This is a genomic window from Neorhizobium sp. T7_12 (assembly GCF_002968535.1).
Taxonomy (GTDB): domain Bacteria; phylum Pseudomonadota; class Alphaproteobacteria; order Rhizobiales; family Rhizobiaceae; genus Neorhizobium; species Neorhizobium tomejilense.
This window is the reverse complement of sequence record NZ_PVBK01000012.1, coordinates 1-171,820: the sequence shown is the minus strand read 5'-3', so window position 1 is coordinate 171,820 and position 171,820 is coordinate 1. Positions and strand designations below refer to the sequence as shown.

Below are 171,820 nucleotides of genomic sequence, written 5' to 3'. Positions count from 1 at the left end.
GAGGGGGAGATGTCCGGCAGGACAGAGGGGGGTGCTTCCGCGGCTGCAACGCCCTCTTCTTCTGCTTCCGCTTCCGCCTGCAATAGCGACAACGGCACCATCCCGATCTCGGATGCGGCTTCGACACCCGAAAGCAGCGCCGGCTCATCCTCTTCGGCAGCCTCCGGCTCGGCCGGCTCGACATTTTCCGCCGCCACATCCGCGACAGGCCCGCCGGCGGTCTCGATCTCGGCCGGTGCGACCGGGTCGACGGGCGAGACCGGCAGGTCTTCGTCGCGCGACTTCGGCTCCAGTTCCGCCTGGATGGCGGCGACGTCCTCCGGCTTTACCGCATCGGGTGCCGGTTCCTCGGCGGGTTTGCCGAAGGTGAAGACGCGTTTGATGAAGCTCAATGCCATGAGAACCTGTTCCGGTTACGCCGCCCGAGACGGGACAAGGGCGGACGCGACCTGCATTTCCAGATGTTTGCCGTTATGGCCGGTGATCATAACGCGCTTGAGTTCGCGGGGAACAAGGCGAGGCGCCGCCACCAGCGAAAAGTTTTCCGTATGGGCCATGCCGTTGTTCTCGACGATGATGGCCTGCTCGCTGCCGACCATGCGATCGAGGTGGAGCCGATGCAGCACGTCGCCCCGCGCCCGCAGCCGTGCCGCCCGGTCCTTGACGACCGCCCGGTCCACCTGCGGCATGCGCGCAGCCGGCGTTCCAGGACGGGGGCTGTAGGGAAAGACGTGCAGGAACGAGATGCCGGCCTCTTCCGCCAGTGTCGCGGCATTCTCGAACATTTCTTCCGTCTCGGTCGGGAAGCCGGCGATCATATCCGCCCCGAAGGCGATCTCCGGGCGCAGGCGCCGCGCCTGCTCAGTGAAGGCGAGCGCCTCGGCGCGCGAGTGGCGGCGCTTCATCCGCTTCAGGATCATGTCGTCGCCATGCTGCAGCGACAGGTGCAGATGCGGCATGAAGCGCGGCTCGTCGGCGATCAGGTCCCAGAGATGTTTGTCCGCCTCGATGCTGTCGATCGAGGACAGGCGCAGGCGCAGGATTTCCGGCACCTGGCGAAGCAGCGTCTTGGCGAGGTATCCGAGCGACGGCTGGCCGGGAAGATCGGCGCCATAGCTGGTGGCATCGACGCCGGTCAGCACGATCTCGCGATAACCGCTTTCCGTCAGCCGCCGGGCCTGGTCGACCACCGCACCCATCGGCACCGAGCGGGAATTGCCGCGGCCATAGGGAATGATGCAGAAGGTACAGCGATGGTCGCAGCCGTTCTGCACCTGGATGAAGGCGCGCACGTGGCCGTCGATATGCTTCACCATCTGCGGCGCGGTGGCGCGCACGCTCATGATGTCGTTGACGCGCAGCTTCTCTTCCGCCGAGACCCCGAAATCCGGCAGCGCCCGGTAGGAGGCGCTTGTCAGCTTCTCCTCGTTGCCGAGCACGGCATCGACTTCCGCCATGCCCGCAAAAGTCTCTTTTTCGGTCTGGGCGGCGCAGCCGGTGACGATGATGCGCGCATGCGGATTTTCCCGCCTGGCCCGGCGGATCGCCTGACGGGCCTGGCGCACGGCCTCGCCGGTCACGGCGCAGGTATTGACCAGGATCGCATTGTTGAGCCCGGCCTTTTCGGCCTCCGCCCGCATCACTTCCGATTCATAGGTATTGAGCCGACAGCCGAAGGTGATGACCTCGACCCCGCTCAATTGACCCGAGCCTCCGGCTCGTTCCTATGAGAAGATTGGGCCTCCGGCTCGCCCCTTTGATCAGCACCGGCGTCCCGGGTAAAGGTGCCGTTCTGCGGATCGACCTTGCCGGACCATTCCCATTCGGCCGGACCTGTCATGACGACGTGGTCGTCCTCGCGCCATTCGATGGTAAGCGGCTGGCGGATCGGGCTGGAGGCGACGTCGATCGTCACCGTGCGCCCGGTGCGCCCGGTGCGAGCGGCGGAAACGGCGGCAGCACAGGCGGCCGAGCCGCAGGCGAGCGTCAGGCCGGCGCCACGTTCCCAGGTGCGGGTGCGCAGCGACGACTTCGACGTGACTTGCGCCAGCGTGATATTGGCCTTTTCCGGAAACATCGGATGGTTTTCGAGCAGCGGACCGAACCGTTCGAGGTCAAAATTCATCGGATCACGATCGACCCAGAAGATCGCATGCGGATTGCCCATCGACATGACAGATGGCGAATGCAGGATCGGCGCGTCGATCGGGCCGATCTGCAGTTCGATGCGGCTGGTATCGAAAAACTCCTCGGCAAGCGGGATGCGGTTCCACTCGAAGACCGGCTTGCCCATGTCGACTGAAATCGTACCGTCCTCATGCTCGACGGCATTGAGGATGCCGGCGACTGTCTGGAAGGTAAAGGTCTTGCGGCCGGTCTCGGCGCTCAGCGCCTGCACCACGCAACGCGTGCCGTTTCCGCAGGCCTGTGCCATCGTACCGTCGGAATTGAGGATGTCGATCCAGGCATCGGTGCCTTGAGCCTTCGGATCGTGGATCGCCATGATCTGGTCGAACTGGGTGGCCGGATCGGCATTGAGCGCGATCGCAGCCTGCGGCGTCACCTTGTCGGTGCGTCCGCGCATGTCGACGACCAGGATCTTGTTGCCAAGCCCATTCATCCGCGCGAATTCCACCAGTTCCGTCATGACGCCAATCCATTCCGGGCCGAATGCCCGTCTATTGGGCTGTATATGGCGGAAAAGGCAGGGAATTACCAGTGGGTGGCGCGGGGTCAGCCCGGGGACCCACGCCGAGCCCTCAGACGAAAAATTCGTCCACCAGTGCATGCACCCGCCGAAACGCCGACTTGGCGCCTTCGGCCATTTCCGCTTCCTCCGCCTCGGACATCTCGAACCCGTTGAAAGCAGCAACGAAAGTGCGCCAGTGCAGGCCGCGGCCGGCGGGGTGGCCGGCGAGGTGGCGGGCGCCGAATTCTTCCGACAGGCCGAGCCTTGCCGCCTGCTTCAGGAGGAAAGCGGCGCCGAGGTTCGAGCCTTCGGCAACGTACAGCCATCCGAGTGCGGCCGGGATGCCGAGCCGGCCCGTCCCAGCGGTGAGGACGGCCGGCGCATTTCCGGTCACATCGGCGATATCCTGGCGCAGTGCTTCAAGCCGGACCCGGCTCGGAAGATCGGGGACAATGCGGTTGAGCCGCGGATCGAGATAGAGCGGATCGACATCCGCATGGAAATGATGCTGCACGGTGAGGAAAAGCGCGTAACGCTCGCGGCTGGCGAAAGGATCGGCCGCCATGATGCGCTTGTCGAGGCGCTCATGGGTGGCATCGGTGAGAGCCTTCAGACGCTGGATCCGGGTCGGTGCGGTGGGTGTTTCGAGTTCGATCTGCATGCGTGCAATGTCCAGATGCTTATATGTTTTAGAATTTGGCCGTCAGGAACGCCCGGATTGTCCGTCCGGGAGCGGGAGTGAACCCGTCGAGCGCATCCACGTAAAATCGATCCGTCAGGTTCTCCGCCTGAAGGTCGAACGTCAAGTGCTCGGTGATCTTGTAGGTGGCGAACGCATCGACGGTCGTATAGGGAATCCACATACCCGTATACATCCGGGCATCCTGCGTGACCGGCGAGAGGCGCGCGCCGCCATGCGTGAAGCGGGTGCCAAAACTCAGCCTGTCGTCGAAGAGGCGCATGCCGAGCGTCAGGCTCGCCATGATCTCGGGCGGCATGTGGTTGGCGGCATAATCCATCGACACGGTCGAGTCCGAGCAGGTGGAAAGAGTGCGGCAGAACTCGTAGCTCAGGTACTTGGTCAGCGATCCTTCGCTGAAGAACGGGCCGGCCTCGTAAGAGCCGGAGATTTCGATACCGGAGAACCGGGTGCTCCTGAGATTGTCGAAGGTGAAGACCGGCTGGCCCGGCCCCGCATTGGACGGTACGCGAGAAATATAGTCGGTGTAGTTGTTGTTGAAATAGGACAGCTTGAAGCGCAACGCGTCGTCGGCCAGCAACAGGCCATCCTTGCTGTAGTTGATGCCGACTTCCCAGTTCTTCGAGACCTCCGGCTTCAGATAAGGGTTCTGGATGACGTTACCGTCATTGCCCATAGTTTCGCGCATGGTCGGCGGGCGCATGCCTTCGGCATAAAGCGCATAGAACTGCAGCCCTTCGATCGGCTCCACGATGATGCTGACGGACGGGTTGAACCGGCCACCTTCCTTGTGGCGGATGCCGGTCCTGGATTCGATACCCTTGTCGTTCATCCAGTAACCGTCATAGCGCAGCCCGGCATTGAGGGTCAGCCAGTCGGTCGCCTCCCACTGTCCGTCGGTGAACACGCTGGCGATCGACCGGTTGCCGATGCTGGGATCCATCGGCACCCCGCGGTCGATCGTATGGTTGCGGCTGAAATAGCGCCTGGAATCGATATCCTCGAGCAGGTAGGACGCGCCGTAATTGGCCTTGAACGGCCCGTATTCCGTGTCGAGCAGGCTCGTGTTCGAAATGTCGCCGCCCCAGGTATGGGTCATGGCGTAGCGGGGATCGTCGCCCGGTATGATGTTGAACTGTGGGTAATATAGGCCGAAACCCGTCGACATGGAGTTCTGGTCGACGATGCTCAGCCAGGCATTGACCTTGAGATCGATCAGGTCGCTGGGATTGTACCGATAACGGCTGGTGAACGTGTCGGTCGTGACATCGGATAGCGGCGCCTGCCGGAATGTGTTGTCGCCCGAGGTCAGAAGCGAGGTCATGATCTGGCCGAACTGGCTTTCATAGCGGATATAGCCCAGTTCCAGGCTCTGATCGTCATCGAAGCGAAGCGTACCCTTGGCGAGAAACGAGGTGGATTCGTTGGACGAGTTGAAAACCTCCTCGCCCTGCTTGGTACGCGAGAGGAACTGGTTGCTGCCCTGGAACTCGTAATAGTTCTTGCCGTGCTTGCCGGCAAAATAGTTGCCACGGTAGCGGCGGGCACCGGCGATGACGAAATCGAAATTGTCCTGCACCGTACCGAACGCGAAGCTGCCCGAGCCATTGGTGAAATCGAAGAATTCAGCCGAATCCGTCTGCTGGTCGTAGGAATTGATCGTAAAATCCTTCGTCGTGTTGTCCTGGGCACCGATCTTGATGCGGCCGCCATATTGCCTGCCGTCCTCGACGATATCCTTGGCTTTCAGCGTGGTGATCTCCACCACGCCGCCATTGACGCCGGCGCCCACCGCGCCGCCCGTCGGTCCCTTGGAAATGCCGACGCCGCCGATCAGGTCCGGATCGATATAGGTGCGGTCATCGACGCCGCCGTAACCGCGCCAGGTGGTCGTCGTCTGCTGCGTACCGTCGATCGCTACCCGAACGCGGTTCTGGCCCTGCAGGCCGCGAATGTTCACGTTGACGGAACCGCTGCTGTGGTTGTTGGCGGAGATGATGCCCGGGGTGTTCTTGAACAGGTCGCCGGCCGACGAGCCGCGGAAGCGTTGGATCTGCTCGGACGATATATAGCTCGTCGAGCCTGGCGTCTCGTAGGGCGTGTCGGCCGCACCGCCATTACCGCCATCGCGCAGAACAATTGGCTTGAGCGTCGTATCCGGATCGCCGCCGGTCGCTGCGACCGAAGACGTACCGGCCTCCAGCGTCACCGTATTGCCGCCGCTTGACCGGAAGGAAACGCCGGTGCCGGAGAGCAGCCGCGACAGGGCGGCAGACGGCGTCAGCGAACCGGTCACGCCACCCGTGGTCTTTCCGGCAGTGATTTCGCTGCGATAGACGAGACGCAGGTCGGTCTGGCGGCCAAGCGCGAGAAGTGCGCTTTCAAGCGGCCCGGCGGGAATGGAAACGGCGACCTGCTGCGACTGGACGCCTTGTGCCGGCTGCTGTGCGGTGGCCGGAGCCATGCCGCCCAGCCAGGATGCGCAGCCAAGCGCGATCCGGACATGCCGCGAAAAAAGCGGTCCCCTCAAACTCATTTCAACCCCCTGCACTCAAACTTCGTGACCGCTCTCATCGCGGCCCCTGGTGGTTATGAGTGAAAGAGGGCTCCAACTCCTGACGTCGGTTTTCGAAAAAAGATGATTTTTATACTCAATTTTCTGGTGGGCCTATCTTCAGCGCGAACGGACCAGCGTGACCCAGTCGGAAACCCGGATGATGCGGATCGGCAGGCTCTCCTGCAGAGCCGTGAAAGCCTGGTCGAGATCGGTGACGGTAAACACGCCGCTGACCCGCAGCTGCGAGGCCTGGTCGTCGAGCACCATGATGCGGCCCCGCTGGTAACGGCCAATCTGCCCGAGCACCTCACCGAGCGGCCGGCCGGAGAAGACCAGCTTGCCGCTGCGCCAACTCGTCAGATCGGCGACATCGCCGGAGCCGGTTGTCAGGCGGCCATCGGCGCCGAGATGCGCGGTGCCGCCGGTTTCGAGCACAGCACGCTGGGAGCCGGCGGTCACCGCCACATGCCCCTCCTCGACCATCACCTCGTCGCGCTCGCCGACCCGCACCGCATAATGGGTTCCGAGCGCGATCGCCTGGGTTTCGTCGCCGCTGACGACGAAGGGCCGTGCCGGGTTCGGGGTGACGTCGAAGAAGGCCTCGCCGCGCAGGACCACGATCCGGCGCTCCGTCTGGCCATATCGCACCTTGATGGCGCTATCGGTGTTGAGCGTCACCACCGATCCGTCATCGAGGTCGATGCGCTGGATAACGCCGACCGGCGTGTAGAAATCCGAACGATACCGGGCGATGAGGCCGGTATCGTTGGCGATGATGCCAAGACAGACCATCAAAAGCAGGGCGGCAATGCCACTCCCGACCACCCGGCGCCGGCGTGGCACGACCGTTTTCGGCACCGCCGCGAGATCGCCCCAGAGAGCGCTCATCTCTTCAAAGGCCGCCGCATGCGCCGGATCCTGCATTTTCCAGAATTCGAAGCGGCGGCGATCCGCATCGGTCGCGTCGCGGGAGCCGAGACGCGCGACCCAGCCTGCCGCCTCCTCCGCAATGGCGTCCTCACGCGCCTTGTCTGAAACATTAGTCATGCGCAATCCCCCCGGCGGGAGGCAATGCCGCAAGGCGGGCCTGACGGCAAGCCATGAGTGCACGGATGATGTGTTTTTCAACCATGTTTCGGGAGATCCTGAGCTTGGCCGCGATCTCTCCGTTGGAAAGCCCTTCGAGCCGGCTGAGCACGAACACGACCCGGCATTTCGGCGGCAGGGAGGAAATCGTCTCGATCAGAAGTCCGAGCTGCTGGCGCGCGGCGACCACGCGCTCCGGGCTTGGCGCCTCGTCGGCAACCTGCGTCTGATCCAACTCATCGTCGAAAAGCGCGCTGTCGCGCATCAGCCGGGCGGTGATGCCATGGGCGACGGACCGGGCGACCTGGAAAAGATAGGCATGCGGATTGCGCAGGTCCTCCTTCGGCGATGCCGTCAGCAGCCGCAGAAAGGTCTCCTGCGTCGCGTCCGCCGCATCCTCCCTGTTGCGCAGGCGCCGAAGGAAGAACCGCCGCAGCTTCCCCTCCTCGGTCTGCTGCAACTGCTCGATAAGGCTGATGTCCAAGTCCGTAACCCCAAGGCCGAAACCTGCCCGACCAACGGCTCCGCGTTTAGCGCCGCCTAAAAAGGGGCGCAACATCAATGATTTGGAATAGATCCAAAGAGCATCCTATAAGATGATAATTATACTCATGTTTAATGTGGAATCAGCATGTTGGGCAGCCGGGCGTTGGCGGCGGCAGAGACTAAAATTTTTGCCGCTTCGGGCCATCTGTCGCGTTTTCGCAACAGTTCCGGCGTGTTCAGGCGGAAATTGCCGGCACTTCGAAGACTTCGCCGGGGCGCATGGGTCGAAAACGGTCCCGGGAAACGCGGCGCGCATCGAGAGCGGCGTGAAGCGCCGTCAGCGGCTCTTCGATCCCTTCATCTGTCAGCTTGAACGTGCCCCAATGATGACCGGCGACGAAAGCCGCGTCGCAAAGGAGCATACCCTCCACCGCCTCTTGCGGGTTCTGGTGCTGCGCCTGCATGAACCAGCGCGGCTCGTAGGCGCCGAACGGCAGGTTGGCGAGCCGGAAAGCCCCGTGCTTTTCCCGCGCAGCACGGTAGTTGATGCCCTGATGGAAGCCCGTATCGCCGATATGGTAGATCTTGCCGGCCGGGGTTTCGAAAACGAAGGCGGCCCACAGCGCCATGCGCCGGTCGCCGACGCCGCGTGCCGACCAGTGATGGCAGGGCTCGCAATGCAGGACGATGCCAGGACCGATATCTGCGGCGATCTCCTCGCGGCCGCCCCAATCCATCACCGTGATCTTCGCATCCGCGATACGCGAGCGGATGAGCGCGTCATTGCCGAGCGGCGTGACGAAATGCGGCTTGTCTCGGCCCTGCAGCACCCAGAGGGTCTCGAGGTCCATGTGGTCGTAATGGTTATGGGTGACGAGCACGACATCGATCGGCGGCAGGTCGCCGATGCGGATGCCGGGCGGATTGACCCGCTTCGGGCCGGCGAAACGCACGGGGCTAGCGCGATCGTCCCAGACCGGGTCGGTCAGGATGTTGAGGCCGGCGACCTGGATCAGCATCGCCGCATGCCCGACCATGGTGACGGCCAGCCGGTCGCCCGAGACCCGCGTTTCCGGCACGGCCTGAGGAAACGGGCTCGGAAAACTGTCCGGCCATGCGATATTGTTGCCCCCGAGCTTCCAGCGCAGCAGGTCGAGACCGCCGCGCGGCTGCTCGCCACCCGGATTGAAGAAATAGGTTCCGTCGAAATGATCGGAGGCCGGACCGGAGTAATACTTGTTGGCAGCCATGGCTCCCCTTGCCGCGAACCCGCCCACGAGGGCGGTGATCGCGCCGATGCCGGACCATTTCAGGAATTTTCGTCGGTTCATGGGAGATGTCTATCAGCGTGCTCTTACATCTGGGAAGAGACGTTGCATGGGCGAAGAACACATTTACGCGACTTCGATATCCGTTTTGGAGAAATCGTCGCCAACGAAGAGTAGTGGAGACTTGAGCGTCTTTGCAGCGGCGTAGGAAAAGCAGTCGCCGAAATTCAGTTTGGCCGGGTGGCCAACGAACCTGCCGTAAGTGCGCGCGGCTTCGAGGGCGACAGCATGCAACCCAGCAGGGAGAGCTACTTCAATGGCGCCTATTTCCTTCAAAAAGCCCTCGACAGAAATTTCCGTCTTCGCAATGAGATCGGGTGGCGTTGATGCGTGCTCGCCAAGCGTAGCTATCTTCCTTTGGCGCGACAAAGCGACGACAGCCTCAAAAACGGCAAGCGAGGAATAGTAAACCGGACCTTCCGCAGCCTCTATACGATCGAGCAAAGACGCTCCCGCATCTTCTTCTTGCAGGATTGCAACGATTGCGGAAGCATCGAGAAACATCAATACTCCCACATCTCATCCATAAAGGCCTTTTCATCGAAGTTCGGGTCGCGTGGACCAAGTTCGGCAATCTGGCGCTGGTATTTTTTGACCCGCTCCGCGAGCGGAATATCTTTATCGGCCCGCTTCAACTCGTTCTCCAGTGCCACCCGCACGGCTTCCGTCTTGGTCTTCGTGCCAAGACGCCGCATGACTTCATCAGCGAGTTCATTCACTTTGGCGTCGCGTATATAGAGGGACATGGCTACCATCCACAGGTTTGAATATTCAATATAGAGCAATTGAATATTCCCGCAAGGCGAGCACCGATCGGTCTTTTCCTGTATCGTTCTGCTGTAGCGGCGCTGGAGAAAACTCTCTCGTTGAAGATAAGTGTGAATGCCAACCGGACCTAAAGGACAGAAGCGCCCCGCCAACGTGATCAGCAATGCTGTAAAGGTCATGCGTATCGCCACTGGTGATGAAGATGACAACATCATTGGCGATGGCAAAGACCCTGCTGCCAAAGCGCTCCGCGTAAAGGGGCGGGAAGAAGCGCGCCGAGAACATGACGCCGGAGCGGCGCGCGGAGATTGCGAAGAAGGCAACAGCGGGGCGGTGGAAGACTAGACCCGCGAGACCTGCATTTATATTTCCTTCCTGCATTGATCGACGGCTCCTGCTGGCGTACAGAAATCCTGCGCGATTGGTGGTAACCTGCGATTCTGCGGTTGCCTTGCAAAGGAGCTGATGATGCAGGAGATGTGGACGAGTGATCTCGACAAGGTTCTTGAGATCCACCGTAGGGTCATCAAGGATGGCTTCCGGCGGGATACGACGCCCACGGGCAAGAGCTACGCGGTTTCCAACCTACGTGGCGGTGTTGGCAAAACATCGATATCTTTCAATCTGGCGTACGAGATGTCGCGACATCTCCCTGTCCTCTTGGCCGATGTATGCCCTCAGGCAAACCTGACCGAAGTCATCATGAAGAAGGAAAAGGCGAAGGTCACGATCTATAATGCCTTGCAGCCCCGCGTCCTTGGGCCCGCGTTCGGGGAGCAGGCGAAGGACATAGCCTTTCGCGTAAGTCAGTTCTCTCCCAGTTTCGCTGGCGGCAAGGGTTGCTACTTCATTCCAGGAGACGCGGAACTCTACGAATTCCCGTCATACCTTTATCAACAGCTCGGCGTAGCCAACACACGCAATAACACTGAGATCGTCCGGACTCTGCTGTGGTCTCTGAGAGACATTCTTAAAACGGAAGCGAAGGAACTTAAGTGCGAATCTATCATCATCGACACAAGTCCTTTCTATTCGGGCGGAACGCACCTGGCTTGGTGTGCGGCTGACGCACTGATCATTCCAGTGCGCGTTGACGAGCACTCCGTAGAGTCGCTGGGCCTGCTGCTCGACCTGCTGGGCAACAAGGCGCGCGACTTCGCTCAATGGAACGAGCGCGGCGGGGGACTAGAGGCGCCGAAGGTTGCGGCTATTGTTATGACGATGGCTGGTGCCAAGAGCCAGAAGGAAGCGACCCCCGACGCTGCGTCGCGCATGTTCATTGAACGAGCCTTGCGGATCGCCCGAAAACATTCCGATCTGTTCGTTACGGACCCGACAGATTCGTTTGTCATTACCGACGACTTCATGTCGGCTGGTCGTATCAGTGGGGCGAAAAGTATTCCGATTTCCGAGTTGAAAGTCGGTGGCTTTCACACTGTGTCTGAGCGTCGCCTGCAGGTTAACCAGTCAGCCGAACGATATCAAAGGGAACTAGCGTATCTAACCAGCATCTTGTGAACTTTTATGCTTTCCACCAAGAATAAAAGTTCAGATAACTGAGATACCACCCGCCGACCGCCCACCGGCCGGCAGACTTGACTTTCCCGCCCGCTTGCTGTTTAAGCCCGCCCATCTGCTGACAAGTTACGACTTGGAGCCGCCGACCGGGGCCGATAGACTGAGCCCGGAGGTCAACACCCGACAGCGCGTTGCGCCCTCGGGTGCTTTTTGGCTTTGTCTCTTGTTTTTGGCGGATGAGAACCCGACGTTTCGGTCATCCGAAACGCGAGAAGGAAGAAACGATGTTCGAAAGCCTCCAGGACCGTCTTGGCTCCATCTTGAGTGGACTGACCGGCCGTGGCGCATTGAGCGAAGCGGATGTGTCCGCCGCTCTGCGCGAGGTTCGCCGTGCCCTGCTCGAAGCGGACGTGGCGCTGGAAGTCGTGCGCTCTTTTACCGACAAGGTGCGTGAAAAGGCCGTTGGCGCCGAAGTTCTGAAGTCGATCAAGCCGGGCCAGATGGTCGTCAAGATCGTCCATGACGAGCTGATCGAGATGCTCGGCTCCGAAGGGGTCGGCATCGACCTGCATGCGGTCGCCCCGGTGGTGATCATGATGGTCGGCCTGCAGGGCTCCGGCAAGACGACGACGACCGGCAAGATCGCCAAGCGGCTGACCGATCGCGAGCGCAAGAAGGTGCTGATGGCATCGCTCGACACGCGCCGCCCGGCCGCCCAGGAACAGCTCCGCCAGCTGGGTGTCCAGACCGGCGTCGATACGCTGCCGATCATCGCCGGCCAGTCGCCGACCGAGATCGCCGCCCGCGCCGTGCAGGCCGCCAAGCTCGGCGGCCATGACGTCGTCATCCTCGACACGGCCGGCCGCACCCATATCGACGAGCCGCTGATGGCGGAGATGGCCGAGATCAAGCGGCGCTCCAACCCGCATGAAATCCTGCTGGTCGCCGATAGTCTCACCGGCCAGGACGCTGTCAACCTCGCCCGCAATTTCGACGAACGCGTCGGCATTACCGGCCTCGTGCTGACCCGCATGGACGGTGACGGCCGCGGCGGCGCGGCTCTCTCCATGCGCGCCGTCACCGGTAAGCCGATCAAGCTGATCGGTACCGGCGAGAAGATGACGGAGATGGAGGAATTCCATCCCCGCCGCATCGCCGACCGCATTCTCGGCATGGGCGACATCGTTTCGCTGGTCGAGAAGGCCGCGGAGAATATCGACGCCGACAAGGCGCGCGCCATGGCCGAAAAGATGGCCAAGGGCAAGTTCGACCTCAACGATCTGGCCGAACAGCTGAAGCAGATGCAGTCGCTCGGCGGCATGGGCGGCATCATGGGGCTGATGCCCGGCATGAGCGGCATGAAGGACAAGCTTTCGGCCGCCGGCATGAGCGACAAGACGTTCGCCCGCCATATCGCCATCATCCAGTCGATGACCAGGGCCGAGCGCGCCAATCCCGACATGCTGAAGCACAGCCGCAAGAAGCGCATCGCCGCCGGCTCCGGCACGGATGCGGCCGAAATCAACAAGCTTCTGAAAATGCACCGCCAGATGGCCGACATGATGAAAATGATGGGCGGCAAGGGCAAGGGCGGCATGATGAAGCAAATGATGGGCGGCCTTGCCTCGAAGATGGGCCTTGGTGGTATGGGGGGCGGTATGGGTGGAATGGGCGGCATGCCCGATCTTTCCAAGCTCGATCCGAAACAGCTCGAAGCGTTGCAGAAGCAGGCGGAGGCCGCAGGCTTCAAGCCGGGCTCGATGCCGGGCATGCCGGGCGGTGGCATGCCGGGACTTGGTGCGCCCAAGCTACCCGGTCTCGGCGGCGGTTTCCCGGGCCTTCCGGGCCTGCCGAAGAAGAAGTGAGGGAGGACACGCCGATGATTGACCCTGAGGTCAAGGCCAAGCTTTCAAGCTACCGCCAGTCGATCGACAACATCGACGCGGCGCTCGTGCACATGCTGGCGGAACGTTTCCGCTGCACCAAGGAAGTGGGCGTCCTCAAAGCCCAGTACGATTTGCCGCCGGCCGACCCGGCGCGCGAAGAATTCCAGATCGAGCGACTTCGCCGCCTGGCTAAGGAAGCGCATCTGGACCCGGATTTCGCCGAGAAGTTCCTGAACTTCGTCATCAAGGAAGTCATCCGGCACCATGAAGCCATTGCCGCCGAACACGTCGGCACGAAGACAGCATGAATCAGCCCGCCTGACGGCGGGTACAACAAGACCCCTGGTCCGCCGACGGCGGCCAAGAAAAACCTAGGAGTAATTGCAATGTCCCTGAAAATTCGTCTTGCCCGCGGCGGTTCCAAGAAGCGTCCGTACTACACCGTCGTCGTTGCTGACGCCCGTTCGCCCCGCGATGGTCGCTTCCTCGAAAAGCTCGGTTCCTGGAACCCGATGCTCGCCAAGGACGATGCCAAGCGCGTCGAACTGAACGCCGAACGCATCCAGCATTGGATCGACAACGGCGCCCAGCCGACCGACCGCGTTCTGCGCTTCCTCGCTGAGGCCGGCATTGCCCAGCGCGAAGCCAAGAACAACCCTGGCAAGGGCCAGCCGGGCAAGAAGGCCCAGGAACGCATCAAGGAACGCGCCCAGAAGGCCGAGGAAGCAGCAGCCGCTGCCGCCGAAGCATAAGCTTCGCGACCATTCTTTCCTGAACGACGGGCGGCGCGGCAACGCGCTGCCCGTTTTGCTGTTTGCTTTTGATCGCGCAAAGCTTAAATGAGCGCACGACAACCGAGATCACGACCCTCATGACCAAGCTCGAAAATCCCGTTCTGATGGCGACCATCGGCGCCGCCCAGGGTCTCCGGGGCGAGGTGCGGGTGCGCACGTATACGGCCGATCCGACCGCGCTCGGCGACTACGGCCACCTGCATAGCGAGGACGGCCGGATCTTCGAGATCCTCGAAATCCGCGAAGCCAAGAACATCGCAATCGTCCGCTTCCGCGGCATCAACGACCGCAACGCGGCCGAGGCTTTGGCCGGCCTCGAACTTTTCATCGAGCGCGACAACCTGCCTGACGACGAACTCGAGGAAGACGAGTTCTATTATGCCGACCTCGAGGGTCTCGAAGCAGTCGACGAGGAAGGCAAGAGTTACGGCACGGTGAGCGCCGTCTATGATTTCGGCGCCGGCGATCTCCTGGAGCTGAAAGGCCCCGGCCGCCGCCCTGCCCTCATCCCCTTCTCCGAGGCGGCAGTGCTGGAGATCGACCTCGAAGGCGGCAAGATCGTCATCGATCCGCAGGCCGCCGGCCTTGTCGAGAATCCGGAAGACGAGGGTCCAGCACCGGGCCTGCCCAAAAAGGGCAAATAGCAACGATGACCTTCCGCGCCACCATCCTGACGCTCTACCCGGAAATGTTTCCGGGACATCTGGCCTTGTCCCTGGCCGGAAAGGCGCTGGAGCGCAGACAATGGACGCTCGATACGGTGCAGATCCGCGATTTTGCGCAGGACAGGCACCGCACCGTCGACGACACGCCGGCCGGCGGCGGCGCCGGAATGGTGCTGAAGCCGGATATCCTGGCCAAGGCGATCGACAGCGTCTCCGAAGGTGACAGCCGTCCGCGACTGCTGATGAGCCCGCGCGGAAAACCGCTGACCCAGGAGAAGGTACGCGAGCTGGCGGCCGGCGGCGGCGTGGTGATCGTCTGCGGCCGGTTCGAAGGCGTCGACCAGCGGGTGATCGACGGCCGCAATCTCGAAGAGATCTCGATCGGCGACTATGTGCTCTCCGGCGGCGAGCCGGCGGCGCTGACGCTGCTCGACGCGGTCGTGCGCATCCTGCCGGGCGTCATGGGCAATGCGCTGTCGGGTACCCATGAAAGCTTCGAGAACGGGCTGCTCGAACATCCGCAATATACGAGGCCGCAGGTGTTCGAAGGCCGCGAGATCCCGGCCGTGCTGACCTCCGGCAATCATGCGGCGATCGATAAATGGCGGCTGGAAGAAGCAAAGAAGCTGACGGCGGAGCGGCGCCCGGATTTATTTCCGGGTAAGGCACAGTAACCCCCTCACCCCGTCACGAAATAATAGATCGTCAGCCCCACTCCGACGGCCACCACGCACCAGCGCAACACGGCCTGTGGCACCCGCCGCGCCATCCACACGCCGGCATAACCGCCAAGCGCGCCGGCCGGGATCATCACCAGCGCCTCCGGCCAGGCGATGACTCCGCCGCCGACGAAGACGATGATGGCGACGGCCGCGATCAGGATCGCCAGCATGTTTTTCAGCGCGTTGAGGTGGTGATAGCTGCCGCCAGTGGTGACCCCCAGCACGGCAAGCATCATGATCCCCATGCCTGCGCCGAAGAACCCGCCATAGATCGCCGTCAGGAACTGCCCGATGACGGAACCGGGAGAATTGGCCGGGCGCTCCGCCGATGCCTTGGGTTTCAGCCAGGGACCTGCGGCAAACACCGCCGTCGCGGCCGCCAGCAGCCAGGGCACGAGCGCGCGAAAGGACGGATTGTCGAGCGACAGCAGCAGGAAAGCGCCGGCGAAGGCACCGACGACCGAAACGAGCGCCAGGACAAGCGCGCTGCGCCAGCGGCTGGAAATCTCGTCCCAATAGGCGATCGTCGAAGTGACATAGCCTGGAAACTGTACGATCGAGGACGTCGCATTGGCCAGGATCGGCGGAACGCCGGCAAGCGTCATCGCCCCGAAGGTCAGAAAAGTCCCGCCGCCGGCGATCGCGTTGACCGCGCCGGACAGGAAGCCTGCCGCGGCGAGCAGGGCTATCATTGTGATTGTCATTGATGGTTCCTCATCCCTGGCCATCAGATAACGGCTTCGGCGAAACACGGCAATAGCGGGCTTTTTCGTCACAAAATCGCAATCAACGGGATGACAAACCCATGTCTTTCGTGTATTGGCCCAGCCGGAAATGGGAAATATCCCGTCGACCAGCAACAAAGAATGGTGAATTCGCTCTGCCGAAAAGGCAAATCCCCGAGGCTTGACCAAAGGGATTTATCCGAGCGCTCTGGCTGTTTCAGAAGAACCAAAGGTTTGAGACGATGAATATCATCCAGGAATTGGAAGCCGAACAGGCCGCCAAGATTGCAGCCAAGCGCACGCTTCCGGAATTTTCCGCTGGCGACACCGTCCGCGTCAACGTGAAGGTCACGGAAGGCACCCGTACCCGCGTACAGGCTTATGAAGGCGTCTGCATCGCCCGTTCCGGCGGCGGCATCAACGAAAGCTTCACCGTTCGCAAGATCTCCTACGGCGAAGGCGTCGAGCGCGTATTCCCGGTCTACTCGCCGATGGTCGAGAGCGTCGAAATCGTTCGCCGCGGTAAGGTCCGTCGCGCCAAGCTCTATTACCTGCGCGATCGTCGCGGCAAGTCGGCCCGTATCGTCGAAGACACCGGCGTTCGCGCCCGCAAGCTGAACGACGCCGAGCGCCAGGCCGTTGCCGAAGAGAAGGCACGTATCGAAGCCGAGAAGGTTGCAGCAGCCCAGGCTCTCGCCGCCGAAAAGGCAGCAGCGGAAGCCGCTGAAGCAAAGGCCGCAGCAGAAGCTGCTGAAGCAGCCGAAGCAGCCAAGGCCGCTGAAGCTTCTGCCGAATAAGCTTTTCATATCGAATACAGAAAAGGCGGCCTTCGAGCCGCCTTTTCTGTTGCGCGATACAGGGGTTTAATTCCTGACGGCAGAATCCCAGTGTTCGTCCGCCTTGCCATTGACGATACGCCATGTGTCGTACCAGGTGCTGGTATAGCTCTTCGAAGGATCGCGAGGATCTTTCATTTCGCGCACCGTCCCCACGGTCACCAGATCGCCCTCCGCTGTGACAAAGACGACCGGCGTTTTTATCTTGGTCGGAATGGGGCTCGGCTTCCGTTTCAGGACGTCGATGAAATAGCGCACCACCCCCTCGCGTCCTGACGCGGCATTCGGGTTGTGCTGGATGTAACGGTCAGTGAGGTACTGATCGGCTTTGTCCCACTGATTGGCTTCCAGCAGATCACGGACGATACCGTAGGCAACCTGCTTGTTTGCATGCAGCTTGGGGTCCGTGCTGGTGAAAAGCGCGTCTTTGTCCGGGGCGGCCAACACCGGCTCCTGTGCCAGCGACGGCGGGGCAAGCGTGCCCATCGCGGCCCCGAACAGGACCAAACCCAGAGCGGCAGGTTTCAAGACTCGTATCATCGACGTTCTCCCAAGCGTTTTGATCTGGCTTGCCCAAAGACATAGGAGAAACGCCGATGAGGCGGAAGCAGGCAGTTTTGCCGCCATTGGTTCCGCAGAGGGAACCAATGGCGGCAACATCCGGTCAGACGGAGATCGCCTGTCTCGCCGCCAACATTCGGCCGACGATGATGACGAGGACACCGGCGACGGCAAGGCAGACCGCCAGGAAGACCATCGGCAGGATATCGTTGCCGGTCGAATCCCGGATCCACGGGACGACGTTTTGTGCGACGAAGCCGCCGAGATTGCCGACCGAATTGATCGCCGCGATGCCGGCCGCTGCGCCCGCACCCCTGAGGAAGCGTGAGGGAAGGCTCCAGAAGACCGGCTGGCCGGCGAAAATGCCGGCCGCGGCGACGCAAAGGAAAGTGAACTGCAAGGTTGGCGAGGTGACGAGCGCCGAAAGCGCCAGGCATATCGCGCCGACGAAGGCGGGACCGACAATATAGGGAGTTTTGCTCTCGGCCCGGTCTGCGGCGGCTGGCACCACCCATAGCGCGAGCGCGACGATCACCCACGGAATGATGTTGATGAAGCCGTTCGTCGTGTTCGAGACGCCGAACCCCCTGACGATGGTCGGCAGCCAGTAGCTGAGACCGTAGGCAGCGAGCGGAAAGCCGATATAGCAGAGCGCCATCAGAAGCACCCGCGGATTGACGAGCGCCTTGAATCCGTTGTCTGCATGCTCCTCCATTCCGGAATTCTCACGCGCCAGCCGATCGTGCAGCCAGCGCTTTTCATCCTCCGTCAGGAATTTCGCCTTTTCCGGCGTGTCGTCGAGATAAAAGAAAGTGACGATCCCGGCGAGCACCGCCGGAATGCCGGTCGCCAGGAAGACCCATTGCCATCCCGCATGGCCAAGCAGCCCGTTGAGATCGAGCAGCATGCCGCCAATCGGGGCGCCCACGGCATTGGCGAGCGCGCTGAAGATCATGAACAGGCCGACCATGCGGCCGCGATAATCCTTCGGGAACCAGAGCGTCAGCAGGTAGAGGACGCCCGGGAAGAAGCCTGCTTCCGCGACGCCGAGCAGGAAACGGAGGATGTAGAACATCGTCGCGTTCTGCGTGTAGGCGAGCGCCACGGTCACGATGCCCCAGGTGATCATGATGCGGGCGAACCAGCGGCTGGCGCCGAACCGGTTGAGGAAGAGGTTGCTCGGGACCTCGAACAGAAAATAGCCGATGAAAAAAAGCGACGCGCCCAGACCATAGGCATATTCGCTCATGCCCAGCGCGCCGACCATTTCCAGCTTGGCATAGCTGACGTTCTGACGGTCGATATAGGCAATCAGATAAAGGACGCCGAGGAATGGCATAAGCCGCCACACGATCTTTGAAATTAGCTCTTTTTCCTGAACCAACTTTTTACTCCAAAGCATTTGCCGCAGGGGAAGCAGCGTATTTCGGTGAAGGGGATGTAGGGGACCCCCTCATGGGCGGCAAGAAAAAGATGCCCGCCGCCGGCCGCTTGCTATCGGCCGGCTTTTCATGAGAGGGATTCGCCAGCCATTTGTCAGGAGTGCCACAATGCTCTCACGCCGTATGCTGATCTCCGGCCTTGCCGCCCTTGCCTTTGCACCCGCCGCCAGCGCCGCCGAACTGCCGGACCTGAAGGGCCGGACGGTTGTCGTGGTCACGGAAAACGCCTATCCGCCGCTGCAATTCGTCGATCCGAAGAACGGCAAGGCGATCGGCTGGGAATATGATGCGATGAACGAGATCGCCAGGCGGCTGAATTTCAAGCTCGAATACCAGGGCACCAGCTGGGACGCGATGATCCAGGCCGTTTCCGACGGGCAATACGACATCGGCATGACCGGCATCACCATCAAGGACGACCGCAAGGATAAGGTCGATTTCTCCGATCCCTACATGCGCTCGCAGCAGCTGATGCTGGTGCGCGGCGACGAAAAACGTTTCACCGACGCCAAGAGTTTTGGCGCCCTGGCGACCGGACTTATCGGCGCACAGCCGGGGACGAGCCCCTTCTACACGGCGGTCTACGAGATCCTTGACGGCAACGAGCAGAACCCGCGGATCAAGCTGTTCGAGACCTTCGGTGCGACGGTGCAGGCGTTGAAGGCGGGAGACGTCGACCTGGTGCTGACGGACAGCACTGCCGGCGACGGGTACGTCAAGGCTTCCGGCGGCTCCTTGAAGCTGATCGGCCAGCCGCTCGGCACCGAGGATTTCGGCTTCATCTTCAAGAAGGGCTCAAATCTCGTTGCGCCGGTCAATGCCGCGATCGCCGCCCTGAAAGCCGACGGCACGCTCGCTGCGCTGAACAAGAAGTGGTTCCTCGACTACAAGATGGGCCAGTAAAGGCATGGCGCCTTCGCGTCGCAGAACGTCCCAGCCGCAGGATTTCCCCTGGTGGCTGGTCGCCTTCGCGATACTTTGCCTCGGCCTGGCGGCGGTCATCACCCTCAACGATCTTTATTCCCAGGTCTTCAATGTCGTCGCCAAGGGCATCGGCATCACGGCCGGCGTGACGCTCGCCGCCTTTGTCCTGGCGACACTGCTCGGGCTCGGCATCGCGCTTGCGGGGCTTTCCGGCAATGTCGTGCTGAGGCAGGCGGCGCGTTTCTATATCGAGCTCATCCGCGGCATCCCGATCCTCGTGCTACTCTTCTACATCGCCTTCGTCGGGGCGCCGGCCTTCGTGACGCTCTACAATTGGGCGCTGGCGCCGCTGATCGAGGGCGGCTGGGGCCAAGCGCTTCTGGTGCGCGACGTCTCGCTGCTGTGGCGGGCGATCATCGCGCTGACCATCGGTTATGCCGCCTTCATTGCCGAAATCTTTCGTGCCGGGTTCCAGGCCGTCGACATCGGCCAGATCGAGGCGGCAAAGGCGCTGGGCTTGACCCGCTGGCAGCGTTTCCGGCTGATCGTTTTCCCCCAGGCGATGCGGGTGATCCTGCCGCCGCTTTCCAACGACTTCGTCTCTATGGTGAAGGATTCATCGCTCGTCTCGGTCCTCGGCGTCGCCGACATCACCCAGATGGCCAAGGTCTATGCAGCCGGCTCCTTCCGCTTCTTTGAGACCTATTCGATCGTCACCTATATCTACCTGCTGCTGACGATCGGCCTGTCGCTGGCCCTGCGCGGCATCGAAGGACGTTTGCGGAGGAGGACGGAGCGCTAACGCAAAAGGCGGCCCGAAGGCCGCCTCGCCGTTTCAGTCCCTGCCGAGCGCCCCGCAGCGTCAACGACGGCAGGGCGCGGTTTTATTCAGTACACTTCCGGGACGTACATGTCCGCCGGCACCGGGTGGCGGATGTAGTCGTCGTTCCGGACGCGGCCCGGCAGGTCGATCTGCTCCTTCGGCACGGTCTCGTAAGGCACCTGGGCGAGAAGATGGGAGATCATGTTGAGCCGCGCCTTCTTCTTGTCGACGGCCTGCACCACCCACCACGGCGCTTCCGGGATGTGGGTGCGCTGGAGCATCTCTTCCTTGGCCTTGGTATATTCTTCCCAGTGGACGCGGCTTTCTAGGTCCATCGGCGACAGCTTCCACTGCTTCAGCGGATCGTGGATGCGCATCTTGAAGCGGAATTCCTGCTCCTCGTCGGTAATCGAGAACCAGTATTTGACGAGGATGATGCCCGAGCGGACCAGCATGCGTTCGAATTCCGGCACCGAGCGGAAAAACTCTTCCAGTTCGTCCTTGGTGCAGAAGCCCATGACGCGCTCGACGCCGGCGCGGTTGTACCAGGAGCGGTCGAACATCACCATTTCGCCGGCGGTCGGCAGGTGCGGGACGTAGCGCTGGAAATACCACTGGTTCTGTTCGCGCTCGGTCGGCGCGGGCAGTGCGACGACGCGGGCGACACGCGGGTTGAGGCGCTGGGTGACGCGCTTGATGGCGCCGCCCTTGCCGGCCGAGTCGCGGCCTTCGAACAGCACGACCATCTTCAGCTTCTTGTACTGCACCCAGTCCTGCAGACGGACCAGCTCGTGCTGGAGGCGGAAGAGTTCGCGGAAATAGATCCGGCGGTCGATCGTCGCCTCGGCGGGCTCGGACATGCCCTCGGCGACCAGCTCGTCGAGCCGGTCCTCTTCCATCTGCATTTCCAGCTCTTCATCGAAGCTGTCGGCGATCTCTTCCTTGATGCGGCTGAGCTGGTCTTGCATGGGTTCGGACATGGTGGGCATTCCTCCTTTTATGGAAACTCAGATCAACCACGTTTCCGCGAAAGCTTTATGACAGAGATGCGACAGATTTTCTGCGAAGCAATTCGATTGCCGATTTCTTCGGAAACTGCTATTGCAGCGGCCATGGGATCGAAATTCGGATGCCTCGCGAACCATATCGTCGTGCTGCAGGACCACAAACGTCTGCCGGCACGGTTTTTCGCGCGGGTATCCGGGGCGCTTTGCGACCGACTTAGCTGATTGTCTCAGCTTGCGGCAGCCCTAAGCTGCCGGACACCCATTTCCTGTTTCAGTCAGCTTTACGGACAGCAGCCATGAGCGCACCCCGCACCCTTTACGACAAGATCTGGGACGACCACGTCGTTTCCGAGGACGAGAACCACACCTGTCTTCTCTACATCGACCGTCACCTCGTTCACGAGGTGACGTCGCCGCAGGCTTTCGAGGGCCTGCGCATTGCCGGCCGCAAGGTCCGTGCACCGGAAAAGACGCTCGCCGTCGTCGACCATAACGTCCCGACCACGGCCGACCGCCACGAAGGCATCAAGAACGAGGAAAGCCGCATCCAGGTGGAAGCGCTTGCCCAGAACGCCCGTGATTTCGGCGTCGAATATTATTCGGAAAAGGACGTCCGCCAGGGCATCGTCCACATCGTCGGCCCTGAACAGGGTTTCACCCTGCCGGGCATGACCATCGTCTGCGGCGACAGCCACACCTCGACCCACGGCGCCTTCGGCGCGCTGGCGCACGGCATCGGCACGTCTGAAGTCGAGCACGTGCTCGCCACCCAGACGCTGGTGCAGAAGAAGGCGAAGAACATGCTGGTGCGCGTCGACGGCCAGCTGCCGCCGGGCGTCACCGCCAAGGACATCATCCTTGCCATCATCGGCGAGATCGGCACCGCCGGCGGCACCGGCCACGTCATCGAGTTCGCCGGTGAGGCGATCCGCGCGCTCTCCATGGAAGGCCGCATGACGGTCTGCAACATGACGATCGAAGGTGGCGCCCGCGCCGGCCTGATCGCGCCGGACGAAAAGACCTTCGAGTATATCAAGGACAAGCCGCGCGCCCCGAAGGGCAAGGCCTGGGACATGGCGCTCGACTACTGGAAGACGCTGCAGACGGACGAAGGCGCGCATTTCGACAAGGTGGTCGTGCTCGACGCCGCCAACCTGCCGCCGATCGTCTCCTGGGGCTCCTCGCCGGAAGACGTGATCTCGGTCGAGGGTTCCGTTCCGAACCCGGACGATATCCCGGACGAAACCAAGCGCACCTCGAAATGGCGTGCGCTGGATTACATGGGCCTGAAGCCGGGCACCAAGATCACCGATATCGCCATCGACCGTGTCTTCATCGGCTCCTGCACCAACGGCCGCATCGAAGACCTGCGCGCCGCAGCCAAGGTTGTCGAAGGCCGCACGGTCGCCTCGACCGTGTCCGCCATGGTCGTCCCGGGCTCCGGCATCGTCAAGGAACAGGCCGAAGCCGAAGGTCTCGACAAGATCTTCAAGGATGCCGGTTTCGAATGGCGCGAGCCGGGCTGTTCAATGTGCCTGGCGATGAACGACGATCGCCTGAAGCCGGGCGAGCGCTGCGCCTCCACCTCGAACCGCAATTTCGAGGGCCGCCAGGGTTACAAGGGCCGCACCCATCTCGTCTCGCCGGCCATGGCCGCCGCAGCCGCGGTCGCGGGCCACTTCGTCGACATCCGCGAGTGGAAATAGGCTTTTTGAGAATTTGACTTCGAGATGCCCGGCCTCCGCGCCGGGCATTTTCGTTTCCGGAAGCGATCCCCTCACCTGCGATTTCTAACACTTAAGCAAAGCTTAAGATGTTGAAATCGCTTCCTCTCCCGCAAGGGGAGAGGTTACAAAATCAAGATCTTAGCTTCAGCTAAGTCTTAGATTTTGTTGGTGAGGGGATTTGACGACGCCGCTACCCCAGCACCCTCACCACCGTACCCTTGCGCATGAAGCGGATCAGCCGTTTCATGTCGGGGAGACTGACGGCGATGCAGCCGGCGGTCGGCTGGTAGCCCGGCTTGATCAGGTGGAAGAAGATCGCCGAGCCGCGGTTGCGGGCTCGCGAGGTGACGTTCCAGTCGAGCACGAGGCAGATGTCGTAGAGCCCGTCGGCGCGCATCATCTCTTCATGACTTGGCCGGAACGGTGCCTTTACCGGGCGATTGTACGACGGGTGCTCCGGCTGGTCGCACCACAGCAGGTCTTTACCGATGCGCGTCATCGAAAGCGGCGTCGGGGGCAGCGTCACGCGGTCCCCACGGACATAGCCGTTGAGGAGGCGCATCGGCGCGATCGGCGTTGCACCGTCCCCTTCCCGCTTGAAGGGAGAGGTGCCGGACCGCCCGAGTGCCGCCGGCACGGTGATGCCGCCGAAGGAGACTATCGCACGGCGCCGGTCGCGCGGCGCGGTGCGAACGGTGACGACAGCCGTCTTTTTGTGATTTCCCTCGCGAAAACGCTGCATTTCTCTCACAAGGTTTTGCTTTGAATATGATTTCGTTTGAATTCATAGCACACTAAAGCGCTGCGCATATTGAATCGAAACATCGTACTTTCCGAAAATCGATTCCGATTTTTGGGTCGATGCTGTAGGGATTTAGGTCGAGGAGCCCTAAATGCGCTTCGATTGGCTGCAACAGCAGTCTGGACGCAACGGCGAGACGAAAGGCAAGAACGCATGGCAGCGCGCACGATACTCCTGGTGGACGACGACGATGATCTGCGCGAGACACTTGTCGAGCAGTTGTCGTTCTATGACGAGTTCGCAATCCTCCAGGAGGCGAATGCGGCCAAGGCGCTGCAGACCGCCAAGAATGCCCAGATCGACCTGCTAATCATGGATGTCGGCCTGCCGGACATGGACGGCCGCGAGGCGGTGAAACTGCTGCGCAAGAACGGCTTCAAGGCGCCGATCATCATGCTGACCGGCCACGACACCGATTCCGACACCATTCTCGGCCTCGAAGCCGGCGCCAACGACTATGTGACCAAGCCCTTCCGCTTCGCCGTGCTGCTCGCCCGCATCCGTGCCCAGCTTCGCCAGTACGAGCAGAGCGAGGACGCCACCTTCACGGTCGGCCCCTATCTCTTCAAGCCGAGCCAGAAGCTGCTGACCACCGAGGACGGTAAAAAGATCCGCCTGACCGAAAAGGAAGCGGCGATCATCCGCTACCTCTATCGCGCCGGCCAGAAGGTCGTGACCCGCGACGTCCTCCTGGAGGAAGTCTGGGGCTATAATTCCGGCGTCACTACGCATACGCTGGAAACCCATGTCTACCGTCTTCGCCAGAAGATCGAGCGCGATCCGTCGAGCGCCGAAATCCTGGTCACTGAAAACGGCGGCTACAAGATCGTACCGTAAAGGGCCCTGATGTCGCTGACCGAAGATATTCGCCTGCTTTCGCAGGTTCCGCTGTTCCGGGACATGAACGACGACCAGCTGCGCCTCGTCGCCTTCGGTGCCGAGCGTCGGCAGGTGACGACCGGCCAGCAACTGTTCCGGGAGAAATCCCCGGCGGAATCGGCCTTCATCGTCGCCAGGGGCCGTTTCGAGCTGCTGATGGCGGATCGGGGTGGCGAGTTGAAGGTGGAGGCGACGGTCGGTCCCGGCACGCTGCTGTCGGAGCTGGCGCTCGTCACCATGGTGGAGCGCAAGTTCACCGCGATTGCGATCGAGGATTCCGAGGCCCTGAAGATCAGCCGCTCGCTGTTCCACCGCCTGCTCGAGGAATATCCCCAGGTCGGCCGGGTGATCGAAAGCCGCATCCGCGACAACATCGCCAGCCTCGCCAGGGCGGCAGCAGCGATGCAGGACCGGTTTGCCTGAGGCTTCTTGCTAATCTAACCGAGCCCGCAGCCCCTCACCCGGCCTCCGCTTTGCTCGGCCACCCTCTCCCCAAGGGAGAGGAAGAACGGCCGCGGCGTGGCATATCTCTTCTCCCCAGCGGGGAGAAGGTGCCGGCAGGCGGATGAGGGGCCCACAGTCCCGCAGCATATCGCGACGGATAAGACCCACCGATCTTAAATCTTGAACACCGCCGTCACCGGGACGTGGTCCGAAGGCTGGTTCCAGCCGCGGGCTTCCTTCAGCACGTCGATGCGGTCGAGGAACGGCCCGAGATCGGGCGAGGACCAGATATGGTCGAGCCGCCGGCCCTTGTTCGCCGCTTCCCAGTCCTTGGCGCGGTAGCTCCACCACGTGTAGATCTTTTCGGGCTCCGGCGTGTGCTGGCGCATCAGGTCGAGCCAGCCGCCCTTGGCGATGATCTCCTTCATGCCCTCGGTCTCGACAGGCGTATGGCTGACGATCTTCAGGAGCTGCTTGTGCGACCAGACGTCGTGCTCCAGCGGGGCGATATTGAGGTCGCCGACGAGGACAGAGGAAATGCCGGGCATGGCATCGGCCTTCAGCGCCTTCATCTCCTCGATGAAATCGAGCTTGTGGCCGAATTTCGGGTTGATCGTCCGGTCCGGCTCGTCGCCGCCGGCGGGCACGTAGAAATTATGCAGGCGGATTCGCCGCGAGCCGCGTTCGAAGAGCGCCGAGATGTGCCGGGCATCGCCGACATTGCAGTAGTTCTGGCGATGGTCTTCGAGGAGCGGCACTTTCGAGGCGATGGCGACGCCGTGATAGCCCTTCTGGCCGTGGATGATGATGTGCTGGTAACCGAGGTCCTTCAGCGGCTGCAGCGGGAACTCGGGCTCCTGGCACTTGATTTCCTGCAGGCAGAGAATGTCCGGCTTGTGGCGGACGAGGAACTGCTGGACGATCGGCATGCGCAGCCGCACGGAGTTGATATTCCAGGTCGCAATCGAAAATGTCATGATATCCCTCGGGGCTCTGCCCCGCGAGCTTTAGGGAATTTTGCCGTCCGTGAGAAGCAAAAAGGGCCGCCCAGCCAGGCGCAGCCCTTCATTGATTTCAGGCCCTGCCGCGGTCAGCCCTTGCGGACGTCCTCATAGGGGATGATGAAGACCTTATCGTCGAGTTTGACCCCGTTCTGGACGTTGTAGATCATCACCGACGTATCCTTGTTCTGGGCATCGGTGATCGTCCATTGGCGCAGATCGTAGGTCTTGGAATCGAACATCATGGTGATGGTCGAATCGCCGAACACGGTCTTGTTGCCGAGCACGATCGTAGTGAGGTCGGACTCTTCCTTGACGTTGCGGACCATCTGGTTGCCGAGGTCGATGCGGCTCGCCAAAAGCAGGCTGAGCGGCGTCTTGGAGAGCGGATAGATATCCCAGGTCTTGAGCTTCATATTGCCGATGACGACGTTATTGCCGTCGGCGATGACGCGGATCGGCGACGGATCCTCGAAATTGAAGCGCAGCTTGCCGGGACGCTCGATGAAAAATTTGCCGCCGGTCTGCTCTCCGCGCGGGCCGAACTGCACGAATTCGCCCATCATGGTTTTGACCGACGAGAAGTGGTCGGCGATTTTCTGAGCCGCAGCACTGCCGGCGCTTTGGGCGAAACCGAGGTTGGGCGCAAAGGCGGCCGCGGCCAGGCCCGCAAGACCCAGCGAAAACTGCCGCCGGCCAAGCGCGCTGGAATTGATGTTTGAAAGGATGGTCTTTTCGTTCTTCATTCTGGTCTCCTTTCGTTACTCCTCCGCACCAAAGGCGGCGGCTTGATGGCCGGCCCGTGGTTGATCACGAAAGCCTTACCGTTCGAGGATGTCGCCCTCGGTCGGCACCAGGATTTCGCGTTTGCCGGCGTGGTTGGCCGGCCCGATCAGCCCCTCCTGCTCCATCCGCTCTATGAGCGAAGCGGCACGGTTGTAACCGATGCCGAGACGGCGCTGGACATAGGACGTCGACGCCTTGCCGTCCCGCAGCACGATCGCCACCGCCTGGTCGTAAGGGTCGTCCGACTCCGCGAGGTTGGACATGCCGGCCGGGCCGGAACCGTCACCGTCCTCGTCGTCATCGGCCGTGATCGCATCGAGATATTGGGGGTGCCCTTGAGTTTTCAAGTAGGCGACGATGTCTTCGACCTCGGTATCGGAGACGAAAGGCCCGTGGACGCGCTGGATACGGCCGCCGCCGGCCATGTAGAGCATGTCGCCCATGCCGAGCAGCTGTTCGGCGCCCTGCTCGCCGAGAATGGTGCGGCTGTCGATCTTCGACGTCACCTGGAAGGAGATGCGGGTCGGGAAGTTGGCCTTGATCGTGCCGGTGATGACGTCGACCGACGGGCGCTGGGTCGCCATGATCACATGAATGCCGGCGGCACGCGCCATCTGCGCCAGGCGCTGCACGGCACCTTCGATGTCCTTGCCGGCGACCATCATCAGGTCGGCCATTTCGTCGATGATCACGACGATATAGGGGATCGGCTGGAGATCGAATTCCTCGGTCTCGTACATGGCTTCGCCGGTATGGCGGTCGAAACCGGTCTGAACGGTGCGGGTCAGCACCTCGCCCTTTTCCAGCGCCTGCTCGACGCGGCTGTTGAAGCCGTCGATATTGCGCACGCCAATCTTGGACATCTTCTTGTAGCGCTCTTCCATCTCGCGGACGGTCCACTTGAGCGCGACGACGGCCTTTTTGGGATCGGTCACGACAGGCGACAGGAGGTGCGGGATGCCGTCATAGACGGAGAGTTCGAGCATTTTCGGGTCGATCATGATCAGGCGGCACTTCTCCGGCGTATAGCGGTAGAGAAGCGACAGGATCATCGTGTTGATGGCGACGGATTTGCCCGAACCGGTGGTGCCGGCGACGAGCAGGTGCGGCATCTTGGCGAGGTCGGCCACGACGGGCTCGCCGCCGATCGTCTTGCCGAGCGCCATGGCGAGCTTCGCCTTGCTGCCCTCGAAATCCTTGGAGCCGATCATTTCGCGCAGATAGACCGTCTCGCGGGTGCGGTTCGGCAGTTCGATGCCGATCGCATTGCGGCCGGGAACGACGGCGACGCGGGCAGCGATCGCGCTCATCGAACGGGCGATATCGTCCGCAAGGCCGATGACGCGCGACGACTTGATGCCTGGCGCGGGCTCGAGTTCGTAAAGCGTGACGACCGGGCCGGGTCGGACATGGATGATCTCGCCCTTGACGCCGAAATCTTCGAGAACACCTTCGAGCAACCGGGCATTCTGTTCCAACGCATCCGCCGATAGCGAAGCGTCGCGGGCGACGGCCTTCGGTTCGTTCAGCAGATGCACGGAGGGCAGCTGGAACCCATCCGGCGCAATGAACGAGCCTTGGGCTTCGCGGGCAACACGGGCACTCGGCTTCGGCGGCGCGGCCGACGGCGCCACACGCTGCTGGACGCGGATGCCGTTGACGGTCTGCGGTGCGCGCGAGGCGACGAACGGCGCGTCATCGTCCTCGTCGTCATCGGCCAGGATACCGGCCGGACGCGGCGGCATGTCGTCCAGGTCGAAGGGTGGATCGTAGTCGTCGTCATCGTCATGGCGGGAAATCGGTGGAGCCGCCACCACCCGACGCGGCGAGGTAGCCCGCTCGGCGGGACCGTCGAGCGAGGGCTCCATGCGACGGCCGGGGGCAACGGATGCCGATCGGGCGCGGACCGGCTCGTTCAGCGTCCCGAACTCGTCCTCGTTGAAATCGTAGGGCTGGTCGAAATCCATCCGACTGCGCGGCTTGATGCCGGCAAGGCGACGCAATCTGGCCTGGGCGATATACCAGTAGTGAGCGATGGCGCCGAACGCCAGGAAACCGGCAAACCGGTCCTCGTCGTCCTCTTCCTCGACCTCTTCACGCTTGGAACGGGTCTTGGCGGCCGCAACCGGCTGGTCGTCGTCCTCGGCATCCTCCTCGAAGGCTTCGCCGACAAGGCCGGAGGCAAACAGCATCAGCCAGGCGCAGGGAATGACGAACAGGCAGCCGAGCACCATCGCCACGGTACCCGTCGGATAGGCGCCGACGAACAACGCGGGGAAGCGCAGGATCATGTCGCCGATGACGCCGCCGGTGCCGTTCGGGATCGGCCAGGTGAGCGGCGCGGGGAAACAACCCAATGTTGCGGAGGCGAGCAGCGTGCCGCCGCCCCAGGCCGCAAGGCGCGCCGGAACGCGGTCGTATTTGCGCCCGGCGATCAAAGCCAGGGCGAAGGCGAGCACCGGCAGCAGGGCGACGAGGCTTGCAAGCCCGAGGAACTGCATCATCAGGTCGGCGAAGGCCGCACCCGGAAAGCCGAGAATATTGGTCGGTGCATTGTCGGTCGCGTAGGAGAAGCTCGGGTCGGCGACGTTCCAGGTCGCCAATGCAGCAACCGCCAGCGCCAATGCGAGGAAAATGCCGAAACCGGCGAGTGCCAGCGCCTGGCGCCACACGAAGGCGGTGAGCACCAGGCGGGTGGACCGGTTTGCCATAGCCGCTGAACTGCTTCTGCCCATCGTTTCTGCCCGCCGTCCTTGAACGCAACTCCAAGCGCGAATCGGCAGCCTGAGACCTGATTCACGCAATTCCAGCGGAGAATAGCGCGACGGTGGTTAATGTCCCTTTAACCAAAACGGGCTCGGCGAAGGCTGAAAACATGAATAAAAAAGCCCGGGTCGAAACCCGGGCCAATGCAGCTTGCGCGGAAGCTGCGGCGCAATGTGCCACGGCGGCGGTTGCCCGCCGCCGTGAATCGTTGATCAGGAGTGATAAGCGGCTTCGCCGTGGGTCGAAAGGTCGAGACCTTCGCGTTCGGCTTCGACGGTGACGCGCAGGCCAACGATCAGATCGACGATCTTGTAGAGGATTGCCGAACCGATGCCGGACCACAGGACAGTGACGATCACGCCCTTGAACTGAGCCCAGACCTGGGTTGCCGTGCCGGCATAGCTGGCAGCGAAGTCAGCCGTCGAATAGTCGACGATGCCTGCGCCACCAAGAGCCGGGTTGACGAACACGCCGGTGAGGATCGCACCGATGATGCCGCCGATGCCGTGTACGCCGAAGACGTCAGCCGTATCGTCGTAACCGAACTTGTTCTTGACGGTCGAGACGAAGAAGTAGCAGACCGGCGAGACGATCAGGCCCATGATGATAGCGCCCATCGGGCCGACGAAGCCGGCAGCCGGTGTGACCACGACGAGACCGGCAACAGCACCCGAAGCAGCACCCAGCATGGAAGCCTTGCCGCGAGCGAAGGTTTCAACGAGGGCCCAGGCAACGATAGCGGCAGCGGTCGCAACGAAGGTGTTCATCATTGCAAGGGCTGCGTAGGCATTGGCTTCGAGGTTCGAACCGGCATTGAAGCCGAACCAACCAACCCACAGAAGTGCTGCGCCGACCATGGTCAGCGTCATCGAGTGCGGAGCCATCATATCCTTGCCGAAGCCGGTGCGCTTGCCGACCATGATGGCGCCGACGAGACCTGCGATACCAGCGTTGATGTGGACGACGGTGCCGCCTGCGAAGTCGATCGCGCCGAAGCCGAAGATCAGGCCGGTCGGGCCGGAATAGGCGCTCGGGCCGCCCCAGAACCAGACCATATGGGCCATCGGGAAGTAGACGAAGGTGAGCCACAGGATGGTGAAGAGGATGACCGCCGAGAACTTGATACGTTCGGCAAACGCACCGATGATCAGCGCAGGAGTGATAGCTGCGAAGGTCATCTGGAAGCAAACGAAGGCGAGTTCCGGAATGGCCGCACCCTTGGTGAAGCTTTCCGACATCGTCGTCGTGTCGACGCCTGCAAGGAACATCTTGGAGAAGCCGCCGATGAAGCTGTTGATCGAGCCGCCGTCAGTGAAGGCGAGCGAATAACCGTAGGTGACCCAGACAATCATCGCCACGGCAGCGATCATCATGACCTGCATCAGAACAGAGAGCATGTTCTTGGCGCGAACGAGACCGCCGTAGAACAGTGCCAGACCAGGCACGATCATCAGCAGGACAAGGATGGAAGAAATCAGCATCCAGGTCGTATCGCCCTTGTCGACCGTCATGGCCGGAGCTGCGGCTTCAGCGGCCGGTGCGGCAGCCGTCTGCGCAAAGGCGACGGCGGGCGCGAGAAGCGCCGCGGCAGCGGCACTCAGGCGCCCCAGAGTGGAAATCCTATTAAATTGCATAGCTAAAAAACTCCCCTGTCAAGCCGTGCTTAAAGCGCTTCTGTGTTGGTTTCGCCGGTACGGATGCGCACGGCCTGCTCGATCGAATAGACGAAGATCTTGCCGTCGCCGATCTGGCCTGTCTTGGCGGCTGAAGCGATCGCTTCCACGGCCTTTTCGACGAGGTCGGAGGGGACTGCGATTTCGATCTTCAGCTTTGGCAGAAAACTTACGGCATATTCGGTACCGCGATAGATTTCGGTATGTCCCTTTTGGCGCCCGTAACCTTTGACTTCGGTCACGGTCAGGCCCTGGATACCGACAGCCGTGAGGGCTTCGCGCACCTCATCCAGCTTGAACGGCTTGATAATGGCCATCACGATTTTCATCTGGCTTTCCCATCCTTTGTTTGTCCTCGGCCAAGGCCGACTCTCCTCATCGACGTCAAGATCATGACAACGACTGACGAGGTACATTCAAGGGGCGTGCCAGTTTCGATGACGCCTATAAGTTATTGAAATGTAAAGGCTTACAACGCAGGTCTCAAAAAACGGGCATTTGGATGGCGCAAATACGTCCAAAATTTGTGCAAAATTGAAAAATTGCACAACTATTAATCATTTGCCTTTTTCCGAATCAGTCCTTCCTGGGCGACCGAGGCGATCAGTGTGCCAGAACGGGTGTAAATGCTGCCGCGGGTCATTCCGCGGGCGCCGGAGGCGCTTGGGCTGTCCTGCGTGTAGAGGAGCCAGTCGTCGAATGTGGCGGGCCTGTGAAACCACATTGCGTGGTCGAGGCTCGCCGCCTGAAGCGTCGGATCGAAGATCGACGTGCCGTGCGGATAAAGCGACGCGTCGAGCAGCGTCATGTCGGAGAGATAGGCGAGCACAGCTGCCTGATAGAGGCGGTCGGATGGCACCTCGCCGACAGTCCGGACCCAGATGTCCTGCCGTGGTTCGAGCTTGTCCCTGGTCAGATAATGCACGAGCGAGGTCGGGCGCACTTCGATCGGCCGCTCCCGGCTCCAGTAGCGACGCACGTTCTCCGGCGCCTTCTTGAGGAAGAGCTCCTTGAACTCCTTCTCCCCCATCAGATCCTCCGGCTGGGTCACCGAAGGCATGTCGATCTGGTGATCATAACCGCCCTCCTCCACCTGGAAGGAGGCCGACATGGCAAAGATCGCCTTGCCGTGCTGCACTGCCACCGCCCGGCGGGTGGTGAAGCTTGACCCGTCGCGGATACGCTCCACCTGATAGAGGATCGGAACGGAAGGATCGCCGGGGCGCATGAAATAGGCATGCAGCGAATGCACGAAACGGTCGGCCTCGACGGTCCGCTGGGCGGCCATCAGGGCCTGGGCGATCACCTGGCCGCCGAATACTCGCTGCCAGCCAACGTCGGGACTGGTGCCGCGATAGATGTTCTCCTCGAGCTTTTCGAGGTCGAGCGTCGCGATGAGCTGTTCCATCGCAGAGGGGGATTCGGTCTGGCGCGACATTATGACGAACTCCGGCGATAGGAAGCGGCTGTCGGATGATCTATATCCACCACATGATATTCTCAAGTCTCACGGGAGTTTAGGCAAATGCTGGACATGCTGGTTGTTGGAGGCGGTTATGTGGGTCTCGCCGCCGCTGTCGCGGTCAAGCAGGCGGCGCCGCATCTGCAGGTCGAGGTGATCGAAGCGGCTCCTGCCGGCGTCTGGGAAAAGGACGAGCGGGCCTCCGCCATCATCGCCGCCGCAACCCGCATGCTCGACGTCATCGGCGTCTGGAACGAGATTGCCGTGGACGCCCAGGCGATCAACCGGATGGTCGTCACCGACAGCCGCACGTCCGATCCGGTGCGGCCGGTCTTCCTCACCTTCGACGGCGAAATCGAGGAAGGCAGGCCGTTCGCCCACATGGTGCCGAACGTCGCCATGGTGCGGGCGCTGCGCGGCGCCGCCGAACGCCTCGGGATTGCCATCCGCCACGGACTTTCCGCCACCGGCTTCCAGTCCGGCAGCACCCGTTGCACCGTGTCGCTCTCCGACGGCTCGGCCGTCGAGACCCGCCTTCTGGTCGCCTGCGACGGCGTGCGCTCCAAACTGCGCGACATGGCCGGCATCAAGACCGTCACCTGGGATTACGGCCAATCGGGCATCGTCGCGACGGTTGCCCACGAGCGGCCGCATGAAGGCGTGGCGGAAGAACATTTCCTGCCGTCCGGCCCGTTTGCCATCCTGCCGCTCACCAACAACCGTTCCTCGCTGGTGTGGACCGAACGGACGGCGGAGGCCAACCGGCTGGTCGCCGCCGACGATCTGGTGTTCGAGGAAGAGCTGCAGCGCCGTTTCGGCCATAAGCTCGGCGAGCTGACGGTGGTCGGCGACAAACGCGCCTTCCCGCTCGGCCTGACGCTCGCCCGCGCCTTCGTGGCCCCGCGCGTCGCCCTTGCCGGCGATGCGGCGCACGGCATCCACCCGATTTCCGGCCAGGGCCTCAATCTCGGCTTCAAGGACGTCGCGGCACTTGCCGAGACGGTGGTCGAAGCCGACCGGCTCGGCCTCGACATCGGCGCGCTCAACGTGCTGGAGCGCTATCAGTCCTGGCGACGGTTCGATACGTTCCGCATGGGCGTGACGACCGACGTGCTGAACCGGCTGTTCTCCAACGACATCACCCCGATCCGCATCGCCCGCGACTTCGGGTTAGGCATCGTCGAAAAACTCCCGAAGCTGAAGACCTTCTTCATCGACCAGGCGGCCGGAAAGAGCGGCGAAGAAGGCCCCAAACTGCTCGCGGGCGAGGCGATCTAGCCACCCGTCCGGCAACCTCTCAGTCTTCGATCTTGCGGGCCTCGGAAATCAGCATGATCGGAATCCCGTCGCGGATCGGGTAGGCAAGCTGCGCCTTCTGGGAGATGAGCTCGTTGGTTTCCCGATTGAGGGATAGCCGGCTCTTGGAGAGCGGGCAGACGAGCAGGTCGAGCAGTTTCGGATCGACCTTGCTGAGTTTCTCGTCCATGCGCTTGGGCCTTACTGGAGGATGGTGTCGGAATCGCCGAAATCGCGCGCCAGCAGGATTTCCGTGATGGCGATCAGCGTTTCGGCGCGTGTACGCAGGTCCGGCGCTTCGAGGAGAGCCTGTTTCTCGGCAGGTCCGAAGGGCGACATCATCGACAGGGAGTTGACGAGCGTGCGGTTGCCGGCGCGCTCGACGCTTTCCCAATCCGCTTCCAGCTTGTTGGCGTCGAGATAGGCGCGGAAGACGCGCAGCAATTCGGCACGGTCGACCGTACCCTCGTCGTCCTCGGTGGAGAGGTCCGTCATCATCGGCGCGATCTTGAAGGTGCGATAGGGATGGCCGTGGCCCACCTCCTCGATGAGCCGGAACCGGCAGATGCCGCTGATCGAGGTGATGTATCGGCCGTCACCGGTTTCGGCAAACGATGTGATGCGGCCGATGCAGCCGACCGTCGAGAGCGGAGCCCGCGGGCCTTCGACGGCCTCGCCGGATTCAAGCAACGACGGCTGTACGATACCGATCAGCCGGTTACCTGCAAGCGCCGCGTCGAACATGGCGAGATACCGTGGCTCGAAGATGTTGAGCGGCAGCTGTCCGCCCGGCAGAAGCAACGCGCCGGTAAGAGGAAAGACAGGAACCGTCTCCGGCAGATCCTCCCGCTTCAGATATCTCGCATTTCCCACATGCATGGGTCCGACACCTCCCAGACGACCACTGGCTCAGACCAAAGATTCGCCGCTCGGAATAATGTGGGGCACCCACCGGAGAACGCAAGGCCAATCCTTGAGGATTGGCCTTGGCTGCGAACACGGACCCGTGTTTACGAAAACAGGTCCCCGTCTACGAAAACAGGATTGAGGACAGGCGGCGGCGGGCGGCGATCGTCGCCGGATCCTTCGGTCCCCAGACATCAAAGAATGCCAGGAGCTGGCGGCGGGCGCCGTCGTCGTCGAACGTGCGGTCCTTGCGCATGATCGTCAGCAGATGCTCGGCAGCCTTGTCCCGTTCGCCCTGGACGTTGAGGATCTTGGCGAGCTTCAGGCGGGCATCGTGGTCGTCCGGGTTGGCATCGAGCTGGCGCTCGAGAGCCACCGGATCGCCGAGCTTGCGGGCTTCCTCGATCTGCTCGAGTTTCTTGGCGACCGCCTGGATCACCGGTTCCTTGGCAAGCTCTTCCGGGAGGGAGGCCAGCATCTGGCTGGCACGCGCCGTCTCGCCCATTGCGATCAGGCACTGCATCATCCCCGCGGCGGCCTTGGCATTTTCCGGATCTGCCTGCAGGACGGCGCCGTAAAGCTGGGCGGCTTCCTGGATTTCACCGCCGACAAGCAGGGTCTCTGCCTCGGCGAGAGCCGCTTCGATCTCGGCAGCCTGGTCGGCGCCCGGAGGTCCTGCGAGCTTGTCGATGAACTGGCGAACCTGGCTTTCCGGCACCGCGCCCATGAAACCGTCGACCGGACGGCCGTCGACGAAGGCGATGACCGCCGGGATCGACTGGATGCCGAGCTGGCCCGGGATCGACGGGTGATCGTCGATATTCATCTTGACGAGCTTGACCCGGCCCTGGCCTTCGTTGACGACCTTTTCGAGCACCGGCGTCAGCTGCTTGCAGGGACCGCACCAGGGCGCCCAGAAATCGACGAGAACCGGCTGGCGGCGCGATTCTTCGAGCACGTCCTTGGTGAAGCCGGCGGTGCTGGTGTCGGATACGTAGACCCCGGCAGGACCGGATGCGGCCGGCGCCGCCCCAAAGCTTGCCGAAGCAGTCATCTGCCCGCCGTAGGAACCGCCATAGGGGTTATTGCTGCCGCTCATGAATGTTCTCCCGGGAACGCTTTCGCATCTTTGCCATATAGGCTGCAAAGATCGTATGTCAGTCCGTCACTTTCAAGACAAGCGGCTGATGGCCGGTCGCCTCCAGAAAGCGGATGAGATCGCTGCTGGCGATGGAGGTCGTGGCGTCGTTCGACAGCGGGTGGCCGTTGATGACGTCGTGCTTCAGCAGGTCTTCGTCGAGCACGAAGGTAACATTTCGGCCCGTATCGTTGAACGCGCCGAACACCGTCACCGAACCGGGAACCACGCCGAGATATTCCAGAAGCATTTCGGGCCGGCCGAACGAGACGCGGCTCGACGCTCCGATCATCTTGTGCACGGTCTTCAGGTCGACCGTCGCGCGCTCCTCGACCGTCAGGACGAAATACTGGTCCTTCTTGTCCTTCACGAACAGGTTCTTCGTATGGCCTCCGGGAATTTCGTCGCGCAGGCTTTCGGATTCCGCCACGGTGAAAACCGGCGGGTGCGTCTTGGTCGAATGGGGAATATCCAGGCTGTCGAGGAAGCGGAAAAGATCCTCGGCGGTTTTCGGCTTTGTCTCTGTCATGCTGATGGAATTGGCTCTGTTGGCGGGCGGGCGGACTATAACCGGAATGGTCGGGCCGGCCAAGACAGGTGCACACGATCTCGTGAGGCGCTTGACCTGGTCTGACGGCCGACCATCTAATCAGGCGTGGAGAACCGGCCTGCGGCATTCGATCGGCGGCCGGCAGCCAATTGATAAATAATAACTACTCCAGTTGACTCAGGTTTATTTCGCGCAGTGTTTCGCGCCCCTCGATACCGGCCCCGGCCGATATTAGCCGCTCAATCTCCAGTGCCGGCGCAGCGCCCGGCTTCCCAACTGAAAGGTCTGCCTCATGGTCACCTTCACGCTCAACGGACAGGAAAGAACGTTCGACGGCGACCCCGACACCCCACTTCTCTGGGTCATCCGCGATTTCGAAAAACTCACCGGCACCAAATACGGCTGCGGCGTCGCCCAGTGCGGCGCCTGTACGGTGCATCTGGACGGCATGCCGCGCCGCTCCTGCGTGACCCCGATCGCGACGATCGAAGGTTCGGACGTGGTCACCATCGAAGGCGTTTCCGGCAAGGAAGCCGATGCGGTGAAGACTGCCTGGGCGGGCCTTGACGTGCCCCAATGCGGTTACTGCCAGTCTGGGCAGGTCATGTCGGCGGTCGCCCTGCTGCAGATGGTGCCGAAGCCGACGGATGACGATATCGACGGCGCGATGACCGGCAATATCTGTCGATGCGCCACCTACCATCGCATCCGCGCGGCGATCCACAACGCCGCCAACTCGATGGAGGGCTGAGCAATGACCATCCAGGACATCAACACCACACGCCGCGCCTTCCTCGCCGGCTCAGGCCTCGTCATCGGTGTCGCGATCGCGCCAAAGATGCTCTCCGCTGCCCAAACCGGCGTGCACGCCGGCGGCGATCCGGCGCTTGCGCCGATGAATGCCTTCGTCAAGATCGGCACCGACGACACCGTGACCGTGCTTTCCAAGCACATCGAATTCGGCCAGGGTCCGTTCACCGGCCTTGCCACGCTGGTGGCGGAAGAACTCGATGCCGACTGGAGCCAGATGCGCGCCGTCCATTCGCCGACCGACAACAAGGTCTATGCCAACCTGAGTTTCGGCCTGCAGGGAACCGGCGGTTCGAGCGCGATTGCCAATTCCTACGAACAGATGCGCAAGGCAGGCGCCACCGCGCGGGCGATGCTGGTCGCCGCCGCCGCCGAAGACTGGAAGGTGCCGGCCTCCGAGATCACCGTCCAGAAAGGCCGCATCAAGCATGCCGCCTCCAACAAGGAGAGCGGTTTCGGCGCATTTGCCGAAAAGGCGGCCCGCCAGACGCCGCCTGCCGAGCCGAAACTCAAGGACCCCAAGGATTTCGTGCTGATCGGCACTGACCTGCCGAAGCTCGACACCCACGGCAAGACCAACGGCACGGCGGTTTTCACGCTCGACATCACGCCTGACAACCTGCTGATCGCCGTCGTCGCCCACCCGGAGCATTTCGGTGCGACGGTGAAGAGCTTCGACGATGCCGAAGCCCGCAAGGTGCAGGGTGTGGTCGACGTGAAGCAGGTGCCGTCGGGCATCGCCGTTTATGCGGACAACACGTTCGCGGCGCTCAAGGGCCGCGATGCGCTGAGCATCGAATGGGACCTCTCCAAGGCCGAGACCCGCTCCTCGGAGGAACTTTCCGCCGATTACCGGAAGCTCTTCGGCGAGAAAGGGCTGGAAGCGACCAACAACGGCAATGTCGACGACGCCTTCAAGGCCCCCGGCCTGCAGACGGTGGAAGCCGAGATCGTCTTCCCCTTCCTGGCGCATGCGCCGATGGAGCCGCTCGACGCAGTCTTCATCAAGGCGCAGGACGGATCGGTCGATATCTATAACGGCGCCCAGTTCCCGGGCATGGACCAGTCGGTCGCCGCCAAGGTCCTCGGGCTCGACGAGGCGAAGGTCAGGGTGAACACCCAACTCGCTGGCGGCAGCTTCGGCCGCAAGGCGCAGTTCGGCTCGCCCTACATACAGGAAGCGGCAGCCGTCTATGCCGCAACCGATCGTAGCCGTCCCTTGAAGCACATGTGGACCCGCGAGGACGACATTCGCGGCGGCTTCTACCGCCCGATGTATGCCCACAGGATGCGAGGCGCCATCAATGCGCAGGGCCAGATCACGGCCTGGGAACAGGTAATCGTCGGCCAGTCGATCATGGGCAAGGCGGATCTCGATGAAAGCTCCGTCGAAGGTGCTTCGAACCTGCCCTACGCGATCCCGAACCTGAAGGTCAGCGCCCATAACGTCCAGCTCTCCATCCCGCCGCTATGGTGGCGATCGGTCGGCCACACCCATACCGGCTTTGCAGTGGAGACCTTCGTCGACGAGCTGTTCCAGAAGATCGGCAAGGATCCGGTCGAGGGACGGCTTGCGCTGCTTGGCGAAAAGCCGCGTCATGCAGGCGTGCTGAGGAAGGCTGCTGAAATGGCCAACTGGGGTTCGCCGGCTCCGGAAGGCCGCGCCCGCGGCGTTGCGGTGGTCGAAAGCTTCGGCACCTTCGTCGGCCAAATCGTCGAAGTCTCGATCGGGCCGGAGGGCGCACCGCGTGTCCACAAGGTCTGGTGTGCGGTCGATTGCGGCGTCGCCGTCAATCCGAACGTCATCAAGGCGCAGATGGAAGGCGGCATCGGCTACGGCCTTGGCGCGGTTCTCTTCGACGCGGTGACCCTGGCCAAGGACGGCAAGATCATGCAGTCGAACTTCCACGACTACCGCTCCATCCGCATCAACGAGATGCCGGACGTGGCCGTCGAGATCATCAAGTCGAGTGAAAAACCGAGCGGCGTCGGCGAACCTGGCGTGCCGCCTGTCGGTCCGGCGGTTGCCAATGCTTGGCGTCGCCTGACCGGAGCGCCGGTCCGGCAGCTGCCTATCGTCAACATCGTTTCGTCCTGAGGATAAAACCCCGATGAATTGGAAACTCGCTATCACCGGCGTCGCTACCCTCTGTCTTTTCGTGGGTGCCGGCACGCTGCTGTCGCCCACCTCGGTCGCCCAGGATGCCAAGGCAGACGCCAAGACGCTGAAGCCCGCCGCGTCCTTCCAGTCGATCGCCAACCAGCGGGAACGCTCCGTGGCGCTCTTCCAGGAGGCCGGCAAGGTCATCCAGCACCCGCGCTGCGTCAACTGTCATCCGGCGACCGAACGGCCGCTGCAGGGCGCCAACATGCACCCGCACCAGCCGCCGGTCGTCCGCGGCGACGGCGGCATGGGCCTGCCCGGCATGCAGTGCACCACCTGCCACAGCGCGGAAAACACGCCCGTTGTCGGCCAGGCCGACACGATCAAGAGCATTCCGGGCAATCCCGCCTGGCATCTCGCGCCGATCGAAATGGCCTGGGTCGGCAAATCGCTCGGCCAGATCTGCCAGCAGATCAAGGACCCGGCCCGCAACGGCGGCAAGACCATGGATGAGATCGTCGAGCACATGGCGCATGACGAACTGGTCGGCTGGGGCTGGAACCCGGGTGCCGGACGCGAACCGGTGCCGGGCACACAGGCCGAATTCGGCGAGCTCATCAGCGCCTGGGTGAAGTCCGGAGCGGCCTGTCCGGCCTCCTGAGAATGAAGTAGCCACCGGTTCCGGCCGGAACCGGTGGTTTGCAGGGGCTTTGGCGGGATCGCAATTTTTCTTGGCGCCAATCGTCATTTCCCTGTTGCATTTGAAAAAGGACTGGGCCATATAGCGCCCGTCGCCGGCAACGAGCCACGACGCCACGGTCAAGCTTCACTACCACGGACCGATGGATTGATGAGCGGGTGTAGCTCAGTGGTAGAGCACAACCTTGCCAAGGTTGGGGTCGAGGGTTCGAATCCCTTCGCCCGCTCCAAATCTCCCTTTCAAGATCTTACGCAGCCGACCTGGCTCACGCCCTAGGTCGACGGCATCGCCCTTGATACCCATCCAAAGCGGGCTTCCACTCCGCCACCTTTCCCCATGAATCTGATAACTTCCGCATATTCACCAAATGCGGGAGATGCCATACTGGTTGCAACCACCCGGGCAATTCACGCCAATGATTCGGGGGTTGAACCGGAGATGTGCCGTCGTGGAATCTCGCCCGCACCACCCAAAGCTGAGTGAAAAAACCGCCGTCGAGACCATGCGACGCCTCGAGGGCATCGTCGCCTCTGCGATGGACGGGATCATCACCATTGACGACGAGCAACGGGTGATCCTGTTCAATCCTGCCGCCGAGCGCATGTTCGGGCTGGCGGCCAACGAGGCGCTCGGCCAGCACATCTCCCGTTTCATGCCGGAACGCCATCGCCCGACCCACGCGGCGCATATTCATCGTTTCACCGAAACCGGCGTGACCACCCGGCAGATGGGATCGCTCGGTGCCATCAGCGGCTTGCGCGCCGACGGCGAGGAATTTCCGATCGAGGCGTCGATCTCGCAGGTCGAGATCGGCGGCGAGCGCCTGGCCACCGTCATCCTGCGCGACATCACCGAGCGAAAGGCCGCCGAGGATGCCCTGCTGGAAAGCCGGCGACGCATGGAGGGGATCGTGGAATCGGCGATGGATGCGCTGATCACCGTCGATGAAGGCCAGCGGATCGTGCTGTTCAACCCGGCCGCCGAGCGCATGTTCGGCATCGCAAGCGAGGATGCGATCGGCTCGCCGATCGAACGCTTCATCCCCGAGCGGTTTCGGCATGGGCATGCCGAACATATCCGCCTCTTCAAGGAGACCGGCGTTACAAACCGCCGGATGGGTGCATTGGGGGCGATCAGCGGCCTGCGCGCCAATGGCGAGGAATTCCCCGTCGAGGCATCGATCTCGCAGGTACAGATCGGCGACGGAAAGCTGGCAACGGTCATCTTGCGCGACATCACCGAGCGCAAGGCCAACGAGGATTCCCGCCAGCTATTGGCCCGCGAGGTCGATCACCGGGCCAAGAACGCCCTGGCGGTGGTGCAGGCGCTGGTCTCCCTCACCCGTGCCGAAACCAAGGAGGCTTTCATCGTCGCAGTTCGAGGCCGCGTTTCGGCACTGAGCCGCGCCCATTCGCTGCTCGCCCAGAACCGGTGGCAGGGCGGAGACCTCGCTGCGGTCCTCACCGAGGAAACCCGGGCCTATCAGAACGTCAATCAGCTGATGATCGGCGGGCCCGCCGTCACTCTCACCCCCAATACCGTGCAGCCGGTCAGCCTCCTCATCCACGAGCTTGCCACCAACGCCGTCAAATACGGGGCATTGTCGGTCACGGAAGGGCGCGTCGATGTCTCCTGGCGCATCCTGCCCTCCCTGGAACTGGAGCTCCGCTGGACCGAGACCGGCGGGCCAGCGGTGCAGAAGCCGGAATCCAGGGGTTTCGGCTCCACCTTGGTGACGGAAGTCGCCACCCGTCAATTGGCGGGCGAACTCGACATCAGCTGGCCGCCAGCCGGTATGCGCCTGATCGCGACGCTGCCCCGATCCGTCTATCGGCCCGACATTTCGGCCGGCTCGGTCCTCGGCGAGGAGGTCGCGCCGAGGTCATCGGAACCCGGCTCGGCGGGGCGGATACTTGTCGTCGAGGACGAGACCCTCATCGCCATGGAGCTCTGCAGCGAACTTGAATCGCGCGGCTGGGAAATTGTCGGACCGGCGGCAACTGCCGATGAAGCCATGCGCCTGGTCGACAGCTCGCAGCTTCCCGACGTCGCCGTCCTCGATGTCAATCTCGGGGGAAAGCCCGTCTATCCGTTTGCGGAATGGCTGCAGACCCACGGCGTGCCCTTCCTGTTCTGCACCGGATATGAGCAGCTCGACGATCACCACGGTTTCAGAAACCGGACGACCATCCGGAAGCCTGTAAATATGGCGCTGCTGGAAGGCGAACTGCGCCGCATGATCCAGCCGACATAGCCGGAAAACGGCAAACGCCGCCGGCTTTCGGGGCCGGCAGCGTCGTCAATTCGGGCACAGATAATCCCTATCCGGGCGACGCCCGCTGCGATCATTGCTTTGAAAAGACATAGTCGGTTTCCTGCAGCAACACCTCGCCCGGCCGCAGCACCGCATTCGGGAAGTTGGCGTGGTTGATGGCGTCCGGCCAGACCTGGGTTTCGAGGCAGAACCCGGCGAATGGGCCATAGCGACGTCCATCGAGGCCTTCTGTAGGGATCTGCGACAGCTTGAAAGCGGCATAGAGCTGCACGCCCGGCTCGGTGGTGCGAACTTCCATCGACACGCCGGAATGGATGCTGCGTGCCAAGGCCACGGAACGCTTGAGGGTACGCTCCGGCGACAGGCAGAAGTTGTGATCGAACAGGACCTGGGCATCGCCGTCGAACCGCTTCATCGGCCCCATGTCGCGCAGGTCGAAAGGCGTGCCCGCGACCGCCATCAGTTCGCCGGTCGGCACCTGCTTGTCATCAAAGACCAGCACATGGTCGGCGGCGATCATGATGTCGTGATCGAGCGCATCCTCGTGGCCGTCGAGATTGAAATAGGTATGCTGGCAGATATTGGCGAGCGTCGGCTGATCGGTGGTGGATTGGTAGACGACGGAAAGAACGCCGTCGCTCTTGAGTTGGTAAGTCGCCGTGACCGTGCAGTTTCCCGGATAACCGGCACGGCCGTCGGGATCGGTGATCCGCAGCACGACCCTATCCGCTGTATGCTCGACGATCGTCCAGTTGCTGCGGCCGATGCCATCCGAGCCGCCATGGAGATGGGTCACGCCCCGCTCGTTCAGTTCCAGCTGATATTGCTTTCCGTCCAGCGTAAAGCGGCCACCGCCGATACGGTTGGACGAACGGCCGGGCGTCGCGCCGAAATAAGGGGAATGGTTCAGGTAATCCTCAAACCGTTCGAAACCGAGCACGAGCGGCGGCTGGTGGCCTTCCAGCCTGAGGTCCTGGATCACCGCGCCCCAGGTGATGACGTTAGCTGTGAGCCCGCCGCCGGAGATCCTGACACGATAGACGGTTTCGCCCTTTTCCGTGGTGCCGAAAACTTCGAAATTCTGGTCCGCCATGAGATTGCTCCTCCACCGATATGTTTGCGGCAACCTGCGCGATTTGGCGGCGACCCGCAACGCCGTGGAGAAGAAAAAAGGCTCTATCGCGTGAGCGCACGCATCGCCTGTTCCAATCCGCCGAGCGTCAGCGGGAACATGCGCTCGGTCATCAGCTGCCGCATGAAGCCGATCGAGGTCGTATGGCTCCAATGGTCCTGCGGCACCGGGTTGAACCAGACGCAGCGATGGAAATGCTCGGTGACGCGCCTTATCCAAGCCTCGCCCGGCTCCTGGTTCCAGTGCTCCACGGAACCGCCCGCATGGGTGATCTCATAGGGGCTCATCGAGGCGTCCCCGACGAAGATCACCTTGTAGTCGGCGCCATAGCTGCGGATCAGGTCGAGCGTCGGCGTCCGCTCCGACCGGCGGCCGTTCTCCTTCCACACACCTTCGTAAAGGCAGTTATGGAAGTAGAAATGCTCCATATGCTTGAACTCGACGCGGGCTGCCGAGAACAACTCCTCGACCACCCGGATATGGTCGTCCATCGAGCCGCCGACATCGAAGAACATCAGCAGCTTCACCGCATTGCGCCGTTCCGGCCGGGTCTGGACGTCGAGATAACCGTGTTCGGCGGTGGAACGGATCGTGCCGGCCAGGTCGAGTTCCTCGACCGCCCCCTCCCGCACCCAGCGGCGCAGCCGCTTCAGCGCCACCTTGATGTTGCGGGTGCCGAGTTCCACCTTGTCGTCGAAATCGGCAAACTCCCGCTTGTCCCACACTTTTACCGCCCGGCGATGGCGGGACTGATCCTGGCCGATCCGCACACCTTCCGGATTATAGCCATAAGCGCCGAAAGGTGACGTGCCGCCGGTGCCGATCCATTTCGAGCCGCCCTGATGCCGGCCCTTCTGCTCCTCCAGCCGCTGGCGCAGGGTCTCCATCAGCTTCTCGAAACCGCCGAGCGCCTCGACGAGCTTCTTCTCATCGTCGGTGAGATGTTTCTCGGTGAGCCTGCGCAGCCATTCTTCGGGGATGCTGGCAACGTCCAGGCCAGGCTCCCCGGAGACCGCCTCGAGCCCGCGGAAATAGGACGAAAAGACCCGGTCGAACTTGTCGATATGCCGCTCGTCCTTCACCAGCGCCGTGCGGGCGAGAAAGTAGAAGGCTTCCACGTCGAAATCCGCGATCCCTTCCTCCATGCCTTCGAGAAGGTCGAGGAATTCCCGGAGTGTCACCGGAATCTTCGCTTCCTTGAGGTGAAGGAAGAAGGGAATGAACATCGCGTCGAAACCTATTCGGTACCGATCTTCTCCAGGTCGTAAGGGGTCGTCTGGTAGATCTCGTTGATCCAGTTGCCGAACAGAAGATGTGCATGGCTGCGCCAACGGTTCAAGGGCGTCAGCGTATCGTCGTTATGCGGGAAGTAGTTATGCGGCATCTTGATCGGTACGCCGGCGTTGACGTCCCGGAAATATTCGTCGGCCAGCGAGGTAGAGTCGTATTCCACGTGATTGAACATATAGAGCCGCTTGCCGGCTTTCTCATGCACCAGGCAGATGCCCATTTCCTCGGATTCCATCAGGATTTCGAGGTCCGGGTTCTTTTCGATGTCGGCGCGGCGGACTTCCGTCCAACGCGACACCGGAACCTGGAAATCGTCCGAAAAACCGTTGAGATAGATCGAAGACGGCACGAGGTTGCGGTGGCGATAGACGCCGAACGCTTTTTCCTTGAGCTCGTATTTCGGCACGCCGTGGAAATGATAGATCGCCGCCATCGCCCCCCAGCAGACGTTCATGGTCGAATGCACGTTGGTCGCCGTCCAGTCGAGGATCTGTCTCATCTCGCCCCAATAGGTGACGTCTTCGAAAGGAAGCGTCTCGATCGGCGCTCCGGTGATGATGAAACCGTCGAACTTGCGGTGCTTCACCTCTTCCCAGGTCTCGTAGAAGGACAGGAGGTGATCTTCCGACGTGTTCTTGGCCTTGTGGCCACCGACGCGGATCAGCGAGAACTCGACCTGCAGCGGCGAGGCGCCGACGAGGCGCGCCATCTGCAGCTCGGTCTTGATCTTGTTCGGCATGAGATTGAGGAGCCCGATCTGAAGCGGACGAATGTCCTGCCGTACAGCCATGGTTTCGGTCAGCACCCGCACGCCTTCGGAAACGAGCGTAGTGAATGCGGGCAGCGTATCGGGAATTTTGATCGGCATGTCTCAACCCAACAAAAATAAAACCGGCGGCAAAATAAATCGCGACCGGTCCGTGGGAAGACATCTTCTCGCGGCCCTTTAGCGACTTTTTTAACGTGGCTGCAAGCCGGCCGGCCAAATCACCACGAATTCGGGAGTTCAAATACGCCTTGCTACGACCGGCGTCAATGGGAGCATAATCTTCCGCTTACCGCTCCCGCCGCGCCAGGAAGGCCATCCGCTCGAAGAGATGCACGTCCTGCTCGTTCTTGAGGAGAGCGCCATGCAACTTCGGCAGCGCGTTCTTGACGTCGCCGCGCAGGTCCGACGGGTCGACATCGTCCGAGACCAGCAGCCGGATCCAGTCGAGCGCTTCGGAGGTCGAGGGCTTCTTCTTCAGCCCCGGCATCTCGCGAATCTCGTAGAATTGGGTGAGCGCGTTGCGCACCAGCGCCTGCTTGATGCCGGGATAATGGACCTCGACGATACGGGCGAGCGTATCCACGTCCGGGAAGCGGATATAGTGGAAGAAACAGCGGCGCAGGAAGGCGTCCGGCAGTTCCTTCTCGTTGTTGGAGGTGATGATGACGATCGGCCGAACCTTGGCGCGGACCATCTCGCCGGTCTCGTAGACATGGAATTCCATGCGGTCGAGTTCCTGCAACAGGTCGTTCGGGAACTCGATATCGGCCTTGTCGATCTCGTCGATCAACAAGACGAGCTTCCTGTCGGAGGCAAAGGCCTGCCACAGCTTGCCGCGGCGGATATAGTTGGCCACGTCGTGGACGCGTTCGTCGCCGAGCTGGCTGTCGCGCAGCCGCGAGACGGCATCGTATTCGTAGAGCCCCTGCTGCGCCTTGGTGGTGGACTTGATGCTCCACTCGATCAGATCGAGCCCGAGGGCGGCGGCGACCTGCCGCGCAAGCTCGGTCTTGCCGGTGCCGGGCTCGCCTTTCACCAGCAGCGGACGTTCGAGCCGGATCGCGGCGTTGACCGCCACCATGAGATCCTTGTCGGCAATATAGTCCGCTGTACCCTGAAACTGCATCTCGTGATCCTGATCGGTAAACGCGCCGCAAACTAAAAGCTCGCCCGAGGCGGTGCAACAGCTTTCCCTTTCCACCGGCTTTGCGCTATGGGCAATGCGCATGACCCATTCGACCTTCACCATTCTGCTCGGCGGCAACTTGCGCGTCACCGATCGCCTGCGGGAGACGATCGCCGGCAGCCGCTTCATTGCGGCCGATAGCGGCATGCGCCATGCGTCGGCACTCGGCTTGAAGCCTGAACTCTGGGTCGGCGATTTCGATTCCTCCGACGCCGCGCTGATCGCGCAGTTCCCGCACGTCGAGCGGCAGGCCTTTCCGCCGGCCAAGAACGAGACGGACGGCGAGATCGCCACGGCCGAAGCCGTCGAACGCGGCGCGACAAGGCTGATCCTTGCTGGCGCGCTCGGCGGCGAGCGCAGCGACCATGCGCTTCAGCATCTCTTTCACGCCATGAGCCTGGCCGAACGCGACCTCGACATCCTGCTGACGTCGGGCGACGAGGAGGCCGTGCCGCTGCTGCCGGGCACAAGGACACTGGACCTGCCGAAGGGTTCGCTGTTTTCGGTCATCGGCTTTTCCGACCTGGAGGGGCTCGATATCATCGGCGCACGTTATCCGCTCGACAACTTCTCACTCCCCTTCGGCTCCTCGCGCACCGTCTCGAACGTTGCAGAAGGCCCGGTGGAATTCCATTTGAGGAAGGGCAAGGCCATGATCCTTGCCCGCCCCCACGACTTTACAGGAGCCTGACTGTTGGCGCCCCCAATTCTGAAACTTGACGATATTTTCCTGAGCTTCGGCGGCGCGCCGCTTCTCGCTGGCGCCGGCATGCAGGTAGAGCCGGGCGACCGCATCTGCCTCGTCGGCCGCAACGGTTCCGGCAAATCGACGCTGATGAAGATCGCCGCCGGCATGGTCGAGCCCCAGTCGGGCGAGGTGTTCCGCCATCCCTCCTCGACCATCCGTTATCTCGAACAGGCGCCGGATTTCGCCGATTATTCGACGGTGCAGGCCTATGCCGAAGCGGGCCTCGGCCCGGGCGACGATCCTTATCGCGTCACCTATCTGCTCGAACATCTGGGCCTCACCGGCCAGGAACACCCGAACACGCTCTCCGGCGGCGAGGCCCGACGCGCAGCACTTGCCCGCGTCATGGCGCCCGAACCCGACATCCTGATGCTGGACGAGCCGACCAACCATCTCGACCTGCCGACCATCGAATGGCTGGAAGACGAATTACGCAAGACGAGAAGCGCGCTGGTGGTGATCTCGCATGACCGTCGTTTCCTCGAAAAGGTCTCGAATGCCACGGTCTGGCTCGATCGCGGCACGTCGCGACGCCTGAACCGCGGTTTCGGCGAGTTCGAAGCGTGGCGCGACGAAGTGCTGGAGGCGGAAGAGCTGGAACAGCACAAGCTCGGCAAGGCGATCGAGCGCGAGGAACACTGGCTGCGTTATGGCGTGACCGCGCGCCGCAAGCGCAACATGCGCCGCCTCGGTGAGCTGCAGACGATGCGCGGCAATTACCGCGGCCATAAAGGACCGCAGGGCACGGTGCAGGCGAGCGTCAGCGAAGGCCGTGAATCCGGCAAGCTTGTCATCGAGGCCGAGAACATCACCAAGAGCTACGACCGGCCGATCGTCGCGCCGTTCTCGATCCGCGTGCATCGCGGCGACTGCATCGGTCTCGTCGGCCCGAACGGTGCCGGCAAGACGACGCTTCTGAAGATGCTGACCGGCCAGCTGACGCCCGACACCGGCACCGTCAAGCTCGGCACCAACCTGGAAATCGCCACGCTCGACCAGAAGCGCGAGGACCTGGACCCCGAGGACACGCTGTCCCACTATCTGACGGATGGACGCGGCGAGACGCTGCTGGTCAACGGCGAACAGCGGCATGTCGCAGGCTACATGAAGGACTTCCTGTTCCAGCCGGAGCAGATCAGGACACCGATCAGGAACCTTTCCGGCGGCGAGCGCGCCCGGCTGATGCTCGCCCGCATCATGGCCCGGCCGTCCAACCTCCTGATATTGGACGAACCGACCAACGACCTCGACATCGAGACGCTGGACCTGCTGCAGGAAATCGTCGCCGGCTATTCCGGCACCGTCATCCTCGTCAGCCACGACCGCGACTTCCTCGACCGCACCGTGACCTCGACCATCGCCCCCGCAAATCCGGACGCACCGGACGGCCGCTGGATCGAATATGCCGGCGGCTACACGGATATGCTGGCGCAGCGGAAAGGCGCGCTGGAGGAAAGGCGCCGCACGGAGAAAGCTGACAGGGCAAAAACCGATACCGCGGCACCGGTTTCCGGCACCCCCAAGGGCAAAGGCAAGCTTTCCTTCAAGCAGAAATTCGCGCTCGAGAACCTGCCGAAGGAAATGGCAAAAGCCGAGGCCGAGATCGCCGCCCGCGAGAAGAAAATGGCCGATCCCAACCTCTTCACCAAGGATCCCGCCGCTTTCAACCAGCTGGCCGCGGAGATGGAAAAGCTGCGCCAAAGCATCAGCAAAATGGAAGAAGAATGGCTGGAACTCGAAATGCTGCGCGAGGAAATCGAAGGCTGATTTGCGATTTGTTAAGCTTAACAATTAGTTAGTTGAAAAAATATTTGTCGCGGAGCGGAACATATGATGTCCCGGGGCGTTCTGGGTGTGAGTAGTGGTCGAAATGTCCCGGGGACGGATCGGCCTGCAAAGAACCGATCAATCGAATGGGGACATCCAATGCTGACAAATGTTACGCGTCGTCGGCTGGCCACTGAGGCGATGAATCAAAGAGTTATGATTGTCGAAGACGAGTTTCTGATCGCGCTCGATGTAGCCGAGACGATCGAAGCCATGGGCCTGAAAGTCGCCGGTTTTGCCAATGCCCGCAAACACGCCCTGGCGCTCGCCGCCTATGCCGATATCGCCTTGGTCGATGTCAATCTCTCGGACGGCCGGACTGGTCCGGAGATTGGCCGCGAGCTTGCCGAGCAATATGGCATCACCGTCGTCTTCATGACGGGTAATCCGGACGATGTGGAAGCCGGCGTCGAAGGCTCGCTCGGCGTGCTCACCAAACCGGTCATGCCCGAGGTGGTCGAGAAGACCATCGACTACGCCGTTGCCAACCGGCTGGGCGGCATGGCGATCGTTCCGCGTGAGCTGAAAGTGTTTCCGCAGAACCACTGAGCAATGAACCACCGAGCCGTGTTGCTCCTGCCGAATGCGCTTTGAGCCGGTCGCAGACCGCCTCTTGCCAGCCATTCGCCTCGCCGCTAAATCTGATCCTGCTCTAACGGGGTGCCGCGCGTTTTCGTGCGGCTGAGAGGCCTTTGGCCAACCCGCGGAACCTGATCCGGTTAACACCGGCGGAGGGATTAGACGGCTCTTCATCAGCGCCTATTCCCCTTTGTCACCACAACGAGGAGACGCTGATGCGCAGCACCATTCTTTCCATATTCGCGGCCGCTGCCGCCCTTTCCCTTTCCGCGCCGGCCGAAGCGCAAGAAAAGACGCTGACCGTCTACACCTACGAGAGCTTCATCTCCGACTGGGGACCGGGACCGAAGGTCAAGGAGGCTTTCGAGAAAACCTGCGCCTGCAAACTCGATTTCGTCGGCGTCGCCGATGGCGTGGCGCTTCTGACCCGCCTGAAACTGGAGGGCAAAGGCACCGACGCCGATATCGCGCTCGGCCTCGATACCAATCTGATCTCCGAGGCCAAGGCGACCGGTCTGTTCGAGCCGCACGGGCTCGACGCCGCCGCGGCCAAGGTCCCCGGCAATTACAGCGACGACACGTTCATCCCCTACGACTACGGCCATTTCGCCGTCGTCTATGACACGCAGGCAATCAAGAACCCACCCAGAAGCCTCAAGGACCTGGTGGACGGCGATCCGGCACAGAAGATCGCCATCGAGGACCCGCGCACGTCGACACCCGGCCTCGGCCTGCTGCTCTGGGTGAAATCGGTCTATGGCGACCAGGCACCGGAGGCCTGGGGCAAGCTCAGGAAACGTGTGCTGACCGTCACGCCCGGCTGGTCGGAGGCCTATGGCCTATTCACCAAGGGCGAAGTGCCGATGGTGTTTTCCTACACGACCTCGCCAGCCTATCACATGGTCGAGGAGAAGACGGAGCGCTACCAGGCCGCCTCCTTCTCCGAAGGCCATTACATCCAGATCGAGGTCGCCGGCATGCTGAAGGGGGCGGGAGACAAGGATCTCGCGAAACAGTTCCTGAAATTCATGGTCTCGCCGGCCTTCCAGGACGTCATCCCGACCACCAATTGGATGATGCCGGCCGCCAAGACCTCCCAGCCGCTCCCCGACGCATTCAACAACCTGGTGCAGCCGACCAAGACTTTCCTGATGGGGTCGGATCAGGTGGCCAAGAACCGGCAGGCCTGGATCGACGAATGGCTGACCGCTATGAGCATGAACTGATCCCATGCTGACGAGGGCGGAGCGGAGACGCGGGATAGGCTGGGGGCTGCTGAGCCTTGCCGGAATCGCCTTCTTCGTCGGCATCGCAGTCGCCGCCCTTCTCTCCTGGGACGCAGGCAACACCCAAAGCCGGCTGTTCACCGCCTATACCTGGCGAATTCTGCGTTTCACACTGCTGCAGGCGGTTCTTTCGACGCTGCTGTCGGTCGTCTTCGCCCTTCCCGTCGCACTCGCGCTCGCACGCCGCCCGCGCTTTCCGGGCCGCGTGTGGATCATCCGGCTGATGGCATTGCCGATGGGCCTGCCGGTGCTGATCGGTGCGCTCGGCCTGATCGGCATCTGGGGACGGCAAGGAGTGATGAACAGCCTGCTATTGAAGCTCGGCCTCGAACAGCCGGTCAGCATTTACGGGCTTTCCGGCATATTGCTGGCACATGTGTTCTTCAACCTGCCGCTCGCCGGGAGGCTGCTGCTTGCGGCGCTGGAGCGCCTGCCGGCGGAATATTGGCTGCTCTCCTCCAGCCTCGGGATGAAACCCTTCTCCGTTTTCCGTTTCATCGAGTGGCCTGCAGCCCGCCGCGTCATCCCCGGCATTGCCGGCCTGATCTTCATGCTGTGCGCCACGAGCTTCACGCTCGTCCTAGTGCTCGGCGGTGGGCCGGCCGCGACCACGCTCGAAGTGGCGATCTACCAGTCGCTGCGTTTCGATTTCGATCCGCCGCGCGCCATAGCGCTGTCGCTGCTGCAGATCGGCATGACGGCGCTGATTCTGATTGCGATTTCGCTGTTTCCGGCCCCTGACGACGCTGGCATCACGGCCGGTCGGGCGACACGCCGGTTCGATGGCCGAACGTTGCCCGCGCGGCTTTGGGATGTGCTGGCTATCCTGCTTGCCACGATATTCCTGATCCTGCCGCTCGCCTCGATCGTCGGCGCGGGCGTCCAGGCCAATCTCTGGAGCCTCGTCAACAGCCCTGCCTTCCTGCGCGCCGCCTGGACCAGCTTCACGATCGCGCTTTCCGCCGGCCTGCTGGCCGTGCTGACCTCCTTGGCTATCATTGCCGGACGCGGTGCAATCGCGGATATGAAGAGACCTGGCGGAACGGCCAGGGCGTTTTCCGTGTCCTTGGGTGGAATGTCCTCGCTGGTGCTGCTTGTGCCGCCGGTCGTGCTGGGGACCGGCTGGTTCCTGATATTGCGCCCGTTCGGCGATGTGGCGCGCTTCGCCCCGGCGCTGGTGGCGATCATCAACATGCTGATGGCGCTTCCCTTCGTGATGCGCGTTTTGTCGCCAGCCGTCGAAACGCACCGCAAGCGGACAGGCAGGCTGTCAGCAAGCCTCGGCCTCTCGGGTTTTTCACGGGCATGGAGGATCGATCTGCCGGTTCTGGCGAGGCCCCTGCTGACGGCGCTGTCCTTCGCCATGGCGCTGTCGCTGGGCGATCTCGGCGCGGTGGCACTGTTCGGCTCCAGCGAACTCACCACCCTCCCCTGGTTTGTCTATAGCCGGCTATCCAGCTATCGAACCAATGACGCGGACGGACTGGCGCTCATCCTCGGCATCATCTGCCTGGCGCTGACGATGGTCGGCACCGCCGGCCGCAGGGAAACAAGCCATGGCTGACGGCATCGCGCTGAACAAGGTTGAACTGAAGCTCGGCATCAGGGAATTCCGCTTCGACTGTGCTTTGCCAGCCGGCGCCGTGACGGCGATTACCGGCCCGTCCGGCTCCGGCAAATCGACCTTTCTCAACCTCGTTGCCGGCTTCGAGACGCCGGACCGCGGCCGTATCCTGATCGCGGGCGGGGATGTGACGGAAAAACATCCCTCCGAGCGTCCCGTATCGCTGGTCTTTCAGGACAACAATCTCTTCGCCCATCTGGACCTCGCCACCAATATCGGCCTCGGCATCAGCCCCTCGCTGAAATTGTCAGGCAGTGATCGGGCCGCCATATCACAGGCGCTGGAGCGCGTGGGCTTGAGCGGTTTTGAGAACCGGATGCCGGGGACGCTTTCCGGTGGCGAAAGGCAGCGGGCCGCCTTCGCACGGGCTCTGGTGCGCAAAAAACCGGTTCTGCTGATGGACGAGCCGTTCGCGGCGCTCGACCCCGGGCTCAGGCTTTCGATGGCCAGCCTGCTCGTCGACCTGCATCGCGAGACGGGCAATACGGTGCTGATCGTGACCCATGATCCGGATGAGGTCGGCCGGCTGGCTGACCATGCGATCTTCATCGACCACGGCCATATCCTGTTGCAGGCGCCGGCCGAGGAATTCCTCGCCCGGCGCGATATTCCGGCACTTGCCGAATTTCTTGCCGGCTGATCAGGCAGCCTTTCCGCGGAACCAGACACCGGAGCGGATGGCGAGAGACAGGATGAGGCCATAGGCGACAAGCGCGGCCGCCAGCGCAAAGAACAATCCGTTCAGCGAACCGGTTACCTCGAGGGCCAGCCAACCGCCGACAGCTGCAATGAACAGCCTCAGGAAATTGCATGCAAGCGGCCAGAAGAGCTGGCCTGCACCCTGGGAGGCGAAAAGAAGGGCGAGCCCGGCACCGAAGAAACCATAGACCGGTCCGACGATCTGCAAATAGGCGACCCCCGCATCGATCGCCCCAAGCTCTTCGCTGAACAGCGAGATCCAGGCGACCGGGAAGATCGCCGCGATCAGGCCGATCGTCTCCGTGACCACGAAGGCGATGGCGGCACCGGTGAAGGCGATGCGCATCGCCCGATCCTTCTGGCCGGCGCCCATGTTTGTGCCGACCAGCGCCACCATCGGCGCGCCGATGCCGAAGATCACCGGAATCAGCAGATATTCGAGCCTTGCGCCGGTACCGAAACCGGCCACAGCCGAGACTCCCGCCTTTGTCGCCACCAATGCCGTGGCCACACCGATGGTCACGTTGGTGAGAATGGAGTTGATCGACGCAGCAGCACCCAGACGGAGGATATTCCGGAAAACCGCCCAGCGAAGCGGTCCGACGCCGAAGCGCACAAGATTGCGGCCGGAGAGGATATACCAGGCGAGAACCGCCGTGCCGCCGAAACTGTAGAGCACCATGGCCAGGCCCCCGCCGGCGATGCCGAACCCCTCGAACGGGCCGAAGCCGAAGATCAGAAGCGGCGATACCGGCACGAGGAGTGCGGCACCGCCACAGGTCACCAGAGCCGGAAACAGCATGTTGCCCGTGCCGCGCACGACGCTCGCCAGGCCGTTCATCAACCAGACGAAGACCATGCCGCCGAACACCACGTCGGAATAGACGAGCGCCGCCTCGAGTTCCGGGCCTTCGCCGCCGAGGGCCCGATAGATCGGCCGGCCATAGGCCAGCATGACCGCCGAAAACAACAGCCCGATCGCGACGTTGACGACGACGGCATGCCAGGCAAGCAGGTCGGCATCGTCACGCCGGCCACTGCCGAGCGCCCGGGCGATCCCCGAGGAAATCGCTCCGCCGAAACCGCCGGCAGACATCATCTGCATCAGCATCACGGCCGGAAAGACCAGGGCCATGCCTGCCAGCGCCGCGGTACCCATATGCGAAATCCACCAGGTTTCGATAAGGCCTGTCGATGCCTGGGCGAGCATGATCAGGATATTTGGCCATGCGAGCCGGATCAGCATCGGCAGGATCGGATCTTGCAGCAGCTGCCGGGTCCGCGGATTGATCGGTGCCGCGTCCGCGTCTTCGAAAGGAGACGCCGCCTCGACGGCTTCGGTGGTCACGGCGCTCATCGATCGGCCTCTCTATGCTGCATTAGCTCGTTCATGGACGGATAGCGGCGGCGGATACGTTCGCTCGCAGCCGGACCGGCCGCGTTGGTGAAGACCGGATCGCTCAGCGGCCGACCGCTGCGGCGGTCGATCATCACTGGGTCGGCCTGCTCGCCGGTCTCCCTGTTGACGATCACCACGCTTTCCCCCTCCGGCGCGAAATGCTGGTTGCCGAAGGCAAGCATCGCCTGCACCACAGGTTTGAAGTCGCGACCGCGCTGCGTGAGGTGGTATTCGTCCCGCGGCGGCCGCTCGCAATAGCGCCGTCGTTCCATCAGCCCGGATTCGACAAGCGAGTTCAAACGGCTGGTCAGGATGTTCGGGGCGATATCGAGGTTGCGCTGGAATTCGTCGAAACGTGTCGCACCTCCCAGTGCATCGCGCAGGATCAGGAAGCTCCAGACCTCGCCGACATGTTTGAGACTGCGCAACACCGGGCATCCGGTGTCGAGGGGACCTGTCCGTTTCATGGGTTCTTCTCCGGCACGACGTTGCCTTGTGGCATAAATAACTTGCAATTTGCAAGTCACTATCTGCGTGATCACGTTTGGCGACGGGGACGGCCGGACCGTTATGGAACTCGCCACAATTTGGACGTGCCGCGATGGCATCGCGGAAAGGTAGCGGGGATTTTCATTGCAAACGCACCAGCAAGACATATTTCAACAAGAGCATCTGTGCATTCGACGCGAAAATCGCTAAGCGACATAGAGAAGGAGCCGGCTTGGATCGAGAGGACCTCTGTCAAGCCGGATGGCGGACCTTGGGAATGATGGTGCGGAAGACGAGGACGATGAGGCGCGACACAGCGATCCCGGCTGTCTGGACAATTGTCCGTGCCCTGCCCGGTCGGCGGGCCTTGGGCGCCCTGCTGTTCAGCGGTGCGATCCTTTCCGGCTGCCAGTCGCTCTTCGACCAGGCCTATACGCCGAATGTTTCTCCCTCCGAATCGCCGCAGATCGTCGACGAGGTACAGAAGAACGATCCGCGGGCGCAGATGGGCGCGCGCGAGCATCCGCGCATCGTTGCGAGCTACGGCGGCGAATATCGCGACGCCAAGACCGAGCGACTGGTCGCCCGCATCGCCGGCGCGCTGACGGCCGTTTCGGAAAATCCCAACCAGTCCTTCCGCATCACCATCCTGAATTCGCCGGCGATCAACGCTTTCGCGCTGCCAGGCGGTTATCTTTACGTGACGCGCGGCCTTCTGGCACTTGCCAACGACGCATCGGAAGTCGCAGCGGTGCTCTCCCACGAGATGGGCCACGTCACCGCCAACCACGGCATCGAACGCCAGCGCCGCGAAGAGGCGGAAGTGATCGCAAGCCGCGTCGTTGCCGAAGTCCTTTCCAGCGATCTAGCCGGCAAGCAGGCGCTCGCCCGCGGCAAGCTTCGCCTGGCGGCATTTTCGCGCCAGCAGGAACTGCAGGCCGACGTGATCGGCGTGCGGATGCTCGGCGAAGCGGGCTACGACCCGTATGCGGCGGCGCGTTTCCTCGATTCGATGGCGGCCTATGCCCGTTATTCGGCGGTCGATCCAGACAGCGACCAGAGCCTCGACTTCCTGTCGAGCCATCCGAACTCCACTCAGCGCGTCGATCTCGCCCGCCGCCATGCCCGTAATTTCGGCCAGGAAGGCACCGTCGGCGACAAGGGCCGTGATTATTACATCGCCGGCATCGACGGCCTGCTCTATGGCGACAGCCCTCAGGAGGGTTATGTCCGCGGCCAGACTTTCCTGCATGGCGGCCTCGGCATCCGTTTCGACGTGCCGCCGGACTTCCGGATCGACAACAAGGTGGAAGCGGTGCTGGCGACCGGCCCCGGCGAAACGGCGATCCGCTTTGACGGCGTTGCCGCGGGCGATAACGACAATCTGCCGAATTATCTGACGAGCGGCTGGGTGGCGGGCCTGCAGCCGGAGACGGTGCGGGAGATCCAGGTGAATGGCATGCCTGCGGCAACCGCAAGGGCTTCAGCGGAACGCTGGGATTTCGACGTGACCGTCATCCGCGTCGACAATCAAATCTTCCGCTTCCTGACGGCGGTGCCGAAGGGCAGTCCGGCGCTCGATACGACTTCCGAGATTCTCCGTTCGACCTTCCGCCGGATGACGCCTCCGGAAATCGCGACGCTGAAGCCGCTGCGGGTACGCATCGTCACGGCAACCAAGGACGACACCATCGCATCGCTGTCGGCGCGTGTGATGGGAACGGATCGCAAGCTCGACCTTTTCAAGATGATCAACGCATTGCCGGCCGGGGCGACGATCTCCCCGGGCCAGAAGTTCAAGATCATTTCCGAATGAGATCGGGGGCCGCCTCAGCAGGCGGCCGCAGCCATCTGCGGATTGGCCGACACCAGCGCCGACTTGAGTTTTTCGATCGCCCGGCTTTCGATCTGCCGCACACGTTCCTTTGAAATGCCGAGTTCGGCGCCCAGCGCTTCGAGCGTCGCGCCGTCGTCTGTCAGGCGGCGGGCGCGAATGATCTTCTTTTCCCGGTCGTTGAGTTTGGTGAGCGCGCCCTGCAGCCATTTCAGCCGCCGTTCACCGTCGATCATCCCGGAAACCTGCTCATCCGGCAGCGGTTCGGCGCTGGCCAGCATGTCGAGCCGTTCGCCGCTATCCGCATCGCCAGCGATCGACGGCGCCTGCAGCGAGGAATCGTTGCCGGAAAGGCGCGCATCCATGGTCTGGACATCGGAGACGCTGACGCCGAGTGCCACTGCGATCTCTTCATGAATTGCCCGGGCGGTGAGATTGGAATCGCCGCGGGCGAGCTTGGCACGCAGCCGGCGAAGATTGAAGAACAGCGCTTTCTGCGCGGAACTGGTGCCGCCCCGCACGATCGACCAGTTTCGAAGGATGTAATCCTGCATCGAGGCTCGGATCCACCAGCTGGCATAAGTGGAAAAACGCACGTCGCGGGCCGGTTCAAACCTTGCCGCCGCTTCGAGCAGCCCTACATAGCCCTCTTGTACGAGATCGCTCATCGGCAAACCGAAGCCACGGAACTTCGAGGCCATGGCGATTACCAGACGCATATGCGCAAGGGCAATCTGGTTTCGGGCATCCTGGTCCTGATCGTCCTTCCAGCGGACCGCCAGATCGCGCTCCTCCTCGCGGGCGAGATATGGAGCGGACATTGCTATCTTGATCATCGTGCGGTCTGCGGACATGGCTGTCATGGTGTTCTCCGTGAACGGTCTGATCCGACAAAAACAGCGAGGCACAAACCAGGGACACCGTGCACGCGACAAGCCCGAACGATGATGGAATGAATATCCTGCCGCTTTTGCTCCCCTCGTCTTATGTTCCGCGGGGGATTCACAACCGGCTCAAGAGACCGATCTTCCGCCCCGCACTTAGCTGTCCCGAACGCAAACCGACGCACATCAGTTCGCCGTTCCGGCGGGTTAACGCGGAGGGGGAGAAAAAGTTCCAATAAAAAACCCGGCTCGAAGGCCGGGTTTTTGGGAGAACTATGGATGGATGATCAGGCCGCTTCTTCCTGCGCCTCATCTTCCTCTACGTTCTTGCCGCGCTTGGGACCCTTGGCGAGATTGACCTCGACAAGACGGACGGCTTCGGTTTCGGACATCTTGTTCACGGCAGCGATTTCACGAGCCATGCGGTCGAGAGCGGCTTCGTAAAGCTGACGCTCGGAATAGGATTGTTCCGGTTGGTTGTCGGCGCGATAGAGGTCACGAACCACTTCCGCGATCGAGATCAGATCGCCGGAATTGATCTTTGCATCATATTCCTGGGCGCGGCGCGACCACATGGTGCGCTTCACGCGGGCCTTGCCTTGAACAACCTTGAGAGCGCGTTCGACAAAATCCGTTTCGGACAGCTTGCGCATGCCGATGCTGACGGCCTTTGCGACTGGCACCTTGAGGCGCATCTTGTCCTTTTCGAAATCGATTACGAAAAGCTCAAGCTTCATGCCGGCAACTTCCTGCTCTTCAATCGCAGAGATAGTGCCTACACCATGAGCGGGGTATACGATCGATTCACCAGTCTTGAAGCCCTGGCGTGCGGGAGAAGTCTTTTTCTGCTGAGTCGTCATTCGTTTCACAAACTCCCTGTTACTCACCCATTGCCGGGTCGGGGGAACCGGGTCTGTCAGGCCCGGATGAGACGGGGGAAACCGTCGGGTCACTCCATACTGGTCCGACCAACGCGAGCGAAAAAACACCCATCGGGGTACTGCGACCGACAACATTCAAGCGTTGCAATGTCACGGAAACCGCGCTTTGGGTGGTCTGTTGCTTTCGTGATGTTTTTTGGGCACGCACGTGCCGCCTTGTGGAACAGTTCTTATTGTCTACCACAAAAAAGTGCGGAAATCAATAATTTGCTTTTGCAGGTGCACAGAGCACTATAGCCGTGCTCTGCCCAACAAAAAGGCAAAGTGATTCGAAACTGCTTCCGAGCCATTCCGTCGGAGCAAATCTCAATCGCCCTTGCCGGGTTCGGCGGAGAAATACTGCTCGTACTTGTTGGTGACGCCGTCCATCTCCTTGGCTTCGGGCAACGCATCGCGCTTGACCGTGATGTTGGGCCAGATCTGAGCGAACTCGGTGTTTATCTTGAGCCATTTGTCGAGGCCTGGCTCCGTGTCCGGCTTGATCGCCTCGGCGGGACATTCCGGTTCGCAGACGCCACAATCGATGCACTCGTCGGGATGGATGACGAGGAAGTTTTCACCTTCATAAAAGCAGTCGACCGGGCAGACCTCGACGCAGTCGGTGTATTTGCAGCGGATACAATTGTCGGTCACGACATACGTCATGCGGCACTCCAGGACTATCGCGGATCAGCGGCACGTCGACGGATGGGAAGCGCCGGCACACCGGAAAGCCGGGAGAGGCGAAAACCCAACTGCAAAAATGACAGGAGGTAGGCGATCCGGCTTTTCGACAGTCAGGTAAAGCCTTTGGCTTGGCTTAGCAAGGATATCCGTGCTGAAAACCTGAGCGCAGCGGGTCGTTTTTTCTAATCTAGGTCCGCGTCGATACCCGGAAACAGCCGATCGGTGTCGCGGCGCTCCTTCTTGGTCGGCCGGCCGCTTCCCTGCGCCCGTTGCGCCTGTTCGAACAACGTCAGCCTCTTGGTTTCTTCGGGAGGCGGACTGATATCTTCATAGAGCAGCCGGGCCTCTTCGAAAGGTCCTCGCCTTTCCCCGCCGGCCTTGACCACCAGCACGAGATCGCGACGCTCGAGCTTGAGATCGATGCGGTCCCCCGGCTTCACCTGGGAGCTGGGTTGGGACACCAGGTCTCCATTCACCCGCACGTGGTTCGAGCGGATGAGATCCTGGGCGATCGACCGTGACTTCGCCATGCGGGCAAAAAACAGCCACTTGTCGATGCGCTGGCGCGAACCGGATTGTGGCTGTTTTTCCGTCATGGGCCTTACTTCTTCATCTGCTCCTTGAGAGCTGCAAGCTTTGCAAAGGGCGAATCCGGATCGATCGGCTTCTCCTTGCGGGGCGGCTTGGCCTCGAAGCGCGCAGGCTGCGACCCTTTGCCGCGGTCGTTGCGGTCCGGACGCGGGCCACCTTCGTGGCGCTCCCCGCGGTTGGGGCGATCGCCCCCGCGGTTGTTGGTATTGTTGTTATCTGGCCGGCGGTTGTTGTCGCGGTTCGGCTTGCCGCCGTCCTTGCGTTCGCCACCGTTGCGCTCGCCACCACGTTCCCCGGCCGGGCGCGCATCACGCCGCTCGCCACCACCGTCGCGACGCTCATCACGACGGCCCTGGGCCGGCTGGCCGGCTTCGCCACCGGCATTGCTGCGCTGGCCGCCATGGCCACGGCGATCGCCATGCTGAGGGCGTCCGCCGCGCTGGTTGTTTTCACGGCCGCCGCCCGGACGCCACAGCAGGACCGGCTTCGGCTCTCCAGTCTCGGCAGCCTTTGCCTCGTCTTCAGCCGCAGCCTGCTCAGCCGGAGCTTCTTCCGAAGCAACCGGTTCTGCAGTAGCCGTCTCAGCCGGCGCAGCATCAGCCACGGCCTCTGCCGGGGCGGTTTCAGGCGCGGCCTCGGTCGAAGGGGTTTCTGCCGTTGTCTCGGCCGAAGCGTCGCTCGCATCGGCGTCATCGCCGTCGGAGGCTTCCGGCGCGTCTCCTGCCGACGCGGCTGCAGGAACAGCGCTCACGGAACCTGCATCCTGGCCCGCCAGGAATGCCTGCGCTTCTTCCGGCTTCACGGCGTCGGCACGATATCCGAGGCCCTTGAGGATTTCTTCCATATCGTCCGGCGTCGCGCCGAGAATGGAGAGCATTGCGGTCGTGGCCGTGAAGCGGCGGCCGTCATATGCCCCTTCCGGACGCGGCGTCGAGCCCGGCTTCCACTGCAGAAGCGGACGGATGAGATCGGCAAGCCGTTCCAGGATGTCGATCCGCACGGCACGCTTGCCGAGGAAGCGGAAACCCGCAAGCTTGTAGAACATCCGTTCGAACGTCGGATCGGCGACCACCGAAGTGCGCCCTGCGGCAAGCGCCGGGATGAGATCGCCGTAACCGGGCTTGTCGAGGCCGTCGTTCTTCAGCGCCCAGAGGAGCGTGATGAGCTCCGCCGGTGCGGGCTTCAGAAGCATCGGCATGAAGACGTGATAGGCGCCGAAACGGATGCCGTAGCGACGCATCGAGGCGCGCGCATCCTGATCGAGCGACTTCACGTCGTCCGCGACGTCACGCCTGAACAGCACGCCGAGACTTTCGACGAGCTGGAAGGCGAGCCCCTTGGCGAGGCCCTGCAGGTCTTCGGCGCGCGACAGATCGTCGAGCGGCTTCAGAACCGTGGCGATGTGATGGTTGACGAAGCGCTCGAGGCGGGCGAGCACATGTTCGCGGGCATTGCCGGTCAGCTGCTCGTCGGAGAGCAGGATGACGCGCGGCCGCATGACATGCTCGGTCGGCGCAAGACGGGCGATGGGCTCGCCGAGCCAGCGAACGGACCCGTCGGAGCCGACCGCCAGATCGCTGTTGCCGGAGGCATAAAGCCTCGCGGCCCGCGCCTCGAATTCGAGCGCCAGCGCTTTCTGAGCGGCACCCTGCACCGCCTTGGCGTCGGGCCCCTCGGTTCCCGAAACGGGCGTAAACCGGAAACCGGCCAATTGCCCGACGTGATGTCCCTCTACAAAGACATCGCCATTCACACTGATTTCAGCTTCCAGCATCGCATTCTCTCTCAGGCGCTTCATGAGCACAGATGTCCTGCGATCAACAAAGCGTTTCGTCAACCTTTCATGTAGCGCGTCCGATAACCTATCCTCTATTTCCCGTGTCTTTTCTTGCCAGTGTGTCGGATCGGCAAGCCAACCAGGGCGATTAGAGACGTAGGTCCAGGTCCGGATCTGCGCTATGCGGGCCGACAATGTGTCGATTTCACCATCGGTGCGGTCGGCGCGGCGGACCTGTTCCGCCATGAATTCTTCATTCACCGTCCCGAAGCGTACAAGATCGGAAAAAAGAGTCGAAATAAGGTCGGCGTGCTGCGCCGGCGCAATTCGTCGATAGTCCGGTAACGCGCAGGCCTCCCAGAGCTTCTCGACCCGCTGGGGAGTCGTCGCGATGTCCTTGATTTCGGGATAACGCGAAAGATAATCAAAGGCTTGGCTGTCCGTCGCGGGAAGCGCCCGTGTCAATCCTTGCAGCGTCGGCGACGCATCCAGACTTTCCCGCAGAGCCTTGAGCGACGAAAAATCGAGGGCCTTCGAGCGCCATTGCAGCACTTTGACATGATCGAAGTGGTGGCTTTCGATTCGCTCGACCAATTCGTCCTCGAAAGGCGCGACCTGCCCCGTCACGCCGAACGTCCCATCCCTCACATGCCGCCCGGCGCGGCCGGCGATCTGCGCCAGTTCTGCCGGATTGAGACTGCGGAACTGATAACCGTCGAATTTCCGGTCCTGGGCGAATGCCACGTGATCGACATCGAGATTGAGCCCCATGCCGATCGCATCCGTCGCAACGAGATATTCGACGTCGCCGGACTGGTAGAGGCCGACCTGGGCGTTGCGGGTACGCGGGCTGAGCGCACCCAGCACCACCGCCGCGCCGCCGCGCTGGCGGCGGATAAGCTCGGCGATCGCATACACCTCGTCGGCTGAAAACGCCACGATCGCGGACCGCTGCGGCAGGCGGGTAATCTTCTTCTGCCCAGAATAGAAGAGTTGCGAGAGCCTCGGCCGCTCGACGACGGTTATTCCCGGCAACAGCCTCTCAAGGATCGGCCGCATGGTCGCCGCCCCCAGAAGCAGCGTTTCATCACGGCCGCGCAGATGCAGGATGCGGTCGGTAAAGATATGGCCGCGTTCGAGATCCCCGGCGAGCTGTACCTCGTCGATTGCGACGAACGAGGCTTTCGTCTCGCGTGGCATGGCCTCGACGGTGCAGACGGAAAAGCGGGCATTCGGCGGAGTGATCTTTTCCTCGCCGGTGATAAGCGCCACCTGCGAGGCGCCGACCTTCTCGACAAGGCGCGTATAGACCTCGCGCGCCAGCAGCCGAAGCGGCAGGCCGATCACACCGGTGCCATGCGCCACCATGCGCTCGATGGCATAATGGGTCTTGCCGGTATTGGTGGGTCCGAGGACGGCGGTGACGCCGCGCCCGCTGAGCATCATGGGCTGGAAATTCAATGCCTGGTTCCGCGCATCACATACGGCTTGGGTCTCGCGCCTTCGCCCAAAACTAGAAGCCACGCAACACATGGCGATCTAGTCAGGCAAACGCAAGCCTGAAGAATAGTTTTGCGGCCGAAGAGTGATCGCTGGAGGCCGCAAATCAACGCTCGGCGATTCGAATTTTAAACGTAAAGGAACAGACGCGAACGAATCGGAGACGAATCGCAGACTCAAGAAGATTCAGCTTTTGTTCACCGCTATATATTGATGCGACTCCGGATTTCCCCACGACATCGTGAATCTGCATCAAGATTGGATGCATACAACTGCAGGACTCATCCCGAAGCTGCGCTTTCACGAAGAATCGGAAGAGTCAATGCATTGATATGGTTAATGTTTCATCAACCGATTCAGGCCGTTCCGCCCTCCTTCAAGCACGAAATTAAGATTCAGGCCAAAGGTGGAACGAATCGCCGACGAATCACAGACATCTCTATCTTCGCTATTTGTTCTCACAAGATATGGTAGGTCTCATCACGAGAGACCCGCAAGAAAATCGTCGCGGTAAAGACTTCGGAAGCGAATATGTTCAGGTGCCATTAACATTGGCTAACGCAGTTTAACCACACGTGAGAGCACACGTTTGCAAGCCGATGGAACAAAAATCACGGCGCTACGTTTCCTCGCCAAATCCATACTGGATTGTCTAGCGGAGTAGAAAATCATGCTCGGAACCGTGTTGCTCGTCATCCTCATCCTGCTACTCATTGGCGCGTTGCCGAATTGGGGCTATAGCCGAGGCTGGGGCTATGGTCCGTCGGGCGGATTGGGCCTTGTCGTGCTTATCATCATTATCCTGCTGCTGATGGGCAGGATCTAAAAGCGGCGTAGCCGTGTGTACCAAAGGGAAGGGAAACTGACATGATGAAGAAGATTCTGATTGCGGGCTGCATGATCGGCACGCTCGCCTCCTGTACTGCAACTGAACGCGGCACCGCAATCGGCGCCGGCACGGGTGCGGTTATCGGTGGCGCCGTGACGAATAGCTGGGGTGGCGCGGCGGTTGGCGCAGTTGCGGGCGGCCTTGTCGGCGCTGCGATCGGCCAGTCCTCGGAACGCCGCGGCTACTGCATCTATCGCGACCGTTACGGCCGTCGTTACGAGGCCCGTTGCCGCTAATCGCGAGCAACAATCCAGTCCCTCAGGACCGGCGCCCGAGCAATCGGCGCCGGTTTTGTTTTTGCCTGAGAGGCCGTCGGCATTAACCCTTGGCCAAAGCCGGAACGAATCGCCGACGAATCGGCGACATCACCCGTTTCGCGGTTTGTTCACCGCAATATATCGTGCAAAAACAATTTGTTAACCATAGAGATCGACCGTTTCGGCGCACCACCATGCGCCGAAACCCGCTCAAAGGTTAATGGCGGAAATCAGCTCGCGAAGAACTGGCCGCCATTCGCCGTCAGCGTCGAACCAGTGATGAAGCCGGCGTCGTCGGAGGCGAGGAATACGACGCAACGGGCAATCTCTTCCGGTTCGCCGAGGCGTCCGACCGGGATCAGCGGAATGATCCGCTCGTTCAGCACCTTTTCCGGCACCGCCCGCACCATTTCGGTGGCGATGTAGCCAGGGCAGATGGCGTTGACGGTGATGTTCTTTGAAGCACCTTCCTGGGCCAGCGCCTTGGTGAAGCCGAGATCGCCGGCCTTGGCTGCCGAATAGTTCACTTGGCCCATCTGGCCCTTCTGGCCGTTGATCGACGAGATGTTGACGACCCGGCCGAACCCGCGGTCGCGCATGCCGTTCCAGATGGGATGCGTCATGTTGAAGAGGCCGGTCAGGTTGGTGCCGACCACCTCGTTCCACTGTTCAGGCGTCATCTTGTGAAACATGCCGTCGCGGGTGATGCCCGCATTGTTGACCAGCACCTCGATCGGGCCGAGCTCGGCCTCCACTTTCGCTATTCCGTCGACGCAGGCCTGATAGCTGGAGACATCCCACTTGAACACCGGAATGCCGGTCTCGTCGTGGAAGGCTTTCGCCTTTTCCTCGTTGCCCGCAAAATTTGCCGCGACGCGATAACCTGCCGCCTTCAACGCGACGGAGATGGCTGCCCCGATCCCACGCGTTCCTCCCGAAACCAATGCAACCCTGCTCATGCGGTCTTCCCCTTTTGAGTTGTGATCCGGTCCTTCTATGTGACCGGATACTTACCTAGTTTGACATGCTTCCGTCGGGGAGATAGGCCCGCCGCGAAGTTTTGCAACGCCGGCGGGATTATCCACAATCATCCTATCGCGTCACATGGCTTCGAGGCACATGGCGACGCCCATGCCGCCGCCGATGCAGAGCGTTGCGAGTGCCTTCTTTGCGTTGCGGCGCTTCATCTCGAAAAGAAGCGTGTTGAGGATGCGGGCACCCGATGCGCCGATCGGATGGCCGATCGCGATCGCCCCGCCGTTGACGTTGACGAGCGACGGATCGAAGCCGAGATCCTTGGTGACGGCACAGGACTGGGCCGCGAACGCCTCGTTGGCCTCGATGAGCTCCAGATCGGCGACGCGCCAGCCGGCCTTTTCGAGCGCCTTGCGCGAGGCCGGGATCGGACCCGTTCCCATGATCTGCGGATCGACGCCGGCAGTCGCCCAGGAGACGATACGGGCCATCGGCGTGATGCCGCGGCGGGCGGCTTCGGCTTCTGTCATCAGCACGGCAGCCGCCGCACCGTCGTTGAGGCCGGATGCGTTGCCCGCCGTGACGGTGCCTTCCTTGTCGAAGGCCGGCCGCAGCTTGGCCATCGAATCGAGCGTCGCGCCGGCACGGATGTATTCGTCGTTCTCGACGGTCACGTCACCCTTCCGCGTCTGGATGATATAGGGGATGATCTCGTCCTTGAAGCGGCCGGCGTTCTGCGCGGCTTCCGCCTTGTTCTGGGAAGAGACCGCAAACTGGTCCTGCTCCTCGCGGGAGAGCTGCCACTGGCGGGCGATGTTCTCCGCCGTGATGCCCATGTGGTAGCCGTAGAACGCGTCGGTCAGGCCGTCCTTGATCATCGTGTCGATCATCTTGAAATCGCCCATCTTCACGCCGCCGCGAAGGTGCGCGCAATGCGGCGCCATGGACATCGATTCCTGGCCGCCGGCAACGATGATCTTGGCGTCGCCAAGCGCGATCTGCTGCATGCCGAGGGCTACGGCGCGCAGGCCCGAGCCGCAGAGCTGGTTGATGCCCCAGGCGGTGGCTTCCTGCGGCACGCCGGCCTTCATCGCCGCCTGGCGGGCCGGATTCTGGCCCTCGCCCGCCGGCAGGACCTGGCCGAGGATGACCTCGTCCACCTCAGCCGCCTCGACGCCGGCGCGCGCCAGCGCACCCTTGATCGCCGCCGCACCCAGTTCATGCGCCGGGACATTGGCGAAGCCGCCATTGAAGGAGCCGACCGCCGTACGGCCAGCGGCTGCGATCACGATGGATGGATTGGACATGGACGTTTCCTCTTATCCGTTATTTGCCTGCGAGACTGGCAAAGCTTGAGCCGAGAGTCAAACGGCAGCCGAACGTCGCTGCCAACCCGTCGGGCGTTTCGAAAATGCCCGTTAGATTTCACGGGTTTGCTGCGCAACAAACCCGTCGCCGCGCCGCACAAATCGTTTGTAAGTCCTCGTCATTTAGGCTTACATTCCTGTCGGGAGAAGCATGGCAGTCGATAATGACCAAACCATATTGACGGGAGCAGGAGGCAATCATGGCAAAGACCGAAGGCGAAATCATAATCAAGAAATATGCCAACAGGCGCCTCTACAACACGGGCACCAGCACCTATGTGACGCTGGAAGACCTGGCGAAGATGGTGAAGAAGGGCGAGGAATTCACCGTTCAGGACGCCAAGAGCGGCGACGATATTACCCATTCGGTTCTGACGCAGATCATCTTCGAGCAGGAATCGAAGACCGGCAACACGCTGCTGCCGATTTCCTTCCTGCGGCAGCTGATTTCCTACTACGGCGACCAGATGCAGATGGTGGTCCCGACCTTCCTCGAACACTCGATGAAGGCTTTTACCGACCAGCAGGTTCAGATGCGCGAACAGATGACGCGCGCCTTCGGCGATACGCCGCTCAGCAAGAACCTGCAGATGCCGATCCAGATGATGGAAGAACAGGTGCGCCGCAACACGGACATGTTCCGCCAGGCCATGCAGATGTTCTCGCCGTTTGCGGGGCAGCCCCAGGCGCCTGCCGCCAAGAAGACCGACGCCAAGGATATCGACGAGTTGAAGGAACAGCTCCGCAACCTGCAGAGCCGCCTCGATAATCTCTGACCTGAAGGGCGCCTAGAGCCCGATTGACACGTCGCGGCCGGCCGAGCGGATTGCTACCGCAAAGCCGCCGATGACGTCGACGAAGGTGATCGTCATCAGGATGAAGAAGATCTGCGTCGCGGCATCCCGCACCAGCAGGAATTCGACCAGATAGGCGATGAAGACCAGCATCGACAGCATGTGGTTGATCAGCGAACCGCGGCCGTTGCGGCTTGCTTTGAGGATTTCCACGAACAGGAAGACCAGCGAGATGACGATGATGACGTCACCAAGCGTCATGGTCCAGACGGCACCTGAGAGCATCTGAAGCGAGCTGATGACGTTGCCGAGTGACGCGACCCCGCCGCCGCCCAGAATGCCGAGCATGCCCAGGTTATAGAGAATGAACGGGATGATCATCAGCGGCAATGCGGCAAGCATGGTCTCGAACTCCAGTCGATATGGCCGGACTGTACGTGCTTGCCTTGCTTTCGCAAGTCTTCGGCGCGGCAAAACAAGTCTTCGCGCAACAAAAAAGGCCGGCAGAGCCGACCTTTGATGCAATAGAACGAAAACGCTTATGCGCTTTCCTTCGGCGTCAGAACCTGACGGCCGCGATACATGCCGGTCTTCAGATCGACATGGTGCGGACGGCGCAGTTCGCCGGAGTTCTTGTCTTCGATATAGGTCGGAGCCTTGAGTGCGTCTGCGGAGCGGCGCATACCGCGCTTCGACGGGCTCGTTTTTCTCTTCGGTACAGCCATTTTCGTTACTCCACTTGCGTGCAAAACATAATCCCCGGCCGGAACTGAGGCCGATTGGACATGTCTCGATCTCGGAAATTTGGGCGGCTTATACATGCCCTACCGGGCTTTGACCAGTCCCTGCCCGGATTTTTTGAGAAATATGCGACTTAAGCCTCGTCCTCCGGGACGACCCAGGTTTCGGCAAGTGCGGCCTCCTGCCACTTGAGCCATGCCGGATGAGATTTCATTGCCGACATATAGGCAAGCGTCTCCGCGTCACTCGTCAGATCGTAGACGTCGAAACGGCTGACGACAGGCGCAAACATCGCATCCGCTCCGGAAAATTCGCCGAACAGGAAAGGCCCGCCGGATTTCGCCCGCAGTTCGCGCCAGATCGTCTCGATGCGAGCAACGTCGTCCATCACTCCGTCGGCAAGTTCGATCCTGCCCTTCGGCCGGCGCATGTTCATCGGGCAGGCATTGCGCAGCGCCCGGAAGCCGGAAATCATTTCCATCGAGACGGAGCGCGCGACCGCGCGGTCGGCGGCAGCTTCCGGCCAGACGCCCTTCTCCGGGAAAAGCTCGGCGGCATATTCGATGATCGCAAGCGATTCCCACACCCGGATGTCTCCCTGGTGCAGCACCGGCACCTTACCGGTCGGCGAGATCGGCTTGTATTTCGGATTGCCGGCGGGAAAATCGAACGGGATCAGCACCTCTTCGAAGGCAATGCCGGCCGCCGTCAGCGCGATCCAGGGACGAAAGGACCACGAGGAGTAATTCTTGTTACCGATATAAAGGGTAAGCTTTTCCATGAGGCCACATCTCCGGTTGGTTCACTCAGCCTCATAGTCGCCTTGGCCGGACGCGACCAATGAAATCGATAAACCTCACCCATAAATGCATTTGATGTAGTCGCCGGATCCGCGCGCCCGGCGCTCGACGACACCGGCCAGCCGCTGCACGCCGCGGCTCGGCCTGCTTGCGACGCGGGTGATCGGATTGGGAAGCGCCACGGCCAGAAGCGCCGCCTGCCGGGGGCTCAGTTTCGAAGCCGGCACCTTGAAATGATATTGCGCGGCCGCCTCCGCCCCATAGATGCCAGGCCCCCACTCGGCGATGTTCAGATAGATCTCCATCATCCGCCACTTCGACAGGACGAGGTCTGCGCCCAGTGCCAGGGGCAGTTCCATGCCTTTGCGGATGAAGGAGCGGCCGTTCCACAGGAACAGGTTCTTGGCGGTCTGCATCGGGATGGTGCTCGCGCCGCGCGTCGCCTCGCCATCGAGCGCATCCTCGACCACGCCGCGCATCTGGTTCCAGTCGACGCCGCCATGGAAGCAGAACTGGCCGTCCTCGGACATCATCACCGATCGGACGAGGTTGGGCGAAATCTCTTCGAGGTTTACCCAGCGCCGGTCGTATCCACGAAACAGCGCGAGTTCCGACAGCATCAGCGTCGAGACCGGACGAGTGAACGGCAGCGCGTAAACGAAAATCAACAGATAAGGCAGCACCACCAGCGCGATCGCGATCTGCACGATCCGGCGGATCAGATTGCCGGACACCCGGCGCCGTCTCCACCCGGCCCTCACGGGCTCCTCCTCCTGCAACTGCTGTTCGGGTGTGATGTCCAATATCGCACTCGTCCCTCGTTTTGAGTTTCATAACCGTTCAACGTGGCCAAGGCGAGTCTGGCGCCGAAAACTTCGCACGTCCTGGTGAATCGCCGTTGCCAGCCAACACTCGGCATGCCAAACAGCGGCCATGACGGACGCGAAAACGGCATTCGAAACACGCCTGCGGCAGAGCGCCGCCGAGACGGGAGCCCTGCTTTCGTCTCTCCTGTCCGATACCCCTCTTTCCGACGAGACAACCCGCCCGGCGTATCTGATGGCCGCCATGCGGCATGGGTCGCTGAACGGCGGGAAGCGGCTGAGGCCCTTTCTCGTGCGCGAGACCGCGGCGCTGCTTGGCGGGCCGGCAGAGGCAGCGCTTCGGGTCGGAGTGGCGCTCGAATGCCTGCATTGTTATTCGCTGATCCACGACGACCTGCCGGCAATGGACAACGACGACCTGCGCCGCGGCCAGCCAACCGTGCACAAGGCCTTCGACGAAGCGACCGCCATCCTTGCGGGCGACAGTCTGCTGACCTACGCCTTCGACATCGTCGCCGCACCGGAGACCATGCTCGCCGACCGGCTGAAGACGGAACTCGTCCTGTCGCTTGCCCGCGCCGCGGGACCCGGCGGCATGGCGGGTGGCCAGGCGCTCGATCTCGCGGCGGAGAAATCGCCGCCCGACGAGGCCGGCATCACCACATTGCAGGCGATGAAAACAGGTGCCCTGCTGCGGTTTGCCTGCGAAGCGGGTGCGATCATTGCCGGCTCCGAGCCGGAGCATCGCCAGCGGCTGCGGCTCTTCGGCCAGAAGATCGGCCTCGCCTTCCAGCTCGCCGACGATCTGCTCGACCTGACCTCGGATGCTGAAACCATGGGCAAGGCAACCGGAAAGGACGCCGGCCGCGGCAAGGGCACGCTCGTCGCCCTGCATGGCATCGGCTGGGCGGAGGAACGGCTGGACGTTTTGACGGCCGAGGCCGTGGAACTGCTTGCGCCCTACGGCGAAAGGGCGTCCATTCTGCAGGAGACCGCGCGCTTCATCGCCAGCCGGGAAAACTAGACAGGGATAGGAAACGAGAATGCCGGATGTCCTGAGTTATCTGCCCTACATGTGGCCGGCCTACGTCGCCTATGTCATCAACGTCGCGAGCCCCGGTCCGGCCAATTTCGCGATCATCGGCACCTCGATCTCGCAAGGGCGCCGCGCCGGCCTGATTACCGCGCTCGGCATCGCCAGCGGTTCGCTGACCTGGGCGACGGCGGCAGCTCTCGGTCTTGCGGCACTGCTGCGCAACTATGCGATCGCGCTGGAGATCATGAAAGTCCTTGGCGGCATCTACCTGATCTACCTGGCTTGGAAGGCCTATAAATCTGCGCGCCTGCCGGATTCCAAGGTCGCCCTCGGCAATGCCCGGACGAACTATACCGCCCGCCAGCTCTGGCTGCGCGGCTATGCGGTCCACGTCACCAATCCGAAGGCGATCTTTGCATGGCTGGCGATCATTTCGCTCGGCCTGCCGGAAAATGCGCCGACCTCGGCGATCCTTTTGATCATCGCCGTCTGCATGAGCTCGAGCCTGCTGATCTTCACCACCTATGCGATGGTGTTTTCGACATCCCATGCGCTGCGCGGCTACAAGGCCGCAAGGCGCTGGATCGAAGGAACGATGGCGGTTTTCTACAGCGTCGCCGGCCTGAAGCTGCTGACGAGCCGCATCTGAGCGGCTCGCCTTTCATCAGACTTTTATGATCAGCCCTGGGTGAGCGGCGCGATCGCCACTTCGACGCGGCGGTTCTGCGCGCGGCCGTCCGAGCTCGCGTTGGAAGCAACCGGCTGCGACGGACCGAAGCCCATCGTCGACATGCGGCGCTGGTCCACGCCACGGCTGCCGAGGTAGTTGGCGACGGAACCGGCACGGCGTTCCGAGAGCGCCTGGTTATGCTGCAGGCTGCCGGTCGAGTCCGTATGGCCGTTGACGTCGATCAGGGTGCGGTTGAACTTGTTCAGCACGATCGCGACGGAATCCAGCGTCCGGTAGAACGGCGGGATGACCTGGTCCTGGTCGGTGGCGAACGTGATGTTCGACGGCATGTTGAGGATGATGCGGTCGCCGACGCGGGTGACGGAAACACCGGTGCCCTGCAGCTGGGCGCGCAGTTCCGCTTCCTGATTGTCCATGTAGGCGCCGATGCCGCCACCGGCGAGCGCGCCGATACCGGCACCGATCAGCGCATTGCGGCCCGCATGACGTCCGCCGGTCAAGCCGCCGGCAAGCGCGCCGAGGCCCGCGCCGATGGCAGCGCCGCCGGCCGTGTTGGAAACCTTCTGCTCGCCCGTATAGGGGTCGGTCGTGGTGCAGGCGGAAAGATAGGTCGCGCAAAGTGCGACGATTGCGATTTTCTTCAGCATGTAAACAAATGTCCCCGTCGTCAGTGGTGCCACCTCATTTACCATGAATTGCGGCAATAGCGAGGAGGCCGGCATATCTTCGTCATTGACCACGAGCCCGGCCGGAACCGGGCCGATCAAGACACCCCCAAAGAGACCCGATGCAGCGAAAGAAGAGCTGCGATCAGCCACCCGCCGGCAGGTTCTTCAGGACGTCGAGCAGCCGGTCGCATTCAGCATCCGTGCCGATCGAAATGCGCAGATAGTCTTCTATGCGCGGCTTGTTCCAGTGCCGCACCAACACGCCCTCGGCCCGCAGCGCCGAATAGACTTCGGCGCCCGACAGGGCCGGATGCCTGGCGAAGACGAAATTCGCCTGCGACGGCAGCACATCGAAACCCATCGCGAGCAATTCGTCGCTGACACGGTCGCGCGTCGCGATGATCTTCTGCCGGCAGGTCTCGAACCAGGTGGCATCCTCGATCGCAGCAGTCGCGGCAGCCTGGGCCAGCCGGTCGAGCGGATAGGAATTGAAACTGTCCTTCACCCTTTCCAGAGCATCGATCAGATGCCGCTGGCCGAGCGCGAAACCGACGCGCATCCCCGCCAGCGAACGGGATTTCGACAGCGTCTGGATGACGAGGAGATTCGGGTAGCGGCCGATGAGACTGGCAGCCGTCTCGCCACCGAAATCGATATAGGCCTCGTCCACCACGACCGGCACGTCGGCATGCGCGGCCACCAGCGCCTCGATCTTCGGGAGGGCAAGGCCGATGCCGGTCGGTGCGTTCGGGTTCGGGATGATGATCGCGCCGCAGGGCCGGTCGTAGTCGGCAAGCCTGATCCGGAAGCCCTCATCGAGCGGAATTTCGACGACGTCGATATCGTAGAGCCGGCTATAGGTCGGATAGAAGCTGTAGGTGATGTCAGGATAGAGCAGTGGCTTGTCGTGCTTCAGCAGAGCCTGGAACGTGTGCGCCAGCACCTCATCCGAACCGTTGCCGACGAAGACCTGATCCGCCTGGACGCCGAAACGTGCAGCGATCGCTTCGCGCAATGCGGTCGCCGACGGATCCGGATAAAGCCGAAGGGCATCGTCCGCCGCCGCCTGTATCGCGGCGACCGCCTTCGGAGAAGGCCCGTAGGGGTTCTCGTTGGTATTCAGCTTGACGAGGTTCTGGATGCGCGGCTGCTCGCCCGCGACATAGGGTTTCAGCGTGCTGACGATTGGCGACCAGTATCGGCTCATGATTTATTCGGCAGCCGTGCGCTGGCCGAAGCGTTGCTCGATATAGTCGATGACCAGCTTCTCGAAATCGGCGGCGATGTTCACGCCGCGCAGGGTGAGCGCCTTCTTGCCGTCGATGAACACAGGGGCAGCCGGCGTTTCACCGGTACCCGGCAGCGAAATGCCGATATCGGCATGCTTGCTCTCGCCCGGACCGTTGACGATGCAGCCCATGACCGCGACGTTGAGCGCTTCGACGCCCGGATATTTCTCGCGCCAGACCGGCATGTTCTTGCGCAGGTCGTTCTGGATGTTCTGGGCAAGCTCCTGGAAGACCGTCGAGGTCGTCCGGCCGCAGCCCGGACAGGCGGCGACGACGGGAACGAACTGGCGAAAACCCATGACCTGCAGCAGTTCCTGCGCCACCTGCACTTCGCGGGTACGGTCGCCGTTCGGCTCCGGCGTCAGCGAAACACGGATCGTGTCGCCGATCCCGTGCTGCAGCACGTAGCCCATGGCGGCCGACGAGGCGACGATGCCCTTGGAGCCCATGCCGGCTTCGGTGAGACCGAGATGCAGCGCGTGGTTGGAGCGCTCTGTGAGCATCGAATAGACGGCGATCAGGTCCTGTACCTGGCTGACCTTGGCCGACAGGATGATGCGGTTGCGCGGCAGGCCGATCTGCTCGGCAAGCTCGGCGGAAATCAGCGCAGACTGGACGATCGCCTCGTGCATGACCTGGCGGGCCGACAGCGGCGAACCATCCGCCGCATTGCGGTCCATCAGCGTGGTCAGCAGGTCCTGGTCGAGCGAACCCCAGTTGACGCCGATACGGACCGGTTTGTCGTAGCGGATCGCCATCTCGATGATGTCGGCGAACTGCTTGTCCTTCTTGTCCTTGAAACCGACATTGCCGGGATTGATGCGGTATTTTGCCAGCGCCTCGGCGCAGGCCGGATGATCGGCGAGCAGCTTGTGGCCGATATAATGAAAATCGCCGATCAGCGGCACGTCCATGCCGAGACGCAGCAGTCGCTCGCGGATTTTTGGCACCGCGGCGGCACTCTCGTCGCGATCGACGGTGATGCGCACCAGCTCGGAGCCTGCCTTGTAGAGCGCCGCGACCTGGGCGACCGTTCCGTCAATATCGGCAGTGTCCGTATTGGTCATCGACTGCACGACGACAGGCGCACCTCCGCCGACGATAACGCCGCCGACGTCGACGGCGACTGTGGCACGGCGCGGTTTCGGATCGTAATCGATGGGTGCGGTCATCGGAAGTCTCGTCGCCTTGGGAATGAAGCGCCTTTCAGGTGGCGTATGGCTCGCGGCTTGTCAACCGCCGCGACGCTCACTTTATCGCACCGGCCTTTCCCGTTCCAGCCGGCAGGCTGACGCTCCTAGTGATGCGCCGTGTCCGCATGTTTGGCGAGCGATGACAGCAGGAGGACCACGACGATCAGCGCCGACAGGCCGGCGAAAATGATGGCAAGCCCGGTATATTCGGCGATGAAGCCGATGGCGGAGGGCGCAACCAGGATGCCGGAATAGCCCATGGTGGTGACCACCGAGAGGCCGACGCCGGCTGCCATGCCCGGCAGGTTGCCGGCCGCCGAAAAGGCGATCGGCACGATGTTGGAAATGCCGATGCCGGTCAGTGCAAAGCCGGCGATCGCCATCGGTGCGTTCTGGGCAAAGCCGATCAGCAGCAGGCCGAAAATCGAGATGACGGCGCAGACGCGCAGCGTCTTTACCGCGCCGAAACGGTCGCGGATCAGATCGCCGGCAAACCTCATCACCGCCATGGTGAGCGAGAAGGCCGCGAATGCGAAGCCGGAAAGCGTGACGGAAGCGGCAAGCTCGTTGCGAAGATAGAGCGCACCCCAATCGAGGATCGCGCCTTCCGGTATCATGCAGAACAGCGCCATGATGCCGATCAGCCAGGGTAGCGGCGAACGCGGCAGGCGGCTTCCGCCATGCTTGGCTTCGTCCGGATGCGGCGCGTCGTGCAAAACGATCCGCCAGGCGGCGACAATCATTACCGCGGCCAGCACCGTGACCAGGATGGCATGCGCGGAAACGCCGATATGTTCGATGAGGAAACCGCCCGTCGACGAGCCGAGCAGTCCGCCGAGGCTCCAGAACGCGTGGCAGGACGACATGATCGCGCGGCGCATGCTTTTCTCGACCGAGACCGCATTGGCATTCATCGCCACGTCCATGGCCCCGATCAGGCCGCCGAACAGGAAGATTGCCACGGCGCCTGACCAGATGCTGCCGACCAAGGTGAGAAGGAGCAATGTCGGCGTCAGCAATACCGAGGTATATTTGGAAACCTGGCTCGACCCGAAGCGGGCGATCTGGCTGCCGGCAAGCGGCATCATCAGCAGCGAACCGAGGCCAAACGTCAGGATCATCAATCCGAGCGCGCTTTCGCTCAAGCTCAATCGGCTCGCAAATTCCGGGATTTTCGGCGCCCAGGCGCCGATCATGAAGCCGTTCATCAGGAAAAGAAGCGAGACGCCCGCCCTTTCGGGGGTGAAGAAAGCTCGGGAGCTGGAGGAGGCGTTTGAGGGTGCGCGACTGTCCATGGATAGGTTCCTTTCGATCGTCGCGAACATATTTAAATCGATTGAATTTGCAACGCCGCGAAGAAGCACTCCCTCTCACAAATTGTATCGAGGCGAAACCTGCAACGCGGAAAAAGTTCACGGCCTGCCATTCGCCGCCGGCCAGCATGGGGCCTCGGGGCAATCCTGAATGACGTCGCCAGCCTGATGCTCACCTTCGGCGAACGGCTCGGCTGGAAAGATCGGGCAGCTGGGGAAGGTGGCTGAAATCAGCCGCCATAAACGATCAGCAGATCCTTGGCGTCGATTTGGTCGCCCGCCTTGACGAGCACCTCGGCGATGGTTCCGTCCTTTTCGGCATGCAGCGCCGTTTCCATCTTCATTGCCTCGATGGAGAGCAGCACGTCGCCGGCCTTGACCGCCTGGCCGGTTGTCGCGAAGACGCGGCTGATGACGCCCGGCATCGGCGCGCCGAGATGGGCGACATTGCCGGTGTCGGCCTTGCGGCGCACCGCGCTGCCGGAAGCGCCATGCGCCCGGTCCGGCACCTTGATGCGGCGCGGCTGGCCGTTCAGCTCGAAGAAGACGGTGACCAGGCCTTGCGCATCGGTACCGCTCATCGCCTGGTTGACGACAACAAGCGTCTTGCCGCGCTCGATATCGGCGAACATTTCCTCGCCATCGCCGAGCCCGTAGAAATAGGCATGCGTCGGCAGCACCGAGACCGGGCCATAGGTATCGGACGCCAGCGCGAAGTCGGTGAACACCTTGGGATACATCAGGTAGGAGGCGAACTCGAAATCGTTGACCTTGCGCTCCAGCTTGTCCTCGATCGCCTTGCGCTCCGTAGCAAGGTCAGCCGGCGGGAGAAGCGAGCCGGGTACGGCCGTGTAGGGCGCCTCGCCCTTCAGCGCCTTTTTCTGCAGCGCCTCCGGCCATCCGCCGGGAGGCTGGCCGAGATCGCCCTTCAGCATCGATACGACCGAATCCGGGAAGGCGATGTCCTTCGCCGGATTTTCGACGTCGGCGACCGTCAGGTCCTGGGAGACCATCATCAGCGCCATGTCGCCGACCACCTTGGACGACGGCGTCACCTTGACGATGTCGCCGAACATCTGGTTCACGTCCGCATAAGTCTGGGCGACCTTGTGCCAGCGGGTTTCAAGCCCGAGCGAGCGGGCCTGTTCCTTGAGGTTGGTGAACTGGCCGCCCGGCATTTCATGCAGATAGACTTCCGAGGCCGGCCCCTTGAGGTCGCTTTCGAAGGCGGCATACTGGCCGCGCGCCGCTTCCCAATAGAAGGAGATCCGGCGGATCCATTCCGGATCGAGGCCCGGGTCGCGCTCGGAGCCGGACAGCGCTTCGACGATCGAGCCGAGGCAGGGCTGTGACGTATTGCCGGATACTGCATCCATCGCCGCATCGACCGCATCGACGCCGGCGTCCACCGCGGCAAGCACGGTCGCGGCCGAAATGCCGGACGTATCATGGGTGTGGAAATGGATCGGCAACGAGGTTGCCTCGCGCAGCGCCTTGAACAGCACCCGCGCCGCAGCCGGCTTCAGGAGACCGGCCATGTCCTTCAGCGCGATGATATGGGCGCCCGCCTTCTCCAGCTCTTCGGCCAGCGAGACGTAATATTTGAGGTCGTATTTGGGGCGCGCGGAGTTCAGGAGATCGCCCGTATAGCAGATCGCCGCCTCGCAAAGCTTGTTCTCTTCGTTGATCGCATCCATCGAGACCCGCATGTTCTCGACCCAGTTGAGGCAGTCGAAGACACGGAAGAGATCGATACCGCCTTTGGCGGCCTGGGCGACGAAATACTTCACCACGTTGTCGGGATAGTTCTTGTAGCCGACCCCGTTGGCGCCGCGCAGCAGCATCTGCAATAGCAGGTTCGGCGCATCCTCGCGGATCATCGCCAGGCGTTCCCACGGATCTTCGGTGAGGAAGCGCATCGAGACGTCGAAGGTCGCCCCGCCCCAGCATTCCAGCGAGAACAGGTTCGGCAGCGCCCGCGCGTAGACGCCGGCGACACGCGCGATGTCATAGGTGCGCATGCGGGTGGCGAGCAGCGACTGATGGCCATCGCGCATCGTCGTATCGGTGATCAGCACGCGCTTTTCGTTGCGCATCCATTCGCCGAACTTTTTCGGACCGAGCGTATCGAGCAGCTGCTTGGTACCGTCCGGGACCGGGCCGTTGATATAGGGCAGGACAGGCTTGGCACTATGTTCGGACGGTGCCGGTCGGCCCTTGGTTTCCGGATGGCCGTTGACGGTGACGTCGGCGAGATAGGTCAGGAGCTTGGTGGCGCGGTCCTGCCGCTTGACCTGTTCGAACAGTTCCGGCGTCGTATCGATGAACCGCGTCGTATAGGAATTGTCGCGGAATTTCGGGTGGCCGATGATCGCTTCGAGGAAGGTCAGGTTCGTGGCCACGCCGCGGATGCGGAATTCCCTGAGCGCCCGGTCCATGCGGCTGATCGCTTCGGCCGGCGTCGAGCCGGCCGCCGTCACCTTGACCAGCAGCGGATCGTAATAGCGGGTGATCACAGCGCCTGAATAGGCGGTGCCGCCGTCGAGACGGATGCCGAAACCCGCGGCCGAACGATAGGCGGTGATGCGGCCGTAATCCGGGATGAAATTGTGTTCCGGGTCTTCGGTGGTGATCCGGCATTGCAGCGCGTGGCCGTGAAGGCGGATGTCTCCCTGGGCCGGCACGCCGGATTCAGGCGTGCCGATCGCAAAACCTTCGAGGATATGGATCTGCGCCTTGACGATATCGATGCCGGTGACGACCTCGGTCACCGTATGCTCGACCTGAATGCGCGGGTTGACCTCGATGAAGTAGAACTTGCCGGTATCGGAATCCATCAGGTATTCGACCGTGCCGGCACCGACATAGTTGGTCGCCGCCGCGATCTTCAGCGAATAGGCCGCAAGCTCGGCCCGCTGGGCCTCCGACAGATAGGGAGCCGGCGCACGCTCCACGACCTTCTGGTTACGGCGCTGGATTGAACAGTCGCGCTCGAAGAGATGAACGACATTGCCATGCGTGTCGCCGAGGATTTGGCTCTCCACGTGCCGGGCGCGCTCGACGAGCTTTTCGAGGTAGACTTCGTCCTTGCCGAAAGCGGCCATCGCCTCGCGCTTGGCTTCCACGACCTCCTTGGCGAGATCTTTCGGATCACGAATGGCGCGCATGCCGCGCCCGCCGCCGCCCCAGGACGCCTTCAGCATCACCGGATAACCGATCTCCTCGGCCATCTTCGCGACTTCGGCCATGTCGTCCGGCAGCGGTTCGGTCGCCGGCACCACCGGCACGCCGACCGAAATCGCCAGGTTGCGGGCCGCAACCTTGTTGCCGAGTTGGCGCATCGTATCCGGCCGCGGGCCGATGAAGATGATGCCTGCATCGTTGCAGGCCTCGACGAATTCCGGACTTTCGGAAAGCAGGCCGTATCCCGGGTGGATGGCATCGGCGCCGGAAAGCTTGGCGACGCGGATCACTTCGGGAATGGACAGATAACTCTCGATCGGCCCCATATCCTTGGAAAGATGTGGGCCGCGGCCGACCTGATAGCTCTCGTCGGCCTTGAATCGGTGCAGCGAAAGCTTGTCCTCTTCCGCCCAGATCGCAACAGTCTTGATGCCGAGCTCATTGGCGGCACGGAAGACCCGGATCGCTATTTCGGAGCGGTTGGCAACTAGGATCTTGGAAATGGGCAAGACGGATCTCCTCAGACGCCATCGAGAATAATGCTGCACTGCAAAGAAATCAGTATTGCCTTAATCAGGCAAGCGCAATTTCTCGGGGAGACCGTATGCGTCGCAAAGAGAGCAATCGCTCAGGCGATGAGACCGAGGCGAAATGCCGAAGCGACCACATGCTGGCGGTTCTTGGCGCGCAGCTTCTCCTGAAGCCCGTTGATGTACCAGTCGACCGTATGGCTGGAGATATCCAGCGACTTCGCGACCTCGTTCGAGGTCAGGCCGTCGGCGAGTAGCACGATGACTTCCATCTCGCGGCGGGTAAGTTGGGTGTCCACCTTGGCGACGGCCTCCAGCTCTTCCGCCTGTCCGCGCAGGTCCAGAAAGCGCCAGAACACCTTCTTGGCGGCGGCATCGAACAGCGCCATTTCGGCGGGCGAGAGATCCACCGGGCGGCCGCCGAGCGTCATGTTGCCGAGCAAGCCGTTGCGGCCATGGACGGGAAACAGGTAGCCGTCCTGAAGGCCGTGACGTGCCCCTTCCTGCATCATCCGCTGCATGCGCTGTCGATGCGGATCGTTCCGAAGCCTGAGCACCGCATCCCGCCACCGGAACGGCCTTTGCGCGATGCTGAGCATGCGAACGGTCGGATCGACCAAGGCATATTTGCGGGCTTCGTAGATTTCCTGCCAGCCTTCCGGCCAACGGCCGGCCAGGACAAGGCCGCCCGGATTCTGAAGGGAGCGCGGCCGGATGACCAGTCCGTAATATTCGAATCCATAGGCTTTCAGCAGAGATTCGAGCTGGGCCGTGAGCTCCGCCTCGGTCTTGATTTCCCCGACGAGTACCAAGAGTTGCACGACCAGCTGAATGTTCAAGGCTTGCTCCCCGCCGCGTTCTTTCCGGGCGATTCTTGTCTTTATGTTAAATTTCAGTAACTTCCCTTATTCACAATCGATTAGCATAGTTATCATTCTTTGAAGGTATACCGCGAAATCTAGCCCTTGACGGTTTTGTGCAATAAGCCGTGGGTTGGTTCAAGACACTGAATGCGGGAAGCCTTGCCCTCGATGAAACATTTCTGGCAGAAGAGTATTATCTCCGGCTTCCGTCGCGGAATTGCCGTTTCCGATCACTAGATTACCGGCGCCGCCCCGATGGCGGCTCCACTTGAAAGAGGTTGCGCCAGTTGACGCTGTTCCAGGTTTACGCACGAGCCCTCCAATATCTGGCGAAGAACAAGTGGCGTGTCGCCGCGGTCGTCATCGCCAATATCGTGCTTGCCGTTATCACCATTGCCGAACCGATCCTTTTCGGCCGTATCATCGATGCCATTTCGTCCGGCACTACCGTTACGCCGGTGCTGATGTTATGGGCCGGCTTCGGTGTCTTCAATACCGTTGCCTATGTGCTTGTCGCCCGTGAGGCCGACAGGCTCGCCCATGGCCGGCGCGCATCGCTGCTGACCGAGGCTTTCGGACGCATCATCTCCATGCCGCTTGCCTGGCACCACACCCGCGGCACCTCGAACGCGCTGCACACCCTGCTGCGTGCGGCAGAGAGCCTGTTCGGCCTGTGGCTCGAATTCATGCGTACCCACCTCGCCACCGCAGTGGCGCTCGTCCTGCTGGTCCCCACGGCGATCTCGATGGACTGGCGGCTGAGCCTCGTCCTTCTGGTGCTGAGCATCCTCTACTGGATCATCGGCGTGACGGTGATGAACCGCACCAAGGAGGGGCAGGCGTCGGTCGAAAACCATTACCACACGGTCTTCTCCCACGTCAGCGACGCGATCAGCAACGTATCGGTGCTGCACAGCTACAATCGCATCGAGGCCGAGACCCTGGCGCTCAAGGACTATACCAAGGACCTGCTTGCCGCCCAGTATCCGGTACTCGACTGGTGGGCTCTGGCCGGTGCCCTGAACCGCACGGCCTCGACGGTGTCCATGGGTGTCATCCTGGTCATCGGCACGCTTCTGGTTCAGCGCGGCGAAATCCGGGTCGGTGATGTCGTGGCCTTCATCGGCTTCGCTAACCTGCTGATCGGACGCCTGGACCTCCTGCGCCAGTTCGCGACCCAGATCTTCGAAGCCCGCGCCAAGCTCGAGGATTTCTTCATCCTCGAGGATTCCGTCGAAGAGCGCGCCGAGCCGGCGGATGCCGCCGACCTCGGCGAGGTCCGCGGCGAGGTGGAATTCCGCGATGTCTCGTTTGGCTTTGCCAGCACGAGCCAAGGCGTCCACAACGTCTCCTTCACGGCGAAAGCCGGGGAAACCGTCGCCATCGTCGGCCCGACCGGCGCCGGCAAGACGACGCTTATCAACCTCCTGCAGCGCGTCTACGACCCCCAGGAAGGCAAGATCCTGATCGATGGCATCGATATCGGCAAGGTGACGCGGAAATCGCTGCGCCATTCCATCGCCACCGTCTTCCAGGATGCAGGTCTCCTGAACCGGTCGATCAGCGAGAACATCCGCCTCGGCCGCGAGGGCGCCAGCGAGGAGGACATCGCCAGGGCAGCGGAAGCCGCCGCCGCGACCGAGTTCATCGAAACGCGGTTGAACGGCTACGAGACGCCGGTCGGCGAGCGCGGCAACCGGTTGTCCGGCGGCGAACGTCAGCGTATCGCCATTGCTCGCGCCATCCTCAAGAACGCGCCGATCCTTGTGCTCGATGAGGCGACCAGTGCGCTGGACGTCGAGACCGAGGCTCGCGTCAAGACGGCCATAGACCGCCTCCGCGAAAACCGCACCACCTTCATCATCGCCCACCGGCTTTCGACCGTCCGCGATGCGAACAAGGTGATCTTCCTCGAGAACGGGCGCGTCGCCGAAATGGGCAGTTATGAGGAACTCAGCGCCAGCGGCGGACGTTTCGCCTCGCTGCTGAAGGCAAGCGGCATCCTGACCGACGACGAGGAAGCGGCCGACCCTGGCGGGACGCTGGCACAGCCCGCCTGATCGCTACCCGTCTGATCGCTCCAGCCTGATCGCTCAGGGACTTCAATGAAAAACCCGCCGCCATTCGCATGGCGGCGGGTTTTCTTTTGACAGGTTCAGCTTCCCGGTCGCCCGAGGTCTCAGCTACTGGCCGGTTCCGGCAGACGCTTGGCAGTGGCTCCGGCAAGAAGGAAACCTTCCGTTTCATTGACCGCTTGACCGTCGATCGTGACCTTGCCGCCTTCGACGGTGATCTTGTGCACCGTGTCGTCGATGGTCAGCTCGGCGGTAAAGCCATCCCAATCGGTCGGCAGCGCCGGATTGACGAACAGCCGGTCGCCCTGGCGGCGGATGCCGAGGATGCCCTCGGTCGCCGCACGGTAGAGCCAGCCCGCAGAACCCGTATACCAGGTCCAGCCGCCGCGGCCGGTATGGGAACCGTGACCATAGACATCGGCCGCGACCACATAGGGTTCGACGCGATAGGTCTCGGCCGAGTCGCGGTCCAGCGCATGGTTGATCGGGTTCAGCATCTGGAAGCACTTCCAGGCATCGTCGCCCCGCTTCAGCGCTGCCAGAGCCAGCACGACCCAGATCGCCGCATGGGTATACTGGCCGCCGTTTTCACGAACACCCGGCGGATAGGCCTTGATATAGCCCGGATCCTTGCGGGTATCCTGGAACGGCGGCGTAAACAGGCGGATGATGCCGGCCTGGTTGTCGACGAGCTTTTCGAGCACCGCATCCATGGCCTGGGCGGCACGTTCCGGATCGCCTTCGCCCGAGAGCACGCTCCAGGACTGGGCAAGCGAGTCGATGCGGCATTCGTCGCTGGTGCTCGAGCCGAGCGGTGAGCCGTCGTCGAAATAGCCACGGCGATAATAGGTGCCGTCCCAGCCGGCCTTTTCAAGCGCCTGCTTGAGCGTCTCGATATGATCCGTCCAGCGCTGGATGCGCTTCTTGTCCTTGCGGGCTTCCGCATAGGGCAGGAAGTTGCGCAATGCTGCGGCCAGGAACCAGCCGAGCCATACGCTCATGCCGCGGCCGCCGATGCCGACGCGGTTCATGCCGTCATTCCAGTCGCCGCCGAGGATGAGCGGCAGGCCCTTGTCCCCGGTGCGCGTGATCGCCAGGTCCAGCGCCCTTGCCGCATGCTCGTAAAGGGTGGCGGTCTCGGTCGACACCGTCGGCTGGAAGAAGGAGTCGTGCTTGTTCTTTTCGAGAACCGGACCATCGATGAACGCCAGCTCCTCGTCGAGCAGCGATGCATCGCCGGTTACCGAGACATACTGATGGATACCGTAGGCGAGCCATACGACGTCGTCGGAGATCATCGTCCGGACGCCGGCGCCGGAGCCGGGCAGCCACCAGTGCAGCACATCGCCTTCCCTGAACTGCCGCGAAGCCGCATTGACGATCTGGCGGCGGGCGAGCGACGGCTCGTGCACCAGGAAGGCCAAGGTATCCTGCAGCTGATCGCGGAAGCCGAAGGCGCCGGATGCCTGATAGAAGGCGGTGCGGGCCATGATGCGGCAGCCGAGCGCCTGGTAGGGCAGCCAGTGGTTGACCATGTTGTCGAGCGACTTGTCCGGCGTCGAGATCTTCAGGCGGCCGGTAAAGCCGGTCCAGAAGTCGCGGTTCGCCTCGAGGATCGGAGCGAACTCCTCCCCGCGCAACTGGGCCGCCAGCGCCTGAGCCTCTTCCTTCGTATCGGCATCGCCGAGATAGAAGGTCACCGTCCGCTCTTCGCCCGGCGCAAGCTCGATGTCGTAGGCGAGCGCCGCGCAGGGGTCGCCGTCGAGATCGAGAGCGTTGCTGAGCGCGGAAGCGGACATCACCGCCGCCGGCATCTGGACCGAACCGAAACGGCCGATGAATTCGCGGCGGCTCGCCGTGAAGCCGACCGGCGTCTCCTTCATGCCCATGAAGGCGAAGCGGCGGTAGTCGATGCTGTAGGAGTTGGTGGCAAAGAGCGTCCCCGTTTCCTCGTCGCGGCTGGAGAGAATGAACGGGATGGAGCGGGCCGGATTGGCGCCGAGCAGCCATTCCACATAACCGTAGACGCGCAGCCTGCGGGTTTCCGAACCGCCGTTATGGAGGAGGATGGACGAGACCTTGGCCGCCCGTGTCCTGTCGACCGTCTGGGTCAGCCTGATCTTCAGGCCTTCTTCTTCGCTCGAGAAAACGGAGTAACCAAGGCCATGTCGGGCCTCGAACTTGACCTCCGGCTTGCGCGACAGAACCGCGAACGGCGTCATGACAGCGCCGTTATCCCGGTCAGCGATATAGAATGCCTCGCCGGGGCGGTTGATGACCATGTCGTTGGTCCAGGTCGTCAGCTGATAGTCGCGGGAGTTCTTGGCCCAGGTGAAGCCTGAACCTTCCGCCGAAATGTGGAAGCCGAACTTATCGTTGGAGATGATGTTGATCCACGGCTGCGGCGTCGACTGGCCGCCGTGCAGGCGCACCACATATTCGCTGCCGTCCTTGGTGAAACCGCCGAAACCGTTCCAGAAGTCGAGATCCGCCGGTGCCTCGATCGGAGCCGGAGGCTGGAAGATCTCGCCGTTCAGCAGCGGACGACGATCGACCTCGATCTGCTGGTCCTTCGGCGGCGCGAAGATCGTTGCCGTGCGGTTGAGCTGGTCGCTGATCTTGCCGTTGCGGGCGTGCAGAACCACGCGGGATGCGGCGATCAGGCCTTCCGAACCTTCGTCATCCATGATGTCGCGGCGCAGCGAGAATACGTGCTGGCGCTGGCCTTCCTGCTGGCTGAGGCGGCGGGCGCTCTCGGAGAGATGTTCGAGCGCCTGCTGCATTTCCTGCGCGTAGGAGGCCGCCCGCTCGTTGAAGATCACGAGATCGGTGACGACGCCGCGCGAGCGCAGATATTCCTGGGCGCTCATCGCTTCCTTGGCGACCGGCATGTCGTTGTCGTCGTTGATGCGCAGCGTGAAGATCGGGAAGTCTCCCGAAACAGACGAGGGCCAGAGCGACGACTGCTGCTGCATGCCGGCGTGGATGGTCGCCTGGTCGGCGCGCAGCTGCATGTCTGGATAGATGAGATAGCGCGCCAGATGCTGGAACGCGGCCGCATCCTGCGACGAGACGCCGAGATGGCGCATCTGCACCTGCGTGCGCGTCCAGGCCTGCGTGAGCTCGGTCTGGAAGGCATCCGGATGGCGATAACGTTCGATCGCCTGATCGAGCTCCTCGCGCTTGGGCGCTGCGATCGTCCAGAAGATGACGCTCACCTTCTTGCCGGCTGGCACCCGTACGACGCGGCGCAGCGACAGGATGGGATCGAGCGTGAAGCCGTCTGTACCCGACAGCGTCGCGCCGGGATCGAAGGCTGCAGCTTCCGAAAGCGTGCGGCCGCGGCCGAGGAACTTGCGGCGGTCGGTCTCAAATTCGGTCGGGCGAGCCGAACCGGCATTGTCGGCGGCCAGATGGGCGATCACCATGTCCGGCTCGTTCGGCGCGCGCTTGTTACGCCATGCACGGATGACGTCGCCGCGGCGGCCGATTTCCGTGCGAACGAACATCCGCTGGAAGACAGGGTGGGCGTTGTCGTCGTCCTCGGTGGTCAGCACGGGCTCCATATAGGAGGTCACTTCAATGAAGCGATCCTCGGTACCCATGTTGAGCAGCGTCAGGCGGCGGCCTTCGGCATCGTGTTCGCTGGCGACGATGCACTCGACCGTGCTCGTGAGGTCGCCGACGGTCTTGTGGAATTCCGCCCGTTCGTCGGAGAAGATCGCCCTGGTCTTCTCGCCTTCGATACGGCGCGGCTCGGCGGTGGCAGACCACCATTCGCCGTTCGTGGTGTCGCGCAGGAACAGGAACTGGCCCCAGCGATCTTCGGTCGGGTCGGGCTTCCAGCGGGCGACAGACAGTCCGTTCCAGCGGGAGTATCCCGAGCCGGTCGCGGTCAGCATGACCGAGTAGTGACCGTTGGAGAGCAGCGCCAGCTCCCGGTCCTTGGTGGCCGGGTTGGTGATGGTGCGGATTTCCGAGCGCAACAGTTCGCCCTGGCCCTTGCCGGGGGTTTCTTCGTGCTTGGCGCTCATCACCGGAATATCGCGCGGCGCCTTTTCCTGCAGAAGCAGTTCGGCAGCCTCGATGGTCGGGTCGGAATGGAAGAGCTCGCGCAGCAAGCCGTTCATCACGACGTTGGCGATCGCGGCGATCGACATGCCGTGGTGGTGGGCATAATAGTTGAACACCACCGCATAGCGCTTGCCTTCCGGCACGCGGGTCGGCGTGAAATCCACCGCGTCGTAGAAGCCGAACACCCCGAGCGCTCCGAGCGAGCGTAGTTCTGTGAGGTTTTCCGAGGCGGCGATCGGGTCGTACTGGCTGGCCAGGATCGACGCATAGGGAGCGATGACGGCGTTCTGCCCGAGACCGCGCTTGAGGCCGAGCGTCGGCACCCCGAAGTTCGAATATTGATAATACATCTGATGGTCGAGAGCGTTGAACGCCGCTTCCGAGATGCCCCATGGCGTGCCGAGGCGGCGGCCGTGGTTCATCTGTTCCTTCACGATCAGATTGTTGGTCTGGTTGAGAATGCCCCCCTGGCGCTCCTGCATGACGAGCGGCGGCATGAGGTATTCGAACATCGAGCCGGACCAGGATACCAGGGCGCCTCGCGCACCGATCGGCACCACCTGGCGGCCAAGCTTGTACCAGTGCTCGGTCGGCAGGTCGCCCTTGGCAATCCCGAACAGGCTGGTCAGACGCGCTTCGGATGCGAGCAGGTCATAGCAGGCTTCGTCGATCTCGTTGGTTTCGACACGATAGCCGATCGACAGAAGGCGGCGCTCCTTGCGGAACAGGAAGCTGAAATCCATCGCGAAAGCGAGGCGGCGGGTTCGGTCGCGCAACACGCCGAGCCGCTCCCGCAGCGATTCGATATTGGCATTGTCGAAGACGCTATCGGCGATATGCGCCTCGCAGGCGGCGACGAGAGACGCCGTCCAGCGGGTAACTTCGTCGCTCTGCGCCGAACGGACTTCCTGGTCGAGGTTGACCGCGAGCTTCTGGATGTCGCGGGCAAGCACGGCGAGGTTGATGATCCGGATCGAGGCGAATTCATGCTCGCGCTTCACCGCGGCAAGCGCGTTGCCGAAGCCGACGATACGTTCTTCCAGACGGCGACGCAGCGGGCGCACGGTCTTGCGGTCGTCCGGCAGAGCCTTCAGCGTTTCGGCCAGAATGCCGCAAACGTCGCCGATGCCGTCGAGATTGCCCTGAAGGTGCGCGGAAGGAGCCTCGGCCCAGATGCGCAAGGCCGACGAGATGGCGATCAGATGGCCGGCGAAGTTGCCGCTGTCGACCGACGAGACGTAGCGAGGCATCAGCGGCTGCAGCGTGTCGGTATGATACCAGTTGTACATGTGGCCGCGGAACTTGTCGGCTCTTTCAACCGCCGAGATCGTCTGCTCGATGCGCTCGATCGTGTCGGTGAAGCTGATCCAGCCGAAATGCCGCGCCGAGATCGTCGACAGCAGATAGACGCCGATATTGGTCGGCGACGTGCGCTTGGCGATGACCGGGTTCGGCTTCTCCTGGAAATTGTCCGGCGGCAGGTAGTTCTGCTCCGCGGTCACGAAGGTCTCGAAATACCGCCAGGTGCGGCGGGCGATCTTGCGCAATTCGACCGACACGGGCTCCGGCACGAACAGCCGGTCTTCGGTCTCGGCCGACTGGCTGACATACCAGGCGACGAGCGGTGAGAATATCCACAGCACGGCGAACGGGATGCCGACCAGGAACGCGTTGTCGCCCGGCATGGCCGCCAGGATGATGCTGAGCACGGCGATCGCCGGCGCATGCCACATCGTCTTGTAATAATCCTGCGGGCTCCCTTGCGCGCTTGACTGGATCGACGCGGCGGTGCGCCATTCCAGCATCAGCTTGCGACTGAAGAACAGACGGTAGAGAGACCGGGCGATCGCATCGGTCATGATGCAGGCGGAATCCGCGATGAAGACGACGCGGAGCGCGACCTGCGCATTGGCGGAACGCATGTCCGACCAGACCGAATAGAAATGCGCGCCCGGAACGATGTCGGTGGAGCCCGGCAGGAGGCCGGTGACCAGGCTGAGGGTCGGCGCGACGAACAGCGAGAAGATCAGCAGGATCTGCCAGATCAGCGCGCCGAGCGGATCCATGAAGTACCAGCCGAGCACGGAAGCGAAGAACCAGGCGATCGGGGTCAGCGATCGGCGCAGGTTGTCGACCATCTTCCAGCGGCCGAGCGCGGTCACGCCGCGCTTGGGATCGAGGATGTAGGGCAGGAGCTGCCAATCGCCGCGGGCCCAGCGATGCTGGCGCGAGACTTCGACCTCGTAGCGGACCGGGAAGTCCTCGACCAGTTCCACGTCGGTGACGAGAGCGCAGCGTGCGAACGAACCTTCGAGAAGGTCATGCGAGAGGACCGAATTCTCGTCGATCCGGCCCTTGAGCGAGGCCTCGAAGGCATCGACGTGATAGAGGCCCTTGCCGGTGAAGCTGCCTTCGCCGGTCAGGTCCTGATACACGTCGGAGACGGTGAAGACGTAGGGGTCGAGACCGCGGCCTACGGAGAAGACGCGCTGGAAGACCGAAGCTTCCTTGCCGGTCGTCAGCGACGGCGTCACGCGCGGCTGCATCAGACCATAGCCGTGGATGACGCGATTGGTTTTCGGATCGAGCACCGGCTGGTTGATCGGGTGGTGCATCTTGCCGACGAGCTTGGTCACCGCATCGCGCATCAGGCGGGTATCGGCATCGAGCGTCATGACGTACTGGACGTTCGGCGGAACGGTGTTGGCGCCCGTAAGATAGCTGGTATCACGATCGCCACGCAGCAGCATGTTGAGCTCATGCAGCTTGCCGCGCTTGCGCTCCCAGCCCATCCATGCGCCTTCGGCGGGATTGAACAGGCGGCGGCGATGCAGCAGATAGAAACGCACCCTGCCGTCTTCTCCATACTTGGCGTTGAGCGCCGCGATCTCGCGCTTCGCATAGTCGAGGATTTCGAGATCGGTATCGGTTTCCTCGAACTTGCTGTCGCGCCAGTCGCTGAGCAGCGAGAAATAGATCTCGCCATGCGGATTGGCGAGATAATGGACTTCGAGGTTGCGGACGAGTTCGTCCACGGTGTCGCGGTCGGTGATCAGGCAGGGTACGGCAACCAGCGTCCTGGCCGCTTCCGGAATGCCTTCCTTGAATTCGTAGCCGACCAGCCGTGCCGGCCTGACTACATAGGTCACCAGCGTGTTGAACAGGCCGGTTGCGCCTTCGGAAGCCGGCAGCGCAAACATCAGCAGGAAGAAGAAGACGACCGGCAGCGGAATATCCGCCTGCACCAGGAACCAGCCCGCAATCGCCATCGCGAGAACGGTAATGAGGATGACCGGGCCGGCGATTGCAAACCAGTTGAGGCGGCGGACGAGACGGACAACCTTCTGGACGAACAGCAGATTGTAACCGACTGCCGCTTCCAGCTCCCGGCGGCGACGGCCGACGACGAAGGCGCCGACATTGGTCTCGCGCGGATCGGCATTTTCTTCCGCCGACGCCTTTTCGGCGAGCTGGATGGCAGCTTCCGCAACCTCGGCCTCGCTCTTGCGGGAGCGGCGGGCAATCTGTTCGATACGGTTGCGATAGGCGTTGCGCGAGCCGAAATCGAGCGCCTGATAATCGGTGCGCAGGCGGAAGATCTTGTCGATCTGCGAGACGTCTTCGAACCAGACGCTCCACTCCGTGTCGTCGATCTCGCGCAGGCTCTTGATGATGTTGCCCATCGTCACGTTGCCAGACGAAAGGCGGTTCTGCTCGGCGAGCATCACCTCTTCGACGTCGGTGCCCGCCTGTTCGAGACGCTGCTCGAGCCAGGCGACGGCAAACCCCGATGTCTGCGAGGCGTTGCGAAGGCGATAGAGGAACTGTGCCGTGAACGTATTGTCGTTCGTCAGGCTCTCGATGCCCTTCAGGACATCGGCGCTCGCCTCCTCGTTATTGAGACGGATGATCTCGTCGGCCGTCTCGTTGGCGCGGCGGCGCATGTTGCGCGAGCGATCGACGCGGGTCGCGATGCGGCGCAGGTTCTCGATCAGCACGAAACGGATGAACGAGGGCAGCGCCCAGAGTTCGCCGATCTCGAGCGGTTCCTTGACCTGGAAACCCTGGACCATGGCGGCCAGCGCCTCGCGGGAAACGCTGCTGTGCGTATGGGCGACATAGAGCCAGGCGAGCACCAGCACACGCGGCAATTCCTGGCCGCCGACCGTCATCGTGGGCAACTGGCGGAAGAATTTTTTCGGGAAGTCGCGGCGGACTTCCTGGATCGCCTCTTCGGCGATGTAATAATTGTCGAGCAGCCATTCGGCGGCGGGCGTGATCGACGCGCCGGCATCGACGTCGGTCGCAGTCGCCCGATAGACCCGCAGGATTTCCTTCTCGTTTTCATGATGCCGCTTGAAGAACTCGAACTCCATCAGGCCCGGCAAGCTGGGCGTGCCCTCCTTGCCGAGTTTCTCGCCGCATTCCCGCAATGCATCGATGTTGAAATAGGTCGAGCGGATCGAATCGTTGTGATCGATCTGCTTGGCTTCGGTTTCGCGCGAGGAAGCTGACGGCGGAGTGTGAAATGACATGGATACGGGCTTCTGCTGAAAACTCTGAGGGGTTTGTCGGCCTCGCCTTACTCGGCCTGCATCGGAAGCGCCAGTCATCATTTGGATTATGGTGACCGGCAGGATGCAAGCCCGCGAGGATGGGAAATAGAGAGCAGTCCGGATATTGCAAATGACTGACTGGAATCTATTGCTCACTTCCTGCGGATTGACACATATTCCGGCTCTATCGAGCCTAGCCTGAATGAAACCTGAACGGAAGCAGGCCCTTGATAATTCGAGGAATTCCGCACTTGCGCAACAGGCGCGCCAGAACGTCTTGCGGCAACCCAACCGAGCAAAATTTAACACCGAGGGTTACCTTCCAAGGGCCGCGCTGCTATTCATCTCATGACACAAGGGCGATCTCGTCGTGCCCCGCAACCAATCCAATCGAACTTTCGGTGTTTTGAGCAATGACGATCCAGTTTTCCAATGACATGGCCGATGTGGTGGCCACTCGCCGTTACCTTCATCAATATCCGGAGCTCGGCCTGTCGGAGTTCAACACATCCGATTTCGTCGCCAGGCAGCTCACGGACCTCGGATATGAAGTCACCCGCGGCCTCGGCAAGACGGGCGTTGTCGCCACGTTGAAGAACGGCACCGGCGGCCGGTCGATCGGCATCCGCGCCGATATGGACGCACTGCCGATCGAGGAAGAGACCGGCGCCGAATATGCAAGCAGGAACAAGGGCCTGATGCATGCCTGCGGCCATGACGGCCACACCGCGATGCTGCTGGGTGCCGCTAAAATCCTTGCCGAGAGGAAGAATTTCGACGGCACGATCCATCTGATCTTCCAGCCGGCGGAGGAGAATTTCGGCGGCGCCAGACTGATGATCGAGGACGGCCTGTTCGAGCGCTTCCCATGCGATGCCGTGTTCGGCCTGCACAACGATCCCAGCCTCGCCTTTGGGCAGATCGGCGTCAAGGAGGGCCCGATGATGGCGGCGGTCGACGAATGCCGCATCACGGTCAATGGCCACGGCGGCCACGGCGCCGAGCCGCAGGATACGTCGGATCCGATCGTCTGCGGTGCGAGCATCATCATGGCGCTGCAGACGATCGCCTCGCGCAACATCCACCCGCTCGACCAGATGGTGATCACCGTCGGCGCCTTCCATGCCGGCATGGCGAGCAACGTCATTCCCGAGCGGGCGGAAATGCTGCTCACCATCCGCTCCTTCGACCCGGACGTCCGCAACGAGCTGGAAAGGCGCATCCGGATGGTCGCCGAAGGCCAGGCCGCCAGCTACGGCATGAGCGTCACGCTCGATTACAAGCGCGGCTACGAGGCGACCGTCAACCACAAGGCGGAAACGGATTTCGTCCGCGATCTCGCCCGTCGTGTCGTCGGCGAGGACAAGGTCGTCGACCTGCCTCGCCCGTCCATGGGCGCCGAGGATTTCGCCTATATGCTGGCCGAGCGGCCGGGCACCTATTTCCTGCTCGGCACCAGGCGCACCGACAAGGATCCGCCGCTGCACCACCCGCGTTTCGACTTCAACGACGACGCACTGCCGATCGGAACGAGCTTCTGGGTGGAGCTTGCCGAAGCCTATCTCCCGGCGAAATAGTCCCTTAAACGAAAACACCTCCCGGGCAGCAAGGCGCGGGAGGTGTTTTCGGTCTTGGGGGACCAAGCCCGAATTTCAAAAGGCGAAGCCTGAAGGCCTCAGGGGAAAAGGCCGAGTGTCACGGCGCCGACGAAGATGAAGGCTGCCGTCACCAGGACGGTATTCGCCGCCCATTGCCATTTGCCCGCGATACCGCGGTTTGCGAAAGACCGTGTCTGATGCTCAATATGACGCATTGGATGTCTCCCGGGTTCTGCTCTCGCCCTTTTCGGACGTTCGGCTTATCCTAGCTTATCTCTACCAAGCCGATAGAGATAATGTTCCAAGCTGCCACCAGTTCCGTAGAAAATCCTTTTTTCTTAACGGCCCATCCGGGTGTTTAACGGTTTATTATACCCAAGCCCCTTGCGAGCCCTTCAGGCGCCGAAACGATCCAGCGCCAAACGGAAGATATCCGGGTCGATATTGCCGCCCGAGCAGACGGCAATCACCGTATCGCCCAGCGTCTCTCCATGGAAAAGAGCGGCCGCCAATGCCACCGCGCCACCGGGTTCCACGACGATCTTCAGCCGGCTGAAAGCAAGCGCCACCGCATGCAACGCTTCGTCGTCGGTCACCACGAGACCCGCGCCGCAAAGCCGCGACATGATCGGGAAGGTGATGTTGCCGGGCTGCGGCGTGACGATCGCATCGCAGAGCGAGCCGCCCTGGGTCGCATTGCGCTCGATCTTTCCGGAGGCCAGCGACCGCGTCACGTCGTCGAAGCCTTGCGGTTCGCAGGGGTGGACGACAAACTCCGGCGCCTTGGCGTTCAATGCCAGCGCGACGCCGGAAATGAAGCCGCCGCCGCCCGTCGGCACCAGCACGTCGGCCTTCTCGATGCCTTCCTCCCTGGCCTGTTCGGCGATTTCGAGCCCGGTCGTGCCCTGGCCGGCGATCACCAGCGGCTCGTCGAACGGCTTGATCAGCGTCAGGCCGCGCTCCTGCGACAGCCGCGCGCCGATCACATCGCGATCCTCGTTGAGGCGGTCATAGAGCACGACGTCGGCGCCATAGGCGCGGGTATTCTCGATCTTGATGCGCGGCGCATCGGACGGCATGATGATCACGCTCGGAATGCCGTGCATCCTCGCCGCCAGCGCCACGCCCTGGGCATGGTTGCCCGACGAGAAGGCGATCACGCCCTTGGCCCGGACGTCGGGCGACAGCGCCGAGATCGCCGACCAGGCGCCGCGAAACTTGAACGAACCGGTGTGCTGCAGGCATTCCGGCTTCACGAAGATGCGTCGCCCGGCGATGTCGTCGAGGAAGGGCGAGGACAATAGCGGGGTGCGACGCACGTGACCATCGAGACGGGCACGGGCGGCTTCGATCATGGCGATATCGGTCATGCGGGGAATTCCGTTTCGGAGGGGCGAGGCGGTGAGGCCGCAAACCTATCGGCGGTTTCCGTTTCGGTAAAGACCGGAAAAGGATCGGCTCAGCCGGCTTCCGCGCCTTGGGACAACGGCAGGGAACCGAGCTTCACCACCGCCTTGATGGGCAGGTGGTCGGACGCAAGCCGCGCAAGCGGGCTGTCATGGGTTTCGACGGCATCGATCAGCCCGGGCTGGTTCGCCATGATGCGATCGAGGGCCAAGACGGGCAGGCGCGACGGAAAACTCGGCACCGCAGCCGGGAGACCGAACACGGTCGCAAGCGTATTCAGGGAAGAGCGGTCGCCAAGCCGCCATTCGTTGAGGTCGCCCATGAGCACGGTCGGCTGCTCGTCACGCGAACGCAGAATGTCGAGGATCATGCGGGCCTGCTGCTGACGCGAACGGTTGAGCAGGCCGAGATGGGCCGCGATGATCCGAAATGCGCTGCCGTCCTTGAGTTCCAGTTCGGTGATCAAGGCGCCGCGCGGCTCGAGCCCCGGCAGCTTGACCTGATGAACGTCGCGCACCAGGCCTTCGCGAAAGAGGATCACATTGCCATGCCAGCCATGCGCCTTGGCGACACCGGAAACCGGCACCGGGAAAAGCCCCGTCTCCCGCTCCATCCACGCGAGGTCGAGCAGGCCACGCCGCTCGCCGAACCGGGAATCCGCTTCCTGCAGCGCGATCACATCGGCGCCGATCTCGCGGATCACATGGCTGGTGCGGGCGGGATCGAACCTGCCGTCGATACCTACGCATTTGTGAACGTTGTAGGAGGCGATCAGCATGCCGTGGCCGCGTTCGCGCCCCTCATGCGTTCCGGCGCCGCGGTTCCTTCGAGCCCGGATGGAAGCCAGAATGCTTTTTGGAAGATTGGGACGTTTTTCCCGCATGGTTCTTTTGACTATTCGCCGATCAATGAAATTTATAGGGCAAGCGGCCCATCTATCCAGCAACTAGAGATAGGGTGAGCCAAGCCAGAACACGCGTTCGATGAGGCGCACGAGGAAGGGCCTTGCCATCAACCCATCGAGCGTCACTTCGGTTGCGGAAGAAATGGCCAGGTCTATCCTTCGTTCCAAAGCTTCCGCGAAAGGGCAGTCCAGGACTTCGAGATCGACCTCGAAATTGAGCCGGAGCGATCGCGGATCGAGGTTCGAGGAACCGACATAGGCCCAGCGCCCATCGATCACCAGAAGCTTGGAGTGGTTGAACGGGCCGGATGCCCGCCAAATCCGGCAGTAGTTCTTCAGCATCTGGTCGAACTGGGCGGTCATCGCCCGATCGACCAGAACGAGATTGTTGGCGGTCGGCACGACGATATCGACCTCCACCCCGCGCCGGGCAGCCGTGACGAGCGCGGTGATCAGTTCGCGGTCCGGCAGGAAATAGGGCGACACGATGCGGATCGAGGAGCGCGCCACGGAAAACGCGCCCATCAGCATCTTGTGGTTCGTCTCGACGCTCCGGTCGGGTCCGGAAGAAACGGCGCGCATGATGACCGGCGAACCGGCCTCCGTCTCCGGCGCCTGCAGCGCCCAAGCCGCGCCCTCCAACGCCTCGTCGGCGGCATATCGCCAATCGGCGGCGGCAATTGCAAACAGGTCGGCGACAACCGGCCCGGTTACCTTGAAATGGGTGTCGAATGAACATTTGTTGCCACTGAATTCGCTCGAAAACCCTTCCCGGATGTTCATGCCGCCGGTAAACGCCACCCGGCCGTCGATGACCAGGATCTTCCGGTGGGTGCGCAGGTTCGCATAAGGCAGCCGCAGCCCCATGATGACGTTGCCGTTGAAGACATCGGCGGTGACACCCCCGTCTCTCAGCATGCCGAGCACGCTCGGAACCGAATATCGGGCACCCACCGCATCGATCAGCACACGCACCTCGACGCCGCGCTTGACCGCGGCAATCAGGGCTTCCGCGAACCGGATGCCGATCCTGTCCCGGTCGAAGATATAAGTCTCGAGAATGAGGCTGCGTTTCGCCTTGGCGATCGCCTTCAGCATCGCCCCATAGGCTTCGTCGCCGGTATCGAGCGCGACGATCGTATTGCCGGTCGTCAGCCGGTGGCGCGTCACCCGGTCGCCGAGCGTCTTCATCGCCCGGAAACGGTGTCCGAAATCCTCGATGATCAGGTTGTTCGTCGCGTCGTAGGAAACCACATGCGCGCGGATTTCTCCCTGCAGCAGCGCGCGGCGGTCGCTGATCACCGATCGGCGGATGCGGTTAATCCCGGCGACCAGGTAAAGCAGCGCGCCGACGATCGGAGACAGAACGATGACGCCGACCCAGCCGATCGCCGAGCGGACTTCTTCCTTGGTCATCGCTGCGTGAATCGCAGCTGCGGCCCCCATCAGGACCGACAAAACGAAGAGGATATGCGGCCAGTAGGGTTCGATGAGATCGAGCATGGCGAGCAATATAGGCGCGCTTCGCGCAATCGCAATCGGAGCCGCACCAATAGGTTAGCGCGGCTCCGGCAGGTATCAGGCGGCGAGCTGCTTCTCGAAGACCTCGAGCGAGGCTTCGAACGTGTCGAAGATCGTGTCGATCTGTTGCTCGTTGATGATCATCGGCGGGCAGAGCGCCAGCGAGTCGCCGATCGCCCGTGAGATCAGGCCTTTTTCGAGCATGATCGCCAGCAGCTTGGGGCCGAGCTGGCCGGCCGCGAAACCGTCGCGTGGCTTCAGTTCCAGGGCACCGATGAGGCCGACGCCGCGCGCTTCGATCGCCAGCGGATGGCTTTCCAGCGCCTTCAGCCGGCTCTGGAACTTCGGCGCCAGCGCCCGGACATTGCCGACGAGATCGCGTTCTTCGATGATCGCCAGGTTTTCCAGCGCGACCGCCGCGGCGACCGGGTGGCCGGCCGCGGTCACGCCATGGCCGAACGTGCCGATCTTCGCCGATTCGTCGGCAAGCGGCCCGTAGACGTTCTCGTTGATCAGCAGCGCCGAGATCGGCTGGTAGGACGACGAAATCTGCTTCGACAGCGTCATGATGTCCGGCTGCAGGGAATAGGTCGTGGTGCCGAACATCTCGCCGGTGCGCCCGAAACCACATATCACCTCGTCGGCGATCAGCAGGATATCGTATTTCCTGAGTACCTTCTGGATCGCATCCCAGTAACCGGCCGGCGGGACGATGACGCCGCCCGCCCCCATGACCGGCTCGCCGATTAAGGCGGCGACGGTTTCCGGGCCTTCCCTGAGGATCAGGTCTTCGAGGTCCTTGGCGCAGCGCTCGACGAAGGCTGCCTCCGTCTCGTTTTCCTGTTTGAAGGCGCGGTAATGCGGGCAGGTCGTGTGGAAGACGCCGGCGAGCGGCAGGTCGAAGGAGCGGTGGTTGTTCGGCAGGCCGGTCAGGCTGGCGCTGGCGATCGTGACGCCGTGATAGCCCTTGATGCGCGAAATGATCTTCTTCTTTTCCGGCTTGCCGAGCGCGTTCGAGCGATACCAGACCATCTTCATGGCGGTGTCGTTGGCCTCGGAACCGGAATTGGTGAAATAGGCCTTCGACATCGGCACCGGCGCCATCTGGATCAGCTTCTCGGCAAGATCGATCGACGGGCCGTGACTGCGCAGCGTAAAGGTATGGTAATAGGGGAGCTTCGCCATCTGCCTGGCGGCCGCTTCGACGAGCCGGCTTTCGCCGAAACCGACGCCGACGCTCCAAAGACCGGCCATGCCTTCGATATATTTGTTGCCGTTCACGTCGTAGACATAGATGCCCTCGCCGCGGTCGATCACCAGCGATCCGTCACGCTCCAGCGCGCGGGCATTGGTGTAGGAGTGGAGCTGGTAAGCCTTGTCCCGGGCTTCGATGGAATTGGGCTGAATAGTCACGACGGACCTCCTGTGAGACACGCAACGGCGCATAAATTTCATAGGCGGAAACGGCGATATTGGACAGCCCAAATCGCCGTTTTCAGAGAGGTCGACCGTTCAAAATAGTTGACGCGTCGATCAGTTTATTTGGTCATTTCAGCGTCATTGCCGCGACCGGAGGTTCGGCGCCGGCCGGAATGGGGCTTCTGTAGTCCTGTCCCTTGCGCCGCTTCGTGAGATCGGCCCAGGCCGCCTCGCGGAGCTGATCGCTTGTCATGGCGGCCAGCCCGGTCGCGGCCATCGCCTTGGCGACGGAAACCATGCCCTTGTGGGCAAGTGGGCTCTTGCCCTGCGCCACCACCTGCCAGGTATGAAGCTGGGTGCCCACGGCGAGCGTCGCGCCATAGGCCTGCACGGTCGGCACCACCCAGCTGACATCGCCGACATCCGTCGAACCGCCCATCTGGCGGTTTTCGGTGTGCGCCGGCAGAATGAAGTCGGCAAGCGGGATATCCCGCTGTTCCAAGCGCTCCTGGTTCCAGCTTGCGGCAATGTCTTCCGGCGTCAGCGTGGCACGGATCTGTTCGGCAAACTCGATATCCGCGGCGTCGAACGGCGGCGGGCCCATGCTGTCCCAGACGTCCTGCATGACGTCCATCAGCGGCGTATTGACGACGAGGTTGGAGACGCCGGCCAGGATCGTGCTCTCGACCTTGGTCTCGGTCATCAGCGCCGCCCCTTCGGCGACCTTCTTGACCCGTTCGATCAGCGTGAAAAGGCCGGGCAGATCCGCGGAGCGGACGACGTAGCGCACCTTGGCATGCGCCTGCACGACGTTCGGCGAGATGCCGCCGCTGTCCAGGACCGCATAGTGGATGCGGCTTTCGGACGGCATGTGCTCGCGCATATAATTGACACCGACGCTCATCAGTTCGACGGCATCGAGCGCGCTGCGGCCGAGTTCGGGCACGGCCGACGCATGCGCGGCGCGACCCGTGAAGGTGAAGTCGATCCGGCAGTTGGCAAGCGAGGTTTCCCGCTGCACGCCGGCGAAATTGCTCGGATGCCAGCTGATCGCGATGTCGACATCCTCGAAGGCACCGGCCCGCACCATGAATGCCTTGGCGGCACCGCCTTCTTCCGCCGGGCAGCCGTAATAACGCACGCGGCCGGGCGTGCCGGTCTTTTCCAGCCAATCCTTCAGCGCGGTCGCGGCCAGCAGCGAGGCGGAGCCGAGAAGATTGTGGCCGCAGCCATGGCCGTTGGCGCCTGGGGTCGTCGGGTCATGCCGGGTGACGCCGGCCTTCTGGCTGAGACCGGCCAGCGCATCGTATTCGCCGAGAAAGGCGATCACCGGACCGCCCTCGCCTGCCTCGCCGATCAGCGCGGTCGGAATGCCGGCGACGTTCTCGGTGATCTTGAAGCCTTGGGTCTCCAGCATCTCGCGATGCGCGGCAGCCGAAAGCGTCTCCATGTAGCAGGTTTCCGGCGTCTCCCAGACGCGGTCCGCGAGTTCCGTGAAGACCTCTTTTTTGCGGTCGATGAAATCCCAAACGAGCGGGAGATTGGAATTGCCTGTCGTCATGAAACCATTGCCTCGATAGATCTATGCTGGTCGGAAGGCCCGAACCGTAGCCAATTCCTGGCCGATGGCAATGCGGCATTGCAGCAAAAACAGGCTGTGCGGAGGGATGGGGCGGAAGGAATACGGATGTGATTGATACGCGAATGTTAGTATCTCGACAACCGGATCATAATCGTTATGCTCCCGCGCCACGGCCCGCAGGCAAATCTACGAACCGCGCCGAAACCGATAAGAATGCACCGAGATTTGGCCAATTTTGTGGAAAATTTTCTAAAGAATGACGCGGGCGTGAAATTCGATACGGCGGGAGGCCGTTGATCGGAATCAGGTAACAGGGGCGTGCACGGTCAGAAGGCCGTCGCGGACCCGCCAGGAGAAACGCATTTGTAGGCCGGCCGCAGCGAAATATCGCCGGCCAGGAGGTGAACACGGGAATACCAGTCGTTGGGCGCTATATAGCGCCATTCCAGCTGAAGACATCCACCGGGCACGGCGTATAAGCCGGCCACAGGTCATCGGGAGATCCAAATGAAATACAAACTCACCCTTGCCGCAGCGCTGCTGTCGGCAACATTCTTCGCAAGCGGCGCCAGCGCCAAGACCTTCGTTTATTGCTCCGAAGGTTCTCCGGAAGGCTTCGACCCCGGCATCTATACCGCCGGCACGACCTTCGACGCTTCGGCGCATCCGATCTACAACCGCCTGCTCGAGTTCAAGTCGGGCACCACCCAGCCGGAAGCAGGCCTCGCCCAGAGCTGGGAGATTTCCGCTGACGGCACCGTCTACACCTTCAAGCTGCGTCCGAACGTCAAGTTCCAGACGACCGACTTCTTCAAGCCGACCCGCAATCTGAACGCCGACGACGTCGTCTTCTCGATCGGCCGCCAAATCGACGAGAAGAACGCCTGGAACAAGTACATTTCCGGCGCGACCTGGGAATATGCCGACGGCATGGGCTTTCCGAAGCTCATCAAGTCGATCGAGAAGGTCGACGACCTGACCGTCAAGGTCACGCTCAACCGTCCGGAAGCACCGTTCCTCGCCAACCTCGCTATGCCGTTCGCCTCGATCGTGTCGAAGGAATATGCCGACAGCCTCGACAAGGCCGGCAAGAAGGAACAGCTGAACCAGATGCCGGTCGGCACCGGTCCGTTCACCTTCGTGGGCTACCAGCAGGACGCCGTCATCCGCTTCAAGAAGAACGCCGATTTCTGGGGCCCGGCTCCGAAGATCGACGACCTCGTGTTCGCGATCACCACCGACGCTGCCGTTCGTTACCAGAAGCTCAAGGCCGGCGAATGCCACCTGATGCCCTATCCGAACGCTGCCGATGTGAAGGCCATGAAGGCTGATCCGAGCCTCCAGGTTCTGGAGCAGGAAGGCCTGAACGTCGCCTATCTCGCCTACAACACGACCAAGGCTCCGTTCGACAAGTTGGAAGTCCGCAAGGCGCTGAACAAGGCGATCAACAAGAAGGCGATCGTCGATTCCGTCTTCCAGGGCATGGCGACACCTGCCGTCAACCCGATCCCGCCGACCATGTGGTCCTACAGCAAGGCCACCCAGGACGACACCTACGACCTCGAAGCGGCCAAGAAGATGCTCGCCGACGCAGGCGTCAAGGACCTTTCCATGAAGGTCTGGGCGATGCCGGTTTCGCGTCCCTACATGCTGAACGCCCGCCGCGCGGCCGAAATCATCCAGGACGATTTCGCCAAGATCGGCGTCAAGGTCGAGATCGTTTCCTTCGAATGGGCTGAATACCTGCAGCGTTCGAAGGACAAGAACCGCGATGGCGCCGCCATCATGGGCTGGACCGGCGACAACGGCGATCCGGACAACTTCCTTGATACGCTGCTCGGCTGCGATGCTGTCGGCGGCAACAACCGCGCTCAGTGGTGCAACAAGGAGTTCGACGCGCTGGTGAAGAAGGCCAAGGTCGTCTCCGACCTGGCCGAGCGCACCAAGCTCTACGAACAGGCTCAGGCGATCTTCAAGAAGGACGCTCCCTGGGCAACCATCGATCACTCCCTCTCGGTCGTACCGATGCGCAAGGGCGTGACCGGCTTTACCCAGAGCCCGCTCGGCGACTTCACCTTCGAAGCGGTCGATATCGCGCAGTAACTTCTGCTTCACGACGATTTTGCCGCGGGACGCGTTGCGTTTCCCGCGGCATTTTCTTATGAGACGCCAAAATTTGGCGAAGACGCCACGATTGCCGTCTTCATGGCTTGACAAAACCGTGAATCGGCCACGAACCAAAAACCACGAAGGTTTCGAATGTTTGGCTTCCTGTTGCGGCGTATCGCCGTGTTGATCCCGACTTTCATCGGGGTCTCGATCATTGCTTTTTCATTTATCCGACTTCTGCCGGGTGATCCGGTTGCGCTTCTTTCCGGCGAGCGCGTCATGTCGCCGGAGCGGCATGCCCAGATCAGTGCCCAGCTCGGCTTGGATCGGCCGCTGGTCGTCCAGTATTTCGATTATCTCGGCGGCGTGCTGACCGGCGATTTCGGGTCGTCGATCGTTTCCAAGAAGCCGATCCTCGACCAGTTCTGGGCGCTGTTTCCGGCGACCGTGGAGCTTTCCTTCTGTGCCATCGTCATCGCCGTCGCGCTCGGCATCCCGGCCGGCGTGATCGCCGCGATCAAGCGCGGCTCGATCTTCGACCAGGGGCTGATGGGCATCGCGCTTGTCGGTTATTCGATGCCGATCTTCTGGTGGGGCCTGCTGCTGATCATCCTCTTCTCCGGCACCCTGCAATGGTTCCCGGTTTCCGGCCGCATCTCGCTGATGTTCTTCTTCCCGCCGGTCACCGGCTTCATGCTGATCGATTCGCTGCTGTCGGGACAGAGGGGCGCCTTCGCCTCGGCGATCAGCCATCTCGCCCTGCCGTCGATCGTGCTTGCGACCATTCCGCTCGCGGTCATCGCACGCCAGACGCGTTCCGCCATGCTGGAAGTGCTCTCGGAAGATTATGTCCGCACCGCTCGCGCCAAGGGCCTCTCGCCCTTCCGCGTCGTCGGCATCCATGCGCTGCGCAACGCCATGATCCCGGTCATCACCACGATCGGCCTGCAGATCGGCGTCATGCTCGCCGGCGCCATCCTGACCGAGACGATCTTCTCCTGGCCGGGCATCGGCAAGTGGATGGTCGACAGCGTCTTCCGCCGCGATTACGCCGTCATCCAGGGCGGCCTGCTCCTGATCGCGGCCATCATCATGTTCGTCAATCTCATCGTTGATCTGCTCTACGGCCTGATCAACCCCAGAATCCGACACTGATCCGGCATCAAGAAGGAGAAAATCCCGTGGCCGATACCACTGTTACCAAGATCGCCGAACCGGTTTCCAGCGCCGCGATGCGCCGTCAGATGCTCCGCGAGTTCTGGTTCTACTTTTCCGAAAATCGCGGCGCCGTTCTGGGCCTCGTCATTTTCGTCGCCCTCGTCATCGTGGCGATCTTCGCGTCGCTCATCGCCCCGCATTCGCCGTTCGAGCAGTATCGCGATTTCGCCCTGCTTCCGCCGGCCTGGGCCGAGGGCGGCAACCCGTCCTATCTGCTCGGCACCGATCCTGTCGGCCGCGATATCCTGTCCCGCCTGATCTATGGCGCGCAGTATTCGCTGTTCATCGGCGTCTTCGTGACGACTCTGTCGCTCACCGGCGGCATCGTCGTCGGCCTGATCGCCGGTTATTACCGCGGCTGGATCGATACCGTCATCATGCGCCTGATGGATATCATCCTCGCCTTCCCGTCGCTGCTGCTCGCCCTCGTGCTCGTCGCGATCCTCGGGCCGAGCCTCACCAACGGCATGATCGCCATCGCGCTCACCCTGCAGCCGCATTTCGTGCGCCTCACCCGCGCCGCCGTGATGGCCGAGAAGTCCCGCGACTATGTGACCGCCGCAAGGCTTGCCGGCGCCGGCCCGCTGCGCCTGATGTTCCGCACCATCCTGCCGAACTGCACCGCGCCGCTGATCGTCCAGGCGACGCTCTCCTTCTCGAACGCCATTCTCGATGCAGCCGCTCTCGGCTTCCTCGGCATGGGCGCCCAGCCGCCGGCACCGGAATGGGGCACGATGCTTGCCGAAGCGCGTGAATTCATCCTGCGCGCCTGGTGGGTCGTCACCTTCCCCGGCGTTGCCATTCTCGTCACCGTTCTCGCCATCAACCTAATGGGTGACGGCCTGCGCGATGCGCTCGACCCGAAACTGAAGAGGTCCTGATCATGGCGCTCTTGCAAATCGATAACCTCATCGTCGAATTCGAAACCGCAACCGGCTGGTTCCGCGCCGTCGACGGCGTCTCCGTCTCGGTCGAAAAGGGCGAGGTTCTGGCAATCGTCGGCGAATCCGGCTCCGGCAAGTCCGTCGCCATGCTCGCCGTCATGGGGCTGCTCCCGTGGACGGCCAAGATCACCGCCGACCGCATGCTCTTCGAAGGCCGCGACATCCAGAACATCAGCCCGGCCGAGCGCCGCAAGCTGATCGGCAAGGACATCGCGATGATCTTCCAGGAGCCGGTCGCCAGCCTCAACCCGTGCTTCACGGTCGGCTTCCAGATCGAGGAAGTGCTGCGCATCCACCTCGGCCTCGACGCAAAAGCCCGCCGCGCCCGCGCAATCGAGCTGTTCACCCAGGTCGGCCTGCCCAACCCGGAAGAGCGGCTGAACCACTTTCCGCACCAGATGTCGGGCGGCCAGTGCCAGCGCGTGATGATCGCCATTGCGATCGCCTGCAATCCGAAACTGCTGATCGCCGATGAGCCGACCACCGCGCTCGACGTGACGATCCAGAAGCAGATTCTCGACCTGATCATGGCGCTGCAGGCCAAGAACGGCATGGGCCTGATCATGATCACCCATGACATGGGCGTGGTCGCCGAGACCGCCGACCGCGTCATCGTGCAGTACAAGGGCCGCAAGATGGAGGAAGCCGATGTGCTTTCCCTCTTCGAGAGCCCGAAGAGCAACTATACCAAGGCGCTGCTGGCGGCCCTGCCGGAAAACGCGACCGGCGACCGCCTGACCACCGTTTCCGCCTTCTTCGACGGCAACCCGGAACCGGCGCCGGAGGCACGCGCATGAGCAACAATATGACCGATAACACCATGCTCGAAGTGCGCGACATCAAGCGCGATTACGAACTGCCGGGCGGCCTCTTCAAGCCGAAGAAGATCATCCATGCGGTGAAGGGCGTTTCCTTCAAGCTCGAACGCGGCAAGACGCTGGCGATCGTCGGCGAAAGCGGCTGCGGCAAATCCACCCTTGCCCGCATGCTGACCTTCATCGACGAACCGACCGGCGGCGACCTGCTGATCGACAACAAGAAGGTCGATACCCGCCCCGGCCACCTGACGCAGGAAATGCGTCAGAAAGTGCAGATCGTCTTCCAGAATCCCTATGGTTCGCTGAACCCGCGCCAGAAGATCGGCGACGTGCTCGGCGAACCCTTGGCGATCAACACCGACATGTCGGCCGGCGAACGCCGCGACCGCGCCAGCGAAATGCTGACGAAGGTCGGCCTCGGCCCGGAGCACTATAACCGCTACCCGCACATGTTCTCGGGCGGCCAGCGTCAGCGCATCGCGATCGCCCGCGCGCTGATGATGAACCCGAAGCTTCTCGTGCTCGACGAACCGGTTTCGGCGCTCGACCTTTCGGTGCAGGCCCAGGTACTGAACCTGCTCGCCGATCTCCAGGACGAGTTCAACCTCACCTACGTCTTCATCAGCCACGACCTCTCCGTCGTGCGCTACATCGCCGACGAGGTGATGGTGATGTATTTCGGCGAGGCCGTGGAATACGGCACCCGCGAAGAGGTGTTTTCCGACCCGAAGCACGAATATACCCGCACGCTTTTCAAGGCGACGCCGAAGGCCGACATCGAGTCGATCCGTGCCCGCGTGGCGAAGAAGAAGACGACGGCGGCAGCTTAGGCTGAGCACCTGGCTACCGGGCGCTTCCAAGCTTGGAAAATCTGCTGTTTGAGGAAGCCCGCGAGCCGAGCCACCCCCACCTCAAGCGGATCGCCTATGAATGTATGGGACGGCGCGCGGAGCCCCTCCCCCTTGTGGGGAGGGGTTGGGGAGGGGACTTCATCCAGCATGAAAACCCCTCCCACCTGCCGGCCACCCTCCCCACAAGGGGGAGGGTTAAAAATGCCGCGCCGCCGCACATTCCATAAAACGACCGCCCTGCCCGCGAGGAGGAAGATCACCAGCTTCATAGCCTTCCCGCTTACCCGCAGCTACCGGGTGAATCGGTTGTTTGTTTAGGAGGGCGCCCCCAGCCGATCTCCCCCCTTGAGGGGGGGATGTCCGGCAGGACAGAGGGGGGTATGACGAGGCACGCCTCCGATTACTTCTGGCTTTCGCCCGTGGATAATTGATCGCCGCTCTCCAGCATCGCCAATAACTTAACCGCCTCATCATCCCCGCTCTCCAGCTTTCTGCCTACAATCCCCCCCGCTTCCGTCGCCGGAGTGTTTCGCGAGACGTTCGCGGGCAGGCGGGGCCGGCGCTTTCATCGGAACCGTAACGTGCGGGAAAGGTGGAAGAGGTGAAAGCCATGGCGGCGATGTCTTCGGATGGAGCCGCCTATCAAGCCTCCCCCGGACAGCCATGTCCGGTTCGGTTGAGCCGTGCAAGTGGCAGGATTTCCCGAAAGGAAGTCGAAAACGAAGCCACGCAGCGAGGCGAGATGATCACCTGTAGGGGCCGGAAGCCCCGAAAGAACGCCGAAGGCCACGCGAATGCGGAGCCATACTTATTATTTTACTATGAGGTTCCGCATTCGTGTGGGCTCTCCGATCTTTGACAGAGCCACGGCAGGTAACTGCGCGGGGCTCCGGAGTATTGGCCGAAGCCGAGCGGACGCCCGAACGCCTTCCCTCGCGGAAGCTCCAACATTCTATTCCACGAAAACCCGAACGCTCGCGGCACGGCCGGCGGCGTCGATCACCGTCAGCGTCGAATAACCGGCACCATCCGGTTTCCATTCGCTGGTCCGGCGGCGGGACAGCTCGCTGAGCGGCTTGCCGTTGGCGAGCCAGCGGAACGGCGCGCGGCCGCCCTGCAGCTTCAGGACCAGCGGCGAGATCTCGCCAGATTGCGCCCCGAGATCGACCCGTGCGCCTTCCGGCGGATAAACGATCTGCGGTGCCGGCTCCCGCGTCGAGGCGGAAAACAGCCCGTTCGCGGTCATCGAGAACCGCCTCTGGCTGATCGGCAGTTCGGCCTGCGCAATGCGGACGGCACCCGAAGGCGCGGATGGCAGCGGCGTGATCGGCACGCCGGATTTGGAAAACGCCTCGAACAGGATCGGCGCCGCGGTCTGATAACCGGCAATGCCCGGCACCGCGCCATTGTCCGGCCGCCCGACCCAGACGCCCAGCACATGACGTCCATCGAACCCGACCGACCAGGCGTCGCGATAACCGTAGCTCGTGCCGGTCTTGTAGGCGATGCCGAGCCTTCGGCTGCCCTGCGGCGGCAGAACATCCGAGAGAATATCGGCGACGTTCCACACCGCCTGCGGATCGAGAAGCGGCTCGCCGTCGATCATGCCCGGCTGGTCCTCGATGCCATTGCCGATCCGCATCGGATTGCCGCGATTGGCGAGCGCCGCATAGGCCTGCACCAGGTCCTTCAGCGTGATGCTGACGCCGCCGAGGCCGATCGCCAGGCCCGGCGCCTCGTTGGCCGGCAGGACCGGCCGCACGTCGGCGCGGCGGAAGCGGATCATCAGCCGCGACGGGCCGACGGCATCCAGCAGCCGCACGGCGGGCACGTTGAGCGAAAGCTGCAACGCCTGGCGGACGCTGACATCGCCCTGATAGGTCATGTCGAAATTCTTCGGCCGGTAACCGAAGAAATCCGCCGGCCGGTCCTCGATGATCGTTTCCTGGGACACCAGCCCCTGCTCGAAGGCGAGGCCGTAGATGAACGGTTTCAGCGTCGAGCCCGGCGAGCGGTTGACCCGCGTCATGTCCACCCAGCCGGAGCGGCTCGCATCGAAATAATCGGCCGAACCGACCTCGCCGACGATCGCGCCGGTGGTGATATCCGCCATCACCATGGCGACAGAGACCTTCGGGCTGAGCTTGACCGAAGCCTCCCTCGCCACCTGTTCCAGCCCCTGCTGGATGCTGCGCTTCAGCGTCGTCTTGTGCTGCTCGGTCTTCGGTTGCTTGCGGATCGCCGCTTCGGCGAGATGCGCCGCATAAGCCGGCAATTGCAGCCGGCGTGCCGGGATGCCATCGCGTGCCGCCCGCTCCGACTCGCCGTCGCCGGTCACCGCGGCAACGGCCGAACGCATCAGCACCCGTTCGCGGGCCGCCTGGGCAACCTTGAAATGCCGGTCCGGCCGCCGGCCCTCCGGGGATTGCGGCAGGGCGACCAGAAGTGCCGCTTCCGCCACCGTCAGCCGCCGCGGCTCCTTGCCGAAATAGGCAAGGCTCGCGGCCCGCACGCCCTCCAGATTGCCGCCATAAGGCGCATGGGTGAGGTAGAGTTCGAGGATTTCCCTCTTGGACAGCCGCCGCTCGATCTGGATGGCTCGGACGACCTGGCGGAGCTTGGCTGCGACGGACCGGCTCTCGCGCGGTTCGATCAGCCGCGCCACCTGCATCGACAGCGTCGAAGCGCCCGAAACGACGCGACCGTTGGTGACAAGCTGCAGCATCGCTCGGCCGAGCGCCCACGGATCGACGCCGCCATGCTCGTAGAAACGCTGGTCCTCATAGGCGACCAGCATTTTCAGGAAGCGCTGATCGACGTTTTCGGTACTCGTGCGAAGCCGCCAACGCCCCTCGGGCGTCGCGAAGGCGCGCAGCAGTTCGCCATCCGCATCCAGCACCTCGGTGGAAACCACCCGCGCCTTTTCAAGCGGTGGGGGATAGGCCCTGTCGGCCGCATCGAGGCCGACCACCAGCCCCGCCGCTACGCCGAGGCCGATACCCAGACCGATCGAAAGTTTCCACCTGAGCTTCATCGGAACGAGCTGCCGCTTACTGGGCGGCAAGCACCTCCATCTTGCCCATTGCGGTACGGGCCGAGAACTGCGGACGATACATGTCCTCGACCTGGGCAGCCGGATGATCGTAGACGCCGGGAGTCACGGCGCGGACCACATAGGCAAGCGTGATCTCGCGGTTGTCGCCGGAACTCCGGTCGAAGGCCGCAACGAAACGGTCGTTGCGGAATTCGGTATGGGCCGCCTGCACGTCCTCGATCCAGTCGAAATTGGCGAGGCTGGCGCTGTTGACGACGCTCGGATTGTCGATCTCGAGCCCCGCCGGCAGAAGGTCGGTGACGACGATGCGCGACGGCCAGCTGTTGCTCTCGGTGATGGTGATCACCGCGACGTAACGCTGGTTCTGCTGCGCTTCGCTGACATTCGTCTCCTCCCCGTCCATGGAGTAATAGGTGCGGGTGATCTGGAAACCGTCGCCGCCGGCCGGCAGCGGCTGAGCCGGCGCCGCGACCGTGGTGATCGAGGCAGACAGCGGATCGGCGCTGTTGTTCTTGACGGTCAGCGGATGGCCGATCAGCGCATCGCCGGTCATCTGCGACATCAGCGTGCCGCGATGGTCGGCACCGTTGACCTGCAGGCGAAGGCCGTCGTCACCGTTCTGCAGCGCGCGGGCGGCGAGCAGCATCCAGGTCTGTTCCTGGGTGCTGGTATATTTCTTCTGCCCCCATTCCTTGGCAACGATGGTGGCAAGCGCCGGAACGATCGGCGGCACCGGCCGGCTTTCGGCGGCAAGTGCCAGAACCGCGGCACCGTCACGCAGGGACGAACCGTAGTCCGAGCGCGACAGGCTGACCCTGTGGATCTGCGCTGCTTCCGACATCTGCAGCGAGGCCGCAAAGATGTTCTTTGACCGCTGCGCATCGCCGTAAAGCGCCAGCGCCGCGGCGATATGGGCCTTGGCGAGCGGCGTCGGGAAGTCGTTCAGCATCGTGTCGGCGTAATAACGCAGGTCGCTGATCGCGGCCTTGCGGTTGCGGGCGAGCACATAGAGCGCATAGGCGATCTCGTTGCCCTGATCCTTGACGTTGTTGGTGAAGCCGAGCGAGTTCTGCAGGCTGTCGAGAGCCTGGACGAGCGCCTGTTCGGGCACGTCGTAGCCCTGCTCGCGGGCCCGGCTGAGGAAGTCGCTCACGTAGGAATCGAGCCACAGATCGCCGCCGCCCGGACCCCAGAGGCCGAAACTGCCGGCCGAGGACTGGTAGGAGAGCACGCGATAGATCGCATCCTGGACCCGCTTCTTGACCTCCGTATCATCGGCAAGGCCGTTCTGCACCGCCATCTGGCTGAGATAGAGAAGCGGCAGGGCGCGGCTGGTCGTCTGTTCCGCGCAGCCATAGGGATAACGGCTGAGGCTCATCAGCAGCGCCGGAATGTCGAAGGCGGTCGAACGGCTGACGTTCACGCTGACAGAGGCACCCGGCAGGATACTGTCGGCAAGCAGGTTGGCATCGACCGTCACGCTGGCGCCCGGCTTCAGCTGGACAAGCCGCTGCTGGGTGATCGGCATGGCGGCCGGGCGCACCGGAATATCGAGCACCTGGTCCAGCGACATGCCCGACGCATTCGAAAGACGGACCAGGATCGACCCGTCACCTGGTTCGACACCGCGAAGCGCGAGCGTGACATCCGACTTGCCGCCGGCGGCCAGCGTTATCTTTCCGGTCCCCTTCTGATCGACGGCGACCGGCTTGTTGGTGGTGATGGCGAGCTGGTACTCGCCGGCCGGCGCATCGGTATTGGCGATGTCGAGCCTGAGATTGGTCTGGTCGCCGGGCGCCAGGAAGCGCGGCAGGCTGGCGGTGATCACCACCGGATCGCGGATCACCACGTCCTTGACGCCATGCCCGACGCCGGTCTTCGACCAGGCGACCGCCATGACCCGCGCCGTGCCGTTGAACTGCGGAATGTCGAAGGAGACATTCGCCTTGCCCTGAGCGTCGAGCTTCAGCGGGCCGGAGAAGAAGGCGATCAGCTTTTCCTTCGGCGGGCTCGACTGCAGCGCAGTGCTGCCGCCGTCACCGCCGGTGCGCAGCCGCCCGGTGGCGCCGAGCGAGCCGTCGATCAGGCGACCGTAGAGGTCGCGGATTTCGAGGCCGAGGCGGCGCTGGCCGAAATACCAGTCGTCCGGTGCCGGAGGCTGGTAACGCGTGAGATTGAGGATGCCCACATCCACCGCAGCGACGGTGACATAGGCGTCCTCGTTGGCGCCCGCTCCGGCAACCTGCAGCGAGATATTCAGCGGCTGGCGCGGCAGCGTCTTTTCCGGCGCCGTGATCGATACCTGCAGGTCGCGGCTTTCCGGATCGACCTTCAGCCAGGTGACGCCGATGGCGCGCATCGGCATGCGGCTTTCCTGCGCCTGGCCCGGACGATAAAGCGTCGCGGTGACGTAGGAACCGGCACCCCAGGCAGCCGTGACCGGGATGTCCACCTCGCCGCCGCTTGCGCCGATGCTCGCGGTCTTGACCGCAATCAGGCTCTCCGAACCCGACGTGATCATCAGCTCGCCGGCGTAACGCGACGACACCTTGAGCTTGGCCGTCTCGCCGACCTTGTAGCTCTGCTTGTCCAGCGCAATTTCAAGCGCATCCGGAGTTTCGGTCGAGGTCGCGGCGACGAACCAGCCCGCATCGAACTCGACGCTGGACGTCGGCCCGCCGATATCGGCAGTTTCGACCTCGAGCCGGTAGCGGCCCCAGTTGACCGGCACGGAAACCTTGCCGCCGTCTGCCGTGACATTCACCATGCCGTTGGCGGCCTGGCTGGTGCGGGTCACCGGCTCATACCGCCAGGACGAGCCGTCGCGATACCATTGATAATCGCGGTCGATCTTGATCAGCTTCCAGGGCAGGTTCTGCACCGCCTGTTTCTTGCCGGCCGCGTCCACCATGATCACGGTGAAGTTGCCGACCGAATTTTCGCCGAGATCGCCGGAGAATTCCGGCTTGATGCCGATCCGCGCACCTTCCGCCTTGACCGGCAGGGTGATCGAACGCTCGATCGCCCGGCCGCCCGCCTCCTGCATGCGCACCACGATATCGGCATTGACGAGCTGCGTCGTCGACGGCGCTTCGGCAACGGTCGCGTCGAAGGTCGCCTTGCCGTCGTCGTCAAGCGGTTCGAGCTCCTCCAGCGGAATGCGAACCGCTTCGCTCGCCTCTTCATCGACGAGGCCGAACTGATAGCCCGGGAAAGCCGGATTTTCGCGCGTCGTCTTCAGCGCAATCTCACCTTCGAGATTGAGGCCGGCCGCCGGCGCGCCATAAAGATATCGGCCGTCGATATTGACCGGCACCGGTGCCCCGACCGCGATTTCCTTGGCGTCGCTGGTCATGTCGAATTCGATGCGATCCGGCACGAAATCGTCGACGAGGAAGGTCTTTTCGCCGATCGCCGATCCCTTGGGATCGGTGAAGATCTGCATCGTCCAGGTGCCGCGCATGGAGGTAGCCAGCAGCGGCAGGTCGAGCGCATAACCACCGAGCGAACCGTTCCTGACCATCCGCCGATCCTCGACGCCATCCGGGCGCAGGAAGACGAAGGTGAGCGGCAGGTTCTCGATCGCCGTCGCATCGATGTTTCGGGCAAGCGCCGAGGCATGCACGGTTTCGCCGGGGCGATAGATGCCGCGCTCCGTCCAGGGCAGGATGTCGATCGCGCCGGGTGCGGGGCGACCCGTCACGCCACGGTCGGACAGATCGAACCCGGCACGGGCCATGTCGAGGAAGACATAGTCCTGGCCGTTGTTCTGGGCCGCCAGCACCGCCGGCACCATCGCCGCCGTGCCGCGCATCAGGCCGGCGGTGAACACCGCGCGGCCGTCCGCATCGGTCTTCGCTGTGCCGAGGATTTCGTTGTTCTTGGCGAGCAGCTGCAGATCGACGCCGGCCATCGGCTTGGCGCTGCCGAGCGAGCGGGCGAAGACGTTGAGGCCATCCGTGCCGGCATAGGTGGTGAGCCCGATATCGGACACCACGAACCATTGCGTCGCCTTGGTATCGTATTCCTGGCTCGTCGCATTGGCGGCTGCCGCCGTCAGCATGTAGACGCCGGGCTTGCGGGTCGGCAGGGCTTCATCGACCGGGAAGCTCGTCACCACGTCCTTGTTGAGGTCCTGGGCGATGTCGATCGTGCCCTGCCAGACCAGTTCGCCGCTCTGCTCCTCGATCTGGGTGGCGTTATAGCCGTCCATCTGGGTCAGGAATTGCGAATTGGCGAGCAGTGCCGCGATGCTGCGGTCGCCGACCCGGTAGAGTTTCAGATTGGCCTTTTCGGTATTGACCGAGACGATCGGAATGCCGCGGCGTGCGGTCGAGGGCAGCACGAAACTGTCGCCGGTAAACCGCACGGTCGCCGAGCGGTCCTTGACGTAGATGTCGATATCGACCTGGGCAACAAGCGGCTCGTCGACGGAAGACGGCAGGCCCCGGCGCAGCGACAGCTTGTAGCGCTGGCCATGGGTGAGGCCTTCGACGCAGATCTGGTTGCCCTTGGCTTCCATCGCCTTCGGCGCCTGGCCGTTGAGCACGACAAAGGGCGCGTAGTCGACGCCGATCTTCACCAGCGGTTCGGAGAACTGCACGCAGACGCGCGGGTTGGCGCTATCAGCATCAACCGTGTTGCCGGTCATGCGGAAGCCCTGGCGTTCGCGCAGGTCGTTATAGGCGGCCTGCACGGTGCGGGCGTTCACCAGCGCAAGACTTGCCTTGTAGGCGTTCAGCGCCGCGCGATAATTCTGCTGCTTGGCAAGCGCAGCCCCGAGAACCGCAAGCGCATCCGCCCGGGTCTGCGTCGTGCGCGAAAGCTGGTAGCCGTTGACCGCGGCAAGGGTGCCTTCGCCATCGGCAGTGCCGTTGTTCTTGGCGGTGCCGGCAGCGCGCGCAAGCTCGATCCACAGCGCGCCATCATCGGGGATGATCGAGAGCGCGCCTTTGAAATTGTAGATCGCCGTATCGACATTGCCGGCGAGCAGCTGACCCTGGGCGATCGTCTTGAGGCTTTCGACGCCGTAACCCTGCTGGTTGTCGCCGAGCGTCAGGCCATCCTTCTGATCGCGCGCCTGCTGGAGAACCTCTTCCGAGAGGAAGGACAGTTTCGGCGGAGCACCGATATCCGGTTCGATAGTCGTTACGACGATCTTGCCGGCTGTTGCGCCCTGGAACGGGTTGAGCTGGCTGTAATCCGACTTGAGGAAGCACCACTTGGCCTTCTCGTTATAGGTGAAAGCCTTGCAGGCATTGTCGCCGATGCAGGCCGCCTCGCATTGGGGCTGGCTGACATTCTTCACGGTTCTGAGATCGAAGCCGAGATAATCGCTGTTCGGAGTGCTTTCGATCCGCCGGTCGGCCGCCATCAGTGGCGAGGCGAAAGCGAATGCGGAAACGATGAGAGCGAGAAAGCCGAATATCGCGCGCCTAGACATGGAAGTCCCCCCGTGGCTGCCGTCGGAAGTTGCAGTTTTCTAATCTATCCCGTGACTTGTCAACGAGCCCCGACGCGTCGGGCCGCCTATTTTCATGAAGAGATTGTCATATGACGAACGTCGTGCCGGAACGGATCAGGCCATCAGCCCGGCAGCCGTAAATCCGCCGTCGACGGCGAGGATCTGGCCGGTGACATAGGAGGACTGGCGCTCGTCGACGAGAAAGGCAATCGCCGTGGCGATCTCCTCCGGCCGACCGTAGCGGCGCATCGGCACGGTGCGTTTCCACTCCTCGCGCGTCGCGGCGGTGTGGTTTTCCTTGACCATCGGCGTCTCGATCGGACCCGGCGCAATCGCGTTGACGCGGATCAGGTCGTCCGCGAGTTCGACCGCCATGATCTTGGTGAGCGTCACCAGCGCGCCCTTCGAGGCGCCGTAGGCGGAACGGCCGAGATTGCCCTTGATGCCGGAGACCGAGGCGATGTGGACGATCGACCCGCCGCCGTTTTCCCGCATGATCGGCGCCAGCGCCTGCGACAGCGCAAACGCGCCGACAACGTTGACCTCGTAAATGCGCCGCAGTTGATCGGTCGTGGTATCGGCGAAACGGACGTTCGAACCGATGCCGGCGCTGTTGACCAGTGCCTGCAGCGGGTTTTGAAGAGCCTGGCAGCGATCAGCGAGTTCGGCGATCGCCTTCTCGTCGGTGATATCGAGAAGAACGGTGGTGAGGAGGCCGGACCGGTTTCCGAGCCGTTCCATCAGCCGTTCAAGTGCCGCAGCGTCGCGGTCTGCAGCCAGCACGTGCCAGCCGGCTTCGATGAGAAGCTCCGTCGTCGAAAGGCCGATACCCGATCCCGCACCTGTGACGACGACGCTGCGCATGTTCAGCTCTCCCGGTTGTCGATTATGACCAGTTCGAAAGTGACGCCGACCGGATTGTCTCCGCGCGCCAGCCGGCCGTGATAGATCACGCCGTCCGTATCCACGACCGCAGCATCGATCGAAGCGCGGAGCCCATTCGGCGTGTTTTCGAGCACGCCGCTCTCGATGGCGATCTCGGTCGCGAGGCAGACCACGCGACGTCCATCCTCGAACACGGGCTCGTTGATGCTGCCGATGCCGTAGATGCGGGCGCTCGTTATGCCATGCTCCCGACAGACGTCTTCGATCGCCATCCCGACATCCTCGTTCGGGCGTACCCGCAGCAGGATGCCGTTGCCCTCGCCGCTCTCGCCGTTGGCGGAAAACAGCGTGAAATTGGTTTCGGGATCAGGGATCGACGAGAAGGTCGCGGTGGCGCTGCCATAACCTTTGACCGCGATCGGCCGGCTGACGATGCTGTCGAAGGGCAGCACATGCCCCATGCGCAAAGCCCCTTCGCCGGTATCCCAGATGCCGTGGCAATGCAGGAACGGCGCCCCGTCCCGTTCGCCGACCATGGCGGTCGCCGCCAAAAACCTGCCGCCCGCCTCCGGCGCGAAGGTCGCGCTATACCAGGCAGCATGATCCTCGTCCGGTGAGAAGGCCGGCAGGACATAACGGAACGGATCGCAGGCCCCACCTTCGATATTGAGGAAACCACCCTTGCAGCCGGCCTCAGCGAAGATGCGCGCCACCTCGGCCATGAAGACTTCGCCGGGCCGCAGCACACCCTCGACCGGCTTCAGGGCGGTCCGCACCGCCTCTCGCCTGATCGGAGCGACGGGCCCCGGATGCCTGAGCTGGCGCAGTCCCGGCAGGTCATTAGCCGGCTTACTGTCAAACTCGCCACGCGCGTGCAGCTCTTCGCGGATCATTTTCTTGGTGATCTTGCCATAGGCGGATTTCGGCAGCGCGTCCCAGAAGATGAAACGTTTCGGCATCTTGTAGCGGGACATCCGGCCGTCGATGAAGGCGAACAGGTCCTTCTCGGTCACCGCCGAACCCGGCTTGGCGACGCAGACGGCGATGCCGACTTCGCCCCAGAGCGGATCGGGCACGCCGAGCACGGCCACCTCGCTGATTGCCGGATGGGTGAGAAGTTTCTCCTCGATCTCCCGCGGATAGACGTTCGAGCCGCCGGAAATATACATGTCCGAGGCGCGGCCGGTGATGTAGAGGAAACCCTCCGCATCCATGTGGCCGAGATCGCCGGTGCGGAACCAGCCGTTGCGGAACGCCTTCTCGTTGGCCTCCGGATTGTCGTAGTAGCCAGCAAAGACGGCCGGACCGACGCAGCAGATCTCGCCGGTCTCGTAAGGCCCGACCTCTTCGCCCGCATCGTTCTGGATCGACACCTGCATGCCGGTACGCTCCATGCCGCAGGTCCCGATCCTGGCGGCTTCGCCGTCCTCGGCCGAATGCAGCGCCGGCGGCAGGACGGTGATCGCCCCCGTCACCTCGCCGAGCCCGAAATATTGCACGATCACCGGCCCGAGGCTCTTCAGCGCTCGCTTCTGATCCTCGCGATACATCGGTGCGCCGGCATAGATGACGTAGCGGAGCGAGGAGTGGTCGTATTTCTCGGCAGCCGGATGCTCGACCAGCAGCTTCAGGATGGTCGGCACGGTGAACATCGTCGACACGCGCCACTTTTCGATCAGCGCCCAGGCGGCGTCGATATCGAATTTTTCGGTCGGCAGCAGGATAGTCTTCACCCCATGCGCCACCTGGGTGAGCTGATGCACGCCCGCGCCATGCGACAAGGGAGCAACGACCAGCGCGGCATCGGCGGAGGTAACGCCGGGCATCAGGTCGCAGAGATGGTTGTTGATCACGAAGGCCATCTGGCCGTGGGTCAGCACTGCCGCCTTCGGCCGGCCGGTCGTGCCCGACGTGAAGAAGAACCAGCAGGGATCGTCGCGCTCGACCCGCGCCTCGGCCGGTTTTCTGCCGCCGAATTCATCGACAATAGCATCATAGGACGGCCCGAAATCCGCCTCGCCGATGGCAATAACGAAACCGATCTCCGGATTGCTTTCCCGCACAACCCGCGCATGATCCGGAAACGAGGCGTTGCAGATCAGGCCGGTCGCGCCGCTCGCCTTGGCGAGATAGGCGACCTCTTCCGGCGTCTGCCGGAAATTGGTCGGCACCCAGACGGCGCCGATCCTGAAACAGGCGAACATGCTCTCGAACATCTGGTTGCAGTTCTGCGACTGGACCAGGATACGGTCACCCTTTGTCACCCCGAAACGCTGCTGCAGCGCCGCGGCCATCGCGTCAATGCGCGTCTCGAACTCTTCCCAGGTCCAGGACTTTTCGGCCCAGACCAAGGCGACGCCCTGCGGTTCTCGGCGCATCGCCTGCGTCACGAAGCGGGCGAGGTTCATCACCCGCGTCGAACGGGGGCTCAGCCCTCCCTTCGGTTCGGCCTGATCGCCGACGGCAACCGAGGTCGTCGCATTCATTTCGTCCGCTCCAGGATCGACACGTAATTGGCGACGGCGGCGCCGCCCATGTTGAAGACACCGGCCATCGTCGCCTTCGGCAGCTGCATGTCGCCCGCCTCGCCGCAGAGCTGCATCGCCGCCATCACGTGCATCGAAACGCCGGTTGCGCCGATCGGATGGCCCTTGGATTTCAAACCACCGGACGGATTGACCGGCAGGCGGCCGTCCTTGCGGGTGATGCCTTCGCGGATGACGCGATAGCCCTCGCCGGGCTCGGCAAGCCCCATCGCCTCATATTCGATGAGTTCGGCTATCGTAAAGCAGTCATGGGTTTCGACGAAGTTGAGATCGTCGAGCGAAACGCCTGCCTCCGCGAGCGATTTCTGCCAGGCCATGCGCGCGCCCTCGAAGGCGATCGGATCGCGGCGCGACATGGCAAGGATATCGTTGACATGGTTATGCGCCTTGAAGGCGACCGCGCGCTTCATGCCGGCCGCGACTTCTGGCGCCGCAATCACCAGTGCGGCTGCACCGTCGGATACCAGCGAGCAGTCGGTACGGCGCAGGGGCGCTGCCACATAGGGGTTCTTGTCGGACACCGTGTTGCAGAAATCGAAGCCGAAATCCTTCTGCATATGCGCATAAGGGTTCTTCATGCCGTTCGCGTGGTTCTTGGCCGCGATCATCGCCAGCTCTTCCGAGCGGTCGCCATAACGCTGGAAATAGTGGCTGGCGATGCGGCCGAAGAGGCCGGCGAAACCGCCTTCGACATCCGCTTCCTCCTCGCGGTAGGAGGCGGACAGCAGGATGTCGCCCGTCTCCTTCGTGGGCAGAGCGGTCATCTTCTCGGCGCCGACGACCAGCGCGACCTTGCCGCGACCGGCAGCGATGAAGTCGAGCGCTGTATAAAGCGCCGCCGAACCGGTGGCGCAGGCATTCTCCATCCGCACCGCCGGCACATGGTCGAACCCGTCGGCCGCCATCGCCACCAGGGCGCCCTGAAAATCCTGCTTCGAAAAGCCGTTGTTGAACACGCCGACGAAAATGCCGTCGACATCCTTGGCCGTGATGCCGGCATGTTCGAGGGCCGGATTGATCACCTCGGCCATCAATTCCCGCGTCGAGGCCGCTTCGGACTTGCCGAACTTCGAATGCGCCCAACCGACGATCTGCGCTCCTGCCATGACCTTCTCCTTCGTTTCAAACCCGTTCCGGTGTTCTCGGCCGTGCCGCCTGCGGTGCCTTTCGAAGCGCCGGTTTCTCCGAACTGAACAGCGATTTCAGCTTGCCCTGCACCCGCTCGACCTCATGAGCCAGCAGCCCGACAAGCTCCTTCTGACGTGCCTCACCCATGCGACTGTCGATCGCGGCAATCGACAAGGCTCCTGCAAGCCGTCCGTCGGGCAGCAGGATCGCCATGCCGATCCCCCAGGAATTGGCGATGACCCGCCCGGGATTGAGCGCGTAACCGAGTTCGCGTGAGCGGGCGACATCCTCTCGGATAATCTGAGGGGAATAGCCCGGATATTGCGCGGCAATGACGCCTTCAATGCGACCAAGGACCGCCTCCACTTCCGCGTCCGGCAATGCCGCCAGCATGGCAAGTGATCCGGCGCCGACACCGAGCGGGTTCTGGTCACCGGTCAGCAGCGCATGGGTGCGCACCGGATGCGTGCCCTCCTCGCGATGCAGACAGACGGCGTAATCGTCACGCCGCATCGAGACGAAACTTGTATCGGCCGATTTGCCGGAAAGCCGCTTCAGGCTTTCGCCCGCCATTTCCAGAAGGCCATGCCGGCGAGAGGCCAGCATGCCGAGTACGTAAAGCTCCCCGCCGAGATAATATCGGCGGGTAAGCTCGTCCTGTTCGACGAGGCGGGACCGCATCAGCGCCATCAGCAGCCGCCGGGCTGTCGGTTTGTTGAGGCCGCTATCGGCGACCACATCGGCCAGCGCCACGCCCTTTTCCGCGCCGCGACCGACGATGGAGAGAAGCTGCAACGCCCGCTCCACCGCCTGCGAGCCGGAAACGGCACCTTCCCGAAGACCCGACGGGATCTCGATCACCTGTTGCATATGCCGTTTCCCATCAGATGCATGGCCGCCGCCGATCAGCTCAATGACTTGCCGATAGCCTTTTCGAGGATCGCCCAGGCCTCGTCGCCGTATTTCGTTTTCCAGTCCTTGTAGAAATTGGCAGCGCGCAGCTTTTCCTGGAAAAGCGCGCCGTCCGGCTTGTTGAACTTCATGCCCTTGCCTTCGAGTTCGGCCTGGACGGTGGCGTTGAGGCCCATGACGTCCTTGCGCTGCAGCTCGGCGGCGGCGTTGAAGTGCTTCGAGACGATACCCTGCAGATCTGCCGGCAGCGCCTGCCAGGAGCGGCGGTTGAGCAGGATCCAGAAACCGTCCCACATGTGGTTCGTCATCGAGACGTATTTCTGCACCTCGAACAGCTTCGCCGTCGTCAGGATGGCCAGCGGGTTTTCCTGTCCGTCGACGATGCCGGTCTGCAACGCGGTATAGGTTTCGGCAAAGTTGATGCTGGCGGGCGCCGAACCGAAGGCAGTGAACATCGAGGTCCAGAGCGGGCTCACCGGCACGCGGATCTTGAAGCCCTCGAGATCCTTAGGCGTCGTAATCGGCCCCTTGGACGAAGTGATCTGCCGGAAACCGTTGTCCCAGATCTTGTCGAGCGTCAGCAGGCCCTTCTTCTCGATCTCGCCGCGAACATATTTGCCGAGCTCGCCGTCCATTGCCGGCCAGACCTTGTCGTAGCTCGGGAAGGCGAAGCCGACGCCGTTCAGCGAGGCGTTCGGCACCAGGGTCGACAGGATGATCGGCGACAGGCTGAACATCTCGACGCCGCCGGAGCGAACCTGGTTCAGCATGTCGGTATCGGCACCGAGCTGGCTCGACGGGAAGATGTTGATGGCCATGCGGCCGCCGCTCTCCTCCTGGATTTTGGCGACGGCTTCCTTGGCGCGGACGTTCATCGGATGCGTCAGCGCCTGGTTGTTGGCGAACTTGTAGGTGAACTCGGCGGCATTGGCCGGCCGCGTGCGGATTGAAAAGGTCGTGGCGATGCCGGTCGTGGCCGCGCCCAAAAGAAGCGTTCTGCGGTTGACGTTCATGAAATCCTCCTCCGATTTCGTTCCCAGTTTTTTGCCTCAGAGCCCTTAGAGAAAGGCCGTCGAGAAGTAGGGCACGGCTGCGATCACCAGAAGGCCGATCATCAGCGCGCCGATATAGGGCCAGATAGCCTTCATGGCTTCGTCCGGCGAGACATTGCCGATCTTGCAGGCGATGTAGAAGCCGATACCGATCGGCGGCGTCATCAGGCCTATATTCATCGCCGTCACCACCACCATGGAATAGTGGATATCGTTGATGCCGAGCGAACGGGCGACCGGAAACATGATCGGCGCCATCAGCACGATCGCCGGCAGGCCTTCCAGCACGCAGCCGAGTACCATGAAGATCAGGATGGTGACGCCCATGAAGGTCATCCAGCCGCCCGGCAGCCCTTGCACGGCCTCGACGAGCTGCGCCGCGAACCCGGTCTGGGTCAGCGCCCAGGCCATGGCGGACGCGGCCCCCAGGATCATCAGGATCGCGCCGGACAGTGCTGCCGTCTCCACCAGCATGGAATAGAGCTTCTTCAGGCTGATGCCGCCGTAAAGCGTCGCTCCGATGATCATCGCGTAGAGGACGGCGATCGTCGAAACTTCCGTCGCGGTGGCAATGCCTTCGCCCACGGCGGTGCGGATCAGGAAGGGCAATAGCAGTGCGGGAGCGGCGACCAGCAGCGCTTTCTTGATCACCGAAAGCGGTGCCCGACGCACACCCGCCATGGATTCGTGCCGCGCCTTCCAGCGCGCCAGGATCGCGAGAACCAGAAGCAGAACCATGGCGATCGCGAAACCGGAGGTGAACAGCCCGGCAATCGAAACGCCGGCCGCGGACCCGAGCACGATCAGCACGATCGACGGCGGCACGGTTTCCGCCATCGCCGCCCCGGTCGCCAGAAGCGCGATCATCTCCGGCGGCTTGTGGCCGCGACGCTTCATTTCCGGAAACAGCGCCGGCGCGACTGTCGCCATATCGGAGACCTTGGAGCCCGAAATGCCGGAAACCAGGAACATCGAGCCAAGCAGGACATAGGACATGCCGGCGCGGACATGGCCGAGCAGCGAGGCCAGCACCTCGACGATCGCCCTGCCCATGCCGGTCGCATCGAGCACGCAGCCAAGCAGCACGAAGATCGGCACCGACAGCAGGATGATGCTCGACATGCCCTCGTCCATGCGGCCGATCATCACGAACACGGGCACGGAGGTGGTAAACGTCAGGAAAGCCAGCGTCCCGAGGCCGAAACAGAAGGCGATCGGCACGCCGAGAACCAGGAACAGCGCGACGAAACCGACGAGGAAGATCGGGATGTTCCAGTTGCCGATCTGCTTCAGGCCCGGCCCGACGAGCCAGAGCAGCGCCGTCACGGCGGCGATGACCACCACGGACATCGCCACCTGCCTGAAGGTCGACCCCTTCAGCGCGTTGACGACCGCGAGGATCAGCATCAGCCCGATGCCGACCGGCAGGGCGGCGGCGCGGAAACTCATCGGAATGTTGAGCGCTGCCGAGGTGATGTAGGATTCCTCGATCGCATATTCGTAGGCCGGCCGCAGCATCACGCCGAGGAAGAGCGCCATCAGCAGCAGGGCGAGCGTATTCGCCAGGCCGTGCAGCTTTTCCGGCAGCATGCCGACAAAGAGCGTCAGCCGCAGGTGTTCGCTGCGGTCGACGGCCATGGCCGAACCGAGCATGGCAAGCCAGAGGAAGGAGATCGATGCCACCTCGTCGATCCAGACGACCGGCAGCGAAAAGACATAACGGGAAATGACCCCGGCCAATAGAAGCGCGATGATGCCGACGAGAAGCGCCGCGGCGACCGCCTCCACCGGCCGCATCCAGACGGAACCGCTTTGCTGCGGCGCCACGCCTTCGAGACCGGCGAGCAGAGAAGCCTCGTCCATGGGCTCGATCGTATTATGGGCTGCCGTCACGCGTCATCCTCCTCAGTGCCGCGAAGGGGACAAACGAAAGAAACACTCCGGATCGATCGCGGCCGAGCCGCAAATCCAGGCGGACTACACCCCTCTCCGGCGCAACCGCTTTTCCTCCCGACGTCCGGCTCCTCCAGCCATCCGCAGTGGTCCATGATCTGGATCTTATTCTTCTTGAAGTTGCCGGAGTTTGCTGAACACGGACGGATTAGGCAAGCCTAAATTTGCCACCCGAGCAGAAAACTTTAAAACCGATCCACATCATGGATCTCTCTCCAGCGTAGCTGCAATTGTCTCAGCTCAAGCTGCCGGACACCGTCACATGCAGCCCTCCGTCGATGGGAAGCTCGACTCCGGTAATGTATTTCGCCTCGTCGGAGGCAAGGAAAACCGAGGCCCAGGCAATGTCCCAGCCGTCTCCCTGGCGCTTCATCGGCGAAAGCGCGTCTCTTTTGGCCTTCATCTCCTCGGCAGAACCGTAATAGCCGCTGATCTGTTTCTGGATATGCGGCGTGTCCATCACCCCCGGCAGGATCGCGTTGGCGCGGATGCCCTTGGACGCATATTCGATCGCAATCGCCCGCGTGAAGTGATTGAGCGCCGCCTTCGATGCATAATATGAAACGTAGGGGTAGCCGGTCCACCTGATGGAGGCGAGCGACGAGATATTGATGATCGCCCCGCCGCCCTGTTTTTCCATGATCGGCAGAACGGCCTTGCAGGTGAGGAAGGCGCTGGTCAGGTTCACGTCCATCACCTTGCGCCAACTCTCCTCGGTTGCCTCCGCCGCACCGCCCGGCAGGTTGATGCCGACATTGTTGTGCAGCACGTCAATACGGCCAAAGCGTTCCATGGTCCTTTCGACGACGACGGCAATGTCGGAGGATCTGGTGACGTCGGCGGCGAGCGCCAGGCCCGTGCCGCCTTCGGATTCGATGACGTCGACCGTGTTCCTCGCTGCATCGAGATCGACGTCGACGCAGACGACGCTGCCGCCCTCGCGCGCATAGGCGACAGCCGCGGCCTTGCCGTTTCCGAAACCCGGGCCGACCGAACCGGCACCAAAGACGAGAACGACCTTATTCTTCATGCGATCCATAAACTGCTCCTCCGAGCCACCCTCCCCGGCGGCGCGAAGCAACTTACGGTGCGGATTTCATCCGGTCCATGTTCAATCGCGGACAGAACATGTTCAAAAAGTACCGGATTGCTCCGAATTGCCCTGTATCCGCGGCTTTTATGGCGACTAACGGAAGTTATTTTTCTTCGGCAGAGCCCGCCCCGAATGCGGCTCGGGCGAGATACCGGGCATGGTCGCGGACATCCTTCGGCCAGATCTCCGTCAGCTCCTTGAAGCGGTTCTCCTGCCCCGCATAGAGCGCCCGCGCCGCGTCCTCATATCCCGGATGGTCCCCCCCGAGCGCCCGCATGAAACGGTCGGCGGCCTCCTGAGCCCGGCGCCTGTCGTCTCCCGAACTGCTGGCTGCGCGCGCCGCTTCGACAAGCTTGCGCAGAGCCACCGATGCGCCGCCCGGCTGCTGGCCAAGCCACTCCCAATGCCGCGGCAGCAGTGTCACCTCGCGTGGCACCACGCCAAGCTTCGGCCGGCCGGGCCGCCGTTCCACCGGCTCGACAGAATCCGCATCGGATTTGGGAAGGCGATCGAGACAGTCTTCGAGTGTGCCACGGAGATCGAGATCGACCGGATTTCCCGTCGCATCGTCGAAGACCAGAACGCTTTCAGGGCCACCGGGCTTGATCGCCGTGACGACCTCGACCGGCGATCCCTCCGCAATGCGGGTTTCACCCCGAAAAGCTGTCCAATGAAAATCCGCCATCTGCTTCCTCTGTTTTGAGAGGAAGATTTACCCGGGTAAAATAAACCCGTCAATCCGGATCAGGCGGTTCGCTGTCTGAGGCGCCCCAAACCGTCGCGAAGATGGCCAGCAGCGCGGATGATCGCCCGCCGCGCCGGCGGTTCGATGGTCCTTGCGATCACCCAGGCGACGAAGAGCAGGGCAGCAACCAGCACGAGGGCTACGAGCCAGCGGTTCTGATCCGTGCCGAAACGGGCAAACACCGCGTAACCCATATTCTGGTGCAGCAGATAGAGCGGATAGGTGAGACCGCCGAGCCCGATCGCCAGTGCCGGAGAAATGCGCATCGACGGCGCCGTGGCACAGACCGCGACCGCTGCAAGCGCCAGCGGCCCGATGAGCGCGAGCCCGACGGCGCTGCGGCTCAGCCCGTATGTTGCGATGAAATCCGGTTCAGTCAGAAAGGGTGTGGCGATTGCCCAGCAGACGGCGGCTGCGAGCACGCAGAGGCTCGAAAGGGACGCATGCTGCCTCACCTTGTAGAGCGCCAGGCCGAAGGCGAAATAGCCGGAATATTCGGTGATCAGCAGTTTCTGGATCGCGCCGCTGCCGATGAAGGCCTCGTTGACGATCGAAATCGCCAGCCACGCCAGCACGACAACGCGCCAGCCGCGCTCAAAAAGGCCGGTGGCGATCAGCAGGAAAACCCAGCCGTAGAAGATGATCTCGTAGGCGATCGTCCAATAGGCACCGTCGAGAAATGGCTGGCCGAGGCCGCGCGAGATGATGACGACATGCGCCAGCCATTGCCTGACCGTCGGCGGATCGAGGGTCGGTACGTGCCAGACGGCAAGCACGACGGCGGTGATCGTTGCGCAGACGATGAAGGTCGGCCAGAGCCGCGCGAAGCGCCCGGCGGCAAAGTCATAGGCCGTGCGGCCTTCTGCCGACAGGGTGATGACATAGCCGGAAATCGCAAAGAAGATCAGCAGGCCGGTATCGAACCACATGGCAAAGGGTGCGAGTTCCGGAAAGCCGATGCCACCGCCCTCGCCGGAAATCCGCATGCGGAAACCGTAGTGGAAGGTCAGCACCATCAGCGCCGAGACGAGACGCAGGATATCCAGGTTCAGCAGCCTTGGCGTCTTCGGGGCCGTCATCCGATCCTCTGGGTGAAATAGCTTAAGGCCGGACCCTATCGCACCTGCCTTTGGAAAACGTGAATCCTTCCCCGAGAATACGAGCGGTTCCGGCTGGCCAGCCTCAGGTAACGCCAAGGACTTCCCTTTCCTTGACGAATATCGTTTCCTGTCAAATTCATGACGGGACCTATGGACAGTCCCGAGGGAGGTTTCGATGTCGGTTTTTCTCTGCGGCGCCTGCGGCACTTCCTTTCAGGAAGCCGAGGAAGCGCCGGAAGCGTGCCCCATCTGCACAGACGAGCGCCAATATATACCGCCTTCCGGCCAAGCCTGGACGACGACGGAAAAGCTCGCACGGACGCACCGAAATTCTTGGGTGCAGCTCGAGCCGGAGCTGTTGGCGATCCAGACCGTCCCCGCCTTCGCCATCAACCAGAGGACCCTGCTGCTTCGCACGCCGGCGGGAAACATCCTTTGGGATTGCATCGCGCTCCTCGACGATGCGACCAAGGCGATCGTCCAGTCACTGGGCGGCCTCAGCGCCATCGCGATCTCCCATCCGCACTATTACACGACCATGCAGGATTGGGCCGCCGCCTTCGACGCGCCGATCTATCTGCATGCCGCGGACAAGGAGTGGATCTGCCGTCCGTCGGATCACGTCCGGCTGTGGGACGAGGACGCGCTGGTGCTTTCCTCGTCCGTCACGCTGGTTCATGGCGGCGGACACTTTGCCGGCGGCACCGTCCTGCATTGGGCGGGCGAAGACGACAAGGGCGTGCTGCTGGCCGGAGATATCGTCCAGGTCACGCCAGGCGCCGACCACGTCTCCTTCATGTGGAGCTACCCAAACATGCTGCCGCTCAGCGCCGCTGAAGTCGCCGATGTCGCGGAGCGGCTGGCACTTTGGCCTTTCGAGCGGATCTACGGCGCTTTCTCGCATCAGAATGTCCGCCAGGACGGCCAGGCGATCGTCGCCCGCTCCGCCAGGCGGTATATCGACCGGCTCTCCAAATGAAGAACGCGCGGGCGTTGCCGCCCGCGCGTCCGACAGTCCCGAGAACCGGGTCGCTTATTTCAGGCCGAGAAGCTTCTTGGCATTGCCCTCGTAGATCTTCTGACGGGTGGCATCGGAGATGTCCATGTTGTCGAGAACATTGATGGTCTCGCGGATGTACATCGGGCCGCCTTCCGGATCGAACGGCGCGTCGGAGGCGAAAAGCACCCGGTCTTCGCCAAAGAATTCGATGGCGTGCTCGATTGCCTTGGTCGAACCGAAGCTCGCCGTATCGGCATAAAATTCCTTGAAGTATTCGAGATGCGGACGCTCGAGCGCCTTCAGCACGGTCGAGAGATCGCGGTCGGAGGTGCGCTTGCCCATCTGGTCCCAGCCGGCACCGACGCGGCCTTCGAAGAAGGGCACCATGCCGCCGGCATGGTGGGTGACGACCTTGAGACCCTTGTACTTGTCGAAGATGCGCGAGAACACGAGGCGCGCCATTGCCGCCGAAGTTTCATACGGCCAGCCGAAGGTCCAGAAGATCTCGTATTCCGAACGGTCTTCCGTCAGGTAGTCCGGGAAGTTGGCGCCGCGCGACGGATGCAGGAAGACCGGCTTGCCGGACTTTGCCATATATTCGAAGAAGGGCTCGAACTGCGGCAGGTCGAGCGGCTTGCCGCTGTAATTGGTGAAGATCTGGACCGCACAAGCGCCGAGATCTTCGACAACCCGCTTGGTTTCCGCCATCATCCATTCCTGGTTTTCCATCGGCACGGTGGCGATGAAGGCCGGGAAGCGTTCCGGATACTTTTCGCAGAGTTCCGCCTGCGAATCGTTGCCGATCCGACCGAGGTCATAGGCGCGCTCAGGCCCGGCCAGCTTTTCGAGCGGGGGGGAAGCGAGCGACAGGACCTGCTGGTAGTCCTCGCCGAACATGTCCATCACCTGGAAACGACGGTCGAGGTCCGTCATCATCGGCACCGCGCCCGAGCGCATGGTGACGTCGGTCATCGTGCCGATATAGCCGATCAGCTTGTCGAAAAAGGGCTTTGGCCAGATATGGTTGAAAGCGTCGATCTTCTTCATGGGATGCTCCTCCTGTCTGTCCTGCTACGGCACCGCGAACTAAGGGAAGTCCAGTGCCCCGAGGCGTTTAAAAAATCCGCGAGCCGAGCGATGCCGAGATCGGCCATGCTCCGTCGCGGCAAAATGCGAAGGCAGTCGGCGAAAGTCAACACATTTTCTTGTATTATGAGATTATCGACTAGAAATCCTGTGTCGATGCGAGGCCAGCGCGGCGGTGATCTCACCCGCTGCAAGCAAGACTTCCCGGCCGATATCCTCCACCGCGGAGCCGCTGGCGTGTTCTTGAGCGATCGTTACGGAAAAGCTGGCGATGGGGCTCTGGCCCGCATCGAAGATCGGTGCCGCGAAACCGACGACACCGGGTGTCACCTCACCATGGGCCACGGCGTAACCCTTCTTGCGCACCGACTTCAGCCCATCGAGGACGGCTTCCACGGTATCGCCGGCGCCCGCCGCCTGCCAGTCGTCGAGCGTGCGATTGATCAGCGGCAGGAGATTGCGGCGCGGCAGGAAGGCAACGATGGACCGGCCTATCGCGCCCCGGCTGAGCGGCATCGGCCGCCCGCGCGGATAGCTGCTGATCGCCTCGCGGCTGGAACTGATCGAATCAACGCAGAGGATCTTTTCGCCGTACCAGCGCACCAGAAGCGCCGTGCATTCGTATCGCCCCGTGAGTTTCTGGAGGTAGGGCGCGCCGGAAAGGATGAGGTTGTCGGATTTCCTCAGGAGATAATCCATCTCAACCACCCTCGGCCCCAGCGTGAAGCCGGTATTCGGCATGGAGGTGAGGAAACCGCTGTCCTTCAGGATCTTCAGATAGCGATAGAGGGTCGGCCGGCTATAGCCCAGCTCCTCCATCAGCTCTTCCGGGGTCCATTCCAGACGATCCTCGGTGAAAACCTCAAGTACCGCCTGAAGGCGTTCGAGACTGTTGACGGCCTTTTTTCTCAAAGATGCTCCCGCTCTTTCCTGACGGCGCGCGACATCAGACCGGCCGGACCTATGCGGCAATAACGATAACTGCGAAAACTGCAATGGCAAGTGGTGCTACTCGGCCGCCTTCAGCGGAGGGAGGCGGCTGCCGCCGGGAGCGCTGACTGCCTCCTCCATCGCGACCACACGCCGGATCGCCGCCAGATATTCCGCCTGGAGAGCGGTCGGCTGCCAGTTGCGGCGGGTGGTGATGCCGATCGACAGCGGCTTTCCCGACACTTCATAGTTCAGAAGCGCCAGGAACCCCGCCTTCAACTCGTGCCGGAGCTGATGCCGGGACAGCAGCGCCAGCCGGTCCGTCTGCATCAGGATGCCGCGCAACGCCGTCAGCGAACCGGTCTCGACGGTCCCCTGCGTCTGCGGTCCATCGGGAAACTTCGCGGCCAGGGCATCGAACGTGTTGCGGTTGGGCGTGCCCTTGCGCGCCACCACCCATGGATAGGAGGCAAGTTCGGCAAGCGAGACCTCCGTCTTGCCCGAAAGCGGATGACCGGCACCCGCGACGACCGCCAGCCGAAAATCGAAAAGCGGCTCTTGGCCGAGTGTCGGCGTCAGGCGGCTGCGCAGCGCCCCGATCAGAAAATCGATATGTCCCATTTCCAGATCGCTGAGGAGCTGCTCGTAGCTGCCTTCGAGGATCTCGAACCGCGCCAGCGGATGGGTGAGGGCCAGCGAGGCAATGGCATCGGGCACGATGGTGGTGCGCGCCATGGGCAGCGCGCCGATCGATACCAGGCCATCGAACTTGCCGCGCAGCTCCTGCACTTCCTCGGTGGCGTTGCCGAGTTCTTTCAGCGAAAGGCCGGCCCAGCGGGCAACGGCGCGACCGGCACCGGTGAACCGCGTCGCGCGGCCATCGGCCTCGAAAAGGCTTGTGCCGAGGATTGCCTCCGCGTTGCGCGCCGTGCGCTGAACTGCGGCGCCCGATTGGTCGAGGATGCGCGCGGCACCCGGAAATCCTCCGGTCTGGGCAAAGGCCTGCAGGGCGCGCAGGTGGGAGATCGTCAGCCTTGCATCGGCACCGGAGCCGCGCGAACCCGAGTCAGCCTGGAGCTTCTGGCAACCGGTCCGGATAAGATCGAGCGCCCTCAGCGACCGGGTCTGGACGACCCGGCCTGCCGGCGTCGCCATCGCGTGTCCCGGCCCGCGCTCGAGAAGCCGCGTTCCAAAGCGGTCTTCGAGGCGGGAAATCGCCTGCGAGGCCGCCGGCTGGGTGACGCCGACGATATCGGCCGCCCGCGTCAGCGAGCCGGTGCGCAGGCAGGCGCAGAAAAGACGGATATGGCGCAGATTAGGATAGTCCACGTGCCTGTCCTCCCCTGCCTTTCTCCTCCCGGCAGCGGGTCGAAACGGTGCAAGTCCGGCACTTGCCCCGCTTCGGTTAATTCACGGTGCGACGTTACGCTCGCCGGTCAGCTGTTCGTTCATCCATTCCGCGCTGGCACGGATGCCGCCGAGCGGGAAGACATGGATCTGCTGGATCAGGCTTTCCGGATGGGAAGCCTTGTAATGAGCGATCTCGGTCAGCACTTCCGTCGGTTCGTAGGGAACCAGGAGCTTGCTGAGATCCATCGCGCGCTTTTGCAACACGCCGAGCGAGGGGCCGACGCCGCAGGCGATCGCAAACTTGATGAGCGTCTGCAGCTTGGTCGGTCCGGCAATGCCGAGATGGATCGGCAGCTTGACGCCGGCGGCGGCGATGCGCTCCGCCCAGGCGATGACCGGCTTGGCATCGAAGGCGAATTGGGTGGCGATCGCCATCTCCGCATCGGTGCGCTCGGAATAGGCCTGCTTGAACTTCAATGCCTCGTCGACGATCCTGTAACCGCCATCCTTGTCTATGTCCTTGTTGCCTTCCGGGTGGCCGGCGACATGCAGCCGCTTGAAGCCGTAGCGGTCGAACAGGCCGGTCTCGATCAGCTGGATGGAACTGTCGAAATCGCCGGCGGGCGTCGATACGCCGCCGCCGAGCAGCAGCGCCTGGTCCACGCCCGCCTCGTTTCTGTAGCGCTTGATCCAGTCCTCCAGGATCGCATGGCTTGCAATGATGCGGGAGGGAAAATGCGGCATGACGGGGAAACCGTCTTCGTGCAGCCGCCTTGCGGTCTGCACCATGTCCTCGATCGGCGTCCCGTCGATATGGGCGATATAGACCCGCGTGCCCTTCGGCAGCAGGGCCTTGAAATCTTCGATCTTGGCCGCCGTGCGCGGCATGACTTCGATAGAATAGCCGTCGATAAGGTCCCTGAAGCTGGCCGGCTCCACGGACTTCTCTTCCTGCTTGCCCCTGAACAGATTCAAAAATGCCATTGTTGATCCTCCCCCCGTTTAGCCAGTGAAAAACGTCCGGTCAGACGGACGGAGCGGCGTGCGAGAACAACCCGTTCTCGCACGCCCATCGATTAGAGGGCCTTCTTTGTGCGCCAGCTTTCGGCGTAATTTTCACGCGCTTCCTGAGCGTAGGGCACGGCTGCGACGCGAACGCGGATCTCGGCCTGCTTATGGCCCTGCTCGACCGAGGTCTTGGAAGTACCACCATCCGGCTCGCCCCAGATGAGCGTCAGGATATCGTTTTCCTCGATGTCGGCATCGACGACGCCGAGCGACAGCATGGAACGCTCGTTGTAGCTATAGCCGTTGAACATCGACAGGCCGACGACCTTGCCGTCTTTCAGAACCTTGTCGAAGCTCGACGAGGCGTAGTTGGAGAGCGGGAAGTCGATCCACTTGGCGGCCTGTTCGCCGGGCTGGAAAGCCGAAGCGATGACCTTGACGACGTCGTCGGAATTCCACTCGAAAGTGACCTTGCGGCGCTGCGGGGTCGCCTTCTGCTTTTCGACGGCGGCGCGGCCGACGAAGTCGTGGTCGAACTTGACGTAGACGCCGTAGCCGAGTTCGTAGGGGTTGAGGTAGTAGTCTTCGATCTTGTCGGAGACGTAGCTGCCGCCGATCGAGCCCGAAGCTTCGTAGCTCTGGGCAGAAAGCCAGTCGCGATAGGCCTGCAGTTCGTCGCCGGTGTAGATCGCGGGAAGCGGCGAGGGAATCCAGCCGGATTCCAGGGTGTTGGTGGCATAGGCGCGGCTGCCGACCGGACGCAGATCGACGCCGGCCTCTTCAGCTGCCTTGATGATGGCGGCGCGGACTTCGTCCTTCTCCGCATACGGACCCCAGATTTCGAGACCCGGAGCGCCGGCCATGCCGTGGCGCAGAGCCTGAACCTTGCGGCCGCCGACATTGATCCAGTCGACGTGGAAGAACTTGATTTCCGGGATCGGGCCGCCGTTCATCTTTTCGAAGACCTTCGGCGCATCCGGACCCTGAATCTGGAAGCGGTAGTGGATGCGGGTGACGAGCTTGCCGTCCGGACGCGAAGGCGAACGCGGGTCGTGGGTCAGCTTGACGTTATATTTGCCGAGCGACGCGTTGTAGAGCAGCCAGTTGGCGGTCGGTGCACGGCCGACGAGGACGAACTTTTCTTCCGTTTCGCGGAAGATGATCATGTCGCCGATGACATGACCGGCAGGCGTCACCGGAACGTAGTGCTTGGCGCGGTCGACGCCGAAATTGGCAAAGCTGTTGATCGACAGGCTCTCGAGGAACTTGGCGGCGTCCTGGCCTTCGACGACGAGTTCGTCCATGTGATGCGACTGGTCGAAAAGAACCGCGCCTTCACGCCATGCAGCCTGTTCCGAACGCCAGTTGGAAAATTCCGGAGCCACGACCGGGTATACATAGATGCCGGTCTTGGAGTTGCGCAGATGCTCGACGGTGTTGCCCGCATCCTTCAAAACTTGAGTGAGATTGGCCTGAGTCACGGAATTCCTCCCTATGGTTTGTCTGTAGCTTGCGATGTCGTGTATACATGACGGCATCGGAAGACAAATTCAAGGGGAAATATTCGGCAGGCTGATGATCGCCTCGGGGATAGTAAACCGAAGGCTTCCGGCCATCAAAACCTGCGGCAGGCGGTCGGGTCTCAGGAGTTGAGGAGCACCAGGCCCGGAACGGTCAGCATCAGTTCCGGATCCTCGAACACGGCGTATTCGAGGTTCTTGCGGGCAATGCGGGCGTGCTCGCGGGCAATGAATTCCGCCCTTGCACCTTCACGGCCGGCGATCGCCTGCACCAAAGTACGATGCTGTTCCTGCGCGATATGCAACGACTGACGGAAGGCCGCCACATGGGCTCGGCCTGACAGGAAAGCCGATGGCGACGCGAATGGCAGCCGTGTCGCGCGCTCGACCTCCCGCTGGATTACCGTGCTGCCGGAGAGCTCGACCAGCACCACATGAAACTTTGCGTTCGCCTCCGAATAGGCTTCCAGATCCACCTCGTCCGCGGCTTCGCCGAAGCAATCATCAAGCCGGGCCTGGATTTCCCGAAGCTGATCCAATCCGGCCTGGGAGACGCCGCGTTCGGCGGCAAGCCGCGCCGCGGTCCCTTCGAGCACGCCGCGCAGCTCGATCGCATCAACGGCATCCGCATAGGTGAAGCTGCGGACCACGAAACCGCCATTTGCCAACCGGTCGAGCAATCCCTCCTCCGCAAGACGCGACATCACCTCACGCACCGGCGTCCGGGAAATCTGCAGCGTCTCGGCCAGCGAAACTTCGAAAAGCCGAGTACCTCCAGGGTAGTCGCCGCTCAGGATTTTCTTGCGCAGTTCCATCAGCGCACGCATCGTGTGGGTCGTTCTCGAGGTCTCTTCCAAATCCGCACCTTTGCCTGAGACAGGCCGGTCGCAACTTCCGCCTGTTGATCGGCAAATCTTAGCCACATCTGATGGATTGGCCAAGCCTCATGTATACAGGGGACTGAGGCTGTGGATGACGGTGCGGGGTTGGAGTCGAAAAGCATGCCGCGTATACAAGGCAACGCGCTGAAGAGACGAGCTTATTTCCCTTGACGCCGCGCCGAAAGGACCCGCGCAACGGTTTCCCTGAGATCGCTGGCCGGCTTTGCGCCGCTCGCCGCCATCTCGTCCTGGACGGCGGCAATCTCGCGGGCAAGACCGCCGTTCAGCCCCAGCGCATCGAGGGTAACGCCGCTTTCGCGCATCTCGGCGGCCCGGCGACGGCCGTGGCGGGTCGTGCGCTCGAACTGGTAATCCGGGAATTTCGACCAGTCGAGGCCGGGAAAGCTCTGGGACAGCGACGCCAAAATTTCGTCGAAACAGCCCGAGGCCTCCGCCGCAAGCAGCGCCTCGACAGTGATCGCTTCCAGGCCCTTGACGAACACCGAGCGCACCATCTTGATGGCCGTCGCCGCACCGACCGCCTCGCCTGCAATATCGGCGTTGAAGCCGAGGCCGCGGAAACGCTCCAGTAGCTCGGCGGCGCTCCTGCCGGCAATCAGAACCGGCGTGGCATGGCCCTTCGGATGGACAGGTGCCATGACGGCCATGTCGAGATAGTCGGCACCCGTCTCGTTGATCAGCGCGGCAGTCTCGCGCTTGCGGCCGGGGGAGACCGAATTGATGTCGATCAGCAGCGCGCCCTGGCCGAGATGCGGCACGATCAACTGCGCGGCAATGAGGCTCTGGTCGGCGGTGACCGCGCTGAAAATCCATTCGGCATCGGCAAGACCCGCAGGCGACGCTTCCGGCCTGACGCCGCGGCTCGTCATCGCCGCCTGCATCTCACCCACCTTTTCGGCATCGTCGAGCAGCAGGTCGTAGGCACGGAATTCGCCGTTCTCAAGCTTCGGCGCCAGGCTGTCATGAAAGGCGCGCGCCGCCTCGCCAAAACCCAGAAATGCGATCCTCATGCCCGTGCCCTACTCTCAGTCGCCGAAAACCACACCGTCGAAAAGCTTGCGCGCCGTGCGCAACACCGCCGCACGATGGACTTCGCCATCCTTCATGGTGGCGATGACGCTCATCTCGCCGGTCGGATGTTCGATCGACAGCAGCTTTTCGTCACCTTCCGGAATGACGGCCAGTTCCGAACCCGGACCTTCCGGCAGGAGACAGGCGGTCGCGACGCTGACAGCACCGAGCACGCCGATCGCATCATGGCACGTATGCGGGATGAAGGTACGGGTCGAGATCGCCCCACCCGCCGTTGGTGCAGAGACCATCGTCATCTTCGGCACGGATTTTTTGGTAACGTCGCCGAGGTTCATCATCGGCCCGGCCTTCAGGCGGATCGCCTCCAGCTTCGCGCGCAGCTCCTGGTTCGCTTCGAGATCCTTCGGGCTCTCGGTGCCGGTAATTCCGAGTACGTCGCCGCGCATGACGACGCAGGGCATGCCGTTGTCGATCAGCGTGCAGGCGACACCTTCGATGATATCGACCGGGTTTCCGGTCGGCAGCAGCGCGCCGCAGGAGGAACCGGCCGTGTCCGCAAACACGATCGGCACCGGCGCCGAAGTCCCCGGCACCCCGTCGATCCGGGCCTCGCCCTTGTAAGTCACCTGGCCGCCGGGCGTCTCGATCGTCGCGATGGCGATCTGCCCGGTGTTTTCCATGAAGATCGAGACTTCGGTCTTGTCGCCCCTGGCGGCCACCAGCCCGCGCTCGATGGCAAAAGGCCCGATGCCGGCGAGGATATTGCCGCAGTTCTGTGCGTCGGTGACGATCGGCTGGTCGACGAAGACCTGCAGGAAGAGATAGTCGACATCGACCCCTTCTCGCCCGGATTTCCGAACCACCGCCACCTTGGAGGTCAACGGATGGGCGCCGCCCATGCCGTCGATCTGGCGAGGGTCGGGCGAACCCATCACCCGCAGCAGGAAGTAGTCACGGTCTGCCGGCAGGTCATCAGCGAGGAAATACCCGCCCTTGGAGGTGCCGCCCCGCATCCACATGCAGCGGACGCCGGTTTCAGTGTCACTCATCTCGATCTCCCTTCTTCTCCCCGGTGAGGAAAAGAGAAAGCGGCCTCCACCGCTCAGATATACTTCAGGCCCTTTTCGGCGAGCTTGCCGCGCATGTCATAGATATCGAGGCCGAGTTCGCCGGCCGCGAGCCGCTTGCGCTTGTCTTCTTCGGCGGCGACCCTTGCTTCCGCCTTCTTGGCAACCGCTTCGGCTTCTTCGCGGGCAACCACGCACACACCGTCGTCGTCGGCAACGATCACGTCGCCGGGCCGGACATAGGCGCCGGCGCAGACGACCGGAATGTTGACCGAGCCGAGGGTTTCCTTGACCGTGCCCTGGGCATAGACCGCCTTCGACCAGACCGGGAATTTCATCTGGGTCAGATCGACCACGTCACGCACGCCGGCATCGATGATGAGGCCCTTGCAGCCGCGCGCCTGGGCGGAGGTCGCCAGCAGGTCGCCGAAATAACCGTCCTCACAGGGGCTGGTCGGGGCGAGCAGCAGGATGTCTCCGGCCTTCAACTGCTCGATCGCCACATGCAGCATCCAGTTGTCGCCCGGAGGGGCGGAGATGGTGACGGCGCTCGCCGCAAGGCGCGCGCCCGGATAGATCGGCCGCATGTAGCTGGCGAGCAGGCCCTTGCGGCCCTGCGCCTCATGCACCGTGGCGACACCGCAGGTTGCCAGCCGGTCGATGACCGACTGATCCGCGCGTTCGATATTCTGGACGACGACCGGCATCAGAGTTCGTCCCCTATCAAAGTTCGTCGACGGTGCGCGGGAAGACCGACTGGAAGCCTTCCGCATGGGTCGACTTGCGTCCGCTGGCCTGGCCGCCGGAATTGCGCATGAAGTGGTTGCCGCGGTTTTCTGCGACGTTCTTGTAGAAGTCCCAGAGATGTTCCTGGCCTTCCATGCACTGGATGGCCGCCCACTTCTTTTCCCAGACCGGAGAGATGTCGAGGAAGACGTCCGGCTTCCATTCCATCTGTTCGGTCTGGTGCGGCTCGAACAGGTAGAGCTGCGGCGCGCCAAGGATCTTTTCGCCCGGATTGTGGCCCCAGGCCTGGGCGATCATGCGTGCCTCGATCGCAACCTGCGTCGCGTACATGTGGTCGGTATTATAAGGGTCCCACTTGGAATGGGAGAGCATGAATTCAGGCTGAACCTTGCGGATCACGTCGACCAGCTTGAACTTGGCGTCCTGATCGACGACCAGCGGATAGTCGCCGAGATCGAAGAACTGGATGTCGGTGACATCTAGCGCTTTGGCCGCGTTCTCCGCTTCCCTGCGGCGCTCGGTCTTCACCTTTTCGAGCGTCATGCCCGGGTTTTTCCAGAGCTTGGCGCTTTCTCCGCGCTCGCCATAGGACAGGCAGACGACGGTGACGTCGTAGCCCTTTTCCTCGTGAAGCGCGATCGCGCCGCCGCAACGCCAGACGAAATCCGCCGAATGGGCGCTGATGACCAATGCTGTCTTTGCCATGGGATGCCTCTTGACTTACTTGTGTGCCACCGGCGGCGTGCCGTGCGTGTGGAAGGTTTCGATCGTCTTCATGCCCCAGGCCTGGCCCTTCTTGCGGTCGGCTTCGGTCCAGACGACCGGCTTCCAGTCCGGACGAAGGATCAGGCGGGCGCCTGCATTGGCGAGCTCGATGCGGTTGCCGGCAGGCTCCCAGACATAGAGGAAGAACGTGCCCTGGATCGCATGCTTGTGCGGGCCGGATTCGATATGAACGCCGTTTTCCAGGAAGATGTCGGCGGCGCGCAAAATGTCCTCGCGCTGGTCGCAGGCATAGGTGACATGGTGGAAGCGGCCGTGCGAACCGGTATGGTCTTCGGAGCAGGCAAGATCGTAGGTCTTGTTGTTGATGGTGAACCAGCAGCCGCCGACCCGGCCGTTGTCGAGCTGGATCATCTCGGTGACCCGGCTGCCGAGCGCCGTGGTCATGAACTCGCGGATCAGGCTGACATCGGCAGCGAGCAGATTGACGTGGTCGAGGCGGCGCGGGCTTGCGCCGCGGCCATGGTAACGCTGGGCGATGTTCTTGAGCGCCGGCTTTTCTTCCGGCGGCGCCACATATTCCCTGGTGTCCCAGTAGAGCTCGAACAGATGGCCGTCGGGGCTCTTGAACTGGTAGGCCCGGCCGTGACCGAGATCACCTTCGGTCCAGCCGACGCCCCAGCCCTTTTCCTCGATTACCCTGACGCGGCGCTCCAGCGCTTCGGCAGACGAGGTGCGATAGGCGATATGGCCGACACCGGTCGTGTGATGCCTGGTGAGCTTTAGCGTGTGGAATTCGTAGTCGTCATAAGCGCGCAGATAGACGCTGTCGCCCTCGCGACCGCTTTCGGTCAGCCCGTAGACGCGGGTGAAAAAGTCGAGCGACTCGTCGAAACGGTCTGAATAAAGCTCGACGTGGCCGAGATGGGCGACATCATAACAGGGTTCGGTCATGGCTTTTCCTAGATGGTCGATCTATCGCGCCCGGCGGACAGGCGCATCTCCTCCAAAAAATCGAGCCCGCGTCCTCCACTCCAACACGGCCGGCGCATGGGCGCCGCAGCTTGGCATGAAGACATAAAAGCAGATCGGCAGCCTGACGAATAGGTTCTGCTGACGTGGCATAAGTTTTGGTTGAGATCAGGAAAAACCGCCCGGCAAACGGCGGGCAAAGACGGGCGTCAGAGGCCCGAAGGAAAGGGCGCGGCGGCAGAACCGCCGCGCCAGGCGATATTACACGCCGAGATAAGGTGCGACTTCGTGATAGCCGCGCCAGATCATCTCGAGCGACACGTAAAGGATGACGGCGAGACCGACATAGGCAATCCAGCGGTGCTTGTTGAGCAGGCGGGCGATGAAGCTTGCCGCGATACCCATCAGCGCGATCGAGAGGACCAGGCCGAAGATCAGGACTTCTGGATGTTCATGGGCAGCACCCGCAACGGCGAGCACGTTGTCGAGCGACATGGAGACGTCGGCAATGACGATCTGCCAGGCAGCCTGGGAGAAAGTCTTGCGCGGCGCACCGCCCGCGACCGTACCGTCGGCGTTGAGGTCTGCATTCTGCAGCGCTTCGTTGGCTTCGTCCTCATGCTGATGGGGCGTGCGCAATTCGCGCCACATCTTCCAGCAGACCCAGAGAAGCAGGACACCACCGGCCAGCAGCAGGCCAACGATCTGCAGAAGCTGGGTCGTGGCAAGCGCGAAACCGATACGCAGCACGGTCGCTGCAATGATACCGACCAGAATGGCTTTGGACCGCTGTTCCTTCGGCAGGCCGGCAGCAGCAAGGCCGATGACGATCGCATTGTCGCCGGCCAGCACGAGGTCGATCATGATAACCTGCAGGAGGGCGGACAATGCCTCCGGCGTAAAGAATTCCATCATTTGGCACCCAATCTCTCAAAGGCGGGAGTGCCCGCGAGTGGACCGAGACGAACTTGAGACGCTCCCGACCTGCATTTCCGCCTGTCGTAGGTCACCGCCGTTGTCGTCACATGATTTCCACGAACACCAGGCACCCAAGTTGGACTAATCCAGTCCGACATCACAGCTCAAGCATGAACTGTCAGAGGGGCCCGGTCCTGGTGGCGTGAGATTTAGCGGCATGATCGCAGAAACTCAAGTGGCGAGTTTATGAAACAGCCGGTTTTTGGGCTGTTTTCGCCCGGGATCGTTGATGATCCGTTGTAATCCGTCCACAGCGCCAATAGCGGCATCGATGGAAGCGGCCACCGGGCTTGCAGCGAACCACCCCGGGATTACGAAAGGGTGGGATCGAGCTTGTCGCGCAGCCAGTCACCGACAATGCTGATCGACAGGGTCGTCAGCATGATCACGACCGACGGAGCGAGCATGATCCACGGCGCGCGGGTCAGGTATTCGCGCCCGAACCCCACCATGTTGCCAAGGCTCGTCTCCGGCGGCTGCACGCCGAGGCCGAGGAAGGAAAGACCGCTTTCCATCAGGATGATTTCCGGGAAGGTCAGCGTCATCGAGACGATCAGCGTCGAGGCGACGTTCGGCAGGATATGATGGAAATAGACCCGCGTCGGCGTTGCGCCGAGCTGCACGACGGAGGCCGCATAGCCTTGCGAGCTTGCCGAGATCGCCAGGCCGCGGGCGATGCGGGCGTAACGCTCCCAACCGTAGAACCCCATGAGGCAGACGAGCAGCACCATGGACGAGCCGAAGAAGGCGAGCACCGCGAGCGACATGATCAGGAACGGCAGCGCCGCCTGGAAATCGGCAAGCACCAGCACGAGATGTTCGACCGCACCCCGGAACTGCGCGGCCGCGAAGCCGAGCGCCGTGCCGAACACAGCCGAGAGGATCGTGGCGCCGAAGGCGATGATCAGCGACACCCGGACCGACTGGAGGAGGCGCGAAAGCACGTCGCGGCCGAGTTCATCGGTGCCGAGCAGGTGTTTCAGCGCGCCCGGATGGGAAAGTCGGCTCGACAGGTCCATCGCGGTGATGTTGTAGGGGCGGAGCTGGTCGGCGAAGATCGCAACCGCGACCACGGCCGCCAGCCAGAGAATGCCGAGGCCGACGGTGAATGGCACGTTGCGGCGCAGGCGCGAGATGAACGTCGCGTACCAGCCGGGCGTCCGCGAGGTTTCCGACAGATTGATCGTAGCCATATCTCTTTGTCCTCAATGCGCCGCGTTGGAGCGAAGGCGGGGGTCGAGCCAACCGTAGAGCAGGTCGACGACGAGGTTCGAAACCACCATGGTGGCTGCGATGATCAGCAGGATGCACTGGACGACAGCGAGGTCGCGGTTGCCGACCGAGACGATCAGCAGGCGTCCGATGCCCGGCCACGAGAAGATCGATTCGACCACGACGGCGCCGGCGATCAGCGAACCGACCATGAAGCCGACGATCGTCACGATCGGCACGGCCGCATTCGGCAACGCATGGTTCCAGACGACATCAGGCCATTTCAAACCCTTGGCGGAGGCGGTGCGGATATAAGGCTGGCCCATCACCTCGATCATGGCGCTGCGCGAGAAACGAGCGAGGATGCCGATGCCGCCGATGCTCATGGTGATCGTCGGCAGGATGCCGTGCACCCATGTATCCTGGCCGCCGGAGGGCAACACCCCGAAGATGACCGCAAAGATCAGCACCAGCAACAGGCCCATCACGAAGGACGGGATCGTGAAGCCGAGGACCGCCAGCAGGATCACGCCGCGATCGGCGAAACTCTGGCGATGCAGCGCCGCATAGACGCCGGCCGGAATACCCAGGACGAGCTTCAGGAGCAGCGCCGGCAGGGTGAGCTGCAGCGTCGCAGGCACGCGCTGCAGAACCAGATCCAGCGCCGATGCCTTGTCGCGCATCGACACGCCGAAATCGCCGGTGAAGATCGATTTGATATAGGCGAGGTATTGGACCCAGAGCGGCTGGTCGAGTCCCCACGCGCGGCGGAACGCGTCGACGGCTTCCTGCGGCACGTCCGGGCCAAGCATGACCTGGGCCGGGTCACCCGACATGCGCAGCACCACGAAGGCGAAGGTGACGACGGCAAAGATGGTGATCATTGCCCGAAGGAGCCGAACGGCTACGAAGCGGATCATCGAAGGCTCCTCTCAGGCTGCGATCGAGGCGGCTTCGCCGGCAACGACATGGCAAGCGGCCGTGCGGCCGTTGCCGATCGGGCGAAGCTGCGGCACGACGGAACGACAGACATCCCGCGCCAGTGCACAGCGCGGATGGAAGGCGCAGCCGGACGGACGATTGGCCGGGTTCGGCGGCTCGCCCTGGAGGATGACGCGTCCTTCGAGGATCTTGCCCGGCACCGGCACGCTGGAGACCAGCGCCTTGGTATAGGGATGTTGCGGCGAGTGGAAAATCACGTCGGAAGAGGCTTCCTCGACGATCCGGCCAAGATACATCACCGCCACCCGGTCGGCGATGTTGCGCACAACCTTGAGGTCGTGGCTGATGAACACCATGGCGATGCCGTTCTGCTCCTGCAGGTCGCGCAGCATGTTGACCACCTGCGCCTGGATGGAGACGTCGAGCGCGGAAACCGGCTCGTCGCAGACCAGAAGCTTGGGGCGAGCGGCAAGCGCGCGGGCAATCACGGCGCGCTGCCGCTGGCCGCCCGACAGTTCGTGCGGATAACGCCCGGCCTGATCCGGACGCAGGCCGACGGCCGTCATCAGCTCGGCAACGCGGGCTTCCTGATGCTGCTTCGGAATGAGTTTGTGGATCTCCAGCGGCTCGCCGATCTGCTTGGCGATCGTCACGCGCCGGTCGAGGGCTGCCAGCGGATCCTGGTAGACGAACTGCATCTTCGCCCGCAGCGCCCGCCATTGCGGCGTCTTCAGATGCGGCATCGGCTTGCCTTCGAACCTGACTTCGCCGCCCTGTGCGGCGTCGATGCCGAGCAGCATCCGGCCGAGCGTCGATTTGCCCGAGCCGGACTCGCCGACCACACCCAGCGTCTCGCCGGGCTTCAGTGCCAGCGAGATGCCGTCCACGGCGCGCACCGGATGCGGCCGCGCAAAAACACCGCGGCGGATCTGGTAGATGCGAACGAGATTGTCCGCTTCGATGAGGGCGGTCATTGCAGCATGTCCTCGATCACTCTGGCTCTTGTCTCGACAGGCTCATTGGCCGGAACCGGCCGGAAGCAGGCGAGCTGCCGGCCATCGGCCGACGTCTCGAGCGCAGGGCGCTCACTGCGACAGTCCTCGACCGCGCGAAAACAGCGCGGCGAGAAGGAACAGCCTTCGGGCAGATGTTTCGGGTTCGGAACCGTACCGGGGATGGGGATAAGCCGGTGGCGGGGACCGTCGATCCGCGGGATCGCGTCGAAAAGACCGCGCGTATAGGGGTGGCGCGGCTCGGAGAAGAGCTGGGCGACGCTGCCCTCTTCGACGATCCGGCCGGCATACATGACGCAGACCCGTTCGCAGACCTGGGAAACGGCACCGAGATCGTGGCTGATGAACACCGTCGCCATGCCGGTCTCGGCCCGGAGCTGGATCAGCAGGTCGAGGATCTGCGCCTGGATCGTCGCATCGAGTGCCGTCGTCGGCTCGTCGGCGATCAAGAGGTCCGGCTCGCCGGCAAGCGCCATGGCGATCATCAGCCGCTGGCACTGGCCGCCCGAGAATTCGTGGGGATAGAGGTCGAAACGGCGGCGGGCATCGGGAATGCCGACCATGTCCAACAGCCGCAGCGCCTCTCGTCTGGCCGGGTCGCCCCTGAGGCCACGATGCAGCGCCAGCGCCTCGACGATCTGGCGGCCGATCCGGAGCACCGGATTGAGCGAGCTCGACGGGTCCTGGAAGATCATCGCGATCCGGCCGCCTCGCACCCGTTCGAAAGCCTCGCGGGAACCGCCGGCGAGTTCCTGTCCATCAAGCTGAACCGAACCGCTGACACTCGCCTTGCCGGGAAGCAGTCCCAGAGCCGCGAGCCACGTCACCGATTTTCCGCATCCCGATTCTCCGACGAGACCGACTGCTTCGCCCCGGCCCACATTGAGATCGATGCCGTGCAGAACCTGGACGCCGTCAAAGGCGACCTTCAGGTCACGCAATTCCACCAGATTGGACGATGCCTTATCCATATCCGCCATACTCCTGCCTCCCGCCGTTTCCGGACCGAAGACATTGCCGTTTTTGAAAACAGATGCTCCGGCGGCCGTCTGGTCGCCGGAGCAGTGGAGACGATCCGGTCAGATCGCCCAGTTGGAGGAGCGGAAGTCCATCGCGAAGGCCGGAGCGGCCTTCCACTTGAGCGACGACTTCATGCCCGTGAACACGGCGTTCTGGTGCAGGACCTGATAGACCGGGTCTTCGCGCTCGCAGATTTCCAGCATGCGGGCGATCGCCTTCTTGCGCAGCGCACGGTCGGTGGAGGTTTCCATGACCTGCGCAAGCTTGTTCATTTCGCTGTTCGTCCAGTCCTTCTTCTGCTGGACTTCGCCATTCGGGCCGAACTGCACGACGAGGGGGGTGATCGGGTCGTTGATCGTGTTGGAAGCCGACCAGTCGCGGACGCCCTTGACGCCTGCCGGATCATGGATCTGACCCCAGTTTTCCTTCATTTCGATCTGCACGTTGATGCCGACCTGCTTCCACATCTCGACCATGATCTGGCCGTTGGCCGTCTGGTTCGTGTAGTAATTGTTGAGCAGGCGGTACGGGATCGGGTCACCCTTGTAGCCGGCCTGCTTGATGAGGTCCTTGGCGAGCTGCGGATTGAATTCCGGAGTAGCCCAGCCTTCGATGAACATGTCCGAGGTCCGGAAGGATTCGAACTGCAGACCGGCCGGGACGACGGTCTGGCCGGCCCAGAGCGCCTCGACGATCGCCTTGCGATCGATCGAGTGCGTCATCGCGCGGCGCATCAGCGGGTTGGCAAGGATCGGGTTCTGGGTGTTGAAGGTCGAAACGCGGTGGTTCCAGATGGTGGAGCTCTGAACTTCAAAGCCCTTGGCAGCCCTGATCGTGGCGATCTGGTCCGGCGGCAGGTCGCAGGCGAAGTCGTACTGGCCGGAAAGCAGGCCGTTGACGCGCGAGGCGACTTCCGGAACTTCGACGAAGCGGATCTGGGCGAGAGGCGGGCGGCCACCCCAGTACTGGTCGAAGGCGACGAGTGTCAGCGAGACGTCCGGCTTGTATTCGGCAACCATGTAGGGACCGGTCGTAACCGGCTTGCGGGCCCATTCCGTAAAGGACTTGGCTTCATCCCAGGCGCGGCGGTTGGTGATCTGGCTGCCGCCGGAATAAAGGCGACCTTCCATCGTGACATCCGGCGTCGCGTTGTGGAAACGGACGGTGTATTTGTCTAAGGCCTCAACGCCGGCAAGGGCCGGCCACAGGCGACGGCCAACGCCGGGAACGGTAGCCGGCAGTTCCTTGACGGTGGTCGGCTTGTGCTCGGATTCGAAGATCGTCTTGCCGCCGGCCGGCTCCGTATTGCCGAACACGCGCTCCCTGGAGAACGAGAACACGACATCGTCGGCGGTCAGCTCGTCGCCGTTGTGGAACTTGACACCCTGGCGCAGCTTCAGTTCCAGCGTCTTGTCGTCGATGCGCTTCCATTCGGTCGCGAGACCCGGGATCGGACCCTGGTTGCCCATCCAGTTGCGCAGGATGAGGCCTTCCCAGAGGTTCGGGAAGAAAACGCGCTCGCCGACATTCGACTGTTCGTGCCAGACGTCGAGCGTGTTGTTGTTGGTGATCTTCTGGACGGCGATGGTGATCGAGGGGCGCTTGTCGCCCTGTGCGATCGAGAAGCGCGGCAGGATCAGCGAACCGGCAGCGGCGCCGGCAAGACCAAGCGTGCTGCGGCGGGTGAAGTTGACCATGGAAATTGTCCTTTGGCTTCGGTTGATGGACGAGCTCGATCAGTCCCCTGCGGGCCCGAGCGGTGACGGATTAAGGGGTTCGCAGAGCCTGGCCCGCCAACGACACGCCATTTGCGCGGGCCGCGGACATGAAGCCGCTCGCCCGATGAACAACGATAAGAAGCGTCTTGCTGCCGCTCATGACGACCCCCTGATTTACGGGGGTTATTTGGCCAGCCTGTGTTTCAGTTCCGTGACGCTATCTTGGCGATTCGATGAAATTGAACACGGATGCAAATTTCATCGTCTCGCGTTACAAATGTAATATTGCCGACACAAAATTCTGGCATCGAGCCCTCTGCGTGGAGTTTCTTCCGGCGCATTCCCCTCCCCACATTTTCTTTGTTCGATGGAGTTTTCCATGTCCTCCCTTCCCGTGATCGGCGCCGCCATGACGCTTGGCGAGCTCGAAATTCACCGCAACTGGCTTTTCGAAAAACAGCGCGATCTCGAACTTCAGGATTTCACCACCGCCGACGTATTGAACGGCGACTGGACGCCGCTTGCCGAGCGCGCCAGGAAGCTGCTGGACGGTTTTGACGGCCGCCTCGGCATCCACGGCCCGTTCTGGGGCTTCACCATCGCCTCGAATGACCCGGATATCCGCGCCGTCGTCGCTAAGCGCCTCAGGCAAGGCCTCGACGTCTGCGCGGCAATCGGCGCGACGCAGATGGTTGCCCACAGCCCCTATACGACCTGGTCCTACAACAACCTCGACAACAACAAGGGCGAGCCGGAGCGCGTCGTCGAGCACGTGCATCTGACGATGCGCGATGCCGTCAAGCAGGCCGAGGATATCGGCGCCGTGATCGTTCTGGAAAACATCGAGGATATCGACCAGCATGTCCGCGTGGCACTTGCCGACAGCTTCAACTCACCGGCCGTCGCGGTCTCGATCGATACCGGCCACGCCCATTACGCGCATGGCTCCACCGGCGCTCCGCCGGTCGATTATTATGTGAAGGCAGCCGGCAACCGCCTGCAGCACGTCCACCTGCAGGACGCCGACGGATACGCAGACCGCCACTGGGCGCTTGGCGAAGGCAATATCCTCTGGCCGTCGGTCTTCCAGGCACTTGCCGATCTCACCAGCAATCCGCGCCTGATCGTCGAGATCAAGGACAAGTCGAAGATTCCGGCTTCCGTTGAGTATCTCGCTTCGCTCGGCCTCGGCCAGTAAGCCGGACTTTGAAGCTTATACCCCCGGCGCACGGCGCCGGGGTTACCGCAGTTCCGGAGACATGTCCCGCAGGTGCGACTGGGTAGCAAGGATATCCCCCACCATCATCTCCCGCGCCAGCGCGCCGTTCCGCTCGCGAAGCGCCGCGACGATCCGGAAGTGATAGGACGAGAACGGGTGTACGACGCCCTTGTCGAATTCCTTTTCCACGTAATTGGTCAGCATCCGCATATAGGGACCGAACCGCAGCCAGAGCATCTCGATATGCTGGGGCAGCACCTCGGAACGCGAAGCCTCGTAGATGCCGAAATGGAATTCCTGGTTCTTGCGCAGCATGCCGTAGACGTCGCCGGCCTTGCCGGTTTCCTCATGCTCGCGCGCAAGCACTTCCGAACGGTCGATATCCTCGTCGGTCATATGCTTGGCGGCAAGTTCCGTCGCCAGTCCCTCGAGCGCGATGCGCGCCTGGCAGAGATCGTCGAGCCGCTCGCGCGAAACCGCCGGCACCCGGGCCGAGCCGTTATGGCCGATTTCCAGTCCGTTTTCCGCCGCAAGCCTTCGGAGCGCCTCGCGCACCGGCATGTGGCTGGTCCCGAACTCGATTGCCAGCGACGAAATGGTGATCGCCTGCGACGGGGCAAAGGAACCCCACATCAGCGCCCGGCGCAGCTGTTCGTAGACCGTATCCTGAACGGTCACGCGCGACGTGACCTTCAAAAGCCCGCTATCCGCCATCCTTGCCCTCTGATCCCATTCAAATCACAACCAGGCCTCGCATAACGGGCCACGCTCTTCAAGTCTCTTGGGCGTCGGACCCTCTGCTGTTCCCGACGCGATTCCCCTTGATCAAATGCCAATGGCACAATAGAACATTTGAGAGTTTGATCAAATGCTCATTCGGCAACAGGCCCAACATAGACAGGGGGAAGTTCGTTGTCACCTGCATCCCCTCTTCATCGATGAATACGACACCTGGGAGAAATCCATGAACACGCATGTCACGGCAGGCGACAATCTCGCCAAGGCTTTTCCGGTCGATGAGCTGAGGCTGAAATTTCCGGCCCTTCAGAAATACAAGGACTTCATCTTCTTCGAAAATGCCGGCGGTGCCCAGGTTCCCCAGGCCGTCGTCGATGCGGTCGCGGCCCATCTCGTAGACTGCAACGTGCAGCGCATGGCGCCCTATCTCCACAGCCAGGGCGTCGACCGCACCATTGCCGAAGCCCGCGTCTCGGTCGGCCTGCTGGTCAATGCCTACCGTCCGGAGGAAATCTCCTTCGGCCTCAACGCCACCTCATTCATCCGCCTCGTCAGCCTCGGCATCGCCAAGATGCTGCAGGAGCGCAACGAGATCATCGTCACCGACATGGACCATGACGCCGACATCGCCACCTGGATGGCGCTGGAGGCCGACGGCGCCAAGATCGTCTGGTGGAAGATGCGCGAAGACGGCATGCTGCATACCGACGACCTGAAGCCGCTCCTGAATGACAAGACCCGCCTGGTCGCCTGCACGGTGACCGCCCATTCGATCGGCACGATCGTCGACGTGGCAACCGTCGGCAAGCTGGCGCATGCGGCCGGCGCCGAGGTCTTCCTCGACTGCGTGCATTACGGCCCGCACGCGCTGATCGACGTTCAGGCCTGGGACTGCGACTATCTCGTCTGCTCCGGCTACAAGAATTTTTCGCCGCATATGGGCTTCCTCTGGGGCCGTTATGACGCGCTGGTCAAGCTACCGACCTTCAAGGAGGACTTCATTCCGGACGTGCCGCCTTACAAGATCGAGGTCGGCACCTTCACTTACGAGAACGTCGCCGGCATGAATGCTGCCGTGCTTTATCTCGAAGACCTCGGCCGCAGGTTCCTTCCCGACGGCGAACATTCGCGCCGAGATGCACTTGCCGCTGCCATGGGCGCCATCCGCGCCTACGAGCAGACGCTGTCGAAGAAGATGCTGTCGGTCTTGAAGAAGCACGGCGCGACGATCTACGGCGTCTCCGACGAAGCCCAGGTGGAAAAGCGGGTTCCGACGATCTGCTTCAACATTCCGGGCCTGACGCCGCAATTTCTCTCGACCGAGCTCGGCAAGAACAGCATCGGCAGCCGCGACGGCCACATGTTCGCGCCGCGGCTGATGAAGCGCCTCGGCCTGACCATGGAGACAGGCTGCATGCGGGTCTCCATGGTCCACTACAACAAGGTGGAAGAGATCGACCGCTTCGACACGGTGCTCGGCGAGATCATCGCCAAGGCCAGATAAAGCGAGAGCCTCCGCGGGCACACGCTCGCGGAGGCTTCAGCTCACTTGAGATGATGATAGCGGCGCCGGAAATAGACGAGCGCCTCTTCGTCCTCCGGGCCGTGGGCGATCCCGACCACCCGGCAGAACAGCACGTGATGCGTGCCGCTCTCGACTACATTTTCCACTTCGCAATCAAACGACACGACCGCATCGGTCAGCCGCGGCGATCCCGTCGCGGCGAGCACCCAATCGCCCACCGCAAACCGGTCATCCTGCGGCGTCGAACCGCCGAACAGCCTCGACATCGGCTCGTGGCCTGCAGCCAGCGTATTGACGCAGAGCACACGGTTTTTCTCGAACATGCCGGCGACCGAACTCGACCGGTTGAGGCAGACGAGCAGCGTCGGCGGCCGGTCCGTCACGCTGCAGACGGCCGACGCCGTGAAGCCCGCAAGACCGCCCGGGCCGTCTGTCGTGACGATGTTCACCGCCGCCGCCAGCTGCGCCATGCCTTCCCGGAAGGCGAGCCGCGTCGCGTCCACCTCGTCGCTTTGAATATTTATCGTCATTCGACCCTCAGCCCCGCTTTTCTTAACAAAGGCATGACGCGATCGCAGAAGAAAGGCAGCTCATAGGTGTAGTTTACGAAAGACATGGCAATGCCGGAATACCCCTGTTCGGCGATCGCGATCATGTCTTCGACGATCTTTTCCGGTGTGCCGATCAGCGGATAACCGCCGGCCCCGCCTGCAAACCGCTTTCGATAAAGATCGTAAGCACTTTTGTCGTGCGACTGGGTGAATTCCTTCTTGCCGGCCATATGCGCATCGACCGCGGCGTGATCGGCCATCGTCACCGCGTACCGTTCGTAATAATCCTCGGCCTCCTGCTGGCTCTCGCGGCAGACCACGTGGCAGACCGTATAGGCGCCGACATCGCGCCCGAGCTTGTCCGCCCGGCTCTTGATGTCCTCCACGTGTTTCCCGGCCTCCGAGATCTCGGTGAAGGTGGTGAACAGGTATTCGCAGTTCTTGGCCGCGAAATCCCGGCCCGGCCCGCCGAAGGCAGCGTTCATGGTGACCGGCCGCGGTGATTGCAGGCTGGCCGGTCGGCTGACGACGTCCTTGAGCTTGTAATAGGCGCCGTCATAGTCGAATGGCGCATCCGACGTATAGGCCCGCTCCATGATCTCCAGCCATTCGTCGGCCTGGTCATACCCCTTCTCGACCAGCGGCACGCCGAACATGCCGAATTCCTTGGGGTTCCAGCCGCAGACGATATTGAGGCCCGCCCGGCCGCCGCTGATATGATCGACGGTGGCCAGCGCCTTTGCCGCATAAAGGGGGTGCAGGAGCGGCACATGCACCGTCATGAACAGCCCGATCCGTTCCGTGACGGAAGCAAGGCCGGCCGCCCAGGTGAAGGTCTCGAACGACCATTCGCGCACCCGGTTCTTGCCGCCGAAACCTTTCCAGCGGGCGATCGGCAGGAAGAAATCGAGCCCGCCGCGATCGGCGATCTGGACTGCATTGAGATTGTCTTCCCATCGGGCCTGCCAGCGTTCCGGCACGTCGGTGATCGCAAGCCCACCGTCCGCATTCGGCGAAAAGACGCCGAGTTTCAGTCTGCTTGGGCCTTTCAGCGGATGCGGCTTGATCATGCTGTTCCTCTCTTTTGTATTCTTCTGCGGGCGGGACGCGCGGTCTCCGCCTCCTGCAACTGGCGCCGCCGGACGGAGAGATAGGCCTCCTCCGCCGCGAACATGAAAAGCGTCATGCGGTCCTGGACCATCAGCGGATCGTGCGCGAGGAAGGCGGCATGAATGCGGGAAAGGCCATCGATATAAAGGCCGGCCGTAGCCGGATCGGCGAACGTGCCGAGCCGCACCGACTGGAAATAATCGATGAAGCGGGAAATCGTCGCCGCCATATGCGGGTTGTTGACTGCCTTCAGCCACGCATTGCGGAAATCGACATTGGCCGCCAGCAGGGCTGGAATATCGCTTGCACCCAGCGCCAGCTCCACCCGGTTCATCGCCGCCGTGATCTCCGCCTCGATCTCCGGCGTCATGTCGCGGGCGGCACAGGCCGCGGCACGCGGCTCTAGCTGGCGGCGCACCTCGAAAAGCCCGGAAATGTCGTCCAGCGACAATTCCCGCACCGCAAAGCCGCGCGTCGTGCCGACCAGATAACCTTCGGAAACCAACCGAAGCAGCGCCTCGCGCGCCGGCATGCGGGAAATGCCGTGGGCATTGGCGATTTCGGTATCCACCAGGCGATCGGTAGGCGAAACGGCACTCCGCTGCAGCTTCAGCCGCAGATCGGCATAGATTGCATCCACCAGATTGTCGCTCGGCTTCAACATCGAAATCTCCTATCGAAACCGTATACTGATTTTGTCGAATATCAAGCGAGTTATCTTATATTGCGCCTCATCGCCCTAAATCATATCATTTTCAGTATACAGTTTAATTCACTTGCGGCCTCAGGAATTTTAGGCTTAAATTTTAATTTGGCGCAGTTCAAAAGCCGTTGCAGCAGATTTCACAAGGCATCCCGATGAGCGACTTCCGCAGGAAATGTATTGGCCATGAGCGCGTCATCGGCACATTCGCGGCGATCCCGCATCCGGTCGCAATCGAGGTGACTGCTGCGAGCGGCCTCGACTTCATCTGCATCGACGCCGAGCATGCTCAGATCGGCCGCGAGCTGATCGAAAACCTCGTCCGTGCCTCGGATGTCCATCGCGTGCCCGCCATGGTGCGCGTTCCGGGCCACGCCCCGGAATCGATAGCCAGCGTGCTCGACGCCGGAGCTGCCGGCGTGCTGGTGCCGCGGGTCTCGACCGCCGCCCAGGCCAAGGCCGCCGTTCTGGCGACCCGCTATCCGCCGATCGGCGAACGCGGCGTCGGCCCTGGACGCGCTGCGGGCTACGGCTACCGCATTCCCGACTATCTGAAATCGGCGAACGAAAGCCTCGTCCTCGCAATCCAGATCGAGACCGCCGAAGGGCTCGCCAATGCCGAGGAAATCGTCGCCGTCGAGGGCGTCGACGTGGTCTTCATCGGCCCCGGCGACCTCTCCGTCTCGATCGGCGCGATAGGGCCGGATGGAGCCGAGAAGCTGGATGCGGCCATTCTGACGATCACCAAGGCTGCCCGCAAGGCGGGCAAGGCCGTCGGCATCTTCCGCCCCTCCGCCGATGACGTCGGAAAATGGTCGGAGGCCGGCATCAGCTTCTATCTACTTTCAAGCGATACGAGGTTTCTCGGCGCCGGCATCGCAGCCGACGTCGCCGCCGCACGCTCCGCATAAGCTGCATCGATTTTCCAGGAGTGACGACGTGAAAGCCATCCAGTACAGCGAACACGGCCCGGCCGATGTGATGCACTATGTCGACCTGCCCGATCCGGTCGCCGGACCGGGCCAGATCCTGGTGAAGCTCGAGGCCGCCAGCGTCACGCCTTTCGACTGGAAGCTCCGCGCCGGACATCTGCAAAGCCATTTCACCTTGCCGATGCCAAGCGTGCCCGGCCGCGACGGCGGCGGCACGGTGGTTTCCGTCGGCGACGGCGTCACGGAATTCGAGGTGGGAGACCGGGCAGCGGTCATGGCCGGCGTTTTCGCCCAGGGCGGGTATGCGGAAATGATCGCCGTCGATGAAAAGCATGCTGTCAAAATTCCGGACAGCCTCTCGACCGTCGATGCGGTGGCGCTGACCAATGCCGGCTTGAGCACCTGGATCGCGGTACGGACTGCCGAAGTCAAATCCGGCGACAAGGTTCTCGTGCATTCCGGGTCCGGTGCGGTCGGCGGATTGCTGGTCCAACTCTGCCACCATCTCGGCGCCCATGTCACCGCCACCTGCCGCTCGACCAACCGCGATTATGTCCTCGGCCTCGGCGCCGACCGCGTCGTCGCCTATGACGAGGAGGACTTTTCCGAGCTCCTCACCGATCAGGACATCGTCTTCGAATTGATGGGCGGCGAAGTCCACGACAAGTCCTACAAGGTGCTGAAAAAGGGCGGCCACATGGTCTGGCTGGTCGCCGACCCGATCAGGGACCGCGGCGAGGAATTCGGCGTCAAGGTAACCCGCGCAATGATCACCGACGACAAGTCGGCGCTTGAAGCGATGATGGGCCTCGCGGGCGCCGGCCTCCTCAAGCCCCAGGTGGCCCGCACCATGCCCTTGTCGGAGGCAGCCGAAGCCCATCGTCTGATGGAAAAGGGCGCCATCTCGCGCGGGCGCCTGATGCTGACGATGTAACGTTTCTCAAGTGCCGGTCGGAAACAGCGGCGCCTGACGGCCGTTGGCGACGAAAGTCCGGAAATCCTCGATCGCATGCGCGTTGGCGAGCGCGCAAAACGGCCCGCGGCTCACCTCGATCCCGCTGATCTTCTGCAGCCGCACATCCATCTCGGCGCTCTTCAGCGCCACCGCCGCCGTGTTGACGACCGGCGCATGCAGGATTTTGAACCCGTATTCTCCACCGACCAGCAGGCCCGGCAGCACGCCTGCCGGCACCACGACATCGGCGCCATCGCGCACCAGCGGCTCGGCGCAGGCGGTGAAACTGGCGAGCATCCGCCGCCGCGCATCGTCGTCACCCGCAAAGGCCGCGCTGAAATCCGACGGTTCGCAGTTCATGCCGGCGACGTGCTTCACCCGACCGCCGAGGCCGTAGAGATCGGCCTGCTCGTAATGCCAGGTCTGGAACACGTCATCGAGGGTGACCAATGCCATGCGCCGGCCGAGCCGCGCGGCGTAATGCATGCAGACCTCGCCGGCACCGATCACCGGAATGCTCAGCGCCGACTTGAGTTCGTAAAGGCCGGGATCCTGAAAGTGGCCGATGACGACCGCGTCATATCCGCGGCTTGCGGCCTCCAGTCCGTTGTCGATGGCGATCGCCGCGCAGCGGAACTCCGCCAGCCGCCCGAAATGACGGTCCGGCGGGCTGATGCCGAAGACGTCGACTGTCGTGCCCGGCTCGGCAATGCCGTTCAGGTAGTCCGAGAGCCGCGTCATATAGGCGGCGCTTGCAGTGGCATCGATGAAGCTCTGCCAGAAGATGCGCATGTTCCCCTCGTTTCGTTCATTTTCCGGGTGCGATTCGCACTCGTCAAAACCCCAATTTAAGGCTTTACTCCGGGCACAGAAACCGCCCGGAGAGCCGCATGACCGTGTCGACCACGCCTGAAAACCCGCTGAGCGATACGACCGTCGAAATGTCGGAAGCAGCGCTGACCGAGTTCGAATGGTCGCTCTGGCGAATTTCCGCTGCCTTCCTGCGGTGGCAGTCGGAAAGTTCAAGCGAGCTTGCCGGCGCGGGCCTGAGCGGCCTCGACACCGCCATCCTGCACACGATCCGTTATCGCAACAAGCCAAAAGGGCTCGGAGAAATATCAAGGCTGCTCGGCCGCGACGACACCGCCAACATTCAATATGCGATCAAGAAGCTGCAGACCCTGCAGCTCATCGAGCGGGTCAAGGGCCGGTCCCGCAAGGACACGCTCTACACGCCGACCCGCAAGGGCACCAAGCTCACACAGGATTATCGGGCTCTGCGCCGGCAGCTTCTCGTCTCGCTGATCCAGAAGATGGATCACGCGGAACAGGGGCTCGGCGAGGCGACCGAAATGCTGGAATTGCTGACGAGCTTCTACGACACCGCCGCCCGGCGGGTGGCGAGCGGATCTCATTTGGTGGAGCGTTCCTGAACGAGCGCCAGAACGCGCAAGGGGCTGCCCGAACCGTTCTGGATCTTGAGCGGCGCTGCAACGATCATCGCGCCGGTCGGCGGCAGCTGGTCGAGATTGGTAAGGCATTGCAGCCCGTAACGGCCAGCGCCATGCAGGTAATGGTGCGCCGGATAGGGCGGCGAGAAATGTCCCGCCTGGCCGGCGTCCGTGCCGATCGTCTCGGCGCCGAAGCCGATGATATCCCGCTCCTCGACCAGAAAGCGCATGACTTCCGCATCCGGTCCAGGCGTGTGGGCGCCATCTGCTTGCAGATTGGCATAGGCGGCGCCTGACTTCTTCGACCAGTCCGTGCGCAGGAAGGCCCAGGATCGCGCCGGAATGCGGCCGTGCTGTTCTTCCCACTTCACGACATCGGCAACCGTCAGCAGGAAATCCGCATCCTCGGCCGCCTGCTGCGAGCAGTCGATGACGCAGGCCGGCGCAATCATGTCGGCCGGCGGCAGCGTATCGACGGAATTGAGCGGCAGGTCACGGCCCGTATACCAATGGATTGGTGCATCGAAATGCGTGCCCGTATGTTCGCCGAAGGAAAGATTGTTCCAATACCAGGCCGGCCCGCCGCCGTCGTAGCGCGAAATCCGCTCCATCCGGAATGGCGCGGATTGCCCCAGTTCCGGCGGCATGACGATGACCGGGAAATCGGGCGACAGCGTGTGGGTGAGATCGACGACGCGGACCGCGCCGCTCGCCAATGCCCCCGCGAATTTTCCCAGAATATCGCCGCTCATTGGCCGGCCTCCCGCTCGACGGCCTTCGGATTGTCGTACAGCCGCGCCTCGATATCCTTGGCGACATCGCCGACGTAAATGTCTTCGAGCCCGCGCTTCAATCCGTCGAGAACGGCATCGGCTACGGCCTTTGGCGCCACCTTAGGCGGCGGCACCGTCTGGAACCATTCGGTATCGAGCGGCCCGGTGAATGCATTGATGACCCGGATACCGCCCGGCCTGAGTTCGGTCCGCAGCCATTGCGACAGCGACAGGCACGCGGCATGCGCGGCGGAATGGACGCCGAACTGCGGCGCATTGCTGAGCCCGTGAACCGAGAGCACGTTGACCCAGGCAACGGCCCCAGCCGCACCGTCGGCGCCGCGCGAACGCATCACCGGCCCAAAAGCCTGAGCAAGACGCATCAATCCCATCACGGTATGATCCATCGCCTCGCGCGCTATGTTGACCGCGCCCGCATGGAAGAGATGCACCGGCCGGACGTGATCGGCAGTGTTGATCAGGATCTCCACCTTGGCGCCGATATCCATCGCCAGCTCCTGCACCGAACGTTCGCTGGTAAGGTCGAGATCGACGATTTCGACGCCTTCGATCGCCTCCAGCAACGCCTGCTGGTCGAAAGGTTTCCAGCGATCTCTCATGCCCACAAAAATCTTGGCCGCTCCCGCTTTCCGGAGAGCCTGCGCCAGCGGCAATGCAAGCGGGCTGCGTCCATCGGTGATCAAGACCCGACGGTGCTTTGGATCGGCGCTCATCTCGCGCCATTGAGGATCGTCTTCCATGTGCGGCGTCTCCGAAAGGGGCTTGGCAAAGAACGCGGCCTGTCCGGCCTGGTCCAGCTGCAAGGAAAGCTTGAGCCGACTACCGGGTCCGCCGCAATCGCCATGCAGATGCACGACGACAATCGGCCCGCAATCGAGCTGAACCAGTCCGGTGCGCCAGGGCATGTGCTCGCGAAAATAGGGATCGCTGGTGACCTCGATCCGCGTTTCCGACAGCAGCGATCCGCCGGCCGGCGCGTCCTTGAATGTCAGGTCGGACGAAAGGCAGTTCGGGCAGGCTTCGCGGGCCGGATAGGCGTAGCGCCCGCATTCGCCGCAGCGTTGCAGCATAAAGCGACCGGTCGCGGCGGCGAGTGTCAGCCCGTGCGCCTTGCGGCTGCGGGCCGAGGGAGGCAGCAGCGGTTGAGTGGTGCGGGCGAGTGGGTTCTTTCGCCTCAGTTTGAGGAAGGGTTCGGTCATCACGCCCTCGCCAGAATGGCGGCCGCAGAGGCGAGCCCACGGTCGTAGTTGATCATGCCGAAACCTGAAACCAGCCCGAGTTTCGCGTCCTCGACCTGCCTGCCTTCCGCTGTCCCCAAAAGCTGGCGCATCGCTTCGGTAAGCCCGAGATGCCCGCCCGCGGCACCCGCCTGGCCGACCGAAAGCTGGCCGCCGGACGTATTGTGCGGAAACGACCCGTCGATCGTGAATGTATTCTGCCGCACGAAATCCGGCCCCTCACCTTTGGCGCAGAAACCCAGATCCTCGAACTGCATCATTGAGATCACTGCGTAGTCGTCATAGGTCTGGACGAAATTCATGTCGTCCGGCTTCGAACCGGCCATGCCGTAAAGCTCGTCGCGATCGACCACCCAGCCGCCGCGCACCTGCACCGGATCCTCGGCAAACGCATTGTGCCGCTCGATCGCCGACAGCAGCCGGACAAAGGGAAGCCCGAGCGAAGCGGCCGTCTCCTCGCGCATCACCAGAAAGGCTTCCGCACCGGCGCAGGGCATGACGCAATCGAACAGATGGAACGGCTCGGCGATCGGCCGGGCCGACATATATTGCTCGAGCGTCAGCGGCTTCTTCATCAGCGCATCCGGGTTTTTGAGCGCGTTGGCGCGCTGGGCGACACAAAGTTTGCCGAAGTCTTCCCGAGTTGCACCGTAGCGATCCATGTAGTGGCGTGCGATCAACGCGAAACTCGCATTGGGGCCACCCGCGCCATAGGGATAGGCAGCATCCTGCGCAAAGCGGGAGAAGTTGGCGAGTGTCTTGCGGAACGTATCGACCTGGTTGGTGTCGGCCGCAACGCAGGCGACGATATCCGCGTCGCCCGCCTGCACCGCCCGCGCCGCGCGGCGCAGCGAGACGATGCCCGCAGCGCCACCCATCGGCACATGGTCGATATGGCGCGGCGACAGCCCGAAATGCTGGGTGAGACCGACTGCGACGTCCGGCCCCATCGTGAAGCTCGCGACCGAAAAGCCATCGAAATCCCGGTGGCTGATGCCGGCGCCCTCCGCCAGTGCCCTGAGTGCCTTGCCCATCCACCAATGCGCGGTCTCGATGGAATAGCGCTGGTAGGGCACCGTCACCGGTACCGCCAGAACCACGCCGTCGTAGGATCGCCGCGCCCGGGACAAGACCATCAGGCCACCGTCAGTTTGACGTCGACATTGCCGCGCGTCGCATTGGAATAGGGGCAGCGTTCGTGCGCACCGGCGACGATCTCTTCCGCGACTGCGCGCTCCATGCCGGGCAAGGACGCCACCAGCTCGATCGCCAGCGCATAACCGACCGGCACCGGGCCGATGCCGACCTTGGCGGTGATCGAGACGTCGTCCGGCAGCGCGATCTTGCTGGTTCGCGCCACGAGTTTCACTGCGCCGAGGAAGCATGCCGCATAACCGGCGGCGAAAAGCTGCTCCGGATTGGTCCCCTCGCCCCCTGGGCCGCCGAGCCCTTTCGGCACCGAAAGATTGACCGCGAAACTGCCGTCGGTGCTCTGCGCCTTTCCTTCCCGGCCGCCATGCGCGGTAACCGAGGTCTCATAGAGGATCTTTTCCGGGGTCATGCATGCCTCCATAGTGTAATTTAAGCTGTGATTTATTCTATATCAGAACCGATGAGGAACCGTAAGGGAGTTCATCCCGTTTTGCGGATCGATGCCTTCAGCTTCCTGAGGTCGATCGCCGAACCGTCCTCGACAGCCTTTGCCGCCATCGTCTTGATCTCGCCGCGCTGCAGCTTCTGGGTCGAGCTTACCGGCAGCCTGTCGATGAAGACGACGTAGCCTGGAAGTTTGTGATAGGCGATATGAGCGCCTGCAGCCTCGATGATCCGCTTCGCCTTTTCGGCCGGTTCGCCCGCTCCGGCGGTCTCGCTTTCAACGATGAAGGCAAAAACTTCCTCGCCGCGCAGGTCGTCCGGCACCGGCGTCACCGCGGATGCCTTGACCGCCGGATCCTTGGCAAGCGCCGCTTCCACTTCCAGCACCGCGATATTCTCGCCGCTGCGCCGCACGATGCTCTTCTTGCGGTCGAAGAAATAGAGAAGTCCCTTTTCGTCGGCATAAACGACGTCGCCGGTATGGAACCAGCCACCCTCCCAAGCCTCTTCGGTCGCCTTTTCATCGTTGAGGTAGCCGCTGAAGAAACCGTCGCGCGGGTTCGCGGCTTGGGCACGCACCAGCAATTCACCCGGCTTGCCGAGCTCCGCATCATTCCCCGCATCATCAACGATGCGGAAATCCATGCCGGCACGCGGCCGCCCGATACAGCGCAGGCCCGGCGTATAGTCGTCCGCCGCGGTGGTGGTTACGGCCCGGCCGCCGGTTTCGGTCATCGCCCAGGCTTCGACGATCGGAATGCCGTAGCGCGCCTCGAATTCGATCTTGTGACGGGCATCGACGCCTGGTCCCAAAGCAAACTTCACCTTGTGCGCCCGCTCCGCTTCGACGGTCGGGAGCTGCAGCAGGATCGCTGGGATGACGCCGAGGCAATGGATGATCGTCGCGCCGGAATCGGCGATCGATGCCCACCAGCTGCTTGAATGGAACCGGTCGAGGGGCACGATCGCGCCGCCCTTCATGATCATGCCGACCGCCGTGCAGCCGAGCGCGTTCATGTGGAACATTGGCAGCGGCGTCAGCGCCACCTCGGTTCCCTCGCCCATCTCGGCGATGCCGCCCTGCGTCGTGTACCATTCGGCGATGCCGATAAAATAGACGTTCGAGAGAATACAACCCTTGGGCTTGCCGGTGCTGCCGGAGGTGAACAGCAGCGCGCACTCGGCATCCGGCCCCCCGGGCCGCGCCTCGCGTGTTTCCGGCGAAGGCGTAATGTCGTCGCCGGCAGCGATCACTGTCACCTTGCCGGGCGAGATATCCCGCAGATCATCCAGCCGCTCGCGGATGACGACCATCAACGGAGCCTCGGCCATGTCGAGCTGGAAGAGCAATTCGTCGCGACGCAGGTCGGGATTGATCGGCACGATCGAGGCGCCGATCGCGTTCAGCGCCAGCCAGTAGTCGAAGAATTCCGGACGATTTTCGAGGAGAAGGGCGACGCGAGCCCCGATCCCATATCCTGCCGCCGCGAACTTCTGCTTCAGAAGGCCGACACGGGCGAAAACCTCGCCGTAGCTGTAGCGAAAACCCTCGGACGCATAAGGCAGCTTGGCACTGGCCGGCGCCACCAGCATCGGCGCATCCGGGTTTTTCAGCGCCTGGTTCTCGAATAGGAGATAGGGAGAATGCATGGCTCTGTCCTTATGCCCGCTCCAGGATACCCTTGATCAGGAACATCTCGGCCTCGTGGATCGTGCCGAACTGGACCCATTCCGCATCCGTCTGCGTCTCCAGCCGCCATGTCAGCAGCGTCACCACGCACCTGTCCGGCCCCATGCGCAGGAGTTCGCCCGGGATGACGCGAGACATATTGCGGAACTGCATGGCGTCCTTGGCCGCGCCGACTTCGTAATCCACCTGGAAGCGGTCGCGGTCGACATGGAGCCGCACGAATGTCTGTTTTCCCGTGAAGGTCGAGGCGCCGACGAAGAGGCCGGGCTCGACCTCTGTTCGGTTGAGGCTGCCCCACGCCCACTGGCCCTGTTTCAGCCCGTCCGACATCAGTTCGAACGCGACCGCCGCCGGGCGCTCCACCATGATGCTGCTGGAATGACAATGCGGATCAATCATGAGCGTCCCTCTTTCAGTCGCATCGAGCCGTCATTTTTCTAAAAGACATTTTAAGCATAAAATAATTGGAAAGAACGTCAATGGATTTTTGTGTCCTCGGCCTTCGGCGGCCGCTTTGGCGATCGCCACTCGTCACGTTCTCAACCTGCAGGCTGAGGAAAACCCGACATTTCCGGCCTTCTACACGCAGAAGTCGACGGGATTCTCAATTTCTGACGATCGGAAATTTTAGGCTTGAAGTAATTTATACCTCGTTCTACGATCCCCTCAATTGTTAAGGGGACAACCGCAAAAGGCGGGTCAGAAGAAAAAACCGAAGCCCCTGGCAGGATTGCAGGCTTGCGTTTCACCAACCGCCGCAGGTCCGTCGGTCGCGATCGACGGGCAAACCAGAGGGATCGTCATGACTTTTGAAATCGACCGCAGAAATCTCCTGCAGATGCTCGGCCTTGCCGCGGTCAGCGGCTCCGTGCTCTCGCAGGCCACAATCGCCTTCGCTGCAGATACCGACAGCGTCACCATCGGCTGGCCGTCCGACGTGCCGTCCTGGGACCCGAACCTGCGCTTCGTCCCGGATGCGCAGCCGCTCTTCAAGATGGTCTTCGACCAGCCGCTCGATCAGTCGCCGGACCTGAAGCTCATCGGCAACCTCATCACCAAGTGGGAACTGAAGCCGGACGGTCTTTCGATGCCGTTCGAGATCCGCAGCGACGTGAAGTTCCACAATGGCGATCCGATGACGATAGAGGACTTCAAATATACCTTCGTCGACCGCATCAAATCCGGCCTGAAACTCGACATCGCCAATTCCTGGCGCACGCTTACCGACATCGAGATCCTGTCGCCGACATCCGGCGTCATGAAGTTCTCCGCCCCGACCCCGACCGCGCCGCAGTGGCTGGCTTTTCTCGGCAGCTATCTGGTGCCGAAGAAGTATATCGAATCCGTCGGCCCGGAAGAATTCGCCAAGAAGCCGGTCGGTACCGGCCCCTACAAGCTCGTCGACTACCAGATGAATTCCCGTATCGTGCTGGAGCGCAACGACGCCTATTTCGGCACCAAGCCGAAGATCAAGCGCGTCACCATCGACATCATCAAGGACCCGTCGGCGCGCACTGCGGCCATCCAGTCCGGCCAGGTGGACTTGACCGTCAATATTCCGGTGCGTGAAGCCGAGCGCCTCGGCAAGACCGAAGGCCTGACTGCCGAAATCAACCCCTTCACCCGCCTGATCCTTTTGCAGATGCGCAATGACAAGGGATTTACGGACATGGCCGTCCGTCTTGCAGCCCATCACGCGATCGACAAGGCAGCGCTCTCCAAGGCCTTTTACGGCGGCGCGGCCGTGCCGCTCTCCGTACCGGCCACGCCCGGCACGCCGGGCTACCTGCCCGACTACAAGTTCGCCTACGATCCGGAACTGTCGAAGAAGCTTCTGGCCGATGCGGGTTATTCGGCTGACAAGCCGGCGACCTTCACGCTTGCCGCCACCAACGGCCAGTTCCCGAGCGATTTCGATATTGCCCGGGCGCTGGTGCAGATGTGGCAGAAGGTCGGCCTGAAGGTCGAACTGCAGCAGATCGAATATTCCAAATATTTCGAACTGAACCGCGGCGGCCAGTTGCCGGAAGCGACCCTCTACAGCTTCGACAACGCCACCGGCGACCCGGAGATCTTCTCCGGTTATCTGATGAACCCGAAAATGCCGTTCGGCGCCTGGAAGGGTCCGGAGATCGGCGACAAGATCCTGAAACTGTTTGTCGAGCCGGTCTACGAGAAGCGCATCGCCGGCTATAAGGCCGTCGCACAGGAAGCTGTCGAGACCGGCGCCAACATCCCGATCCTGCAGAGCGTCCAGACGCTGGTGCGCAAGAAGAGCCTGAACTACGTCAAGTACGGCAATGCCTGGGTCCTGGGCAGTACCATGTCCTGGTCCTGATACCGGCTGACCTCGCCATCCAGGGGTCCGGGTACGCCCGGACCCATTCCTTCACGTCGTCATACGGGGCATGCGCATGTTTGCGACCATTGCCAAGCTCTTGGTAAAGCGTGTTCTCACTGCGATACCGATCCTGCTGCTTGTTTCCGCGCTTCTCTTCTGCATCCTGCGCATCCTGCCGGTCGATCCGGCCGCCATGTCCCTGCCGCCCAATGCGACGGTCCAGGAAGTCGAGGCCATGCGCGCGGAAATGGGGCTCAACCTGCCGCTCTATCAGCAATATGGCATCTGGCTGAACAAGCTCTTCCACGGCGATATCGGCCGCTCCATCCATTTCCGCCAGGATGTGACGAGCCTGATCGGTTCGACTTTGCCCGCCACTATCGAGCTTGCCGTCATCGCCATGATGGTCGCAACCGTCTTCGGCCTCGCGGGCGGCCTCTTCCTGTTCTACGTGCGCGGCACCCGCGCCGAAGCGGTGATGGATTTTGTTTCCATCCTGCTGCTCTCGCTTCCGGAATTCCTCTGGAGCCTGTTCCTGCTCCTGATATTCGGCGCCTTTTTCGAGGTCCTGCCCTTCACCGGCCGCCTCAGCCCCGGTTTCGAGCGCCCGCTCGTCACCGGTTTCCTGCTGCTCGATAGCCTGATCACCGGCAATATCCCGACCTTCCTCAATGCGCTCCAACACATGATCCTGCCGTGCCTTGCACTCGGCATCGCGCTGTCTCCGTCGCTCATGCGCGTGCTGCGCTCGAGCCTGCTCGATGCCTATCAGGACGACTACATCCAGCAGGCGCGCCTGCGCGGGCTTTCCGAAAAGCGCATCCTGATCCGCCACGGCCTGAAGAACGCCATCCTGCCGACGCTGAGCCTGATGGGCGTGCAGTTCGGCTTCCTGTTCGGCGGCACCCTGCTGGTCGAAATCATCTATTCCTATCCGGGCATGGGCAACCTGATGGTCGATGCGATCCGCAACGCCGACCTGCCGATCATCCAGGGCGCAGGGCTCACCTATTGCGTCGCCGTTCTGGTGATCAGCATCGTGGTCGACAGCCTCTACCTGATCCTCAACCCTAAACTGAGGGTGCGTTGACATGCTACGATATGCGAAGGGGCGACCGCTTCCGCTCTGGCTGAAATCCGGCCGCGTCCAGACGGGCCTCGTCATCATCTTCATTCTGGCCGTCTGTGCGATCTTTGCGCCCTACCTGGCGCCCAACGATCCGAACGAGCAGAACCTGCTGTCGATCCTGACGCCGCCCGTCTGGGCCGATGGCGGCGATGCGATGTTTCCGCTCGGCACCGACAGCCTCGGCCGCTGCGTCTTGTCCCGGCTGATTTTTGGCGCCCGCGTGGCGCTCACCGTGGCGTTTACAGCCTCGATCGGCGCGATGATCATCGGCGCCTTCTTCGCCCATGTCGCCGGTTATTTCGGCGGCTGGGTCGATTGGGTGATCGGCCGCATCGTCGAAATCTGGCTCTCCTTCCCGCCGGTCATTCTATCCCTGATCCTGATGGTCGGCCTCGGCACCGGACTGCGCAACGTCGTGCTCGCCATCATCCTGGTCGACTGGACCCGCTTCTGTCGGGTGCTGCGAAGCGAGGTCATCGTCCTGCGCCGGCGAGACTACGTCTCCGCCGCACAGCTCATCGGCTTCTCGCACTGGCGCACCATAACCCGCGAAATCCTGCCCGGTACCCTGCCGCTGCTCATCACACTGATGAGCCTCGAAATGGGCGTCGCCATCATCGTCGAGGCGATCCTCTCCTTCGTCGGCATGAGCGTCGGCTCGGAGACGGCGGCCTGGGGCCAGATGATCGCCGACGCGCGCCAGAACATCTACGAGGCGCCGTTCAACCTGATCGCGCCGATCTTCGCGATCTTCTTCGCGGTCTTCGGTTTCAATATTCTGGGCGACGGCCTGCGCCGCACCCTCGACACGCGCCTGACCCAGACGGAGCGCACCTGACATGGCCATTTCCTCGCCCAAGAATCCCATCCTTTCCGCGCGAAATCTCTGCGTCGAATCGGTAGGAGCCAAGGAAAACTTCCCCGTCCTCACCGATCTCAACTTCTCGCTGGAGCCCGGCAAGATCCTCGGCCTGGTCGGCGAATCCGGCGCCGGCAAGTCGATGATCGGCCGCACCATTTCGCAATATCTGCCGAAGGGTTTTGCGGTCACCAAGGGCACGCTCGCCTTCGATGGCGAGGACTTGGTGAGCATGTTGCCGGAACGTCGCCGCAACCTGCTCGGCCGCGACATCGCCTTCATCCCGCAGGAGCCGCTTTCCGGCCTCAACCCGGTGCTGACGGTCGGCCAGCAGATCAAGGAACACCTTCTGCGGATCGGCCTTGCCCCCGGTGAAAACTGGCGCGAACGGGCTCTGAAGGAGTTCGAATCCGTCCATCTGCCGCATGGCGCGGCGCTGCTCGAAAAATACCCGCACCAGCTCTCCGGCGGCATGTGCCAGCGCATCCTGATCGCCATGGCCTTTGCCAGCCGCCCGCGTCTCTTGATCGCCGACGAACCGACCACCGCGCTCGACGTGACGATCCAGGCCCGCATCGTCAAGCTGATCGCCGAAATGCAGAAGCGCGACGGCACGGCGGTGATCTTCATCACCCACGACCTGCGCCTCGCTTCGCAGATCAGCGATGAGATCATGGTGCTCTATGCCGGTCGGCCCGCGGAGCGCGGCCCGGCAAAACAGCTGTTCTCGGCTCCGGCCCATCCCTATACGCGTTGCCTGCAGCTCGCCAATCCGACCATTACCGGCCCGCGCCGCGGCCTCTTCATCCTTCCCGAGCGGATGCCGGGCCTGCGGGTGCTGAAGGAGTTGAAGGGCTGCCGTTTTGCCTCGCGCTGTCCGAACGCGATCGAGGCCTGCACCCGGGCCGAGCCGCCGCTGGCCGATATCGGCCCGAACCATATCGCCGCCTGCATCCGCACCGAAAAGACGCCGGACATCGTGCCGCCACCGCTGGCGCCTGGCCGCGAGATCGCCTCGGCCAAGATCCATCTCAACGGTGAGAAGCTTACCAAGGCCTATACCACCGCCTGGAGCCCGTTCGCCAAGCGCAGCAGCTTCAAGGCCGTCAACAGCGTCGATTTTGCGCTCGGCGAGGGCGAATTCGTCGGCATCGTCGGTGAAAGCGGCAGCGGCAAGAGTTCGCTCGCCCGCCTCGTCGTGGGCCTCGATACGCCGACCGATGGCAAGATCACGCTCGCCGGCCGAGACGTCACTGCAAACGGCAATGCCGACAGGGCCTATCGCCGCGACTATATCCAGATGGTATTCCAGGATCCGCAATCGGCGCTCAACCCGCGCCGGCGGATCGGCAGCATCGTCACCCAGGCGAACGAGGCGAGCGGATTGCACAACAGCACCCGCGAGCGCATGGACCGCGCCGCCGAGCTTCTCAAGGAAATCGGCCTGCCCCCGGATGCCGCGATGCGCTTCCCCTCCCAGCTTTCGGGGGGACAGAAGCAGCGCGTCAACATCGCCCGCGCGCTTTGCACCCTGCCGCGCATCCTCGTCGCCGACGAGATCGTCTCCGGCCTCGATGTCTCGGTTCAAGCTCAGCTTCTCGACCTTCTGCTGAAACTGCGCGACGAACACGGCTTCTCGATGCTGTTCATCAGCCACGACCTTTCGGTCGTCCGTTATCTCTGCGACCGGGTGATGGTCATGTATCGCGGCGAGGTGGTGGAAAGCGGCCGAACGGAAACGGTGTTTGCCGACCCGAAACACGCCTATACCCGCAGCCTGCTCGCCGCCGTGCCGCCGGACGACGTCAATGCCGAATGGTCGCCGGTGCTGGCGGAAGCCGGCTATCAGGTCGAATAATGGCGAGCGCCGGACGGAGATATTATAGCGGCCGGGACGTGAGCCGCGCCGTCACGATCGCCGACCTCCAGGCCATGGCACACAGCCGCCTGCCTGCCTTCGTGCTGGAATATCTCGAGGGCGGCGCCGAGGACGAATGGACGCTCCGCCGCAACCTCGAAATCTTCTCGGAAATCGAGTTCCGCCCCTCGACGCTGACCGGTGTCGGCGTGCCCGATCTTTCGACCACGATCTTCGGCCGGAAGATGCGGCTGCCCTTCATCATCGCGCCGACGGGGTTCAATGGCCTCTTTCAGTATCAGGGAGACCGGCTGCTGGCTGAAGCCGCCGCCAAGGCGGGTGTGGCCTTCACCCAGAGCACCGTCTCCAACATGCGGATCGAGGAACTTTCCGGCATCCCCAACCTCTCCCACTGGATGCAGCTTTATGTCTTCCGCTCCCAGACCTTCATGGACGAACTGGTCGGCCGCGCCGAAAGAGCTGGCTGCCAGGCGCTGATGGTGACGACCGACGCGGCCACATTCGGCAATCGCGAATGGGATCGCCGCAATTATCGCTCCGGCATGGACCCGACCTTCCGCCACAAGCTGGATATGCTTTGCCATCCGCGCTGGGCGCTGTCGGTCATGGCGCGTGGGATCCCGCCCTTCGGAAACCTGCTCGATTTCCTGCCCACCGACCAGCAGACCTTCGCCCGCACGGCCATCTGGTCGCGCGAACAGGTGGAGCCGGACCTTCACTGGAGCTACATCCGCCACCTGCGGAAAATCTGGAAGCGCCCGCTGATCATCAAGGGCATCATGACATTGCGCGATGCCGAACTGGCCGTCGACGCGGGCGCAGATGGCATCGTCGTCAGCAATCACGGCGGACGCCAGCTCGACGGTGCGCCTTCGCCGATCACCATCCTGCCGAAGATCGCCAGCAAGCTGAAAGGCAGGATCACCATCCTCGCCGACAGCGGTTTCCGTCGTGGCACCGACCTCGTCAAGGCCCTGGCGCTCGGAGCAGATGCGGTGATGACCGGCCGCGCGACACTTTATGGTCTCGCAGCCGGCGGCGAGGCGGGTGCGGCTCGCGCCATCACCATCCTCGAAGAAGAGACCCGCCGTACCATGGCGCTTCTAGGCTGCCGCTCGGTCACCGATCTCGACCGCGACCATATAAAGCTCTGAGCGGCCTCACCGTCCATCAGGGGACGATGATCTGCGTTTCCATCGGGAAGTGGGAATTGCCGCCTTCGAAGGGCGGGAAGGTCTTGAAATCCTCGCGCATGGCGATCCGCGCCGGCGACTGCAGCGCCGCCTGCAGTGCGGCCGGGCTGTCGAACATCACCCGATTGCGCTGCATGTGGTTGACCCGCTCCCAGGGAAGGAACCCGCACCAGTCGACCCGCGACAGGACCTCGATCTTGCGGATCCCCGGGAAGGTGCGCATCACCTGCGGGTGATGGCTGACATAGTGGTGCATCCAGACGTTCAGGTCTTCGGCCGGACCGGTATAGTGCACCACGTAGGAACAGGGATTGCCGTTCTTTTCTATATCGAGCTTGGCGTCGTCGACCGGGAAGTGCCGCGAATACATGGCCTGCTGCGTGCCCCTGGCGCCGCGAATGCTCGACAGCACGCCGGATGCCGCAAGCTGATGCAGGTGGCCGGCCGGCGCCATCGCATCCTCGAGCTCGCTCAGCTCGTTGAAATAGAGCTGCATGCCGAAGATCGGCGACTGCTCGTCCTTGTTGTACATGTCCCTGGTGACTTCAGGCGTGTAGAGATTGGCGGTGGTCAGCCCGGGCGTCAGCTTGATAATTTCAGCGACGGTCTCGACGTCCGCCTTGCTCACGGCGAGCTGGCTTCCATCGACATTCTCGAAAAAGGCGAAATAGGCAAAACGCATGGCTCGGCTTCCTGTTTCTATGGGCCGCAACGATTGCGGGCGGCCTCTGTTCCCCGTTGGTGGTCCACTATCGAACCGCCGGCGGCGAAAAACAAGTTTAGACCTAAACTATTTTTCGAGCCTTTTACCTGCCCAAAACGAGCCGTCCGGACATGATTTAAGCTTCAATCTTTCCGCTTGAATCTTGCTGGATTTTCGATCACGATCCGCTCTCACGCGCGTTGAAGAGGATAGGGACGCCGCCGGACAGCTCTTGGGAGAGGGCTCGCGTCACATCGCTCCACCTGCCGGCCATCAAGAACAATTTCGCATCCGATCCGGCAGAAAAAACGCCCGCCGGTCACCAAAACAGAGGGAACGCAATCATGACCATGAGCCTTTTCCGCCGCGCCTTTTTCGGCCTCGCGGGTGCTGCTGCCCTGTCCGTCGCAAGCGCCGGTCTGGCCTCCGCCGCAGCGCTTGCCGTTGGCTCCTATCCGAGCAACCCGCCCTTCGAATACAAGACGGCGACGGGTATTTTCGAGGGTTTCGAAGTCGACATCGTCAACGAAGTCGCCAAGCGCCTCGGCATGACGGTCGAGATTTCCGACCTCGGCTTCCAGGCTCTGTTCGCCGCCACCTCCTCCAAGCGTATCGATGTGGCGATCTCCTCGATCACCATCACCAAGGAGCGTCTCGGCAGCCAGTCCTTCACGCAGGCCTATTATGACGCCGACATGGGCATCGCCACCCGCAAGGAAGCGACCGTGTCCAAGGTCGAAGACTTGAAGGGCAAGGTGGTAGGGGTCCTGGCCGGCTCCACGGGCGACAAGTGGGCCAAGGACAACAAGGAAAAATACGGTATCACCGACATCAAGAGCTACAACGCCCAGCAGGATCTGCTGATGGATCTCTCCTCCGGCCGTGCCGACGTGGCCGTCAGTGACGTCCCGGGCATGGAATACGCCTTCCTCAAGATGAAGGATCTTGCCGTGAAGGTGCGCATCAAGACCGGCGAACAATACGGCCTGATGATGACCAAGGACCATCCGCTGCTCGCCAAGGCGAACGACGCGATCACCGCGATGAAGAAGGACGGCACGCTGGCCGCGATCCACAAGAAGTGGTTCGGCTCCGATCCGGCCGCCGGTTCCGCCTCCGCCGTCGAGCAGCCGCTGCCGAAGCCCTGAGCCGGCTATCGATATCGCACCCAATCATGCCGGCCGGCGACGGCCGGCTTTTTCGTGAGCTTAGAGGCACCAGGAAATGACCCTCCTCGACACATTCTTCAACCTCGGGGTTCTCGGCGACGCGTTTCCGGCGCTGCTGCGCGGACTGATCAATACCTTCCTGCTCGGCGTGGCGGGCATCGGCATCGGCATTCCGATCGGCCTGGTGATCGCGCTCCTGCGCCTCTACGGACCGAAGCCGGTGCGGTATCTGGCGGTTTTCTACATCGACATCTTCCGCGCGGCGCCGATGCTGGTGGTGCTGATCCTCATCTACTACGCGCTGCCGTTCGTCGGCATCCGCCTGTCGTCCTGGACGTCCGCCGGCCTTGCCTTCTCGATCGTCATGGCCGCCTATTCGGCTGAAATCTTTCGCTCCGGCATCGAGGGCATCCCCCGCGGTCAGTTCGAGGCGGCGGCGGCCCTCGGACTGCCCTTCTTCGTCACGCTGCGCAAGGTCGTGCTGCCACAGGCGATCCGCATCGTCATTCCGCCGATGACCAACAACTGCGTCTCGATGTTCAAGGATACGTCGCTTGCCTCCACGGTCGCGCTGCCGGAACTTCTCAAGGAGGCGACGGACGCGCAGGCGCTCTACGCCAACCCGACGCCGCTGATCGGGGCTGCGCTGATCTACATCGCCTTCCTCTGGCCGATGGTGAGGCTGGTCAATCTCCTGGAACAGAGGTTCAACAAGGAAAAGAAGCGCTGACGCCGGAGAAGGCGAGGCCTATTCGAAGGCGCCGCCGGAGAGGTGGTTGTTGGCGGAAGCCTTGACCGTGCCGATCTCCGACCAGAGCGCAGCAACAGCATGCGGGTCTATATCGGCCATCATGTCCTGCAGCCAGCCTTCATGCGCCGCGGCCATCGCCGCAAACAGCGTCGCACCCGCCTCGGTGAGTTTGGCGACCGTCACCCGGCGGTCGCCCTGCGGTGTCACCCGCTGGACGTAACCGTCCGCTTCCAGCCTCTCGACGAGCCCTGTGACATTGCCGTTGGTGACCATGGTGCGCTTGGAAAGTTCGCCGAGGCGAAGCCCGTCCTTCTCGCGATAAAGCTGCGCCATCAGGTCGAACTGCGGCAGCGTCGCGCCGAACTCGGCACGCAGCCGGCGGCGGATTTCCTGGCTGATCAGCTTGGTCGTCGACAGCATCCGCAGCCACAGGCGCAGCTCGGGCTTCGACCGCCCGTGGGCGCCCTGGACGATGATCTCCAGATCGACGTCGATCGCTTCCGCTTCTGCCATTCCGAATGTTGCCTCTGTAGCCGATCCACCGTCTAGAAGCAGATATTTGAAATGTCAAAGGTTCGCAGGCTGCGATTGCCCCGCTGACGGATGCCGCTCGCAAGCCCTTTATCGCCGCCCCCCGATCACCGCCGGGTCAAAAGGCGCCCTCACTCGGTCCTATTATTCATCCATATGCATATACTTTCTCACGAGAGGAGCATGGATGGGCAATTTGCCGGCAGGCGAATTGCCGCTCGAACTTGCCCTCTGTGAAGTCAGAAACAAGCTGCTTCCTATGGAAACCTGCGGTTTTTGATCGAGGATGCGCCACGGAAATTTGCTCGACGCAGCCTCGCTCGATTGCTTGCATCCTCATATTTTCTGCAATAGGCTCCCTCATCGGTTAGCGGCATCCGGAGAGGAAAACCGGCTGCTGCCCGGCTTAACGAAACCGGTCATTCAAGGGGAACCCGACACCATGTCTTCCAGCACGCTCACCAGTCTCGCTTCCGCTCTTCTCTCCGGCTCGGTCAAGGTCGTGGACCTGACGGCGCCGCTCGGGCCGGATACCCCCGTTCTCTACCTGCCGCCGCAGTTCGGCAAGAACACGCCCAAGGTCGCCGTCCATACGATCTCCGAATACAACGAGGATGGTCCGTTCTGGGCCTGGAACTGGCTGGAGCTCGGCGAGCACACCGGCACCCATTTCGATGCGCCCTGTCATTGGATCACCGGCAAGGACAAACCGAACAACACGACCGACACCATTCCGCCGCAGAATTTCGTGGCGCCGGTCAATGTCATCGACCGTTCCAGGGAAGCCGCCGAAAACCCGGATTATCTGCTCACCGTCGACAGCATCAAGGAATGGGAAGCCGAGAACGGCGCGATCGAAGCCGGCAGCTGGGTGCTGATGCGCTCCGACTGGTACAAGCGTAACGGCGCCACCGAAACCTTCCTGAATGCAGACGAAAACGGTCCGCACTCTCCCGGCCCGACCGCCGAAGCAATCCAATACCTGATTTCGAAGGACATTATCGGCTGGGGTCAGGAAACCATCGGCACCGACGCCGGTTCGGCCGGCGGCATGAACCCACCCT

At 62.5% G+C, this 171,820-nt stretch carries 146 protein-coding genes, 1 tRNA gene, 3 pseudogenes and 2 riboswitches; of the genes and pseudogenes, 52 read left to right on the top strand and 98 right to left on the bottom strand.

Translation table 11 applies throughout. The annotated features are described in order from the left end of the window. The 10 genes and pseudogenes from C5J26_RS22920 to C5J26_RS33700 all read right to left on the bottom strand — a co-directional run. Window positions 1-398, bottom strand: a pseudogene (locus tag C5J26_RS22920) (signal recognition particle-docking protein FtsY); the annotation flags it as partial. Window positions 399-413: 15 nt separating this feature from the next. Further along, a complete protein-coding gene (gene mtaB, locus C5J26_RS22915; RefSeq protein ID WP_105403869.1) occupies window positions 414-1,700 on the bottom strand; it encodes a tRNA (N(6)-L-threonylcarbamoyladenosine(37)-C(2))-methylthiotransferase MtaB in 1,287 nt (428 codons plus the stop codon). Further along, window positions 1,697-2,647, bottom strand: a complete 951-nt coding sequence (gene dapF / locus C5J26_RS22910; RefSeq protein ID WP_105403868.1) for a diaminopimelate epimerase — start codon at window positions 2,645-2,647, stop codon at window positions 1,697-1,699. The genes mtaB and dapF overlap by 4 nt, the downstream gene beginning before the upstream one ends. 112 nt (window positions 2,648-2,759) lie before the next feature. Further along, on the bottom strand, window positions 2,760-3,350 hold the full coding sequence (locus tag C5J26_RS22905; protein WP_105403867.1) for a biliverdin-producing heme oxygenase: 591 nt from the start codon (window positions 3,348-3,350) through the stop codon (window positions 2,760-2,762). A 28-nt stretch (window positions 3,351-3,378) separates the two neighbouring features. After that, window positions 3,379-5,925: a TonB-dependent receptor gene (locus tag C5J26_RS22900; protein ID WP_105403866.1), complete on the bottom strand. Its 2,547-nt coding sequence runs from the start codon at window positions 5,923-5,925 to the stop codon at window positions 3,379-3,381. Between the two features lie 138 nt (window positions 5,926-6,063). Continuing rightward, complete coding sequence (locus tag C5J26_RS22895) at window positions 6,064-6,993, bottom strand: FecR family protein (protein ID WP_105403865.1); 930 nt, start codon at window positions 6,991-6,993, stop codon at window positions 6,064-6,066. Continuing rightward, window positions 6,986-7,516, bottom strand: a complete 531-nt coding sequence (locus C5J26_RS22890) for an RNA polymerase sigma factor (RefSeq protein ID WP_105403864.1) — start codon at window positions 7,514-7,516, stop codon at window positions 6,986-6,988. The genes C5J26_RS22895 and C5J26_RS22890 overlap by 8 nt, the downstream gene beginning before the upstream one ends. 238 nt (window positions 7,517-7,754) lie before the next feature. Beyond that, window positions 7,755-8,849: an MBL fold metallo-hydrolase gene (locus C5J26_RS22885; protein ID WP_105403863.1), complete on the bottom strand. Its 1,095-nt coding sequence runs from the start codon at window positions 8,847-8,849 to the stop codon at window positions 7,755-7,757. Between the two features lie 63 nt (window positions 8,850-8,912). Beyond that, window positions 8,913-9,350, bottom strand: a complete 438-nt coding sequence (locus C5J26_RS22880; RefSeq protein ID WP_105403862.1) for a type II toxin-antitoxin system VapC family toxin — start codon at window positions 9,348-9,350, stop codon at window positions 8,913-8,915. Then, complete coding sequence (locus tag C5J26_RS33700; protein ID WP_371681944.1) at window positions 9,350-9,793, bottom strand: type II toxin-antitoxin system VapB family antitoxin; 444 nt, start codon at window positions 9,791-9,793, stop codon at window positions 9,350-9,352. The genes C5J26_RS22880 and C5J26_RS33700 overlap by 1 nt, the downstream gene beginning before the upstream one ends. Here C5J26_RS33700 and C5J26_RS22870 point away from each other — a divergent pair. The 7 genes from C5J26_RS22870 (at window position 9,792) to trmD (ending at window position 15,151) form a co-directional block, all read left to right on the top strand. Then, window positions 9,792-9,959, top strand: coding sequence for a hypothetical protein (locus tag C5J26_RS22870; protein WP_245441244.1), 168 nt, complete (start codon window positions 9,792-9,794; stop codon window positions 9,957-9,959). The genes C5J26_RS33700 and C5J26_RS22870 overlap by 2 nt on opposite strands. A 120-nt stretch (window positions 9,960-10,079) precedes the next feature. Beyond that, the gene (locus C5J26_RS22865) at window positions 10,080-11,132 is read left to right on the top strand and encodes a ParA family protein (RefSeq protein ID WP_206051213.1); all 1,053 of its coding nucleotides are present in this window, start codon (window positions 10,080-10,082) and stop codon (window positions 11,130-11,132) included. A 284-nt stretch (window positions 11,133-11,416) separates the two neighbouring features. Beyond that, the gene (gene ffh / locus C5J26_RS22860) at window positions 11,417-12,997 is read left to right on the top strand and encodes a signal recognition particle protein (protein WP_105403861.1); all 1,581 of its coding nucleotides are present in this window, start codon (window positions 11,417-11,419) and stop codon (window positions 12,995-12,997) included. A 14-nt stretch (window positions 12,998-13,011) separates the two neighbouring features. Beyond that, the gene (locus C5J26_RS22855; protein WP_046665132.1) at window positions 13,012-13,326 is read left to right on the top strand and encodes a chorismate mutase; all 315 of its coding nucleotides are present in this window, start codon (window positions 13,012-13,014) and stop codon (window positions 13,324-13,326) included. A gap of 78 nt (window positions 13,327-13,404) precedes the next feature. Next, window positions 13,405-13,770, top strand: coding sequence for a 30S ribosomal protein S16 (rpsP, locus tag C5J26_RS22850; RefSeq protein WP_105403860.1), 366 nt, complete (start codon window positions 13,405-13,407; stop codon window positions 13,768-13,770). Window positions 13,771-13,889: 119 nt separating this feature from the next. Continuing rightward, a complete protein-coding gene (gene rimM / locus C5J26_RS22845; RefSeq protein WP_105403859.1) occupies window positions 13,890-14,456 on the top strand; it encodes a ribosome maturation factor RimM in 567 nt (188 codons plus the stop codon). 5 nt (window positions 14,457-14,461) lie between these two features. Continuing rightward, the gene (gene trmD / locus C5J26_RS22840) at window positions 14,462-15,151 is read left to right on the top strand and encodes a tRNA (guanosine(37)-N1)-methyltransferase TrmD (protein WP_105403858.1); all 690 of its coding nucleotides are present in this window, start codon (window positions 14,462-14,464) and stop codon (window positions 15,149-15,151) included. Window positions 15,152-15,156: 5 nt separating this feature from the next. On the opposite strand, the gene C5J26_RS22835 is transcribed toward trmD, so the two are convergent. Beyond that, window positions 15,157-15,903, bottom strand: coding sequence for a sulfite exporter TauE/SafE family protein (locus tag C5J26_RS22835; protein WP_105403857.1), 747 nt, complete (start codon window positions 15,901-15,903; stop codon window positions 15,157-15,159). A 263-nt stretch (window positions 15,904-16,166) separates the two neighbouring features. On the opposite strand from C5J26_RS22835, the gene rplS reads away from it, so the two are divergent. Beyond that, on the top strand, window positions 16,167-16,721 hold the full coding sequence (rplS, locus tag C5J26_RS22830; protein WP_046605196.1) for a 50S ribosomal protein L19: 555 nt from the start codon (window positions 16,167-16,169) through the stop codon (window positions 16,719-16,721). 66 nt (window positions 16,722-16,787) lie between these two features. On the opposite strand, the gene C5J26_RS22825 is transcribed toward rplS, so the two are convergent. Together C5J26_RS22825 and C5J26_RS22820 are read right to left on the bottom strand one after the other, a co-directional pair. After that, on the bottom strand, window positions 16,788-17,387 hold the full coding sequence (locus C5J26_RS22825) for a nuclear transport factor 2 family protein (RefSeq protein WP_245441243.1): 600 nt from the start codon (window positions 17,385-17,387) through the stop codon (window positions 16,788-16,790). A gap of 37 nt (window positions 17,388-17,424) precedes the next feature. Continuing rightward, window positions 17,425-18,705, bottom strand: a complete 1,281-nt coding sequence (locus tag C5J26_RS22820; protein ID WP_105403856.1) for an MFS transporter — start codon at window positions 18,703-18,705, stop codon at window positions 17,425-17,427. Window positions 18,706-18,871: 166 nt separating this feature from the next. On the opposite strand from C5J26_RS22820, the gene C5J26_RS22815 reads away from it, so the two are divergent. After that, the gene (locus tag C5J26_RS22815; RefSeq protein WP_105403855.1) at window positions 18,872-19,666 is read left to right on the top strand and encodes a transporter substrate-binding domain-containing protein; all 795 of its coding nucleotides are present in this window, start codon (window positions 18,872-18,874) and stop codon (window positions 19,664-19,666) included. Window positions 19,667-19,670: 4 nt separating this feature from the next. Then, window positions 19,671-20,489: an amino acid ABC transporter permease gene (locus tag C5J26_RS22810; protein ID WP_105403854.1), complete on the top strand. Its 819-nt coding sequence runs from the start codon at window positions 19,671-19,673 to the stop codon at window positions 20,487-20,489. An 86-nt stretch (window positions 20,490-20,575) separates the two neighbouring features. Here C5J26_RS22810 and ppk2 read toward each other — a convergent pair whose 3' ends face one another. After that, a complete protein-coding gene (gene ppk2, locus C5J26_RS22805; RefSeq protein ID WP_105403853.1) occupies window positions 20,576-21,490 on the bottom strand; it encodes a polyphosphate kinase 2 in 915 nt (304 codons plus the stop codon). A gap of 323 nt (window positions 21,491-21,813) precedes the next feature. Here ppk2 and leuC point away from each other — a divergent pair, with 323 nt between their 5' ends. Beyond that, window positions 21,814-23,223, top strand: coding sequence for a 3-isopropylmalate dehydratase large subunit (gene leuC, locus C5J26_RS22795; protein ID WP_105403852.1), 1,410 nt, complete (start codon window positions 21,814-21,816; stop codon window positions 23,221-23,223). A 211-nt stretch (window positions 23,224-23,434) separates the two neighbouring features. On the opposite strand, the gene C5J26_RS22790 is transcribed toward leuC, so the two are convergent. After that, window positions 23,435-23,986 carry a L,D-transpeptidase gene (locus C5J26_RS22790; RefSeq protein ID WP_105403851.1) on the bottom strand — a complete coding sequence of 184 codons (552 nt, stop codon included), beginning with the start codon at window positions 23,984-23,986 and terminating at the stop codon, window positions 23,435-23,437. Between the two features lie 213 nt (window positions 23,987-24,199). On the opposite strand from C5J26_RS22790, the gene C5J26_RS22785 reads away from it, so the two are divergent. Together C5J26_RS22785 and C5J26_RS22780 are read left to right on the top strand one after the other, a co-directional pair. Then, window positions 24,200-24,883 (top strand): response regulator transcription factor, encoded by a 684-nt coding sequence (locus C5J26_RS22785; protein WP_046637381.1) that lies wholly within the window; start codon window positions 24,200-24,202, stop codon window positions 24,881-24,883. A 9-nt stretch (window positions 24,884-24,892) separates the two neighbouring features. Beyond that, a complete protein-coding gene (locus tag C5J26_RS22780) occupies window positions 24,893-25,348 on the top strand; it encodes a cyclic nucleotide-binding domain-containing protein (RefSeq protein ID WP_105403850.1) in 456 nt (151 codons plus the stop codon). Between the two features lie 194 nt (window positions 25,349-25,542). Here C5J26_RS22780 and C5J26_RS22775 read toward each other — a convergent pair whose 3' ends face one another. The 6 genes from C5J26_RS22775 to tesB form a co-directional block, all read right to left on the bottom strand. Beyond that, entirely contained in the window at window positions 25,543-26,346 is an 804-nt protein-coding gene (locus C5J26_RS22775) for an exodeoxyribonuclease III (RefSeq protein WP_105403849.1), read from the bottom strand. 113 nt (window positions 26,347-26,459) lie between these two features. Then, window positions 26,460-27,116 carry an outer membrane lipoprotein carrier protein LolA gene (locus C5J26_RS22770; protein WP_038590969.1) on the bottom strand — a complete coding sequence of 219 codons (657 nt, stop codon included), beginning with the start codon at window positions 27,114-27,116 and terminating at the stop codon, window positions 26,460-26,462. 75 nt (window positions 27,117-27,191) lie between these two features. Next, the gene (locus C5J26_RS22765) at window positions 27,192-29,891 is read right to left on the bottom strand and encodes a DNA translocase FtsK (RefSeq protein ID WP_105403848.1); all 2,700 of its coding nucleotides are present in this window, start codon (window positions 29,889-29,891) and stop codon (window positions 27,192-27,194) included. Window positions 29,892-30,134: 243 nt separating this feature from the next. Further along, window positions 30,135-31,556 carry an ammonium transporter gene (locus C5J26_RS22760; RefSeq protein WP_105403847.1) on the bottom strand — a complete coding sequence of 474 codons (1,422 nt, stop codon included), beginning with the start codon at window positions 31,554-31,556 and terminating at the stop codon, window positions 30,135-30,137. A 29-nt stretch (window positions 31,557-31,585) separates the two neighbouring features. After that, the gene (locus tag C5J26_RS22755) at window positions 31,586-31,924 is read right to left on the bottom strand and encodes a P-II family nitrogen regulator (protein WP_105403846.1); all 339 of its coding nucleotides are present in this window, start codon (window positions 31,922-31,924) and stop codon (window positions 31,586-31,588) included. 224 nt (window positions 31,925-32,148) lie between these two features. Next, window positions 32,149-33,033 (bottom strand): acyl-CoA thioesterase II, encoded by an 885-nt coding sequence (gene tesB, locus C5J26_RS22750; RefSeq protein WP_105403845.1) that lies wholly within the window; start codon window positions 33,031-33,033, stop codon window positions 32,149-32,151. Window positions 33,034-33,117: 84 nt separating this feature from the next. On the opposite strand from tesB, the pseudogene C5J26_RS22745 reads away from it, so the two are divergent. Then, window positions 33,118-34,335, top strand: a pseudogene (locus C5J26_RS22745) (ubiquinone biosynthesis hydroxylase); the annotation flags it as partial. Window positions 34,336-34,354: 19 nt separating this feature from the next. Here the strand turns inward: C5J26_RS22745 and C5J26_RS22740 are convergent. The 4 genes from C5J26_RS22740 to C5J26_RS22725 form a co-directional block, all read right to left on the bottom strand. Then, window positions 34,355-34,543, bottom strand: a complete 189-nt coding sequence (locus C5J26_RS22740) for a Trm112 family protein (RefSeq protein WP_037081395.1) — start codon at window positions 34,541-34,543, stop codon at window positions 34,355-34,357. Between the two features lie 11 nt (window positions 34,544-34,554). Next, window positions 34,555-35,232 (bottom strand): LON peptidase substrate-binding domain-containing protein, encoded by a 678-nt coding sequence (locus tag C5J26_RS22735; protein WP_105403843.1) that lies wholly within the window; start codon window positions 35,230-35,232, stop codon window positions 34,555-34,557. Window positions 35,233-35,383: 151 nt separating this feature from the next. Beyond that, the gene (trxA, locus tag C5J26_RS22730) at window positions 35,384-36,358 is read right to left on the bottom strand and encodes a thioredoxin (RefSeq protein ID WP_105403842.1); all 975 of its coding nucleotides are present in this window, start codon (window positions 36,356-36,358) and stop codon (window positions 35,384-35,386) included. 58 nt (window positions 36,359-36,416) lie between these two features. Beyond that, a complete protein-coding gene (locus tag C5J26_RS22725) occupies window positions 36,417-36,926 on the bottom strand; it encodes a prolyl-tRNA synthetase associated domain-containing protein (RefSeq protein ID WP_105403882.1) in 510 nt (169 codons plus the stop codon). 313 nt (window positions 36,927-37,239) lie between these two features. On the opposite strand from C5J26_RS22725, the gene C5J26_RS22720 reads away from it, so the two are divergent. From C5J26_RS22720 to C5J26_RS22700, 5 genes are all read left to right on the top strand, one after another. Next, a complete protein-coding gene (locus C5J26_RS22720; RefSeq protein ID WP_105403841.1) occupies window positions 37,240-37,698 on the top strand; it encodes a (2Fe-2S)-binding protein in 459 nt (152 codons plus the stop codon). Window positions 37,699-37,701: 3 nt separating this feature from the next. After that, window positions 37,702-39,855 carry a xanthine dehydrogenase family protein molybdopterin-binding subunit gene (locus C5J26_RS22715; protein WP_105403840.1) on the top strand — a complete coding sequence of 718 codons (2,154 nt, stop codon included), beginning with the start codon at window positions 37,702-37,704 and terminating at the stop codon, window positions 39,853-39,855. Between the two features lie 13 nt (window positions 39,856-39,868). Then, window positions 39,869-40,522 carry an Isoquinoline 1-oxidoreductase subunit gene (locus tag C5J26_RS22710; RefSeq protein ID WP_105403839.1) on the top strand — a complete coding sequence of 218 codons (654 nt, stop codon included), beginning with the start codon at window positions 39,869-39,871 and terminating at the stop codon, window positions 40,520-40,522. A gap of 193 nt (window positions 40,523-40,715) precedes the next feature. Further along, window positions 40,716-40,790: transfer RNA gene (locus tag C5J26_RS22705), tRNA-Gly, on the top strand. Window positions 40,791-41,009: 219 nt separating this feature from the next. Further along, window positions 41,010-42,815, top strand: coding sequence for a PAS domain S-box protein (locus tag C5J26_RS22700; protein ID WP_105403838.1), 1,806 nt, complete (start codon window positions 41,010-41,012; stop codon window positions 42,813-42,815). A 91-nt stretch (window positions 42,816-42,906) separates the two neighbouring features. Here the strand turns inward: C5J26_RS22700 and C5J26_RS22695 are convergent, their stop codons facing one another. The 4 genes from C5J26_RS22695 to C5J26_RS22680 all read right to left on the bottom strand — a co-directional run bounded on the left by C5J26_RS22695 (window position 42,907) and on the right by C5J26_RS22680 (window position 47,153). After that, window positions 42,907-43,929, bottom strand: a complete 1,023-nt coding sequence (locus C5J26_RS22695; protein ID WP_105403837.1) for an aldose epimerase family protein — start codon at window positions 43,927-43,929, stop codon at window positions 42,907-42,909. Between the two features lie 83 nt (window positions 43,930-44,012). Continuing rightward, entirely contained in the window at window positions 44,013-45,194 is a 1,182-nt protein-coding gene (locus tag C5J26_RS22690; protein WP_105403836.1) for a VWA domain-containing protein, read from the bottom strand. A gap of 11 nt (window positions 45,195-45,205) precedes the next feature. Continuing rightward, window positions 45,206-46,126 (bottom strand): homoserine O-succinyltransferase, encoded by a 921-nt coding sequence (gene metA, locus C5J26_RS22685; protein WP_046665166.1) that lies wholly within the window; start codon window positions 46,124-46,126, stop codon window positions 45,206-45,208. Between the two features lie 58 nt (window positions 46,127-46,184). After that, window positions 46,185-46,262: riboswitch (SAM riboswitch) on the bottom strand. Between the two features lie 51 nt (window positions 46,263-46,313). After that, window positions 46,314-47,153, bottom strand: a complete 840-nt coding sequence (locus tag C5J26_RS22680; RefSeq protein WP_105403881.1) for a MoxR family ATPase — start codon at window positions 47,151-47,153, stop codon at window positions 46,314-46,316. Window positions 47,154-47,247: 94 nt separating this feature from the next. Between C5J26_RS22680 and C5J26_RS22675 the strand changes: the two genes are divergently transcribed. From C5J26_RS22675 to C5J26_RS22650, 6 genes are all read left to right on the top strand, one after another. Further along, window positions 47,248-47,904 carry a thiamine diphosphokinase gene (locus C5J26_RS22675; RefSeq protein WP_206051215.1) on the top strand — a complete coding sequence of 219 codons (657 nt, stop codon included), beginning with the start codon at window positions 47,248-47,250 and terminating at the stop codon, window positions 47,902-47,904. A 3-nt stretch (window positions 47,905-47,907) separates the two neighbouring features. Next, window positions 47,908-49,728: an ABC-F family ATP-binding cassette domain-containing protein gene (locus C5J26_RS22670; protein ID WP_105403834.1), complete on the top strand. Its 1,821-nt coding sequence runs from the start codon at window positions 47,908-47,910 to the stop codon at window positions 49,726-49,728. 159 nt (window positions 49,729-49,887) lie between these two features. After that, entirely contained in the window at window positions 49,888-50,337 is a 450-nt protein-coding gene (locus tag C5J26_RS22665; RefSeq protein WP_105403833.1) for a response regulator, read from the top strand. Window positions 50,338-50,434: 97 nt separating this feature from the next. Next, window positions 50,435-50,542, top strand: a riboswitch (TPP riboswitch). 40 nt (window positions 50,543-50,582) lie between these two features. After that, complete coding sequence (gene thiB, locus C5J26_RS22660; protein ID WP_105403832.1) at window positions 50,583-51,593, top strand: thiamine ABC transporter substrate binding subunit; 1,011 nt, start codon at window positions 50,583-50,585, stop codon at window positions 51,591-51,593. Window positions 51,594-51,597: 4 nt separating this feature from the next. Further along, window positions 51,598-53,217 (top strand): thiamine/thiamine pyrophosphate ABC transporter permease ThiP, encoded by a 1,620-nt coding sequence (thiP, locus tag C5J26_RS22655; RefSeq protein ID WP_105403831.1) that lies wholly within the window; start codon window positions 51,598-51,600, stop codon window positions 53,215-53,217. Further along, window positions 53,210-53,917, top strand: coding sequence for an ATP-binding cassette domain-containing protein (locus tag C5J26_RS22650; RefSeq protein WP_105403830.1), 708 nt, complete (start codon window positions 53,210-53,212; stop codon window positions 53,915-53,917). The genes thiP and C5J26_RS22650 overlap by 8 nt, the downstream gene beginning before the upstream one ends. Here C5J26_RS22650 and C5J26_RS22645 read toward each other — a convergent pair whose 3' ends face one another. Further along, a complete protein-coding gene (locus tag C5J26_RS22645; protein WP_105403829.1) occupies window positions 53,918-55,333 on the bottom strand; it encodes an MATE family efflux transporter in 1,416 nt (471 codons plus the stop codon). After that, complete coding sequence (locus C5J26_RS22640) at window positions 55,330-55,842, bottom strand: helix-turn-helix domain-containing protein (protein ID WP_105403828.1); 513 nt, start codon at window positions 55,840-55,842, stop codon at window positions 55,330-55,332. Before C5J26_RS22640 ends, C5J26_RS22645 begins: the two co-directional genes overlap by 4 nt. A 323-nt stretch (window positions 55,843-56,165) precedes the next feature. Between C5J26_RS22640 and C5J26_RS22635 the strand changes: the two genes are divergently transcribed. Then, window positions 56,166-57,680 carry a M48 family metalloprotease gene (locus C5J26_RS22635; RefSeq protein WP_105403827.1) on the top strand — a complete coding sequence of 505 codons (1,515 nt, stop codon included), beginning with the start codon at window positions 56,166-56,168 and terminating at the stop codon, window positions 57,678-57,680. A gap of 14 nt (window positions 57,681-57,694) precedes the next feature. Here the strand turns inward: C5J26_RS22635 and C5J26_RS22630 are convergent, their stop codons facing one another. From C5J26_RS22630 to C5J26_RS22610, 5 genes are all read right to left on the bottom strand, one after another. Beyond that, complete coding sequence (locus C5J26_RS22630; protein ID WP_037081362.1) at window positions 57,695-58,561, bottom strand: RNA polymerase factor sigma-32; 867 nt, start codon at window positions 58,559-58,561, stop codon at window positions 57,695-57,697. 308 nt (window positions 58,562-58,869) lie between these two features. Further along, window positions 58,870-59,442, bottom strand: coding sequence for a CarD family transcriptional regulator (locus C5J26_RS22625; RefSeq protein ID WP_046605164.1), 573 nt, complete (start codon window positions 59,440-59,442; stop codon window positions 58,870-58,872). 387 nt (window positions 59,443-59,829) lie between these two features. Next, entirely contained in the window at window positions 59,830-60,168 is a 339-nt protein-coding gene (gene fdxA / locus C5J26_RS22620) for a ferredoxin FdxA (protein ID WP_046637350.1), read from the bottom strand. Between the two features lie 203 nt (window positions 60,169-60,371). After that, window positions 60,372-60,785 carry an RNA-binding S4 domain-containing protein gene (locus tag C5J26_RS22615; protein WP_105403826.1) on the bottom strand — a complete coding sequence of 138 codons (414 nt, stop codon included), beginning with the start codon at window positions 60,783-60,785 and terminating at the stop codon, window positions 60,372-60,374. Between the two features lie 5 nt (window positions 60,786-60,790). Further along, complete coding sequence (locus C5J26_RS22610; RefSeq protein ID WP_245441247.1) at window positions 60,791-64,003, bottom strand: helicase-related protein; 3,213 nt, start codon at window positions 64,001-64,003, stop codon at window positions 60,791-60,793. Window positions 64,004-64,727: 724 nt separating this feature from the next. On the opposite strand from C5J26_RS22610, the gene C5J26_RS22605 reads away from it, so the two are divergent. Together C5J26_RS22605 and C5J26_RS22600 are read left to right on the top strand one after the other, a co-directional pair. Continuing rightward, on the top strand, window positions 64,728-64,883 hold the full coding sequence (locus C5J26_RS22605) for a DUF3309 family protein (RefSeq protein WP_007775119.1): 156 nt from the start codon (window positions 64,728-64,730) through the stop codon (window positions 64,881-64,883). A gap of 41 nt (window positions 64,884-64,924) precedes the next feature. Next, window positions 64,925-65,182 (top strand): YMGG-like glycine zipper-containing protein, encoded by a 258-nt coding sequence (locus C5J26_RS22600; RefSeq protein ID WP_037081355.1) that lies wholly within the window; start codon window positions 64,925-64,927, stop codon window positions 65,180-65,182. 251 nt (window positions 65,183-65,433) lie between these two features. On the opposite strand, the gene C5J26_RS22595 is transcribed toward C5J26_RS22600, so the two are convergent. Together C5J26_RS22595 and C5J26_RS22590 are read right to left on the bottom strand one after the other, a co-directional pair. After that, complete coding sequence (locus C5J26_RS22595) at window positions 65,434-66,162, bottom strand: beta-ketoacyl-ACP reductase (protein WP_105403824.1); 729 nt, start codon at window positions 66,160-66,162, stop codon at window positions 65,434-65,436. A gap of 141 nt (window positions 66,163-66,303) precedes the next feature. Further along, window positions 66,304-67,485 (bottom strand): acetyl-CoA C-acetyltransferase, encoded by a 1,182-nt coding sequence (locus C5J26_RS22590; protein ID WP_105403823.1) that lies wholly within the window; start codon window positions 67,483-67,485, stop codon window positions 66,304-66,306. A gap of 260 nt (window positions 67,486-67,745) precedes the next feature. Between C5J26_RS22590 and phaR the strand changes: the two genes are divergently transcribed. Then, entirely contained in the window at window positions 67,746-68,321 is a 576-nt protein-coding gene (gene phaR, locus C5J26_RS22585) for a polyhydroxyalkanoate synthesis repressor PhaR (RefSeq protein WP_038546804.1), read from the top strand. A gap of 12 nt (window positions 68,322-68,333) precedes the next feature. On the opposite strand, the gene C5J26_RS22580 is transcribed toward phaR, so the two are convergent. From C5J26_RS22580 to mtgA, 4 genes are all read right to left on the bottom strand, one after another. Further along, on the bottom strand, window positions 68,334-68,741 hold the full coding sequence (locus C5J26_RS22580) for a hypothetical protein (protein WP_046637345.1): 408 nt from the start codon (window positions 68,739-68,741) through the stop codon (window positions 68,334-68,336). Window positions 68,742-68,878: 137 nt separating this feature from the next. Continuing rightward, window positions 68,879-69,064 carry a 50S ribosomal protein L32 gene (gene rpmF, locus C5J26_RS22575; RefSeq protein ID WP_038546808.1) on the bottom strand — a complete coding sequence of 62 codons (186 nt, stop codon included), beginning with the start codon at window positions 69,062-69,064 and terminating at the stop codon, window positions 68,879-68,881. Window positions 69,065-69,213: 149 nt separating this feature from the next. Beyond that, window positions 69,214-69,861, bottom strand: coding sequence for a glutathione S-transferase family protein (locus C5J26_RS22570; RefSeq protein WP_105403822.1), 648 nt, complete (start codon window positions 69,859-69,861; stop codon window positions 69,214-69,216). Between the two features lie 75 nt (window positions 69,862-69,936). After that, window positions 69,937-70,683 carry a monofunctional biosynthetic peptidoglycan transglycosylase gene (gene mtgA, locus C5J26_RS22565; protein WP_371681943.1) on the bottom strand — a complete coding sequence of 249 codons (747 nt, stop codon included), beginning with the start codon at window positions 70,681-70,683 and terminating at the stop codon, window positions 69,937-69,939. A 130-nt stretch (window positions 70,684-70,813) separates the two neighbouring features. Here mtgA and C5J26_RS22560 point away from each other — a divergent pair, with 130 nt between their 5' ends. Next, the gene (locus C5J26_RS22560; protein WP_105403820.1) at window positions 70,814-71,728 is read left to right on the top strand and encodes a polyprenyl synthetase family protein; all 915 of its coding nucleotides are present in this window, start codon (window positions 70,814-70,816) and stop codon (window positions 71,726-71,728) included. A gap of 19 nt (window positions 71,729-71,747) precedes the next feature. Further along, a complete protein-coding gene (locus C5J26_RS22555) occupies window positions 71,748-72,389 on the top strand; it encodes a LysE family translocator (protein ID WP_046637341.1) in 642 nt (213 codons plus the stop codon). A gap of 29 nt (window positions 72,390-72,418) precedes the next feature. On the opposite strand, the gene C5J26_RS22550 is transcribed toward C5J26_RS22555, so the two are convergent. The 6 genes from C5J26_RS22550 to C5J26_RS22525 form a co-directional block, all read right to left on the bottom strand. Next, window positions 72,419-73,078, bottom strand: coding sequence for an OmpA family protein (locus C5J26_RS22550; protein ID WP_105403880.1), 660 nt, complete (start codon window positions 73,076-73,078; stop codon window positions 72,419-72,421). A 163-nt stretch (window positions 73,079-73,241) separates the two neighbouring features. Further along, a complete protein-coding gene (gene hisC, locus C5J26_RS22545; RefSeq protein WP_105403819.1) occupies window positions 73,242-74,306 on the bottom strand; it encodes a histidinol-phosphate transaminase in 1,065 nt (354 codons plus the stop codon). Between the two features lie 3 nt (window positions 74,307-74,309). Beyond that, window positions 74,310-75,560 (bottom strand): flavodoxin-dependent (E)-4-hydroxy-3-methylbut-2-enyl-diphosphate synthase, encoded by a 1,251-nt coding sequence (gene ispG / locus C5J26_RS22540; protein WP_046626272.1) that lies wholly within the window; start codon window positions 75,558-75,560, stop codon window positions 74,310-74,312. Window positions 75,561-75,685: 125 nt separating this feature from the next. Beyond that, complete coding sequence (locus C5J26_RS22535) at window positions 75,686-76,876, bottom strand: MFS transporter (RefSeq protein ID WP_105403879.1); 1,191 nt, start codon at window positions 76,874-76,876, stop codon at window positions 75,686-75,688. 248 nt (window positions 76,877-77,124) lie between these two features. Beyond that, the gene (gene pyc, locus C5J26_RS22530) at window positions 77,125-80,586 is read right to left on the bottom strand and encodes a pyruvate carboxylase (RefSeq protein WP_105403818.1); all 3,462 of its coding nucleotides are present in this window, start codon (window positions 80,584-80,586) and stop codon (window positions 77,125-77,127) included. Window positions 80,587-80,705: 119 nt separating this feature from the next. Next, window positions 80,706-81,446: a LuxR family transcriptional regulator gene (locus tag C5J26_RS22525; protein WP_105403817.1), complete on the bottom strand. Its 741-nt coding sequence runs from the start codon at window positions 81,444-81,446 to the stop codon at window positions 80,706-80,708. Between the two features lie 311 nt (window positions 81,447-81,757). On the opposite strand from C5J26_RS22525, the gene C5J26_RS22520 reads away from it, so the two are divergent. Further along, a complete protein-coding gene (locus tag C5J26_RS22520; protein ID WP_105403878.1) occupies window positions 81,758-83,530 on the top strand; it encodes a glucan ABC transporter ATP-binding protein/ permease in 1,773 nt (590 codons plus the stop codon). A 119-nt stretch (window positions 83,531-83,649) separates the two neighbouring features. Here C5J26_RS22520 and C5J26_RS22515 read toward each other — a convergent pair whose 3' ends face one another. Further along, on the bottom strand, window positions 83,650-92,154 hold the full coding sequence (locus C5J26_RS22515; protein ID WP_105403816.1) for a GH36-type glycosyl hydrolase domain-containing protein: 8,505 nt from the start codon (window positions 92,152-92,154) through the stop codon (window positions 83,650-83,652). Between the two features lie 434 nt (window positions 92,155-92,588). Here C5J26_RS22515 and C5J26_RS22510 point away from each other — a divergent pair, with 434 nt between their 5' ends. Next, the gene (locus C5J26_RS22510; protein ID WP_245441242.1) at window positions 92,589-93,752 is read left to right on the top strand and encodes a M20 aminoacylase family protein; all 1,164 of its coding nucleotides are present in this window, start codon (window positions 92,589-92,591) and stop codon (window positions 93,750-93,752) included. Between the two features lie 98 nt (window positions 93,753-93,850). On the opposite strand, the gene C5J26_RS32845 is transcribed toward C5J26_RS22510, so the two are convergent. The 6 genes from C5J26_RS32845 to C5J26_RS22485 all read right to left on the bottom strand — a co-directional run bounded on the left by C5J26_RS32845 (window position 93,851) and on the right by C5J26_RS22485 (window position 100,585). Further along, on the bottom strand, window positions 93,851-93,988 hold the full coding sequence (locus C5J26_RS32845; RefSeq protein WP_172746018.1) for a hypothetical protein: 138 nt from the start codon (window positions 93,986-93,988) through the stop codon (window positions 93,851-93,853). A 180-nt stretch (window positions 93,989-94,168) separates the two neighbouring features. Further along, window positions 94,169-95,143: a threonine/serine dehydratase gene (locus tag C5J26_RS22505; protein ID WP_105403815.1), complete on the bottom strand. Its 975-nt coding sequence runs from the start codon at window positions 95,141-95,143 to the stop codon at window positions 94,169-94,171. Window positions 95,144-95,232: 89 nt separating this feature from the next. Next, window positions 95,233-96,063 (bottom strand): endonuclease/exonuclease/phosphatase family protein, encoded by an 831-nt coding sequence (locus tag C5J26_RS22500; RefSeq protein WP_046637333.1) that lies wholly within the window; start codon window positions 96,061-96,063, stop codon window positions 95,233-95,235. A 63-nt stretch (window positions 96,064-96,126) separates the two neighbouring features. Continuing rightward, window positions 96,127-97,587 (bottom strand): cardiolipin synthase, encoded by a 1,461-nt coding sequence (cls, locus tag C5J26_RS22495; protein WP_105403814.1) that lies wholly within the window; start codon window positions 97,585-97,587, stop codon window positions 96,127-96,129. Window positions 97,588-97,662: 75 nt separating this feature from the next. After that, entirely contained in the window at window positions 97,663-99,018 is a 1,356-nt protein-coding gene (locus C5J26_RS22490) for an aspartate aminotransferase family protein (protein ID WP_105403813.1), read from the bottom strand. A gap of 133 nt (window positions 99,019-99,151) precedes the next feature. Further along, window positions 99,152-100,585, bottom strand: a complete 1,434-nt coding sequence (locus tag C5J26_RS22485; RefSeq protein ID WP_105403812.1) for a M20 family metallopeptidase — start codon at window positions 100,583-100,585, stop codon at window positions 99,152-99,154. Window positions 100,586-101,113: 528 nt separating this feature from the next. Here C5J26_RS22485 and C5J26_RS22480 point away from each other — a divergent pair. From C5J26_RS22480 to C5J26_RS22460, 5 genes are all read left to right on the top strand, one after another. Further along, window positions 101,114-102,709 carry an ABC transporter substrate-binding protein gene (locus tag C5J26_RS22480; RefSeq protein ID WP_105403811.1) on the top strand — a complete coding sequence of 532 codons (1,596 nt, stop codon included), beginning with the start codon at window positions 101,114-101,116 and terminating at the stop codon, window positions 102,707-102,709. A 156-nt stretch (window positions 102,710-102,865) separates the two neighbouring features. Further along, the gene (locus C5J26_RS22475) at window positions 102,866-103,870 is read left to right on the top strand and encodes an ABC transporter permease subunit (protein ID WP_105403810.1); all 1,005 of its coding nucleotides are present in this window, start codon (window positions 102,866-102,868) and stop codon (window positions 103,868-103,870) included. A 77-nt stretch (window positions 103,871-103,947) separates the two neighbouring features. Then, on the top strand, window positions 103,948-104,814 hold the full coding sequence (locus C5J26_RS22470; RefSeq protein ID WP_105403876.1) for an ABC transporter permease subunit: 867 nt from the start codon (window positions 103,948-103,950) through the stop codon (window positions 104,812-104,814). A 2-nt stretch (window positions 104,815-104,816) separates the two neighbouring features. After that, window positions 104,817-105,674 (top strand): ABC transporter ATP-binding protein, encoded by an 858-nt coding sequence (locus C5J26_RS22465; RefSeq protein ID WP_105403809.1) that lies wholly within the window; start codon window positions 104,817-104,819, stop codon window positions 105,672-105,674. Beyond that, window positions 105,671-106,525, top strand: a complete 855-nt coding sequence (locus tag C5J26_RS22460; protein WP_371681942.1) for a dipeptide ABC transporter ATP-binding protein — start codon at window positions 105,671-105,673, stop codon at window positions 106,523-106,525. Before C5J26_RS22465 ends, C5J26_RS22460 begins: the two co-directional genes overlap by 4 nt. A 973-nt stretch (window positions 106,526-107,498) precedes the next feature. Here the strand turns inward: C5J26_RS22460 and pbpC are convergent. From pbpC to C5J26_RS33695, 13 genes and pseudogenes are all read right to left on the bottom strand, one after another. Continuing rightward, window positions 107,499-109,580: a penicillin-binding protein 1C gene (gene pbpC, locus C5J26_RS22450; protein ID WP_105403807.1), complete on the bottom strand. Its 2,082-nt coding sequence runs from the start codon at window positions 109,578-109,580 to the stop codon at window positions 107,499-107,501. Window positions 109,581-109,596: 16 nt separating this feature from the next. Continuing rightward, complete coding sequence (locus C5J26_RS22445; RefSeq protein WP_105403806.1) at window positions 109,597-115,044, bottom strand: alpha-2-macroglobulin family protein; 5,448 nt, start codon at window positions 115,042-115,044, stop codon at window positions 109,597-109,599. A 135-nt stretch (window positions 115,045-115,179) separates the two neighbouring features. After that, complete coding sequence (locus C5J26_RS22440) at window positions 115,180-115,929, bottom strand: SDR family NAD(P)-dependent oxidoreductase (protein WP_105403805.1); 750 nt, start codon at window positions 115,927-115,929, stop codon at window positions 115,180-115,182. A gap of 2 nt (window positions 115,930-115,931) precedes the next feature. After that, window positions 115,932-116,411, bottom strand: coding sequence for a PCC domain-containing protein (locus tag C5J26_RS33555; protein ID WP_256386087.1), 480 nt, complete (start codon window positions 116,409-116,411; stop codon window positions 115,932-115,934). A gap of 387 nt (window positions 116,412-116,798) precedes the next feature. Then, window positions 116,799-118,436: pseudogene (locus C5J26_RS33345) on the bottom strand (acyl-CoA synthetase); the annotation flags it as partial. Beyond that, the gene (locus C5J26_RS22430) at window positions 118,433-119,602 is read right to left on the bottom strand and encodes an acetyl-CoA acetyltransferase (protein WP_105403803.1); all 1,170 of its coding nucleotides are present in this window, start codon (window positions 119,600-119,602) and stop codon (window positions 118,433-118,435) included. The pseudogene C5J26_RS33345 and the gene C5J26_RS22430, both read right to left, overlap by 4 nt. Window positions 119,603-119,618: 16 nt before the next feature. After that, window positions 119,619-120,494 carry an IclR family transcriptional regulator gene (locus tag C5J26_RS22425; protein ID WP_105403802.1) on the bottom strand — a complete coding sequence of 292 codons (876 nt, stop codon included), beginning with the start codon at window positions 120,492-120,494 and terminating at the stop codon, window positions 119,619-119,621. Between the two features lie 35 nt (window positions 120,495-120,529). Beyond that, a complete protein-coding gene (locus tag C5J26_RS22420) occupies window positions 120,530-121,549 on the bottom strand; it encodes a TRAP transporter substrate-binding protein (protein ID WP_105403801.1) in 1,020 nt (339 codons plus the stop codon). A gap of 45 nt (window positions 121,550-121,594) precedes the next feature. After that, the gene (locus C5J26_RS22415) at window positions 121,595-123,451 is read right to left on the bottom strand and encodes a TRAP transporter large permease subunit (protein ID WP_105403874.1); all 1,857 of its coding nucleotides are present in this window, start codon (window positions 123,449-123,451) and stop codon (window positions 121,595-121,597) included. Window positions 123,452-123,776: 325 nt separating this feature from the next. Further along, window positions 123,777-124,580, bottom strand: coding sequence for an SDR family NAD(P)-dependent oxidoreductase (locus C5J26_RS22410; RefSeq protein WP_105403800.1), 804 nt, complete (start codon window positions 124,578-124,580; stop codon window positions 123,777-123,779). Between the two features lie 157 nt (window positions 124,581-124,737). After that, window positions 124,738-125,319: a DUF2239 family protein gene (locus C5J26_RS22405; protein ID WP_105403799.1), complete on the bottom strand. Its 582-nt coding sequence runs from the start codon at window positions 125,317-125,319 to the stop codon at window positions 124,738-124,740. A 59-nt stretch (window positions 125,320-125,378) separates the two neighbouring features. Further along, complete coding sequence (locus C5J26_RS22400) at window positions 125,379-126,458, bottom strand: acyltransferase (RefSeq protein ID WP_105403798.1); 1,080 nt, start codon at window positions 126,456-126,458, stop codon at window positions 125,379-125,381. 234 nt (window positions 126,459-126,692) lie between these two features. Next, window positions 126,693-126,869, bottom strand: a complete 177-nt coding sequence (locus C5J26_RS33695; RefSeq protein WP_371681941.1) for a hypothetical protein — start codon at window positions 126,867-126,869, stop codon at window positions 126,693-126,695. Between C5J26_RS33695 and C5J26_RS22395 the strand changes: the two genes are divergently transcribed. Beyond that, window positions 126,838-127,458 carry an MBL fold metallo-hydrolase gene (locus C5J26_RS22395; protein ID WP_371681940.1) on the top strand — a complete coding sequence of 207 codons (621 nt, stop codon included), beginning with the start codon at window positions 126,838-126,840 and terminating at the stop codon, window positions 127,456-127,458. The genes C5J26_RS33695 and C5J26_RS22395 overlap by 32 nt on opposite strands. A 54-nt stretch (window positions 127,459-127,512) precedes the next feature. Here the strand turns inward: C5J26_RS22395 and C5J26_RS22390 are convergent, their stop codons facing one another. The 17 genes from C5J26_RS22390 to C5J26_RS22310 form a co-directional block, all read right to left on the bottom strand. Next, entirely contained in the window at window positions 127,513-128,526 is a 1,014-nt protein-coding gene (locus C5J26_RS22390) for an amidohydrolase family protein (protein ID WP_105403796.1), read from the bottom strand. Between the two features lie 171 nt (window positions 128,527-128,697). Further along, the gene (locus C5J26_RS22385; RefSeq protein ID WP_105403795.1) at window positions 128,698-129,477 is read right to left on the bottom strand and encodes an IclR family transcriptional regulator; all 780 of its coding nucleotides are present in this window, start codon (window positions 129,475-129,477) and stop codon (window positions 128,698-128,700) included. A 96-nt stretch (window positions 129,478-129,573) separates the two neighbouring features. Then, window positions 129,574-130,824 carry a LysR substrate-binding domain-containing protein gene (locus tag C5J26_RS22380; RefSeq protein WP_105403794.1) on the bottom strand — a complete coding sequence of 417 codons (1,251 nt, stop codon included), beginning with the start codon at window positions 130,822-130,824 and terminating at the stop codon, window positions 129,574-129,576. Window positions 130,825-130,905: 81 nt separating this feature from the next. Next, window positions 130,906-131,829 (bottom strand): 5,10-methylenetetrahydrofolate reductase, encoded by a 924-nt coding sequence (locus C5J26_RS22375; RefSeq protein WP_105403793.1) that lies wholly within the window; start codon window positions 131,827-131,829, stop codon window positions 130,906-130,908. 92 nt (window positions 131,830-131,921) lie between these two features. After that, window positions 131,922-133,334 (bottom strand): aminomethyltransferase family protein, encoded by a 1,413-nt coding sequence (locus C5J26_RS22370; protein ID WP_105403792.1) that lies wholly within the window; start codon window positions 133,332-133,334, stop codon window positions 131,922-131,924. A 161-nt stretch (window positions 133,335-133,495) separates the two neighbouring features. Continuing rightward, window positions 133,496-134,230, bottom strand: coding sequence for a GntR family transcriptional regulator (locus C5J26_RS22365; RefSeq protein WP_105423027.1), 735 nt, complete (start codon window positions 134,228-134,230; stop codon window positions 133,496-133,498). A gap of 182 nt (window positions 134,231-134,412) precedes the next feature. Then, on the bottom strand, window positions 134,413-135,285 hold the full coding sequence (locus C5J26_RS22360) for an NAD(P)-dependent oxidoreductase (RefSeq protein WP_105403791.1): 873 nt from the start codon (window positions 135,283-135,285) through the stop codon (window positions 134,413-134,415). A 15-nt stretch (window positions 135,286-135,300) separates the two neighbouring features. Next, window positions 135,301-136,356, bottom strand: coding sequence for a 4-oxalomesaconate tautomerase (locus C5J26_RS22355; RefSeq protein WP_105403790.1), 1,056 nt, complete (start codon window positions 136,354-136,356; stop codon window positions 135,301-135,303). 53 nt (window positions 136,357-136,409) lie between these two features. Then, window positions 136,410-137,081, bottom strand: coding sequence for a 4-carboxy-4-hydroxy-2-oxoadipate aldolase/oxaloacetate decarboxylase (gene ligK, locus C5J26_RS22350; protein WP_205412854.1), 672 nt, complete (start codon window positions 137,079-137,081; stop codon window positions 136,410-136,412). Between the two features lie 16 nt (window positions 137,082-137,097). After that, the gene (locus C5J26_RS22345) at window positions 137,098-137,826 is read right to left on the bottom strand and encodes a PIG-L deacetylase family protein (RefSeq protein ID WP_046665258.1); all 729 of its coding nucleotides are present in this window, start codon (window positions 137,824-137,826) and stop codon (window positions 137,098-137,100) included. A gap of 15 nt (window positions 137,827-137,841) precedes the next feature. Next, the gene (locus C5J26_RS22340) at window positions 137,842-138,798 is read right to left on the bottom strand and encodes a VOC family protein (protein WP_105403789.1); all 957 of its coding nucleotides are present in this window, start codon (window positions 138,796-138,798) and stop codon (window positions 137,842-137,844) included. Window positions 138,799-139,077: 279 nt separating this feature from the next. Beyond that, entirely contained in the window at window positions 139,078-139,731 is a 654-nt protein-coding gene (locus C5J26_RS22335; RefSeq protein ID WP_046665260.1) for a TerC family protein, read from the bottom strand. Between the two features lie 374 nt (window positions 139,732-140,105). Continuing rightward, the gene (locus tag C5J26_RS22330; RefSeq protein WP_105403788.1) at window positions 140,106-140,987 is read right to left on the bottom strand and encodes an ABC transporter permease; all 882 of its coding nucleotides are present in this window, start codon (window positions 140,985-140,987) and stop codon (window positions 140,106-140,108) included. Between the two features lie 12 nt (window positions 140,988-140,999). Continuing rightward, window positions 141,000-141,926: an ABC transporter permease gene (locus C5J26_RS22325; protein ID WP_105403787.1), complete on the bottom strand. Its 927-nt coding sequence runs from the start codon at window positions 141,924-141,926 to the stop codon at window positions 141,000-141,002. Window positions 141,927-141,938: 12 nt separating this feature from the next. Further along, window positions 141,939-142,922: an ABC transporter ATP-binding protein gene (locus tag C5J26_RS22320; RefSeq protein WP_046638011.1), complete on the bottom strand. Its 984-nt coding sequence runs from the start codon at window positions 142,920-142,922 to the stop codon at window positions 141,939-141,941. Next, window positions 142,919-143,932 carry an ABC transporter ATP-binding protein gene (locus C5J26_RS22315; protein WP_105403872.1) on the bottom strand — a complete coding sequence of 338 codons (1,014 nt, stop codon included), beginning with the start codon at window positions 143,930-143,932 and terminating at the stop codon, window positions 142,919-142,921. The genes C5J26_RS22320 and C5J26_RS22315 overlap by 4 nt, the downstream gene beginning before the upstream one ends. Before the next feature lie 108 nt (window positions 143,933-144,040). Then, window positions 144,041-145,678, bottom strand: a complete 1,638-nt coding sequence (locus C5J26_RS22310; protein ID WP_105403786.1) for an ABC transporter substrate-binding protein — start codon at window positions 145,676-145,678, stop codon at window positions 144,041-144,043. Window positions 145,679-146,078: 400 nt separating this feature from the next. On the opposite strand from C5J26_RS22310, the gene C5J26_RS22300 reads away from it, so the two are divergent. Continuing rightward, entirely contained in the window at window positions 146,079-146,897 is an 819-nt protein-coding gene (locus C5J26_RS22300; RefSeq protein ID WP_046665267.1) for a sugar phosphate isomerase/epimerase, read from the top strand. A 42-nt stretch (window positions 146,898-146,939) separates the two neighbouring features. On the opposite strand, the gene C5J26_RS22295 is transcribed toward C5J26_RS22300, so the two are convergent. Then, entirely contained in the window at window positions 146,940-147,632 is a 693-nt protein-coding gene (locus tag C5J26_RS22295; RefSeq protein ID WP_046665268.1) for a GntR family transcriptional regulator, read from the bottom strand. Window positions 147,633-147,882: 250 nt separating this feature from the next. Here C5J26_RS22295 and C5J26_RS22290 point away from each other — a divergent pair, with 250 nt between their 5' ends. Further along, a complete protein-coding gene (locus tag C5J26_RS22290; protein ID WP_105403784.1) occupies window positions 147,883-149,160 on the top strand; it encodes a cysteine desulfurase-like protein in 1,278 nt (425 codons plus the stop codon). A 41-nt stretch (window positions 149,161-149,201) separates the two neighbouring features. Here C5J26_RS22290 and C5J26_RS22285 read toward each other — a convergent pair whose 3' ends face one another. From C5J26_RS22285 to C5J26_RS22275, 3 genes are read right to left on the bottom strand one after another with little or no spacing between them, the layout of a single operon-like run. Beyond that, window positions 149,202-149,711, bottom strand: coding sequence for a flavin reductase (locus tag C5J26_RS22285; RefSeq protein ID WP_105403783.1), 510 nt, complete (start codon window positions 149,709-149,711; stop codon window positions 149,202-149,204). Beyond that, window positions 149,708-150,802, bottom strand: coding sequence for an LLM class flavin-dependent oxidoreductase (locus C5J26_RS22280; RefSeq protein WP_105403782.1), 1,095 nt, complete (start codon window positions 150,800-150,802; stop codon window positions 149,708-149,710). The genes C5J26_RS22285 and C5J26_RS22280 overlap by 4 nt, the downstream gene beginning before the upstream one ends. Next, complete coding sequence (locus C5J26_RS22275) at window positions 150,799-151,506, bottom strand: GntR family transcriptional regulator (RefSeq protein ID WP_105403781.1); 708 nt, start codon at window positions 151,504-151,506, stop codon at window positions 150,799-150,801. The genes C5J26_RS22280 and C5J26_RS22275 overlap by 4 nt, the downstream gene beginning before the upstream one ends. Window positions 151,507-151,700: 194 nt before the next feature. On the opposite strand from C5J26_RS22275, the gene C5J26_RS22270 reads away from it, so the two are divergent. Next, the gene (locus C5J26_RS22270) at window positions 151,701-152,456 is read left to right on the top strand and encodes an HpcH/HpaI aldolase/citrate lyase family protein (RefSeq protein ID WP_105403871.1); all 756 of its coding nucleotides are present in this window, start codon (window positions 151,701-151,703) and stop codon (window positions 152,454-152,456) included. Between the two features lie 28 nt (window positions 152,457-152,484). After that, complete coding sequence (locus C5J26_RS22265; RefSeq protein ID WP_105403780.1) at window positions 152,485-153,411, top strand: NADP-dependent oxidoreductase; 927 nt, start codon at window positions 152,485-152,487, stop codon at window positions 153,409-153,411. A gap of 6 nt (window positions 153,412-153,417) precedes the next feature. Here the strand turns inward: C5J26_RS22265 and C5J26_RS22260 are convergent, their stop codons facing one another. Then, entirely contained in the window at window positions 153,418-154,224 is an 807-nt protein-coding gene (locus tag C5J26_RS22260; protein ID WP_105403779.1) for an aspartate/glutamate racemase family protein, read from the bottom strand. 98 nt (window positions 154,225-154,322) lie between these two features. Between C5J26_RS22260 and C5J26_RS22255 the strand changes: the two genes are divergently transcribed. Next, the gene (locus C5J26_RS22255) at window positions 154,323-154,865 is read left to right on the top strand and encodes a winged helix DNA-binding protein (RefSeq protein WP_051903914.1); all 543 of its coding nucleotides are present in this window, start codon (window positions 154,323-154,325) and stop codon (window positions 154,863-154,865) included. Here C5J26_RS22255 and C5J26_RS22250 read toward each other — a convergent pair. The 6 genes from C5J26_RS22250 to C5J26_RS22225 all read right to left on the bottom strand — a co-directional run bounded on the left by C5J26_RS22250 (window position 154,844) and on the right by C5J26_RS22225 (window position 160,600). Further along, window positions 154,844-155,635 (bottom strand): cyclase family protein, encoded by a 792-nt coding sequence (locus tag C5J26_RS22250; RefSeq protein ID WP_105403778.1) that lies wholly within the window; start codon window positions 155,633-155,635, stop codon window positions 154,844-154,846. The two genes, C5J26_RS22255 and C5J26_RS22250, sit on opposite strands and share 22 nt — an antisense overlap. Next, window positions 155,632-156,876: an SDR family NAD(P)-dependent oxidoreductase gene (locus C5J26_RS22245; protein WP_105403777.1), complete on the bottom strand. Its 1,245-nt coding sequence runs from the start codon at window positions 156,874-156,876 to the stop codon at window positions 155,632-155,634. Before C5J26_RS22245 ends, C5J26_RS22250 begins: the two co-directional genes overlap by 4 nt. Continuing rightward, window positions 156,876-158,051: a thiolase family protein gene (locus tag C5J26_RS22240; RefSeq protein ID WP_105403776.1), complete on the bottom strand. Its 1,176-nt coding sequence runs from the start codon at window positions 158,049-158,051 to the stop codon at window positions 156,876-156,878. Before C5J26_RS22240 ends, C5J26_RS22245 begins: the two co-directional genes overlap by 1 nt. Continuing rightward, entirely contained in the window at window positions 158,051-158,476 is a 426-nt protein-coding gene (locus C5J26_RS22235) for an organic hydroperoxide resistance protein (protein ID WP_105403775.1), read from the bottom strand. The genes C5J26_RS22240 and C5J26_RS22235 overlap by 1 nt, the downstream gene beginning before the upstream one ends. Window positions 158,477-158,547: 71 nt before the next feature. Beyond that, window positions 158,548-160,161, bottom strand: coding sequence for an AMP-binding protein (locus C5J26_RS22230; RefSeq protein ID WP_105403774.1), 1,614 nt, complete (start codon window positions 160,159-160,161; stop codon window positions 158,548-158,550). Between the two features lie 10 nt (window positions 160,162-160,171). Then, window positions 160,172-160,600 carry a hypothetical protein gene (locus C5J26_RS22225; protein WP_105403773.1) on the bottom strand — a complete coding sequence of 143 codons (429 nt, stop codon included), beginning with the start codon at window positions 160,598-160,600 and terminating at the stop codon, window positions 160,172-160,174. A 403-nt stretch (window positions 160,601-161,003) separates the two neighbouring features. Between C5J26_RS22225 and C5J26_RS22220 the strand changes: the two genes are divergently transcribed. From C5J26_RS22220 to C5J26_RS22200, 5 genes are all read left to right on the top strand, one after another. Further along, the gene (locus C5J26_RS22220; RefSeq protein WP_105403772.1) at window positions 161,004-162,539 is read left to right on the top strand and encodes an ABC transporter substrate-binding protein; all 1,536 of its coding nucleotides are present in this window, start codon (window positions 161,004-161,006) and stop codon (window positions 162,537-162,539) included. A 76-nt stretch (window positions 162,540-162,615) separates the two neighbouring features. Next, a complete protein-coding gene (locus C5J26_RS22215) occupies window positions 162,616-163,632 on the top strand; it encodes an ABC transporter permease (RefSeq protein WP_105403870.1) in 1,017 nt (338 codons plus the stop codon). 1 nt (window position 163,633) lies between these two features. Continuing rightward, on the top strand, window positions 163,634-164,509 hold the full coding sequence (locus C5J26_RS22210) for an ABC transporter permease (protein WP_105403771.1): 876 nt from the start codon (window positions 163,634-163,636) through the stop codon (window positions 164,507-164,509). A gap of 1 nt (window position 164,510) precedes the next feature. Beyond that, a complete protein-coding gene (locus tag C5J26_RS22205) occupies window positions 164,511-166,388 on the top strand; it encodes an ABC transporter ATP-binding protein (protein ID WP_105403770.1) in 1,878 nt (625 codons plus the stop codon). Window positions 166,389-166,426: 38 nt separating this feature from the next. Beyond that, window positions 166,427-167,563 carry an alpha-hydroxy acid oxidase gene (locus C5J26_RS22200; protein ID WP_206051212.1) on the top strand — a complete coding sequence of 379 codons (1,137 nt, stop codon included), beginning with the start codon at window positions 166,427-166,429 and terminating at the stop codon, window positions 167,561-167,563. Window positions 167,564-167,579: 16 nt separating this feature from the next. On the opposite strand, the gene C5J26_RS22195 is transcribed toward C5J26_RS22200, so the two are convergent. Next, window positions 167,580-168,284 (bottom strand): hypothetical protein, encoded by a 705-nt coding sequence (locus tag C5J26_RS22195; RefSeq protein ID WP_105403768.1) that lies wholly within the window; start codon window positions 168,282-168,284, stop codon window positions 167,580-167,582. 371 nt (window positions 168,285-168,655) lie between these two features. Between C5J26_RS22195 and C5J26_RS22190 the strand changes: the two genes are divergently transcribed. Together C5J26_RS22190 and C5J26_RS22185 are read left to right on the top strand one after the other, a co-directional pair. Beyond that, window positions 168,656-169,453: an ABC transporter substrate-binding protein gene (locus tag C5J26_RS22190; RefSeq protein ID WP_172746020.1), complete on the top strand. Its 798-nt coding sequence runs from the start codon at window positions 168,656-168,658 to the stop codon at window positions 169,451-169,453. Between the two features lie 76 nt (window positions 169,454-169,529). Continuing rightward, the gene (locus C5J26_RS22185; RefSeq protein WP_105403766.1) at window positions 169,530-170,204 is read left to right on the top strand and encodes an amino acid ABC transporter permease; all 675 of its coding nucleotides are present in this window, start codon (window positions 169,530-169,532) and stop codon (window positions 170,202-170,204) included. Between the two features lie 18 nt (window positions 170,205-170,222). Here the strand turns inward: C5J26_RS22185 and C5J26_RS22180 are convergent, their stop codons facing one another. After that, the gene (locus C5J26_RS22180) at window positions 170,223-170,738 is read right to left on the bottom strand and encodes a MarR family winged helix-turn-helix transcriptional regulator (protein WP_105403765.1); all 516 of its coding nucleotides are present in this window, start codon (window positions 170,736-170,738) and stop codon (window positions 170,223-170,225) included. Window positions 170,739-171,198: 460 nt separating this feature from the next. Between C5J26_RS22180 and C5J26_RS22175 the strand changes: the two genes are divergently transcribed. After that, a partial coding sequence (locus C5J26_RS22175) for a cyclase family protein (RefSeq protein ID WP_105403764.1) occupies window positions 171,199-171,820 on the top strand: 622 nt, incomplete at its 3' end.

Excerpts from the sequence above, each read along its gene's own strand:
- C5J26_RS22570 (WP_105403822.1), bottom strand. The coding sequence starts at position 69,861 with ATGGAAAAGCTTACCCTTTATATCGGTAACAAGAATTACTCCTCGTGG.
- tesB (WP_105403845.1), bottom strand. The coding sequence starts at position 33,033 with ATGTCGCGCCAGACCGAATCCCCCTCTGCGATGGAACAGCTCATCGCG.
- rpsP (WP_105403860.1), top strand. The coding sequence starts at position 13,405 with ATGTCCCTGAAAATTCGTCTTGCCCGCGGCGGTTCCAAGAAGCGTCCG.
- C5J26_RS22870 (WP_245441244.1), top strand. The coding sequence starts at position 9,792 with ATGCGTATCGCCACTGGTGATGAAGATGACAACATCATTGGCGATGGC.
- C5J26_RS22590 (WP_105403823.1), bottom strand. The coding sequence starts at position 67,485 with ATGTCCAATCCATCCATCGTGATCGCAGCCGCTGGCCGTACGGCGGTC.
- C5J26_RS22285 (WP_105403783.1), bottom strand. The coding sequence starts at position 149,711 with ATGACGATAAATATTCAAAGCGACGAGGTGGACGCGACGCGGCTCGCC.
- C5J26_RS22210 (WP_105403771.1), top strand. The coding sequence starts at position 163,634 with ATGCTACGATATGCGAAGGGGCGACCGCTTCCGCTCTGGCTGAAATCC.
- C5J26_RS22355 (WP_105403790.1), bottom strand. The coding sequence starts at position 136,356 with ATGAGTGACACTGAAACCGGCGTCCGCTGCATGTGGATGCGGGGCGGC.
- ffh (WP_105403861.1), top strand. The coding sequence starts at position 11,417 with ATGTTCGAAAGCCTCCAGGACCGTCTTGGCTCCATCTTGAGTGGACTG.
- C5J26_RS22410 (WP_105403800.1), bottom strand. The coding sequence starts at position 124,580 with ATGGATCGCATGAAGAATAAGGTCGTTCTCGTCTTTGGTGCCGGTTCG.
- rpmF (WP_038546808.1), bottom strand. The coding sequence starts at position 69,064 with ATGGCTGTACCGAAGAGAAAAACGAGCCCGTCGAAGCGCGGTATGCGC.
- C5J26_RS22300 (WP_046665267.1), top strand. The coding sequence starts at position 146,079 with ATGTCCTCCCTTCCCGTGATCGGCGCCGCCATGACGCTTGGCGAGCTC.
- C5J26_RS22580 (WP_046637345.1), bottom strand. The coding sequence starts at position 68,741 with ATGCTTGCCGCATTGCCGCTGATGATCATCCCGTTCATTCTCTATAAC.
- C5J26_RS22855 (WP_046665132.1), top strand. The coding sequence starts at position 13,012 with ATGATTGACCCTGAGGTCAAGGCCAAGCTTTCAAGCTACCGCCAGTCG.
- C5J26_RS22510 (WP_245441242.1), top strand. The coding sequence starts at position 92,589 with ATGACGATCCAGTTTTCCAATGACATGGCCGATGTGGTGGCCACTCGC.
- C5J26_RS22780 (WP_105403850.1), top strand. The coding sequence starts at position 24,893 with ATGTCGCTGACCGAAGATATTCGCCTGCTTTCGCAGGTTCCGCTGTTC.
- C5J26_RS22485 (WP_105403812.1), bottom strand. The coding sequence starts at position 100,585 with ATGACGACAGGCAATTCCAATCTCCCGCTCGTTTGGGATTTCATCGAC.
- C5J26_RS22650 (WP_105403830.1), top strand. The coding sequence starts at position 53,210 with ATGGCTGACGGCATCGCGCTGAACAAGGTTGAACTGAAGCTCGGCATC.
- C5J26_RS22340 (WP_105403789.1), bottom strand. The coding sequence starts at position 138,798 with ATGACCGAACCCTGTTATGATGTCGCCCATCTCGGCCACGTCGAGCTT.
- C5J26_RS22640 (WP_105403828.1), bottom strand. The coding sequence starts at position 55,842 with ATGAAACGGACAGGTCCCCTCGACACCGGATGCCCGGTGTTGCGCAGT.
- C5J26_RS22715 (WP_105403840.1), top strand. The coding sequence starts at position 37,702 with ATGACCATCCAGGACATCAACACCACACGCCGCGCCTTCCTCGCCGGC.
- C5J26_RS22630 (WP_037081362.1), bottom strand. The coding sequence starts at position 58,561 with ATGACAGCCATGTCCGCAGACCGCACGATGATCAAGATAGCAATGTCC.
- C5J26_RS22480 (WP_105403811.1), top strand. The coding sequence starts at position 101,114 with ATGAAATACAAACTCACCCTTGCCGCAGCGCTGCTGTCGGCAACATTC.
- C5J26_RS22240 (WP_105403776.1), bottom strand. The coding sequence starts at position 158,051 with ATGGTCTTGTCCCGGGCGCGGCGATCCTACGACGGCGTGGTTCTGGCG.
- C5J26_RS22735 (WP_105403843.1), bottom strand. The coding sequence starts at position 35,232 with ATGCATGTGGGAAATGCGAGATATCTGAAGCGGGAGGATCTGCCGGAG.
- C5J26_RS22190 (WP_172746020.1), top strand. The coding sequence starts at position 168,656 with ATGAGCCTTTTCCGCCGCGCCTTTTTCGGCCTCGCGGGTGCTGCTGCC.
- hisC (WP_105403819.1), bottom strand. The coding sequence starts at position 74,306 with ATGAGCCGATACTGGTCGCCAATCGTCAGCACGCTGAAACCCTATGTC.
- C5J26_RS33555 (WP_256386087.1), bottom strand. The coding sequence starts at position 116,411 with ATGGGGCATGTGCTGCCCTTCGACAGCATCGTCAGCCGGCCGATCGCG.
- C5J26_RS22555 (WP_046637341.1), top strand. The coding sequence starts at position 71,748 with ATGCCGGATGTCCTGAGTTATCTGCCCTACATGTGGCCGGCCTACGTC.
- rplS (WP_046605196.1), top strand. The coding sequence starts at position 16,167 with ATGAATATCATCCAGGAATTGGAAGCCGAACAGGCCGCCAAGATTGCA.
- C5J26_RS22605 (WP_007775119.1), top strand. The coding sequence starts at position 64,728 with ATGCTCGGAACCGTGTTGCTCGTCATCCTCATCCTGCTACTCATTGGC.
- C5J26_RS22885 (WP_105403863.1), bottom strand. The coding sequence starts at position 8,849 with ATGAACCGACGAAAATTCCTGAAATGGTCCGGCATCGGCGCGATCACC.
- C5J26_RS22460 (WP_371681942.1), top strand. The coding sequence starts at position 105,671 with ATGAGCAACAATATGACCGATAACACCATGCTCGAAGTGCGCGACATC.
- C5J26_RS22825 (WP_245441243.1), bottom strand. The coding sequence starts at position 17,387 with ATGGCGGCAAAACTGCCTGCTTCCGCCTCATCGGCGTTTCTCCTATGT.
- C5J26_RS22475 (WP_105403810.1), top strand. The coding sequence starts at position 102,866 with ATGTTTGGCTTCCTGTTGCGGCGTATCGCCGTGTTGATCCCGACTTTC.
- C5J26_RS22505 (WP_105403815.1), bottom strand. The coding sequence starts at position 95,143 with ATGACCGATATCGCCATGATCGAAGCCGCCCGTGCCCGTCTCGATGGT.
- C5J26_RS22445 (WP_105403806.1), bottom strand. The coding sequence starts at position 115,044 with ATGTCTAGGCGCGCGATATTCGGCTTTCTCGCTCTCATCGTTTCCGCA.
- rimM (WP_105403859.1), top strand. The coding sequence starts at position 13,890 with ATGACCAAGCTCGAAAATCCCGTTCTGATGGCGACCATCGGCGCCGCC.
- C5J26_RS22195 (WP_105403768.1), bottom strand. The coding sequence starts at position 168,284 with ATGCGTTTTGCCTATTTCGCCTTTTTCGAGAATGTCGATGGAAGCCAG.
- C5J26_RS22215 (WP_105403870.1), top strand. The coding sequence starts at position 162,616 with ATGTTTGCGACCATTGCCAAGCTCTTGGTAAAGCGTGTTCTCACTGCG.
- thiP (WP_105403831.1), top strand. The coding sequence starts at position 51,598 with ATGCTGACGAGGGCGGAGCGGAGACGCGGGATAGGCTGGGGGCTGCTG.
- C5J26_RS22770 (WP_038590969.1), bottom strand. The coding sequence starts at position 27,116 with ATGAAGAACGAAAAGACCATCCTTTCAAACATCAATTCCAGCGCGCTT.
- ispG (WP_046626272.1), bottom strand. The coding sequence starts at position 75,560 with ATGACCGCACCCATCGATTACGATCCGAAACCGCGCCGTGCCACAGTC.
- fdxA (WP_046637350.1), bottom strand. The coding sequence starts at position 60,168 with ATGACGTATGTCGTGACCGACAATTGTATCCGCTGCAAATACACCGAC.
- C5J26_RS22680 (WP_105403881.1), bottom strand. The coding sequence starts at position 47,153 with ATGCAGTTTCAGGGTACAGCGGACTATATTGCCGACAAGGATCTCATG.
- C5J26_RS22765 (WP_105403848.1), bottom strand. The coding sequence starts at position 29,891 with ATGGGCAGAAGCAGTTCAGCGGCTATGGCAAACCGGTCCACCCGCCTG.
- C5J26_RS22180 (WP_105403765.1), bottom strand. The coding sequence starts at position 170,738 with ATGGCAGAAGCGGAAGCGATCGACGTCGATCTGGAGATCATCGTCCAG.
- trmD (WP_105403858.1), top strand. The coding sequence starts at position 14,462 with ATGACCTTCCGCGCCACCATCCTGACGCTCTACCCGGAAATGTTTCCG.
- C5J26_RS22400 (WP_105403798.1), bottom strand. The coding sequence starts at position 126,458 with ATGACGGCCCCGAAGACGCCAAGGCTGCTGAACCTGGATATCCTGCGT.
- C5J26_RS22250 (WP_105403778.1), bottom strand. The coding sequence starts at position 155,635 with ATGAGCGGCGATATTCTGGGAAAATTCGCGGGGGCATTGGCGAGCGGC.
- C5J26_RS22425 (WP_105403802.1), bottom strand. The coding sequence starts at position 120,494 with ATGCAACAGGTGATCGAGATCCCGTCGGGTCTTCGGGAAGGTGCCGTT.
- C5J26_RS33700 (WP_371681944.1), bottom strand. The coding sequence starts at position 9,793 with ATGACCTTTACAGCATTGCTGATCACGTTGGCGGGGCGCTTCTGTCCT.
- C5J26_RS22220 (WP_105403772.1), top strand. The coding sequence starts at position 161,004 with ATGACTTTTGAAATCGACCGCAGAAATCTCCTGCAGATGCTCGGCCTT.
- C5J26_RS22275 (WP_105403781.1), bottom strand. The coding sequence starts at position 151,506 with ATGTTGAAGCCGAGCGACAATCTGGTGGATGCAATCTATGCCGATCTG.
- C5J26_RS22835 (WP_105403857.1), bottom strand. The coding sequence starts at position 15,903 with ATGACAATCACAATGATAGCCCTGCTCGCCGCGGCAGGCTTCCTGTCC.
- C5J26_RS22405 (WP_105403799.1), bottom strand. The coding sequence starts at position 125,319 with ATGGCGGATTTTCATTGGACAGCTTTTCGGGGTGAAACCCGCATTGCG.
- C5J26_RS22500 (WP_046637333.1), bottom strand. The coding sequence starts at position 96,063 with ATGCGGGAAAAACGTCCCAATCTTCCAAAAAGCATTCTGGCTTCCATC.
- C5J26_RS22260 (WP_105403779.1), bottom strand. The coding sequence starts at position 154,224 with ATGCGCATCTTCTGGCAGAGCTTCATCGATGCCACTGCAAGCGCCGCC.
- C5J26_RS22810 (WP_105403854.1), top strand. The coding sequence starts at position 19,671 with ATGGCGCCTTCGCGTCGCAGAACGTCCCAGCCGCAGGATTTCCCCTGG.
- C5J26_RS22690 (WP_105403836.1), bottom strand. The coding sequence starts at position 45,194 with ATGTTCATTCCCTTCTTCCTTCACCTCAAGGAAGCGAAGATTCCGGTG.
- C5J26_RS22755 (WP_105403846.1), bottom strand. The coding sequence starts at position 31,924 with ATGAAAATCGTGATGGCCATTATCAAGCCGTTCAAGCTGGATGAGGTG.
- C5J26_RS22230 (WP_105403774.1), bottom strand. The coding sequence starts at position 160,161 with ATGCATTCTCCCTATCTCCTATTCGAGAACCAGGCGCTGAAAAACCCG.
- C5J26_RS22390 (WP_105403796.1), bottom strand. The coding sequence starts at position 128,526 with ATGAAGAAGATCGACGCTTTCAACCATATCTGGCCAAAGCCCTTTTTC.
- C5J26_RS22235 (WP_105403775.1), bottom strand. The coding sequence starts at position 158,476 with ATGACCCCGGAAAAGATCCTCTATGAGACCTCGGTTACCGCGCATGGC.
- ligK (WP_205412854.1), bottom strand. The coding sequence starts at position 137,081 with ATGCCGGTCGTCGTCCAGAATATCGAACGCGCGGATCAGTCGGTCATC.
- C5J26_RS22315 (WP_105403872.1), bottom strand. The coding sequence starts at position 143,932 with ATGGATAAGGCATCGTCCAATCTGGTGGAATTGCGTGACCTGAAGGTC.
- ppk2 (WP_105403853.1), bottom strand. The coding sequence starts at position 21,490 with ATGTCCGAACCCATGCAAGACCAGCTCAGCCGCATCAAGGAAGAGATC.
- C5J26_RS22325 (WP_105403787.1), bottom strand. The coding sequence starts at position 141,926 with ATGATCCGCTTCGTAGCCGTTCGGCTCCTTCGGGCAATGATCACCATC.
- C5J26_RS22725 (WP_105403882.1), bottom strand. The coding sequence starts at position 36,926 with ATGACAGAGACAAAGCCGAAAACCGCCGAGGATCTTTTCCGCTTCCTC.
- C5J26_RS22335 (WP_046665260.1), bottom strand. The coding sequence starts at position 139,731 with ATGATGGAATTCTTTACGCCGGAGGCATTGTCCGCCCTCCTGCAGGTT.
- C5J26_RS22635 (WP_105403827.1), top strand. The coding sequence starts at position 56,166 with ATGAGGCGCGACACAGCGATCCCGGCTGTCTGGACAATTGTCCGTGCC.
- C5J26_RS22205 (WP_105403770.1), top strand. The coding sequence starts at position 164,511 with ATGGCCATTTCCTCGCCCAAGAATCCCATCCTTTCCGCGCGAAATCTC.
- C5J26_RS22880 (WP_105403862.1), bottom strand. The coding sequence starts at position 9,350 with ATGTTTCTCGATGCTTCCGCAATCGTTGCAATCCTGCAAGAAGAAGAT.
- C5J26_RS22360 (WP_105403791.1), bottom strand. The coding sequence starts at position 135,285 with ATGAGGATCGCATTTCTGGGTTTTGGCGAGGCGGCGCGCGCCTTTCAT.
- C5J26_RS22185 (WP_105403766.1), top strand. The coding sequence starts at position 169,530 with ATGACCCTCCTCGACACATTCTTCAACCTCGGGGTTCTCGGCGACGCG.
- cls (WP_105403814.1), bottom strand. The coding sequence starts at position 97,587 with ATGCTCGATCTCATCGAACCCTACTGGCCGCATATCCTCTTCGTTTTG.
- C5J26_RS22515 (WP_105403816.1), bottom strand. The coding sequence starts at position 92,154 with ATGTCATTTCACACTCCGCCGTCAGCTTCCTCGCGCGAAACCGAAGCC.
- C5J26_RS22330 (WP_105403788.1), bottom strand. The coding sequence starts at position 140,987 with ATGGCTACGATCAATCTGTCGGAAACCTCGCGGACGCCCGGCTGGTAC.
- C5J26_RS22790 (WP_105403851.1), bottom strand. The coding sequence starts at position 23,986 with ATGCAGCGTTTTCGCGAGGGAAATCACAAAAAGACGGCTGTCGTCACC.
- C5J26_RS22295 (WP_046665268.1), bottom strand. The coding sequence starts at position 147,632 with ATGGCGGATAGCGGGCTTTTGAAGGTCACGTCGCGCGTGACCGTTCAG.
- C5J26_RS22900 (WP_105403866.1), bottom strand. The coding sequence starts at position 5,925 with ATGAGTTTGAGGGGACCGCTTTTTTCGCGGCATGTCCGGATCGCGCTT.
- C5J26_RS22465 (WP_105403809.1), top strand. The coding sequence starts at position 104,817 with ATGGCGCTCTTGCAAATCGATAACCTCATCGTCGAATTCGAAACCGCA.
- C5J26_RS22815 (WP_105403855.1), top strand. The coding sequence starts at position 18,872 with ATGCTCTCACGCCGTATGCTGATCTCCGGCCTTGCCGCCCTTGCCTTT.
- C5J26_RS22290 (WP_105403784.1), top strand. The coding sequence starts at position 147,883 with ATGAACACGCATGTCACGGCAGGCGACAATCTCGCCAAGGCTTTTCCG.
- C5J26_RS22470 (WP_105403876.1), top strand. The coding sequence starts at position 103,948 with ATGCGCCGTCAGATGCTCCGCGAGTTCTGGTTCTACTTTTCCGAAAAT.
- C5J26_RS22865 (WP_206051213.1), top strand. The coding sequence starts at position 10,080 with ATGATGCAGGAGATGTGGACGAGTGATCTCGACAAGGTTCTTGAGATC.
- C5J26_RS22345 (WP_046665258.1), bottom strand. The coding sequence starts at position 137,826 with ATGGCAAAGACAGCATTGGTCATCAGCGCCCATTCGGCGGATTTCGTC.
- C5J26_RS22785 (WP_046637381.1), top strand. The coding sequence starts at position 24,200 with ATGGCAGCGCGCACGATACTCCTGGTGGACGACGACGATGATCTGCGC.
- C5J26_RS22310 (WP_105403786.1), bottom strand. The coding sequence starts at position 145,678 with ATGGTCAACTTCACCCGCCGCAGCACGCTTGGTCTTGCCGGCGCCGCT.
- pbpC (WP_105403807.1), bottom strand. The coding sequence starts at position 109,580 with ATGAAGCTCAGGTGGAAACTTTCGATCGGTCTGGGTATCGGCCTCGGC.
- C5J26_RS22255 (WP_051903914.1), top strand. The coding sequence starts at position 154,323 with ATGACCGTGTCGACCACGCCTGAAAACCCGCTGAGCGATACGACCGTC.
- dapF (WP_105403868.1), bottom strand. The coding sequence starts at position 2,647 with ATGACGGAACTGGTGGAATTCGCGCGGATGAATGGGCTTGGCAACAAG.
- C5J26_RS22270 (WP_105403871.1), top strand. The coding sequence starts at position 151,701 with ATGAGCGACTTCCGCAGGAAATGTATTGGCCATGAGCGCGTCATCGGC.
- C5J26_RS22420 (WP_105403801.1), bottom strand. The coding sequence starts at position 121,549 with ATGAACGTCAACCGCAGAACGCTTCTTTTGGGCGCGGCCACGACCGGC.
- C5J26_RS22905 (WP_105403867.1), bottom strand. The coding sequence starts at position 3,350 with ATGCAGATCGAACTCGAAACACCCACCGCACCGACCCGGATCCAGCGT.
- C5J26_RS22895 (WP_105403865.1), bottom strand. The coding sequence starts at position 6,993 with ATGACTAATGTTTCAGACAAGGCGCGTGAGGACGCCATTGCGGAGGAG.
- C5J26_RS22280 (WP_105403782.1), bottom strand. The coding sequence starts at position 150,802 with ATGATCAAGCCGCATCCGCTGAAAGGCCCAAGCAGACTGAAACTCGGC.
- C5J26_RS22760 (WP_105403847.1), bottom strand. The coding sequence starts at position 31,556 with ATGCAATTTAATAGGATTTCCACTCTGGGGCGCCTGAGTGCCGCTGCC.
- C5J26_RS22245 (WP_105403777.1), bottom strand. The coding sequence starts at position 156,876 with ATGACCGAACCCTTCCTCAAACTGAGGCGAAAGAACCCACTCGCCCGC.
- C5J26_RS22535 (WP_105403879.1), bottom strand. The coding sequence starts at position 76,876 with ATGGACAGTCGCGCACCCTCAAACGCCTCCTCCAGCTCCCGAGCTTTC.
- C5J26_RS22595 (WP_105403824.1), bottom strand. The coding sequence starts at position 66,162 with ATGAGCAGGGTTGCATTGGTTTCGGGAGGAACGCGTGGGATCGGGGCA.
- C5J26_RS22440 (WP_105403805.1), bottom strand. The coding sequence starts at position 115,929 with ATGCGCAGCGTCGTCGTCACAGGTGCGGGATCGGGTATCGGCCTTTCG.
- thiB (WP_105403832.1), top strand. The coding sequence starts at position 50,583 with ATGCGCAGCACCATTCTTTCCATATTCGCGGCCGCTGCCGCCCTTTCC.
- C5J26_RS22600 (WP_037081355.1), top strand. The coding sequence starts at position 64,925 with ATGATGAAGAAGATTCTGATTGCGGGCTGCATGATCGGCACGCTCGCC.
- C5J26_RS33695 (WP_371681941.1), bottom strand. The coding sequence starts at position 126,869 with ATGGCGAAGGCGGGGACGGTCTGGATCGCCAACAGCTCCGGCTCGAGC.
- C5J26_RS22665 (WP_105403833.1), top strand. The coding sequence starts at position 49,888 with ATGCTGACAAATGTTACGCGTCGTCGGCTGGCCACTGAGGCGATGAAT.
- C5J26_RS32845 (WP_172746018.1), bottom strand. The coding sequence starts at position 93,988 with ATGCGTCATATTGAGCATCAGACACGGTCTTTCGCAAACCGCGGTATC.
- C5J26_RS22675 (WP_206051215.1), top strand. The coding sequence starts at position 47,248 with ATGCGCATGACCCATTCGACCTTCACCATTCTGCTCGGCGGCAACTTG.
- metA (WP_046665166.1), bottom strand. The coding sequence starts at position 46,126 with ATGCCGATCAAAATTCCCGATACGCTGCCCGCATTCACTACGCTCGTT.
- C5J26_RS22720 (WP_105403841.1), top strand. The coding sequence starts at position 37,240 with ATGGTCACCTTCACGCTCAACGGACAGGAAAGAACGTTCGACGGCGAC.
- C5J26_RS22645 (WP_105403829.1), bottom strand. The coding sequence starts at position 55,333 with ATGAGCGCCGTGACCACCGAAGCCGTCGAGGCGGCGTCTCCTTTCGAA.
- C5J26_RS22740 (WP_037081395.1), bottom strand. The coding sequence starts at position 34,543 with ATGGACGAGAAACTCAGCAAGGTCGATCCGAAACTGCTCGACCTGCTC.
- C5J26_RS22775 (WP_105403849.1), bottom strand. The coding sequence starts at position 26,346 with ATGACATTTTCGATTGCGACCTGGAATATCAACTCCGTGCGGCTGCGC.
- C5J26_RS22550 (WP_105403880.1), bottom strand. The coding sequence starts at position 73,078 with ATGCTGAAGAAAATCGCAATCGTCGCACTTTGCGCGACCTATCTTTCC.
- C5J26_RS22375 (WP_105403793.1), bottom strand. The coding sequence starts at position 131,829 with ATGGCATTTTTGAATCTGTTCAGGGGCAAGCAGGAAGAGAAGTCCGTG.
- leuC (WP_105403852.1), top strand. The coding sequence starts at position 21,814 with ATGAGCGCACCCCGCACCCTTTACGACAAGATCTGGGACGACCACGTC.
- phaR (WP_038546804.1), top strand. The coding sequence starts at position 67,746 with ATGGCAAAGACCGAAGGCGAAATCATAATCAAGAAATATGCCAACAGG.
- C5J26_RS22610 (WP_245441247.1), bottom strand. The coding sequence starts at position 64,003 with ATGATGCTCAGCGGGCGCGGCGTCACCGCCGTCCTCGGACCCACCAAT.
- C5J26_RS22225 (WP_105403773.1), bottom strand. The coding sequence starts at position 160,600 with ATGATTGATCCGCATTGTCATTCCAGCAGCATCATGGTGGAGCGCCCG.
- C5J26_RS22625 (WP_046605164.1), bottom strand. The coding sequence starts at position 59,442 with ATGACGACTCAGCAGAAAAAGACTTCTCCCGCACGCCAGGGCTTCAAG.
- C5J26_RS22560 (WP_105403820.1), top strand. The coding sequence starts at position 70,814 with ATGACGGACGCGAAAACGGCATTCGAAACACGCCTGCGGCAGAGCGCC.
- C5J26_RS22695 (WP_105403837.1), bottom strand. The coding sequence starts at position 43,929 with ATGGCGGACCAGAATTTCGAAGTTTTCGGCACCACGGAAAAGGGCGAA.
- C5J26_RS22320 (WP_046638011.1), bottom strand. The coding sequence starts at position 142,922 with ATGACCGCCCTCATCGAAGCGGACAATCTCGTTCGCATCTACCAGATC.
- C5J26_RS22710 (WP_105403839.1), top strand. The coding sequence starts at position 39,869 with ATGAATTGGAAACTCGCTATCACCGGCGTCGCTACCCTCTGTCTTTTC.
- C5J26_RS22415 (WP_105403874.1), bottom strand. The coding sequence starts at position 123,451 with ATGGACGAGGCTTCTCTGCTCGCCGGTCTCGAAGGCGTGGCGCCGCAG.
- C5J26_RS22430 (WP_105403803.1), bottom strand. The coding sequence starts at position 119,602 with ATGGCAGGAGCGCAGATCGTCGGTTGGGCGCATTCGAAGTTCGGCAAG.
- C5J26_RS22615 (WP_105403826.1), bottom strand. The coding sequence starts at position 60,785 with ATGACGGAAAAACAGCCACAATCCGGTTCGCGCCAGCGCATCGACAAG.
- trxA (WP_105403842.1), bottom strand. The coding sequence starts at position 36,358 with ATGAGCGGCAGCAATAACCCCTATGGCGGTTCCTACGGCGGGCAGATG.